This is a genomic window from Roseicyclus marinus (assembly GCF_030163795.1).
GTDB lineage: Bacteria > Pseudomonadota > Alphaproteobacteria > Rhodobacterales > Rhodobacteraceae > Roseicyclus > Roseicyclus marinus.
Genome location: NZ_JASJOF010000003.1, coordinates 215,598 through 432,175 on the forward strand (window position 1 = coordinate 215,598; position 216,578 = coordinate 432,175).

Consider the following 216,578-nt stretch of genomic DNA (forward strand, 5'->3'; position numbering starts at 1 on the left):
CCCTGACGGAAGAGGATTTCATCCGCATCCTCACCGAAACCGACAATGCCCTGACCCGGCAATACACCGCCCTCATGGCGACGGAAGAGGTCACCGTGACCTTCACCGAGGACGGGATCGCGGCGTTGGCCAAGATCGCCGCCGATGTGAACCAGTCGGTCGAAAACATCGGCGCGCGCAGGCTTTACACGGTGATGGAGCGTGTCTTCGAGGAACTCAGCTTTACCGCCCCCGACCGGTCGGGCGAGGCCGTGGTGGTGGATGCTGATTTCGTGGAAACCAATCTCGGCGAATTGACGCGCAGCGCTGACCTGAGCCGTTACGTTCTTTGACGGAAGGCTGTATCAGGCGGGCATGATGTATCGTGCCAGTCGTCCCATTGTCGTTCTTGTCCTTGTCTTGGTTCTGGCCGGATGCGCCGGCCGCGCCATGGTCGCGCTTGTGCCCGGTGCACTGGGCATTGGCCAAAGCGAAACGGTGCTGGTCGCCAGCACCCGCGTCTTCGAAGATGGCGATTGGGGCACCGAGCGGCTCGAAGGGCTGAGTTTCGTCAGCTTCGACGTGAACATCCCGCCCGACCGGGAACCGGGGCAGGTGGAACCGGTGCGCGACCGACGCACGCCTGATCCGGCCACCAATTTCCTTGTCACACGGGCCGAAGCCTTGGACGGCGCTTCGACGTTCCGCGCCGCGCTCCAGCGCGAACTTGCCACCCGCCCGTCGGACCAGCGCGAGGTGATGGTGTTCGTCCACGGCTTCAACAACACCTTTGCCGACGGGCTCTACCGGACCGCGCAAATCCGCCACGATTTCCAGATACCGGGCGTCGCCGTCCACTACGCCTGGCCCAGCGCCGGGAATGCGCTGGGCTATGCCTATGACCGCGACAGCGCGCTCTTCGCCCGCGACGGGCTGGAAACGCTCCTGCGCGAGATCACGGCAAGCGGGTCGAACCGGATCGTGCTGGTCGCGCATTCGCTGGGATCCTCCGTCACGATGGAGGCTTTGCGCCAATTGCGGATCGCCGGGCGCGACGACGTGCTGAACCGGATTTCAGGCGTGATCCTGATGTCGCCCGACCTCGACGTGGACCTGTTCCGCAGTCAAGCGATGCGGATCGACCCCCTGCCGCAGCCCTTCGTGATCTTCACCTCGCAACGCGACCGGGCGCTGCGCATTTCCGCCGCGATCACCGGCCAACGGTCCCGCCTCGGCAATATCGGGACGGTGGATGACGTGGCGGATCTGAACGTCACACTGATCGACATTTCCGAATTCCGGGGTGGCGCGCGCGACGGGCTGAACCATTTCGCCGCCGCGACCTCGCCCGCGATGATCCAGTTGTTGCAGCAGGTCGCCGCCGTTGACATCTCGCTTCAGCGCGACGCGACCCAGAACCTCGGGATCCTGCCCGGAACCGTGTTGACGGTGCGCAACGCGACGCAGATCTTCCTGCAGCCGCTGACGCAGCCTTAACGCGGCTTTTTCAGATAGACGTAATAGGCGCCGCCCCCGCCATGGCGCTGATGCGCCTCGCGGATATCCAGAACCACGGCACCCAATGGCGGCATGTGCAGCCACATCGGCACCTGGTGGCGCAACACCCCCCGCCGGATCGGGATCGGGTCGGGCGTATCGCGGTCCTTGCCCTTGCCGGTGATGACCAGAACCAGACGTTTGCCCGCATCATGGGCATCGAGAATGAAGCGCGTCAGCACCGGATGCGCCTGCGACAAGGTCATGCCGTGCAGGTCGATCCGCCCCTCGGGCTTCAGCTTGCCGCGCGTCATCTTGCGAAAGGCGGCATGATCCATCCGGATGGGCGCATGAGCCAGACGCTGCGACAGGTCGTGATCGGGGCGCGGTGGATGCGGCTTTGGCGCAGCCTTTTCCCCGATGCGGAATGCGGACATGCGTTCGCGTGGCAAGACCGGATCGGGGATACGGGTCTGTGCCGGGCTTTCAGGCTGCACCGGCTGCGACCGGGTCGGGGGGACAAGCGGCGATGCGCTTTGCGCGACCCGGTCCCACAATGCCTTGTCATCGGCGCTCAGGCCGCGTTTGCCGCGCCGCCCCATCGCTCAGGCGTCCGGAACGCGTTGATGCGCCATCTCGATCGGCAAAAGCACGATCATCCGCCCCGGGTCGCGGATCGTCCCCGCGGCCTCGCCCGCCGCGTCGCCGAAGCCGAAAAAGATATCGGCGCGCTGCGCCCCGCGGATCGCCCCGCCGGTATCCTGCGCGATCATCAGGCGGTGCATCGGTTCGGCCCCGGCCTTTTCGATCCAGACCGGGGCGCCCAGCGGCGTATAGGCGGGATCGACGGCGATGGTCCGCAAGGGTGTCACCGACCGGTTCATGGCCCCCAAAGGCCCCAGCGCGGGATCCGCGATATCGACTTCACGAAAGAAGATATAGGACGGGTTGTGGAACAATAACTCGCGCCCGTCCGCCGGATTGCGCCGCACCCAGTTGCGGATCACCTGCGCGGAAACCTGATGCGCATCGTAGATGCCGCGCCGGACCAGTTCCTGCCCAATCGACCGATAGGGATGACCATTGCGCCCACCATAGCCGACCCGGATCACCGACCCGTCGGTCAGGCGGATCCGCCCCGATCCTTGCACCTGTAGAAAAAACAGCTCGACCGGATCATCGACCCAGACGATTTCCAACCCGCGCCCCTCCAGCAACCCGCCTTCCTCGATCTCGCGGCGGCTGAGCCACACACCGTCTCGCGCTTCGGGCGGGGTACGGTAGATGGGATGGCGAAACCGGCTGGACGGGGTCCGCGATCCCTCCAATTCAGGTTCGAAATATCCGGTGAACAGCGCTGGATCCTCACCCCCGATCAGGACGGGGCGAAAGAAAAGCTCGAAAAAGGTGCGGGCCTCGGGCGCGGCCTCGGCAAGGGCGCAGAGCGCCTGCCATTCCTCGCCGTCCATGTCCGCGCAGGTGTTGCGAAAAACGGACAGGGCCGCGGCGTGATCGTCTTCGGCCCAACCGTGCAGGTCGTCAAACGACAACAGCGTGACGCTCTGTTCAGCCATGGCGGCGCAGGTCCATCCCATCAGGGCGAGCCATAGGCCCAATATCGCGCCGCGCCCGGCCATCGCTCATCCGTCGGTGGCCACCAGTTCCCAGTTCGGGTCCTTGGCACCCATGTTGCGGGCAAAGGTCCAGACATCGCGCTGGCGCTTGATCTCGTTCGGATCGCCCTCGATCACCTCACCGGCGGCATTCTTTACCACCGAGGTCAATTCGCCGACGAACCGCACCGTGACCTCGCCAACGCAACTCGACCGGTCGAACCGCGCGCTTTCCAGCGACAATTCCCGCACCCCGACGAAAGCGGCCTGAATTGTCAGCCCCTGTTCCTCGCGCTGGCGGATCACCGCCTCGAAAGTCTCGAGAACATCCGCTGCAAGGAAGGGACGCAATTCGTCCACATCGCCATTTTCGAAGGCCATGAGGATCATCTCGTAGGCGCCGCGCGCGCCTTGCAGGAATTCGGTCACGGTGAAGCCCGGCTCGGCCAGTTTCATGGCGGCCAACGCCTTGGCGCTGTCGCTGCCATCCTCGACGTGATCGGTGATGTCGCGGTCGGGCCCGCCCTCGATCACCTCGAAATCACGGCGCGGGTCGGGACGGCTCGGCGCGCGGGCCGCCGTCGGTTTTTCGAACCCCTCGCGGGTGCCCAGAACGCTGCGCAGACGCAGGATCAGGAAAATCGCGATGCCGGCCAAGACCAGCAGGGACAGAAGGGACGAATTCATCGGAAATCCTCAGGCGGACGCGGACGGGGTTCTAACAAGGTCGCAGGGCACATATGTAAGGCAGGGGTAGGGTCAAGTCCATGACCGAGGGGGCGGCAATCCGCCCGTGCCCGGAAAGGAGCCGATGCGATGTGGTTGTTTCTAGCCTTTCTTATGGTGCCACTGATCGAGATTGCGCTGTTTATTCAGGTCGGGGGTCTGATCGGGCTTTGGCCGACACTGGCGATCGTGGTGCTGACCGCCATCGCGGGCACGATGTTGGTCCGTTCGCAAGGTGCACAGGCCCTGATGCGCCTGCGGAGCAGCCTTGAAACGCTGAACGATCCCACCGAACCTCTGGCGCATGGGGCGATGATCCTGTTTTCGGGCGCGCTCCTTCTGACGCCGGGTTTCTTCACCGATGCTTTGGGCTTTGCGCTTTTGGTACCTGCCGTGCGCGCCCTCGTACTGCGCGAACTGCGCAAGCGTATCCGCGTCCAGAGCGTGGCACCCCGCGCCCCGTTCCGCGACCACGGCCATGCCGAAGACGTGATCGACGGAACCTATACGGTTGAGGAGGATCTCCGCCGCCCGCCCGGTCCGTCCGGATGGACACAGCGCTGAACCCCCCGCACCTCTTGGCATTGAGGCATGTCGCGCGGACTGCTAGACCGCGCGCAACATGACAGGATCAACCCGGAGAGACCGATGACCGATACCCATGGCGGTTCCACCCCCGCGCAGCCCGAAGGACAGGCAACCCAGCCCGTCCTGCCCAAGATGCAAGTTCTCGGGCAATTCGTGCGCGACATGTCCTTCGAGAATATCGCCGCCCAGAAAGCGGTGAATGCCTCGGTGCAGCCCGACATCCAGGTTCAGGTCGCCCTCGACGCCCGCAAGCGCGAGGCCGAGGATCAGTACGACGTCATCATGAAGCTCAAGATCGAAAGCCGCACGCGCGAGGAAACGCCTCAGCCGATCTTCCTGATGGAGATGGAATACGGCGGTATCTTCAAGGTCGAGAATGTGTCGAACGAACAGCTGCATCCCTTCCTGCTGATCGAATGCCCGCGAATGCTGTTCCCCTTCGTGCGTCGCATCGTGTCGGACGTGACGCGCGATGGCGGCTACCCGCCGCTGAACCTCGACTCGATCGATTTCCTTGCGCTCTACCGCCAGCAGCTCGCCCAGCGCGCCGCGACCCGCAAAGCAGACGCCTGAGCGTCCTTCAGTCGAACCGCGACCAGATCGCGCCGTCCCCCAATTCCGCGACGAAAGCGGCATGGGCGGCGCGATCCTCTTCGCTGAAACGGGGTGGCAGGGGTGTGGCGCGCGGACGCGGACGCCAATCGCCAGCTTCCTCCCGCGACTGCGCTGATCCGGCTTTGCCCTGACCCGACAGGGCGAAATCGGGCTGACGACCCCCCGTCAGTTCAAGATACACATCGGCAAGGATCTCGGAATCAAGCAGCGCGCCGTGCAAGGTGCGGTTGGAATTGTCGATCCCGAAGCGCCGGCACAACGCATCAAGCGATGCAGGCGAACCCGGAAACCGCCGCCGTGCGATCATCAGCGTATCGATGGCGCGGTCGCTGGGTATCGGGGAAAACCCGCACCAATCCAGTTCCGCGTTCAGGAACCGCATGTCGAAACTTGCGTTGTGGATGACCAGTTTGGCATCCCCAATGAAATCGACGAAAGCCTGTGCGATTTCGGCAAACCGCGGCTTGTCGGCCAAGAACTCCTCTCCGATCCCATGAACGGCAAAGGCTTCGGCAGGCATGTCGCGGTCGGGGTTGATATATTGATGATAGGTGTTTCCGGTTGGGACCTGGTTCCACAATTCTACCGCCCCGATTTCCACGATCCGGTGCGCGGGCGTGTCGAATGGGTCAAGGCCCGTGGTCTCGGTATCCAATACGATCTCACGCATCGCCATGTCCTCCAGTCGTCAAACTTTGCACCAGACCTGCCACGCTTGCACGCGTCTGCTCCAGCGTCTTCGTCTCGATCACATGATCGCCGCGCGCCCGTTTCTCGCTATCGGGCACCTGCCGGGCGAGGATCTGAGCGAACAGCGCTTCGGTCATGCCGGGCCGCGCCATCACGCGGGCGCGCTGCGTCTCCGGGTCGGTCGTGACGACCAAAACGGCATCTACACCGGCCTCGCCCCCCGTTTCATAGAGCAGGGGGATATCCAGAACCACTAGCGGTGCCGCCGCGTGGTCGCGGCAGAATTGCGCCCGATCCGCCGCCACCAGCGGATGCACCACCGCTTCGAGCCTGCGCAGCAGATCCGGATCGGTTTTCATCGCCGCGCGCAGGGCATCCCTGTCCACGGCACCATCGCGAACGGCTTCGGGCAGGATCGCGGCCACAGGACCCACCGCCGCACCCCCCGGTGCATAGAGCCGATGCACGGTGTCATCGGCATCCCAGACCGGCACGCCCAACTCGCGGAACATCGCGGCAGTCGTCGATTTCCCCATCCCGATCGAGCCTGTCAGACCAAGCCGAAAGCTCATTCCGCCAGAACCGCTTGCCGCAGATCGTCATCCACCAGCGGTGTGTAGCCGAACCAGCGTTCGAACCCCGGCACCGCCTGATGCAGCAACATGCCCAAGCCATCCACCGTTTCGCAGCCCGCCGCCCGCGCCGCTTGCAACAGCCCGGTTTCCAGCGGGGCGTAAACGATATCGGTCACGACGGTCGGCGGGCTCAACCGCGACAGGTCGATGGTCAGCGGCGGCTGCCCAGTCATGCCAAGCGAGGTCGTGTTCACGATCAGGGCCGAGCGTTCGACCAGATCGGGAATTCGTGTCCAATCCTGCGGTTCGACCCGCGCCCCGAATTGTTCCTTCAACCCTTCGGCCCGCGCCCGCGTCCGGTTGGCGACGAAAACCTGAGGCGCACCATCCGAAATCAGCGCCGAAATGATCGCCTTGGCCGCGCCGCCCGACCCCAGAACCAGCGCCGGACCAACTGATGCGCTCCATCCCGGCAGCTTTTGCCGGATGTTCGACAAGAACCCCTGCCCATCCGTGTTGTCCGCCTGGATACGCCCGTCGCCCAGAAAGGTCAGCGTATTCGCCGCCCCGATCAGTGCGGCGCGGTCCGTCACGGTCGATGCGAGATCCAGAACGTATTCCTTGTGCGGAATCGTGATGTTGACGCCCACAAACCCCATCTCGGGCAAAATGCGCAGCGCCTCGGCAAGATTGGCGTGGGTGATGTGCAAGGGAACGTAATGTCCCTTCAACCCGTAACGGCGCAACCAATGCCCATGCAGCCGGGGCGACAGCGAATGCGAGATCGGATCGCCGATAACCCCGGCGAGGGGGATGGCGGGACGGATCATGCAAACCTCCAGCCGCGCAAGCGCAGGTGTGAACATAGTTCCAACAAGGGAAGGCCCAGTACGCTGAACCAATCCCCCTCGATCCGGGCGAACAGGCGCGCACCCGATGCTTCGGCCTGATAGGCGCCGACGCAACCTTCGACCTCAGGCCATGCGCGATCGAGGTAATCGTCGATTTCCGCCGCGGTCACTTTGTGCATCGTCATCCGCGCGACCCCGACATGCCGCCAGACGGGCTGGGTATCTTCATACAGAACCGCTGCCGAATAAAGGTGATGCGTCTGCCCCGACAACCGCGCCAGATGCTCTGCCGCTTCTGCTCGATCCTCCGGTTTTGCGAAAATCTCGGATTTCAGCGACAGGATCTGGTCGCACCCCAGCGTCAGACCCTGTGCCGCAACCTTCCGCGCCTTCGCTTCAGCCAAGGCATCCGCCACATCCCGCGGGGTTGCCCCATCCGCCACAAGCGCCGCACGGATCGCGTCTTCGTCGACGCGGGCGATCTTCACATCATGCCCGATTCCCACGCGCGCCAGCATCTGGGCACGGATCGGCGATCCGGAGGCGAGCAAAAGGCGGTCGATCTGCGGTGAAAAGCTGTCCATGATCCTGTTGATAACGGAGGGGCAGAGGTAGGGACAATCCTGTTGACGGGTCCCCATCCCGCTTTTCTTGCCATGATCTACCGGAAAACACCGCTTTCATGCGGCACCCATGCACGGGGACAGGATATTCACCCTGCGCTGGGCATGGAACTAGCCACTCGCATCTATCCGCTTTTTTCCACAGGTTCGTCCTACCCTCATTATCGTATAAACTACTGATAAATATATATTTTTTTACATATTCGTAAAGTTGTGAGCATGTGCTGAACAGATTGATCCCTGTGCATCCTTTGGGGGAGATATCCGGGACATCGGGTTTTCCCCACTTATCCACGGTCCTAAGCCTACAAACATCCTTTCTTATTTTTTTCTCTTTTTAAGAGAGACCAGGCCCGGCCGGTCCTCGCTTGACAGGCGGGGTCTTGGCGCTTAGCTCTCGGCCAACCCCCGTCCGGGGGCTGTCTTCCTTTCTTGCACAGAAAACGCGACCGCCACTGCGCCGTCCGTTTCCGGGACATTTCCATGACAAAGACGACGCTGACGCTGGCCGAACTGAAAGCCAAGTCGCCCAAAGACCTTCTGGCCATGGCCGAAGAGCTGGAGATCGAAAACGCCTCGACCATGCGCAAGGGCGAGATGATGTACGAAATCCTCCGCGAACGCGCGGATGAGGGCTGGGACATCATCGGCGACGGCGTACTCGAGGTTTTGCAAGACGGCTTTGGCTTCCTCCGCTCGCCCGAGGCAAATTACCTGCCCGGCCCGGATGACATCTACGTGTCGCCCGACATGATCCGCCAATATTCGTTGCGCACCGGCGATACTGTCGACGGCGTCATGGTCGCGCCCAAGGACAACGAACGCTATTTCGCTCTGGTCAAAGTCCAAAGCATCAATTTCGAAGATCCCGAACGCGCCCGTCACAAGGTCGCCTTCGATAACCTCACGCCGCTTTACCCCGATGAACGGCTCAAGATGGAAATCGAGGATCCGACGATCAAGGATCGCTCCGCCCGCATCATCGACCTCGTGTCGCCCATCGGCAAAGGCCAGCGCGCGCTGATCGTCGCGCCGCCGCGCACCGGTAAGACGGTTCTGCTGCAAAACATCGCGCATTCCATCGAAACCAACCACCCGGAATGCTACCTGATCGTTCTTCTGATCGATGAACGCCCAGAAGAAGTCACCGACATGCAGCGCAGCGTGAAGGGGGAGGTGATTTCCTCCACCTTCGACGAACCCGCAACACGCCACGTTGCCGTTGCTGAGATGGTCATCGAAAAGGCCAAGCGGCTTGTCGAACACAAGCGTGACGTGGTGATCTTGCTCGACTCGATCACCCGCCTTGGCCGCGCCTTCAACACGGTCGTTCCGTCCTCGGGCAAGGTTCTGACCGGTGGCGTGGATGCCAACGCGCTCCAGCGCCCCAAGCGCTTTTTCGGTGCCGCCCGGAATATCGAGGAGGGCGGCTCGCTCACCATCATCGCGACTGCCCTGATCGACACCGGCAGCCGTATGGACGAGGTCATCTTCGAAGAATTCAAGGGCACCGGTAACTCGGAAATCGTGCTGGATCGCAAGGTTGCCGACAAACGCGTCTTCCCCGCGATGGACATCCTCAAATCGGGCACAAGGAAAGAGGAACTGTTGGTCGACAAGATCGATCTGCAGAAAACCTATGTCCTGCGCCGTATCCTGAATCCGATGGGGACGACGGATGCCATCGAATTCCTGATTTCCAAGCTCAAGCAGACCAAGACGAACTCGGAATTTTTCGAATCCATGAACTCCTAAGGGGCCACGGCGATGCATACGATTTTCGCCCTGGCGACCGCTCGGGGCAAATCGGGCGTCGCCGTGATCCGTATCTCGGGGCCAGCGGCCCATCAGGTCGGCGCTGCATTGGCACGCGATCTGCCGGCGGCCGGTCGCTTTGCCCTTCGCACGCTGCGTGACGCGGGGGGCGGCATTCTCGACCAGGCGCTGATCTTGCGTTTTGACGCGCCGCGCAGTTTCACCGGCGAAGACAGCGTGGAACTCCAACTTCACGGCAGCATCGCCGTGATCCGCGCCGTCGAACGCGCAATTTCCGATACCGGGCTTGCCCGCATGGCCGAACCCGGCGAATTCACCCGGCGCGCGCTGATGAACGGCAATCTCGACCTCGCGCAGGTCGAAGGCCTGTCAGATCTGATCGCCGCAGAAACCGAGATGCAGCGCCAGCAAGCGCAATCGCTTTTCACAGGCGCGATGCGTGGTTTTGCCGATACCTGCCGCGCCGATCTTCTGCGCGCCGCTGCCTTGATCGAGGCAACCATCGATTTCGCGGATGAAGAGGTTCCGGTCGATGTCTCGCCCGAAGTGGGCCAGTTGATCGCGCGTGTGATCGTCGCCATCGACGCTGAACTTGCAGGGTTTTCCGGCGCGGAACGCCTGCGCGCAGGGTTCGAGGTTGCGATCATCGGCCGCCCGAACGTCGGCAAGTCCACCTTGCTCAACCGCATCGCAGGACGCGATATCGCTATCACTTCCGAGATCGCGGGGACCACGCGTGATGTGCTCGAGGTGCGCGTCGACCTGGACGGCCTGCCCGTCACCTTCCTTGATACGGCAGGCCTGCGCGATAGCACCGATGCCATCGAGCGTATCGGCGTGGCTCGCGCCCGGCAGCGGGCCGAGGCTGCCGATCTACGTATCTTGCTTGATGATGGGCAAGAGGTCGCGCCGGATTTCGGCCTTGCCATCGACCTGCGCTACGCCACGAAATCGGACGTCACCGGCTTCGGCATCTCCGCCCTCACGGGGGAGGGGGTCGATCAACTTCTGGCCGATGTGTCCGCCGCGCTGTCGGACAAGCTTTCGGGGATGGGCGTCGCCTCGCATGAACGCCATCGCCAGGCGCTCATGCGTGCGCGCGACGCGCTGAACCTTGCTCAAACGGCCTTTGCGTCCGGAACGGGCGCCGAGATCCTTGCCCTTCACTTGCGCGATGGGGCTGCGGCGCTTGACTCCCTCATCGGGCGCATGGATGTAGAGAGCGTCCTCGGCGAAATCTTTGCGCAATTCTGCATCGGCAAGTGATGGAGTGTTTCACATGAAACATGCCCCTTTCGACGTTATCGTGATCGGCGGCGGCCATGCCGGGGCCGAGGCGGCGCATTCTGCCGCCCGCGCCGGTGCCCGCACCGCGCTTGTCACCATGCGCCGCGATACGATTGGCGTGATGTCCTGCAACCCGGCCATCGGCGGCTTGGGCAAAGGCCATCTCGTGCGCGAGATCGACGCGATGGGCGGGATCATGGGCCTTGCCGCTGACCGCTCTGGCATCCAGTTCCGCTTGCTGAACCGCCGCAAGGGGCCTGCCGTTCGTGGCCCCCGCACGCAATCCGACCGCGCGCTTTATCGCGCTGCGATCCAATCCCTGTTGGCTGAACAGCCCAACCTGACGATTTTGGAGGGGGAGGTTGCCGACCTCATCCTGACCGATGGCCGCATCGTCGGTGTCGAACTGGCAGATGGCGCCCGGATGGGGGCGGGGGCTGTTGTCCTGACCACCGGCACCTTCTTGCGCGGTGTCATCCACATCGGTGACCGCAAGATGGAAGGCGGGCGTATCGGTGATAAACCCTCCAACCGTCTTGCGCAGCGCCTGCGCGACCTTTCCCTGCCGCTTGGCCGCCTGAAAACCGGTACGCCGCCGCGGCTGCGGTCCTCTTCCATCGATTGGGCGCGGCTGGAAATGCAGCCCGCCGATGATGATCCGATGCTGTTTTCGTTCCTGTCGACGGCTCCGACCGTCCGTCAGATCGCGTGCGGTATCACGCATACGAACGAACGCACACACGATCTGATCACCGCCAACCTTTCGCGGTCCGCGATGTATGGTGGCCATATCGAGGGGGTCGGCCCCCGCTATTGCCCGTCCATCGAGGACAAGGTGGTCCGCTTCGCTGACAAGACCTCGCATCAGATTTTCCTCGAACCCGAGGGGCTGGACAGCGATGTTGTCTATCCCAACGGCATCTCCACCTCGCTGCCGGAGGATGTGCAGCACGATTACGTCCATTCCATCGTCGGTCTGGAGCAGGCAGAGATCCTGCAACCCGGCTACGCCATCGAATACGATTACGTCGATCCGCAAAGCCTGAATGCCGCGCTGGAATTGCCGATGCTGCCGGGCCTGTTCCTCGCCGGTCAGATCAATGGCACAACAGGCTACGAAGAGGCGGCGGCCCAAGGCTTGATGGCCGGCCTCAACGCAGCGCGGCAGGTGGCGGGGCAGGGGCCGGTCATTCTTGGCCGCGACCGCGCCTATATCGGTGTGTTGATCGACGATCTGGTGACGCGTGGGGTTACCGAACCCTATCGCATGTTCACCTCGCGCGCCGAATACCGCCTGTCACTTCGCGCCGACAACGCCGACCAACGCCTGACGCCGCTCGCCGCCGACCTTGGCCTGATCGATCAGACGCGCAGCGCCCTGTTCGAGGGAAAATTGAATGCGCTTGCGCAGGGTCGCGCCCTTTTGGAGGGTGAAACCTTCACCCCGCGCGAAATTGCGGCGCAAGGGATTCCCATCAATCAGGATGGTCAGCGCCGGACAGGGATGGATATCCTCGCGTTCCCCGACATCGCGCCGACTCAGATCGACCCACTCCTTCCGGCTTTTGCCGATTTGCCGGACGAGATTCGCACCCAACTCGCGATCGAGGCGCTCTATCGCACCTATGTCGATCGTCAGCAGCGTGATGCCGACGCCCTGCGCCGGGATGAGGCGCTGACCATCCCCGAAACGCTCGACTATTCCGATATCGGCGGGCTCTCGAACGAATTGCGCGGGAAACTCACCCGCATTCGCCCGCAAACATTGGGGCAGGCGGGCCGGATCGACGGCATGACGCCCGCGGCCCTTGCCCTCATCCTCACCCGCATCCGCCAGGACGAGCGCCTGCGCGCATGACCGAGGATGACGCAAAGGCCCGGATCGCCGCGCGTGTTTCACGTGAAACACTGGAAAGGTTGGAGCTTTTCGTCGCGCTTCTGACCAAGTGGCAGAAAACCATCAACCTGATCTCGCCCGCCACCCTGCCGCAGATCTGGTCGCGCCATATCCTCGATTCGGCGCAAGTGCTGGATCATGCGCCTTTGGATGCCGGTTCTTGGGCTGATCTGGGCAGCGGCGGCGGCTTTCCTGGCCTTGTCTGTGCCGCTATCGCGCATGAGACGCGGCCCGATCTTCGTTTCAACATGGTGGAGGCCGATTTGCGCAAGGCCGCGTTTCTGCGCGAAACCGCGCGCCAAATGGGCCTGACCGTCGGTGTCTTCAGCCGCCGGATCGAGGATATGCCACCCCAATCCGCCGATATCGTGTCGGCCCGCGCGCTTGCCGCGCTCGATACGCTCTGCGGTTACGCCCATCTCCACCTGCGCCCCGGTGGTGTCGCCCTTTTTCAAAAGGGGGCGCGCCATGCCGAGGAACTTGAAACCGCGCGCCAGCGCTGGCAGATGGACGTGACCACGGTTCCCAGCGTCACCGACGCCGACGCCGTCCTGTTCCGTATCGAGAACCTGACCCATGCCTGACGCCAAACGCCCCCGCATCCTTGCCGTGACGAACCAGAAAGGGGGCGTGGGCAAGACCACCACCGCCATCAATCTCGGCGCGGCTTTGGCGGAACTTGGCGAACGGGTGCTGATCGTCGATCTCGACCCGCAGGGCAACGCCTCCACCGGCCTCGGGGTCAGCCCCAAGGATCGCGACAACACCACGTATGAGCTGCTGCTGGAAGACGCGCCTTTGTCCGAGGTGATTCGTCCCACCGGTGTCGAACGCCTCCATATTGCACCCGCCACCACCGATCTCAGCTCCACGGATGTCGAACTTGGCACACAGGAAAACCGCGTCTTCCTGCTCAAGGATGCGCTGTCCTCCGATGCGGCGCTGGCCTTCGACTACGTCTTGATCGATTGCCCGCCGTCGCTCAGCCTTCTGACGGTGAACGCGCTTGTGGCCTGTGATGCCGTCCTCGTGCCGCTTCAGGCCGAGTTTTTCGCCCTCGAAGGTCTGTCACAGCTCATGCTGACCGTCCGCGACGTGCGCGAAACCGCCAATCCCGGCCTCCGCATCGAAGGCGTGGTCCTCACCATGTATGACCAGCGCAACAACCTCAGCCAACAGGTCGAGGCGGATGCCCGCGCCACCTTGGGCGATCTGGTCCTGAACACCCGTATCCCCCGTAATGTCCGGCTGAGCGAAGCGCCGTCTTTCGCCATGCCCGTGTTGGCCTATGATCCCCAGTCCAAGGGCAGCCAGGCCTATGTCGATCTCGCGGCCGAGATCCTGTCCCGCCACGCCAAACGCAAGGAACTCGCCTGATGGTCAAAAGACGCGAACGCAGCGGCCTTGGGCGCGGTCTTTCGGCGCTCATGGCCGATATCGAAACGCCCCAGACCACGGGTACTGATGCAACCCAGCGCGTGCCGCGTGACACGCGCCGCGTTCCCACCGACCGTATCCGCCCCAATCCGGACCAGCCCCGCCGCAGCTTTGCCGAAGGCGCCCTGCAGGAATTGGCGGCGTCGATCCGCGAAAAGGGTGTCATCCAGCCCCTGATCGTGCGTCCGGACCCCGTCGATGCCGACCGTTTCCAGATCGTTGCGGGCGAACGCCGCTGGCGCGCGGCGCAGCTGGCGCAACTTCACGATCTGCCGGTGATCATCCGCGATTTCGACGATACCGAGGTGCTCGAGGTTGCGATCATCGAGAATATCCAGCGCGCCGACCTGAACGCCCTGGAAGAAGCCCAAGGTTATCGCCAACTGATCGACCGCTTCGGCCATACGCAGGATCAACTGGCCCAAGCGATGGGCAAAAGCCGCAGCCACATCGCCAATCTGATGCGGCTTCTGGCCTTGCCAGACCCAATTCAGGATATGCTCCGCAACGGTGATCTGACCGCCGGTCACGCCCGCGCGCTACTGACGGCCGAGGATCCGCTGGCATTGGCGCGCAAGGCCGTGGCCGAGGGGTGGTCTGTACGAGACGTAGAAAAACACGCGAAATCAAAGACTTCGGGGGATACGGCGCGCCCCTCACGCGCGACGACTGGGCGTGGAACGGACAAGGATGCCGATACGCTCGCTCTTGAGGGTGATCTGAGCGCCACATTGGGAATGCCCGTCAGCATCGACCATGACACCACCTCGGGCGAGGGGCGCGTGACGATCCGGTACCGCGATCTGACCGCGCTTGACGATCTCATCGCGCTTTTGTCGCGCGGTTAGGGCGGCTACCGCGCCTCTGCCAGCAGATCGCGCAGGACCGCGTTCAGCACCCGCCGCCCGTCCAGCGTCGTGGTGATCTTTTGCTCTGTGACCTCGATCATCCCCAAGGATTCGAGCCTGTTCAGCACATCAGGGTCGAAATCCGCGCCGTTCATCGCCACGAACCGCGCCCTGTCCATGCCTTCGGACAGGCGCAGCGCCATCATCGCGTATTCTTCCGCCTGTTCGCGCCCGCTTACCGTCTCGCGAAGCGTTTCGCCGCTTCCTTGCGTCTCCACGCGCCGCAACCAACCCAGGGGCGATAAGTCCGTCTCGGTCGCCTGCCGCTGACCGTTCAGCGTGATCCGACCATGCGCACCCGGCCCGATCCCGGCGTAATCGCCACCGCGCCAATAGATCAGGTTATGCCGCGACTGCGCCATGTCCCCCGCGTGGTTCGACACTTCATAGGCCGGCAGACCCGCCGCCTCGCACATCTCTTGGGTCAGATCATACATCGCGGCGGCCGTATCATCCTCGACCAGCCCACCCAGACGCCCGATGGCGTACCGGTCGCCAAAGGCGGTGCCTTCTTCGATCGTCAGCTGGTAAAGCGACAGGTGATCGGCGGCCAGCGTCAGTGCCTCGGCCAGTTCCGCCCGCCAATCTTCCAGATCCTGATATTGCCGGGCATAGATCAGGTCGAAACTGACGCGCGGGAACACATCTCGGGCGATTTCATAGGCATTTCGACCCTCCGCCGCTGAATGGAGCCTGCCAAGACGCTTCAGATCGGTATCGTTCAGCGCCTGCAACCCCATCGAAACGCGGTTCACCCCGGCATCGCGAAAGGCACGAAACCGCTCTGCCTCAACCGATGTGGGGTTGGCCTCCAACGTCACTTCCAGATCATTGGCCAGCGCCCATTTCCCCCGGATCGCGTCCAGCATGGCCGCGACCGTATTGGGCGCCATCAAGGACGGGGTGCCGCCGCCAAAATAGATGCTTGTCAGGCGTCGACCGGGCAACTCGGCCGAAACACGTTCAATTTCCGATAGATAGGCGGCTTTCCACCGCGCCTGGTCGATCTCGGACGCGACGTGGCTGTTGAAATCGCAATAGGGGCATTTGGCTTGGCAAAACGGCCAATGGATATAAAGGCCGAAACCACCGGCCTCCCAGGGCTCAGCCACCGAAGACCTGCTTCAATTTCTCCACCGCCTTGGCGCGATGGCTGATCTTGTTCTTCTCCCAGCGATCCATCTCGCCGAATGTCACGTCATAGCCTGCGGGCTGGAAAATCGGGTCATAGCCATGCCCTTGGTCCCCCCGCATCGGCCAAACGACCTGTCCCTCCATCACGCCGGGAAACACCTCGTCATGCCCATCGGGCCATGCCAGCACCAGCGTGCAACAAAACCGCGCGGTGCGGGGGTGGGCCGCGCCCTTGGCCTCCAGCAGATCATGGGTTTTCCGCATCGCCATGACGAAATCGCGGCCATTGGGGGTTTCCGCCCAATCGGCGGTATAGACACCGGGTGCGCCATCCAGCGCGTCGATCTCGATCCCGCTGTCGTCCGAAAGGGCGGGCAGCCCCGTAGCCTTGGCCGCCGCATGGGCCTTGATCCGGGCGTTCTCCACGAATGTCGTGCCGGTTTCCTCCGGCTCGGGCAGGCCATGATCGGCGGCAGAAGACACGGTGATCCCGTAAGGCGCGAGCAACGCCTCCATCTCCTCCAGCTTGCCGCGATTATGCGTCGCGATCAGCAGACGGTCGCCCGTGAAGTGCCGCATCAGCTGGTCGCCGCCTTCTGCGCCTTGACCAGCGCCGCGATACCGCTTTCGGCCAGCCCGTACATTTCGTCGAACTGCCCGCGCGAAAACGCCGACCCTTCGGCGCTGGCCTGCACTTCGACCAAGGCGCCGCTTCCCGTCATGACGAAATTCGAATCCGTCCCGGCCTCGCTATCCTCAAGATAATCCAGATCCAGCACCGCTTGCCCCGCATAGATCCCGCAAGACACGGCGGCGATGTGATCCGTGATCGGGTCGCTGACGATATCGCCCGCTTTGATCAATTTGTTCACGGCCAGCCGCAACGCGACCCAACCCCCGGTGATCGACGCGCAGCGCGTCCCGCCATCGGCCTGAATGACGTCGCAATCGATGGTGATCTGCCGCTCGCCCAATGCCGACCGGTCCACACCCGCGCGGAGCGCGCGCCCGATCAACCGCTGAATTTCCTGCGTCCGGCCCGATTGCTTGCCCGATGCCGCCTCGCGCCGCATCCGCGTATGGGTCGCGCGCGGCAACATCCCGTATTCCGCCGTGACCCAGCCAAGGCCCGTATTTTTCAGGAACGGAGGCACCCGTTCCTCCAGCGTTGCTGTACACAGGACATGCGTGCCGCCACACCGGATCAGACACGACCCCTCGGCATGGCGCGTGACACCCGTCTCGATGGAAATCTCGCGCATTTCGTCTAGGTTTCGGCCGGAAGGACGCATAAATATCTCCTGATCTACATCACGCGGGATAGTCCGCGCGCCGCCTCGGACGCAAGCCCGAATGGATCGAATGACCATGACGACGACCGACCGCAAGACCAACAGCCAGAATGTGATGGGCGATCTCAACGACCGCTCGCGCGAGGTGTTTCGCCGCGTGGTCGAGGGATATCTTGAAACCGGCGCGCCCGTGGGTTCCCGCACGCTCACGCGCAGCCTGTCGGAACAGGTGTCTGCGGCCACCATCCGCAATGTGATGCAGGATCTCGAATATCTCGGCCTGCTCGACAGCCCCCATATCTCCGCCGGGCGCGTACCCACTCAGCTTGGCCTGCGCATGTTCGTCGATGGCTTCCTCGAGGTGGGCGAGCTTGCTGCCACCGACAAACGCAGCCTCGATGACACGCTCGGCGCCAATGTCGGCGACGTGGCCAGCGCGCTCGATCGCATCGGCGCCGCCCTGTCGCAGGCGACCCATGGCGCCAGCGTGGTTCTGGCCCCGAAACGCGAGGCGCCGATCAAGCACATCGATTTCGTCTCGCTTGCCGCCGACCGCGCCCTTGTCGTGCTGGTGTTTTCCGATGGCCATGTCGAAAACCGCCTGTTCCAACCGCCCCCCGGCCATACACCCAGCGCGATGCGCGAAGCGGCGAATTACCTCAACGCCCATCTGGCCGACCGGACGCTTGGGTCGCTGCGCGCCGAAATGCAGCGCGAGGTGGATCAACGCCGCGCCCAGATCGACGAGATTGCCAACCATCTGATCGAGGCCGGCCTCGCCGTCTGGGACAGCGACGGCAACGATCAGGGCCGCCTGATCGTGCGCGGCCGCGCGAATCTCCTCTCCGATACCGCCGAGGCGGAAGAGCTTGAGCGCATCCGCCATCTCTTCGACGATCTCGAACGCAAACGTGACATCGCCGAATTCCTCGAACTGGCCGAAACCGGCGACGGGGTCCGCATTTTCATCGGTTCCGAGAACAAGCTTTTCTCACTTTCGGGTTCCGCTCTGGTGGTCTCTCCCTATATGAACGCGGATCGGAAGATCGTGGGCGCGGTGGGGGTCATCGGCCCGACCCGTCTGAATTACGGGCGCATCGTCCCGATCGTGGATTACACGGCGCAACTGGTCGGCAAACTGATCGCCGACCGGGGATAATCGCCGCAAGGAAGGGTGAAGAGGCACGTATGTCCGACGCGAAACAAGATCATGTCGCTGAACAGGAACACGCCGAAGAGGCCGCAACCGCCGAGGTCGATCTGACCGACGATGTCCCGGTGGATGAGCAAGACGCGCTGCGCGCGGAAGTCGCCGAACTCAAGGACCGTCTCCTGCGCACGCTGGCCGAATCGGAAAACGTGCGCAAACGCGCCGAACGCGATCGGCGCGAGGCCGAGAAATTCGGCGGCTCCCGCATCGTGCGCGATCTTCTGCCGGTCTATGACAACCTGCGCCGCGCGCTGAACAGCTCCACCGATGCGGTGGGCGAGGCCGACAAGGCCCTGACCGAAGGCGTGGAACTGACGCTGCGTGAATTGCTCAAGGTGATGGACAAGCACGGCGTCACCCTGATCGCGCCCGAGGTCGGTGAAACCTTCGACCCCAACACCCACGAGGCGATGTTCGAAGCCCCCGTTCCCGGCACCAAGGCAGGCGATATCCTCCAAGTCATGACCGAAGGCTTCCTGCTGCACGACCGCCTGATCCGCCCCGCGCAGGTCGGCGTGTCCTCGAACCCCGGCTAGGATTTTTCTGCCAGATCCTTGAGATCATAAAGGATTTGCAGCGCTTCCCGCGCCGTCAATTCGTCGGGGTGTATCTCTTTCAGACGCGCCTCGACGGCCGATCCCTTCACCGCCTTCGGCGCGGGTGCGGGCATGGCGGCAAACAGCGGCAGATCGTCGATCACCGCCTTGCGGTCGCCGCCTTCCCGCTCACCCTTTTCCAGTGCTGTCAGCACCGTTTGCGCCCGCGCAATCACCCGGTCGGGCAGGCCGGCCAGCTTGGCGACTTGCACCCCATAAGACCGGTCGGCGGCACCTTCCCGCACCTCGTGCAGGAAAATCACCTCTCCCTCCCATTCGCGCACCGCAACCGTGGCATTGCGCAACCCCTCCAGCCGCGCGGCAAGATTGGTCATCTCGTGGTAATGCGTGGCGAACAGCGCTCGACAGCGGTTCACCTCGTGCAGATGTTCCAGCGTCGCCCAAGCGATCGACAACCCGTCATAGGTGGCCGTGCCCCGCCCGATCTCGTCCAGGATCACCAGCGCGCGGTCATCCGCCTGGTTCAGGATTGTCGCCGTTTCCACCATCTCGACCATGAAGGTCGACCGCCCCCGCGCCAGATCATCGGCCGCGCCGACCCGGCTGAACACCTGGCTTACCAACCCGATTTCGGCACGCTCTACAGGCACGAAACTGCCCATTTGAGCCAGAATCGCGATCAAGGCGTTCTGCCGTAGATAGGTGGATTTCCCCGCCATATTGGGGCCCGTCAACAGCGTGACCGCAGCACCATCGCCAGCAGGGGACAGGCGGCAATCATTTGCGACAAAGGGCGCGCCGCTTTGCCCCAGCGCCGCCTCCACCACCGGGTGGCGCCCGCCGACGATGTCGAAGGCGCGATCTTCCCGCATCTCGGGGCGGGCCCAGTTCCCCTCGACCGCCCGCCGGGCCAACGCCGCGCTCAGATCCAGCTCCGCCAGCGCGCGCGCCGTAAGCCCGATGGCATCTTGCGCCGCCAAAACGGCCTCGCGCAGCGACTGGAACAGCGCCCGCTCGATCTCCTGCACACGGTTCCCCGCGTTCAGGATCTTGGTCTCCAGCTCCGACAGTTCCAGCGTGGTGAACCGCACCGCATTGGCCGTGGTCTGCCGATGGATGAACCGCTCGGACAAAGGGGGCGACAACATCTTGCCCGCATGGGTCGCCGTCGTCTCGATGAAATAACCCAAGACGTTGTTGTGCTTGATCTTCAGCGACAAAACCCCCGTCGCCTCGATATACTCCGCCTGCATCGGCCCGATCACGCCGCGCCCTTGGTCGCGCAGGTGGCGCACCTCGTCCAGTTCGGCATCGTAGCCGTCGGTGATCGAGCTTCCATCGCGCAATTGCACCGGCGGCTCGGCCACCAGTGCCCGCTCCAGCAGATCGGCCAGCGCGGCATCCCTCGCCAGACCGTCGCGGGCGGTCGCCAAGATATCGGGCAGCTCGGCACCGTCCATCGCCCGATGCAACAGTGCAGCCCCCGCCAACCCGTCCCGGATCGCCGCCAGATCGCGTGGCCCGCCCCGGTCCAGTGCCAACCGCGACAGCGCCCGATCCAGATCGGGGATACGCCGCAAATGCCCCTCGATTTCGTCTCTGATCAGCCTGTCAGACACGAAAAACGCGACCGCCTCATGCCGCGCCCGGATCACGCCCAGATCGGTTGATGGCCCCGATAGCCGCCGCTCCAACAACCGTGCGCCGCCCGCCGTCAGCGTCCGGTCGATGACCGACAGAACCGTATTTGCGCGACCGCCCGACAGCGCATGGGTCAATTCCAGGTTGCGCCGTGTCGCCGCGTCCAGTTGCAGGACCAGCCCCGCATTCTGGCGTCTGGGCGCGTGCAACAGCGGCAGGCTGCCCTTTTGCGTCAGGCTCAGGTAATCGATCAGGGCCGCCATCGCCGCGACCTCGGGCCGGCCAAAGGTTCCGAACCCGTCCAGCGAGGCGACACCGAACACCTCGCCGATCCGCCCTTCGGCCCGGCTGTCAAAACTGGTGGGGGCCAGCAGCGTCACCGCCGCGCCGATCTCCTCCATCGCAGAAACCCGTTCGGGCGGCATCCCGTCCGATACCAGCACCTCGCGCGGCATCAGACGGGCCAATTCCGGGCCCAGCCGCACGGGCGGGCAGGGCATCACCTGAAAATCCCCGGTCGAGATATCGCACCACGCCAGCGCGCCGTCGCCCCGGATCTCGGCATAGGCGGCCAGGTAATTGTGCCGCCGCGCCTCCAGCAGCGTATCCTCGGTCAGCGTGCCCGGCGTGACCAGCCGCACCACCTCGCGCCGCACCACGGCCTTGGACCCGCGCTTCTTGGCCTCGGCAGGGTCCTCCATCTGCTCGCAGATGGCCACCCGGAACCCTTTGCGGATCAGCGTCAGTAGGTAACTCTCGGCGGAATGGGCCGGAACCCCGCACATCGGGATGTCCTCGCCCAGATGCTGGCCGCGCTTGGTCAGCGCGATATCGAGCGCAGCGGCGGCCGCCACCGCATCGTCAAAGAACATCTCGTAGAAATCGCCCATCCGGTAGAACAAAAGCGCATCGGCATGTTGCGCCTTGATCTCCAGATACTGCGCCATCATCGGCGTCACTTGGGCCGTCATCCCGTTCCCCCTCGCAAGCGTGCAAAGCCTACGCAAGCCGCACCGGGGATTGAAGCGCAAACGCATGAAAAAAGGCCCCGAAAGAGCGGGGCCTTTTGCAATTCCTTGGCTGGGTATCTTACCCGGTCATCCCATCCCAAAAGCTCTTCACCTTGTCGAAAAACCCGGTCGCATTGGGATTGTTCGACTTGGCGCTGATCTCTTCGAACTTCTTGAGCAGCTCTTTTTGCTCGGCCGTCAGGCTGACGGGCGTCTCGACAGCCAACTCGATATACATGTCGCCGATGCCCGGGCCACGCAGCTGGGGCATCCCCTTGCCGCGCAACCGCATCTGGCGCCCTGATTGCGAGCCTTCGGGCACTTTCACCCGGCTGCGCCCACCGTCGATCGTGGGCACTTCGATCTCGCCACCCAGCGCCGCGCGCGTCATGGACACCGGCACCCGGCAGAACAGGTCGATCCCATCCCGCTGGAACAGCGCATGTTCAGAAACCTCGATGAAGATATACAGATCGCCCGACGGTCCGCCGCGCATCCCGGCCTCGCCCTCGCCCGACAGGCGGATGCGCGTTCCGGTCTCCACGCCTGCGGGAATGTTCACCGACAGGGCGCGGTCCTTTTGCTGGCGTCCCGCGCCGCCGCAGGTCCGGCAGGGGTTCTTGACGATCTGCCCCATGCCCGAACAGGTGGGGCAGGTCCGTTCCACGGTGAAAAAGCCCTGCTGCGCCCGAACCTTGCCCATGCCCGAACAGGTGGGGCAGGTGGTGGGCTCGGCTCCAGCCTCGGATCCGGTGCCGTTGCACGACCCGCAGGCGACCGAAGAGGGCACCGTGATCTGCTTGGTCAGACCCGCAAACGCCTCTTCCAGGCTGATCCGCAGGTTGTAGCGCAGGTCCGATCCCCGGCTTGCCCGATTGCGCCCGCCACCGCTGCGCTGGCCGCCCATGAAATCGCCAAAGAGATCTTCGAACACATCCGAAAAGGCGCTGGCGAAATCGCCCTGTCCGGGCCGCCCGCCATATCCACCCGACCGGCCGCCGCCCGCCATGCCCCCGTCAAAGGCCGCGTGGCCGAACCGGTCATAGGCGGCCTTCTTGTCGGCATCCTTCAGGACGTCATAGGCCTCGTTCACTTCCTTGAACTGGGCCTCGGCATCGGGTTTGTCGGCGTTGCGGTCGGGGTGAAGCTCTTTCGCCTTGGTGCGATAGGCTTTCTTGATCTCATCGGCGGACGCGCCTTTCGAGACCCCAAGCACCTCGTAGTAATCGCGCTTTGCCATCTTGTCCCTTCCCTGGAACGCGCGTGCCGGCCAAGGTCGCCCCCGGCCGGCCGCGAGAGGGTCACATCACGCGATCACCCGCGCTTGCGGTCGTCGTCGAGGTCTTCGAAATCGGCATCGACGATGTCGTCGTCCACGGGCCGTGCCGCGTCCGGATCATCATCCTCGCCGTCTTCGGCTTGCGCCTTGTAGATCGCCTCGCCCAGACGCATCGCCGCTTCGGTGACGTTCTGGATGCCGCTCTTGATCTTGCCGGCGTCTTCCGTCTCCAGCTGCTCCTTCAGCGCCTTGATGGCCAGTTCGATCGCCTCGATCGTGGACGGATCGACCTTGTCGCCATGCTCTTCCATCGACTTTTCGGTCGAATGGATCAGGCTTTCGGCCTGGTTGCGGGTTTCCACCAATTCGCGGCGCTTCTTGTCGGCGTCGGCGTTTTCCTCCGCCTCCTTGACCATGCGGTCGATATCCTCGTCCGACAAACCGCCCGAGGCCTGGATGGTGATCTTCTGCTCCTTGCCGGTGCCTTTGTCCTTGGCGCCGACCGACACGATGCCATTGGCGTCGATGTCGAAGGTCACTTCGATCTGCGGCACTCCGCGCGGCGCGGGCGGGATGTTTTCCAGATTGAACTGGCCCAGCATCTTGTTATCCGCAGCCATCTCGCGCTCGCCCTGGAACACGCGGATCGTCACCGCGTTCTGGTTGTCCTCGGCGGTCGAGAAGATCTGTGCCTTCTTCGTCGGGATCGTGGTGTTGCGGTCGATCAGGCGGGTGAACACGCCGCCCAGCGTCTCGATGCCCAAGGACAGCGGCGTCACGTCCAGCAGAACCACGTCCTTCACGTCGCCCTGCAACACGCCCGCCTGAATAGCGGCACCCATCGCCACGACCTCGTCGGGGTTCACACCCTTGTGCGGCTCTTTGCCGAAGAACTTGGTCACTTCCTCGATGACCTTCGGCATCCGGGTCATGCCGCCGACCAGAACAACCTCGTCGATGTCGCCCTTGGACAGGCCGGCATCCTTCAACGCGGCCGCGCAAGGCTTCATCGACTTGGTGATCAGATCGCCCACCAGGCTTTCCAGCTTGGCCCGCGTCAGCTTCATCACCAGGTGCAGCGGCTGACCGTTCGACCCCATCGAGATGAAGGGCTGGTTGATCTCGGTCTGGCTCGAGCTCGACAGCTCGATCTTGGCCTTTTCTGCCGCTTCCTTCAGGCGCTGCAGCGCCATCTTGTCCGAGGTCAGATCGACGCCGTTCTCTTTCTTGAACTCGTCGGCCAGATAATTGACGATCCGCATGTCGAAATCTTCACCACCCAGGAACGTGTCCCCGTTGGTCGATTTCACTTCGAACAGGCCGTCGTCGATTTCCAGAATGGTGATGTCGAAGGTACCGCCACCAAGGTCATAGACCGCGATGGTGCGCGTTTCCTTCTTGTCCAGCCCATAGGCCAGCGCCGCCGCCGTCGGTTCGTTGATGATCCGCAGCACCTCGAGGCCCGCAATCTTGCCGGCATCCTTGGTCGCTTGGCGCTGGGCGTCGTTGAAATAGGCGGGAACGGTGATGACGGCCTGCGTCACCTCTTCGCCCAGGTAGCTTTCGGCGGTTTCCTTCATCTTGGTCAGGATCTGCGCGGAAACCTGGCTCGGCGAATATTTCTCGCCGCGCACCTCGACCCAGGCGTCGCCATTGCCGCCATCGACGATCTTGTAGGGAACCAGCTTCTTGTCCTTCTCCACCTCGGCATCGCCAAGGCGGCGGCCGATCAGGCGCTTGACCGCGAAGATGGTGTTTTCGGGGTTGGTCACGGCCTGCCGCTTGGCGGCTTGGCCGACAAGACGCTCGTCTTCGGTATAGCCTACGATCGAGGGCGTGGTGCGCGCCCCTTCGGAGTTCTCGATGACGCGCGGCTGGCTGCCATCCATGATGGCGACGCAGGAGTTGGTGGTGCCGAGGTCGATACCAATCACTTTGGCCATGTCGGTCGGGTCCCTTTGCTTCAAGCGAACAGGCGGTGGCGGGTCCGTTATGGCCCCCGGTGCCGCCTTCGTGATGGTGTTAGATATGGCCGGGATGCACGCCCGACCGGTTCGGAGGGTATATAGGGAGGTGGATTTGCCCCTGCAAGCGTCGGGCGGGGCCGCAAAACAGGGGAAAACCATGGAAACGACGGTGGATCTGAACGGGGTGACAATCTGGCCCGGCTGGCTTTCGCCTGACGATCAGGCCGAAATGGTGCAAGATATACGCGCCGTGGTCGCCGCAGCCCCCTTTTTCACCCCCGAAACGCCGCGCGGGCAAAAGATGTCGGTCCGCATGACGGCGGCTGGCGATTACGGCTGGATTTCGGATCGCCGTGGCTATCGCTATGCGCCAACGCATCCCTCGGGCCCGCCTTGGCCGCCGATCCCGGCCTCGGTCCTGCGGGTGTGGGATGCGCTGTCGGGCAGCGACCGCCAACCCCAATGCTGCCTGGTGAACTGGTATGCCGATACCGCCCGCATGGGCCTGCATCAGGACCGGGACGAGGCCGACCTGACCCAACCCGTCCTCTCCATCTCGCTCGGCGATGACGCGCTCTTCCGCGTTGGCGGCATCGAACGCGGTGGGCCGACGCGGTCGATCTGGCTCCGCTCCGGCGATGTGGCGCTTTTGGCGGGGCCTGCGCGCCTTGCCTATCACGGCATCGACCGGGTGCTCCCCGGCTCCTCCACGCTGTTGCGCAACGGGGGCCGGATCAACCTCACGCTGCGCGTCGTGGATCAACGACCGGCGTTCCAGCTGTCCGAGGCGTGACGGCGGGTAAAGGCTTCGCCCATGAACCCGATCACCATCAGAACCAGCGTCGCGTAGAGCGCATACTGCCAGTTGGAATGATGCGGGAAATAATTCACGAACACGAATCCCCGCGCTTGGTCGATGATGTGGAACAACGGGTTCCAGTCGAAAAAGCCGATGATCGCGGTGGGCATCATGTTCGCGACGAACATCTTGCCCGACGCGATCATGTTCGCCCGCACATAGACCTGTTGCAGGATCCCGGCCAGATCCGGCACCCATGGCTTCAACCCCATGAACAACAGGCCGATCACACAGCCCGATCCCCAGGCCAATATGAACATCCCCAGCGCGCCGGGCCAGTTGTGGATCGTGATCGGCGTGAACAGCGTGTGCAGGATCAGCAAGATCACCAACAGGCTGACCGTCTGCGTGTACAGCACGCTCAACGCCGATGACAGGATCGCCACCATCGTGTTCATCGGCGCATGTTGCATCAGGGCCGAGGTCGAATTCTCCGCCCCCGTGATCGCCTGCACCGCCTTGATGTGCGTGAGATAGGCAAAAATGCCGGTCAGCAGGTAGAGCATGAAATCGCCCCGCACCGCCGCGCCCCGCTGCCCCAAAACCGTGAACATCATGTAGAAGGCCGCGATGAACAGCATGGATTGCAGCACGCTCATCAAGATCGCCATGATCGCGTAGCGATGCGTCTGCCGCACCTTTCGCGCGCCTGCGTGAAAGCTGTTTTCCAGCATTGCCATGGCAAGGCTGAAGGTCGATTGACTGCGGCGGCTCTCGAACATGACGGCCTGTAACCTTGAACTACACCTGCGCCGGGCCGACCGTCGGCGCGGCCTGCTCTTGCCCCGGCGCGTTGGCGGGACGATAACGCGATAACCTTTGCCACATAAAAGAGGCCAAATGGAGGCGAAACTGGATTATGATCGCATGATGCGGGTTTTCCGCAGCGCCGCCATCGAGGCTGGCACGCGGATCTTGCAGATCTACGAAGCCGATGATTTCGCCGTGAAGGCCAAATCCGACGACAGCCCCGTGACCGAGGCGGACGAAGCCGCCGATGCCCTGATCTCGGCCCGACTGCGCGCCGCCTTTCCCGATCTGGCCCTCGTGACCGAGGAACAGGCCGGCAGCCACGCCCAGACCGCTGACAGTTTCCTGATCGTCGACCCGCTCGACGGGACAAAGGAATTCATCCAGCGCCGCGGCGATTTCACGGTGAACATCGCATGGGTCGAAAACGGCGTGCCCCTGCGCGGCGTCGTCTATGCGCCCGCCAAGGGCCGCCTGTTCTACACCGATGCCGATGGCACCAGCGTCGAGGAAACCGGCCCCTTCGATCCCGAAACCTCCGGCCCCGTGACGCCAATCCGTGTCGGGTCGCCCGACAATGCCGCGCTTATGGTCGTCGCCTCCAAATCCCACCGCGATGCCGCGACCGACGCCTATATCGGGCAGTATGACGTGGCGGATCTCAAAAGCGCCGGGTCGTCGCTCAAGTTCTGCCTCGTCGCCACCGGCGAGGCCGACCTTTACCCCCGTCTCGGGCGCACGATGGAATGGGACACGGCGGCCGGCGATGCCGTCTTGCGCGGTGCGGGCGGCCGGATGGTCCGGTTCGAAGATCATCAACCTTTCATTTACGGGAAGCCCGGTTTTGCTAACGGTTTCTTCATCGCTTACGCACCCGGGGTGGAGCTGAAACCGGCATGAGCATCGTCTGCATCATCCCCGCCCGCTACGCCTCCAGCCGCTATCCCGGCAAACCCCTTGCGACCCTGCGCGGCCCAACAGGGTCTGAAAAGACCCTGATCGAACGCAGTTGGCGCGCCGCCTGCGAGGTTGCCGACTTCGACGCGGTTTACGTCGCCACCGACGACACCCGCATCGCCGACCACGCCGAATCCTTTGGCGCAAAGGTGCTGATGACCTCGACTGAAGCCAGAAACGGCACCGAACGCTGCGCCGAGGCGTTGGAGCAATTAGGCGATGACGTTGAAATCATTGTGAATCTTCAGGGCGACGCACCCCTGACCCCACCGTGGTTCCTGTCTGCCCTCGTCGCGGGCCTGCGCGCCGATCCCGACGCCGCGCTCGCCACGCCGATCCTGCGCTGCGATGGCGAAACCCTCGCCGCGCTCAAGGCCGATCGCGCTGCGGGCCGTGTCGGTGGCACCACCGCCGTCGCGGATGCCAGCATGCGCGCGCTTTATTTTTCCAAGGAAGTCATACCCTTCACGGCCCAGACCTATGCCGATGACGCGGACACGCCGGTGTTTCACCATGTCGGCGTCTACGCCTATCGCCCCGACGCGCTGCGCGCCTATCCGACCTGGCCGGTCGGACCGCTTGAAACGCTCGAAGGGCTCGAACAGCTCCGTTTCCTCGAGGCGGGACAGGTCGTGCGCTGTGTCGAAGTGGCCGCGCAGGGTCGAAAATTCTGGGAACTGAACAATCCCGAAGACGTCCCGAGGATCGAGGCGATGCTGGCCGAGATGGGCCTTCCCTGATGCTGCCCTTGCGGCTGAGCGTCGTCATCGTCAGTTGGGCCCGCCCCCGCGCTTTGGCGCGTTGCCTCACCGCGCTCTCGCAGATGCGCTCGACCCGGTTCGAACTGATCGTTGTCGCCGATGACGATGGTTTGAACGTCGCGCGCCGCCTTTCCTTTTCTGACCGGATAACCTTTATCCGGCAGGACTTTGCCAATATTTCCGCCGCCCGAAATCAGGGTATTGTTGCGGCCGCGGGTGATGTTGTCGCCTTCATCGACGACGATGCCGTGCCCGAACCCGATTGGGCCGAGGCGACCCTGACCGCGTTCGAGGATCCGGGACTTTCCGCCGCGACTGGCCCTGTGATCGGGCGCAATGGCCTTTCGCTGCAATGGGGGCTCATGGCGACGGACAGGACGGGCCGAGATCGCTGGCTGGCCAAAGATGACACCCCGGGTGCCGACGAAACCGTCAAATTGCACGGTACCAACATGGCGATCCGGCGTAGCTGTGTGACCCTATTGGGCGGGTTTGACCCTGTTTTTGGCTTTTACCTCGATGAAACAGACCTCGCCCGCCGTCTTGCGTACGCCGGGAAAGTCGCGCGCTACATCCCCGAACTGCGGGTGCACCACGGCTATGCCGAAAGCCCGCGCCGCCGCGCCGACCGTGTGCCCACCGATCTGACCGACATCGGCGCCTCCACCGCAATTTTCCTGCGGAAACACGCGCCGGATCAGATAGATACGGCCCTCACCGCCCTCGTCGAGGATCAGCGCCTGCGCCTGCTGCGGCTTGCGCGCGGTCGAAAGATCGGCGCGGCCGAGATGCGCCGCCTGTCCGACAGCCTCCGATCCGGTATCGAAACGGGTCTCGACCGTGACTTTTCGCCTTTACAGACCCTTCCAGATCCATCGCGTGGCTTTGTCCCCCTCCGCGACACGCTGCCCCCGCCTTTGTCGATCCGGGATGGATGGTGGCACCAGGCCGCACGGCTTCGTGCCGAGGCGCAAAACGCCGTCGCAATGGGTCACCCCGTGGCCCTGATCATGCTGGAACCGACACCCCGCAAGCACAAGATCGCGTTCACGGACGGCGGGTGGTGGGAACAGACGGGGGGATTGTTCGGCCCTGCCGACCGATCCGAACCCCGGTTTCAGATCTGGCGCCGTGCCGGTCGGGCCGCGCGCGAACGCGCCCGTCTCTTTCAGGCATCTCCCTGATATCCTTGGTGCGCAGGTTATCTTTCGCCCAGCTTTGTTCCGAGGTAAGGAATAATGCGATAAGGATAAAACGACCCGACCCATCGCAATGACACGGGTCGATACAAGGAAGCGGAAGTCATGAAGCGGCGCGTCACAAAAGCGATTTTCCCGGTAGCCGGACTGGGGACACGATTCCTGCCCGCCACCAAGTCGATTCCCAAGGAAATCATGACTCTCGTGGATCGGCCCCTGATCCAGTACGCCATCGACGAGGCGCGCGCGGCGGGCATCCGCGAGTTCATCTTCGTCACCAGCCGCGGGAAATCCGCGCTGGAAGATTATTTCGACGCCGCCCCCGAACTGGAAAGCGCGCTGCGCAAGAAGGGCAAGAAGGATCTGCTGGATGCGTTGAAGGCGACCACGATGGAATCGGGCGCCATCGCCTATATCCGTCAGCAAAAGCCCCTTGGCCTCGGCCACGCGGTCTGGTGTGCGCGGCGGCTTTTGGCGAACGAACCCTTTGCCGTCATCCTGCCCGATGACGTGATCGCGGCCGAAACGCCCTGTCTGCAGCAGATGGTCGAAGCCCATGCCGAGCTTGGCGGCAACATGGTCGCCGCAATGGAAGTGCCTGCGGACAAGACCAGTTCCTACGGCATCCTCGACATCAAGGAGGATATGGGCTCGGTTGTTTCGGTGAAGGGGATGGTGGAAAAGCCTGCCAAGGGCACCGCGCCGTCCAACCTTGCCGTGATCGGACGCTACATCCTGACGCCCGAGATCATGAACAATCTCAACCGGATCAAGACCGGCGCGGGCGGCGAGGTGCAACTGACCGACGCGATTGCACAGGAAATCGCGGCCTCCGACAACGTGTACGGATACCGGTTCCGTGGCCAGCGGTTCGATTGCGGGTCCAAATCGGGTTTCCTTCAGGCGACGGTCGCCTTCGGCCTTGCGCGCGAAGACCTGCGTGACGAATTCGGTGCCTATCTGGGCGACCTGATGGCGTCGCGCAGCGCCGCTGAATAACCAAGGGGCGGGTGCCTGTCATGGCAGGCAGGGGCCGGGTTGCGACTTGGCTGGACGTGACGCGGCTGGTCAGCCGGACGGGCCGCCATGTCCTGACGGGTGTCGACAGGGTCGAACTGGCGTGGTTGCGCCATCTTTTGACCGAGGGGCAGCCTGATACCCGGTTCATCCTGCGCTCGACGCGTGGCCACCTTCTGCTCGATCATCGGGGCGCGGAATGCCTGTTGGCCATCCTTGATGGTGCGCCCCTTCCGGCGCGGGCTGATCGGCTATCGCAGCTGGTCGGAAAAGGCTCTGATCCGCGGCATAGGGTCGAATCCGCCTTGCGTCCCCATGCGCTCGACCGTGCCCTTCCCTCGGGTTTGCGCCGCCTGATCGCGCGCGCCGCCCCCGCGCCGCTAACCTATCTCAATGTCGGTCATTCAAACCTGTCGCTCCGGACGCTGGGGGCCTATGCCGCCGCCCCGCAGGCGCGCGTCGCCGTTCTGGTGCATGACCTCATCCCGGTCCTTCATCCGGATCTGGTGGCCGAAGACATGCCGCGCCGGTTCGCTGCCCGACTAGAAACCATCCGCCTCTGTGCCGATCTGGTCCTGTGCAATTCCGAGGCGACGGATGACGACCTAGCCACCTATTGGCGCGATCGGCCCGACCGCCCTGCGTCTGTTGTGGCACCGCTCGGCGTCGATCTGCACCCGCGCGGTACAGGGCCACGGGATCCGCGGCATTTCGTGATGCTGGGCACCATCGAACCACGCAAGAACCACGCGATGATGCTCGACGTGTGGGAACTGCTGGCGCGCGATTTGCCGCCTGAACGGATGCCCCACCTTCATATCATCGGCCCGACTGGTTGGCGGGTGGAGGCCCTGATGCGCAGATTGGCCGATCATCCCTTGCGCGGGCAGTTCATCCACATGCACGGACCGCTGTCTGACGCCGAGGTTGCCGCACATCTGTCGCGCGCCACGGCGCTGCTCTTTCCGTCGTTGGCCGAGGGCTACGGCTACCCCCCGATCGAGGCCGCCGTGTGCGGAGCGTTGCCAATCTGCAGCGATTTGCCCGTGTTCCGTAAAACTTTGGGCGAGAGTGCCGTTTACCGGAGCGTCACAGACGCGTATCCATGGTCCGAAATTATCAAAAGACATTGTCTTGGTATCGAAATATTATCTGTCTTGCCCCCACCAAGGATCACCACATGGGGCGAGCATCATGAAACGGTAGCCCGCGCCTTGTCCGGGGTAGCGTAAAGGGGCGTTGAATGAAGGCGGTCAGACGGTATGCATTGCGCCTTGAGCGCAAGAAATACCTTGTTCGCGCCTGGCGAAAGGGTCGCTCCCTGCGTGCGGTGGCGGACCGTACGGACAATATCGGCCCGCATGACGTGCTGTGTTTCTGCACCTTGCGCAACGAGCGCGTGCGGCTGAAATATTTCCTGACCTATTACCGCGACCGGGGGATCTCGCATTTCCTCTTCGTCGACAACGACAGCAATGACGGCACGCGCGAATTCCTTGCCGAACAACCCGATTGCTCGGTCTGGACCACCCCCGAAAGCTACAAGCGCTCGCGGTTCGGGATGGATTGGATCAACCGTCTCTTGCGGCTGTACGGGCACAAGCGTTGGTGCCTTGTCGTCGATCCGGACGAATTCCTCGTCTATCCGTTCAGCGACACACGCCCCATTCCCGCCCTGACCGACTGGCTCGACGCCTCTTCGATCAAAAGCTTCGGGGCGATGATCCTCGACATGTATCCCAAGGGTCCGATTACGGCGCAGCCCTATACCGACGGGCAAGATCCGTTCGAGATCGCCTGCTGGTTCGACCCCGGCAATTACGTCATCGAACGCAATTGGGATTACGGCAATCTCTGGATTCAGGGTGGCCCGCGCGCGCGCGCGTTTTTCCAGGATCAGCCCGCCAAGGCGCCGGCGCTCAACAAGATACCGCTGGTCAAGTGGCACAAGAGCTATGCTTTCGCCAGTTCCACGCACATGCTTTTGCCGCGCGGCCTGAACCTCGTCTATGACGAATGGGGCGGGGAAAAGACCTCGGGCGTTTTGCTGCACGCGAAATTCCTCGACACCTTCACCACCAAGGCCGCCGAGGAGCTGGAGCGGCGGCAGCATTATGCCGCTTCCGCCGAATACCGGGCCTATCACGCGGGTCTGAACAACAGCCCCGATTTCTGGACCAAATGGTCCGAACGCTACATCAACTGGCGCCAGCTCGAGATCCTGGGCCTCATGTCCAAGGGGAACTGGGCATGAGCACGCTGGGCTTCGTCATGTTGTGCCACACCGCGCTGGACCGTGCGGCACAGGTGGCCAGACATTGGGCCGAACGGGATTGCCCGGTGGTGATCCATGTCGACAAACGTGTCACCCGCGACCGGTTCGACGGGTTCCGCAAGGCTCTAGCCGATCTGCCCAACGTCCGTTTTACCCGCCGGTTGCGGTGCGAATGGGGGACGTGGTCTTTGGTGGCGGCCTCGCAGGGGGCGGCCGAAATCCTGCTCGCCGAATTTCCCTCGGTGCGACACGTCTATCTGGCTTCGGGCTCCTGCCTGCCGCTCAGGCCGGTCGATGAATTGCAGGCCTATCTTGCCGCCCGCCCGATGACCGATTTCATCGAAAGCGTCACCATCCGCGACGTCGACTGGACCGTGGGTGGCCTGAACGACGAACGGTTCAAGCTGCGCTTTCCCTTCTCGTGGAAACGGCAGCGGTTCCTCTTCGACCGCTTCGTCGAGCTTCAGCGGCGTTTCAAGCTGGAACGCAGCATGCCCGAGGGGGTCGTGCCGCATCTGGGCAGCCAATGGTGGTGCCTGACCCGGCAGACCCTGACCGCGATCTTGCAAGATCCCCACCGCCGCAAGATCGAGAATTTCTTCAAACTCGTCTGGATCCCTGACGAAAGCTATTACCAGACCCTCGTGCGGAACTATTCCCGCTCGATCGAAAGTCGCTCCCTGACGCTGTCCAAGTTCGATTTTCAGGGCAAACCGCATGTGTTCTACGACGACCACCTGCATCTTCTACGCCGGTCCGATTGCTTCGTCGCGCGCAAGATCTGGCCAAAGGCGGATCGGCTCTACCGCACCTTCCTGACTGACGACGGGGCCGGCACCCGCATGGCCGAACCCGCCCCCGGCAAGATCGACCGCGTGTTCTCCAAGGCGCTGGAACGTCGGACGCGCGGGCGGCCCGGTCTCTACATGCACAGCCGTTTCCCCAACCCCGATTGGGAAAACGGCAAGACCGCCGCGCCCTATTCGGTGTTTCACGGCTTCAACGACCTGTTCGAGGATTTCGAAGGGTGGCTGACCCGGCGCATCGGCAGCGCGGTCCACGGCAACCTGTTCGATCCGACGCGCGCAAGGTTCGCGGGCGATGTGCCGATCTATGCCGGCTGCCTTTCGGCCTGCGCGGAGCTGCGCGATTACAATCCCGAGGCGTTCCTGACGAACCTGATCTGGAACACCCGTGGCGAACGGCAGGTGTTCATGTTCGGCCCCCGCGACAACCAGCGGCCCGGCGCGTTCATGGCCAAGGACGCCAATGCCCAGATCTCGGTGATTTCCGGGGCTTGGGCGGTGCGCCTGTTCCAGTCCAACCGCAATTTCGCCGACATCCGCGCCGAGGCGGCACAGATGCAGCGCCATGAGATCGATTTCGTCAACACGCTGCGCCATGTCCGCAGCCGGGCCGATATCCGTATCTGGACGCTGGCGGAATTCATCGAGGAACCGATGGAAAACCTGCAGGGCATCCTTGACGCGATGGAGGGCGCAACCGCGCTGCGCCTGACGGCGGCACCCAAGATGGTCAACCTCAACGGGTTTGCGACCTTCCTTCAGGCGCTCAAGAATCAGGGTCTGAACCCCATGACCGTCGGCGATTTCCCGCAGGAAGGTGGCGCATACCGCCCGCCCGCCGACCGCAATCGCCCCTATCTGGTGCGCTGATCCATGGCCGCCCGTCGTTTTGACGCCTTCGTCCTCTTCGCGGAAATGCGGACCGGCTCGAACTACCTCGAAGACAGCCTGAACGCCCTGCCCGACATCACCTGCCATGGGGAGGTCTACAACCCCACCTTCCTCGGGCAGCACAACCGGTTCGACCTGTTCGGCTTCGACATGGCCCGCCGGGAGGCGGATCCCCTGGGCCTTCTGGATGCGATCATCGCCCAGACCCCCGGCCTGCCGGGGTTTAGGCTGTTCCACGACCACGATGACCGCGTGGTCGACCGCATCCTGCCCGACCCCCGCATCGCCAAGGTGATCCTGACGCGCAATCCACTGGACAGCTACGTCAGCCGCAAGATCGCCACCGCGACCGGCCAATGGCGCCTGACCGATGCCAGAAACCGCAAGGAAGCAAAGATCGTCTTCGACGCCGACGAATTCGCCGAATTGATGGATCGGCTCGCACGGTTTCAGGATCGGTTGCGGCGCGGGTTGCAGGTGACGGGACAGACGGCCTTTCACGTTCGCTACGAGGATATCAACGATCCCGAGGTTCTGAACGGCCTTGCCGCCTTCCTTGGTTCCGAAGGACGCGTGGACAGCGCCTCCCGAAAGCTCAAGCGCCAGAATCCCGGCGATCTTGCCGACAAGGTCGAGAATTACGACGAAATGCTTGCCGCGTTGCGCGATGTCGACCGTTTCGGCCTGACAGCCAGCCCCGATGCCGAACCGACGCGGGGCGCCGCGGTGCCGGGCTTTGTCGCGCATCCGACGGCGGGTCTCCTGTTCCTGCCGCTCAAGGGGGCGCCGGAACAGGCGGTGCTGGACTGGATGGGCGAGATCGGGGGTGTCGGGCGCGACGCGCTGCTGCGCCGCATGTCGCAAAAGGAACTGCGCCAGTGGATGAAGGACCATCCCGGCCACCGCAGTTTCAGCGTCCTGCGCCATCCCGTGAAACGGGCCTACAACACGTTTTGCCGGTTCGTCCTGCCCGATGATCGCGCCGCCTACGAGGAGGCGCGCAAGGTCATGCGCCAACGCTATAACCTGCCCATCCCGGGCAAGGCCCCCGGCCCGGATTGGACCGCCGCCGAGCAAAAGGCGGCATTTCACGCCTTTCTAGAATTCCTCAAGCCCAACCTCGACGGCCAAACCAGCGTGCGGATCGATGCGGCTTGGGCGTCGCAGGCTGCGATCCTTCAGGGCATGGCGCAGATTCTCACCCCCCATGCCCTGATCGCCGAGGAGGACATGGCGCAGGCCCTGCCCGATATGGCCCGCGCCGCCGGTGTCACCGAACCGCCCGCGCCCCGCGCCGAGGTGATACCGGGCCAGATCGCGCTGGATGACATTTATGACGGCAAGATCGAAAAGGCCGCGATCGACGCCTACAGGCGGGATTACCTGACGCTGGGCTTTCCGCGCTGGAACCGGCGCTAGACGTCAGGCGGCTTGGGTCGATTCGTGATCGGTCAGCAACGTGTGCAGCGTGCCGGGATCGGCATTGGCCCGAAGCTTGGCACAAAGCGCGGCATCGCGCAGCGTCCGCGACACCAGCGCCAGCGCCTTGAGGTGATCGACGCCGCTGTCGGCCGGTGCGAACAGCGCAAAGACCAGATCGACGGGCTGCCTGTCGGCGGCGTCGAAATCGATCGGCCGCTCCAGCCGCAGAAAGGCGCCGTGAACCTCGGTCAATTCCGACAGCCGGGCATGGGGCAAGGCCACGCCATGGCCCACGCCGGTCGGCCCAAGGCTTTCGCGTTCCTGCAACGCGTCGAAAATCTGGCTGCTGGGCAAACCGATCAGGTCATGCGCCTGATCCGCTATGGCCTGCATCAGGCGCTTCTTGCTGGTCACGTCGCTCAGCACCTTCACGGCGCGCGGCTTCAACAGCGATGACAGGTTCATCCCATCCCTTTCGTGCCGCCCGATCCGGGGGCCGGGTTCCGGCGGCGTGGGCATGTCCGCGCCACGCCGCCGAGGTGGTCATTCCGTACGGGGGTCGACCCAGCCGACGTTTCCGTCCTCGCGCCGGTAGACGACATTCACCCCGCTGTGCTTTTCGTTCCGGAACACCAGCACGGGCGCCCCGGATAATTCCATCTGCATCACCGCTTCACCGACGCTGAGCGAGGGGATCTTGGTCTCCATCTCGGCCACGATGATCGGTTGCAGGTCGGCGGGCTCGTGATCGTCTTCGTCATGGCCCGATGCGGCGAGCACATACATCGGCGCGTCCAGGGTTTCAACGGGCTGCGTCCGGTCGCGGTGGTGATCCTTGAGCCGCCGCTTGTAGCGCCTCAGTTGTTTTTCCATCTTTTCGCTGGTGGCGTCGAAGGCGGCGTAGATCTCGTGCGCATGGCCCTTGGCCGAGGCCGTCAACCCGGTGGACAGGTGAACCGTGGCTTCGCACACGAATTCCGGACCGGATTTGGAGAAGATCACGGTCGCATCGGTCGGACGCTCGGAATATTTGCCGACGGCTGCGCCCAGCGTGTCCTTCACATGGGTTTGCAGCGCCTCGCCGATGTCGATCTGTTTTCCACTGATTTGATAGCGCATGGGTCCTCCGCACCTCGGGCACGCGGGGTGCTGGCCCGGTATGGGCGGCCTGCCCCGCGCGAAAGGATGTCCGGTTCGTTTTGATTATGGGCGATCCACGGGCCGGTTTCGCGGCCCGGCATCCGGGTTCCGGACGCATGGATCAAGGATGAAGCAAACGCGAACATCCCCATCATTAGGCGACGGCGCAGGGCGGGTTGTCAACGCAAAGCGGTGGTTGCCCGTCACGAGATGCGGAAGCTTTGCCCAAGGTAGACGCGCCGCACCGTCTCATCGCGCACAACCTCTTCGGCGGTGCCCGATTTGATGATCGTCCCTTCGTGCAGTATATAGGCGCGATCCACGATCTCCAGCGTTTCGCGGACGTTGTGATCCGTGATCAGAACGCCGATTCCCCGGGTCTTCAGGTCTTGCACGAGGTGGCGGATATCGCCCACGGCTATCGGATCGACCCCCGCGAAGGGTTCGTCGAGCAGCACATACCGCGGATTGGACGCAAGACAGCGCGCGATCTCGGCCCGCCGCCGTTCGCCGCCCGACAAGGACAGGGCCTGTGCGCGCCGCAGATGCCCGATCGAGAACTCCGACAGCAAGTCTTCCAGCCGGTCCTGCCGGGTCTTGCGGTCGGGCTCCACCACCTCGAGGATCGCCATGATGTTGTCTTCGACCGACAGGCCGCGAAAGATCGACATTTCCTGCGGCAAGTAGCCGATCCCGGCCCGTGCCCGACGATACATCGGGAACAGCGTCACGTCCTGCCCGTCGATGGTGACGGTGCCGCCATCGGGTGTGATCAGCCCCGCGATGCAGTAGAACGAGGTTGTCTTGCCCGATCCGTTCGGACCCAGCAGCGCCACGACCTCGCCCCGCGCCAAGCGCAACGACACATCGCGGATCACCGGGCGTTTCCGGTAGCCCTTGCGCAGCTTTTCCACCACGAGGCCCTGACCGCCATCGGTCACCGTAAGGTCCGGGCGCTCCGTCACTGTCCGCCTTCCAGAACGGTGCGCACGCGGCCATCGACCGTGCCGATCCCGGTGGTCATGTCGACCTCCATCCGGTCGCCCGCGACCGTGCTCGGACCCTGCGTCACCAAAACATTGCCTGTCATGGTCAGATAGGCGGCCTGCACCTCGTAGACGGCCTCGTCCCCTTCGGCGGCATCGGTTCCGCGCGTCACCAGAACACCGCCCGTCGCCACCACGTCATCGACCTGCCGGTCGCCATCGGTGACGGTATAGATGACCTCGATCCGGCGGGCGACCATGCGCAGATCACCCTGCACCACGATCACATTGCCCTCGAAAATGGCGTTTCCGGTCGTCTCGTTCACGCGCAGCGTATCCGCCGTCACCTCGACCGGTTGCGAGGAATCATGCGGCACGCCCCCGAACCCCACCGCCACCTGCGCGCTTGCGGGCGCTGCAAGGGCGATGATGGCGGCAAACACGGCCGGTCGTGTGATCAGGCGCAGCAACATGGCGTTTCCTCAATCTCCCGGTTCGTATAACAGCCGAACGCCTCCGGTGAAACTCAGGAAAACCGCGCCCTCCGGGCCGATCATTTCCATCGCTCCCGCCTCGATCAACAGCCCCGGCGCGGTCAGGACCACAGGCCCCGGTGCCGTCAGATGCAGCCTGTCCATCGCAAAGGTCGCCTCTTCGGTCTCCATCCGGTAGCCCTGCGTCGTTTCGGCATGAACCGACCCTTCCAGCGCGACAAGCTGCTGATCCATGAAGAAATCGCCCGTATCCGCCGTCAAAAGCAGTTCGGACTCTTCCGACAAGACGACCCGACTTTCCACCGCTGTCATGGCGATCGTATTGGGATCCTCGACCGCCGAGGCGGCGGTATTGCCCACCAGCGTCACTTCCCGCCCGTCATCCAGTGTGCCGGCAAAGCGCGGGCGCGACAGGCGTTGTTCGCGCAACAATTGTTCCACGTCGAGATCGGTGTAGGGCAGTGCCGCATCGGGGTCGGGCGTGCGCGATAACAAAAAGAGCGTCGACAAAAGCGCAAGTGCCGCAAGCGGCAGGACCACCTTCAACCATGCGACGACCGTCGAATATGTGTTCGAACCTGCCATCAAGACCCTAGTGGGCAAAGATGTCGATCTCGGGCCAGCCTGCAAGGTCCAGCTTGGCGCGGGTCGGCAGGAACTCGAAACAGGCCTGCGCCATCTCGGTGCGGCCTTCGCGTTCCAGCATCGCGTCCAACGCGATCTTGAGCTTGTGCAGATACAGCACATCGGACGCGGCATAGGCCTTTTGCGCCTCTGTCAGGGTGGCGGCACCCCAATCCGATGTCTGTTGCTGCTTGGAAATGTCGACCTCGACCAGTTCCTGCAGCAGGTATTTCAGCCCGTGCCGGTCGGTGAAGGTGCGCACCAGTTTCGACGCGATCTTGGTGCAATAGACGGGGGCGGCCAGCGCGCCGAAGGCGTGGTACATGACCGCGATGTCGAAGCGGCCGAAATGGAACAGCTTCAACACGTCGGGGTCGCGCAGCATCCGCGCAAGGTTCGGTGCCTCGGTCTGGTCCTTGGCGATCTGCACCAGATGCGCATCGCCATCGCCCGAGGACAGCTGCACCACGCACAGCCTATCCCGATGGGGGTTCAGACCCATGGTCTCGCAATCGATCGCCACGATGGGCCCAAGGTGCAACCCATCCGGAAGATCGTTTTGGTAGAGGTGAATTGCCACGATCCTGTCCCTTTCAACCGCCATTCGGGGCCGCCTTTGACCCTTCGGCCCGAAGGCGACAGGGCATCGGAGGGATATGGTGCCCAGGAGAGGACTCGAACCTCCACGGCCGTTAAGCCACTGGTACCTGAAACCAGCGCGTCTACCAATTCCGCCACCTGGGCAGGTGTCGTGAAGCGGGCTGATATAGCCGTGCCGAGGGGCTGTCAACGGCCCAAACGCGGGAAAGATCGACGATCAATAATCCCGTTCGAAAAACACGCCCAGCCGCGAGGTTCCGTCACTTTCAAAGGTGCCGCGCGCGGTAATGTCCGGGGTCAGGTCGATGTTGAGGGACAGGCCCGTGGTGCCGCCCTGCGTCACGGTCACATCGGTATAGATATTCTCCGACAGGTAGCGCCCGGCCCTTAGTCCGGCATTGCCGGTGTCGTCCGTCTGAACGTCCAGATCGTCCAGCCCCAACCCCTCGCGCAGCGAACCCAAAAGGCCCGGGCGGCTCGATCCGCCCGCCAGCGACGCGACCGCGTCGGCCATTTGCAGGGCCTGCACCGGCGACAGGGCCGCGACCGACCGCCCGAACAGCAATTGCGCCAATACCTCGTCCTCGGGCAGGGAGGGGGTCGCGGTGAAACTGATCTCGGGCGCGGTGACCCGGCCGATCACATTCACCCCGATCGTGTAGCCGCCCCGGCGCGAGGTCGCCAGAAGCCGGATGAACGGATCGAAATTCCCCTCCAGGCTGGCCGATCCATCGGTCAGGTCCAGCCGGTTCCCCAGGATCTGAAGCCGCCCGCGCACCAGTTCGAATCGCCCCGAGGGAATGACATTGGCCGTCGTCCCCCCGATCCGGAGCGTGCCGCCCAGTTCCGCATCCAGCCCCCGACCCCGCAGGAAAATGCGACCCGGCGCGGTGATGGTCAGGTCCAGCCCGATCCGCTGCGACCCTTCCGGCCCGCCCTCGACCGGTCCCAGCCCGGCGGCGATCCGCGTGCGCCGTTCCTCGGCGCTTTCGCCGAAATGGGTGATCGGCGGAATAGAGGCCGATCCGCCCAGCCCGCTTTCGGGGATCCGCACCTCGGTTTCGCCCAAGGTGATCGTGCCCCCCACTTGCAGCGCGCCGGTCAGCGCGCCGGCGATGGTGATATCGGCCCGCTCGATCAGGGCGGAATAAAGCGTCGGATCGACCAGCTGCAACGCCTGACCCGTCACGGCGATCTGCACCGGCAGACCGGGCTGCGACAGCCCGAGTGTTCCGGTCGCGCTCAGCGTGCCACCCGTGGCCAGCGTGCCGCCGACCTCCAGCGCCAGTTGCCCCCCGGACAGCCGCCCGGTTGCGGAAACGCTCTCCAGCGCGTTCTGGAATGTCGGCAGCGTGACCCGCGCGCCTTGTGTGGTGATCTGCCCCGACAGGGCGTCAAGGCTCGGCACACCCCGCATGGACAGGTCAAAGCCCAGCGTACCGCTGACGCTGCGCGGGCTCAGCGCGCGATTGGCGAGTGCAAGCGGCAACTGCCCGGTCGCCGTCAGATCGACGGTTCCCGCCTCGGGCATCACGCTGCCGCCAAGCCGCGCGGTGATGCCCGCCCCGCTCTGCACATCCGAGGCGATCTCTAGCGGCGCATTCTCGCCCGGGCCGCGCGTTGCCTCCAGCGTGGCGGTGACCGGCCCGGACAGCGCATCGGTGAACAATCCGATATTGGCCAACCGCGCCTCGGCGTTCAGCGCTGTTCCCGTGCCTGAAACCCGCCCCTCGGCGGCCAGCGACACTTCGGCGTTGCCCAAGGCGAATTCCCGCAAGGTCAGGCCGGTTTCATCCCGCCGCGCCGACAGGGTCAGCACCGTTTCCCCCGCCAACAAGCGCGGCGGCAGGCCCGCGGCCAGCGTCAGATCGCGGCCCGTACCGGTCAGCGACAGGTCAAAACCGCCCGACAACAACTCCGCCTCGGCGTCCAAAGCTGCGCCGAGCGATCCGGCCAGCGGCTGCCCCGTCACCGGTCCGAAACGCCCGATATCCGCCGCCTCGGCCTCCAGTTCCGTGGTCAGGGTCAGCCGGTTTTCGCCCAGCAGCAGGCTCGCCACCCCGCTCAGCCCCAGATCGCCTGCCCGCGCCACAAGATCGTTCAGCGTCAGCGGCCCACCTTCGGTCCATGTCAGGCGCCCGGCGATGTTCGCCTCGGGCCCAAGCGCCGCGGCCAGTGCGGGGTCGTCATGCGCGATCCCCGAAATTCCCAGCGTCAGCGGCGTGTCGACGGCGACACCGTCCGCCGTCTGTGTGATCCGCCCGCTGGCGTCCAGCGCCACACGTGCAATCTGCATCGTGCCAAGGTCCAGATCGGTGACACCGACCTTGGCGGTATAACTGTCACGATCCGCCGCATCATGCGTCAGGTGCAGATCGACCGCCCGCACGGTGATCGGCGCGCCCCCGACCGGCAATAACACCGGGCCGTCGCCCGCCGGGTCAGCGATCCGCCCGCTCAGGTCAAAGTCACGCGGCACCCCGCCCGGGGCCAACGACAGCTGCCCCTCCAGCTGCAGCGCGGCCGCCGACAGCGACAGGCTGTCCAACTCCACCCCGCCATCTGCCAGCAGCCGCAGATCGGCCAGCAGCCCCACATCCGGTCCAAAGAACCCGCGATAATCCGACGCGATCAGGGGCGTGATATCCCCGCCCAGATCGGCGCGTATCCGGCGCTCTCCCGTCACACCATCCAGCAGGGTTTCCACCTGCCCCGACAGCCGCGGCTGCCCGTCGCTGTCCAGCGCGATGGTGGCGGTCACATCGTCGATCGGCCCCGTGCCCTCCACCGCAAGGCGCAGCGCGGGCGCATCGGGCAGGCCCAGAACGGACGCGGCGATGCCGCCCGCCTCTTCCTCGACCAGCAGCGACAGGTCCAGCATGCGGCTTTCGTTGGCATAGGACGCATCCAGATCGAACAGGCCCCGCGGCCCGTCCTGCCGTTCCAGTGACAGGTCGGCGGCCCCCTCCCCCCCGGCCAGCCGCGCGCTGCCCTCGACCGACAGGACAACGGGCAGGCCCAGAATATCCTCGCCCAGCGATACGCGGTCGATCGCGGTGCGCGCGATAGCGATGCTCACCGGCAGATCGGGCAGGGCAAAGGGCGTGGTCTCGGCCGCTGGCAGGTCGATGCCCGTCTCCGGGCTTTCGGGTCGCCGCGCGATATCGAGGCTTTCGGCGGTCAATTCGTCGATCTCCAACGCGCCGCGCAACAAGGCGCTGCGCGACCATGTCAGCCGGGCGTTTTCGAGCGTCAGCCAGACGCCTTGCCCGTCCGCGATGGTCAACAGATCCATTTCGGCGGTCGAACTCAGCGCACCGCGAAACCCCCGAATCGTGACCGTCCGCGCCCCGCCGGACAGCTGGCTTTCGAGAAACCGCACGATCCGCGACCGGTCGTCGTCCTCCGCCTGCGCCACCGCAAGACCGGGCAGCGCGAACATCAGCACCGAGAGGATGAGCAACAGAACCCGCATCAGAACGCCTGCCCTATCCCGATGTAGAGATAGGCCTCGCGTCCGGCGTTATCCCCTGTCGCAGGCGTGGCCAGATCGACCCGGATCGGCCCGAAGGGCGTGGCATAGCGCAGTCCGACGCCCACACCGCCATGCCAATCCGATGCGCCCTCGCCCAGCGAACCCTCGCTGATGTAGCCTGCATCGGCAAAGCCCACGATGCCGAAATTCGTATCCCCGATATCGTGGCGCAGCTCGCCCGACAGGCCAAGAAATCCGCGCCCGCCGCTGGGCCGTCCGCCCTGCAACGCGCCAAGCGACTGGAATTCCTGTCCGCGGACGGTTCCCGATCCACCCGAATAGAACAGATCGTCGGGCGCGATATCGACAAGGTCGCCGCCGAACAACCCGCCGATCTGCACACGCGCGGCCAGCCGCGTCCGTTCCGTCTCGCCAAAGCCGACATAGCCGCGCCCGTCCAGCGTGAACCGCACGCCCCCCGTTCCGCCCAGAACCTGAAACGGCGTCAGGCCCAGATCGGCATAGCCTCCGCCGCGCGGATCCACCGGATCGTCGCGATTCTCGTAGATCGCCCGCAGCGGCAGGGTGAACCGCAACAGGCTGCGGTCGCCCAGCGCATCGTCGATGATCGAATAGGTCAGGCCCACCCCGCCCTCGACGGTCACGGTCCGCGACACCCGGTGGGTCAGGGTCGTTTCAAGGCCCACGCCTTCGATCGTGAACCGTGGCTCCTGCAAATAGATCAGCGCGGCCTCGATCCCCAAGGTGGTATCGGGGGTAAAGGTCGCGGGCCGCTCGAAACGTGCGCGCAGCTCGGCATCGACGCCGTCCCCCTCGAACTCCTGAATCCCCGAGATCTCCAGATCGAATCGCAACCGCTCCCCGCCCCCCAACAGGTTGCGGTGCAGCCAATAGGCGCTCAGTTGCAGCCCCTCGTCGCTGGCGATCTCGGCGCCAAAGCCCAGCCGGCGAAGCGGGGCTTCGGCCACGACCGCGCTGACATCGGCGATGTCGCCCGCACGCGGATCGCGCAATTGCAGCGCCACGGCGGCAAACACCCCGGTGTCGCGCAACCGTTCCTCGGCCCGCTCCAGCGCGGCCGGGGAATATATGTCGCCGGTCGGCAGGCCCGCGATCTCGACGATCCGCTCGACCCGCATCCGCGCCTGCCCCTCGGGGATCAGGGTGCCAAAGGTGATGACGGGCCCCGGCTCCACCGCGATGGCCACATCGAGGATCGCCGCCCGGTTCTGCGCGCTGATCTGCTGGCGGCCCACCTCGGCCGTGGCATGGCCCCGCGCGGCCCATCCGTCCAGCGCGGCGCGCGTCGTCGCCTGCAACAGCGGCGTCGTCGCCGCCTCGCCGGGTGCGAATCCCTCGGGCAACATCGTGCCATCCGCCAGCGGCCCGATGTCCGCCCTGCCCAGCCGGAATGGCGGGCCGGTCTCGATCTCGATCTCCACCCGTCCGACTTGCGACGGGGCGGCAAAGGGCGAAATGCCCGAGGCCTCGCGCCCATCCAGACGAATGGCGATCACCGGCGCAAAAAAACCTTCTTCGTACAAGATGCCGATCAGCCGCCCATAATCGGCGCGGGCGGCAGCGGTGATATCCTCGCCGGTGCGTGCCACACCGTCCTCGGGCTGTCGCAGCAACAGCGCATTGGCCCGCAATCTGTCCACCAGATCGTCATCCGCGCCCGGCGCGCGCAGCGACACCTCCTGCGCCATGACAGGGGCGGCAAGCATAAGGCCGATCGCCGCAACGGCGGCGCGCAACAGGAACAAGGTCGGGCGTGGCAGCACACTACACATGCTCCTGACCTAGCTCCGATGGCCGATGCTGGCCAGTCGCTTTGCCCGGATGCGACGAAACAGGCAAAAGACCGGGACGATTTGCGCCTTGTCGCTGCGCCGCCCCGCTTCTATCACCCGGTGAACGCGACCGAAGGACATCTGACATGTCGAAACTCGTCACAATTTTCGGCGGCTCGGGCTTTGTGGGCCGCTATATCGCTCGCCGGATGGCCAAGGAGGGGTGGCGCGTCCGCGTCGCCGTCCGCCGTCCCAACGAGGCGCTCTTTGTCCGCCCCTATGGCGTCGTCGGCCAGGTCGAGCCTGTTTTGGCCAATATCCGCGACGATGACAGCGTGCGCGCCGCACTGCACGGCGCCGATGCCGTGGTCAACTGCGTCGGCATCCTCGCCGAAAGCGGAAAGAACAAGTTCAACAACGTTCAGCAGCACGGTGCTGCCCGCATCGCCCGCATCGCCGCCGAAGAGGGCGTGGCCCGCATGGTCCAGATCTCGGCCATCGGCGCGGATACGAGCAGCGACAGCGAATACGCCAAGACCAAGGCCAAGGGAGAGGCGGCGGTTCTGACCGCCATGCCGCAGGCGGTCATCCTGCGTCCCTCGATCATCTTCGGGGCCGAAGATCAGTTCTTCAACCGCTTCGCCGGAATGACCCGCCTTGGTCCGGTGCTTCCGGTCGTGGGCGCCAACACCCGCTTCCAGCCGGTCCATGTCGATGATGTGGCCCGCGCCGCCGTGATGGGCGTTCTGGGTCAGGCCAAGCCCGGCATCTACGAATTGGGCGGCCCGGAGGTGGAGACGTTCCGCCAACTGATGGAGCGTATGCTGCGCATCATCCAGCGCCGCCGCCTGATCGTGAACGTGCCCTTTCCCGTCGCCATGTTGATGGGCGGGGCCTTCGACCTGTTGCAGGCCGCGACGCTGGGCCTGGTGCGCAATGGCGTCCTGACCCGTGACCAGGTCCGCAACCTGCGCCGCGACAATGTCGTGACCGAGGGGCGGATGGGCTTTGCCGATCTGGGCATCACGCCCGCCCCCATGGACCCCGTGCTGGAGGATTACCTCTGGCGGTTCCGGCCCGGCGGCCAATACGCCAAGATCAAGGAAACCGCCCGCCACCTGCGCGGTCAGGAATAGGCGATCCAGAGCAGCACCACGCCCAGGATCACGCGATAGATCACATAGGGCGTGAAGCTGACGGATCTGAGCAGCCGCATCATGACCGCCAGCGCCGCCAGCGCTGCGGCAAAGGCGAAAACCGCCGCGATGGCCCCATCGCGCGCGGTCTGCGCGTCTGCTGCCGCGATCACCTCGCCGCCCAAGAGAATGCCCGAGGCCGCGATGGTCGGGATCGACATCAACATGGAAATCCGCGCGGCGCTTTCGCGGTCATAGCCCATGAACCGCGCCCCTGCGATGGTGATGCCCGACCGCGACGTGCCGGGGATCAGCGCCACCGCCTGCCATAGGCCCAAGATCACCGCATCGCGCAGCGACCATCCTTCGGCGCGCTTCATCTGCGGCCCGCGCTGGTCCGCCCAGTAAAGCACGATCCCGAAGACCAACATCGTCCAGCCGATCACCGCGACCGACCGCAGCGCATCGGCCAAACCTGTCACATGCAATATCAATCCCGCGACGATCACCGGTATGGTCGCGATCAGCAGCAGGAACGCCAGCTTCGCACCCGGCGTGTCGATCCGCCCGGTCAGCATCCGGGGAACGCCCGCCAGACCCATCCCGACATCGCGCCAGAAATAGAGGATGACCGCCCCCAGCGTGCCGACATGGACCGCCACGTCAATCACCTGTCCCTGATCCGCCATGCCGGTGAGATTCGGCAAAAGCACGAGATGCCCGGAGGACGAGATCGGCAAAAACTCGGTCACGCCCTGGATCAGCGCCAGAAGCAACAGGTTCCAGAGCGCCATTAACGAAATCTCAACAAAATGGTGAGAAAGTTAATACTTTGACTAGACATGTTAATTTTCTCGATAGGTCCGGTTCAAGACCTTGTTTAGGGCAGGATTTCGGGTCACTCTGCCCCCGCAGCCTGAAGAATCTGCAAATAGGTCAGCATGGTTGTCTTTTTATCCCCGTCCGGTCTTTGTATAGGGGCGCAGCTAGGATGGGAGATGTTTCGTGGCCAAGCAACCCATGTTGAAATTCGTGACCGTCGACAAGCAGATGCCCGAAAAGCGTCCGCCGAACCTGCGTCGCGAGGATTTCGCGGAAATCTACGGCGAATACGCGCGCGACAAGGCCTCCGAACAGGCCGGTCGTTGCAGCCAGTGCGGCGTACCTTATTGCCAGTCGCATTGCCCGTTGCACAACAACATCCCCGATTGGCTGAAGCTGACCGCCGAGGGCCGGTTGCAGGAAGCCTATGAGCTGAGCCAGGCGACCAACACCTTCCCCGAGATCTGTGGCCGGATCTGTCCGCAGGACCGCCTGTGCGAGGGCAATTGCGTCATCGAGCAATCGGGCCACGGCACCGTCACCATCGGGTCGGTCGAGAAATACCTGACCGACACCGCTTGGGACGAAGGTTGGGTGAAACCCATCACGCCTTCTGTGGAGCGCCCCGAATCCGTTGGGATCATCGGCGCGGGCCCCGGTGGTCTGGCCGCCGCCGACATGCTGCGCCGGGCCGGTTTGCAGGTCACCGTCTATGACCGCTATGACCGCGCGGGCGGGCTGATGACCTATGGCATTCCCGGCTTCAAGCTGGAGAAGGACGTTGTCATGCGCCGCATCGCGCAGCTCGAGGCGGCGGGGATCGACTTCGTGCAGAATTGCGATGTCGGCACCTCGATCAGCTTTGACGCCATTCGCGGCAAGCATGATTTCGTCGTTATCGCCACGGGCGTCTACAAATCGCGCGACCTGAACGCGCCGGGCGTGGGCGCTGCGGGCATTGTGCGCGCCATCGATTACCTCACCGCGTCCAACCGCAAGAGTTTCGGCGACGACGTGCCGGAATTCGACAGCGGCGAATTGAACGCCAAGGGCAAGCGCATCGTGGTGATCGGCGGTGGCGACACGGCGATGGATTGCGTGCGCACCGCGATCCGGCAGGATGCGGTCAGCGTCAAATGCCTCTATCGCCGCGACAAGGCGAACATGCCGGGATCGCAGCGCGAAGTCGCTAACGCCGAGGAAGAAGGCGTCGATTTCGTTTGGCTTTCGACGCCCAAGGGCTTTGCCGCCGGCGATGCCGTCGAGGGCGTGATGGTCCAAAAGATGCGTCTGGGCCAGCCCGACGCGACCGGCCGCCAAAGCCCCGAGATCATCGAGGGCGCGGATTACGTCGAAGGCGCCGACATGGTCATCAAGGCGCTGGGCTTCGAGCCCGAGGATCTGCCGACGCTTTGGGGTTGCCCGGAGCTGGAGGTCACGCGCTGGGGCACGATCAAGGCCAACTTCCGCACCCACGAAACCCAGATTCCCAATGTCTATGCGGTGGGCGACATCGTGCGCGGCGCTAGTCTTGTGGTCTGGGCGATCCGGGACGGGCGTGAGGCGGCCGAGGCGATCCTCGAAAAACTGGCGGTCAGCGGCGCGGTCGCGGCGGAATGAGCGTCACGATCACGGCGTGCATCCGTAGGGATGCCGTCGTGATCGCGTAGCGACAGATGCACGACAGGCGCGGGCGACGCGGACTTGAATAGGTCAGGACAGGTGACGGATATGGTGGCAAGAGCACGGCAGATGGGGGCAGTTGCGGTTTCCGCGCTGGTGTCCGGCTGCGCGCTTGCCATCTTTACGCTTTCTTCACCCGTTCCTGCTTTGGCACAGGCCGAACCGGAGCTGTTCCAGGTTCCACCCGGATGCACCGCCTTCCTGACGGTTCAGGCGCGGGGCTGCATGGTCAGCCATCACTGGACCTGCGAGGCCGATCCGCCCGGCACGCATTGGCGCGCCTCGCTGGACGAGGACAGCCCGTTCTACCTGAGCTTTACCGACGCCGAATTCCGCTGGCTGCAAAGCTGGGATCTGCGCGGCGGCGGAACATCGGTTCTGGTCGAGCCCGAGGAAGACCCCGCAAGCTTGACCGAATTGCTGGAAACCGGCAGCGACACCATGGTGTTCAGCACGGTCACCACGTCGAATTTCGGCACGTTTCAGCGCGATTATACCGGCTTTGATCGGCTGACCGGGGGCGAAATCATCGTCGATGGCCGCACGCTCGCCGTGACGGAATTTTCCTATCAATACCCGTCCGATGGCGGCACGCGCCGCGTTCAGGGCAACCAGTTCCTGCACGAAGGTTGGCGGTTGTTCTTCGGCGGTCTGGAAACCGTGACCGACGCCAGCGGCGAAAGCTTCGAATACAACAACAGCCCGATGGAATTCGCCGAACCCGGCGAACCGGGCTTTCTGACGCTGCAACCGATCTACGATTGCGGCGAGATGTTCAGCGGCTTGCCCCGCTCTGACCAATCGATTTCCGACCAGATTTTCCGGGTTCTCGCACCTCAGGCGCTACCCGGCCCGAACGGAGGGACTGACCATGACGACCTATGACGCCACCTGGGTTGCAGCCGAGGAAGCCAAGCGCGAGTGGATGGCCAACAACAGCCTGTACCGCGAGGAGGATGAACATTCCTCCTGCGGCGTGGGCCTCGTGGTTTCCATCGACGGCAAGCCGTCGCGCAAGGTCGTGGAAAACGGGATCAACGCGTTGAAGGCCGTCTGGCACCGCGGCGCGGTCGACGCCGATGGCAAGACGGGCGATGGCGCAGGGATCCATGTGCAGATCCCGGTTCAGTTCTTCTACGATCAGGTCCGCCGCACCGGGCATGAGCCGCGCAAGGACGAGTTGATGGCCGTGGGGCAGGTCTTTCTGCCGCGCACGAATTTCACCGCGCAAGAAACCTGCCGGACCATCGTGGAATCCGAAGTGCTGCGCATGGGCCACTACATCTACGGCTGGCGTCATGTGCCGGTGGATGTGTCGGTTCTGGGCGAAAAGGCCAACGCGACCCGCCCCGAGATCGAGCAGATCATCATCTCCAACGCCAAGGGCGTGGATGTGGAGACCTTCGAGCGCGAGCTTTACGTCATCCGCCGCCGGATCGAGAAAGCCGCGCAGGCCGCAGGCGTGAAAGAATTGTACCTGTGCAGCTTTTCCTGCCGGTCGATCATCTACAAGGGCATGATGCTGGCCCAAGACGTGGCCGAGTTCTATCCCGACCTCAAGGACGAGCGGTTCGAGAGCGCCTTCGCGATCTATCACCAGCGCTATTCGACCAACACCTTCCCCCAGTGGTGGTTGGCGCAGCCCTTCCGGATGCTGGCCCATAACGGCGAGATCAACACGCTCAAGGGCAACGTCAACTGGATGAAAAGCCACGAGATCCGCATGGCCTCCACCTATTTCGGGGAGATGGCCGAGGACATCAAGCCGATCATCCCGCAGGGGTCGAGCGATTCGGGCGCGCTGGATGCCGTGTTCGAGGTGCTGGTGCGCGCGGGCCGGATCGCGCCCATGGCCAAGACGATGCTGGTGCCCGAGGCCTGGTCGAACACCGCGACCGAACTGCCCAAGGCGTGGCAGGACATGTATTCCTACTGCAATTCCGTGATGGAGCCGTGGGACGGCCCCGCCGCGCTGGCCATGACCGATGGTCGCTGGGTCTGCGCGGGTCTGGACCGCAACGGTCTGCGCCCCATGCGCTATGTCGTGACCGGTGAGGGCATGCTGATCGCCGGGTCCGAGGCCGGGATGGTTCCGGTCAACGAGGCGACCGTGGTGGAAAAGGGCGCGCTTGGCCCAGGCCAGATGATCGCGGTCGACATGACCGAGGGCAAGCTGTTCCACGACACCGAGATGAAGGACAAGCTTGCGGCGTCCCGCCCGTTCGGGGATTGGGTCGGCAAGATCGTTGACCTTGCCGCCGAGACCGAAGGCGCGAGCGAAAAGACCCTGTTCGACGGCACCGACCTGCGCCGCCGCCAAGTCGCGGCGGGCTATACGCTCGAAGAGCTGGAACAGATCCTCGCCCCCATGGCCGAGGATGGCAAAGAGGCGCTGGCCTCCATGGGTGACGACACGCCGGCGGCGGTTCTGTCGAGCATCTACCGCCCGCTGTCGCATTATTTCCGCCAGAACTTCAGCCAGGTGACCAACCCGCCCATCGACAGCTTGCGGGAATACCGGGTGATGAGCCTCAAGACCCGGTTCGGCAACCTCAAGAACGTGCTGGACGAAGACAGCAGCCAGACCGAGATCCTCGTTCTGGAAAGCCCCTTCGTCGCCAATGCCCAATTCGAGGCGATGGTGCGCCATTTCAACGCCGAGCATGTCACAATCGACTGCACCTTCCCGGCGGGCGGCAAGCATGACGCGCTGCGCGAAGGGCTGGAGCGGATCCGCCACGAGGCCGAAGATGCCGTGCGGTCTGGCGCGGGCCACATCATCCTGACCGATCAGGGCCAGTCCGAGGATCGCGTGGCGATGCCGATGATCCTTGCGACCAGCGCGGTGCATTCGTGGCTGACGCGGCAGGGCTTGCGCACCTTCTGTTCGCTGAACGTCCGGTCGGCCGAATGCATCGACCCGCATTATTTCGCGGTCCTGGTGGGCTGTGGCGCAACGACGGTCAACGCCTACCTGGCGCAGGATTCGATTGCCGACCGGATCAACCGCGGCCTGATCGAGGGGACGCTGACGGAGGCCATGGCGCGCTATCGCGCCGCGGTCGATGCGGGCCTGCTCAAGATCATGTCGAAGATGGGGATTTCGGTGATTTCGTCCTATCGCGGCGGTCTGAACTTCGAGGCTGTGGGCCTGTCCCGCGCGATGGTCGCGGAATATTTCCCCGGTATGCTTAGCCGGATCTCCGGCATCGGCGTCAGCGGCCTTCAGAAAAAGGCCGAAGAAGTCCATGCCAAGGGTTTCGTGCGCGGCGAAGGCGTCTTGCCCATCGGCGGCTTCTACAAGGCGCGGCGGTCGGGCGAAAAGCACGCCTGGGAAGCGACCTCGATGCATATGCTGCAAGAGGCCTGCAACCGCGCGTCCTATAGCCTGTGGAAGCAGTATTCCGAGAAGATGCGGAGCAATCCGCCGATCCACCTGCGCGATCTCTTGGACATCAAGCCGCTTGGCGCGCCCGTGCCGATCGAGGAGGTGGAAAGCATCACCTCGATCCGCAAGCGGTTCGTGACGCCGGGCATGAGCCTTGGCGCGTTGTCGCCCGAGGCGCACAAGACGCTGAACGTGGCGATGAACCGGATCGGCGCGAAGTCGGACAGCGGCGAGGGCGGCGAAGATCCGGCGCATTTCGTGCCGGAACCCAATGGCGACAACCCCTCCGCCAAGATCAAGCAGGTGGCGTCGGGCCGCTTCGGCGTGACCGCCGAATACCTGAACCATTGCGAAGAGCTGGAGATCAAGGTCGCGCAAGGGGCCAAGCCCGGTGAGGGTGGCCAGCTGCCCGGCATGAAGGTGACGGAGCTGATCGCGCGTCTGCGTCATTCGACCAAGGGCGTGACGCTGATTTCGCCCCCGCCGCATCACGACATCTATTCGATCGAGGATCTGGCGCAGCTGATCTATGACCTCAAGCAGATCAACCCGCGCGCCAAGGTGACGGTGAAGCTGGTGGCATCGAGCGGTGTCGGCACGATCGCCGCCGGTGTCGCCAAGGCCAAGGCGGATATCATCCTGATCTCGGGCCACAACGGCGGCACGGGGGCCAGCCCCGCGACCTCGATCAAATACGCGGGTCTGCCGTGGGAAATGGGCCTGACCGAAGCGCATCAGGTTCTGGCGATGAACAACCTGCGCGACCGGATCACGCTGCGCACCGATGGCGGTCTGCGCACCGGGCGCGACATCGTCATGGCCGCGATGATGGGGGCCGAGGAATACGGGATCGGCACCGCCGCCCTGATCGCCATGGGCTGCATCATGGTGCGCCAGTGCCAGTCCAACACCTGCCCCGTGGGCGTTTGCACGCAAGATGAACGGCTGCGGGCCAAGTTCACCGGCAATGCGGACAAGGTGGTGAACCTGATCACCTTCTACGCGCAGGAGGTGCGAGAAATCCTCGCCTCCATCGGGGCGCGGAGCCTTGATGACGTGATCGGCCGCGCCGACCTGCTGACGCAGGTGTCGCGCGGGGCTGCGCATCTGGATGATCTGGATCTCAACCCGATGCTCATCACCGTCGATGGGGCGCAGAAGATCAAGTACGACCGCAACAAGCCGCGCAATGTCGTGCCCGATACGCTGGACGCACAGATCGTGGCCGATGCGAGCCGCTTCTTGCAGGATGGCGAAAAGATGCAGTTGTCCTATGCGGTGCAGAACACGCTGCGCACCATCGGGACCCGGACATCGAGCCATATCGTGCAGGCCTTCGGGATGCGCAACGCGCTGCAACCCGACCATCTGACGGTCAAGCTGCAGGGGTCGGCGGGGCAATCGCTGGGGGCCTTTGCCGCGCCGGGTCTGAAGCTGGAAGTGACGGGAGACAGCAACGACTATGTCGGCAAGGGTCTGTCGGGCGGCACCATCGTGGTGAAACCCGTGCAGGACAGCCCGCTGGTCGCGCATGAGAACGTCATCATCGGCAACACGGTCCTGTACGGGGCGACCGATGGCTACCTGTTCGCGGCGGGCCGCGCGGGCGAGCGTTTCGCCGTGCGCAATTCGGGCGCCAAGGTCGTGGTCGAGGGCTGCGGCTCCAACGGCTGCGAATACATGACTGGTGGGGTCGCGGTGATCCTCGGCCGCATCGGGGCCAATTTCGGCGCCGGAATGACCGGGGGCATGGCCTATCTGTACGATCCCGAAGGGATTGCGCGGGTGAACATGAACCTCGAGACGCTGGTGACCTGCCCGGTCACGGTGGCGCATTGGGAAAACCAGCTGAAGGGTCTGATCGAGGCGCATCTGCGCGAGACCGGATCGCGTCGTGCGGCAGACATCCTCCAGCATTGGGAGGTGGAGCGCGGCAACTTCATCCAGGTCTGCCCGAAAGAGATGCTGGACAAGCTGTCCCATCCCATCGCCCACGAGGCCGCTGCCGTTCCGGCGGAGTAACGGGGGCACTTTATCGGCCTTGCGGCCTTTTCGGCGGGGTCATCGCAGGGATGCGATGGCCCCGTCGCCGTTTCGGGGGATCAAGTTTCCAGCAATAACGCCCTGTGCAGGCAGATCTGCCTGCAAAAAGGCCTGTTGCAGGCCCGCTGACCAATTCACGCCGTGACGAAATCGGCCTTTGCGTAGCCCTGCACATACAACAGCGCGGTCAGGTCGCCGTGGTTGATCGCATGGGCGGCCTGCGCCTGCACCACGGGTTTGGCATGGACCGCCACCCCCAGGCCCGCGCGCGTCAACATGCCCAGATCATTCGCCCCGTCCCCGATGGCCAGAACATCGGCCTCGGTGATGCCGAGTTTCGCTGTCAGATCCTCCAGCGCCGCGACCTTGGCCTCGCGGCCAAGGATCGGTTCTGCCACCGTGCCGGTCAGTTTGCCCTGATCGACATGAAGCGTGTTGGCGCGGTGTTCCTGAAAGCCAAGCTTGTCCGCCACAGCGGCGGTGAAGGCCGTGAAACCACCCGAGACAAGCGCGGCATAGGCCCCGTTCGCGCGCATCGTGGCCACCAGCGTGGCGCCGCCCGGCATCATGGTGATGCGGCTGGCCAGAACCTCCGCGATCACGCCTTCCGGCAAACCCCTGAGCAGCGCGACGCGTTCCTTCAACGCCGCCTCGAAATCCAGTTCACCGTTCATCGCGCGCGCGGTGATGGCGGCGACCTTTTCCCCGATGCCCGCGGCGGCCGCCAGCTCGTCGATGCATTCCTGCTGGATCATGGTCGAATCCATGTCGGCCAGAAGCAGTTTCTTGCGGCGGCCCGCGCTGGGCTGGCAGACCAGATCGACCCCTTCGGCGGTCAGGCTGGCACGCATATCCTCAAGATTGCGCGGCGGCTTGAGCAGGGTGAACTCGGCAGCGCAATTGGGGTCGAGCCAGACCGCCGTTCCGCCGCCCAGCGCATCGCGCAGCGCGCGGACCAGCGCCGGTTCAAGGATCATCGCCGGGTTGGTGACAAGCGTCAGGGTGAACATCGCAGCCTCGGGGTCGGTTTTCGCGGCATAGACCATGAAGCGCCGTCGCTGGCCAGTGGCTTTGGCGGTTGGCAGGGCAGGGCGTGCTGCTATGTGTCGGGGCAGGTGGCGTGACGGGTGTCGGCATGAAACAGGCGATTTTGGCGGCGATCGCGGTGCTGTGCATCGCGCTGGGTCTTTGGGGGCTCGAGGCGCCGCGCGCAGGCCTCGAGATTTCGCATGACCGCGTGGGCGAGACGCCTGTCACCGTGATGCGACTGCCCGAAACGCAAGGCCCGGTCGTGGTGATCGCCCATGGCTTTGCCGGATCGCGGCAGTTGATGGCCGCATGGCAACTGAGTCTCGCACAGGCGGGGTTCATCACCGTCAGTTTCGATTTCGAGGGGCATGGCCGCAACCCGGTGCCGATGTCCGGCGATGTCAGCAGCATCGACGGAACAACCCGCCTGTTGATGGAAGAAACCGCGCGCGTCACCGATTACGCGGTCGGTCTGCCCGGTGCAGTGCCGCGCGTCGCGCTGGTGGGGCATTCCATGGCCTCCGACATCGTGGTGCGGCAGGGGCTGGCCGACCCACGGGTCGAGGCGATCGTGGGCATCTCGATCTTCAGCCAGGCGGTGACGGCGGAGGAACCGGCCAACCTGTTGATGCTGAACGGTCAATGGGAAGGCGCGTTGCGCGGCGAGGCGCAGCGCGTGATGGCCGATCTGGGCGCGGTCGAGGGGGAGACGGTCGGCACGCCGGGAGAGGGTTTCGCCCGCCGGGCCGAGGCTGTGCCCTTCGTCGAACATGTGGGGGTGCTTTATGCGCCCGCAGGCATTGCCGCGGGCATCGATTGGATCGGGGCGAGTTTCGGCATGGTGCCGCAGGCCGGGCCGGTCGCGCTTGGCCCCTGGATCGGGCTTGCCCTGTTCGGTGTGGTTCTTCTGGTCCTGCCTGCCGCGCTGCTCTTGCCCGAGGGGCCAGCGCCCTGGCATCCGGGGCGGCGGCTGTTCTGGGCGCTGGCGGTTCTGCCCGCGCTGGTCACGCCGGCCCTGCTCAGCCTGATCGAGACGCGGTTCCTGCCGGTTCTGGTCGCCGATTACCTTGCGTTGCATCTGGCGCTTTATGGCGCGTTGGTGCTGGCAGGCGCGGCATGGGCGGGTGGGCTGCCCGCGCGGCGGGGGCTCTGGCTGGGTCTGGGGCTGGCGCTTTACGGGATCGCCGTCTTCGGCGGGATCATGGACCGCTACGTGGGCAGTTTCGTGCCGCATCCGGGCAGGGTGGCGGTGATCGCCGCGATCCTGCCGGGGGCGGTTCTGGCGATGCTGGCCGATGCCGTGCTGTCGGAGGCCACGCGCGCCGCGCTGTGGCGGCGGGTGGTGGCGCGGGGGATGTTCCTGATATCGCTCGGCGTTGCGGTGGCGCTGGATTTCGAGCGGCTCTTTTTCCTCATCATCATCCTGCCGGTGATCGGGCTGTTCTATCTCAGCTACGGGATGATGGGTCGGTTCGTCGGCAAGCGCACCGGGTCGGTCGTGGCCATGGGCCTGGGGCTTGGCGTGATCCTGGGTTGGGCGCTGGGGGTCACCTTTCCGATGTTCGATCCCGGTCTGTGAGCGCGCGGGGGGCGCTGCCCCCGCCACGGCCGTTCCGGCCGCGTCTCCCCCGGAGTATTTCGGAAACGAAGACGCGATCAGGCGGCAAGCGCCGGGGCGCGATCCTTGAGGGGCGTTTCCCGGATCGGCAGGTGGACGATGGCCGAAAGCGCGCCGACCGCGACGCCGATCCACCAGACCGCCGTGTAATCGCCGTAGACATCGTAGAGCGCGCCGCCCAGCCAGACGCCAAGGAAACTGCCCAACTGGTGTGAAAAGAAGACCAGCCCGTAAAGCGTGCCCATGTAGCGCAGCCCGTAGATGTAGCCGACCAGCCCTGAGGTCAGCGGCACGGTCGCCAGCCACAGCGCGCCCATGACGAGCGAAAAGGCGATGACGGTTTCGGGCGTGATCGGGAAGAGGATGAACAGGCCCGCCGCCAGCGTCCGCCCCACGTAGATCCAGGCGAGAAGGTAGCGCTTGGGGAACCGGTTGCCGAGCCACCCGGCCGTGATCGTGCCCGCGATATTGGCCAGCCCGATCAGCGCGATGGCAAAGGCCCCCAGCGCCGAAGTGGTGGTGATCCCGATCCCCGCCAGCATCGAGCCGGGGTCGATGGGGCCGCACAACTCGGTCACGAAGGCCGGGAAATGCGCGGTGATGAAACCCAGTTGATAGCCGCAGGAGAAAAAGCCGATGAAGATGAGGGCAAAGGACGGATCGCGCACGGCCTTGCCCACGATCTGGCCCATCGTCTCCTCGATCTCGGCCTTGGTGGCGCGGGCGGGCGCGCGCAGGAGCGGCAGGGCGAAGAGCGCACACAGGATCATGCCCGCGAAGATCAGGAAGACCGTTTGCCACGGAAAGAGGCTCAACAACCCCTCGGCCAAGGGCGCACCGATGACCTGTCCCGCCGATCCGGCGGCAGTCGCGATGCCCAGCGTGACCGAACGGTGCCTGTCCGAAGCCGCGCGCCCGACGATGGCAAGGATCACGCCGAACCCCGTGCCCGCGATCCCGAAACCGACAAGAATCTCCAGCAACTGATGCTGGCCCGGCGTGATCGCATAGGCCGAGAACACCAGCCCCGCCGCATACAGCAACACGCCCAAAACGATGGCGCGCCGGTCGCCAAAGCGTTCCGCGATGGCGCCGAAGATCGGCTGCCCGATGCCCCAGGCCAGGTTCTGGATCGCGATGGCAAGGCTGAATTCCGCGCGCAGCCATCCGAATTCCTCGGCGATGGGGATCTGGAAGACGCCGAAACTGGCGCGGATGGCAAAGCCGATCATGATGATCAGGCATCCGCCGATCAGCACGGGTGTGAAAAGGCTGTCCTGTCGGGTCATCTGGCACGCATCCCCTGTCGCTGCGGGCAAGATGCACGGGGTGCGCGCAGCGTCAATTCAGGATGGGTGATGATCCTGACAACAGGTGCTTAACCCCGCGCGCGAATGGCTGTAGTCAGCCGCCCATGGGACAGCATCTGCAAGCGATCTACGACACCCGCGTGGCCGAGGGCCTGTTGCGCCCCGATCCCGCGCAGCGCGCGGCCTTGTTGCGGCTGGAGGATCTGCGCGCCCGGCTGGAAACTCTACCCAAGCCGAAAACGGGCCTTTTCGCGCGGTTCCGCAAAGCCGAACTGCCCGAGGGCAAGCAGGGTCTTTACCTTTGGGGCGGGGTCGGGCGCGGCAAATCCATGCTGATGGACCTGTTCTTTCAACACGCACCCACCGTGGAAAAGCGCCGCGTCCATTTCCACGCCTTCATGCAGGAGGTGCAGGCGGCGCTGCACGAGGCGCGCAAGACGGGCGTGGATGACGCGATCAAACCCGTGGCCGAGGGGATCGCCAAGAACCTCAAGCTCCTTTGTTTCGACGAGATGCAGATCACCGATATCGCCGATGCGATGATCGTGGGCCGCTTGTTCGAGAAACTGTTCGCCGCCGGTGTCGTGATCGTCACCACCTCCAACAGGCACCCGAAAGACCTCTACAAGGACGGCTTGAACCGGCAGCTGTTCCTGCCCTTCATCGCGCTTCTGGAGGATCGGCTGGAGGTTGATCAGCTCGAGGCGATGACCGATTACAGGCAGGATCGGCTGTCCGGCGCGCCGGTCTATTTCTCGCCGTTGGGGTCCGCCGCCACCGAGCGGATCAACGAGATCTGGCGCGATCTGACCGGCGGCCGGGAGGAGGAGCTGTGCCTCGAGGTCAAGGGCCGCGAGGTGCATCTGCCGCGCTACTGGGCGGGGATGGCGCGGGCATCGTTCTGGGATTTGTGCGGGCGGCCGCTTGGCCCGGCCGATTACCTTGCGCTTGTCGGCGCGGTGAAGCTGCTGGTGCTGGAAGGCATCCCGCGCCTCGACGTGACCAAGTTCAACGAGGCCAAACGCTTCGTCACGCTGATCGACGCGCTGTACGAGGGGCAAGTGCGCCTGATCTGCACCGCCGAGGATGTGCCGGAACGGCTCTATCTCGAAGGGGCGGGCAGTTTCGAGTTCGAACGCACCGCCAGCCGCTTGCGCGAGATGCAGGGCGCCGATTGGGGTGCCGGGCGCGACGCGCTGGGTGAATAGGCCGGCCCCCGATGGGGACCGGCCATATGGTCGTGATTACATCGACGACATCGAGACGGCGAAGCCGGTGATGCCGCCCATGCCCAGATCGGCCAGCATGGTGGCCGTGCCGGTGGCCAGATCGATGGCGTAAAGGCCGGCGCTGGCGCTGCCTTCCATCTGCAGAACGGCATAGGCCATGTCGGTGCCTTCCTCGGGCGACACGATGTCGAACCCGCCCATGCCGGACAGATCGGCGGCCATGCCATCGACGGTGACGGAAGCGATGGTCGCCAGCGTGCCGTCATTGTTGGCCAGCGTCACCAGCGCATCGGTTTCGGCATCCAGCGCATATTGCAGCGTGCCCGAAGCCTTCATGCCCGCGATGGCATTGGTATAGGCATTGGCGAAGATCATGGGCGTCGCGCCGACGTTGGCGTCGCCTTCTGCATAGGCCAGATCGGTGAAGCGGCGCAGCGAACCCGCGCGCTCGTCATTGTCGCCGAAACCTTCGGGGAAATAGACGAGGTTGTCACCGGCCGAGGACACGACGCGCACCGCGTCGATGGCGTTGTTGAAGTCGAAGCCGACCATCGCGCCTTCGGCGACCATCGCGCCTTCCATGATGGTTGCGCCCAGATCGGTCATCGCGCCGGACATCGGGTCGATCGTGTAGACCGCGCCGTTGGTGAAGCCCAGCAGGTCGCCGGTCACGGGGCGGTAGGCGATGGCATCGACCGGCATCGCGAGGTCATAGGCCATCACTTCGCCCGGCATCGACAGGTCGGCCATCACAAGCAGCGTGGATCCGTCATTGGCCAGCGCGTGGCCCATCAGGTTCATGTGGCTGTCGGCATGGGCGGGAAGCGCCAGCGCGGTCAGAAGTCCGGCGGTGGTGAGTGTGCGTCGGGTCATCACGTCATCCTTTCATGTCATCTCGTTCGGAACGGGCCGGTCTGCGACCCGTCATGCCCTGAGCCACGAAGGTGGAAGGCCCGAGGTTTCACCCCGGTCGAAAGAAAATTGTTTTCGACATGCGGAAAAATTCGGCGGCGCGATGAATTTCCATGCGTGTGGCGCGCAGGGTCCGGGCCGGGCCGCCGGGCCTGTCTTGACCGGATCGGGGCCGGGCGTAGCCTCGGCTGACCTCAAGCGTGGAGATCCCGATGCCGCACCGCCTTTCGCTCAAGCCTGCCCTGATCCTCGCCCTTCCCCTTGCCGGTTTCGCCGGACAGGCGATGGCGCATACCGGCCCGGGCAGCCATGCCGGTTTCGTCGGCGGCCTGATGCACCCGATGCTGGGATGGGATCACCTCGTTGCCATGCTGGCCGTCGGCCTTTGGGCCGCGACGCTGGGCGGGCGTGCGCTTTATGCGCTGCCGCTCGTCTTTCCCGTGGTGATGGCGCTGGGCGCGGCCATGGGGATCGCGGGCCTTGCCCTGCCGGGGGTCGAGGCCGGGATCGCCGCCTCGGGCGTGGTTCTGGGTCTCCTTGTCGCCTTCGGCCTGCGCGCGCCTCTGGCGGTCTCGGGTACGCTGGTCGGCGCCTTCGCCCTGTTCCACGGCCATGCCCACGGGACCGAGATGCCGGGGGGCTACGGCCCGCTGGCCTATGGCGCGGGCTTCGTCCTCGGGACGATGCTTCTGCACCTCGCGGGCCTCGGTCTTGGCCTTGCCGCGCGGTCGGGCGCGGGGCGTGTGGCCTTGCGCGGCACGGGTGGGCTCATTGCGCTTACCGGGGCCGGTTTCCTGCTCGGCGCGGTCTGAGGCGCGCCGCCCTCAACTGATCGGGATGGACGGGTCGCAATTCAGGCGCACGTCCATCCCATAGGCTTGCAGGGGCGTGAACGGATCGATGGAGCTTGCCTCGATCCAGGTGTTGTCGATGCAGACATCCTGCGCCCAGTTCCCGCCGTTGAAGCCAAAGCCCCCCTCGGCCCCGCAATCGTTGACCTCGCCATTGGCGTTCCATTCCTGGTAGGTCTGCTGGCTGCGGCTGCCCCCGGTCGGAAACATCAGGCTGCGGGTGTCGAAATGCAGTTCCCACGAGGTCTCGGGCGTCAGCATGTCCAGCGACCAGAAACCGATGGGCACGCCATCGCGGAACCCCTGGATGCGAAAGCCCGTCACCTGCGTCTCGTTGATGATGCCGGTATTCAGCAGCGCCTCGGGAAATTCGATCTGCCCTTCCATCGTATAGCCATTGGCCCCGATCCAGCAGAACTGGAACCGGGCGGTGGCCGCGGCGGGCTGCGCCGTCAGAAGGGCGATGGCGGCAAGGGCGAGAGCGGGTTTGGACATGGGGCAGAGGATGGCCGCGCCGCGCCGCGCGTCAAGGCCCCAAAGCGTGTTGCGCAAAAGTGGGAACCGGTTTTGCGCCCTCCGACCATGCGAAATCAAAGGGTGAGGCCGGGCGCGTGAATGCGGCTGAACGGGATACGGCCTAACCGTTTTGCTTCAGGATCTCACCGGCCAGATACAGCGATCCGCAGATCAGCACGCGCGCCTGCGGATCTTCGGCGGTGATGGCGGCAAGGGCTGCGCCGACGCTGTCGGCCTCCTCTGCCACCAACCCGGCGCGGCGCGCGGCGGCGGCGGTCTCCGCGGCGGGCAGGGTCGCGGCCTGACCGGGGATCGACACGGCCCGCAGGCTTTGCGCTACCCGGGCCAAGGGCCTCATGTAACCCGTCACATCCTTGGTGTTCAGCATCCCGCAGATCAGATGGGTGGGCCGCTTGGACAATCCTGCAAGCAGCGCTGCGATGGCATGGGCGGCATGCGGGTTGTGCCCGCCATCCAGCCACAGCTCCACCCCCGGCGCGGCCTCGACCAGCGGGCCATGGCGCAACCGCTGCATCCGCGCGGGCCAGGACACATCGGTCATCGCCGCCTCGCAGGCGGCCTCCCCCATGCCAAGCGCGCGCAGCGCGGCCAGCGCCATCCCCGCATTCTCGACCTGATGCGCGCCCAGAAGTGCGGGCATCGGCAGGTCCAAAAGCCCGGTTTCATCCTCGAAGACCAGCCGCCCGGCCTCGGTCCGGACATGCCAATGCTGGCCATAGGCGATGACAGGCGCGCCCAGACGCGCGGCCTGCGCCTCGATCACCTCGAGCGCGGCATCCTGCTGCCGCCCGACGATCACGGGCACGCCGCGCTTGATGATCCCGGCCTTTTCACCCGCGATCGCGGCCAAGGTGTCGCCAAGGTATTGCTGGTGGTCCATGTCCACGGGTGTGATCACGCACAGCGCGGGCCGCTCGACCACGTTGGTTGCATCCAGCCGCCCGCCAAGGCCCACCTCGAGCAGCGTGTAATCGGCGGGCGTTTCGGCAAAAGCGGCAAATCCCGCCGCTGTCGTGATCTCGAAAAAGGTGATGGGATCCGGCCCGTTGGCCGCAAGACAGCGGTTCAGGATATCGACCAGCCGCGCCTCGTCGATCAGATCGCCCGCGACCCGGATGCGTTCATTGAACCGCGCCAGATGCGGCGAAGTATAGGCGTGACAGCTCAGCCCAGCCCCCTCCAACCCGGCACGGATCATGGCCTGCGTCGATCCCTTGCCGTTGGTTCCCGCGACATGGATCACGGGCGGCAGGTGCCGCTCAGGGTGGTCCAGCGCTGCAAGGATGCGGTGCATCCGGTCCAGCGTCAGGTCGATGACCTTGGGATGCAGCGACATCATCCGGTCAAGGAGGATGCCCGAAGTGATCGCGCTCACGGCTGGACCGCGGCCTTTTCGGCAGGGGCCTTTTCGGGGCTGTCGGGCGCTGGCAGATCGCCGGCCACGGCGGGCGGCAGGCCCATCAGCATCCGGGTGATGGCGATCAGCTCGTCGCGCAATTGCGCGCGCGGCGTCACCCGGTCCAGCATCCCGTGATCCAGCAGGTATTCCGCGCGCTGGAACCCTTCGGGCAGCTTTTCCCGGATCGTCTGTTCGATCACGCGCGGCCCCGCGAAACAGATCAGGGCGTTGGGTTCGGCGATCTGGATATCGCCCAGCATCGCGTAGGAGGCCGTAACACCGCCCGTCGTCGGATGCGTCAGCACCACGATATAGGGCAGCCCCGCCTCCTTGAGCATTTGCACAGCCACGGTCGAGCGCGGCATCTGCATCAGCGACAGGATGCCCTCCTGCATCCGCGCGCCGCCAGCGGCCGAAAACAGGATCAGCGGTCGTTTCAGCGCCACGGCCCGTTCGCAGGCCGCGACGATCGCATTGCCGACATACATGCCCATGGATCCGCCCATGAAGCTGAAATCCTGCGCCGCCGCCACGATGGGGGTGCGCCCGATCTCGCCCTCGGCGACCAGCATCGCCTCGGTCTCCCCGGTCGATTTCTGCGCCGCGCGCAGGCGTTCGGGGTATTTCTTCTGGTCGCGGAATTTCAGCGGATCGTCGATGGGTTTGGGTACCGAAACCTCGGCAAAGACGCCGCCGTCGAACAGCGCCTCGAACCGCGCGCGGGGCGTGATCCCCATGTGATGACCGCAGCCGGTGCAGACGTTCAGCGCATCGGACAATTCGCGGTGGAACAGCATGGTTCCGCATTCGTCGCATTTGGTCCACAGATTCTCGGGCATCTCGCGACGCGAGAAGATCGAGTTGATCCGGGGCCGGACGTAATTGGTAATCCAGTTCATGCGGGGCTCCGCGCCATTCCGTGACAAAGGCTGAGATAAGCGAGCCGGGCGCAGGTTGCAATCGGATCGGGGGTTTTGCCGCTGATGCCTGCAAAGGGGGCTCTGCCCCCGCCACCCGTTCCGGGTGCCTCCCCCGGGATATTTACGAAACGGAGAAACGGGGCCGGGTCGCAAAGCGGATGACAAGCCAGATCGCCAGCGTTACGCCCATGCCCGTCACCAGCATCGGGCGCAGGTCGGCGGCGGGCACGCTGTCCATCGGCAGCGTATAGAGCGCAAGGCCCGACAGCGGGCCGTCGAGCGCGAGGAACAAGATCGCCACCGCGTTGTTGGCGAAATGAAACCCCCATGCCGCGCCGATCGTGCCCGTCCGCGCCGTCAGATCGGCGGCACACAGCGCAAAGAGGAACACCGCGCCCACCACGATCCAGGCGTTGTCCCCCATGACCCCCGGCTGGAAATGCAAGATCGCGAACAGCGCCGACGGCAGCACCATCCACACAAGCGGCGAGGCGAAACGTGCGGCCAGCTGCGTCTGGATGTAGCCCCGGAACAGGATTTCCTCGGCCCCGGTCTGCACAAGGATGCTGACCAGCGCGAGGGGCAGGAAGGCGGCCCAAAGCCCCGGCTGGAGGTTCGCCACCGGCACCAGCCCCGAGGGGATCAGCGCGGTCAACCCGTTCAACAGCGCGCAGACCAGCGCGGCGATGACGAAATGGCGCAGCAGCCGTGCCCAAGGCCCGAACAGCGTCGCCAGCTTGCGCCGGTGCAAAAGCCGCGCGGCGAGGATCGGGCCAAGGCCCATGCCTACAAAGGTGGACAGCACCAGAAGCGTCGCGGTCGGCGTCTCCGCGGTGGCCATGCGGGCCATCCATGTCGTCGCGCCATCGAACCCCGCGACGGCGACCAGCAGGCCGAAAATCACGCCGATTCCCAGCACATAGACAGCCGTGACCAGCACGAGCCCCGTGGCCAGTCGCCAAAGCGCGGCCTGTTGGCGTGCGGGGGCCACGAATTCCGCATGGGCGGCGTACTGCATCGATCCTGCCTTGATCCTGCCGTGTGCGGCTTTTGGTTGGGCACACTTTAGATGGGCAAAGCGGCGGCGGCAATCGCGCTTGTCTGGCCCGTCCCCCGCGTCTATTCCGGGGGGCAACGTGCCAGCCTTCACGCAGATACCAAAGGGAGAGCCCAAGCCATGTCGTCGGGCAAGCTAGACAAATCCAAACTTCCCAGCCGCCATGTGACCGAGGGGCCCGCACGCGCGCCGCACCGGTCCTATTTCTATGCGATGGGGCTGAATGACGAGGAAATCCACCAGCCCTTCGTCGGCGTCGCCACCTGCTGGAACGAGGCTGCGCCCTGCAACATCGCGCTCAGCCGTCAGGCGCAATCGGTCAAGGTCGGCGTGAAAAAGGCCGGCGGGACGCCGCGCGAATTCACCACCATCACCGTGACCGACGGCATCGCCATGGGTCACGAGGGGATGCGCTCCAGCCTCGCCTCTCGCGATGCGATCACCGACACCGTGGAACTGACGATGCGCGGCCATTGCTACGACGCGCTGGTGGGTCTGGCGGGCTGCGACAAGTCGCTGCCGGGCATGATGATGGCCATGGTGCGGCTCAACGTGCCCTCCGTCTTCATCTACGGCGGCTCGATCCTGCCGGGTCGGCTCGACGGCCGCGACATCACCGTGCAGGACGTGTTCGAGGCCGTGGGCCAGCATCAGGCCGGCAATCTCTCGGACGAGGCGCTGGCGATCATCGAACGCGTCGCCTGCCCCAGCGCAGGCGCCTGCGGCGGTCAGTTCACCGCCAACACCATGGCCTGCGTCTCCGAGGCGATTGGCCTTGCGCTGCCCAATTCCTCGGGCGCGCCCGCGCCCTATGAATCCCGCGACCAATACGGCATCGCCTCGGGCGAGGCGGTGATGAAGCTGCTCGCAACCGGCCTGCGCCCGCGCGATATCGTCACCCGCAAATCGCTGGAAAACGCGGCCCGCGTCGTGGCCTGCACCGGCGGTTCGACCAATGCGGGCCTGCACCTGCCTGCCATTGCGCACGAGGCCGGGATCGATTTCGACCTCTTCGATGTCTGCGAAATCTTCAAGGACACGCCCTATTTCGTCGACATGAAGCCCGGCGGCCAATACGTCGCCAAGGACCTCTACGAGGTGGGCGGCGTGCCCGTCGTGATGAAGGAATTGCGCAAGATCGGCCTGATCCACGAGGATTGCATGACCGTCACTGGCCGCACCATGGGTGAGGAACTCGACCTGATCGAGCACGAGGCCGACGGCAAGGTCATCCACCCCGCCGCAACCCCCATCACCCCCACGGGCGGCGTCGTGGGCCTCAAAGGCAATCTCGCCCCCGAAGGTGCCATCGTGAAGGTCGCGGGCATGGCCCCCGAGCAGCAGGTCTTCACCGGCCCCGCCCGCGTCTTCGAATGCGAGGAAGACGCTTTTGAGGCGGTCAAGACCCGCGCCTACAAGGAAGGTGAGGTCATCGTGATCCGCAACGAGGGTCCGCGCGGCGGCCCCGGTATGCGCGAAATGCTGGCCACCACCAGCGCGCTCTCGGGTCAGGGCATGGGCAAGAAGGTTGCGCTGATCACCGATGGCCGGTTCTCGGGCGCGACCCGCGGCTTCTGCGTCGGCCATGTCGGTCCCGAGGCGGCGGTTGGCGGCCCCATCGGCCTGCTGAAAGACGGCGACATGATCACCATCAACGCGATCACCGGCGAATTGTCCGTGGCGCTCTCCGAGGATGAGCTCGAGACCCGCCGCAAGGCATGGGCAGGCCCGCGCGAAACGATCTACGCCACCGGCGCGCTGTGGAAATACGCCCAGCTCGTCGGCCCCGCGGTCAAGGGCGCTGTCACCCATCCGGGGGGCACCCACGAGAAACATGTCTACGCCGACCTGTAATCCTCCAAGGCCTTGGCAGGCCGCCCGCGTGGCGGCCTGTCTTGCCGCCGTGGCGCTTCTGGCAGGTTGCGGCGGCGGCTTTCTCTGGGGCGGTGCCGAAGACGCCCCGACCGAGGTCGCGGTCACGCAGGATCTGATCGTCATCACCGGCCCCGAGGGCTATTGCGTCGATCCCACCGCCACCCGCAGCAGCGAGGATACGGGCTTTGTCCTGATGGGTAATTGCGCCGCCATCGCCAATTCCCGCCGCGTGGTGCAACCCGCCACCCCGGCCGTGCTGACCGCCGCCGTCGCCGCCCCCTCCGCAGGGGGGCGTCTCGCCGACAGCATGGGCGGCCTCGACGCGTTCTTCCGCTCCGAGGATGGTCTGCGTCTGGTCAGCCGCGCAGGCGATCCTTCCACTGTCACGATCCTCGAAACCCTGATCGATGGTGATGTCTTCCTCCTCAATGCCAGCGACAGCAGCGAAGGCGCGATCGAGGGCGTGCAGCCCGACTACTGGCGCGCCTATCTCGACATCGGCGACCGCCTTGCCACGCTGTCGGTCATCGCGCTCGAAGATCGCGCCCTGAGCCGGGAGGAAAGTCTCGAAACCCTGCGCGGCTTCGTCGCCGCGGTCCGGCAGGCCAATCTCGCTCCTGTCCCGCCCGGGGCCGTTCTGCCTCAGGGCGTGCCGATCGCGCCACTGGGCGAACCCGCCGCACCGGCGGCCGTGCCGCTCGACCCGCCGCCGCGCGCGATCCCGCCCGATGGCCGTCGCCTCTTTAACATCGGTATTTTTCGGCGCATCTTCGGGTAACGCGCCGACGGTCACGAGTAAGGTTTGTAATGGGAAATCAACGTCTCGGATTTCTGGATCGCTTCGGATTGTCCCGAACGCTTGGCCGGTGGACCCGCGCCATGCAGGCACCCGCCGTTTTGCCGGCGCGGGATCTTGCCAGTTTGCATAGCCAGATGCGCATGACGCGCGACCGCATCGACGGCCTTGCCGCGCAGGCGCAGCTTGCGTTGCTGCAACGCGCCGTGGCCGATGACGGCATCGACCGGCCCGATCAATGCGATTGGGCCGAACGTTCCGCACCGTGGCGCCACCGGGTTACACCGCGCGGGCAGGTCCGCCCCGGCTCGCCGCATCAGGTCGGCGGCGGCATGACCCTGTTCCACGACGCCGCCGAGGCGGACCTCGTGTTGCGGCAAGATCCCGCGCCGCCGGGTCTGCACGGCCCTCTGTTCGCCCTCGTCTTCGAGGTCTACCGCTTCGACGGATCCTTCCTCTCGCTGGTGCAGGACCTGCCCGAAACCGCCTTGCAGGGTCTGACGCGCAACCATTTCGTCTCCGTCCACCTGCGCATGACCCGCGAGCACCCGATCGAGGTCTATGCCCGCCTCAACGTGCAGCACGGCCCCAATCAGGAACAACTGGTCCGCCAGATCGCGTTCCGGGACGATATCGGGCGGGCCGAATTCGACCTCGCCTACACCAAGATCAACGAGAAACGCATCGAAAAGGCTTGGCTCGACCTGATCCTCGAAGGCCCCGAGATGAACCGTCTGGCGATCCTCGACATGGTCGTCCTGCGCGCCCCTCGGGCGGATATCTGAGAAAGGATGCCGATGACCGATCTGTCGCTCACCCGTGTCCGGTTGCAGGGCGGCCGCTACGAGGCGCTGCTCGATGCCGCCGCGCCGACCGCGATCGAAGCGGTCCATGACGGCAAGGTCATCGCGGTCGCGCGGCTCTCTCCCGAAGACAGCGCGCCGGGCCGGTTCCGCGTCGCCCTCGACCTGCCCGCCATCGTGATCGGCGAGGGCGTTCAGATCGTCACCATCCGCGCCGCGCAATCGGGCCACGTCCTCGACCGTGTCACCCTGATGTCTGGCGATCCGCTGGACGAGGATATCAGGGCCGAGCTGGCCCTGCTCCGCGACGAGCTGGAATTGCTCAAGCATGCGTTCCGCCGCCATTGTGCCGACACCACCGGCCGCTGACCGGATGCACCGATGACGCCGCGTTGCGCGTGACACAGGCGGTGTCTCCCGGTTAGCTGCCCGTCAACCGGTCACGCAGGGAGGGCAGCATGACCCACGCCACCTATCCGCATCTTCTGGCGCCGCTGGATCTGGGCTTCACCACGCTGAAAAACCGCGTGCTCATGGGCTCCATGCACACCGGGCTGGAGGAAAGCGGCGATTGGTCCCGCGTCGCGGCCTTCTACGCCGAACGTGCGCGTGGGCAGGTCGGGTTGATCGTGACGGGCGGCATGGCCCCCAACAGGGAGGGCGGCGTTTTCCCCGGTGCGGCGGGCCTCTTCACGCCGCAAGACATCGCCAATCACCGTATCGTCACCGATGCCGTCCATGCCGAGGGCGGCAAGATCGCGATGCAGATCCTCCATGCCGGGCGCTACGCCTATTCCCCTGATTGCGTCGGCCCCTCCCCGATCAAATCGCCCATCTCCCCCTTCCCGCCGCGCGAACTGGACGAGGCGGGGATCGAAAAACAGATCGCCGATATCGTCACTGCCGCCGCCCGCGCGCGCGAGGCCGGGTATGACGGGGTCGAGATCATGGGGTCCGAGGGGTATTTCCTCAACCAGTTCCTCGTGACCCACACGAACAAGCGCACCGACCGCTGGGGCGGCGCGTTCGAGAACCGGATGCGCCTGCCGGTCGAGGTGGTGCGCCGCGCCCGCGCCGCCGTCGGTCCCGATTTCATCATCATCTACCGCCTTTCGATGATCGACCTCGTGCCCGAGGGCTCGACCCATGACGAGGTGGTCCAACTGGCCCAGGCGATCGAGGCCGCGGGCGCCACGATCCTCAACACCGGCATCGGCTGGCACGAGGCACGCATCCCGACCATCGCCACCTCCGTCCCGCGCAAGGCCTTCGCCTGGGTCACGCAGAAACTGATGGGCAAGGTGGGCATCCCTGTCATCACCTCGAACCGCATCAACACGCCCGAGGTCGCCGAAGAGGTGCTGGCCACCGGCTGCGCCGACATGGTGTCGATGGCCCGCCCCTTCCTCGCCGATCCCGATTTCGTCGCCAAGGCGATGGCGGGGCAGGCAGACCGGATCGCGCCCTGCATCGCCTGCAATCAGGCTTGCCTCGATCATACCTTCTCGGGGCGTCTCACCTCCTGCCTCGTGAACCCCCGCGCCTGCCACGAGACCGAATTGCGCTACGATCCCGCGCCTGCGCCCAAACGCATCGCCGTGGTGGGGGCAGGCGCGGCAGGCATGGCCACCGCGATCACCGCCGCCGAACGCGGACATTCCGTGACGCTCTGGGACAAGGCGGCGCAGGTGGGCGGACAGCTCAACATGGCCAAGACCATTCCCGGCAAGGAAGAATTCGTGGGCCTCGTCGATTGGTTCGCCACGATGCTCCACCGCCACGGCATCGACCTGCGACTGGGAACTACGCCCTCCGTCGCGGACCTGTGCGGTTTCGACGAGGTGGTGATCGCCACGGGCGTCACCCCCCGCGACCCCGGCATTCCCGGTCAGGACGGCCCCAACGTGCTCTCCTATGTCGATGTGCTGGCGGGCAAGGCCACGGTCGGCTCCCGCGTCGCCGTGGTGGGCGCGGGCGGCATCGGTTTCGACATGGCCGAATTCCTCGTCCATGACGGCGACAGCCCCACCGAGGTACCCGAGCTTTGGCGCCGCGAATGGGGCGTCGCCGACCCCGCCCTCCATCGCGGCGGCCTCGCCCCCGAAGGCCCCCGGCCCGACGCCCCCGCCCGGCAGGTCGTTCTCTTGCAGCGCAAGGCCGAAAAGCCCGGCAAACGGCTGGGCAAGACCACCGGCTGGATCCACCGCGCCAGTCTCAAGATGAAAGGGGTCAAGATGGTCACGGGCGTCAATTACGAAAGGATCGACGCGCACGGCCTTCATGTCACCTTCGGCGCGGCGCGCGAAAACCCGACCTTGATCGAGGTCGACACCGTCATCCTCTGCGCGGGGCAAGAGGTGAACCGCAGCCTCGCCGATGCGCTCATGGACGAAGGCATCGCCTGCCATGTCATCGGCGGCGCGGATGTGGCCGCCGAGCTTGACGCCAAACGCGCCATCGATCAGGGCGCACGGCTGGCGGCGCGGTTCTAGGGGGCGCTGCCCCCGTCGCCTTTGGCGACTCCCCCGGAGTTTTTTGGCCAAGATGAAGGGGCAGATTGCCTCAAGGCGCACCCCGCGCCCGGCCTTGGCGGATTGGCTACCGCTGTGTCCGGGTCACGGGGCTTCTTCACCTTGGACGCCGAATCGCTCTCCAGCTATCGGCGCAGGCCCAATCTCGCCCGTTAACCTTAACGCGCGGTGAACAGGGGCAAGCGCGCGCCGCTCCCCTTCATCTTGGTGAAAAAACTCCCGCCGGAGGCTCCCGCAGACAGCCACGGGCGGTGGCCTCAGGGGATCAGCCCTTCAGCCGCCGATTGCGTGCCGCGATCAGCTTCAGCCGCAGCGCGTTGAGCTGGATGAAGCCCTGCGCGTCCTTCTGATCGTAGGCGCCTGCATCCTCCTCGAAGGTCACATGCGCCTCGGAATAAAGCGACCGATCCGACCAGCGCGCCACCGTCCGCGCCGACCCCTTGTAGAGCTTCACCCGCACAATGCCCGCCACATGCTCCTGGCTCTTGTCGATCAGCGCCTGCAGCATCTCCCGCTCGGGCGAGAACCAGAAGCCGTTGTAGATCAGCTCCGCGTAGCGCGGCATGATCGAATCCTTCAGGTGGCCGGCACCCGAATCCAGCGTGATCTGCTCGATCCCGCGATGCGCCTCCAAAAGGATCGTGCCGCCGGGCGTCTCGTAGATGCCGCGCGACTTCATCCCGACAAAGCGGTTTTCCACCAGATCGAGCCGGCCCACCCCATGCTTGCCGCCAAGCTCGTTGAGCTTGGTCAGGATCGTGGCGGGCGACATGGCCACGCCGTCGATCGCCACTGCATCGCCACGCTCGAAGGTGATTTCCACCATCTCGGGCTGATCGGGCGCATCCTCGGGATGGACGGTGCGCTGGTAGACGTAATCGGGCGCTTCCTCGCCGGGGTTTTCCAGAACCTTCCCCTCGGAGGAGGTGTGCAACAGGTTCGCATCGACGCTGAAGGGCGCTTCGCCGCGCTTGTCCTTGGCGATGGGGATCTGGTTGGCCTCGGCGAATTCCAGAAGCTTGGTGCGCGAGGTCAGGTCCCACAACCGCCACGGCGCGATCACCTTGATCTCGGGGTTCAGCGCATAGGCGGACAGCTCGAACCGTACCTGGTCGTTGCCCTTGCCCGTCGCGCCATGGCTGACCGCATCAGCGCCCGTCATCGCCGCGATCTCGACCAGCCGCTTGGAAATCAGCGGCCGCGCGATCGACGTGCCGAGCAGGTACAATCCTTCATAGAGCGCATTGGCCCGGAACATCGGGAAGACGAAATCGCGTACGAATTCCTCGCGCAGATCCTCGATGAAGATATTTTCGGGCGCGATCCCCAGCATCTCGGCCTTCTTGCGCGCCGGCTCCAGCTCTTCGCCCTGGCCCAAATCGGCGGTGAAGGTCACGACCTCGCAGCCATATTCCGTCTGCAGCCATTTCAGGATGATCGAGGTGTCGAGACCGCCGGAATAGGCAAGGACGACCTTCTTCGGTGCAGACATGGCGCGGGCTCCATCGGCTTTCGGATTGACCGCGCGGGCGATACCGGGTTTTCACTCGATGGGCAAGGTGACCGGAGGGTGTGATGGATTACGGGTATCAATTGCTGCGCCATGTCGTGCAGCAGGTCTTCGGCAACCTGCGGCAGGCGGCGCAGCTGACGCTGGCGCTGTTCGTCCTGCCGCTGGCCGGTTTCGTCCTGCTCACCGGCGGCACGGCGGCGGGCGTGGCCGAGGGGTTCGGCGGCGGCACCCTTCTTGGCATGCTCCTGCTGATCGTCGTGGCCGTCACCGCCTATGGCTGGGCGGCGGTCGGCTGGCACCGCTATGTCCTGCTCGAAGAGACGGGCAACGGCCTGATCCCGCCATGGCGGGGCGACCGGATCCTGTCCTACCTCGGACGCGCCATCGCCGTGGGCCTCGTCGTGATCCTTGCCGTGATGGGCGGGTCGCTCGTGGTTGGCCTGATCGCGGCTGTCACGCAATCCTTCGCCGTGGCGCTGGTCCTCGGCATCGGCCTCGTTTTCCTTGCCTCTTGGGTCGCCACGCGGATCGGCCTTGTTCTCCCCGCCGCGGCGCTGGGCGAGAGTATGAGCTTGCGCGAAAGCTGGACGATCACGCGCCCCGTCGCCAGCCAGATCCTCCTGCCCCTGATCGTCATCGCGCTGGTCGCGGGGCTTGCGCAGCAGCTTGTCCTGCTGATCTTCGGGCAAAGCGTCACGGTCGAGATGTTCGGCGTGGCGCAGGACCAGATCGTGCTTTCGGTCCCGGGGCAGGTCATCAACGGGCTCCTGTCCTGGCTGCAGATCCTCGTGAACCTCGCCCTGATGACCACGCTCTACGGCAATCTTGTCGAGGGGCGGCAACTCAACTGACACTGGACAGGACCGGGGCTTTCCGGCAGGCCGGGGATCATGATGGATTTCGCCGATCACGCCCGCGCTGCGACCCTTGCCCTGCGGGATCTGTTCCCGCCCACGCCGCTCCAGCGCAACCTGCACCTGTCCGAACGCTTCGGCGCCGATATCTGGCTGAAACGGGAGGATCTGTCGCCGGTCCGCTCCTACAAGCTGCGCGGCGCGTTCAACGCCATGCGCAAGGTGCTGGCGGCTGATCCTTCGGCCTCGCGCTTCGTCTGCGCCAGCGCGGGCAACCATGCCCAGGGCGTGGCCTTCGTCTGCGCCCATTTCGGCGTGACCGGGCGCATCTTCATGCCCGTCACCACCCCGGAACAGAAGATCATGAAAACCCGGACCTTCGGCGCCGGCCGGGTCGAGATCGTGCTGACAGGTGATTTCTTCGATGAAACGCTGGCCGCGGCCAAGGCCGAATGCGCCGCCACCGGCGCGCATTTCCTGTCGCCCTTCGACGATCCGGACGTGATCGAGGGGCAATCTTCCGTCGCGGTCGAAATGCTCGATGAAATGGGGCAGGCCCCCGACCGGTTGATCCTGCCTGTGGGCGGCGGCGGCCTGTCGGCGGGCATGATCTCGTATCTCGATGCCGTGGGGGCGGCGACGCGGGTGACATTGGTGGAACCGGCGGGGGGCGCCAGCCTGTCGGCCGCGCTGAAAACCGGTGCGCCCCAGACTATCCCGATCACCGACACTTTCGTCGACGGGGCCGCCGTCGCCCGCATCGGCGACCGCACCTTCGACGTGTTGCGCAAGCTGTCGCCCGCCGATGTTCTGATCGCGCCGGAAAACCGGATCTGCGTCACCATTCAGGAAATGCTCAACATCGAGGGTATCGTTCTGGAACCCGCCGGCGCGCTGTCCGTCGATGTCCTCGCCGAGATGCGCGAACAGATCGCGGGCCAGACGGTCGTTTGCGTCACCTCGGGCGGCAATTTCGATTTCGAACGCCTGCCCGAGGTCAAGGAACGCGCCCAGAACTGGCAGGGCCTCAAGAAATACTTCATCCTCCGCCTGCCGCAGCGCCCCGGTGCGCTCCGCGATTTCCTCGACCTGCTGGGGCCGGACGACAATATCGCCCGCTTCGAATACCTGAAAAAGAACAGCCGCAATTTCGGCTCGGTCCTGATCGGGATCGAAACCAACGATGCTGCGAATTTCGAGTCGATGATCGCCCGCGTCACCTCGCGCGGGTTTGGCTTCCGCGACATCACCGCAGACGAGGTTCTGGCCGATTTCCTGATCTGATCTCCCGGCTCAGGCCGCGCTGGCCAGACCGGGGATATCGGGCGCGATGGCCGCTAGCGACAGGGCGAAAATCTCTGCGATGGCGGCAATGTCGGGGGACGCGCCGATACGACAGGCGGCTTCGGCCCGGCCGCAGGCCTCGGCCATGGCGGACAGTCCCAGATTGGCGGCGCTGCCGCGCAGGAAATGGAAATCGGCCGCCGTGGCGCGGGCCGGATCGCCTGTCAGCCGGTCCAGATGTTCGGTCATCTCGGCCACGAAGACACAAGCCAGATCGGCGAAATCCTCCGCCCCGATATCCTCTCGCAATCCGTCCAGACGAGTCCTGTCGATCATCAGCGCGCTCCCTGCCGATGGACGCAGAATGCGGCCCTTGCCTTAACGCATTCTTACCAACCGCGTCAGGCTTGTATCGGATTGTCCGCTTCATCCCCCGTTAATCCCTCTGCCTGCATGGAGCGCCGTCTCACGCGCGCAGGTTTCCATGTTGCACCACGGCCCCTCTCGAACCTGGCCCGCCGCCACGCCGGCGCTCGGCCCCATCTTGCCCGACCCCATCCTGCCCGGCCGCGTTCTGGTGATCGAAGATAGCCGCGCCCAGCGGATGATGCTCTGCACACTCCTGCGCCGCTGGGGGCATCAGGTGGTGGATTGCGACAATGCCCTCGCCGCACTCGATGTGGCGATGGACCCGACCATCACGCTCATCCTCAGCGACTGGATGATGCCCGGCCTGACGGGGCCCGAGTTCTGCCGCCGCCTGCGCGCCTTGCGCCGCGAAGCCTATGCCTATGTCATCCTTCTCACTTCCCGGTCCGAGGACGGGGATTTGACCGAAGGTCTGGCCGCAGGGGCCGACGATTTCCTGACCAAGCCGGTCCGCGCCCCGGAACTCCGCGCGCGGATGAACGCGGGCGCGCGCATCGTCGCCATGCAGCGCGAGATGGTCGACAAGAACCGCCGCCTCTCCGATGCGCTGGACCAGATCCGCGCGCTCTACACCACCCTCGACCGCGATCTGGACGAGGCGCGCAGGCTGCAACAGGCCCAGCTTCAGGACCGGTTCCGCCGCTTTCCCGGGGCCGATGTGTCGCTCTGGCTCAAACCCTCTGGGCCCATCGGCGGTGACATGGTGGGCTGGTTTCCCGTTCATGATCGCATGATCGGGGTTTTCGGCCTCGACGTGGCGGGCCATGGCGTCGCCTCCGCCATGATCGCCGCCCGCGTCGCGGGAATGCTCAGCGCCGCCACACCGGATCAGAACATCGCCCTGACACGCGGCCCTGATGGCAGCTTTCTGCCCCTGTCCCCCGATCTCGCCGCCGCGCGGCTCAACCGCATGATCTTGCGGGAAATGGGCGGGGAGCGGTATTTCACGCTCTGCCTCGGCTTTCTCGATCTTGCCACGGGCCAGATGCGGATGGTGCAGGCGGGTCATCCCCACCCGATGCTCCTGCGCAAGGGTGGCGATATCGATCTCTTGGGCACGGGCGGCCTGCCCATCGGGTTGGTGGAGGATGCCAGCTATACGACGCTGAACCTGCAGCTCGCCCCCGGCGACCGCCTCGTGATCCATTCCGACGGTCTGACCGAATGCCCCGGTGCTGATGGCACGACCCTCGATGAACCGGGCCTTGCCGCGCTTCTTGCGCGTTATGCCGACCTCACCGGCCCCGATCTCCTCGCCGCGCTTGACCGCGACCTGTCGGATTTCGCCGGAACCCCGGCCTTGCCCGATGACGCCTCCGCCGTGGTGATCGACTACCGCGGCTGAAGCAATCCGCGCGCCACCCTCAGGAAATGCCGGTCGCCCGACACCGCCAGCCGCTCCGCCGCCACCTCCCACGGCAGGAACACCGCCGTATGGCCCGGTTCCGTCGGCGGCCCCCGGCGCGGCCCCAACCGCGCAAGGTAGACATGGCACAGCTTCAGCGCGAAGAGATCGTATTCCGGCATGTAGGTGTAGCGGTGAAACATGCCCAGCTTGCGCGGCGCATGGATCGCGTAGCCGGTTTCCTCCATCACCTCGCGGTAGAGCGCGCTCAACGGCTGCTCGCCCGGATCGATCCCGCCACCCGGCAATTGCAGCTCGGGCCGGGGTTCTTCCTGAAACGTCGCCAGGATCCCGTCGCCCGACGCGATCACCGCATAGACACCCGGCCGCGGCACATAGGGGCGGCCCGGCTCGGGCCAGTCTCCGAAACGTCGGTTCATCGCGCTCTCCGTTCTCTCGCCCCCTTCTGCCAGACCCCGCGCCCCCCGCCTATCCCCCTCTCGCCAAGCCTTGCGCCTTGGGCTAAGGGACCGCCATGACCGAGGATCAGATCGCCGCCATCCGCGCCACCGCCGCCCGCGTCCTGAGGACCGAGGGCGAAGCCGTCACCGCCATGGCCGACGCGCTCCCCGATGATTTCGCCCCGGCGGTCGAAGCGATCCTCGCCACAAAGGGCCGCGTGATCCTGTCGGGCATCGGCAAATCCGGCCATATCGCCCGCAAGATCAGCTCCACCTTCGCCTCCACCGGCACGCCGTCGGCCTTCGTCCACCCGGCCGAGGCCAGCCATGGCGATCTGGGCATGGTCACGCCGGGCGATCTGACGATCCTCATCTCCAATTCCGGCGAAACCGCCGAATTGCGGGACATGGTCGCCCATGTCGCCCGCTTCGCCATTCCCATGATCGCCATTTCGGGCCGCGCCGACAGCACGCTCATGCGCGCCGCCGATTACCGCCTTGTCCTGCCGCAAGCGCCCGAGGCTTGCGTGATCGGCATGGCGCCGACCACCTCCACTACGCTCACGCTGGCCTTGGGCGATGCGCTGGCCGTGGCCACGATGGAACGGCGCGGTTTCCTGCCTGAGAATTTTCGCACCTTCCACCCGGGCGGCAAGCTGGGCGCGCAACTCTCCAAGGTGGCGCAGCTGATGCATACGGGCGACGCCCTGCCGCTCGTGCCCGCCGATCTGCCCATGGCCGACACGCTCATCGTGATGAGCGAGAAAAGCTTCGGCATCGCCGGCGTGACCGAAGGGGACAGGCTTGTCGGCGTCATCTCCGACGGCGACTTGCGCCGCAACATCGCTCATCTGATGGACCGCACAGCCGGTCAGGTCGCCACCCGCAAACCCCGCGTCATCGCCCCCGACGATCTCGCGGCCGAGGCGATGGCGGTCATGTCCGGCAACCGTATCACCGCGCTGTTCGTGGTGGACCCAGATGGCCAGCCCATCGGCCTGTTGCACCTGCACGATTGCCTGCGCGCAGGGCTCGCCTAGAGCATGTCGCGCAAAAGTGGGAACCGGTTTTGCGCTCCTCGGACATGCGACATCAAAAGGTCAGAGGGCGGCGCGTGAATGCGAATGAACGCGGGCGGGCTCTAATCACACCCCGAAATACTCCCGATACCAGTCCACAAACCGCGCCACGCCGTCTTGGACGGTGGTTTGGGGGCGATACCCCGTCAGGCTCTGCAACAGGCTCGCATCGGCCCAGGTCGCGGGCACATCGCCCGGCTGCATGTCCATGTAATTGCGGTCCGCCCGTCGCCCCGTCGCGGTCTCGATCGCCTCGATGAACTCGGTCAGGCGCACGGAATCGGAATTGCCGATATTCACCACACGGAAGGGCGCGACCGGGCTCAGGCTGTCGCCCTCGGGCACGGCATCGGGCGTGGCGGGCCGTACCGGCACCGCGTCGATCAACCCCACGATCCCGCTCACCAGATCGGCGACATAGGTGAAATCCCGGCTCATATCGCCGTGGTTATACACGTCGATGGGCCGATCTTCCAAAATCGCCTTGGTGAACTTGAACAGCGCCATGTCGGGCCGCCCCCATGGCCCGTAGACGGTGAAAAACCGGAACATCGTCACCGGCAGCCCGTAAAGATGCGCATAGGAATGCGCCATCGCCTCGTTCGCCTTCTTGGTCGCGGCATAGAACGACATCGGCGTATCCGCCTTCTGCGTCTCGGCAAACGGCATGTCCGTATTCGCCCCATAGACGGAGGAGGTGGAGGCCATCAGGCTATGTTCAGGCGGAAAGGCCCTGATCGCCTCGAGCAGGCGAAAGGTGCCGATCAAATTCGCTTCGACATAGCTTTCGGGATTGTCGATCGAATAGCGCACGCCCGCCTGCGCGGCCAGATGGACCACCGCATCGGGGCGAACCTCCTCCATCAGCCCATTGAGCAGGCCCGGCGCTTCGATCCTGTCGTTGACGACACGGAACCTTGCGTTCTGCATCAGCATCGCCTGCCGCCGTTCCTTGATCCGGACATCGTAGTAATCGGTCATCGCATCGACGCCGACCACCTCCCAGCCCTCGGCCAACAGCCTTGTGCAGAGGTGGAAACCGATAAACCCAGAAGATCCGGTTACAAGTGCCTTGCGCGTCATTCCCGCATCCCGTCGTTGCAAACCCATTTCCACGAACTCGCGCACATCTCGTCCAATGTCTTCTCGGTGCGAAAGCCCAAAACCTCGGCCGCCTTGTCGGCGCGCGCCACGTAGACGGGCACGTCGCCGGGGCGGCGCGCGACGATCTCGTAGGGCAGGGCGCGATTGCTGGCCCGCTGATAGGCCGCGATCACCTCCAGCACGGAATAACCCCGCCCGGTGCCAAGGTTCACACAATGCCCCCGCCCGGTCTCGAACAGTTTTTCGAGCGACAGCACATGCCCCCGCGCCAGATCCTCGACATGGATGTAATCGCGCACCCCCGTGCCGTCGGGCGTGTCGTAATCATCTCCGAACACCGCGATCTTGGGCAATTCCCCCGTCGCCACCTTGGCCACGAAAGGCATCAGGTTGTTGGGGATGTCATTGGGGTCTTCCCCGATCAGCCCCGATGCATGTGCGCCCGCCGGGTTGAAATACCGCAACACGCCGAATGCCCACTCGGGGTTCGACCGCGTCAACCAATCCAGCATCTGTTCGCCAAGGATCTTGGTCTGACCATAGGGGTTCATCGCCCGGAACTCCGCCGTTTCCGGCGTCGGCGTCTCGTCGGGGATGCCATAGACCGTGGCGGATGACGAAAACACCAACTTCCGGCACCCGGCCTTGTCCATCGCCTGCAACAACGTGGTCAGCCCGCCGATGTTGCAATCGAAGTACTCCAGCGGCCGCGCCACGCTGTCGCCCACTGCCTTCAGCGCCGCGAAATGCACCACTGCGTCGAAAGGCTCCGCGCCGAAAACCTGCGCCAGCTTGCCCGCGTCGCGCGTATCGCCCTCGATCAGGCGCACGGGACGGCCCGTGATCCGTTCCAGCCTGTCGGCGATGCCGCGCCGCGCGTTGCAGAAATTGTCGAGGATCACGACATCATGGCCCGCCTCGACCAGCGCCACATAGGTGTGGGAGCCGATATACCCGGCCCCCCCGGTCAGCAGGATGCGTTTCGTCATGGCCCGTCTTGTCACCGTCAAATCGCGGTGACGCAATCACGCTTTTTCGCCCGAACACAACCCCCGGCGGTCTTCCGCGCCCGCGTGGCCGGTCCCATGGGCAGGGCAGAATTGCATCGCAGCGCGGGATTGTGTCGCCCGCGATTGACCCTGCGGACAAGTTGCGTAGGGTGTGCGCGCGTATGTGAACGGTTCCCGAAAGTGTGGGGTTTTAATGATTTTCTGTGATGCGCGGCGTCTGGGTCTTGCCCTCCTGTCCATTGCCGCGCTTGCGGGCTGCGAAATCCTGCCCCGGGGTGCCGCCGTCGAACGCGAAATCGTCTCCGTCGCGCAGGGCGAAACCGCCGATTTCCGCGTCTATCCCGTGGATCGCGCCTTTTTGGCACAGGTCGAGGGCTGGCCTCGCACCGGCGAGGCGTCGCATCCATGGCTACCCACCAGCGGCGGGGCCCGGACGCAGGTCATAGCCCCCGGCGACACGCTCGAAATCACCATCTGGGACAGCAACGAAAACTCGCTCCTATCCTCTCCCGGTCAGCGGCAGGTCGAGATCCAGTCCCTCTCCGTCGCGCCCGATGGCACCGTTTTCGTGCCCTATGTGGGCGACACGCGGGTGTCGGGCCTGACGCTGCAACTCGCCCGCCAACACCTGCAAGAGGCGATCGATGCCGTCGTGCCCTCCGCGCAGGTGCAGGTCACGCTGGCCGAAGGGCGCACCAATTCCGTCGATCTGGTCGGCGGCGTCGCCAATCCGGGCGCCTATCCGCTGCCCGACCGCAACTATACCGTGCTGAACCTCTTGGCGGCGGGCGGCGGCGTGCAACCCGCCCTCGTCAATCCCCAGATCCGCCTGCGCCGCGGCGGCAGGGTCTACGGCACCTCCGTCTCCCGGCTCTATGCAGATCCCGGTCTCGATACGCTCCTGCATGGCGGGGATCAGGTGATCGTCGAACAAGATGGCCGCCAGTTCCTGTCGCTTGGCGCGGCGGGCCAGCAAAGCCACCACCGCTTCCCGCAGGACCGCGTGACCGCACTCGATGCCATGGCGATCATCGGCGGCGTCGACAGCCGCCGCGGCGATCCCGGCGGCATCTTGATCCTGCGCGAATATCCCGACAGCGCCCTGCGTCTCGACGGCACCGGCCCCGAACAGCCGCGCGTCGTGTTCACGCTCGACCTGACCTCGGCCGATGGCCTGTTCAGCGCCCGCAATTTCGACATCCATGCGGGCGATCTCGTCCTCGTCACCGAAAGCCCGATCACCTCCGCCCAGACCATCTTCGGCCTGATCGGCTCGGTCTTCGGCCTCGCCAACCAGACCTCGAACCTCGGGGATTGACGCCTACCGCGGCAGGGCGATCGCCTTGCCGCGCGGCACCAGGCTGTTGATCTTCTCCAGATGCACCGGCAGGCAGCGCGTGGTGAAGTCGTAGCGCTCCACCATCTGCGCCCGCGCGTTCCGCCCCAGATGCGCAAAATCGCCGGGGGCCTCCAGCACCTCGATCACCTGCCGCGCCAGCGCCTCGTGATCGTGGAAATCCACCAGCATCGCGGTCTCGCCATGGGTCATCACCTCGCGCACCGGCGCGGTGTCCGAGGCCACGATTGTCGCCCCCATCGACATCGCCTCCATACTCGACCACGACAGCACGAAAGGCACCGTCAGATAGACGTGGCAGCGCGACACCCGGATGATCTCCTGGTAGGCCGCATAGGGCACCCGCCCCAGGAAATGCACCCGGCTCCAATCCAGGCTGTCGCCCACCTCCCGCTCCATATCGGCCCGGTAACCGCCCTGCGCATCGCTTGCCTTGCCATAGGACACGTCGTTGCCGCCGATGATCAGCGCCCGCGCCTTGGGCCGCGCCTCGAGGATCTTGGGCAGCGCCCGCATGAACTTGTGGAACCCCCGCGTCGGTTCCATGTTCCGCGCCATGTAGGTGAACACCTCGTCCTCGCGCGTCACCGCCCGGCCCAGCCGCCCCAGCGGCACCGCCGCCTCCGCCTTGGGCAGCAACCTGTCGGTCCGGATCCCGTCATGTTCGACATAGATCTTGGACCGGAACGCCTCCGGGTAGGTGTCACGCTGGAACAACGTGGGCGATTGCCCAAGATCGACAGTGTGGAAATTCGCGAAATTCACCGCGTTGCGCGCATGCATCAGGAACCGCGCATGATCCGACGCCGGGAATTCCGGGTCGAACCCCACCGAGCCGCCCTGCGCAAGGAAATAGTACTCGTAAAATCCGATGATCGGCACATCCGCCCAGACCTGCTTGAGAAAGGTCAGCTCGCCCCATCCCACATGCCCGAGGATCACATCGGGCCGGAACCCCTCCGCCGCCAGCCGTTCGGCGGCAAAGGCCGCGCCCAGACCGTTGCCGACACATTCCTCCCAGTATTTCGTGGGCGCATAGGCATCCTCGGCGGGCTTGTGATGGCTCGCGTAGACCACCACCTTCGCCCCCGGGATCTCGGCCACCCCCTTGCGCTGGGTCAGGAACACGATCCGATGCCCGCCCTGCGCCACCAGCCATTGAAACAGCTCGCGGTACTGGCCCGGAAAATTCTGATGGACGAAAAGGATGTTCATCTGCCGCGCCTGCACGTTGGTGGTGGATCGCACTTTCGACCATGCCATCCCCGGCGGCAAGACTGCCCGCGCCCCGCGCCCCTGATTTGGTCCGGATTTGGGCCTGCACCTGCGCCACAATTCGGGCCATGATTTGGGATTGCAGGACCGGCTCCTATATGAAAGCCAAATTCCGCAATTGCAGGAAGCCAATCACATGACCCTGACCACCAGGATTGCATGGGACGACACGGTGTTGCCGTTCCAGCTCGACCGTTCCGACATCCGCGGCCGCGTGGCCCGGCTCGACCAGACGCTCGATCAGGTCCTGTCGCAACACGACTACCCGACCGAGGTCGAGGCCATGGTGGCCGAGGCGGCGCTCCTGACCGCGCTCATCGGCCAGACGATGAAACTGCGCTGGAAACTCTCGCTTCAGGTCCGCGGCAGCGGGGCGATCCGCCTGATCGCCACCGATTTCTTCGCGCCGGGCGATGATGACACGCCCGCGCGCATCCGCGCCTATGCCAGCTACGACGCCGAAAAACTGGTGAAAGGCGCCGATCCCTTCAGCCAGATCGGCAAGGGCTATTTCGCCATCCTGATCGATCAGGGCAGCGGCACCACCCCCTACCAGGGCATCACGCCGCTTGCGGGCGGCTCGCTCGCCTCCTGCGCCGAGGCGTATTTCGCCCAATCCGAACAGCTCCCCACGCGGTTCGAACTCAGCTACGGCCTCAGCCGCGAACCGGGGCAGCCCGCCCATTGGCGCGCGGGCGGCGTCATGCTGCAACACATGCCCAAGGCCTCGCCGCTCATGGCCAATGACGGCGCCTCTGGCGAAGACGGGCTTCTCGCCGCCACCGATCTTCTGGACGAGGAAGAGGGTGAAAACTGGTCCCGCGCCAATATCCTGCTCGACACCGCCGAGGCGCTGGAACTCATCGGCCCCAGCGTCGGGCCGACCGACCTTCTCCTGCGTCTCTTCCACGAGGAAGGGCCGCGCGTCTACGATGCCCTGCCCGTGCAATTCGGCTGCACCTGTTCCGCCGACCGCGTGCGCACCAGCCTGTCGATCTATTCCGCCCGCGACATCGGCCACATGACGACCGAGGATGGTCGCGTGACCGCCGATTGCCAGTTCTGCGGCGCGCATTACGAATTCGACCCCCGCACATTGGGTTTCGAGGCCGAATTGCCGCCGGAGGCGGAGGGGGGCGATGACAGCGCCCGTTGATCTCGACCGGCTTCTGACGGCGCTTGACCGCGCGCCCCAGCGCCCCTCGTCGGATTACGACCTGAACGCCGCCGCAGCCCCGCCCGAGGGGCGCGTGCTGCGCCCGGCCGCCGTGCTGATCGGCATCCTGGGGCACGAGGTCATCCTGACCAAGCGCGCCTCCCATCTGAAACATCACCCGGGCCAGATCGCCTTTCCCGGCGGCAAGGTCGATCCGACCGATGCCAACACCACCGCCACCGCGCTGCGCGAAGCGCAGGAGGAAATCGGCCTCGACCCCGCCAGCGTCACCGTGCTGGCCGATCTGCCCAGTCACGAGGCTGTAACCGGTTATCTCATTAATCCGGTTTTGGCCCGGATTGAGCGCGATTTCACCGCCACCCCCGACCCCGCCGAGGTGGCCGAGGTGTTTCGCGTGCCCCTTGCCCATGTGCTCGACCCGGCCCGCTACCGCGTCGAACGCCGGCGCTGGCGCGGCGTCTGGCGGCGCTATTACGTCGTGCCCTTCGGCCCCTATTACATCTGGGGCGCCACCGCGCGGATGCTCAAGGCGCTGGCCGACCGGGTGACGCCATGAGGCTCACCGCCGACTGGCTCACCGCGCCCGGCACCATCGCCGTGATGCAGGCCCTCTCGGGTGGGGGCCATGGCGCGTGGTTCGTCGGCGGCTGCGTCCGCAACGCCCTGATTGGCGCGCCGGTCGACGATATCGACATCACCACAGATGCCCGCCCCGAACGGGTCATGGACCTTGCCGCCGCCAAGGGCATCAAGGCGGTTCCGACCGGCATCGACCACGGCACCGTCACCCTCGTCGCGGAACATCGCCCGCACGAGGTCACGACGCTGCGCCGTGACGTGGAAAGCCATGGCCGCCACGCCACCATCGCCTTCACCGACAGGCTGGAGGAGGATGCCGCCCGTCGCGACTTCACCATGAATGCGCTCTACGCACTGGCCGATGGCACGGTTCTCGACCCCAACGGCTCGGGCCTCGCCGATCTGACTGCGCGCCGCCTGCGCTTCATCGGCGACCCTTCCGAACGGATCGCCGAGGATTATCTCCGCATCCTGCGCTTCTTCCGTTTCCATGCGTGGTACGCCGACCCTGCCGGCGGTCTCGATGCCGAGGGCCTCGCCGCCTGCGCCGCTTTGGCCGATGGCATCGCGCGCCTGTCCCGCGAACGCGTGGGTGCCGAGATGCGCAAACTTCTCGCCGCCCCCGATCCCGCCCCCGCCGTCGCAGCCATGGCACAATCTGGCATCCTCACCCGCGTGCTTCCCGGGGCGGAGGCGCGATTGCTGCCGATCCTCGTCGCCTTCGAACAGGACATCACGCCCGACCCGATTCGTCGCCTCGCCGCGCTGGGCGGTGCCGATGTGGCTGAGGCGCTCCGCCTGTCCCGCGCCGACCGCGACGGTCTTGCCACGCTCCGCGCCGGAATGGCTTCCGCCGAGACGCCCGGTGCGCTCGGCTATGCCCATGGTGCCACCACCGCCCGTGACATCCTCCTGCTCCGCGCCGCGCAATTCGAAACCCCACCCGATCCCGCCGCGCTGGTCGAGGTCGAGGTCGGCGCGGCGGCCGTTTTCCCGATCCGACCCGCCGACCTGATGCCGGGGCTTCAGGGGCCCGACCTCGGCGCCGCGCTCAAGGCGCTCGAAGCACGCTGGATCGCCTCGGGCTTCACCCTCACCCGCGCCGAACTCCTTTCGGACGGCAGGTAACCTTTCCTTCAGGATTGGCCCGCGATCTTAACCTTTCGGCAGGGTTCGCGCGGTTTCGTTAAGCCTTTTTCAATCGCGATGACGCGTCACGGCGCGACCCATTCCCCCGCCCAATCCGCATCCGCCCGGTAGATCGCCCGCCGATGCGGGTCGCTCAGGTCCAGCGCGTCGATGGTCTTCAGGCGGCACAAGATGCGCAAAAACCGCGCCGCATCGCCGGTATCGCGCGAAAACAGACCCAAAACAGGCGTTCCGGGGACCGCGCCACCATAATTCGCCTGCGCCTCGGGCGGCAGATTGGCAAAGGCCGCAGGGTCCCCGGCAGCCAAGATGGCCTGCCCCCGCATACGGATCTGAAGCCGTGCCTTGGGCACCCAGACATGCAGAGCCACGCGCGGATCGTCCTTTATCTGCAAGGCCTTGGGGCTCTCGGCATCGGTGTGCAGCTCCAACTCCCCCGCTGCCCGATCGACACGCCGCAACACCAGCGTCCGCAATTCCGGCCCCTCCGGCCCGATGGTCGCAAGGGTCGGGTGCCGCGCAGGGTGATGCCGGTCGGCCGTCCCGCGCCCCAGATGCTGCCAAACACTGTCCAACAGGCCAATCAGGGTCTCATCACTCATATCCCGTCATCTCCAGATATCCCCGCCCCGCATGTGTCCCGGTCATCCGGATCGGCCCCTCCCAATAAGAAACCGACACATCCATCCACGACTGCTCATTCAGCGGTGTTGTCGTGATATCAAGACCCTGATCCGCCAGTTCGACCCTCCATTCCGTCGGAACCATCCGCCCCGCAACCTCGCTCCGCGCCAAGGGCGTCATCACCAACGCGCCATCCGGATAGCTCTCGGTTACGCCATCTGCCCCGATCCACGTCGCGGCCGTATAAGCGGTGCCGTCGGTCTGTCGCAGCGAAAATCCCATCATCCGCGCCCCATCGTCGAACTGGAGCGAGACCCAATCCCACCCTTCCTGCTGTTCGGACAAGGGTTGCGATGACCATTCCCGATCAAGCCACGCATTCCCCGTGACGGGAATATCCCCTTCAGGCAGGCTGATCGTGCCGGTCACGGTATAAAAAGGCTGGGAATAATAATAGCTTGCCTGCCCTTCGCCCGACTTCACCGAATAGCCGCCGTCACCGTGAAAAACCAACGGACCCGTCGCCGCAAGGTCGAGCGCATAGGCGAAATCCGCCCCCCGCGCGGTGACCTGCAAGGCATCGAGCGCATCCGCCGCCCCCGCATCCGTCGCCACCATCTGCCAGTCATCGACCCAAGCCACAAAGGGATCGGCGGTCGCACCAGCCTGCCCGATCCCGCCGCGCGCAAGCCGCTCGGCACTGAAGTGCGCTTCGGGTGTTGTCAGCCCCGCATGGCCCATCCAGAGCTGCGGCGCCTCCCATCCCACCGCCTCGCGCGGGGCAAGGGCAGAGCGGAACAGCGTCCATTGCGCCCCGAATTCCGTCCCATCCGGTCCGGTAAGGGTTGCCGTCAGATACCACCACTCGATGCGATAGGCAGGATGTGCCCCATGATCTTGAGGAAAGGAAAAGGTCGCGGGCCGTTCCGGCATGGCAAACCCGTCAGCCGCCGTGCCAAGCCCGGCAAAGCCCTGCGCCCAGATCGGGCCAGCCCATCCAACAAGACAGATCGCCAATACTCTAACGTTCATGGGCAAAAACCTTGAGCAGCGTCGTGGGCGGCATGCGCGCCAATCGCCAGGCCGGCAGCGCGGCAGCAAGGGCGGCAGCGCCCAGCGCAAGCAGGAAAAGCCGTAGCCAATCGGCAGGAAAAATAGACATCGGCAACCGCCAGCCAAAGGCCTCGACATTGACGACGGCCAGCAACACCCAAGCGAGGCAAAGACCCACCGGCAGCGCCAAGACAAAGGTCAGCGCGGCAAGGATTAGGCTCCGCGCCAGTTCGAACCGCGCCAATTGCGCGCGCGTCAGGCCAAGCGCCCAAACCGGCGCCAATTGCGGCAGGCGCATCCCTGCCAAGGTCAAAAGGCTGGTCAGAAGCGCGAAAGCGGCCACGCCCAAGGTCAAAACATTCAACGCACCGGTGATGCGGAAGGTCTGTTCGAACACTTGAAGCGAAAACCGCTTGATCTGAGTTTGGTTCACCACCGCTTCGGTCGGCAGGCCGAAGTCCTCGCGTAGCGCTGTCGCCAACCCGGCAACATCAGCCGGGGGCAGCCGCAACGCAAACCGGGTCTGCGGCGCGTCCGGAAACATGTCTGTAAAGCGGTTCAGACCCAAAATCGCCTGCGCCGCCGGATTGCCGTAATCCGAATAGACCCCAACGATGGGCAGGGTCAGCGCGGGCGCAAGCGTCAGGGCGTCACCCAAATCAAGATCGGCGAACCGTGCCAGTTGCTCGTTGATCAGCACCCCCTCGCCCGCGGCCAGATCATCCCAGGCGTTGGGCTGGGCCTGCAAGAGCGGCCAATTCTCTCGAAAAGTCGGGTGATCGGCCTGGCCAAAGACCTCGCCCGGACGACCTGCCAAGGGCCGCTCGACACTGGCGATCGGCAGGATCGCATCGACACGATCCCCAAGAAAGGCGCGCAGGCGCAAGGCTTCGTCACTGTCGGCGACGGTCACGTAAAGTTCGGCCGCAAGCCGTTGATCGAGCCAGCCGACGAAGGTGCCACGGAACGACCCAACCATGGTCGAGACGCCGATATTGGCCGCTAACGCGAGCAAAAGCGCCATCAGCGCCAGCGAAAGGCCGGGCAATTGCTGGCGCGTGTCGGCAAAGAGCCATTGGCCCAAGGCGCCAGCCACGCTCTTGCTGGCCAGCCGCAGGATCAGGCCAAGGGTGGCTGGCAAGATCAACGCCGCGCCGACAAGCAGCGCGGCCAAGGTCGCAAAGCCGCTCAGGAGCGAGCCGCCCCAAAGGGCAAGGCCGATCGCTGCTCCAAACAGCAAAAGTGCCACCAGCGCCTGCCGGCGCATGGCCCGGCCGGACGCGGTTGCCCAAGCGCGCGGGTTGGCGGGCGCGAGAAGCGGCAGGGCGGCGGTGCGCCGCAACGCCTGCGCCCCGGCCAGCGCCGCCCCGGCCAGCGTCATTCCCAGCGCAGACAGCGCCCAAATTGGGTCGAAACCGAGCGTTCCGGGGATCTGCGCGCCGTAAAGCCCGCGCAGAGTGCCCGCCACACCGGGCATGAGAGCGGCCGCGATAGCATAGCCGAGGATCAGACCGATCAGCCCGGAAAACAGGGCCAAACCAGCCAGTTCGACACCAAAAGAGATCAATATCGTCCGCAGCGGCAAGCCAAGCGCGCGCAGTGTCCGAACCGTCGCCCGACGTTGTTCGAAGGCAAGGCCGATGGCGGCATGGACAATGAACAGGCCCACGGCAAAGGACAGGAGACCGAAGGCGGTCAGGTTCAGGTGGAAACTGTCGGTCAGCCGCCCGATATCGGCGGCACTGTCCGGTGGCTGAAGATGCAGATCGGTGGCCAGTGCCAGCGGCGGCAGGCCAACCGGTTGCGAAGGCGCGATCAGAAGGTAGCTGGGATCGGTTTGGCCAAGCAGGCGAGAGGCGGTTCCGATATCCGTGATTGCCGCACTAGGCGGGATCGTATCGCTGATCACGATCTCAGGCAGGCCGGGCGGAAGCGGCCCGCCAGCCGTTTCCTCCGTCATCAGGATCAGGCCGGGGTTCGTGAAAAATGCCGCGAGATCGAGTGTTTCATCCTGCAGCGCGGGGGGATCGGCCTCGGGCGGGGCTGTCAGCGGGTCGATCCCGAGCAGGCGCAGCCGCGCCTCGCCCAGGCGCAATTCGCCCGAGATAACGGGTGAGACCAGGTAGCCGGAACGGCGCAACGCGATGTAATCGGCAAGGGGCACGTCCCCGCCGTTCGGCCCCGTCAGGCGCGACAGCCGATCCTGCCCAAGGGTCGCCGCGGCCTCGGCATAGCTGTCCCGGGCTTCGGCGTTGATGGCCTGCACCCCGGACCAGAGCGCCGTGGCAAGCGCCAGCCCCATGACCAGCGCGGCCAACTGTCCGGTATGGTGGCGCCAATGGGAAAACAGGGTCGAAAGCGCCGTATAGAGCATATCAAGCACCCTGCGCTGCCGCGGTCAGACTGCCGCGTGACAGATGCAGGCGACGGTCCAGCCTTGCGGCAAGCCGGGTGGAATGGGTGACCATCATCAGCGCCGCGCCCGTTTCCCGTACAAGGTCGAGCAACAGGTCGAGAACGGCATCCCCCGTCGCCTCGTCAAGATTGCCGGTGGGTTCATCGGCTAGGATCAGTGCAGGGCGATTGGCCAGCGCCCGCGCGATGGCCACGCGCTGTTGTTGTCCGCCCGAAAGCTCCTCGGGGTAGCGGGTGACGAGGGCGTCGATGCCGAGGCGGCGGGCCAGCATGGCGCAATGTTCCGGGTCGTGGCGACCCGACAGGCGCGCCTGAAAGGCGATATTGCTCGAAACGGTCAGGGACGGGATCAGGTTGAATTGCTGGAACACCAGCCCGATCCTGTCCCGGCGGATCCGGGCGCGGCCGGTATCGTCGAGACCTGCCAGATCGACCCCATCCAGCATGACAGAGCCGCCATCGGGTTGATCCAGCGCACCAATCAGGTGCAACAGAGTGCTTTTGCCCGAGCCGCTTTCACCAGTCAGGGCCAACGTTTGTCCAGCGTCGAGTGTCAGGGACACGCCCTTCAGCACGTCGATGGGCCCATAGGCCTTGGTCAGGTTCTCGATGACGAGCAAGCTATCCATGTTCTGTTACCTAGCGGATGGGTGGCGCAGAAAAAGGGGCGCCGTGGCCGGTGGGCTGCGGCAAAGCGGCGGTCTGGATGGTTGCATCCGACCGTCGCTTGCGCCTTGGTGGCGGAGAGGATGAGGGAGAGCGCCATGCCGATCACGGATTGGGACGATGCCTATGCCAATGCCGCCCATATTCCGGGGGCGGAGCGGTTCCTGACCGAATGGCCGGTGCGTACGGAAACCTTGCGCGATGCCCGGCGCCCCGTGACCCTGCGCTACGGAACCGGCGCGCGGCAGGTGATCGATCTGTATAGACCCGAAAGTGCTGTGCAGGGTCTTACCATCATCGTGCATGGCGGTTACTGGATGCGCTTTTCACCCGATGAATTCGGGTTTCTTGCCGCCGGGCCACTGGCGCATGGGCAGGCGGTCGCCATGGTGCGCTACACATTGGCACCCGAGGCGCGGATCGCTGACATCACGGCCGAGGTGGCCGCCGCCATCGCGATTGCAGCGCGTGAGGTGGCGGGCCCGATCCGGCTGGCGGGGCATTCCGCGGGCGGGCATCTGGTGACGCGCATGGTCTGCGCCGGGATGTTGCCCGAGGATTTGGCCGCGCGCATCGTGCATGTCCTGTCGGTGTCCGGAGTGCATGATCTGCGCCCGCTTCTGCGGACCCAGATGAACGCGACCCTGCGCCTCGATCCGGACGAGGCGTTGAGCGAAAGCCCCGCGTTGTTGCAGCCGCGCGAGGGGGTCCGCGTCACCTGTGCCGTCGGTGAGAACGAGCGCCCCGAATTCGTGCGGCAGACCGATCTATTGGCGAATATCTGGCATGGACTGGGGGCTGATATGGCGGCCCTGCATGTGCCGGGGCTGCATCATTTCGACGTGATCGACCCCTTGGCCGATCCTGACGGGGTGCTGACGCGGTGCTTGCTGGATCAGAGTCTGCTGTAAAGATCGCCGATGGCGGTCTTGAGGCAGGCGCGATCCTCGGGGCCGAGATCGTCCAGAAGGGCCGATTCGACATCGCGGGCGGCCATGCGCAGGCGCGCGACCTCCTCGGTGCCCTTGTCGCTGAGTTGCACCACGAGCCGCCGCCGGTCGGCGCTGTCCCGGACAACGTGGATCATGTCGAGATCTTCGAGCCGGCGCTGGGCGCGGCTGACGCGGGCGGCATCCATCGCGGTGAGCGCGCAAAGCTGGTGACTGGAGCAGGGTTGATGCGACGGCAGCGCCATCATGATTCGCCATTCCGGAACCTGAAGCCCTGTGGCCCCCATGATCCGCTGAAAGGCGCGCGCCGCGATGACCGACATCTGGAACGGCAAGAAATCGGTCAGGTCGAAGGATAGGGTTTGGGCCTGGTCTTTCACGCGCCTACCGATTGTGCCGAGGTTTCATCATTCATCCCTGAGTTTAGCGCGCTCAATCGCGGATCGGCAAGCATTATGTAAGGCAAGATAGACAGATTGCGTGTTCGCCCCGAAGGACAGATCGCACCACCTTAGATTGCAGCGCGCCCAAATGCCCCACGATGTGCCGATGGACGGGACGCCGCAGCCTGACCGCCGGTCGGCGATTTGCGCAAAGTTTCCGATGATGAACAATGTTCTCGCCAAGGCGTCGAAATGCGACGCTTCGAACCCACTTTCCGTCTTGCCCAGACACAGCAAGCCCCGTATGTGCGGCGGTGGGACACCCCTCCCCAACGAGGGGCGTATATCTGTGAGGATATCAGATCATGGCACTTGAACACTCGGCGTCGCACGGCGTCGTGCGCAAACCTGAAACCCGGCCGGTCAATCCGCGGTTTTCTTCCGGCCCCTGCGCCAAACCCCCCGTTTACTCGCTGGACCTGCTTGCCGATGCGCCGCTCGGGCGCTCGCATCGCGCCGGTGTCGGCAAGGCCAAGCTGAAGGCCGCGATCGAGTTGACGCGCGAGATCCTCGGCGTTCCGGCCGATTACCGCATCGGGATCGTTCCGGCCTCGGACACGGGCGCGGTAGAGATGGCGATGTGGTCGCTGTTGGGCGCGCGGCCCTGCACCATGATCGCCTGGGAAAGCTTCGGCGAGGGTTGGGTGACCGATGCGGTCAAGCAGCTGAAGCTGGATGCCAAGGTTCTGAAGGCCGATTACGGGCATATCGTCGATTTCGCGCAAGTCGATTTCGACACGGATGTGGTTTTCACCTGGAACGGCACGACATCGGGTGTGCGGCTGCCCAATGGCGATGCGATCCCGGCGGATCGCGCGGGCCTGACCATCTGCGACGCGACAAGCGCGGCCTTTGCGCAGGACCTGCCGTGGCACAAGCTCGATGTCACCACCTTCTCCTGGCAGAAGGTGATGGGCGGCGAGGCGGCGCACGGGATGCTGATCCTGAGCCCCCGCGCGGTCGAGCGGCTGGAAAGCTACACGCCCGCATGGCCGATGCCCAAGATTTTCCGCATGACCAAGGGCGGCAAGCTGATCGAAGGGATTTTCGTCGGGGAGACGATCAACACGCCTTCGATGCTGGCAGTCGAGGATTACCTGGTCGCGTTGAACTGGGGCAAATCCATCGGCGGGCTGCCGGCGCTGATGGCGCGGGCCGATGCCAATGCGAAAGCGATCTTCGACTTTTGCGCGGCGCGCGATTGGATCGACAATCTGGCTGTTGACCCTGCGACGCGGTCAAACACCAGCGTTTGCCTGAAATTCACCGATCCCCGGATCACGGACGGCGCGGCATTCGCCAAGGCCATCGCCAAGCGGCTGGAGGCCGAGGGCGTCGCGCTGGACGTGGGTTCCTATCGTGATGCGCCTGCGGGCCTGCGGATCTGGTGTGGGGCGACGGTCGAAACCTCGGATATCGAGGCGATGTTGCCCTGGCTCGACTGGGCGTTCCAGACCGAGATCGAGGCACTGGCCAAGGCGGCGTGAGCATCGGTGCGCCGTGACGGGCGCATTGTCTCCCTTTTTCCGAAATCGCGGGTGCGCCTGAAGGCGCACCCAGCCCGACATCCCCAATCCGTAGGGTGCGCCTTCAGGCGCACCGCGACCCCATCATAAAGGACCACACCCATGGCCCCCAAGGTTCTCATTTCCGACAGCCTGTCGGATGCCGCCGTCCAGATCTTCAAGGATCGCGGGATCGACGTGACCTTCGATCCGTCGATCGGCAAGGACAAGGACAAGCTCCTGTCGGTCATTCATGAATACGACGGTCTTGCCATCCGGTCGGCCAGCAAGGTCACCGAAAAGATCATCGCGGCGGCCACCAACCTCAAGGTGATCGGCCGTGCGGGCATCGGGGTCGACAATGTCGACATTCCCGAGGCGTCGAAGAAGGGCATCATCGTGATGAACACGCCCTTTGGCAATTCGATCACGACCGCCGAACATGCCATCGCGATGATGTTCGCCGTCGCCCGCCAGATCCCCGAGGCCAATGCCTCGACCCATGCCGGGAAGTGGGAAAAGTCGCGCTTCATGGGCGTGGAATTGACCGGCAAGGTGCTGGCCGTGATCGGCGCGGGCAATATCGGGTCCATCGTTTGCGACCGGGCGCGCGGGCTGAAGATGAAAGTCGTGGCCTACGATCCCTTCCTGTCCGAGGATCGCGCCAAGCAGATGGGCGTGACCAAGCTGGAACTGGAGGATCTGCTCGCGCAGGCGGATTTCATCACGCTCCACGTCCCATATACGGAAAAGACCGCCAACATCCTGTCGGCCGAGAACCTGAAGAAGACGAAAAAGGGTGTGCGGATCATCAACTGCGCGCGCGGCGGTCTGGTCGACGAGGCGGCGCTGGCAGAGCTGATCAAATCCGGCCATGTCGCCGGCGCGGCTTTCGACGTGTTCAAGGAAGAACCGGCGACGGAAAACCCGCTGTTCAACCTGCCCAATGTCGTCGTCACCCCGCATCTGGGCGCAGCCACGACCGAGGCGCAGGAAAACGTCGCGCTGCAGGTGGCCGAACAGATGGCCGATTACCTGCTGACGGGGGCGGTGTCGAACGCGCTCAACATGCCCTCGGTCACGGCGCAGGAGGCCGCGATCATGGGCCCGTGGCTGAAGCTCGCGGAACATCTGGGCGCATTCGTCGGCCAGCTGACCGATGAGCCGATCCAGTCCATCGAGGTGGTCTATAACGGCATCGCCAAGGACATGAACCTCAAGGCGCTGAATTGTGCCGCCATCGCGGGCGTGATGAAGGCCGCGAACCCGGACGTGAACATGGTTTCGGCCCCGATCATGGCCAAGGAGCGGGGCGTCGAGCTATCGACCACCACGCAGGACAAGACCGGCGTTTTCGACGGCTATATTCGTCTGGTCGTCACCACGCCCACGCGGATGCGGTCCATCGCGGGCACGGTGTTCAGCGATGGCAAGCCGCGGTTCATCCAGATCAAGGGCATCAACATCGATGCCGAGATCGGGCAGCACATGCTTTACACCACCAACAAGGACGTGCCGGGCATCATCGGGACGCTGGGCCAGACCTTGGGCGAGAATGGCGTGAACATCGCCAATTTCACCCTTGGCCGGTCGGTGCGCGAGGGCGAGGCCATCGCGCTTTTGTATCTCGACGAACAGCCGCCCGTCGCGGTTCTGGACAAGCTCAAGGCCACGGGCCTGTTCCAGCAGGTTCGCCCGCTGCAGTTCGACGCGGCCTGATCCGCTGCGACCCCTTGGGCCTGCCGCATGCTTGCGGCGGGCCCTTCTTTTGCGCATGGTTTGGTGCATGTGCAACGATCTGGCGGGGTGAAGATGCCCGATCCCTTCGTTCTGGACGGCTTTTTGCCCTATCGCGTGACCGTCACTGCCGGGCGGCTCAGCCGCGAGTTTTCCCGTGTCTACCAGGAACGCTTTGGCCTGAGCCGGGCGGAATGGCGCGTCATGGCGCATCTGAGCCAGGAGGCCGAGGTGTCGGTGCGCGAGATCCATGCCCGCGTCGACATGGACAAGTCCAAGGTCAGCCGCGCCGCCACCCGTCTGGAAGAGGCGGGGATCGTCACCAAACGCATCAGCGATCATGACCGGCGGCTGGTCGTTCTGGCCCTGACCGAAAAAGGTGCCGCGATGATGGCCGAATTGGCCGAGGCGGCGCAGTCCTATCACGCCGAGCTGATCAAGCGGTTGGGGGCGGGCGCGCAGGATTTTCTTGCCGGGCTCGACGATCTGGGACGGGACAGGGAAACGCAGCGTCACGCTGGCCAAAGGCCGCCAAAGGATGGCCAATAGGCCAAGCAAGGGAGGGAGAAGACCATGGACGAGATCGTCATCCTGTCGGGCGCGCGCACCGCCATCGGCACCTTCGGCGGGTCGCTTGCGGCGGTTCCGCCGACAAAGCTGGGGGCCATCGTGGCCAAGGCTGCGCTGGACCGCGCCGGCGTCGAGGGCGGGCAGATCGGCCATGTCGTTTATGGCCATGTGATCAACACCGCGCCCAAGGACATGTACCTCAGCCGCGTGGCCGCGATGGAGGCAGGCATCCCCGACACGGTTCCGGCGATGAACGTGAACCGGCTGTGCGGTTCCGGCGCGCAGGCCATCGTGTCGATCATCCAGTCTCTGGCCATGGGCGACGCGCAATTCGGCCTGGCGGGCGGTGCGGAAAGCATGTCGAACGGCCCGCATATCCTGCCCGCTGCCCGGTTCGGGCAGAAGATGGGCGATGTGCGCGCGCTCGACATGATGATCGGCGCGCTGCATTGCCCCTTCGGCACCGGGCATATGGGCGTGACGGCGGAGAATGTCGCCGCCGAACACGGCATCAGCCGCGCGGATCAGGATGCCTTTGCCTTTGAAAGCCAGACCCGCGCTGCCCGCGCCATCGCCGAAGGGCGCTTTGCCGAGCAGATCGTGCCCGTGGAGGTGCAGGTCAAGCGCGAGATGGTCGCCTTTGCCACCGACGAACATCCCAAGGCGACGAGTGCCGAGGCACTGGCTGGTCTGCGCCCTGCCTTTCAAAAGGATGGCAGCGTCACGGCGGGCAATGCCAGCGGCATCAACGATGGCGCGGCGGCGCTGGTTTTGGCGCGGGCCGAGGCTGCGGAGGCTGCGGGCCTGACGCCGCGCGCGCGCATCATCGGCTATGCCCATGCCGGGGTGCGGCCCGAGGTGATGGGGATCGGTCCGGTGCCGGCCGTCGAGAATCTGCTGGCGCGCACGGGTCTCAAAATCAGCGATTTCGACGTGATCGAATCGAACGAGGCCTTTGCCGCGCAGGCGTTGGCGGTGAACAAGCGCCTTGGCCTCGACGCCGCCAAGGTGAACCCCAACGGCGGGGCCATCGCGCTGGGCCATCCGGTTGGTGCGACGGGCGCGATCATCACGGTCAAGGCGCTCTATGAACTGGAGCGGATCCAGGGCCGTCGCGCGCTGATCACCATGTGCATCGGCGGCGGGCAGGGAATCGCGCTGGCCATCGAACGGGTCTGAGGCCGGATTAACCGACTGTTCAGCAGTTTCGCCCACCCTGCCCGCGGCAGGCAGGGCACGGCGGGAGCGTGATGAGCATTCAGGGGTTCGATGACCGGCTGGCGCGGGAACGGCGGGGGCGGCTTCAGGCCGAACGCCTGCTCGCGCAACGGTCGGAGGAATTGTATTCCGCCCATCGCAAGCTGGCCGAACATGCCCATGCGCTGTCGCATACTGTGATCGAACAGCGTGCGGTCAATGCCGACCTGATCGGCCGGTCGACGCAGGCACAGGCGGCGCTGGCCGTTGCGACCGAAAAGGCGGTGGTGGCGGAACGCAGGCTTTGGGATGCGCTCAGCGCGGTCGAGGGCGGGTTTGCCATGTTCGACCGCGATTGGCGGCTGGTCATCGCCAACCCGGCCTGGATGCGCGCCTTTGAGGGGGTCGCCGATGTGGCGCCCGGTGCCAGCTACGAGGCAATCTTGCGCGTGGCGGTGGAAGAGGGGCTGGTCGATCTGCAAGGCGCCACGCCCGAAGCATGGGTTACCCGCATGATCGCCCGCTGGCGGCTGCCCAACATCCCCCCTGTCGATATCCGGCTGTTCAACGGCATCCATATCCGCGTGATCGACAAGCGCACCCCCGAGGGCGATCTGGTCAGCCTTGCGGTCGACATCACCGACACGATCCGGCGCGAACGCGATCTGGAACGCGCCCGCGATGCCGCCGAAGCCGCCGCGCGGGCGAAATCCGCCTTTTTGGCGAATATGAGCCACGAGATCCGCACGCCGATGAACGGCGTCGTGTCGATGGCGGAATTGCTGCGCGAAACCGCCCTGACGGAAGAACAGGCGCTCTATGCCGATACGATCCGCAATTCGGGTGAGGCGCTGCTCGTGATCATCAACGACATCCTCGATTATTCCAAGATCGACGCCCGCAAGCTGGTGCTGCATCCCGAGCGTTTCGATCTGCGGCAGACGATCCTCGAGATTTTCCAGCTCATGCGTCCGGGGCTGGAGGGAAAGGCGCTGGACCTGCGCCTGAAGGATGATCCGCGGGTGCCCGACAGCCTGATCGGGGATCGCGGGCGCATCCGGCAGATCCTGACGAACCTGATCGGCAACGCGGTGAAATTCACGCAAGCGGGGCATGTGACGGTGCGGGTGCGGGCCGCGCCACCGCCGCACCCCCCGGATCGGATGCCGATCCGCGTCACGGTCGAAGACACCGGGATCGGCATCGCGCCAGACATGCAGCGGCATGTGTTCGGCGAATTCAACCAGATCGAGTCGGAGGCGACGCGACGGTTCGACGGCACGGGCCTTGGTCTTGCCATCACGCAAAAGCTGGTCTCGCTGATGGAGGGGGAAATCTGGCTCGAGTCTGAGCTGGGGAAGGGATCTTTGTTCGGGTTCGCGATCACGCTGGGCATCGATCCGCAGGCGGTGACGGAGCCCGTGCCCCCTGCGCCGCGGCCTGCGCGGCTGCGGGTTCTGGCGGCCGAGGACAACAAGACCAACCAATTGGTCTTTCGCAGCATGTTGAAAGGGGTCGATCTGGACCTGGACCTGGTCGAGAACGGGGCGCTTTGCGTCGCGGCCTATCGGCGCGGAGTGCCCGACATGATCTTTACCGACATATCCATGCCCGAGATGGACGGGACCGAAGCGGCACAGGCGATTCGCGCGATGGAGGCGGAACTTGGCCGTCCGCCTGTGCCGATCATCGCCATGACGGCCCATGCTATGGACGGGGACCGCGGCCGCATCCTTGCCGCCGGGATCGACGCCTACATGACCAAGCCTCTCAAGAAGGCGGATCTGCATGGCATGATTCGCGCCCATGCGCCCGCCGCGCTTGGGGAAATTGGCGGGCTTACGGCCGCCAGCTCGCCAGCGCCGGAGTGAGGCGGTAGCGGCCCGTTTCGACGCCGCGCCAGTTGCGCAAGGGCCCCTGCGTATAGGTGAGCGCCACCGGGTCTGACGGGTCGAGTACGCCAAGCGCGCACAGGATGCTTGTGATCGTTGCCTCGGATGCACGGGTGGCCCCGTCGCTGATCTTGAGCGCGACGCCAATCCGCCGCTCGGGAATGATAGCTGCGAAAACCGCCTCGGCCCCGGTCTTGATCGCGGCGCGGTTGCCCATAACCCGCATCAGCTTGGTGCAGGCGCGGCCTTCGCCGGCGACCAGCTCGGGATGGGCCATCATCGCCTCGCGCAGGCGGACCATCGCGGTTTGCCGGGCATTCGCCCCGTCCTGCGCTGCTGAAAACATCGCAAGCGCGCGAGCGAACCCTTTGAGAGAGCTTGCGAAATTCGGGGCGGAACAGCCGTCAATGCCGTAGCCGGGCGTGGTTTCGTCGGTCACATCCTCCCACGCGGCACGCACCGCGCGCTGTACCGGGTGGTCAAGATCGATGTATTCCGGCCCGGCCTTGAGATGTTTTGTCAGGGTCAGGAACCCTGAATGCTTGCCCGAACAATTGTTGTGATGCTGGCCGGGGCCGCATTTCGTGCAGATCAGGTCGTCGCGGGCCGGTTCGTCGCTCGGCCATTGCACGCCGCAACGCAGATCGGCCTCGGACAGGCCGAGATCGGACAGCCAGCGCGTCACCCGGTCGGTGTGGATCGCAGCGCCCTGATGCGAGGCGCAGGCCAGCGCCAGATGTTCCTGCGTCAGGCCATGGGCATCGGCCGCGCCGCTTTCGATCAGGGGAAGGGCCTGCACCATCTTGGAGGAGGACCGGGGCAGGATCGTGCCGTCGACATCGCCCAGACCCCAGATCAGGCCGCTATCGGCATGCCAGACCGCGACATGCCCGTGATGCACGCTTTCGCAGAAATCCCCGCGCCACAGTTCCACCAGTCTTTCCGGTGTTACGGCCATCATCCCACCCCTTTCACATCCCGGCGATTTTCCGCCACCGGGGCTTTTGCTGAACGGCGGTTTCCTTTAGTCTGTACTAGGATACGGTGTGCCGCCCACATTACTTGAAGCAAAAACCGGGCGCAGACCAGAGGCAGACGAGAGCGGAGGCTCTGAACACATGAGACATGGGCTGGTCGGTGTGCTGGCGGGACTGGCGTTGAGCGTCGCGGCAAGCGGTGCCTTGGCACAGGAAGAATCCACCAACCGCGTGAACGCGGCGACGGATTGGTCGGTGTTCGTCGAGGACGATCCGACGCAATGCTGGGTCGTTTCGACCCCGCGCGAAACGGTGAATACCCGCGACGGTCGCGTGGTGTCGGTGAACCGGGGCGAGATCCTGATGTTCGTCAGTTTCTGGCCCGGTCAGGACCGGCTTGGCGAAGTGTCCTTCACCGGTGGTTATCCTTTTGCGGATGGATCGACTGTGTCGGTCCAGATCGGCGATGCGAGCTTCGAATTGTTCACCGAGGGCGAGATGGCTTGGGCCGCTTCGCCGCAGGACGACCAGCGCATCATCACCGCGATGAAGCGTGGGGCCGATGCGGTGTTGACCGCCCGGTCGTCGCGCGGAACCCAGACGCAGGACACGTTCTCGCTGATCGGGTTCACGGCCGCCGTCGAAGACGCCGAGACGCGCTGCGCGAACTGAGCCTTTCGGGCCATCGCGGGCAAAACGCTTTGCCTCTGGCGGGGGATGCCTATATGTGCCCCCAGTTCACGAAGGATTGCCCGATGACCGCGGATACTGCCGCCTCTGCGCCCGTCACGCAGGATGTGCTGACCATCCCCCGCAAATTGCCCGATGGGCCGGTCAACCTGATCGGTCTGACCCGCGACGGTATGCGCGCAGCCCTGATCGCGGCAGGTACACCGGAAAAGCAGGCCAAGATGCGGGTCGGCCAGATCTGGCAATGGCTGTATCATTGGGGCGCCCGCGATTTCGACGCGATGACGAACCTGTCCAAGGCCTATCGCGCCGAGCTGGCCGAACGATTCGTGATCGAGATACCCGAGGTGGTGCGGCGCGACATCTCGGCGGACGGGACGCGCAAATACCTTGTCCGCATCGCGGGCGGTCACGAGGTCGAGGTCGTCTATATCCCCGAAGAGGATCGCGGCACGCTGTGCATCTCGAGCCAGGTGGGATGCACGCTGACCTGTTCCTTTTGCCACACTGGCACCCAGAAACTCGTGCGGAACCTGACCGCGGGCGAGATCGTGGGCCAAGTGATGATGGCGCGCGACGACATGGGCGAATGGCCCGAACCGGGCGAAGGTATGGGCCTGCGGCCACGGCTGATTTCCAACATCGTCCTGATGGGCATGGGCGAGCCGCTGTATAATTTCGAGAATGTGCGCGACGCGATGAAGATCGCCATGGATGGTGAGGGCATCGCGCTCAGCCGTCGCCGCATCACGCTGTCGACGTCGGGCGTGGTGCCCGAGATCGCGCGCACCGCCGAGGAAATCGGCTGCATGTTGGCGGTCAGTTTCCACGCCACCACGGACGAGGTGCGCGACCGTCTTGTGCCGATCAACAAGCGCTGGAACATCGCCACGCTTCTCGATGCGCTGCGGGCCTATCCCAAGGCCAGCAATTCGGAACGGATCACCTTTGAATACGTGATGCTCAAGGGTGTGAACGATACGGACGAGGATGCGCGACGGCTGGTGCGGCTGATCGCGGGGATCCCGGCCAAGATCAACCTGATCCCGTTCAACGAATGGCCGGGCGCCCCGTATGAGCGGTCTGATTGGGAGCGGATCGAGCGCTTTGCCGATATCGTCTACAAGGCCGGTTATGCCAGCCCGATCCGCACCCCGCGGGGCGAGGATATCATGGCGGCCTGCGGGCAGCTGAAATCCGCGACCGAACGCGAACGCAAGTCCCGGGCGCAGATCGCGGCGGAAACTGGCACAGCAGGCTGACCTGTCGTCACCTGAAGTCCTTCGCCGTTTCGCGACGGAAGAAATGAAAAAGACGGCCCCGAGGGACCGTCTTTTCCGAAACCAATCGACTTGCGTCGTATCAGTTGTTGGCTGCGACCGCGGCTGCGATCAGGATCAGCGCCAGCACGGGGACCAGGATGCCGCCAGCCGAGGAAGAGGTATCTTCCACGATGACAACGGGTTCCACGACGGGCTGAACAACGCCACCTGCGATCGCGCCAGTGGCAACGAGCGACAGAGCAGCAGCGAGAGCGAGTTTCTTCATTGTATCCTCCAAGATACGCCCATTTCACGCACTATGCGTAAGGTAAGGGCACCCAAGACTGTACCTCGTACGATTTCTTTAAGCAGCAATACCATATGATTGCAATCCGTCTGAAATCGGCCTGACAGCAGGATTGCCATCATGTCGTCAAATAAGCAACACCTGAGTGCCCAGCTGCGCATGGCCGAAAAGTTCAGCAATGTGTTCGTTGTAGAGACCGACGCACCCATTGGATGACCGGCGCCCGATCTTGCGCGTGTCGTGGGTGCCGTGGATGCGGTAAAACTCCCAGCTCAGGTAAAGTGCGTGGGTTCCCAAGGGGTTGTCAGGCCCCGGCGGAACATAGTCGGGCCATTCGGGATTGCGCGCGCGCATCGCCGGGGTCGGACGCCAGGACGGACCCTCGACCTTGCGCACGACTTCGGTGCGGCCGCGCCGGGTCAGATCCTCGGACATCGGCACGGAGGTGGGGTAAAGCCTGTAGACGCTTCGATCCTCGCTCCAGAAATGCAGGGCCCGCGAGGTCAGATCGACCAAGATCGCGCCGTTGCGCGTGTCGCTGAAATAGGGTCGCCAATCCAGCGTCCGGAAGCTGGAGATGTTGCGTCGGACGCCTTGGCCGGCGCTGCCTTCGAATTCGGTGCTGTCGGGGGTGTTTTGCGCCAGCGCAGGCGCCGCTATGCCGCTGGCGACGCCACCGAGAACGGCGCGGCGGCTGATGCCGCCACGGTCTGAACTGCTCATGATGCCTGCCTCCTTGTTTTCGGGGGCTGTGTGGTCTGCCTCTGCACGAAAGATACCACGAAAGTGCGACATGTGATCAGGGCGTTGCGTCGATTTGGCAACGGCTGTGGTGGATCGGTCTCAGCGCGCACAGCATGGAGTTGTAAACGGAATGGCAAAAGTTTTCCGTCACACTATGGAAACCATGATGTCTCGAAGGTCTATTCTCCTGTCCTGCGCTGGATTTCTGGCGCTTTCCGGCTGTGCCGATCCGCTTGCCTCGGTCGCGCTTGGGCCGGACGGGCGGCCCTTGCCGGTGCTGTACCGGATCGATCCGGCCGACACGGCGCGAATCCAGTTCCGCGTGCTGGACAGCGTGAATTCGCTGCGGGCGGCCTCTGGGGCAACTCCGTTGCAGTTGAATGCCGAACTCACCGCAGCTGCGGCCACCCATGCCCGCGACATGGCGCTGCAGAATCGCCCGTGGCATTTCGGATCGGATGGGTCGTCGCCCATCGATCGGGCGCGGACGGCGGGTTACCGCGGCACGGTTCTGGGCGAGAATATTTCCGAAACCTACGAATCGGAGCTTGAGACCATCGCCGCCTGGATGACTCAGCCCGATACGCGCGATGTCATCACCGATGCGCGCGGCCGCGACCTCGGCGTCGCCTATCACCAGGAAGAAACCGGAAAGATCTGGTGGGTCATGGTCGTGGGGGATGGCGGGGTTTCCGGCCCTGCCAATGCCCCCACGGGTTGATCCGTCTCAGGCGTAGAGGTCGATCACCGTGCCATCGCGCACCATGGCGTAGATGTCGCGCATTTCGCGGTTCGTGACGCTGATGCAGCCGGCTGTCCAATCCTGCGCGCGGCGGAATTCACGCGGTGTGCCGTGGATGAAGATGTCACCACCGGGGCTGACGCCGCGCTCGCGGGCCTGCGCGCGGTCTTCCGCGTTGGGATAGCTGATGCCGATCGACAGATAATAGGCGCTGTTGGGGTTGCGCCGGTCGATGATGTAGCGCCCTTCCGGGGTGCGCCCGTCGCCTTCGGTCGTCTTGTGGCCGACCGGGGCAAAGCCCAAACCGATCGAGTAATCTGCCAATATGCTGCCGTGATGCATCAGGTACATCTGGCGCGCGGCCTTGTGCACCTCGATCCGCGTGACCTCGGGGCCGTCATAGCTGATGAACCGGGACGGCTCGCAGGCCGCAACGGTGGCCGAGGCCATCATCAGGGAAAGCGTGGAACGCCGGGTGAGGAAAGTTGCCATGGAACTGCTCGAACAGTGGTTTTGTCCGGGCGCATACACCAGAAAATAGCCCCTGCGTAGTCACGATTTCGCGGGATCGTCCGCCAGCATCGCGGCCAGTCCCGCGCGGTAATCGGGATAGCGGAGGCGCACCCCCAGATCCTCCTTGATGCGGCGGTTATCGACCCGTTTCGATTCGGCGTAAAAGCTCGCGGCCATCGGCGACATCTCGGCCTCGTCGAAGGGCACGGCGGGCGGCAGCGGCAGCCCCAGAAGTTCGGCCGCATGGCCGATCACATCTTGCGGTGGGGCCGGGTCATCGTCGCAGACGTTGTAGACCGCGCCGGGATCGGGCCGCTCCATCGAGGCGGCCAGAACCTGCGCGATATCCTCCACATGGATGCGTGAAAAAACCTGACCCTCCTTGATGATCCGCCGCGCGCTGCCGTCGCGCACCTTTTCGAAAGGGCCGCGACCGGGGCCGTAGATGCCCGCCAGCCGGAAGATGTGCAGCGGCAGGCCATGGTCGCGGTGCAGGTCCTGCCATTCTGCTTCGGCGGCGATGCGTGCCTTGCCCCGTTCGGTCGACGCCTCCAGCGGCGTCGTCTCGTCCACCCATCCGCCCGCATGGTCGCCGTAGACGCCCGTGGTCGACAGGTAGCCGACCCAGGTCAGCCGCCCGGCCGCGGCGATGAAGGTGTCGCGGGTTTCGGCCAGAACCGGATCACCTGCATCCTCCGGTCCGGCCGTGATCAGCACATGGGTCGCCCAATCCAGATCCTCGGCCATGTCGGTGCCCGGAAAGATGCGCACCGTCAGACCCTGTGCGCCCAGTTTGGCCGCTTTTTCGGCGCCGCGCGTCGTCACGCGCAGATCATCGGGCGCAAGGTTCAGATGCGCCACAAGGTGCCGGGCGCTATAGCCATGGCCAAAGATCAAAAGCCTCATCGCACTCTCTCCACCGCCCAACGCGCGGCATCCGCAACAGTCGCGTCGGGATCATCAATCAGGCTCTGCGCCGCAGGTTCGAGCCGCTTTTCCCCCGAATTCCCGATGGCATAAAGCACGTTGCGCACGAACCGGTCGCGCCCGATCCGCTTGATCGGGCTGCCGCTGAACATGGCGCGAAACCCGGTATCGTCGAGCTGGGCCAGATCTGCCAGCGGGGGCGAAATAAGCTCGGGCCGCGCGGCATAACGTGTTTCCTGCGCGGCTTGGGCGAACTTGTTCCATGGGCAGATCGCAAGGCAATCGTCGCAACCATAGATCCGGTTGCCCATCAGGGGCCGCAAGTCGGGATCGACCGGCCCTTTGTGTTCGATGGTCAGGTAAGAGATGCACCGCCGTGCGTCGAGCTGGAAGGGCGCGGGAAAGGCCCGGGTCGGGCAGATGTCGAGACACGCCGAGCAGCTGCCACAATGCTCCACCTCCGCCGTGTCGGGCGGCAGGTCTATCGTGGTGAAGATCGCACCCAGAAAGAACCAGTTTCCCAGATCGCGCGCCAAAAGGTTGGTGTGCTTGCCCTGCCAGCCCAGCCCCGCCGCCTGCGCCAGCGGCTTTTCCATCACGGGGGCCGTATCGACGAAGACCTTGATCTGGTGGTCGCGTTCCTGGTCCAGCAGCCAGCGAGCTACCCGTTTCAACCGCTTCTTGACCAGGTCGTGATAGTCCTTGTTCTGTGCATAGACGCTGATGGTTGCACGGTCGCGCCGATCCAGCGCCTGCAAGGGGTCGGTTTCGGGCGTGTAGAGATCGGCCAGCATGATGACCGACCGCGCCTCCGGCCAAAGTGCTGCGGGATTGCCGCGCCACTCCATCCGATCCGCCATCCAGCCCATCTGACCATGCCGCTCCTTGGCGACGAAGGCGGCGAGCCGTTCCGCGGCTTCGGGGATGGCGTTTGGTCGGCAAACGCCCATCTTGGCGAAACCCGCCGCCCGGGCCTCTGCCAGAAGGGCCTGTTTGAGCGCGCTCAAAAGTCCAGGTTCGCGTAATGCGGCGGCTGGATGAAGCCGGGGATCTGGTCGGCAAGGATCGACCGGAAGGCCGGGCGCGATTTCACCTTCGCATACCAATCCTTGACGATCTCCGAGCGGTTCCAATCCACGTCCGAGATATAGTCGAGGCACGACAGATGTGCGGCGGCCGTGAAATCGGCCAACGTCATCTTGTCCCCCGCCAGCCAGCGCCGGTGATCCAAGAGCCAGGCCATGTAGTCGAGATGATACTTGATCTGCTGCGCGCCGGTCTTGACCGCTTTGCCGTCCGGATAGCCGCCGCGCATGATTTTCTTGTTCACACGTTCATAAACGAGGTTCGCGGTCACCTCGTGATGGAACTTGTCGTCGAACCAATGCACCAGCCGCCGCACTTCGGCCCGGCCCTTGGGGTCGGACGGCATCAGGGGCGGTTCGGGCCGCGTTTCCTCGAGATATTCGCAGATCGCGGTCGATTCGGTCAGGTGCATCCCGTCGATCTTCAGGACCGGCACCTTGCCTGCCGGGTTGCGGCGCAGGAACTCGACCGAGGGTTCCCAATATTTCTCGTCGACCAGTTCGACCTCGATCCGCTTCTCGGCCAGCACAAGGCGGACCTTTCGGCAGAACGGAGAGAGGGCAAAATGATAGAGACGCGCCATGATCCGCTCGATTGTGTTGGGCTGCCTCTCTATGGCGCAAAATATGGACCAGTTTCAATTCGCAAAGCAATTATCGCGCCCATCCGCGGCGATCGTGGCCGCGCCATCGGCGATGGATGCCGCGCGCCGGTCGACAAAGGGGGAGGGTCGGCCCGCATCGCGGCCCTGCGGGTCGGGCAGCACCGCAGCCAGCAGCGCGGCCTGCCGGGGTGTGAGATCGGCTGCGGCGACGCCGAAATGGTGCCGCGCCGCGGCCTCGGCCCCAAAGACGCCTTCGTCGAATTCCGCCACGTTCAGATAGACTTCGAGAACACGGGATTTGGACCAGAACAATTCCATGACCGGTGTAATCGTGGCCTCCAGCGCCTTTCGCAGCCAACTGCGCCCATGCCAGAGAAAGGCATTCTTGACCGTCTGCTGGCTGATCGTCGATGCACCACGCTGCCCGCCCTCTGCGATGGCATCGCGAATCGCATCCATGTCAAAGCCCCAGTGACGGCAGAAATTGGCGTCTTCCGCCGCGACGGCCGCGCGTTGCAGATGGACCGAGATCCGCTCCAGCGGCACCCAATCGCGCTCGATCCCGCCAAGCCGGCGGCTTTCGCCGATCATGTAGAACGTCGTGGGTACGGGCACGACCGCGTAAAGCGCCGTCCAGCCAAGGATCAGGGCGATGCTTCCGATGGCCGCGCGCAAAAGCCAGCGCCGCAGACCCTGCGCCGCCCGCCGCAGCCGTGACGGCCTTGTGCCGCCCGCGCGCGATCTCCGCCCACGGGGTTTTGCTGCGCTGTCGCTGTTGGTCCTGCGCGCCAAGCCTTGCCTCTTGTTCTGCCCTGTTTTCGCACAGCGTAAAGCCATCGCCCCACAAAGGCCAAGGCCCCGTGCCCGCCCGGCGCGATTATCCGGTCTGCCTCAACGATCCACCGAAATACCCGTCTTTGGCCTGCCCACTTCCCCAATCGCGCCGCATTTCGGCGTCACAACCACGGGAACTCAAGGATGGAACGGGTATCACCGATGGACAGACTGACCGAAATGGAAGCCTTTGCCATGGTCGTGGACCAGGGCGGCTTCACGGATGCCGCAAAGAAGATGGGGATTTCCAAATCGGCCGTGTCCAAACATGTCTCGAGCCTCGAGGCGCGTCTGGGCGCGCGTCTCTTGAACCGCACAACCCGCCGCGTCAGCCCGACAGAAATCGGACTGGCCTATTACGACCGCGCCCGGCGCGTCCTGAACGATGCGGGCGAGGCCGATGCGCTGGTCACCGCGATGCAATCCGCACCTTCGGGAACGTTGCGCGTGTCGGTCGCCACCGATTTCGGGGTCAACCATGTCTCGCCGATCCTGGGCAAGTTCCTGCACCAGTTCCCCGATGTCACGGTCAACATGGTTCTGAACAACCGTTATGTCGAACTGATCTCGGAAGGGTTCGACATGGCGATCCGGGTGGGCGAACTGGAGGATTCGAGCCTGCGCGCCCGCAAGATCTGCGAGACGCAGCGCCGCATGATCGCCGCGCCCTCCTATTTCGCGCGCTATGGCCGCCCGGAAAAGATCGACGATCTGAACGAACACAAGCTTTTGCACTACACCAACAGCGCCAATGGCAACGTCTGGAAGATCACCGCGCCCTCGGGGGAACAGCGGCAGGTGCGCACAGGGGGCTGGCTGACTGTGAATGACGGCCAATCCTTGCTGAACGCCGCCATCGGCGGCCTCGGCATCGCCTACCTGCCCAGCTTTCTCTACGCCGATCCCATGCGCGAAGGGCTGGTCGAAGACGTGATCCCCGACCTGCCGGTCGATATTCAGGGCGTCTACGCGATCTATCCTCCGGGTCGCTACACCCAGCCCAAGGTCAGGTCCTTCATCGATTTCCTTGTCGATGCCTTCAAGGATCGCGGCCCACTCGATTGGTAGAACCTGAGCTGCCGCTTCTTTTGCCGTGCCGGACCCTGTCGTTTGCTCCGGGGTGCCGTGCCTCACTGTGCCCGGGTCGGTTCCGCCGATCCGGGCCTTTTTCATCCGGCGATCAGCACGGCCTCGACCCTGCGATTGGCTTCGCGGCCTGTCGTGGTGGCATTGCTTGCGCGCGGTGCGAGGTAGCCGATGCCCTGCGCCTCGACCTGTGCGGGGTTCACGCCCAGCCTGTCGATCAGATAGGTCCGAACCGCACCCGCACGGTCACGCGACAGGGCGATGTTGCCCTCCAGCGATCCATCCGTGTCGGTGTGACCCACCAGAACGATCCGCCGCGCGGCATCTTCGCCAAGAAACCCGGCAAGGGCTGCAAGGCTTTCGAACCCGCTGTCGGACAAGGCCGAGGCGCCGGTGGGAAAGCTGACATCGTCCAGCGTCACGGCGCCCTGATCCAGCAGCGTGGCGATCACGCCGCTGTCGCCAGCGGCCGGGCGCGGCGTCGACGGGGCGGGGACGACCTCCGTGGCGATCGGCGTCACCCCGTCCAGCACCCGCGCGAGATGCGCGTAACCCAACTGCCCCCCTTGTGACAGGGTGAAGGCCAGATGTTCCTCCCTGCCTTCGGCGTCCTGTCGCACGGCGGCAAGATACTGGAACCGGCCAAGGTCGACATGCATGTCCGGGCCTTGAGCAATCGGCAGGGCGAAGCGGAAATCAAAGCCGCCGCAGCGCGTATCGGCGCAGGCGTAAAGGATCTCGTATCCTTGCGCGGTCAAATCGGCGCTCAATTGCTCGGCCAGTCGCGCCGGATCCGCCGCCGTATCGGGAAGGGTCCAGATCTCGTCCAGCAGGCTGCCCGAAACATTGGTGACAGGCACGCTTTGTCCGTCATGGGGCCCTGTGGCGATGGCATAGCCCGATACGGTCGATTGCGCCTGCGCGACCCGTTCCGCACCGACAGGCCAAGCCAGATCTTGTGCCAGCGCGACGGCAGGCAGGCCCGCACACAGCAGGCCAAGCGGCAGGATCAGATGGGGCAGGGGGCGCGGCGCGCGGCCGGAATGGGTCATGGGCCGGTCAGGATCGCTGGGATCGATAGTGGTACTGTCCCACAGCTTGGAACCCCAAGGAAGCGTAAAGCCCTTGCGCCGGCCGGTTTTCGCCGGTGACCAGTACCGCCATCGTATCGGCACCCTCTCCTTTCGCCCAATCTGCGGCAGCGCGCATCATCTTGGCCGCCAGCCCCTTGCGGCGATGTGCGGGCGCGATTTCCAGCGCATGCAGCATGGCGATGCCATGATGGATGGCCACGAAGGCGGTTCCGGCGGGTTTGTCATTGGCCCGCCCGAAAAAGGACATGCGCGGCCCGGTGACACGCTCCATCACCGCCAACCGCGCGGGCCCGATCCCGCCCGCGGCCCAGATCTCGGTCTGGATGGCAAGTGGCGGCCATGTGGCGAAACAGGTGACGGGCGGCGGCGGCGCTGCCAGATCGGCGCAGGGCATGACCATCGCATGGGTCGTATCGCGCGGGGTCAGGCCGCGCGCCGCCAATCGCGCATCCAACCCGGTCTGGTGGCCGGGAACCTGGAACAGCGGCGGTTGCCCGAACCCCTCCAGCGCCGCGATGGCGGCATCGATCTCGGCCTCGGTGGTGTCTGTCGTGGCAGGATCAGCCAGTCGCGCCGCGCTGACGCGCTGTCCACCACCGCCGCCCGCTTGTACCATAAAGGGTCCGACCTGCCGCGCCTCGGCCGCGGGCCATGTGGCCGTGATGACGGGCATGAGGTCGGCGATCCCCGCCATGGCCTAGTCCGCCGCCGGAAAGAGCCGGTTCAGTTCGGCCATCACAAGGTCAACCGCCGCGCCATCCTGACTGCGGACGACGATATTGGACCCATGCACACCGTCGCGATGGAACGGGTAGGATCCGATCGAAACCTCGGGGTGTTCGGCAGCCAGCCGCCCCAGCGGTTCGGCGATATCCCCCTCGCCTCGGACCACGCGCAGCGATTGCGACAGCATCGGCGGGCCACCCGTCAGCGTCGGCATGACGCTTGCCACCATCGCCTCGAAGATCGTGGGGACGCCCGCCATGACATGCACATTGCCGATGGTGAACCCGGGCGCGGCCGAAATCGGGTTGTCGATGAGCGTGGCGCCCTCCGGTATACGGGCCATGCGCAGTCGCGCGGCGTTCAACTCCTGCCCTTGCCGGTCGTAATGCGCCTGAAGGATCGCGCGCGCATCGTCGCGGATGTCGATGGCGGCCCCCATGGCATCGGCTACGGCATCGGCGGTGATATCATCATGCGTCGGCCCGATCCCGCCCGAGGTAAAGACATGGTCATGTGCTGCCGACAGGCTCTGCACCGCCTGTTTGATCCTGTCATGGTCATCCGCGACCACCCGCGCCTCGGCCAGTTTTATGCCGTGATCGGTCAACGCACGGGCAAGAAAATACATGTTGCTGTCGCGGGTGCGCCCGGACAGGATCTCGTCTCCGATGACCAGCATCGCGGCGGTAGGGGTCTGCATTGTCTGGCCTTTGCTTGTCTCTTGCTGCCGGATCGGTATAGGCCCCCACCCAAGCGCTTTCAAACCCCTCGCAAGCGGTGGGGTGCGGGCGATGGTCGGCACGGCCTGCAAGGGTCTCGCGTCGGGCATGTGCCCAGAGCGGTGTCAGCTCGGCCTGACTGGAAATTGTCACTTAAAGCGCCTAATTTAGCGGGTGATAAAGGTTCGGAGGTCCAAGGTTTGGACGATTTCAAAGGCCGTCTGACGAAAGACGGCATTCGCATACACGGGGCGGATGATTTCGCCGGGATGCACCGCGCGGGCGCATTGGCCGCGCGCATCCTCGACGATGTCGCGCCCATGGTCGTTCCCGGCCAGACCACCGAGGCGCTGGATGCCGCCATCGAGGCCATGGTGACCGCCGCTGGCGCGACCTCGGCCACCATCGGCTATCGCGGCTACAAGCATGCGTCCTGCATTAGCGTGAACCACGTCGTTTGCCACGGCATCCCAGGCCCCAAGGTTCTGAAAGAGGGCGATATCCTCAACATCGACGTGACCGTGATCGTTGATGGTTGGTTCGGGGATACCAGCCGGATGTATGTCGCGGGCAAGATGGGCCGCAAGGCAGAGCGTTTGGTACAGGTCACCCATGACGCGCTGATGAAAGGGATCGAGGCCGTGCGCCCCGGCAACACCTTTGGCGATATCGGCCATGCGATCCAAAGCTTCGTCGAGGCGCAGCGCATGTCGGTTGTGCGCGATTTCTGTGGCCATGGCCTTGGGCAGGTGTTCCACGCGCCCCCGAACGTGCTGCACTACGGTCGCCCCGGCACCGGCCCGCGTCTGGAGGAAGGGATGTTCTTCACCATCGAACCGATGGTGAACCTCGGCCGTCCCGAAACCAAGGTTCTGGCCGATGACTGGACAGCCGTAACCCGCGACAAGAGCCTGTCGGCGCAGTTCGAACATTCCATCGGTGTCACCGCGACCGGGGCCGAGATCTTTACCCTCTCGCCCGGTGGCCGGTTCCATCCGACGTGGATCGCCTGACCGATCGCATAACCGATCGTTAACCTTTGTTGGCGAAGCTCGGGCGCATGTCCGATCAGCCCTCTTTTTCCTTCGGCGAGGTGTCGCCGCAATTTCTGCCCGGTGTCCCGGCAGCCGCGCCCCCGGTGGGGCGCAAGGCCGCCGGCCCGTCCAAGGGGGCGGAACTGCATCGCCATGCCCACCGCGACAGGCTGCGCGCGCGGTTTTCGCAGGGCGGGGCGGAGGCCGTGCCCGATTACGAACTGCTGGAAATGATTCTCTACCGCGCCCTTCCGCGCGGTGACACCAAACCGCTGGCCAAAGCACTGCTGAAACGCTTTGGCGATATCAACCATGTCCTCGCCGCGCCGCCCGCCCGCTTGAAGGAGGTGGAGGGGGTGGGGGATCGTGTTGTCTTCGAGCTGAAACTGATCGAGGCGGTCGGCCACCGCATGGCGCGCGCCCGCGTGCTCAAACGGCCGATCCTGTCGTCCTGGGACGCGCTGCTCGACTATTGCCAGACCGCGATGGCGCATCGCGATCTGGAACAATTTCGCGTCCTCTACCTTGACCGCAAGAACGTGCTGATCGCGGACGAGGCGCAGGCCGACGGCACCGTCGATCACGTGCCGGTCTACCCGCGCGAGGTGGTGAAACGCGCGCTGGAGCTGAACGCTTCGGCCCTGATCCTCGTGCACAACCACCCCTCGGGCGATCCGTCGCCCAGCCGGGCCGACATCGATATGACTTACGCGATCCGCGATGCCGCGCAGGTTCTGGGCCTTGTGGTGCATGACCACCTGATCATCGGCAAGGCGCGGGAATTGAGTTTCCGGAGCGAGGGGTATCTCTAGCCCCGTCGCGCGGCCTTGCGGCTCACGGCCTCAGGGCGTGCCCTGATCCAGCCAGACCTCGACGCGGCGATTGACGGCGCGGCCCCAATCGCTGTCGTCGCAGGCCATCGGCATCGCCTCGCCAAAGGCATCGATGGCCAGTGTCACCCGGCCCGGATCCGCCGCCTCTGCCGCCGCGCGCACCGCCTCTCGTACGGTTTCCGCCCGTCGCAGCGACAGGCGCTGGTTCACGGCGGCGGGGCCTTCGGCGTCGGAAAACCCCACGAAGGTCAGACGCCGGCCGTCGAACAGACCCTGTTCGATGGCCGCGGCCAGCCGCGCGACAGCGGCCCGTGACTGTGCATCCAGATCGACAGACCCATCCGCGAACCGAAAGGTGGTAGACAACCGTTCCGATCCGTCCAGCCGTGCGACCAGCCGCTGAAGATCGGGCAATGTCACCTCGTCCCCCGCGGCTGCGACCGCGTTGGCCAGCCGCCGACCCTGCATCGCCACCGGGGTCCGGGTCAGGGTCTGGTTGACGTATCCCGCCCGCGCCACGATCCGTTCGGCGGTCCCGGTTTCGGTCCAGTTGAGGAAATCGCGCACCAGCTGCGGCAGGCGGCGCGGCGCAAGGTAGATCAGGACCGGCGCGGTCAGCGGATAATCCTCAGCGCGGACGGCATTGGCATCGGCCGTTTGCGAGAACCCGCAGGCCCCCGCAAGCGGCAGGCTGCGCGCCGGGCCATGCGCCGATTGCGCGGTGATCCCGATCGCATAGGCGTCCCGCGCCACCGCTTCTGCAAGATCTACGGAACTGTCGTGGCGCGTGATGTCGGGGCTGGGAACGGGATGCCCCTGCGCCGACAGGATGCGATCGTCGAAGAATTGCGCCAGCCCCAGATCGGCCTGCAACAGGTGCAGCGCGATCGGCGCATCGGGGCCGCCCAGATCCTGCCAATTGGTGATCGCCCCGGAAAAGACCTGCGCCAGTTGTGACAGCGACAGGGCCGCAACGGGGTTTTGCGGCGCGACCACCGGCACCAGCGCGTCCAGCCCGATCACCCGCACCCGCCGGATCAGCGCCGGATCATCGGGAAAGGCCGCCAGATCGGCGCGGCGTTCTGCCTCCGAGGCTTCGCGCAGGCTGATCGCCATGTCGGTTTCGCCGTTCAAAAGCGCCAACATGCCCGTGTCGCTGGTGCCGGGCAACACATGGAACACCGCCGCGACGCTGCCATCGGCGCGGCTCAGCGCATAGCGCAGCCCGCCCCCCACGACAGGTTCCGGTGTGGCAAGCGTCATGCCACGGCTTTGCGCAAAACCCTCGATCAAGGGCGGCAACAGGCCCTCGGCCACCGTCGCTTCGCCCGCGATGCGCGCCTCGGCCACGAAGCCGCCCAGATCGGGACAACCCGGCCCGGCACAGCGCACACCCTCGGAGGCGATGGTCAGGGGGCCATAGATGGTTTCAAGGCGGTAATAGGCCCCATCATAGGCGACCAGATTCCCTTCCAGCGTCACGCTGCCGTCAAGCGAGCGCAGTTCCACATCCTGCGCCCAGAGCGCAGGGGGCGACACGAGAAACATGCAGGTGAAGGCGGTCCGCAGGACCGTCGCCGGTGAAAAGGGCATGTTGGCTGCGCGACTGGGCCTCAATTACCGACGAGTCTCGGCCCCGCGAACAGATTTTGCAACATCAGAAACTCGCCTACCGCGTCACAGCCGGGCAGGGTCAGCGTAACGGGGTTCACGGCCACGGGCCCACCGGCCACGCTCTGCAGGCTACGGGCATCGACCCACCGTCCACAGGTCGCATCCTCGATCGCGATTTCCGCGACGACGGACAGCGTGTCGCGCAGGGCGGCGGGGATGGTGATGACCTGTGCAAGGCGCGGTGCGTCCAGCGTCGGATCGCCCAGAACGGTCAGGAAGCCGCCTGTGCCGATCGTCGCCTGCGCAACCGTGCCCGGATTGTCCCGCCACAGGTGTCCGGGCTCGCCAAAACCCGCGTCGCCGGTGTAGCCGTGCAGTTGAAAGGCCGCGCTACCGGTCCAGACGATGGCGGCGCGGTCATGATCGATAAGGTCCGGCAGGCCTGCCAGCGTCGTCGCCTCGGCCCCGGTCTCGATCTGCACGGTAAAGAAGGCGGGGGTTTCCATCGCCGGGATATCCAGCGTCAACAGCCCGAGCGCATCGGTGCGCGCGCTGAAGGCCAGCGCGCCATGCGTGATCTCGACCCTCGCGTTGGGCGCGCAGGGCTCCATCACGTCCAGCGCAACCATAGCGCCCGGCGTCGCCTCGGCGGTGATTGTCAGCCCGCAGGGCAGGCCCAGCGCGCTACGCGCGACATCGGGCGGGTATTGGGGCGATGGGCTGGTGGCCTCTGGGGTATCGGGCGGGGGACGAGTGCCCGATACGGCGGTCACGGTGGTCGGGGCCACCGTATCCCCGGTCAAGACCACGCTTGCCACATCGGCCTGCACAGGTGCGGCCGTGCCATCGAGATATTGCACCACGGCCAGACCCGCGCCGCCGAGCGCAGCGATGGCGGAGGATCTGAGCAGCAGCTTGCGTCTGGACATCTGGACACCCCGATCTGGCGATGGGGGCAGATTGTCTCAAGAATGCGGCGAAACCGCGGTGGAAATCGCGATTGTTCAAGGAATTCCGGTCAAATCGGACGCGTGGCCTGCCTCAGGCCAGGCGTCCGTGACAATGCTTGAACTTCTTGCCCGATCCGCAGGGGCAGACGTCGTTTCGGCCGGGGTTGCCCCATGTCTCGGGGTTGGTTTCGTCGAACCCTTCGCGCGCAGCCTCGGGCGCTTCGGCCGCGGCCGGTTCCAAGGCGCGTTGTGCCGCCTGTTGCTGGGCCTGAAGCTGGCGGATCAGCTGTTCCTGCTGTTCCGGGCTCAACGGTTGGATCCGCGCCAGTTTCGTGGTCACGTCGTTTCGCAGCCCGTCCAGCATGGATTCGAACAGCTGGAAGCCTTCGGTCTTGTATTCGTTCAGCGGGTCGCGCTGGGCATAGCCGCGGAAGCCCACGACCGAGCGCAGATGTTCCAGTGTCAGCAGGTGATCGCGCCATTTCTGGTCGATGGTCTGCAACAAGACCTGCTTTTCGATGGACCGCATCTGTTCGGGTCCGAATTGCGCCGCCTTCGACGCCATGTAGGCATCTGCCGCCTCGCGCAGCCGCTCCTCGACAACCTCCTGATCGACGCCATCCTCGGCGGCCCAATCGGCCAGCGGCACGTCGATGCCCAGCGTCTCGCGGACGGCGCCGGTCATCTCCTCGACCTCCCATTGGTCCGCGTAGGATTTGGGCGGCATGTAGGTTGCGACCATGTCCTCGATCACCTGATGGCGCATGTCGCGCGCGACCTCGGCGATATCTTCGGCGGCCATGACCTCGCGACGCTGGCCAAAGATGACCTTGCGCTGGTCGTTCATCACGTCGTCGAATTTCAGCAATTGCTTGCGGATGTCGAAATTGCGCCCCTCGACCTTGGCCTGCGCGCGCTCCAACGATTTGTTCACCCACGGGTGAACGATCGCCTCGCCCTCTTTCATGCCCAGCGTCGACAGCATCTTGTCCAGCTTGTCCGAGCCGAAGATCCGCATCAGGTCGTCTTCGAGCGACAGGAAGAAGGACGACCGCCCCGGATCGCCCTGACGGCCCGAACGGCCGCGCAGCTGGTTGTCGATGCGGCGGCTTTCATGCCGTTCGGTGGCCAGAACGTACAGGCCGCCCGCATCCTTCACCTTTTGTTCATCGTCGCGGTGCTCACCCTCGATCCGGGCGCGGATCGAGGCGTGATCGCCGGTCGGATCGGCGGCGATGGCCTGCATGATCTTGAATTCGACATTGCCGCCCAGCTTGATGTCGGTGCCGCGGCCCGCCATGTTCGTGGCGATGGTGATCGCGCCCAGCTTGCCCGCATCGGCGACGATCTGTGCCTCCTGCTCATGCTGGCGCGCGTTCAGGATGTTGTGGGGCAGACCTGCCTTTTCCAGCATCTTGCCCAGCATCTCGGATTTCTCGATCGAGGTCGTGCCGACAAGAACCGGCTGGCCCTTTTTGTGCGCCTCGCGGATGGTTTCCACGATGGCCTCGTATTTCTCGCGGGCGGTGCGATAGACCGCGTCATCGTCGTCGATCCGCGCGACGGGCAGGTTGGTCGGGATCTCGACCACACCCAGCCCGTAGATCGCCATGAATTCCTCGGCCTCGGTGGCGGCGGTGCCGGTCATCCCCGCCAGCTTGCCGTAGAGGCGGAAGTAATTCTGGAAGGTGACGCTGGCGAGCGTCACATTCTCGGGTTGGATCTGGCAGCCTTCCTTGGCCTCGATAGCCTGATGCAGACCCTCGGACAGGCGGCGGCCCGGCATCATCCGGCCGGTGAATTCGTCGACCAGAACCACCTCGTTCGACCGGACGATGTATTGCTGATCCTTGTGGAACATCTTGTGAGCGCGCAGCGCGTTCGTCAGGTGGTGCACGATGGTCGTGGACTCGGGGTCGTAAAGGCTCTGGCCCTCGGGCAAGAGACCGACCTCGTGCAGCTTGTCCTCGAGGAAATCGTTGCCCTCGTCGGTAAAGCTCGCGTTCCGCGCCTTTTCGTCGAGCGTGTAGTGATCTTCGGCGATCTCGGGGATGATCTTGTCGATGGCAAGGTACAGGTCCGACCGGTCCTGCGTCGGGCCGGAAATGATCAGCGGCGTCCGCGCCTCGTCGATCAGGATGCTGTCCACCTCGTCGACGATGGCGAACTTGTGATCGCGCTGCGCCATGTCCGACAGGCTGGCGCGCATGTTGTCGCGCAGGTAGTCAAAGCCGAGCTCGTTGTTGGTGGCATAGGTGATGTCGGCGGCATAGGCCGCGCGCTTTTCCTCGTCGGGCTGGCGCGGATAGACGACGCCGGTGGTCAGACCCAGCGCGGCATAGACTTTGCCCATCCATTCGGCGTCACGCTTTGCAAGGTAGTCGTTGACCGTGACGATATGCACGCCCTTGCCGGTCAACGCATTGAGATAGGCGGGGAAGGTCGCGACCAGCGTCTTGCCCTCGCCGGTCTTCATCTCGGCAATGTTGCCCTGATGCAGGAAGATGCCGCCGATCAGCTGCACATCATGCGCGCGCAGGCCAAGCGCACGCCGCGCGGCCTCGCGGCAATTGGCAAAGGCCTCCGGCAACAGATCGTCCAGGCTTTCGCCGTTGGCGACGCGGCTGCGCAGCTCTTCGGTCTTGGCGATGATCTCGGCATCGGTCCGGGCCTGGCTTTCGGCCTCCAGCGCGTTGATCTGCGCGACCAGCGGTCGGACGGACTTGACCTTGCGGTCGTTCGTGCTGCCGAAAACCTTTTTCGCCAGCGAACCCAATCCAAGCATATGACGCGCCTTCTACCGGGGCCCATGGCGCGAAAAGCCGCGCAGGCCGGAATATCTCAAACGATCGTGTGGGGCATCCGGGTTGTTCGGCCCATCGCGGCGGTCTATCAACGGCGGCAACAGGTCAGGGCCCCGATGCGATCCGTCAAGCGACATAAGGGCCCGCCACAAGGGTGTCAACGCGGGCTGGCCTGCCCACGACCAAGCAAAAGGACGCGTTCCATGAAGAAGTTTCTCGCCACCGCCGCCCTGTCGGCCTTCATCGCGCTGCCCGCTGCGGCGCAGGATGCGCCGACAGCCGACACGGTGCTTGCGACCGTGAACGGAACCGAAATCAAGCTGGGCCACCTGATTGCGATGCAGCAGATGCTGCCGCCGCAATATCAGGAACTGCCCGACAATGTGCTGTTCGACGGCTTGCTGGAACAGTTGGTGCAGCAGCAGATCCTTGCCGATGTCGCCGATGACGAGATGACCGCGCGGATGGAACTCGGTCTTGCCAACGAACGCCGCGCTTTCCTTGCGGCGATGCTCCTCGACCAGATCGGCATGGCCGACCTGCCCGAGGAGGAGGTTCAGGCCGAATATGATGCGCAATACGGCAGCACAGGCGCGGTCACCGAATACAACGCAAGCCATATCCTCGTAGAAACCGAAGAGGCCGCTCAGGCCCTGATCGCCGAACTGGGCGAGGGGGCGGATTTCGCCGAACTGGCGCAGGAACGCTCCATTGGCCCCTCCGGTCCCAACGGGGGACAGCTTGGCTGGTTCACCGCCGGAATGATGGTCCCGAGCTTCGAAGAGGCGGTCTTCGCCCTCGAGGTCGGAGAGGTATCGGCCCCCGTCGAAACGCAGTTCGGCTGGCATGTGATCGTTCTCAACGACACGCGCGACCAGGAGCCTCCCGCGCTCGAAGAGGTGCGCGCCGAGCTTGAGGACGGCCTGCGCCGCGCCCGCGTCGACGCCGCCATCACCGAGCTTTCGGAGGCCGCCGAGGTGGTCCGCCCCGAACTCGAGATCGACCCGTCCGTGATCCGCAATCTGGATCTTCTGGCGGACTGACCGCAGCCTTTTCGGGGAAAAACGCCATGGCGAAGGCAAAGGACGACAAGAAGAAAAAGGCCAAGTCCAAGGACAAGGCTGAAAAAGGGGCCGGTAAGAAGATCAAGGTAGCCAAATCCGCGGGCAAGGCCCCGCTGAAGGTTTCGCCGCTGGCGCCCGCGTCCTTTCCCGACCTGCCCGTCATCGACGGTGTCCGCTTTGCCGCGGGCGAGGCGGGTGTGCGCTACCTCAACCGCACCGATGTGATGCTGGCCGAAATCGCGGCCGGATCGACCGTCGCGGGCGTCTTCACCCGGTCGGCGACGCGGTCGGCCGCCGTGCTCGACGGTCAGGCGAAACTGGCCGCCCTGCCCGGTCGGTCCAAGAAAGGCTTCGCCATCGTCGTGAATTCGGGCAATGCCAACACCTTCACCGGCGCGCGCGGGGCCAGCGACGTCGCCGTGATCTGCGAGGCGGCCGCAACGGCGCTCAAGATCCCGGCGGGCCATGTCTTCACCTCCTCCACCGGCGTGATCGGCGAGCCGCTGCCCGCTGAAAAGATCACAGCCATCTTGCCGGTGCTGGCCGATGGGCTGGATGCGGGCAAGGCCGCCGTCGCCGCCCGCGCCATCATGACCACCGACACTTTCCCCAAGGGTGCCGTTGCCGAACTCGACATCGCCGGCAAGCCGGTGAAGATCGCAGGTTTCGCCAAGGGTTCCGGCATGATCGCGCCCGATATGGCGACCATGCTGGGCTATATCTTTACCGATGCCGCCATCACGCAGGATGCGCTTCAGGCGATGCTGTCGGCCACCACCAAGACCAGCTTCAATGCCGTGACGGTCGACAGCGACACCTCCACCTCCGATACGGTGCTGATGGCCGCAACGGGCCGCGCCAACCACGCGCCCATCACCTCGGCCAAGTCGAGGGAGGGGCGCGCCTTTGCCGCCGCGCTGGGCGCGGTGATGCGGGATCTGGCGCTTCAGATCGTGCGCGACGGCGAGGGCGCAACCAAGCTGGTCGAGGTTCGGGTGACGGGCGCGAAATCCGCCCGCGACGCCGACCGTGTTGCCCGCTCCATCGCCAATTCGCCGCTGGTCAAGACCGCCATCGCGGGCGAGGATCCGAATTGGGGCCGCATCGTCATGGCGGTGGGCAAATCCGGAGCCGTGGCCGACCGTGACCTGTTGACCATTCGCTTCGGCGATCTGGTCGTGGCCGAAAAAGGCTGGCGGTCCGAGACCTATTCCGAGGCCGATTGTGCCGCCTACATGAAAGGTCAGGAACTGGTGATCGGTGTCGACATGGGGCTGGGCAAAGGCGCGGCCACGATCTGGACCTGCGACCTGACCCACGCCTACATCGACATCAACGCCGATTACCGGTCGTGACGGTCGGAACGGGGCGCAGCCGATGAAGATCATCCTCGTCTCGGCCGTCGCCCTGATCGACCGCGAGGGCAGGGTGCTTCTGGCGCAGCGCCCGCCGGGCAAATCCATGGCGGGTCTGTGGGAATTTCCCGGCGGCAAGGTCGAGCCGGGCGAAACGCCCGAACAGGCCCTGATTCGCGAATTGCACGAGGAACTGGGCATCGACACATGGGCGTCCTGCCTTGCGCCGCTGACTTTCGCCAGCCACGCCTATCCGGATTTCCACCTGCTCATGCCGCTGTTCGCCTGCCGCAAATGGGAGGGGATCCCGCAGGCGCGCGAGGGCCAAACGCTGGCTTGGGCGCATAAATCCGAACTGCGGGATTACCCGATGCCGCCAGCCGACATTCCCCTGATCCCGATCCTGCGCGACTGGCTCTGATCGACGGGGCCGCCGCCCCGTCCGGTCGACTGCCCGTCAGCCCAGCCAGCCCTTCAGGTTGTCGTCAACGACGGCGGCTAGCGCGTCGATATGGGCCGCATCATCGTTGAGGCAGGGGATATACGTGAATTCCTCCCCGCCCGCGTGCTCGAAGCTTTCCTTGATCTCTTCGTTGATCTCTTCCAGCGTTTCGATGCAATCGGCGGAAAAGGCGGGCGCCACGACCGCGATCCGCTTCTTGCCCGCTTCGGCCAGCCGCGCCACTTCCTCGACGGTATAGGGCTTCAGCCATTCCTCGGGCCCGAACCGGCTCTGGAAGGTCGTCACCACTTCCGTCTTGTCCCAGCCCAGCCGCTCGCGCAGCAGGCGAGAGGTTTTCTGACACTGGCAATGGTAGGGGTCGCCTTCCATCAGGTAGCGCTTGGGCACGCCGTGATAGCTTGCCACCAGCACATCGGGCCGGTTTTCCAGACCCGCATAGGCGCGTTCGACCGATTGGGCCAATGCTTCGATGTAAAGCGGGTTCTCGTAATAGGGTTCGACCGTGCGCACGATCGGCTGCCACTTGATGTTCTCGAGGCTGCGGAAAAACTCGTCGCAGGCCGTGGCCGATGTCGCTCCCGCGTATTGCGGATAAAGCGGGAAGAACAAGATCTTGGTGCAGCCCTGCGCCACCAGCGCGTCGACCTTGGATTTCGTCGACGGGTTGCCATAACGCATGCAGTAATCGACGACCACGTTATCGCCGTACTTGGCCTTGATCTTTTCGGCCATCAGGCGCGTCTGCGCCTTGGTGATGGTCATCAAGGGGCTTTCGTTCAGCTCCTCGTTCCAGATCGACTTGTAATTGGCGCCCGAGGAAAACGGACGCTTGGTCAGGATCACCAGCTGCAACAGCGGCTGCCAGATCCATGGGCTGTAATCGATGACGCGCCGGTCCGACAGGAATTCGTTCAGATATCGCCGCATCGGCCAATAGCTGTAGTGATCCGGCGTCCCGAGATTGGCCAGCAGTACGCCGATCTTGCCGAATTTCACCTTTGGGTGATCGGCGGGGGCATGCGGCAGGTCGGTCGCGGGCTGTTGGGCTTGCGTCTCGGACATCATGTTCATCTGTGGCGGCCTCAATCGTCGGACGGGTGTAGGACCGGTTGCGCGGTCTCGTCAAACTCCGATGTCCCCAATGCGGCGGCAAGGCGCGCCTTGGCCGTGCCGGGGCGGAGCGGTTTTTGCTGGCTGTCGTGCGGGGCCCACCCCGAGAGAAAGATCAACTCGTACGTAGCGCGGATGCGCGCCGGGTCATCCTTGGCCGGAAACCGCGCGGCATAAATCTCGGCCATCCGGCCAAACAGCGCCCGCTGCACGGGCGCGCGGTGGCGGTCGACCAGCGCGTTGGTCTCGCCCATGGCGCGCAGATCGGCCATCAGGGCAAAGGCATCGGGATAGGTCACGGTCTTGGGCAGGCGGTCTGCCACCGGGAGGGCCAGCCCCCCCCGCTGCAACAGCGCGCCCATGTCGCGGATTTCCGCCATGGGTGCCACGCGCGGGCTCAGGCCGCCCATCACCTCTGTTTCCGCCATGGCCAACGCCTGCCGCAGTTCCACCAGCGTTTCGCCGCCAAAAGCCACCGACAGGAACAATCCATCCGGCATGAGGGCGCGGCGGCATTGCACGATCTGGCCCACCGGGTCATCGGCCCAATGCAGCGCCATGGCATGGATCACAAGGTCATGCGCGCCCGGCTCGAGGTCCAGCACCTCGTTGGGCGCCACCATGCGCGCTCCCGGCAGAAAATCCTGCCAGACCGACGGAAAGGCCGTCACCAGCGCGGGCGACGTAAACCCTCTGTTAACGTCCTGCAGTCTTTCCTGAAGCTCGATCATGGCTTCGTCATGCAGGAATCCTGCCATGTCCAGACGCGCACGCGCCCGGGCCCGCTCAAGGCGGGGCCGGTCCACAAGGCGGGCTCGTGTGGGCAAGTCTGGCACGGTGTCGCGCGTCCTGTCTGTCGGTCCAGCGCTACTTAGGGGGGTGGGATGAGATTGCAAACCGTGTTGCATGCGATCTTTCCGCCCGCCTGCCTGTGCTGTGAGGCGCGGGTGGACACCGATTTCGCGCTTTGTGCCGCGTGTTGGGCGCAAACGCCCTTCGTGCTGGGAACGGCCTGCGACCTCTGCGGGGTCGGTCTTCCGGGTCAAAGCGCCAGCGGCGGGCCCCTCGTTTGCGAGGAATGCCACACCATTGCCCGGCCTTGGTCGCATGGCCGGGCCGTGCTGCACTACGCGGGTAACGGGCGCAAACTGGTGCTCGGTCTCAAACATGGCGACCGGGCAGAGGTGGCGCGCGCCGCAGGGCCGTGGATGGCGCGGGCGGCGGCCGATCTCTTGGCCCGCGATCCCCTGATCCTGCCCATTCCGTTGCACCGCTGGCGTCTGGCGCAACGCAGGTTCAACCAATCGGCCCTTCTGGCGTCTGCTCTCGCCCGGGTCAGCGGCCGCGACTGGCTGCCCGATGCGCTGGTTCGCGCGCGTCACACGCCGACGCAGGACGGGCGTGACCGGACTGCCCGCTTCGCCAATCTCGATGCCGCGATCCGCGCGGCCCCGCGCCATGCTGCGACGCTTGCCGGCCGCAACATCTTGCTGGTCGATGATGTGATGACCTCGGGCGCGACCTTTTCGGCGGCGGCGCAAGCCTGCCATGCCGCAGGCGCCGAACAGGTTTGCGTCTTGGCACTGGCGCGGGTCGCACGGGATACCTAGATCAGGGCGACTGCGACGACTTGAGAGGAACGCGCGCGATGCCCCGGATCGAAATCTACACCTCGCCGCTTTGCGGTTATTGCCACGCGGCCAAGCGGCTTTTGGCCGACAAAGGCGTCTCCTATACCGAGATCGACGTCGCCCGCGACCCCGCCAAGCGGCAGGAGATGATGGGCCGCGCGAACGGGCGGCACACCGTTCCCCAGATTTTCATCGGGGATACCCATGTCGGCGGCTATGACGACATGGCCGCGCTTGATCGCAACGGCAAGCTCGATCCGCTTTTGGCCGCATCCTGAACCACTTGCGACCCTTCGTCCCTTGCCACGGGGACGAAGGCAATGGCCTACTCCCGCCATGGCATCCCCCGACGATCCCCTGTCCGTCGCGTTGTTCAGCGAAATGTTCATGGCCGACCAGCTCGCCCGGAACAGGCTCAGCCGTGCCTTGCCCAAGGGAATGGAACTCAGCCATTTCTCGGTGCTGAACCATCTTGTCGCCTCGAGTGTTGAAAAATCACCCGCGCAATTGGCGCGGGTGTTTCACGTCACGCGCGGGGCGATGACGAACACGCTCAACCGGCTGGAATGGGCGGGTTATATCCACATCCGTCCCGATTGGGACGATGCGCGCCGCAAGATGGTGTCGATCAGCCCCGCAGGCCGCCGCGCCCGCGAGGCGGCCCTGTCAGCCATCGCCCCGATCCTGTCCGAAACCGTGCGCGAGATCGGGGCCGACCGTGTGCGGCAGGCGATCCCGGTCATCCGCGAGATGCGCCTGCGGCTGGAAAATGACATCTAGCCCCGCTTCACCGACGCGGTGACATAGTTCACGCTCAGGTCCCAGTCCGAAATCGACCAGCGCCACAACAGCTTGTTGAAGACGAAGCCCTTCCTGTCGACCGGATCCAGACCGGCCTGCCGGATCAGCTCGTACAATTCGTCGGGCGTGATGAACTTTTGCCATTCATGGGTGCCCTTGGGCAGCCAACGCATGACATATTCCGCCCCGATGATCGCCATCAGAAAGCTTTTCGGGTTCCTGTTGATCGTGGAACAGATCATCAGCCCGCCCGGCTTCAACAGTTGCTGGCAGGCGGTCAGATAGGCGAGTGGGTCGGCCACATGCTCGACCACCTCCATGTTCAGCACCACGTCGAATTGCTCGCCCGCCGCGGCGAGCGCCTCGGCCGTCGTATGGCGGTAATCGATGGTCAGCCCCGATTGCTCGGCATGGATCTGCGCCACCGGGATGTTGCGCGGCGCGGCATCCGCGCCCACGACAGTCGCACCCAGACGCGCCATCGGTTCCGACAACAACCCCCCGCCGCAGCCGATATCGAGGATGCGCAGCCCCTCGAACGGCTTTTGCGCCTTCAGGTCGCGCCCGAACTCCGCCGCGATCTGGCGGGTGATGTAATCCAGCCGCGTGGGATTGAGCATATGGAGCGGCTTGAACTTGCCGTTCGGATCCCACCATTCGGCCGCCATCGCCTCGAACTTGGCGATTTCGCCGCTGTCGACGGTTTGATTGACCTCTGCCATGGCAAATCCTTTCAGATTCTGTCATTTTGATCCGTGCGGACCGTTCCTCGCGGTCTATATAGGAGCGGCATGGACAAGTTCTCCGGCCAAAAGCGCGCAGCCGCGCATCTCTTCCCGCCGATCGACCCTTTCGATCAGCGCATGATGGATGTGGGTGACGGGCATCACATCTACGTCGAACAATGCGGCAATCCCGATGGTGCGCCTGTTGTCGTCCTGCACGGCGGCCCCGGCGGCGGGTGCAGCCCGGCGATGCGGCGCTATTTCGATCCCGCGCTTTGGCGGATCGTCCTCTTTGATCAGCGCGGTTGCGGCCGGTCCCGGCCCCATGCCAGCGTGCGGGCGAACACGACATGGCACCTTGTGGCCGATATCGAACGCATCCGCAGCGCGCTGGGCATCGACAGGTGGGCGGTTTTCGGCGGCAGCTGGGGCGCGACCTTGGGTCTGGTCTATGCCGAAACCCATCCCGACCGCGTCGCCTATCTCGCGCTGCGCGGTGTCTTCTTGTCGATGCAGCGTGAGCTGGATTGGTTCTACGGCGGTGGCGCGGGGCAATTCTGGCCCGATCAATGGGCGCGGTTCTGTGCCCTCATCCCCGAGGAAGAACGCGGCGATCTGATCGCCGCCTATAACCGCCGCCTGTTTTCAGGCGACCTGATGGTCGAAACCCGCCATGCCCGCGCTTGGGCGTCGTGGGAAAACGCTCTCGCTTCGATGGAGAGTGATGGCGGCGGCGGCGAAAGCCCGGCGGAATACGCCCGCGCCTTTGCCCGTCTGGAAAACCATTACTTCGTGAACAAGGGTTTTCTCGAAGAAGACGGCCAGATCCTGCGCGACCTGTACCGTATCGCGCAGGTGCCCGGCACGGTGGTGCAGGGCCGCTATGACATGATCTGCCCGCCACTTTCGGCCCACAAGCTTGTCTCGGGTTGGCCCGCCGGCCGCCTGCACATGGTCAAGGCCGCCGGCCACGCCCTCTCCGAACCTGGCATCAGCCAGGAACTGGTGCGCCTGATGAGCCAGGTGGGGGAAAAGCGGGACCGCTACGGGATGTGAGCAACCGCCGGTCGATCCCCGGGCTCAACCGGTCGCGGATCAGCGCCACCGGATGTGACCGGAGCGTCAGGCGCATCGCGACATAATCCTCCACCACCTCTTCGCCCTCGGTCATCCTGGGCAGGTGAACGGCGGGTTCCACGATCCCCTCGCCGTCCAGATCCCCGGAAAACAGCGGCAATTCCCGTTTCGGCACCAGCGCGCGGGCCGCCCACAGCGCGTCGCGCCGCGAAATCCCCAAGGCGGCAAAGGCATCGGCCTCCGCCAATATCGTCAGCGTCTTGGCGGCCAGCCCCGCGCGCCGCCACACATCCTCGACCGCCGTGTAGCCATTGCCGCGCGCCGCCGTCAGCCAATCGGCCTCGTCCTCGCGCATCGCCTTGATCTGCCGAAACCCCAGCCTCAGCGCCAGCGCGCCGGTTTCCGTCCGTTCCATCACGTTGTCCCACCGGGACCGGTTGATGCAGACGGGCCGCACCTCCACCCCGTGGGCGCGGGCGTCGCGCACGATCTGGGCCGGGGCGTAGAACCCCATCGGCTGGGAATTCAGCAGCGCGCAGGCGAAGATCCCCGGATGATGCCGTTTGAGCCAGCTCGAGGCATAGACCAAAAGCGCGAAACTCGCCGCATGGCTTTCGGGGAACCCGTAACTGCCAAAGCCTTCGATCTGCGAAAAACAGCGTTCCGCGAAATCCTCGTCATAGCCATTGGCGCGCATTCCCCGCAGGAACCTTGTCCGGAACTCCGACACGCTCCCATGCTTCTTGAAGGTGGCAAGCGACCGGCGCAGCCTGTCCGCCTCGTCGGGGGTAAAGCCCGCGCCGGTGATGGCGATCTGCATCGCTTGTTCCTGGAACAAGGGCACACCCAAGGTCTTGCCCAAGACGCGGCCCAATTCGTCCGAGGGGAAACTGACCTCCTCCTCCCCGTTCCGGCGTCTTATGAAGGGGTGCACCATGTCGCCCTGGATCGGGCCGGGGCGGATGATCGCCACCTGGATCACCAGGTCATAGAAACAGCGCGGGCGCATCCGGGGCAGGAAATTCATCTGCGCCCGGCTTTCCACCTGGAACACGCCCAGCGTATCGGCCCGGCACAGCATGTCGTAGACGGCGGGGTCCTCGGGCGGCAGGGTGGCCAGCGTGTAATCCGTCTGATGGTGCTGTTTGAGCAGGCCGAATGCCTTGCGGATGCACGACAGCATCCCCAAGGCCAGGATATCGACCTTCAGGATCCCCAGCGCATCGATGTCATCCTTGTCCCAGCAGATGACGGTTCGATCCTCCATCGTGGCATTCTCGATCGGCACCAACTCGTCCAGCCTGCCTTCCGTGATGACAAAGCCACCCACATGCTGGCTCAGATGCCTTGGAAAGCCGATGATCTCCTCGATCAACTGGATCGTTTGCTTCAGGCGCGGGCTGTCGGGGTCCAACCCGATCTCGCGCATCCGGGCGATCTCGGGCCCGTGTTTCGACCATGATCCCCAGATCTGCGAGGACAGCGCCGACAGCACATCCTCCGACAGGCCCATGGCGCGGCCCACCTCGCGCACCGCGCGCTTGCCGCGATAATGGATCACCGTGGCGCACAGCCCCGCGCGATGCCGGCCATAGCGGGCGTAGATGTGCTGGATCACTTCCTCGCGGCGCTCATGCTCGAAATCCACGTCGATATCGGGCGGCTCGTTGCGCGCCTCGGACACGAACCGCTCGAACACCATCGTGCCGATCTCGGGGCTGACCGACGTGACCCCCAGCGCATAGCAGGTGATCGAATTGGCCGCCGATCCGCGCCCCTGGCACAGGATGCCGCGCGACCGGGCAAAGGCGACGATATCATGGACGGTAAGGAAATAGGGCTCGTAGCCCAGTTTCCCGATCAGACGCAGCTCATGCTCCAGCTGCTTTTGCGCCCGCTCGGGGATGCCCTGCGGATAGCGCCAGTTCAGCCCCGCCTGCGCCAGCCGCTGCAACCGTTCGGCGGCGGTTTCCCCGTCCGTGATTTCCGACGGGTATTCGTAGCGCAGGCTGGCGATGTCGAACTCCAGCCTTTCGGCCAGTGCCGCGGCGTGGTCCACCGCCCCCTCATGTCCCTTGAAGATGCGCCGCATCTCCACCTCCGACCGCAGGCGCTGTTCGGCATTGGCCTGCGCGGCGGTGCCCAGATCTTCGATCCGCAATCCCTCGCGGATGCAGGTCAGGATATCGGTCAACCGCCGCCGCGCCCCGTGGTGCATGATCGGCCGGGCCGAGGCGAGCATGGGCAGGCCCAGATCCGCCGCCAGCCGCGCGCCGCGATCCAGTCTTGCCGCATCCTGCCCGTCATAGGCGGGCGCGATCAGCAGGTGCAGCCGCCCCTCCAGCCCCTCGATCAACCGCGCCGCCGCCTGCCGCCAATCGGTCCCGGGCCGGTCGGGCGCATGAAGCAGCAATTCCAGCCCCTCGGGAAACCTCAGGATATCGTCCAGATCCAGCAGGCAATCGCCCTTCTCCGCCCTCAACCGTCCCGCCGACAGGATGCGGCACAGGCTCGCCCAACCCGTCCGGTTGCGCGGCAGCGCGGTCAGCATCATCCCGTCTTGCAGCACCAGACAGGCGGCGGGCAACAAGCGCGGCACATGGTCGATGGGCGCGCGCGGGGCTGGGGGCAGATGCGCGGGCTTGGGCGGGCCTATGGGATCGGCGCGCGCGGCCACGGCTTCCGCGATTTCTTCGCGGATCTTCTTCAGCTCCGACCAGGCCCGCACCACGCCCGCCACCGAATTCACATCGGCGATGGCAATCGCCTCCAACCCCAGAAGTGCTGCCCGACGCGCATATTCCTCGGGATGTGACCCCCCGGTCAGGAAGGTGAAGTTCGAGGTGATGGACAGTTCCGCGAATCCCATGACCCGCAGTATATTCACGTTTTGTTCCCATAGCGAGATGCTCCAACAAAGCTCACGGGTCCGACCGCATCACGACCGTGCCACAGCCCACCCGGTTCGGCGGATATCGCTCGGCCTGTCTATCTTTAGGCATTACTTTCCAAACTTAAGTGGGTAGAACCATCTCGGTGATGTTGGGAGTTACGAGTGCTGAAACTGCTGCGAAATCGGATACCCGGCGCATGGCATAGCGGAATGGCCCCGGGCGCAGCATGATACCGCAGAGATCGAAGCAGAATTCTTCTTCATCCACTTTGGATACGCAGTTGGGGATTTCAGCGAACCAGATCTTTTTGTCCGAATTGAGCAAGAAAATTTGGAATATCGCACCTGCGCTCATCTTGATGCAGGAAGTCTTAGTAAAGAGCGTCGTGGGTTTGAAAACAGTGAAGCAAAGCACATGAGCGGGCAGACAGAATTGAAAATGGCACACTGAGTACTGTCTGGAAAGGCTTGCAAGGAATGATGGATCACGAAAGAAAGATGGAAGATTCAAGTCTGGTCGAGAATAGCAAGACCAGGATCTTTCTTCACCTTACGAAAACGGCTGGTGGAACTCTGAAATCTGTACTGAGCGATACACCCAATCTGTCCACCTATTTTGTATATGGACAGCAGGATGTTCTGCGCTTGAAGGAGGAGTCGCCGAATGAGTATGATTTTGTCTATGGCCATTCAGTTTACGGACTTCACGCCACGCTCGGTCTGCCTGAATCTACACGCTACATGTGTTTCATGCGGCATCCCGTGACCCGTACCATTTCGCATTACTATCATTTACGGAATGTTGAAAAGGGACCGATCGGAGATCGAATTCGGGCGTCGAAGGATATAAATGATTTTTTTGCGAACAACTCGCATTGGGAATTTTCGAATTTCATGGTGAAGGTGATTTCAGGTGTTGGCAACGCGCGCCCATCACCCGGAGTCAATGCGTTTCGAATGGCCGTTGACAATCTCGAAAATCTGTTCGATTTCGTGGGATTTCAGGAATATTTTCCCATATCAGTCCGTAGCCTGTCGAAATTGATCGGACATGAGCTTGTCGTGAAGAAAGATATAAACATCGGGCGCTATTCTCTGGGAGATATAAGCAGCACGACCCTGAGCCGTATCGAAGAGCTCAACATCCAAGATATCAAGCTTTACAAGTTTGCCATTCGAAAGTTTCTCTAGGACCGCCCCAGATGAGAGCTTTTTTTCACCCGGCGAATCCGGGATATACCACAAGTCTCGCAAAGATTTCGGGGAAGGCTGGATTGCCTCTGCAATCCGTGCAGACGATCAGGCAGTTGCGATCTCAGATATCCGCAAGCTCGGCTAATGTCGGAAACGTCGTTCATAACGAGGCGATAGCAAAGACGTTCGGTTTTGATACCGCCTTCAGTGCAATGGGGGGGATCGAGGGATTTTTCAAGGCTGAATGCAATTCAAGACCCAAGGAATTTCAACAGAAGTTATCCCAGAACTTCGACGCTGTATTTTTTTCCTTCGCAAATCTTGTCGCCCCTCCTCTGAAGAATGGTAAGGAGGAAATGCAAAGGAGGCAGTTCAGCAGGCTGTGTGAGATTGTAAACAGTATAAACATTCCATTGATTGTTTTGGGGGTTGGCCTGCAGCAGCGCCTGGAGTCGACGGAAGAGATCCTTCCCGAGCTTGCGGAATTCATGCGAGAGATCAATAGGAAAGCTGTAATATTCGGATGCCGTGGTGCCGAAACCGAAGCATATCTCCAATCCATAGGCTGTGATAACGTCAGAGCCCTTGGTTGCCCAAGCCTCTACGTCTACCCCTCACGAATTCTGGCTATAGAGCCGCTTGGAAGCCTCACCGGTAAGTCGGGGATAACAGCAGGTTATCTCGATCGTAAGCACTTTCTTGGCCACCAGCCCCACCGCTTGGAAGCCTTGTCCAAGATCGCATCGACCCTTGATTTGAGCTATGTCTTCCAGAATGACTTGCTCACCCTTTCCGAGCTTGATGATACACTTGGCCTTTACATTGACGCGGACAATCGGTGTGATCCGGAAATAATTAATGCCTATATTGAGAGTTTTGGATATAAAATTCCGATATCGGATTATCGGTTCTTCCGTGATCCCCGATCATGGCGTCAATATGCAGGGTCGCGGGATTATTTCTTTGGTGACCGGTTTCACGGCGGGGTTGTTAGCCTTCAAACAGGTCGTCCTGCCCTCTTCATTTACGACGATGTTCGTGTCATGGAGCTTACCGAGCATTTCGCGCTCCCGAGTGTGTCGTTGGAGGATGTCATTTCTGGCGATGTGCATGAGATCCTTGAAAATGGGTTCTCAAAGGAATCGATTGATAGGATGCATGATACCTACAGCGGAAGGCTCAATGAGTATTTTGGTTTAACCAAGGGTGCTGGACTGACACCGCTGCGCGGTATCTACCCAGTGCAGAAGAAAAACCTCGACGCGACAGAGGATGATCTGACGGTTCTGAAAACGCGCCTTGGGGAGGTTCTTGAGAGCGAAAGAATGGACGCCGCTATTCAGCTGGCTGCCATGAATTCGTGGACCCTTGCGGGTGTTGAAAGGCTGCTGAATATTCTGGCCGAGTTGAAGGATGACCCTACCGCACAGGACGTTCTGAACCTCGCCATTGTCCGCCAAGATACCGCTCCGGATGAGGCCATGATCTTCAGAACGGCCCGCGTTCTTTTCAAAGCAAGGCTCGATCAGAGTTGTGAATTCTTGTTGAGGTATTTCTTCAGCAGGAATGACGTGGTCTGGACAGAACGCGTGGCAAGGATCCTGATCGAGTCGCTCATCCGGCAAGAGAATTTTTCGGATGCCAAGGCATATCTATCTTCAGCGATGGATAGAGGGTGCTTGAATGCCAACGTCGCGCGATTGCTGTTGAAGCGCACGGAGCAATGAGTTGACCGCTTGGGGCAGTCATTCGACCTACCCCGTCACGCCAGCCCGAATTCCCTCAAAACGGCCGCGTAGATCTCTCGCTTGAACGGCACGATTTCCGCCAGCAGGTCCGCGCCGCGCATCCAGCGCCAGTCGGAAAATTCCACATCCTCGTGGCTCAGGTCGATCAAGTCATCGGGCGCGTCCAGCCGCATAAGGACCCATTTTTGCGTCTGCCCCCGGTATTTCCCGCGATAGGGCAGAACTTCCTTAGGCAAGTCATAGGGCAGCCATTCCGCCGTCTCGCGCAGAACGGTGACATGCTCGGCGCCCACCCCCGTCTCCTCGCGCAATTCGCGCAGGGCGGCCTCGACGGGTGTTTCGCCTTTGTCGATCCCGCCTTGCGGCATCTGCCACGCGGGCTCCGCCATGTCCGCCCGCTGCCCGGCGAAGACCCGCCCATCTGCATGGGTCAGCACCACCCCCACGCAGGGGCGATAGGGCAGGCGGGCGATCTCCTCGGGCGTCACGGGCTCAGTTGCCGCGCGGACCCAGCGCGTTCAGCCCGGTCAGGATGTCGATGGCATAGGCCAGCTGGTAATCCTCGTTGCGCAACGTGGCCGTGGCCTCCGCGATGGCCTGCTCCTCTTCCAGCTGGCGGCGCTCGTCCTCCGTCAGGGTGGAATTCTGGATCGCCCCGCGCAGGCTGGCCTCGTTGCGGCGGGTCTGCCCTTCCTCGGCCTCCTCGTCCACCTCCACCGGGTCACGCTGTTCGACCAGGATGTCCGGCGCGATGCCCAAAGCCTGGATCGAGCGACCCGACGGCGTGTAATAAAGCGAGGTGGTCAGCCGCATCGCCCCGTCGCCCGCCAGCGGCATGATCGATTGCACCGACCCCTTGCCGAAGGTGTTGGTGCCCACGACCACCGCGCGGCGATGATCCTGCAAGGCGCCCGCCACGATCTCCGACGCCGAGGCCGAGCCGCCATTCACCAGCACGACCAGCGGCAGTCCCTCGATCAGGTCGCCGGGCGTGGCGTTGTAGCGTTCGCCATCGGCCGGATCGCGGCCGCGGGTCGACACGATCTCGCCTTGGTCGAGGAAGGCATCCGACACCCGGATCGCCTGGTTCAGCAAGCCGCCGGGATTGTTGCGCAGGTCCAAAACCACACCATTCAGATTGCCGAGCCCACCGACCTCTTCGATCATTTCGGCCAGCCCGTCCTGAAGATTGGGAAAGGTCTGGTCGTTGAAGGTGGAAATCCGCAGCACCGCGGTATTGCCTTCCAGACGGTAGCGCACAGCGGTCAGGCGGATCCGGTCGCGCACGATGGTGATGTCGAAGGGTTGGTCGACCCCTTCGCGGACGACGGTGATGACAATCTCCGACCCCACCGGACCGCGCATCATGTCGACCGCCTGTTCCAGCGTCAGACCCAACAGCGCCTCGCCATCGACATGGGTGATGAAATCGCCCGCCTCGACGCCTGCCGCCATGGCCGGCGTATCGTCCATCGGCGTGATGACGCGCACAAAGCCGTCTTCTTGCGTCACCTCGATGCCCAGACCGCCGAATTCGCCGCGCGTCTGCACCTGCATGTCGTCGAAATCGCTGGGCGGCAGATAGCTCGAATGCGGGTCGAGCGAGGTCAGCATCCCGTTGATCGCCGCCTCGATCAGTGCCGCCTCGTCGACTTCTTCGACGTAATTGGCCCGGATACGTTCGAAGATGTCGCCAAACAGGTCCAACTGCTCATAGACCGAGGAATTGGCCCGATCTTCCTGCGCGATCAGCGGCCCGGCCACCTGCGTGCTCAACAGCACGCCGCCCACGATCCCCCCAACGGCCGCGATCATCAGCTTGTTCATTCTCGTCATCCTTCGTTTCAGTCGCGCCCGGTGGCGGCGAACCACGGCGCCGGATCGACCGGAACACCGCTTTCCCGCAGTTCGATATAAAGCGTTTCCGTCAGCTCCGCGCCACCACCTTGCACGGATGGCAGGATCAATTCTTCGCTCTCCGGCCCCGGGTCGCCGGGCATCAGGCCCAGCGCCGCCCCCAAGGCTACGATTTCGCCGGGGACAACGTAAAGGGTCCCGACCCCGGCCAAGATAATCAGATAGTCGGCCTGCGGTTCCAGGATAATGACATTTCCGTAATCCAAGAGCGGCCCTGCATAGCGCACTGATGCCGCCCAAGGTGCCGTGACCAGCGCACGGGGCCGCGTGGCCTGCACCAGACCGGGCCGGGTAACGCCCGCCCCATCGGCTTCGCCGAACCGGCGCAGCACGCGCCCCAGAACCGGCATCGACAGGGTTCCGCGCGCCGCCGCGAAATCGGGCAGTTCACCCGATGCCCCCGTCCCGTCGCGCGTCAGCACGGTCGCCAGCGCATCCAGCGATTCGACGCTGTCGAGCAATTCGGTCATCGCAGCTTCGTCACGGATGATGTTTTCCGGCAGCATCCGGCGATCCGCGATGGCTTGGCTCAACTGCGTGCGCGCCGCCTGTATCCGGTCGAGCGCCAGCGACAGCTGGTCCACCGCGCCGTCCTGCAAGCGCCGCAGCGTCGCCAGATCCTCCAGCTGTCCCCGCAGCGCGCGGGCCTCCTCCGCGACGGCGGGCGTAACCTCCGACAAGATCATGCCCGATCGTGCCGTGCCCAAGGCTCCGGCCGGATGCATCAAGAGCAGGGGCGCAGGCGCCCCCTCGATGCTTTGCAACACCCCCAAAAGCCGCGACAGCCGGTCCCGTTCCGCCTCGAACACCGACAGGATGGTCTGCTCGCGCAAGGCTGCCTGTCGCATCCCCTCGCGCAGCGCCAAAAGTCCTTCCTCGTAGGCGCGCACCGTCTGGGTCAGCGCCTCGACCCGGTCGCGCGCCCCCTCGGCCTCCAGCAGCGCAAAGGCCGCCTGTTCCAGCATCTCGGCGGCGCGCTGGGTCGTGGCCACGGCATCGGGTTCGGCGCGCAGGGGGGCGGCCAACACCATCAGCGCCATACAAAAGGCGGGCGCCACACGTGCGGCCCAAAAACGCCCATGCCTCATGCGATCAATGTCCGGCCGGTCATGTCCTCCGGTTGCGGCAGCCCCATCAGCTGCAACACGGTCGGCGCCAGATCGGCAAGGATCCCGTCACGCAGCCGCGCGCCCTCCGGTCCGCCGACAAGGATCACCGGAACCGGGTTCAGCGTATGCGCCGTATGCGGCCCGCCGGTTTCGGGGTCGATCATCGTTTCGCAATTGCCATGGTCTGCGGTCACGATCATCGCACCGCCCGCCGCCGCCAGCGCCTCCAGCGCGCGCCCCAGCCCCGTATCCACCGCCTCGCAGGCGCGCATGGCGGCTTCCAGATCGCCGGTATGGCCCACCATGTCGGGGTTCGCATAATTCACGACGATCAGATCGTAGTCCCCGCCGATCGCCTCGACCAGATGATCGGTGACTTCGCCCGCCGACATCTCGGGTTGCAGGTCATAGGTCGCCACCTTGGGCGAGGCCGCCATATAGCGGTCTTCACCCGGCACAGGGGGTTCCTTTCCCCCGTTCAGGAAAAAAGTGACATGGGGATATTTCTCGGTCTCGGCGATGTGGAACTGCCGCAATCCCTTCTGACCGACCCATTCCGCCAGCGTGTTCACGATCTCCTGCTTGGGAAACACCGTGGTCATGTAGGCGTCATGCGCTTTGGAATAATCCACCATCCCCAGCCGCGCGGCCAGGTCAGGGCGCGGTCCCCGGTTGAACCCGTCGAAATCCGGGTCCCCGATGGCGGCAAGGATCTCGCGCGCCCGGTCGGCCCGGAAATTGACGAAAAACAGCCCGTCGCCCTCGGCCATGCCCGCATAATCGCCGATCACGGCGGGTTCGATGAATTCATCGGTCTTGCCCGCCTTGTGGGCGGCGGCGATGGCCTCCCCGGCCGCTGCGGCCGCAACGCCCTTGCCCTCGGCCATGGCGCGATAGGCCCGTTCCACCCGGTCCCAGCGATTGTCGCGGTCCATCGCGAAATAACGGCCCGTCACGGTCACGATCCCTGCGCCCTTGGGCAGGTCCGCCTCCAATGCCGCGATCTGTCCGGGGGCCGAGGACGGGGCCACGTCCCGCCCATCGGTGATGGCATGGACCAGCACCTCCAGCCCCGCATCGGTCAGCGCGCGCGCGGCCGCCACGATATGCGCCTGATGGGAATGCACCCCCCCCGGCGAGGCCAGCCCCGCCAGATGCGCCCGCCCGCCGCTTGCCTTCAGCGTTGCGATGAAATCGGCCAGCGCGGGCCGGGTGAAAAACCCGCCATCCTCGATCGCTAGGTCGATCATGCCCAAATCCATCGCCACAACCCGGCCTGCGCCGATATTCGTATGCCCGACCTCCGAATTGCCCATCTGCCCCTCGGGCAGGCCCGCCGCGCGGCCATGGGTGATCAACGTGGCATGGGGGCAGGTCGCCATCAGCCGGTCGAATGTCGGTGTGCTGGCGAGCAGGGGGGCGTTTCCGGCCTCAATCGGGCCGATACCCCACCCGTCGAGAATGCACAGGACAACGGGTTTCGGCACGGTTTGCTCGGGCATGGCGGGCTCCTTCGCTTGGGGGTTGTAGGCACCCGGCCCCCCGCATGCAAGGCGGCAGGGGCGGGGTGCCGCTCCGCGCATCATCCCCTCCCGTGCTAGACCCTGTCTTGCGCCTCAGAAAACGAAGTCGCTGTCGTCCAGATCTGCCAGCTGCACCCCCAAGAGCAGGATGGAATTCCCTCCGCCAGTAGCGATCAACACCCCGTCGGCCACCGACCTGATCGCACCCGTGGCCGCAAAGGACGAATAGTCGGAAAATCCCGTTGCCGCTGTGATTTCCGACAGGTCGATCCGCTCGAATGGGTCCGTTGCGTCGAAATCCTCGATCCTGTCTTTCCCGTGCCCCGGAGCGAAGACGAATACATCGTGATCCGCCCCGCCAATCAGCGCATCAGTGCCCCTGCCGCCCACGAGTGTGTCGTTTCCACCCCCCCCCTCGAGGCGGTCGTGACGATCACCGCCGTCAAGGTAGTCATCGCCGGTTCCGCCGAAAAGCTGGTCGTTTCCCGCGCTCCCCTCCAGCCTGTCATTTCCGGCACCACCATCAAGCATGTCGAAGCCCGCGCGTCCCCTTAGCAAATCCGCGCCATCGCCCCCGAACAGTCTGTCGTTCTGAGTGCCCCCATCCAGCGCATCATCCCCGACACCGCCATAAAGCACATCCCGGTCCGCCCCACCAAAGAGCCGATCATCCCCCTCATCGCCATGCAGCGTGTCGTGGCCGTTGCTCCCCCAGAAACGGTCGTTGCCCAACCCACCGAGCAGGCTGTCATTGCCCGACTGCCCCTCCAGAATGTCGCCGCCCGCACCACCCACAAGCGTGTCATTGCCGCTGCCCCCGACAAGGCGGTCATTGCGATCACCGCCATCCAGGTGGTCATTTCCCGATCCGCCGAACATCTGGTCATTGCCGGGGCCCCCTTCCAGCGTATCATTGCCGGTACCGCCGTCGAGCCTGTCAAAGCCCGCGTCGCCCCTCAGCAGATCCGCGCCATCGCCCCCGAACAGGCTGTCGTTCTGGGCGCCCCCATCCAGCGTATCGTCGCCGACCCCACCGTGGAGCGCATCCTCACCCGCCCCTCCCAACAGCACATCCTCTCCCCCCTCGCCAAACAGCGTGTCGCGTCCACCCATGCCCTCCAGCACATCCGGCCCTGCCGTGCCGACGAGGTACAGGTCGCTATCCGGATCGGCTTCAGCCAGCATCGGGCGACGCTGCGGCCCGGTCAGGACCGCCGCCCGCACATCCTGTTCCGACAGCGTGCGCCGGTTCATCGTCTCGATCACCAGCGTTTCGTTGCGCCATGTCACCAAGGCCCCCACCGCCGTCGACTGGATGCTCAACCCCGCCGGATCGTAAAAGAATGGCCAATCCGACAGGTCCAGCCGGTCATTTCCCCGCTCGAAGCTCACGATCGTATCGACCTGCCCATCGGCGCGCAGCACGTAGATGTCGCGTCCGCCCCCGCCCGACAGCGTGTCGCGGCCCGCCCCGTCTTCCAGGATGTCGGCCCCGTTGGCCCCGGCAAGGCTGTCATCCCCCGCCCCGCCGATCAGGATGTCGTCCAGCGCGCCACCGGTCAGCGTCGCGCCGCCCGCCGCGGCGCTGGCCACGATCCCGTTGTCCTGCGTCGCGACCGATAATTCGGTCACGCCCGCCCGCACCTCCGAGGCGACGAACACCCGCAACCCCGCCGCATCCGCCATCGCCGTCAGGGCCGAGACCGCCTCCAGCCCCGCAGCGGAACCTGCCGTCATCTGGTCCAGCAGCACCAACCGCCCCGTCGGCAGCAGCACGAACAGCGACAGCCCGTCATCGCCACCCGCCGCCACCACATAGGTCACCCCGTTGGACGTCACGACATCGAGGCTCTGGATCATGCCGAACCGCGTCTCCTGCGTGTCCAGAACGTGATCCACCGGCACAAGGCTCCCGTTCGTGCGCAATTCCATCACCGTGATCGCGCCCGATTGCCCGATCCCGTCCGGCGGCGCCGATCCCAGAAGCACGAAATGCCGCCCGCCGATGTCGGCCGTGGCCAGCGTGGTGGGCGTCATGATCCCGATGCCTTCCTCCACGCCCAGATTGCCGGTGGTCACCAACCCCTCCGCCCCGATCCGGTAGGCGCTGACGCCGCGCCCGGTCAGGCTGGCCCCGAGCAGGAAATCCGCGCTCCCCGTCGTCACCGTCTCCAACGCGAAAACCGAACTGGCATAGGCCGCCTGCGTCGCGCCGAACGCGAATTGCGCGCTCAATTGCAGGCCAGTCGCCACGCTGTAGCCCCGGATCGATGCTTGCCCCTCGTTGCCCAGGAACAACATAGACCCCCCCGATTGGTCCAGGCTCAGGACCGCGCCGTTCGACGCGCTGATCCCGCCGATGGTCACCTGCGCCTCGATCGTCCCACTGGAGGCCAGGGCATAGGCCGCAAGGCTGCGGTCTTGCGGGTCTTCGGCCACCACAACATGGGGGCCGCCCGGCAGGTCCAGGATCGCCATGCCGCCCAGAACGCCGCTGGCCAGATCGGCGGGAAAATAGGTGAAATCCAGCAGGCTCAGGCCGCCGCCCGGCCCCAAACCATAGGCCGCCAGCCCCCCTGTCGGCCCCGACATCGCATAAAGCACCGGCCCCCCGGCGGTCTCGCGCACCATCAGGTCGCGTATCCCGTGGTCCAGCCTGTTCAGGGTCGAAAGACTGCTGCCTTCCAGCACCAGATTGGGCATTCGCGGCTCCGTCGCGGCTCTGTCCGCCGGACGTTCGCCCGCCCCTGCGCAGGGGGCTTGGTCGGATTGTGGCCCTGTCGGGGAAATTCCCTCGGATTGCAGGGAATGCGTTTACCCTGTTGCCCGCCGGATCGACCCGGCGCTCACATCATGTTGCGCTTGTGCGTTGCAATCGCCTCGTCGAGATCGTCGAAAACCTGCAATTTCCCGTGTTCCAGCACGATGGCCGCGTTGCAGAATTCCTTCAGCTCGCCGAGGTTGTGGTTCACCATGATCGCGTCCGAGCTCTGCATCCTGTCCTGAAACAGCGCCACGCTGCGCGACCGGAACGCGGCATCGCCTGCGCCGGTCACTTCGTCGATCAGGTAGGTGTCGAACTTGATTCCCATCGACAGCCCGAAATTCAGCCGTGATCGCATCCCCGCCGAATAGGTCCGCACCTCCATGTGGAAATGCGGGCCCAACTGGGCGAAATCCTGCACGAAATCGACCAGCTCCCCCGTGTCCACGCCATAGACCCGCGCGATGAACCGCACGTTCTGCGCCCCCGTAAGGTTCGGATGGACCGCCCCGGCCAGCCCCACGGGCCACGATATCGTGCCATCGGTCACGACACGGCCGCTGTCGGGCCGCATGTTGCCCGCGATGATCTGCATCAGCGTCGACTTGCCCGCCCCGTTGCGCCCCAAAAGCGCCAGCGACCGCCCCCGCTCCAGCGTCAGGGTCAGGTTGTCGATCACCAGCTTGCGCTGGCCGTTCACGTCGAATCCCTTGGTCAGGTTCTCGAAGCGGATCATCGCCGCAATCCCTATTGGCGGTCGCGAATGCTGTAATAGACCAGCGCCATGATCGCCCATCCCAAGACAAGGAACATCAGCGACAGGCCGAGGATCGCGCCGCGCCTCGGGAATTCCGGGCTCTGGGGCAGGCTGGGGCGGATGTAGACCGCCAGATACCGGCTCTGCCGCGCGCTGTTGGTGCGCGCCACGTCCAGCGCGGTCAGCGCGGCGCGATAGGCCTGTTCGGCGAATTCGCGGTCCACCGTCAGCCCCTCGAATTGCGCCATCAGCGTCGGGTAATCCTCGCCGTCGATGCCCACCTCGTCGGTGACGAAATTGGCGCGTTCCTGCCTGATGCGCGCGTCGATCACCTCGATCCGGCGCATCGCCTGCACCAGACGCGGATCGCCGGGGTTGGTGGTGTTCTCCGACAGAAGGTCGAAATCGATCAGCGCCTCGGCCAATTGCTGCTGAAGGTTGTTCAACACGCCGCTTCGGCCCTGGATGTCGCTTTGCGGATCGACGATCTGGGTGCGGGTACGAAACACCGTCAACGCCTCGCGCGCATCGCGCAACCGTGCGATCGCGGCCTCAAGGTCCGCTTCGGCGAACCGCATGGCGTCGGCGCGCGCCTGATTGTTCAACTCGTTGATCAGGCGCTGGCTTTCCTCGACGATGGCCTGCGCGATCGTGTGCGCCGTCACCGGATCGAAGGCCAGCACCTCGACATCGATCAACCCGCTGGTGCGGGTATAGGACACGCGCACCACCCGCTGCCAGTGGTCCACCAGATCCTCGATCGCGGCACCGGGCGACAGGGCAAAGACCGGATCGCGGCGATGCGGGGCGGCGTAATGGCCCACGAGGTCCATCCGCTCGTTCAACCGTTCCACCAGTTCCCGGCTGGTGATGAATTCATACAGGATATCGGCATCCGACGTGGCACTTGCGCCCGCGAAACTGGCCAGCCCGCCCAGTATGTCCGTGGCGGCCCCGGTTTCCTCGGCCCTCACCGTGAACCCGGCGGTCGAGGCATATTGGTCCTGTGCGAACGTATAAAGATAGACCGCGATCACGAAGAGCGGCACGCTGACCACCAGCAGAAAGGACAGCATCAGCCCGTAATGCCGCCGCCGCATCCGCGCCGGTCCGGCATTGGGTCGAAACCGTATCCCCTGCGGAACGGCGCGCGGCTTGCCGGCACCCGGCCGGTCCTTGCCGCCCTCGCCGCGGCGGCCCTGCGGGCCGGTCGGCTGCGCCTGTGGCGGCGGTCCTGCTGTCTCGGCCAAAACTCCGGCCCCACTGATCCTGTTTGAACTTAAGTGTCAGCTCATACATATTCCGTTGCGTTCTGACCAGAAGATTGGAGCCCGCGCTGTCCTCCTTCGACCCCTATTCCGCGCGTCCCCCCGTGGGTCTCGCCGCGCCGGTCGGCCGGTCCTTTGCCAGCGGGCGCGCCGTGCTGGCCCTGATGCTGCGCGAGATGTCGACGCGCTACGGGCGCACGCCGGGCGGCTATATCTGGGCCGTGGCCGAACCCGTGGGCGCGTTGATCGTGCTGTCGGTGGTTTTCGCGCTCATGCTGCGCGCCCCGCCCTTGGGCAATTCCTTCCTCCTGTTCTACGCCTCGGGCTACCTGCCCTTCACCGTCTATGCGACCATCGCGATGAGCGTTCAGGGCTCCATCACCTTTTCCCGCCCGCTCCTGATGTATCCCGCCGTGTCGTGGATCGACGCGATCTTTGCCCGGTTCGCGCTGAACCTGCTCACCAGCGTCACCATCATGGCCATCGTCTTGTTCGGGGTGCTGGAATTCACCGAAGCATCAACCAACCTCGTCTTCGGGCCGATGATCCTCGCCACCCTCCTTGCGGCGCTGCTCGGCCTCGGCATCGGGGTGCTGAATTGCCTTCTGGCGGGGCTCTTCCCGGCCTGGGGCAATGTCTGGGCCATCATCACGCGCCCGCTGTTCCTGATCGGGGGCGTGATCTTCATCTATGAAAACATGCCCGAGACGGTGCAATCGGTGCTGTGGTACCTGCCCTGGATCCATCTCACCGGGATGTTCCGCACCGGGGTCTATCCGACCTATGCGCCCGATTATATCTCGATCCCGCTCGTGATGACCTGGATCATGATCCCGCTGGCGCTGGGCCTTTTGCTCCTGCGCCGCCATTATCAGGACATCCTGAACCGATAGGCCGTTTCGCTAGGCCCGGTGATACGGCCCGCCCGACAGGATCGAGGCTGCGCGGTACATCTGTTCGGCCAGCATCACCCGCACCAGCATATGCGGCCAGACCATCCGCCCCAGCGAAATCGCCAGCCCCGCCTCGGCCACCAGATCGCGCGCCAATCCGTCCGCGCCGCCGATGCAGATCGCCAGATCGCCCTGCCCGCCATCGCGCAGGCCCGCCATCCGCTCCGCGAACCCGGGCGAGGTCAACAGCTCCCCCCGCTCGTCCATCACCCACAGCACTGCGCCTTTGGGCAGCGCCCGGCGCAGCAGTTCGGCCTCCGCCGCCATGCCGCCGCCCTTGCGGTCCTCAACCTCGATCACACCCCCGAGGCTCAGGCCAAGCGCCCGGCCCGTGCGGTCGAACCGTGTCAGGTAATCGTCGATCAACGCGCGTTCGGGCCCGCCGCGCAGGCGTCCGACGGCGCAAAGATGCACGCGCAAAGCGACCGCGCGCCGTTATTGGGCGGCGCCGGTCGGCATCCACATCTTCTCGAGCTGGTAGAACTCGCGCACCTCGGGGCGGAAGACATGGACGATCACGTCGCCCGCATCGATCAGCACCCAATCGCCGATTTCCTTGCCCTCGATCTTGCAATGCAGGCCGAACTCTTCCTTCAGTCGCTCGACCAGCTTGTCGGAAATGGCCGCCACCTGTCGCGACGACCGACCCGACGCGATCACCATGAAATCGGCGATCGAGGATTTGCCGCGCAGGCTGATCTGCACGACTTCTTCGGCCTTGTCGTCATCGAGAGAGGCAAGGATTCGCGCCAGCAGCGCTTCGCTGGTGGGCGCATCGGTGTGGGCCTCAGGTGCGGGCCCTCGGGGCGCGGTCTGTGCAACCGCATGGGTTTGTCCGGTCAGGACGGTATCCTCCATCTGGATGCGCCTGTGCGATCCCGGCGCCGGATGGGACAAAAATAGCATCGCCCGCATGAATTCTCAACGCCGCCGCATCGCAAGACGGGCGGGCGTGGCATCCGCGCTGCCTTGCACCCATCCCGTTGCCGCGTCCAGACACGAGATATGCGTGGGTCCGCCCAAATCCCGCTCAATACTGGGCATAACGCATATATCTTGGGGATAATCCGCTCATTTCATCCACATCCTGTGTTGTTTCGTTGACTCAAGGCCCGGACCGCAGGCTAGGATGCGGGTCCAAGCGATGCCCGACGGCAAGGATTCTGCCCATGCGCTTCACCCGGCTACGGCTCAACGGCTTCAAAAGCTTCGTGGATCCCACCGATCTGGTGATCCGGGACGGTCTGACCGGCGTGGTCGGCCCCAACGGCTGCGGCAAATCCAACCTGCTCGAGGCGTTGCGCTGGGTCATGGGCGAAAACCGCCCCTCCGCCATGCGCGGCGACGGGATGGAGGATGTGATCTTCAACGGTGCCGCCACCCGTGGCGCCCGCAATTTCGCCGAAGTCGTCCTGCAGATCGACAATACCGAACGCCTCGCGCCTGCGGGCTTCAACGACAGCGACACGCTCGACATCACCCGCCGCATCACCCGCGATGCAGGCTCGGCCTACAAACTGAACGGCAAGGATGTGCGCGCCCGCGACGTGCAGATGCTCTTTGCCGATGCCTCGACCGGCGCGCATTCGCCCGCACTCGTCCGGCAGGGTCAGATCTCCGAACTCATCAACGCCCGCCCCAAGGCCCGCCGCCGCATCCTCGAAGAGGCCGCCGGCATTTCCGGCCTCTACCAGCGGCGGCACGAGGCCGAGCTGAAACTCAAGGGCGCGGAAACCAACCTCGCCCGCGTCGATGACGTGCTCGAACAGCTCGCGGGCCAACTCGCCACGCTCGCCCGTCAGGCGAAACAGGCGCAGCGCTACCGCGAAATCGGCGCAGACCTGCGTCAGGCCGAGGGGCTGCTCCTTTGGCTGCGCTGGCGCGATGCGCAAGATGGCGTCGAACGCGCCGAATCCGTCCTGCGTGAGGCGCTCGGCAATGCCGCAAGGACCGAGGCCGCCGCCCTGCAAGCCGCCGCCGCCCGCGAAAAAGCCGAGGCAAAGCTGCCTCCCCTCCGCGAGGAAGAGGCGATCGCGGGCGCGATCTTGCAACGCCTGCTTCTTGAACGCGACAGTCTCGATGGCGAAATCGCAAGGGCCGAGGAAACGATCCGCACGCTCGACGCCCGCCTCGACCAGATCACCCGCGACATCGACCGCGAAAATGCGCTCAATGCCGATGCGGGCGACAGCATCGCCCGGCTGGAGGAGGAACGCCAAACCCTTCTCGCCGAACAAGATGGCCATGACGACCGTCTTGCCACAGCCCTTGCCGCCGCTGACGAGGGCGCGACCGTGCTCCGCGCCCGCGAACAGGACCTTGCCGACGCGACCGAGGAAGCGGCCCGCCTGTCCGCCCGCCACCAATCCGCCGAACGCCGCGTGACCGAGGCCGAGAAAGCCCGCGCGCGCCACGCGGCAGAGGCTGAAACCGCCACGAAAAACGCGGCCGAGGCCGAAATCCGCCTTTCCGCCATCACCCGCGACGTGACCGCCGCACAAGATGCGCTTGCCGCCGCCCGTGACCTCGCCGCCCGCGCCGAAGAAACCCTGACCGAGACCGAAACCGCCCGCAGCGACGCCCAAACCGCCGAGGCCGAAGCCCGCGCCGCCCGCGCCGAGGCCGAGGGGCGCGCCGGAACGCTCGACAGCGAGGTCACGGCACTCACCCGCCTGCTCGACCGCGAACGCGGGCAGGGCGACCAGATCCTCGACAAGATCACCGTCGCCAAAGGGTTCGAGGCGGCGCTGGGTGCCGCCCTCTCCGACGATCTGAAGGCGGGCGAGGCGACGGCCCCCGGCGCGACCGGCTGGACCGGGCTTTCCGCCTATGATGCGCCCGCCGCCCTCCCGTCCGGCGCGCGGCCCATAACCGACGTGGCCCAAGGCCCCGCCGTTCTGTCCCGCCGCCTGTCCCAGATCGGCCTTGTCGACCGGGCCGACGGCGCGCGCCTGCAACCGCTCCTGCAACCCGGCCAACGCCTCGTCAGCCGCGAGGGCGATCTGTGGCGCTGGGATGGCTATGCCGTCGCCGCCGCCGATGCGGTGTCCACCGCCGCGCGGCGTCTGGAACAGGTCAACCGCCTGACCGAACTTCGCGCCGAAGCGGTGGAGGCTGCGAATATCGCCGCGGGCACCCGTGCCGCGCACGAGACCTTGGCCCGCCGCCTCGCCGATCTGACCGAGGCTGATCGCGCCGCCCGCGCCGCTCGGCGCGATGCCGATACGCGGCTCGCCGATGCCTCCCGCGCGCTCAGCCGCGCCGAGGCGGATCGCAGCGTCCTTCAGGGCAAGCTCGAAACCCTGCAAGCTGCCGCCGCCCGCCACGCCGACGAGGCCCGCGCCGCCGAAACCGAACTCTCCCGTGCCGAAGGGGCCCGCGCCGAGCTGGAGGATCTGGGCGCCGCCCGCGCCCGGCTCGAGGATATCCGCACCACCGTCGAAGCCGCGCGGATGACCATGCTTGCCCGCCGCACCGCCCATGACGAGCTCAAGCGCGACGGCGAACGCCGCAAGACGCGCATCGTCCGCATCATCGAGGATGTCGCCAGCTGGCAAAAGCGTCTGGACAGCGCCACGGGCCGTCTGGCCGATCTCAACCGCCGCCGCTCGGAAACCGAGGCCGCGCTGGTCGAGGCGCGCGGCAAACCCGGCCAGCTCGCCGCCACCCGTGGTGCGCTGGCTGAAAAGATCGCGCAGGCCGAGGCGCGCAAGGCTGCGTCCGCCGATGCGCTGTCCGTCGCCGAGGGGGTGGTGCGCCAAGCCATCGCCGCCGAACGCGACGCCGAGCGCATGGCGTCCGAGGCCCGCGAAAGCCGCGCCGCCGCTGAGGCCCGCCGCGATGCCGCGCGGGAAGCCGCCGAGGCCGCCGCCCACCGCATCGCCGAGGAACTGGAAACCACGCCTGCGGGCTTGCGCGAAAGCCTGGGTGATCTGCCCGAACCCATGCCACCCTCCGACCAGATCGAGGCCGAGGTGCAGCGCCTCCGCCGGGGCCGCGATGCGCTGGGGGCCGTCAACCTCCGCGCCGAGGAAGACGCCGCCGAGGTTCAGACCGAACACGACACGCTCGCCACCGAAAAGACCGATCTGGAACAGGCCATCGCCAAGCTGCGCACCGGCATCGCCAGCCTCAACAAGGAAGGCCGCGAGCGCCTTCTGAAAGCCTTTGACGAGGTGAACACCAGCTTCGCCCGCCTCTTCACCCATCTGTTCGGCGGCGGCGAGGCGCGTTTGGTTCTGGTCGAAAGCGACGATCCGCTCGAGGCCGGTCTCGAAATCCTCTGCCAGCCGCCGGGCAAGAAGCTCTCGACCCTCTCGCTTCTCTCCGGCGGCGAACAGACCCTGACGGCGCTTGCGCTCATCTTCGCCGTCTTCCTCGCCAATCCCGCCCCCATCTGCGTGCTGGACGAGGTCGACGCGCCGCTCGACGACGCCAACGTCACCCGTTTCTGCGACCTGCTCGACGAAATGACCCGCCAGACCGCCACCCGCTTCCTCGTCATCACCCACCACGCGGTGACGATGGCCCGGATGGATCGTCTCTTTGGCGTCACCATGGGCGAACAGGGCGTGTCGCAACTGGTCTCCGTGGACCTCAAAAAGGCCGAACAGCTGGTCGCCTGACGGGTTTTCCCCGGTGGACACCGCGCGCAGAGACGCTAGAACGCGCTCGACCCTGCTGCGGAGCCCAAGCCGATGAAATTCACCCTCTCCTGGCTCAAGGACCACCTCGAGACGGATGCGACCGTCGACCAGATCGCCGAGGCCCTGACCGATCTCGGCCTCGAAGTCGAAGGCATCGAAGATCGCGCAGCCCGGCTTTCCCCCTTCACCATCGCCAAGGTGGTCAGTGCCGAACAGCATCCCGACGCCGACCGCCTGCGCGTCTGCATGGTCGAAACCGACGAGGGCGTGAAGCAGATCGTCTGCGGCGCACCCAATGCGCGGGCGGGCATCACGGTCGTTCTGGCCAAGCCCGGCGATTACGTCCCCGGCATCGACACCACGCTGGGCGTGGGCAAGATCCGCGGCGTCGAAAGCCATGGCATGATGGCCTCCGAACGCGAACTGGAACTGTCCGACGAACATTCCGGCATCATCGAATTGCCGAGCGGTGAAATCGGCCAGAAATTCACCGATTGGCTGGCCGCAAACGACCCGGCCAAGGTCGATCCGGTGATCGAGATCGCGATCACCCCCAACCGTCAGGATGCGCTGGGCATCCACGGCATCGCCCGCGACCTCGCCGCGCGGGGCCTTGGCCGGCTCAAATCCCACGATCCCCAAACAATCCCCGGCAGCTTTCCCTGCCCGGTGCCCGTCACCATCGACGCCGACACGCTCGATGTCGCGCCCCATTTCGCGGGCCGCGTGATCCGGGGCGTGAAAAATGGCCCCAGCCCGAAATGGCTGCAGGATCGGCTCCGCGCCATCGGCCTGCGCCCCATTTCTGCACTGGTCGATGTGACCAACTTCTTCACCTATGACATGAACCGCCCGCTGCACGTGTTCGACGTGGACAAGATGCAGGGCGGTCTGCGCGTCCACCGCGCCACGGGTGGCGAAACGCTCCTCGCGCTCGACGGCAAGACCTACACGATGCGCGCGGGCCATACCCTCATCTCCGACGATCGCGGCCCCGAAAGCCTTGCGGGCATCATGGGCGGTGAGGAGACCGGCTGCACCGAGGAGACCGTGACCGTCTTCCTCGAAAGCGCCTACTGGGACCCGATCCATGTCGCCCTGACTGGCCGCGACCTGAAAATCCATTCCGACGCCCGCTACCGTTTCGAACGCGGCGTCGATCCCGATTACACCCTGCCGGGGCTCGAGGCCGCGACGCGGATGATCCTCGACATTTGCGGCGGCGAGGCGTCCGAGGTGGTCGAAGCCGGCGCGCCCGTGAAAACCGCGCGCAGCTATCCGCTCGACACCGCCCGCGTCATCTCGCTCGTCGGCATGGACATCCCCAAATCCGAACAGGTCCGGATCCTGACCGCGCTCGGTTTCTCCGCCACCGGCGCGGGCGATGTGCTCGAAGTCTGGGTGCCGTCCTGGCGCCGCGACGTGCAGGGCGAGGCCGATCTTGTCGAAGAGGTCGCGCGTGTCGCCTCCCTGACCAAGCTTGAACCCAAACCGATGGCGCGTGCGCGCGCGGGCGTGCCGAAACCCGTGCTGACGCCTGCCCAGCTGCGCGAACGCGCCGCCCGCCGCACGGCGGCCGCGCTCGGCTACAACGAATGCGTCACCTATTCCTTCATCGATCAGGCCTCTGCCGCGCTTTTCGGCGGCGGCACCGATGACGTGATGCTGGAAAACCCTATCTCCGCCGATCTCAGCCACATGCGCCCGCAGCTTTTGCCGGGTCTCTTGCAAGCCGCCGCCCGCAACCAGGCGCGCGGCATGATGGATCTGGCGCTGTTCGAGGTCGGCCATGCCTTCCACGGCGGCGAACCGGGCGAACAGCATCTTCAGGTCGCGGGCCTTCTGGTCGGTCAGACCGGCCCGCGCGACCCGCACGGCACCCGGCGCGGCGTCGATGTCTTCGACGTGAAGGCCGATGCCGAGGCCGTGCTGGCCGCCATCGGCGCCCCCGCCAAGGCCCAGATCCTGCGCGGTGGGCCGGATTGGTGGCACCCCGGCCGCCACGGCGTCATCTGCCTCGGCCCGAAAAAGGTGCTGGGCGTCTTCGGTGAAGTGCACCCGCGCATCCTCAAGGCGATGGATGTGAAAGGCCCTGCCATGGCCTTCACCCTCTTCCCCGCCGAAGTGCCCTTGCCCAAGACCACCAGCGCCAGCCGTGGCGCGGTCGAGATGTCGGGCTTCCAGGCCGTGGAACGCGATTTCGCCTTCGTCGTCGATGGGGCGGTCGAGGCCTCGGTTCTCGTCAATGCCGCAGCCGGGGCCGACAAGGCCCTGATCGAGGATGTGCGCGTTTTCGACGAATTCATCGGCGGCAGCTTGGGCGAGGGGCGGAAATCCATCGCCCTGACCGTGCGCCTGCAACCGCGCGACAAGACCCTGACAGAAGACGAGATCGAAGCGGTCGCCGCCAAGATCGTTGACAAGGTCACCAAGGCCTCGGGCGGCACGCTCCGCGGCTGATCCGAACCGCGCGTATCTGGCTGGCCGAGGACGCCTCCGGCGGGAGTATTTGCAAAGCAAAGATGGCGGGGTTGCGCCCGCGTTTCGTGGAAGGACATGACATGCTGACCGTTTATCTCTCGGGAGAGATCCACACCGACTGGCGCGACGAGATCGCGGAGGCCGCCCATGGGCTCGATGTCACCTTCACCGCCCCCGTGACCGATCACGAGGCCAGCGATGATTGCGGGGTGGCGATCCTCGGCGCGGAACCGGACAAGTTCTGGCATGATCACAAGGGTGCGAAACTCAACGCGATCCGCACCCGCCACGGGATCGAAACCGCCGATGTCGTCGTCGTCCGCTTCGGCGAGAAATACCGCCAGTGGAACGCCGCCTTCGACGCAGGCTATGCTGCGGCGCTGGGCAAGCCCCTGATCGTGGTCAGCTTGCCCGACCAGCAGCACGCCCTCAAAGAGGTTCATGCCGCGGCGCTGGCCGTCTGTGACCAGCCCGTGCAGGTCGCCCAGATCCTGCGCTATGTCATGACGGGCAAACTGCCCGGCTGACCGAGTGTTGCCGGCGCGACTCGCCTGCACATTCTCCTTCGGGCCGCCTTCTATCGTTTCTTGCGGTTGAAAGGGCTTTGGTTTTCCCTGTCACTGGGCGCGGGCGGCATCACGATCAGGGCAGCGTCCGTGTGAACGCAACAGGTGGGACGACCAAATGATCAACGAGTTCAAGGATTTCATCGCGCGTGGCAATGTCGTCGACATGGCCGTGGGCATCATCATCGGCGCGGCCTTCACCGCCATCGTGTCCTCGCTGGTGGGCGATCTGATCAACCCGATCATCGCCATTCTGACCGGCGGTATCGACTTTTCCGGCTGGTTCTATGCGCTCAACGGCGAAAGCTACCCCTCGCTGGTCGCGGCGACCGAGGCAGGGGCCCCCGTTTTTGCCATCGGCAAATTCGTGATGGCCGTGATCAATTTCCTGATCATCGCCTTCGTCGTCTTCATGCTGGTCAAGATGGTCAACCGCATCAAGGAGGCCGCGATCAAGAAGGAAGAGGCCAAGGCCGAGGCTGCCCCCGCAGGCCCGACCGAGCTTGAGGTCCTTCTCGAAATCCGCGACGCGCTCAAGAAATCCTGAGCCACCGCTGAACCGGGAACAGGGACAGGGCCTGCCGCCACGGCAGGCCCTTTTTTCGTGCCGTTCAGCCCTTCACGACCAGCGCGGGCGAGATCACGTCGATCTCCAGCGCGCGGCCCACGGCGGCATTGGTCAGCTGCCCCTCATGGGTGTTGAGCCCCGCCAGCAGCCCCGCATCCGCGCGGCAGGCTTCTTGCCAGCCCTTGTCGGCCAGCGCGATCATGTAGGGCATGGTCGCATTCCCCAGCGCGATGGTCGAACTGCGCGCCACGGCCCCCGGCATGTTGGCCACGCAATAATGCACGATCCCATCCACCTCGTAGATCGGATCCTGATGGGTCGTTGCGCGCGAGGTTTCGAAACACCCGCCTTGGTCGATGGCCACATCGACGATCACCGCGCCCGGTTTCATCGTCGCAAGCTGTGCGCGCGTCACCAATTTGGGCGCTGCCGCACCGGGGATCAGCACAGCGCCGATCACCATATCGGCCCGCGTGATCAGGTCGGCGGTCGCCTCCGCGCTGGCATAACGCGTCTTGAAATCGCCGCGGTATACGTCGTCAAGGTAGCGCATCCGGGGCAGCGATCGGTCCAGAACGGTCACATCCGCGCCCATCCCTGCCGCAACCCGCGCGGCCTGCGTGCCGACCACGCCGCCGCCAATCACCACGACCTCGGCCGGGCCGACACCGGGCACGCCACCCATCAGCACGCCGCGCCCGCCATTGGCTTTTTGCAGCGCCCATGCGCCCACCTGCGGCGCCAGCCGGCCCGCGACCTCCGACATCGGCGCCAGCAGCGGCAAGGTGCCCGCGGCATCCGTCACCGTTTCATAGGCGATGGCCGTGACGCCCGAGGCCAGCAGGTCGCGCGTCTGGTCCGGGTCGGGCGCAAGGTGCAGGTAGGTGAACAGGATCTGGCCGCGCCGCAGCTGCGCGCGTTCCACCGCTTGCGGTTCCTTGACCTTCACCACCATCTCGGCCCGGGCAAAGACCTCGGCAGCGCTTGCCACGATCTCCGCGCCTGCCGCGCGATAGGCGTCGTCGTCGAATCCCGCGCCGATGCCCGCGCCGGTTTCCACGATCACCGCATGACCATGACCTGTCGCCTCGCGCGCGGCGGCGGGCGTCAGGCCGACGCGAAATTCCTGCGGTTTGATTTCCTTGGGGCAGCCGATCAGCATGGGATTTCCTCCGGTATCCTGTGACGCCATGATGCGCCTTTGCCGGTGAAATTGCTTTGAGCTTTTGCCCGGTTTCTTTAACCTTCTCGCAAGAATTTCCGTCGGATATTAAGAATGACGCAAGACTTTCGCGCCAGTATTGAGCTTGACGACATGGACCGCGCCATCCTCCGGGTGCTGCAACGGCACGGCCGGATGACCCACGCCGAACTGTCCGAACGCGTCCATCTTTCGCCCTCGGCCTGCCACCGCCGGGTGCAGCGATTGGAACAGGCGGGCGTGATCGCGGATTACGTGGCGCTCCTGAACCCGCGCGCCGTGGCGCGGGTCACCACCGTTTTCGTCGAGATAAAGCTGCAGGGACAATCCGACGAGATCCTCGACGCCTTCGAAAAGGCCGTCGCGCGGGTGCCCGATGTGCTGGAATGTCACCTGATGGCGGGATCTGCCGATTACCTGCTCAAGGTCGCGGCAAGAGACAGCGAGGATTTCGCCCGCATCCACCGCCAGCACCTCGCCCGCCTGCCCGGTGTCGCGCAGATGCAATCAAGCTTCGCGCTGAAAACCGTGTTCAAAACCACGGCCCTGCCTGTGTAGGGCGGGCGATCCTGCCCAGCATGCGCGGTTTTTGCAGGGAGGATGGTGGGCAGGATTGCCCACCCTACCTCAGACGCAAACCACTGTCCGCGTTGAAGAAAAATGCCTTGTCCGGCTCAAATTTCAGGCCTGTACGGCTGCCCGGCCTCGGCGCGGATTGGTCATGCGCCTCCACGATCAGTTTGGTGCCGTCGGGCGCCTTCAGGTAGTGATAACTCACCCCGCCCAGCTGTTCGCTCAATTCCACGACATGGCTGTCGCCCTCGGTCAATGCGATGTGGTTGGGCCTTAACCCGACCGTCACCTGCCTCGAGGCATTGCGCGGCGCGGCCAGCGTGACATCGCCAAGACCGGGTACACGCAATCCACCCTCATGCAACGCGCCGTCGAAGAAATTCATCGCCGGACTGCCGATGAAGCCCGCGACAAAGCGGTTGTCGGGGTCGTTGTAGAGATCGAGCGGCGCGCCCACCTGTTCCACCCGGCCCGCGCGCAACACCACGATCTTGTCGGCCAAGGTCATGGCCTCCACCTGATCATGTGTGACGTAGATCATCGTCGCGCCGATTTCCTGATGGAGGCGGGCGATTTCCACCCGCATCTCCACCCGCAATTCGGCGTCGAGATTGGATAGCGGTTCGTCGAACAAGAACACCTCGGGACCGCGCACGATGGCCCGGCCGATGGCGACGCGCTGGCGCTGGCCGCCCGACAGCGCCTTTGGCTTGCGGTCGAGATAATCGCCCAGCTTCAGAACACGGGCAGCTTCATCCACTTTGGCCTTGATCTCGGCCTTGGGATGGCCGGTCATCTTGAGGCCGAAGCCCATGTTTTCGGCCACGCTCATGTGGGGGTAGAGCGCGTAGGTCTGGAACACCATGGCCACGCCCCGTTCGGCAGGGTCCAGCCGCGTGACATCGCGCCCGCCGATGGAGATGGTTCCGTCGCTTGTCTCCTCCAATCCTGCAACCATGCGCAACAGCGTGGATTTTCCGCAGCCCGAGGGGCCGACGAAGACGCAGAATTCGCCATCCTCGATGGTCAGGTCGACGCCGTGGATCACCTGCGTCGCGCCGTAGCGTTTCACCACCTGTTGCAGTTTCAGCCCCGACATGGCCCCGTTCCCCCCTTATTCCGCCGCGTCCGGAAAGCGCCAATCCTGCGCTTCGGACGCGATTGCCTCGGCCGCGGTGCGGATGCGCGGCAGATGTGTGTCCAAGGCGTCCAGCGTCGTGCGCGCCGTGGAGGACGTAACCGACATCGCCCCCAGAACCCGCCCGCCCCGTGTCAGGATCGGATAGGCGATGCAGATGATCCCCGGTTCATGTTCCTCCCGGTCATAGGCGTAGCCCCGGGCGCGGATCGCGGCCAATTCGGCACGCAACGCCGCTTCGGTCGTGTAGGTGTGTTCGGTGAAGCGGTGAAAGCTTTGCTGGGCGATCACCTGTTTCAATTGATCCTCGGGCAAGAAGGCGATCATCGCCTTGCCCACACCTGTGCAATAGGCGGGCCCGACCTTGCCGGCGGCGGAATACATCTCGATCGGTTGGCGGGCATTGCGCTTGTCCACGTACAGCACCTGTGCCCCGTCAAGCTGCGCCAGATGGACGGTTTCGCCCACCGCGTCGGACAGCGCATCGACATGGACCCGCGCGATGGGGGCAAGCGAAAAGGTCTGCCAGGCCGCGTGGGCGAGCCGCACCAATCGCAGGCCCGGCGCATAGGTTTGCCGGTCGGGATCGAAATGCAGCATGCCCTGCTTGGTCAGAACCTGCACGAAGCGATACAGCGTCGCCTTGGGGTAGGGGGAGCGGTCAAGCAGTTCGGCAAAGCGCACGGGGCGGCCAAAGGCAGCGATTTCATCCATGACGGCCAATGCCTTGGCGACGGTGCCATCCCCTTGGCCGCGTTCCGACATGCCCTGATCCCTTCCGTGGTCCGCGCATCTTTTGGCGGGTTTGTTGTTGACAAGCCTAGGCTGACTCGGCGTAGGATTTCAACATAAGAAACTTAGTTTCAAATAATGAAACAAAACAGAACGGTCAAGGATCACCAGGGAGGACACCATGCGATCCATCTTCAAGACCGGCGCCTCGGCGCTTGCGGTCACCACCATGCTTGCGGGCACGGCTTTCGCACAGGAGCTTTCGGGCGTCCTGCGCATTTCGTCGGACATGTCGAACCCCGGCCCGCGCGCCGTGATGGAGCAGTTGGCCGCCGAATTCGACGAACTGCATCCGAACCTGACCGTCGATCTGACCATCGTCGACCGCGAGGCGTGGAAGACGCAGATCCGAAACGCCCTGTCTGCCGATCCGCCGGATGTTGTGAACTGGTATGCCGCGAACCGGATGGCTCCGTTCGTCAATGCGGGCCTTTTCATGGACATCACCGAGTGGTGGGACGCGGGCGATTTCGCGGGTCTGGAATCGGTGCGGGGCGCGCTGACGCAGGATGATCGCGTCTGGGGCATTCCCTACACCTACTACCAGTGGGGCGTTTACTATCGTGAAGATATCTTCAATGAACTGGGCCTGTCCGAGCCTGCGACCTGGGAAGAAGAACTGGCCAATTGCCAGGTAATCGTCGACAGCGGGCGCGCCTGCTACACGATCGGCACGCGGTTCCTTTGGACGGCGGGCGGCTGGTTCGATTACCTGAACATGCGCACCAACGGGTTCGATTTCCACATGGCGCTGGCGCGCGGCGAGGTGCCGTGGACCGATGACCGTGTGCGGGCGACATTCGCCAACTGGCGGCAGCTGATCGACATGGGCGGCTTCATCGCCGACCACCAGAACTACAGCTGGCAAGAGGCGCTGCCCTTCATGATCAACGGCGAGGCCACGGCCTATCTGATGGGCAATTTCGCGGTCGACCAGCTGCGCAATGGCGGGCTGACCGATGAGCAGCTTGATTTCTACCAATTCCCGATCATCACCGAGGGCCTGCCGCAGGGCGAGGATGCACCGACCGATACGTTCCACGTCGCCGCCGGCGCGCAGAACGTGGAGGCCGCCCGCGCCTTCCTGCAATATGTCGCCTCGGCCGAAGTGCAGACGCGGATCAACGGGCCAGAGGGCTTAGGGCAATTGCCGGTCAACGCCAACGCCAGCGTCGCGGATGATGAATTCATCCAGCAAGGCTTTGCGATGCTGAGCCAGAACGCCCAAGGCGGGATCGCGCAGTTCTTCGACCGTGACTGGCCGGCGGAAATGGCGTCTATCGGGATGGAAGGCTTGCAGGAATTCATGGTCTTCCCCGACAACCTCGACGACATCCTCGACCGGCTCGAGGCGGCGCGCCAGCGCGTGTATTGATCCCAAGGACGGTGGGGTTCACCCACCTGACGCGTTGCACCCGCCCTTCGTGGGGTGGGTGCAACCCCCGACACCAGACCCGACCGGAGCGCCGGACATGACCGATACCAGCCGCGACACGGCGACATGGATGCAGCGCAACCGCATGACGGTGACGCCGATCCTGTTCCTGTTGCCGGGGCTGCTGTTCTTTACGGTCTACGTCATCATCCCGATCTTCCAGAGCTTCCAGATCTCGCTTTACGATTGGGACGGGCTGGGCGCGGCCACCTATGTGGGGCTCGAGAATTATCGCGAGCTCGGCACCGACCGGAATTTCGAGATCTCGCTCTGGAACAACGTCAGGTGGCTGGCGCTGTATCTGCTGGCCATCCCGATGGGCCTGTTCATCGCGCTGTTCCTGAACCAGACGGTTGTGGGTATAAGGCTCTATAAATCCTTGTTCTTTTTCCCTTTCGTGCTGTCGCAGGTGGTGGTCGGGCTGGTGTTCAGCTGGTTCTACCTGCCGCGCGAGGGGCTGTTGAACGCGGTGCTGCAATTCTTCGGGCTTGGCACAGTCAACATTCTGGGCGACCCGGATCTTGCCACCTATGGCATCATCGCCGCCGGTCTCTGGCCGCAGACGGCCTATTGCATGATCCTGTATCTGACGGGCCTGAACGCCGTGGACCCCGAACAGGTCGAAGCCGGGCGGCTTGACGGCGCCAAGGGGTGGAAGATGCTGTGGTATGTCATCCTGCCCCAACTCAAGCCCGCGACCTTCATCGCCTTCGTCGTGACGATCATCGGGGCGCTGCGCAGTTTCGACCTGATCTCGGTCATGACGAATGGCGGGCCGTTCGGATCGACACGCGTCCTGTCGTTTTACATGTTCGAACAGGCGCTGGGCGAATACGGGTTCCGCATGGGCTATGGATCGGCCATCGCAGTGGTGCTGTTCCTGATCATGCTGGTCTTCATCGGCTATTTCCTGTGGCAGATGTGGCGTGACGAACGCGCCGCGCGGCACGGCTGAGGGGGCGGGGCGATGTTTCCCACACCGATCGAGAAACGGTCGCGCGCGGCGCAGATCACCTACCAGTCGCTGTTGCCGCTGGCGCTGATCCTGTGGCTCTTGCCGTTGATCGCCGTCATGCTGTTCTCGATCCGCCCCTTCTCGGATTTCGGCGCGGGCAACTACTGGGGCATGCCGTCGAGCTTTGAGTTCTTCACGAATTACGGGCGGGTGTTTTTCGAGTCCGACATGCCGCGCTACCTGATGAATTCGGTGCTGATCACGGTGCCGACGGTGGTGGGGGCCGTGGCGCTGTCCTGCATGACGGGCTTTGCGCTGGGCATCTACCGGTTCCGGGGCAACCTTTTGATCTTCTTCATGTTCATTGCGGGCAATTTCGTGCCCTTCCAAATCCTGATGGTGCCGGTGCGCGACCTGACGGTGAACATGGGGCTTTATGACACCAAGCTGGGGCTGGTGCTGTTCCACATCGCGTTCCAGACGGGGTTCTGCACGCTCTTCATGCGCAATTTCATCCGCGCGCTGCCCTACGAGCTGATCGAGGCGGCGCGGGTGGAGGGCGTGGCGGAATGGCGGATCTTCTGGTTCGTGGTGCTGCCGCTGATGCGGCCCGCCATCGCGGCGCTGGCGGTTCTGGTCTTCACCTTCATTTGGAACGATTATTTCTGGGCGCTGGTGCTGACGCAGGGGCCGGGGGCGCAGCCGGTGACGGCGGGCATCACATCCTTCAATTCGCAATACGTGGCCCAATACCACCTGATGAGCGCGGGCAGCATCGTGGCAGCGATACCCCCCGTGGCGATCTTTTTCCTGATGCAGAAACATTTCATCGCGGGCCTGACACTCGGAGCGGTCAAATGACGAAACTCGCCTTCATCGGCGCGGGTTCCACGATCTTCATGAAGAATATCGTGGGGGACATGCTGCACTTTCCGGCCCTCAGGGATGCGCGGATCGCCTTGATGGATATCGATCCGCAGCGGCTCGATGACTCCCGGATGGTGGCGGAAAAGATGATCGCGACCATGGGAACGGGGGCCGTGGTCGAGGCGACGACGGATCGCACCCGTGCGCTGGATGGTGCGGATTTCGTGGTCACGGCGTTTCAGATCGGGGGCTATCGCCCCTCCACCGTGATCGATTTCGACATCCCCAAGGCCTATGGGTTGCGACAGACCATTGCCGACACGCTGGGTGTGGGCGGCATCATGCGGGGCCTTCGGACCGTGCCGCATCTTTGGGCCATGGCCGAGGATATGGCGCGGCTTTGCCCCGATGCGACGCTTCTCCAATACGTCAATCCGATGGCGATCAACACCATGGCCCTGGCCGAGCGGTTTCCGCGCCTGAAACAGGCGGGGCTGTGCCATTCGGTGCAGAACACGGTCGAGGAGATCGCTTACGATCTCGACCTGCCCAAGGACGACATTCGCTACCGCGTGGCGGGCGTGAACCATGTGGCGTTTTTCCTGCGGCTGGAACATCAGGGCCGCGATCTGTACCCCTCGCTTCGGGACGGATATCGCACCGGTCGCCTGCCCAAGACACCGATCCAGCGACCACATTGCACCAACAAGGTGCGCTACGAGGTGATGGAGCATCTGGGCTATTTCTGCACCGAAAGCTCGGAACATCTGGCCGAATACGTCCCTTGGTTCATCAAGGAGGGGCGCGAGGATATCATCGCCGACATGGGCATCCCGCTGGATGAATACCCGGCGCGCTGCGAAATCCAGATGGCGGAATGGGCCGCACAGGCCAAGGCGCTCAAGGCCGCGGCGGGGATCGAGGTGAAGAAGTCCCACGAATTCGCCGCCGAGATGATGAACGCCATCGTGACCGATACGCCCTATGTCGCCTACGCGAACCTGCCCAACCGGGGCCAGATCCCGCAATTGCCGATGGGGGCGGCGGTGGAAACGCCCGCGCTGGTTGATGGCAACGGGGTCCAGCCTTCGGTCGTCACCGATATTCCGCCGCAACTGGTCGCGCTGATGCGCAGCCAGATCAACGTGCAGGAACTGGTGGTGCGCGCACTGGTCGAGGAAAACCTCGATCACGTCTATCACGCCGCTTACATGGACCCGCATACAGCGGCCGAACTGGACCTGCGCCAGATCCGCAGTCTGGTGACGGATCTTTTGGCAGCGCATGGCGACATGCTGCCGGCCTTCGCCCGGACGCGGAGGGCGGCATGAGCGCGGTTTATCCCGATCTCGACGGACAATCCGTCTTCATCACCGGCGGTGGTTCGGGCATCGGCGCCGCGCTGACCGAAGGTTTCCTTCGGCAGGGGTGTCGGGTCGCCTTTGTCCAACGCTCGGATGCGACGCCGTTTTGCGATGCGATGGAGGCGGCAACCGGTCGCCGCCCGCACGCGATGCGCTGCGACATAACCGATATTTCCGCGCTTCAGGCTGCCATCGCCGAGGCCGGTGCGATCCACGGGCCGGTCACGGTTTTGGTGAACAATGCCGCTAATGACCAGCGCCACACGACAGCCGAAGTGACCGAAGATTTCTGGGACTGGTCGCAGGCGATCAACCTCAAATGCTATTTCTTCGCGGCCCAAGCCGTCATCGACGGGATGCGCGCAGCAGGCGGCGGATCGATCATCAATGTCTCGTCGATCTCCTACATGATGGGGAATGCGGGCTATCCGGCCTATACGACGGCGAATGGGGGCATCACCGCGATGACCCGCAGCCTAGCGCGCGAATTCGGGCAGGACCGCATCCGGGTGAATGCGCTGATGCCGGGTTGGGTGCTGACGCAAAAGCAGCTCGACAAATGGGCCAAGCCCGAGGATCTGGCCGCGCATATGGAACGCATGTGCCTCAAGGAGCATCTGGTCCCCGAGGATATCGTGGGGGGCATGTTGTTCCTTGCATCGAATGCCTCGCGCGCCATGACGGGGCAGGCGTTGGTGATCGATGGCGGCGTGGTGACGACAGGATGAGCGGCAGCAGCACATACGCCGATTGGATCGCGGTCGATTGGGGCACAACCCACCTGCGCGTCTGGGCCATCGGGGCGGATGGCAGCATCCGGGCTGAGGCGTCCTCGGCCAAGGGCATGGGCGGGCTGACGCGCGACGGGTTCGAGCCAGCGCTTCTTGATCTTGTAGAAGATTGGCTTGGGGGTGGGAAAACGCCTGTTCTGGCTTGCGGCATGGTCGGTGCGAAACAGGGCTGGGACGAGGCACCCTATATCCCGATCCCGGCAAAGCCTGCCGAACTTGTGCCGATGCGTGCCACGGCCCCCCGCGATCCAAGGCTGTCGTTTTCCATCGTGCCGGGTTTGAAACAGGCAAACCCGACTGACGTCATGCGCGGCGAGGAAACGCAGATCGCGGGCTTTCTCGCGCTTGAACCGGGGTTCGACGGCATCCTCTGCCTACCCGGTACCCATACCAAATGGGTGCACCTGAGCGCGGGCGAGGTTGTCAGTTTCCAGACCTGCATGACGGGTGAAATGTTCGATCTGCTCTCGCACCAAAGCGTCCTGCGCCATTCCGTTGCGGGTGAAGTGCTGGATGGTGAAACTTTTTCCGAGGCTGTCTCCGACACGCTGTCGCGGCCCGAACGTCTGGCGCAGCGCCTATTCGCCATCCGGGCTGATGCCACGCTGAACGGCACCGGTTCCGCGGTCGCGCGTGCGCGCCTGTCCGGGGCGCTGATCGGGGCCGAGCTTGCGTCGACGCGGCCCTACTGGCTGGGCCAGCAGGTCGTCGTGGCAGGCGCACCCGCATTGGCCGATCTCTATGCCCGCGCGCTGGCGGGGCAGGGTGTCGCGGTTCGTGTGCTGGACGCGGCACCGCTGACGTTGGCAGGGTTGGCGCGCATCCGCGCCGCCCAAAAGGAGCCGACCCACACATGACGGACCGCAACCTGATCGCCATCCTGCGCGGGCTGACCCCGGACGAGGCGCTGCCCGTCGGCGAGGCGTTGCTTGATGCCGGGATCACCCGGATCGAGGTTCCGCTGAATTCGCCGCGCCCTCTCGAAAGCATCCGCATCTTGGTCGATCATCTGGGCCGTCACGCGCTGATCGGGGCGGGGACCGTTCTGGCCCCCGACGAGGTGCGCGAGGTTGCGGATGCAGGAGGGCGCCTGATCGTCTCGCCGAATTTCGATGCCGATGTCGTGGCAGAAACCAAGCGGCTTGGGCTTTTGAGCTTTCCGGGCGTTCTGACCCCGTCGGAGTGTTTCTCGGCCCTGAAAGCACGGGCTGATGGGCTCAAGATCTTTCCCGCCTTCCAGATGGGGATCGACGGGCTGATCGCGGTCCGGGCGGTCCTGCCCAAGGGCGCGCAGCTTTACATGGTGGGCGGTGTCGGACCCGAGGCTTTCGCAGATTGGCTGGCGGCGGGGGCGAATGGCTTTGGTCTAGGGTCGTCGCTCTACAAACCGGGGCTTTCGGCGGCAGAGGTGGGCGTACGCGCCCGCCGCATGGTCGCGGCTTGGGATGAGGCGACCAAAGGGATCGCCGTATGAGCGTTGCGGTGCATGACGACCGTCCCTGCATCTTGGGCGAGGGGCCGCTGTGGCATCCGGGGCGGGGGCAATTGTTCTGGTTCGATATCATGGGCAAACGATTGATGACCCGTGATACCGATGGGCCGCGCGATTGGCTGTTTGACCGCCATGTTTCAGCTGCCGGGTGGGTCGATGACGATACGCTTCTGATAGCGACCGAAACCGACCTGTGCCGGTTTTCCCTGTTGACCGGTCAGGCTGCGCCTTTTGCGGCGCTGGAGGCCGACAATTCCGTCACCCGGTCGAATGACGGACGCGCCGACCCGATGGGCGGCTTCTGGATCGGGACGATGGGCAAGCGGGCCGAAGCGCGCGCAGGCTCCCTTTACCGGTATTGGAGGGGTGAATTGCGCTGCCTGCGCGATGGCATCACCATCCCGAATGCCACCTGTTTCGCCCCTGACGGGCGCACCGCTTATTTCGCCGATACGGCGGCCCATGTCGTCTGGCGCATCGCGCTGGATGCCGATGGCTGGCCTGCCGGGGACTGGCAGGTATTCCTCGATCACCGGGACAGCGGCCTGAACCCCGATGGGGCGGTCGTGGATGCCGATGGCCATCTGATCGTTGCGGAATGGGGCGCATCGCGCGTCGCGCGCTACGCGCCGAATGGAAATCTCGTAGAAGAAATATCGCTTCCCGTTCCGCAGCCGTCCTGCCCGGCCATGGGCGGGCAGAACTTGTCGACGCTCTACGTCACAACCGCCCGTCAGGGCCTGTCCGATGCGGCAATGGCGGCCGCGCCGCTGTCGGGGCAAACCTTTGCCATTGCCACCGGCTGGCGCGGACAGGCGGAACACCGGGTGATCCTGTGAGCCTGAAACGCACCCTTGGCACCTGCTACTACCCCGAACACTGGCCCGAGGATATCTGGGCCGAGGATGCCGCGCGCATGGCCGATCTGGGCCTGACATGGGTCAGAATCGGGGAATTCGCCTGGTCGCGGCTGGAACCCGCCCCCGGCGATCTGCGGCTCGACTGGCTCGAGCGGGCCATCGACACGCTGCATGGCGCGGGGTTGAAGGTGGTCTTGGGCACGCCCACCGCCACGCCACCGCGCTGGATGCTGGACCGCCACCCCGACATTCTGGCCGTCGATGGGAATGGCCGCCCGCGCGGCTTCGGCTCTCGGCGGCATTACTGCTTTTCCCACGACGGCTACCGGGCCGAGGCGGTGCGGATCACCGTGATCCTTGCCAGACGCTTCGGGCGCAAGGTCGAAGCCTGGCAGACCGACAACGAATACGGCTGCCATGATACGATCCTGAGCTATTCGGATGCCGCGCGTCGCGCGTTCCGCGACTGGCTGGCGCAGAAATACCAATCGCCCGAGGCGCTGAACCGGGCTTGGGGCAATGTGTTTTGGTCGATGGACTATGACAGCTTCGACCAGATCGACCTGCCCAACCTCACCGTGACCGAACCCAACCCGGCGCATGCGCTCGATTTCCGGCGTTTTTCCTCGGACCAGGTGGCACGGTTCAATGCAGCCCAAGTGGCGGCGATCCGCGCCCATTCCGACGCGCCGATCAGCCACAATTACATGGGCCGCATCGTCGAATTCGACCATTTCGCGCTGGGCCGCCAGATGGAAATCGCAACGTGGGACAGTTATCCCTTGGGCTTTCTAGAGGATCGGCTGGAGGAGCCGCCCGAGGTCAAGCGCCATTACGCCCGTCAGGGCGATCCGGATTTCCAAGCCTTTCACCACGACCTATACCGGGCTGTCGCCGCGCAATTCCCGACGGGCGATACGCCGCGCTGGTGGGTGATGGAACAGCAGCCCGGCCCGGTGAACTGGGCCCCGCACAACCCCGCGCCAGCACCCGGCATGGTGCGGCTCTGGACATGGGAGGCCTTTGCCCATGGCGCGGAATGCGTCAGCTATTTCCGCTGGCGGCAGGCCCCTTTCGCGCAGGAACAATATCACGCGGGCCTTCTGCGCCCCGACAGCGCCCCAGCTCCCGGCTACCACGAAGCGGCAGAGGTCGCGCGCGAGTTGTCCGCAGCCCCGCTGGTCGATGTGGCGCAGGCCCCTGTCGCGCTCGTCTTCGACTACGCCTCTGCCTGGGCTTGGGCGGTGCAGCCGCAGGGGCAGGGTTGCGATTATTTCCGGCTGGTGTTCGAGGTCTATCGGGGCCTGCGCAAGCTGGGCCTTTCCATCGACATCCTGCCGCCCGATACCGCCACGCTCGACGGCTACAGGCTCGTGCTCGTGCCGGGTGTCGTGACCCTGTCCGATCCGCTGAAGCGGGCGTTGGCCATGACGACTGCGCAGGTCCTGATCGGCCCGCGCAGCAACGCCAAGACCGCCGCGCTGTCCATTCCCGTGCCCCTGCCCCCGGCCATCCACGGTCTCGATGTCACGGTTTCCCGGGTCGAGACGTTGCGCCCCGACATGCCTGTTCCAATGGCGGGCGCGGGGCATATCACTCTCTGGCGCGAGGAACTGGAGGGCGGAGCCGAGGTGCTTGACCGTGATGCCGAGGGGCGGCCGGTGACGATGCGGGCGGGCCATGTGACGTATCTGGGCGGCTGGCCGGACCCGGCGCTCCTGCGTCACCTCCTGATCCGGGCTTGTGACGCCGCAGGTGTGGCAACGCTCGACCTTCCGCCGGATATGAGGGTTCGTCAGGCGGGGCCTGTGCGGTTTGTCTTCAACCATGGGCCTGCGCCGGTGGTGTTCGACGGGATCACCTTGCCGCCCGCTGGCCTTGTGCGACAGGATGCTGTCTAGCCGCCCACCTTTTCCCGGTAGGTCGCGTCCAGCCGCGATTGCAGGTAATCGGCCGCCCGGATCGGGGCGTATTTCGGCGCACCCGTGCCGGGAAGGGCCGCGACGATCACATCCGGGTTCGCCTCGACGAACATGGCGACGGACCGACGCCGCCGTTTGGGCCGCAGCACGCGATGCGGGGTCGAGACGTAGATGTCGTTGGTCCAGCGCATCAGGCAATCGCCGATATTGACCACATAGGCCCCGGGCAGATGCGGAACGTCGATCCAGTCTCCCCCGCGCGGGTGCACCTGAAGCCCGGGTTCGCCATCGGTCAGCAACAGGGTCACCACACCGTAATCCGAATGCGCGCCCGCCCCGATTTCGCCCGTAGCCCCGGTCGAGGGCGGATAATGCAGCACCCGAAGCGCGGCCAGCGGTTCGTGGAACATCCCGTTGAAATGATCCTCGGGCAGCGACAGGTCCAGCGCGATGGCCCGGCACAGCCGCACACCAAGACCGAGGGCCGCATCGTAATAGGCAAGCATCGTGTCGCGGAACCCCGGCAGGTCGGGCCATTGGTTCACGCCACGAAACGGCTCGCCCGCCGCGACACGCGGATCGGCGGGATCCATATCGTAGCCGATGTTGAAGCTTTCCTTGCGATCCGCTTGACCGCTCGCCTCGTCAAGGCTTTCCAGCCCGTCATGGGCCCAACCGCGGTAATGCGGCGTCTTGAGGATCGACACCTTCTCCTTTTCCGCGGGCGGCAAGCCGAAAAACGTATCGGCCTGCGCCAGAACGGCGGCTTGCAGGACAGGGTCTATCCCGTGCCCCGTCAACAAAAAGAATCCCGGCCCGCGCGCCGCCGCCCCAAGGTCGGCGACAAACCCGTCGCGATCGGTACCGCCTGAAAATCTCGTGAAATCCAGAACCGGGATCATGCCGGCGCCTCCTTCATCTTGGACGTTCCACCCAGAAACCGGTCCAGTTTCGCGGCGACCCGCTGCAGGTGCCGTGCCCGGCTTTCAGGCGAAGAGCTGTCCATCAGGTAATGCGCGGCAAAAGCGGTCTTGCAGCCTTTCGCACACAATAGCCGCACACCGCGCATCAGGGTCCGCCGTCCGGGCGCGCCGATGATCCGCGTCAGCCACCAGCTGGCGCCGCAGGTTGTGAAAACCGCCAGCCGGGTCACATGGGTCAGGCCGGGCCGAATGTTCGCATGGGCCGCATCAGGCATCAGAAAGGCGACGCCGGGCAGCATGACACGGTCCAGCCAACCCTTGATCATCGCGGGCAGGCCATACCACCACGTCGGATAGACGAAGATCAGGGTATCGCACCATTGCAGGTCCGCGACATGGCTTTCCACGGGCACCCGGTTCCCCGGCTCGGCCTCGTACCCCTCGTGTTCGGCCGCCGACAGCACAGGGTCGAACCCCTCGGCGTAAAGGTCGCGCAACCGGATCTCCGCACCTGCCACGGCCAGCCGCTCCAGAACGACATCGCGCACGGCCTCGGTAAAGCTGCCGCGGCGCGGGTGGCAATAGATCACTAGCGCGCGCATCAAAAAACCTCCATCTCGCGGCCGACCCGGTCGAGGAAGGCGCCGCGCGCGGCGTCACTTGCCCGGTTCATGTCATACAGCGCGAGATAGCGCAGCTTGTCCGGGCGGCAGACATGCCAGACGGCCCGCGTCACGGATTTGCGGGGCGGATCGCCGACCAGCATCGCCCGCATCCGTGTTCCGCCATAGGTCGTCACGGCGGCAAGCTTGCGGATATGCGTCAGGTTTGGCTTCACGCTGCCATCCTCGAGACGAAAGGAAACTCCGGGCAGGAAAACACGGTCAAGAAATCCCTTGAGGATTGCGGGATAGCCGAAATTCCAGACCGGAAAGACCATGACCATCGCATCGGCGGCGCGCAACCGCTCGACGTATTCGGCAACGGGCGCGGTATTTGGTCCGACCTCATGATAACCGCGCCGTTCTTCTTGCGTCAGCACTGGGGAAAACCCCTCGGCGTTCAGGTCGCAATCATCCACGTCCCAGCCCGCGCGGGTCAGGCGGTCTACCACGCAGCCATGGAGCGCCGCCGAAAAACTCTCGGGGCAGGGATGGGCGAACAACACCAATGCACGGGCCACGGGTCGCCCCTTTTCATCTTGGCAGGAAAACTCTGGGGGGTCCGGGGGGTAAAACCCCCCGGCGGGTTGTCTCGCGCAGCGAGGCGAAGCCCTTGGCCTCCGCCCGTTCCGGGCGCGAAAGGTCCACGGGACCATCCGTCGGATGCGCCAAACTGCTTCTCACTCCGCGGCCTCGGGCTTGGGCGTCATCGCGGGATAGCGATACATCTGCCCGTAGTCGAAATCGGGCGTGTCCCACGTCACCATCTTGCCGGGGTTCAACAGGCCCTTGGGATCCGCCTCGCGCTTGAAATCGAGCTGCCGCTGATCGGCCGATTGCCGCCCTCCCTCCTCCAGCGTGTAGCGATGGGGATTGAAGATCAGCGCGCCGGCCTCCTCGTGCATCCGCACGATCTCGTCCAGCCGCTCCTTCGTGGTGAATTTCACAAGGCTTAGCCCGGCGAATGCGATCTTGCCGTCCATCCGGATCGCCTCCAGATGTTGCAACACCTCGGGGCTGAGCGCATCGCGCATCTTCTCGATCAGGCCCAGATGCTCGGGAAATCCGTAGCGCACCTGCAGATAGGTGATGGATGGGTCGACCCTCAACGCCCTTAGCGTCGTGTGGTTCCAGCCGTATTCGAAAACCGGGCCGGGCGTCTTGGGCCAATCCATCTCGTCCGAGCGATAGATCATCCGGGCCTCAGGGTGCCGTCCCAGAAACGTGAGAAAGCCGTCCATCGAATGCGGCGCGATCATCAGCCCGATCAGCGTATCATCGGCCTCGATATGCGGCTTGACGCGGGAAAAGTAATCGAAGGGCGCGGGCGCCTCGTAAACGCTGGCCAGCTTCAGCAAGATGCCATCCTGATTGGCCAGCTTGTCGGTAAACCGCGCCGCATCCATGAAATCCTTGGTCGCGACGAAAACGTCGATCCAGTCATAGGCAGGTGCCAGCGGCAGCTCCAACTCGGTGATGATCCCGTTCGTGCCATAGGCATGGCTGACGCGGGCCAGTTCCTCGCCGCGGAATTCGAGGATGCGGGGCTCTTCCTCCATCGTCACGACGCGCAGGCGGATGATGTTGCCCAGATCGCGCAAGGACCCCCAATGGACCGAGCCCACGCCGCCGGACCCGCCGGCGATGAACCCGCCGATCGTCGCCGTCGCCCATGTGCTCGAGAACATCCGGATTTCCTGCCCCGAATGCGCCTTGCAATGGGCATCCAGATCTTTCAGCAAGATGCCCGGCTCGCAGATCACGCGCCCCGGATGAACCTCCTTCACCTTGTCCATGTAGCGTAGATGCATGACGCAGCCGCCGCGCATCGGCATGGCCTGCCCGTAATTGCCCGTGCCCGCGCCCCGTGTCGTGACCGGCACGTCATGGGCATAACAGACGCGCAAAACCTCGATCACCTCGGCCTCGGATTTCGGGTTCACCACGAAATCCGCCTCGAGGTGATCCATCGCCTCTTTCAGGACCGGCGAGTACCAAAAGAAATCGCGGCTCTTGGCACGGATAGTGGCCGGGTTCTCGTCTTGCTCGATATGGGCGAGGGCGGCCTTGGCGGCGGCGACATTGGCTTGCATTCAGGTCCTCATCAGGTCGTCGAGTTCGGAATAATCAGGCAGGGTCCGGTCGATCTGGCGCCCGGCGCGCAGCACGATCCGGTCTGATTGGGGACGGGCGAACAACTCGGTCCAGTTGCGGGCCCGGACGATCACCAGATCAGCGGGCGCCCCGATCTCGAGCGAGGGCGCGTCGAACCCGCAGGTCGCAGCCGGGTCGGTCAGGAAACTGGTGGTCCAATCGTCGCGCGAATGGTCCAGATGGCCGATCCGCGTCGCCTCGCGCATCACCTCCAGCATGTCCATGTCGCCATAGGCGTAGAACGGATCGCGCGTATTGTCCGAGGCAAAGCTGACCCTGATGCCTCGTTCCCGCATCTCGTGAACCAGCGTGATCCCCCGCCGCCGGGGTGTGCGGATCGTGCCCTGCGGTGTGCGGTCCTGGAGGTAGAGGTTGCACATCGGCAGGCTGACAACGTCGATCCCGGCCTTGGCCACCAGGTCGAGCGTGTCCATCGCGCGGTCCTCGTCCTGCACGGACAGCGAACAGCAATGCCCCACGACGACCCGACCGGAAAATCCGGTCTCTATCTTCAGTTCCGCAATGTCGCGCAGGGTTTCGACGCTGGCGTCCATCGTTTCGTCGACATGGAAATCCGCGTTCAGACCACGCGCCTCGGCCTGCGCGAAAAAGCCCCGGATGCGGTCGCGCAGATCGGGCATCGGATAGGTGACCATGCCCAGCACGCCGCCCTGTGTCGCTGCCACCAGATCGGCGGTGTGGCCAAAGGGGCCGCTGTCATCCGTCCACTTGTCGCATCCGATCAGGCAGGCGGCCTGCAACGTGATCCTGCCGGCCCATTCGGCCTTCATCTCGCGAAAGACGGGCCAGCTGATGTCGTCTTGGGGCGTGATGCTGTCCAGATGCGTCCGGATCGCCCGCGTGCCATGGGCATAGGCCGCGCGCAGCGAAAAACCCATCCGCGCGCGTAGGTCTGCGGCGTTCCAGCGCGCGGAACTGTCGGCGCGCACGGTGGTCAGCGCGCCCATGAAACTGCCATCTGGGTTGGGGCTGCGGGGCCAGATATGGCCCTTGTCCAGATGCGTGTGCATGTCGACGAAAGCGGGAAAGACCATCGCGCCCTGCATGTCGACCGCGATCGCCTGGGGCGGACCGATCCGCCCTCCGGTGATCGAGATGTCGGTGCGCACCAGATCGCCCGTCTGTCCGATCAGACAGGCCGGGACCGTCACATTGGCCAAGGTCACGTCACCATGCGGCAGATGCGTGAAATCCATCATCCCTCCTTGCGCAAGGCACTTTCGTGCCATTTGCGCAGCAAGAGGTGGGACAGGACGCTCAGCGCCGCAAAGATGAACACGCCCATCGCCGCAACCAAGGCCAGCGCCGCGAACATGCGCGCGATGTTCAGGCGGTAGCCCGCCTCCTGGATGCGAAAGGCAAGACCCGATCCGATGCCACCCGTGCCCGCCACCAGTTCGGCCACCACCGCCCCGATCAGCGACAGACCGCCTGCGATCTTCAGACCGCCAAGGAAATAGGGCAGTGCCGAGGGCAGTTGCAGGTAGCGCAGCCTTTGCCAGCGGGTCGCACCGTAGATTCGGAACAGGTCGCGCAGGTTGTGATCCACGCTGTTCAGACCAAGCGTCGTCGAGCTCAGCACCGGAAAGAACGCCACCAGCCATGCACAGAGCAGCATCCCCGCGATCTTGCTGTCGACATAGATGAAGATGAGCGGTGCAATCGATACCACGGGCGTGACCTGCAAGATCACCGCATAGGGGTAGAACGACAATTCCAGCATCTTGGACTGGTTGAACAGAATGGCGAGGCCCGCGCCCCCCACAACGGCCATCACAAGTGCCGCCAGCGTGATCCATCCGGTCAGATAGGCCGCCTCGATCAGCATGCCCCAATCATTGACAAGGCTGTCCCAGACCCGGTCCGGCCCCGGCAGGATGTAATGCGGGATCTCGTTCGCGGTCACGATCCAGGCCCAGCCAAGGATCGCCAGACCCATGATCACCACGGGCAGCGCCCATTTCGCCAGCCGTTCGATCCGGGCGGCGCGGGCGCGGCGGATTTCATCCTCATCCCGCGTTCCGGCAAGGGCAAGGCTGCGGTCATCGGCAAGGCTCATGCGTGTTCCCCCATGGCTTCTCGCAGGGCTTCCGAGGCGCGGCGGGCATGGCCCGCATATTCGGCCGAGGTGCGGAACGCCTCGTCGCGCGGGTAGGGCGCGTCGACCGTCACCTCGCTCAGCACACGGCCGGGCCGTGCCGCCATCACCACGATCCTGTCCGAAAGAAACACCGATTCAAAGACGGAATGGGTCACGAAGATCACCGTGCAGCCGATTTTCGACCGCAGGGTCAGAAGATCGTTGTTCAGCTTGTGGCGCGTGATCTCGTCCAGCGCGGCAAAGGGTTCATCCATCAAGATCAGCCGCGGGTTCGTGACGATGGCCCGCGCGATGGACACGCGCATCTTCATGCCGCCGGACAATTCGCGCGGATAGGCGTTCAGGAATTTCTCCAGCCCGACAAGGCGCAGCACTTCCAGGACGTCATCCTTGACCTCGCCGTAGGATTTGCCCTGCAGACGGAACGGCAGCCAGACATTCTGCGCCACCGTGGCCCAAGGCATCAGGGTCGGTTCCTGGAACACGACGCCCAGATCGCCCTGACCCTGTCCGCCTTCCCATTCCACTTTGCCCCGCGTGGGGTGCATCAGGTCGGAAATGATCCTGAGCGCGGTGGATTTGCCGCAACCCGAGGGCCCGAGCAGCGAAATGAAATCGCCTTGGTTCACCTGCAGGTTCATGTCGCGCAGCGCGATCACGTCACCATTGAACACCTTGTCCACATGGTTGAGGCGCAACAGTGGCGGGCGCTGCCCAAGCGGCAGGATGTCGTGATGGCGAACGGCCATGATGCCTCGGCTGGATTCTCGTGAAAACAGGGCGGCCCGATGACCGGGCCGCCCGCTGCCGTGTCAGGTCACTGCGGGCGCAGTTCCAGCCCCAGACCCTGGTTCACGAATTGCGTGGTGTAGGCGGACTGCCAATCGAGACCCGCCTCGACCACGCCCGCCTCGACCATCGCTTCGTAGAAGCCGCCGATCGTCTCGTCGGTCATGGCGCCGATGCCCAGCGTCAGGGCGTCGCCCGAATCCACGATCCCGTATTCGATCATCTTGCCGATCGCGTAATTGATCTTGTCCTGCGTCATGTCGGGATTGGCGGCGAGGATCATCTCGTTGGCCGCGGCATTGTCGCCGTAAAGGTAGTTGTACCAGCCGAGGATCGAGCCTTCGACGAAGCATTCAACCACTTCGGGGCTGTTCTCGATCGTGCTCGCCATGGTCTCGATCGTCGTCGCGTAGGTGGCATAGCCCGCGTCTGCGATCAGGAACACGTTGGGGGTGAAACCACCCTCGCGCTCGACAAGGTAGGGCTCAGACGACAAGAAACCCTGCATCCCCAGCTGCGTATCGGCAAGGAAAGGGGCGGGATTGAACGTGTAGGGCTGGCGCTGTTCCACGGTGAACCCATGGGCCGCGATCATCCACTGGTAATACGACGTGAACCCGTTATCCCCGATCAGCAGCGTCAGGTCGCGCAGCTCTTCCCAGGTGTCCGCGACACCGGGATGGGCCAGGATCACCTGCGGGTGTTTCTGGAACGTGGCGGCGACGGCCACGACCGGAACGCCCTCGGCTACGGCGTTGAACGCTTGAAGCAGGTCGCCGCCCATGTGGAACTGGATCCGGTCGGCCATCAAGAGCGCGCGGTTGTTCACCTGCGGGCCGCCCGACACGATCGTCACATCCAGACCGCATTCGGCATAGGTGCCATCCGCGACCGATTGGTAGAACCCGCCATGCTCGGCCTGCGCCAGCCAGTTGGTCCCGAAGGTGACCGGCGTAAGGTCTTGCGCGCTGGCCGTCCCTGCGGCCGCAAGGCCCGCGATCAGCGCAAATGTCGAAGTGCGAAGCATCCCTGTAGTCTCCCCGGTATGTTGGCCATGAACTGTCGTCACCCTAGAAGCGGCCATCGCCCGGTGAAGCGGCAAGGCGGGGCGCTCCGCGGCCATCCCGCGGATGCGCCTGTTTTTACGGCACCTCGCCCGAACCTGCCCAAGTCTTGCGCATCTGACGGACCGATCCTCTCCTTGGGCTCTGGACAGGCGGCGTCGCGGCGCGTTGGGTGACTCGCGCCTACCAATCCTGAACCGGATGCCGTGATGACAGACAGCCCGCGCCTTTCCGCCCTTTTGCCCGCCGCCATCCGGCCACCATTTGCCGCCTATTCCCATGGCACCCATGTGCCTGCCGGGGCCGAATGGGTCCTGACGTCGGGCCAGCTGGGCATCACCGCCGACGACCGCATTCCGCCCGATGTGCGCGCGCAGGCCGATCTTTGCTTTGCCGCCTGCGAGGCGATCCTCGCCGAAGCGGGGTTCACCCGTGCCGATACCGTGCGGATCAACGCCTTTGTCACCGACCGGGCTCATATGGCGGGCTACATGGCGGCCCGCGATGCGTGGTGCGCGGGCCTGTCGCGCCTGCCCGCCTCCACGCTGGTCATCGTGTCGGGTTTCACGCGGCCCGAATTCCTTGTCGAAGTCGAGGTGACGGCGGCACGCCTGCCACCCGCATGACCCCTGCTTTTTGAGGTTGACGGAGACTGGCTCCTGTCATACCTCCCGCCACGGTTTGGCGGAGTAGCTCAGTTGGTTAGAGCAGCGGAATCATAATCCGCGTGTCGGGGGTTCGAGTCCCTCCTCCGCTACCACCGATGCCCCCGATATAGGCGGCCCGGCCAGCGGGCCGATCTGACCGAACACCGTGACCTTGATGGCGTCACCGTTGTTCGTGTCCTCGACGACGAGCCGGTCGATCAGCGTCGAACAATCTCGGCGGCTTCCGCGTCGATGATGTCGCCAGCCAGCCGGTCGCCTGGCGTCGCTAGCGTGGCCGCGTGGGCGGCCACGGCGGCCGGATGTAGGGATATCCGCGTGCCCAAGCCGATCACATCGAACATGGGCGCAAAGTCCGTCTCAAGCGTTTCGGCCGCGCCGATGAAGTCAAAGCAATTAAGAACGTGGCGCGCGCGATCGAACAGGCCTCCGGTGGGATCGCCACAAGACAGGTATCGTCATCGCCGATCTGGCGGACAGGGGTTTCATCGACCCCGCGGCCCTTTATGACAAGGAACTTTTTCCGCTCGTCGTGATCCAGCCCTTCCGATTGCGGAAGCTGTGCGAGAAACCGGCGGTGCCTGCTGTGGGGGCCGAGGATGAGACTTTGTCATCCTTCCAACAGGATCTGAAATGATACAACAGCGATGTGCCGCCCGTTTTCGGGATATGGGGAAAAACGATACTCATCGAGGTTCCGAAGCCCATCGTAGCAGCGTCAGCCCATCCAGATCTTTCACCCGTTTCTCCCCGCTGCCCCAATCGATCGTCTTTTGCTTCACAACCTGAAGCCCTTCCTTCTGCGCATAATGCGAGAACAGCTGAACCAACATGAAAATCCATGCATGGGCATTGCGCTGGAAATCGCCGCCCGGAATTCCCGTGAGGTTGGAATAGTGAAGAAAGGCAAAGGCGCCGGGCTTCATCACCCGGTGGAACTCGGCGAGGTAGGATCGCACCACGTCGCTGTCGAAATGGATCATGGGGTCGAAGCAAAAGACGAAGCTGACATTGCCGTCCTGCACATTGCCCAAGCTCACCCCGTCGTTCCGGATCAGGGACAGGTTCGGCCCTCCGGAAAACTGGGCAGCGCAGAAATCGATGTTTTCCTAACGGATATCGGCTCCGGTCACGCGCTAAGCCTGTGTCAGCAGGATCTCGGTCATCCGCCCATGCCCCACAGCCAATTCCAGGACATGGTTCACGTCGATATGAACCCCGTCGAGAAACGGCAGAATGATCCCGTCGCATTGCACCCGCGCCCGCGTCTCGACCGAATCTTATAGGGGCGTCTGCGCCCATCGCCGCGCGACATGCTGCGTTTCCGTGGATCGTTCGGCCAGCCGCCTTTGCCGCTGGATGTCCGCGTCGGTCATGCTTTGATCTCCTGTGCTTTGCCTGCCACCCGGCCCCGCGCCTCATCCAGCCCCGCCTTCAGGCCACGGTGTTTCGCCTCAACGATGGCCAGCCGTTTCGCCATTTCTGCCGGGTTGGCCTGCGTGCGATATGCCCAGGCGCGCAGGTCGGCCTGTTCCCGCGCGATTCGGCTGGCGATCTCTTCCTCGCTGCCGTCGCCCAGCGTGTAGCCGAAATGAACGTGGAAAAATCGTGCCTCGACCCGGGCCCTCGCGAAGGTCTCGGCCGGGTCGTAGTCATGCGAGTGATAGACACAGGCCGTCGGCGCATAGAGCTTGGTGTAACCCGCTTCGATGATGTCGCGCGCCCAGACCTGATCCTCTCCGTAATCCACTTCCGGATAGGGGATCTCGGTCCAGACACTTCGGCGCATCGCCGAATTGTTGTCGGAATAGAAATGCAGCAATTGCCGCCAACCCATGTCGCCTGAGCCCCATCTGGCGGGGTCCGTGTCGCGCGACAGGACCAGCGGATGGGCCAGCATGTTGTCGAAATGCCCTTCAATCTCGCGGCGCACCCATTCAGGATGATGCGGATAGGGCAGGTGGCGGCCGAACAGGCCCGCAGCCTCGGGCACATGGTCGAACATGGCGCAGATGTCATGCGCCCATGTCGTGCTGGCGGGAATGGCGTCTTGTGTCAGAAAACCGATGATCGGGGCGCGTCCCGCCGCCGCCGCCGCGTTCCTTGTGCGCCCATGCTGGAAATCGGCCTGATCGATCTCGATCAGCGCGACATCCTTTTGCGCGCGCAGCCATTCGGCTGTGCCATCCGTCGACCTCGAATCGATGCAATGGATCTGGATCGCCTCGGCCATGTTTTGCCGCCGCAAGGCCGCGATCACCTGTGCCACCTCGTCCCGCCCGTTCCATGTCGGGATGACCACATCAAGCAAGATGTCCTTGCGCCGCGTCCGCGCAGGGGCCGCGATCCGCCGCGGCGCGATCTCGGTCAGCCGTTCGCGCAAGGATCGCTCGACGATGCGCGCACTGTCCTCCCACGAGAATGCGGCCGCCCATGCGCGCCCTGCCTCGGCTTGTCGCGCGCGCAGCGCCCGATCTTCCAAAAGCCCCGCGATCTTGCCCGCGATATCGACCGGGTCCGGCCCGGCCAGCGTCACTACCCCCTCGGGAAAGATCGCCCGCGTGCTGTCGCCGTCCAGTTCCACCACCGGCAGGCCGCAGGCCATCATTTCCTGCGGGACCAGCGAATAATTGGTCCCCGAAAAACAGATCCCGATATCGCAGGACCGGTAGAGATCGGCCAGCTTCGCCGCGGACAGAACCCCATGGTTCACCGCCGGAAAACTGACCATCCCAAAGGGCAAATCTGTCTGGCCGAAAAAATGCACCTCGAAATCATCACGCAGGGCGGCGAGGTGTTCCAACGCCATCAGGGACAGCGTGACACAACGCCGGGCGGTGTGGTCGCGCGCATAGACCGCGATGCGCAGCGGCGTGGCCGCTTCTGCCGCCACCGTTTCGGCGGGATTGTAGATTTCGAGGTCGTAGGCCAGGTGAAAATGGCAGGCCCATGCCCCGTATTTTTCCCGCATGATCCGTTCCAGCCATGGGCTGGCGCAGATGCAGGGCAGGCCGAACCGGTAGGTCTGTTCGGCCAGCAGCCGCTCGGACCCGGTGGGGTGGAATTCCACCTCGTAATCCTGCACGAAATAGAATCTCTCGTGAAAACCCGTCACGGCACGGGCAAGATAGGCGGTCGTCCAGCCCGTCGCGACCACCGCGTCGCCCGTCGCCTCGAACAGGCCGTTCTCCGCGAAATCCACGGGCGCCGCGATGCATTGGAAATGCTTCACGATCGTGTCCCATGCCGCCTCGCCGCTTTTGTGGAACACGGGCGCTTCGATCCAGACCTTGCAGCGATGGCCGAACATCTCGAGGAACCGGATCATCCGGAAAATCGTCATGTGCCCGCCGGACCCCGGCTGGAAATCCGGGATGATCCAATGGATCGTCAGACATTCGGGCGTGATCTTCGCCGGGGGGCGGGTTCCCCGGCCCGCCTTCGCCACGGGCAGCATGACCGACTGCAGATGCGGGGGGATGACGCTCGCGCCCTTGGCCGTGATCAGGCGCACCGGTTCGTCGCCACGCGCCCTGCGCCCCTCGGCCTTCCCGAACAGGATGAAATGCAGGAAGGGATTGATATCGCCGCGGGCGATGTCGGGATAGCTCTCGATATAATGGCGCGTCGAGAAATCGGGTCTCGGGTCGCGCCGCTCGCGCCAGCCCACCGCCATGTAGTGAACCAGCAGCGCCTCGTCATCTTCCGCCGCAAGGTCAGGGTTCATCATCCGGTAAAAGGCCGGATCGAACGCCTCCCGCACGGTGTCCAGATCGGCGGCCTTCACCAGATGGGCAAGGGTGCGGCTCCCCAGCTTGCGCCCCTCGAATTGCCCGTGCGTCACGAAATGCAGAAAAGGGTTTAGCCCCGCCTCACCGACATCGGGATGCGCGCCCAGGTAATCTTGCGCCGAAAACGTCGGGTTGGGCGTCAACCCGGCCGCCGAGCCGATCATCAGGCAATGCGACAGCAGGGTGTCCACCGGCAGGTCGGACAGCTGGGGCACCTGCGTTCTGTAATGCCCGGCGTCGAAATGGGGCCGCGCCAGCATCAGCGCCTCATCCCCGATATCGGGGCCCTGCGATCTGCCCCAAAGGCTCAGGCTGGCCGCGCGCCCCTCGGCGCGGCCGCGCTGGATGTAATGCGCAAAAGGGTTCAGGCCCGCCGCCGCCACATCGGGGTTGCGCGACAGGTAGCGGCGCACCGAAAAGAACGGCGTCGGGTCAAGCCCGGCCTTCCAGCCCGTCTTCATGAAATGCCGGAACAGGTCACGGTCCGACAACCGCGCGGGCGATGGATGGATCGCGCGGTAAAAGGCGGGGTCGAACTCCGCCATGACCTTCGCCTCGGTGCGCGCCCGGACAAGGGGACGCATTCCGCCAAAGACACGCTGTACAAGCACACCAGCCAAAACACACAAACCCGAACACTGGCAACGAACCTCTCCCGCTTAGCGCAGTTGCGGGCCTCGTGGTAGATCCTACCGAAGCCGCCCCGCATCGGGGCAGGGCGACCGGACCAAGCTTGACACTCCCCCTGTCTTCGTCCTGAACATCCGCCCCGAACGATCCGGACAGATCCACCGCCTTCCAAGGATACAGACGAATATGACCGATCTCTTCCCGCCCGCCGCCGTCACTCGCTTTCCGGTCGACGGCTCCGACGTGACCCTGCCGATCCGGCGGGTCTATTGTATCGGGCGCAACTACGCCGCCCACGCGGTCGAGATGGGTCACGACCCGGACAAGGAGCCGCCGTTCTTCTTCCAGAAGAACCCCGACAACGTGACGTTCGGCGATTTTCCCTATCCCGTCGAAACCAGCGACGTGCATCACGAGGTCGAACTGGTCGTCGCCCTGTCGAAGGGGGGCACGAACATTCCCGTCGAAACCGCGCTCGACCATGTCTTCGGCTATGCCGTGGGTCTCGACATGACGCGCCGCGACCTTCAGGGCGAGGCCAAGAAACTGGGCCGCCCGTGGGAAATCGGCAAGGCGGTCGAGAAATCCGCCCCCTGTTCGCCGCTCGTCCCCGCCGACCGTATCGGTCACCCGGCATCCGGCGCCATCTGGCTCAAGGTCAACGGCGAGATGCGGCAAGAGGGAGATCTGAACCAGATGCTCTGGAAAGTGCCCGAGATGATCTCGATCCTGTCGCGCTACTTCACGCTCCAGCCGGGCGACGTGATCATGACCGGAACGCCCGCAGGCGTCGGTCCCGTGGTCAAGGGCGACGTGATGCAGGCCCATGTCGAGGGCGTGGGCGATCTGGTCGTCACCGTTGTATGACTAAAGGGCAGGGGGCGGGCGCCTGCGCCCGGCCCGGCCTCAGGCGCGGCGCAGGCCGGAATCGCGATAGCTCGCCATCAGGTCGTTGAACCGCTCGCCCTGCACGGCGACATGCCCGCGCAGCGCCTCGCCTGCGCCTTGGCTGTCTCCGCTCCGCAGCGCCTCAAGAATGCGGCGGTGTTCGTCCAGCGATTGCCGCAACCGCCCGCGCGAATGAAGCTGCATCCGCCGGAACGGTTGCAGCCGCCGATGCAGCCGCGTGGCCTCGGTGGCAAGGAATCCGTTGCCGCTGGCCTCGTAGATCAGGTGATGGAACCGCTCGTTCTCGCGGTAATAGGCGTCCGCATCGCCCGCAGTGACCGAAGCTTCGCAGGCGGTCACCGTTTCCTCGATCCGCGCCAGCATCGTGTCGCTCATCCGCCGCGCGGCCAGCCGCCCGCAAAATGCTTCCAGCTCGGCCATCACCTCGAACATCTCGACCATCTCGTCAAAGGCCGGATGCCGCACGAAGGCGCCGCGATGCGGGATCAACTCCACCAGCCCCGAACCTGCGAGACGCTGGAACGCTTCCCGGATCGGCGTGCGCGAAACCGCGAACCTGTCCGAAAGACGCGCCTCGTCCAGCCGCTCTCCATCGCGAAATTCCCCGGTGAGAATCGCCTGTTCCAGCTGCTCGCGAAGCGTATCTGCGATGCGTTCCGACATGCTCCGACACCTATCCCATAGGTTGAATGCAGGCAATGGGGATATTGTATACGAAAGCTTTGACATTGCACACGGACATGCTACGACTTGAGCAAGCCGCGGTGATTGGAGGTTGCCGGGGCGCTATCCAAAGGGGGGTATCACCATGGAATTCAAGGTCAGCGCCGCGCTTGCGGCTGGCATCCTTTTCGTTGCGGGCAGCGCCGCCGCCCAAACCGAACTGCGCCTGTCGCATCAATGGTCGACCGGCGATGTGCGCCATCAGGTTGCCGAGATGATCGCCAACGAGGTCGCCGCCGCCGATGTCGGCCTCGAGATCACAATCTACCCGTCGGAATCGCTGTTCCGCGCCCGCGAGCAATATAATCCGCTGTCGCGCGGTCAGGTCGACATGATCGTCTATCCGCTGTCTTATTCCGGCGGCCAGCGTCCCGAATACAACCTGACCCTGATGCCCGGTCTCGTGCGCAACCACGACCATGCCGCGCGCCTCAACGAAAGCCCCTTCATGGAGCGGATCGAGGCGCTGATGGCCGAGGATGACGTGATGGTCCTCGTCCATGGCTACCTTGCGGGCGGCTTCGCCTCGACCGGCGACTGCATCACCCGGCCCGAGCATGTCAGCGGCCTGACCACCCGCGCCGCTGGCCGCGCCTTCGAGGAAATGCTGGCCGCCGCCGGCGCCTCGATCAGTTCAATGGCCTCGTCCGAAGTCTACAACGCGATGCAGACCGGCGTTCTTCAGGCGGTCAACACCTCGTCCTCGTCCTTCGCGTCCTTCCGTCTTCAGGAACAGGTCGCCTGCTACACGCCCGCGGGCGATTACGCGCTGTGGTTCATGTATCAGCCCGTGCTGATGAACCTCTCGACCTTCGAGGGCCTGACCGAGGAACAGCAGGCCGCGCTCACCGCCGCCGCCGCCAATGCCGAGGCCTGGTATCTCGAGCAGGCCAAAGCCGAAGATGCGGCTTCGGTCGAGGTCTTCCGCGAGGCCGGCGTCCAGATCGCCGAGATGACCGAAGATGATTTCAACGCCTGGCTCGCCCTGGCACAGGAAAGCTCCTACCCGTCCTTCATCGCCGAAGTGCCGAACGGTCAGGAACTGCTCGACCTCGCCCTGTCGGTCGAGTGATCGCTTCGGGGCGGCGCCCGTGCGCCGCCCCATGACCCTGCGCGCGGGCCCGCGCTCTCGCCGCCCGCCTTCCACACCCAGCACGCGCCGGAGGTTCTCGATGGCGACCCTTCCCTCAGCCGGAGCCGCGCGCACCGGAAACAACCTGTTCCTGCGCGCCGTGGCCGCCCTGTCCACGCTCTGCGGCTGGACCGCCGCGGCGATGATCCTCAGTGCGGTCCTCATCACCTGCCAGATGATCTTCATCCGCTTCGTGCTGGGCCAGTCCACGATCTGGCAGACCGAGGCGGTGATCTACCTCGTGCTCGCCTCGACGCTTCTGGGTCTGCCCTATGTGCAGCTGATGCGCGGCCATGTGAACGTCGACCTGATGCCGATCTGGACCAAGGGTCCGCTGCGCAAGGCGCTGGCCTTTCTCGTGCTTGGCGCGTCTATCGTGATCATCGGCACCATGGCCTTCTACGCCTACGAGATGTGGCATTTCGCTTGGGCGCGCGGCTGGCGGTCCGACACCGTCTGGGGTGTCAGGCTCTGGATTCCCTATCTCGCCATGCCTGTCGGCTTCGGCCTCTACCTTCTGCAACTGGGGGCCGACATGTACGCGCTCGCCTTCGGGATCGAGAAACCCTTCGGGCTGGAGGACAACTGATGGATCCGCTCACGCTTGGCCTGCTGGTCGCGGCCGTCACCATCCTCGTGCTCTTCTCGGGCGTGTCCGTCGCCGCCGGTCTCCTGATCGTGGCGGGTGGATTCCTGCTCGTCTTCGACGGGATGCGCTCGCTCGAACTCATGCCCGAGATCTTCTTCGGCAAGCTCAATTCCTTTGCCCTGCTCGCCATCCCGATGTTCATCATCATGGGGGCGGCCATCGCCTCGACGCGGGCGGGGGCGGATCTCTACGAGGCGCTCGAACGCTGGCTCACCCGCGTTCCGGGCGGGCTCGTCATGTCGAACCTCGGGGCCTGCGCGCTCTTTTCGGCCATGTCGGGTTCCAGCCCCGCAACCTGCGCCGCCATCGGCAAGATGGGCATCCCCGAGATGCGCAAGCGCGGCTATGCCGACGAGGTGGCGGCAGGCTCCATCGCGGCGGGCGGAACGCTCGGCATCCTGATCCCGCCCTCCGTCACGATGATCGTCTACGGCATTGCCACCGAAACCTCTATCGGGCGGCTGTTCCTTGCGGGCGTCATGCCGGGGCTTCTGCTGGTCGGTCTGTTCATGGCCTGGTCGGTCTTCCACACTTGGCGCTACGGCAATGCCTCGGTTCTGGCGACGCGCAGCTACAGCATGCGGGAACGCCTCGAGATCCTGCCGCGCGTCATTCCCTTCATCATCATCATCGTCGGCGTGCTCTATGCCATGTATGGCGGCATCGCCACGCCGTCCGAGACGGCGGCGGTCGGCGCGCTTTTGTGTCTCCTGATCGCGATGATCATCTACCGGCTTTGGTCCCCCATGAAACTCTGGGGCATCTTGCGCGACAGCACGCGGGAATCGGTGATGATCCTCTTCATCATCGGGGCGGCGGGTGTGTTCAGCTACATGCTCTCCTCGCTCTACATCACCCAATCCATCGCGGAATGGATCTCGGCGCTCGACGTGAACCGCTGGGTGCTTCTGGGCGTGGTCAACGTCTTCCTCCTGATCGCGGGCTTCTTTCTGCCGCCGGTCGCCGTGATCTTGATGGCGGCCCCGATCCTGATGCCGATCATCCTTGCCGCCGATTTCGATCCCTACTGGTTCGCGGTGATCCTGACGATCAACATGGAAATCGGCCTGATCTCGCCACCTGTCGGCCTCAACCTCTATGTCATCAACTCCATCGCGCCCGACATTCCGCTGAAAAAGATCCTCGTGGGCTCGCTGCCCTATGTCGGCTGCATGGTGCTGGCGATCATCATCCTGTGCATCTTCCCGGGCATCGCGACATGGCTGCCCGATCTGGTGATGGGACCGGTCTGATGGGACGCAGCTGGGCGCTTGGTGATCTGCTCTCGACGTTGTTCGAGCGTCGGGCGCCCACGGGGGCCGTCACTGGCAATGCCCCCCTGCCGGACCTGTGTCGCGCCCTGATGTCGGGGCGGGGCGAGGTTTCGGGGATGAAGCTCGCTTCGGAAGCGCTCGCACGCTGGCGCGCGGCGGATGAGGCGGAGCGGCTGGCCTTCTTCCGCTTCCTCGCCGACGACATGGACCTCGACCCCCGCGCACTCGGCGATGCGGCCCGCGCCTATGCCGACAGCCGCGACACCGCGCATCTCACGACGCTTCTCGCGGCCGCAGAACCTCCGCGACAGGAATTGCTCCGCCGCCTCAACCAGGCGCCGGGCGGCACGGCCGATCTGGTCGCCATGCGTGTCGCCCTGATGCAGGCCGCGCAGGACGATCCCGGCCTTGGCCGCGTCGACCTCGATTTCCGTCATCTCTTCGCCAGCTGGTTCAACCGTGGCTTTCTGGTCCTGCGCCGGATCGACTGGGACAGCCCCGCCGCCCTTCTGGAACGGCTCATCGCCTACGAGGCCGTCCACGAAATCCAAAGCTGGGATGACCTGCGCCGCCGCGTCGCGCCGCGCGACCGGCGCTGTTTCGCCTTCTTCCATCCCGCGCTTCCCGACGATCCCCTGATCTTCGTTCAGGTCGCGTTGACCCGTGGCATCCCCGGCGCCATCGGCCCGATCCTGTCCAAGGACCGCCAGCCCCTGCCGCCCGCCGAGGCCGATACGGCGATCTTCTATTCCATCTCCAATTGTCAGGCGGGCCTGCGCGGCATTTCCTTCGGCAATTCCCTGATCAAGCAGGTGGTCGAAGTTCTGGGTGCCGAACTGCCCCAGCTGAAAACCTTCGCCACGCTCTCGCCCATTCCAGGCCTCGTGCGCTGGCTCGATGATACCGGCATCGCCCATCCCGACGATCCCGCACAGGTCCGCGCCCTGGCCGCCCGCTACCTGCTGGAGGCCAAGGCCCGCGACGACCAACCGCGCGATCCCGTCGCGCGCTTCCACCTCGACAACGGGGCCGAGGTTCACGCGATCCATGCCGAGGCCGATCTGTCGCCCCGCGGCCAGTCGCAAAGCCTCGGGGCCATGGTCAATTACCGCTATGACCCCGCGCGGGTCGAAGACAATCACGAAACCTATGCCACCGCCTATCACGTTGTCGCCACGCGCGATGTGAAGGCGCTGGTCACGCCCGGTGCGGACCGCGCCCGCGGCGCTCGCGACTGAAACGGAGGCGCTGGGCCACCCATGACAAACCCGCTGTTCGACACGCTTTTCGCACCGCTCGCCGCGCGCGAGGGCGCATTCCTGCATACCGCTGACGGCAGCCAGATCACCGGCCCCGATTTCCTCGCCACCATCGCGCGCCTCGCGCATGTCCTGCGCGACATCGGCGTCGCCCCCGGCGACCGCGTCGCGGTACAGGTGCCCAAGACGCCCGAGGCGCTGGCGCTCTACGGGGCCTCGGTCGCTGTGGGCGCGGTCTTCCTGCCGCTCAACACCTCCTATACCGAGGCCGAGATCGACTATTTCATCTCCGATGCCCGGCCCGCGCTTTTCGTCTGCGATCCGAAATCCGAAGCCTCGCTTGCCCCCGTCACCGCCCGCCATGGCGCGGCCCTCCTGACGCTCGGGGCCGATGGCCGGGGCAGCCTGACCGACCGCGCCACCGCAGCCGCCGCCGAATTCACCCCCACCGATCGCGCGTCCGACGATCTGGCCGCGATCCTCTACACCTCCGGCACCACGGGCCGGTCCAAGGGTGCGATGCTGACGCAGGACAATCTCCTGTCCAACGCCAGCGCGCTGGCCGCCGAATGGCGGTTCACGGGTGGCGACGTGCTGCTCCATGCGCTGCCGATCTTCCACACCCACGGGCTCTTCGTGGCCACCCATGTCTGCCTTGCCAGCGGGGCCTCGATGATCTTCCTGCCCGGCTTCGACGCGGACGAGGTGTTCCGCCTCCTGCCGCAGGCGACGACGCTGATGGGGGTGCCGACCTTCTACACCCGCCTCCTCGACGATCCCCGCCTCACCCGCGAGGCAACGGCGCATATGCGCCTCTTCGTGTCGGGCTCCGCGCCGCTTCTGGCCGAAACCCACGCGGGCTTTGCCGCGCGCACGGGTCACGCGATCCTCGAACGCTACGGCATGACCGAAACCAACATGAACACCTCAAACCCCTACGACGGCGCGCGCCGCCCCGGCACCGTGGGCCGTCCGCTTCCGGGGGTCGAGGTCATCGTGACCGACCCCACCACCGGCGCGGCCCTGCCGCAGGGCGAGATCGGCATGATCGAGGTGCGCGGCCCCAATGTCTTCAAGGGCTATTGGCAGATGCCCGAAAAAACCCGCGAGGAATTGCGCGAGACCGGCTTCTTCATCACCGGCGATCTCGGCCGCTTCGACGATGACGGTTATCTCTCCATCGTGGGCCGCCAGAAAGATCTCATCATCACCGGCGGCTACAACGTCTATCCCAAGGAGGTGGAGTTGATCCTCGACGATCAACCCGGCGTGTTGGAAAGCGCCGTGATCGGCGTGCCCCATCCCGATTTCGGGGAGGCGGTCCTCGCCGTCCTCGTCCCCACCAAGGATGCGACCCCCGATCTGGCCGCCATCGACACCGCGCTCCGCGCTACCCTTGCCCGGTTCAAACAGCCCAAGGCGCTGGAGCTTGTCGACAGCCTGCCGCGCAACAAGATGGGCAAGGTGCAAAAGGCCGAATTGCGCGCCCGCTTCGCGGATCGTTTCGCCCCGCCCGGCAAACGCGCGGCCGAGGGCTGACGCAGCCCGCTCAGGTTGCATGTTCGGGCAAGACCCGGCACTGTCCCGGCCCAACCTCCCCGATCAGGCAGCGGAATGGACAAGCCAGCGCCACGCACACCCGCCCCGCGCGACCGCCGGTCCCGGCCGACCCGCGTGGCCGACGCGATCAAGGATTGGCTCGTCGAACGCAACATGGCCCCGGGCGACCGCCTGCCCGGCGAGACCGAATTGATGGCCCGCTTCGGCATGGCCAAGGGCACGATCCGCGAGGCGATGCGCATCCTGCAGGCACAGGGCCTGATCGAAACCCGCACCGGCCCCGGCGGCGGCAGTTTTGTGGGGGAGGTGACCGCCGACCGCGCCAAGGCGCTTCTGGCCAATTACTTCTACTTCCAGCACCTGTCGGTCGCCGACATCTACCAATTGCGCCGCGTGCTCGAACCCGAACTTGCCGCCTCGCTCGCAGGGCGGCTCACCGACGACCAACTCCACGATCTTGAAAGCGTGGTGGCCCGCTATCCCGAACCCGCCAAAAGCGCCGAGGAAGAACGCGACCAGCATGTCGCCTCGCTCGACTTTCACCGCAAGCTGGCGAATTTCTCGGGCAATCCTCTGCTGGCCTTCGTGGTCAGCTTCATGGGTCGTATCCTGACCGATCTGACCGTCTATCGCCGCCTCTACGACCCGCCGAACCGCGAGCTCTATGAAAAGGGCCGCGCCTATCAGATCGACCTGATCGCCGCCCTGCGCGAGGGCCGCGGCGACGATGCCCGCGCGATCATGCAGGCCCACATGCAAACCGCCGAGGCGCTGATGCAGGCGCAAGAGGCGCAGGTGCTGCGCCGCTTCATTGCCGAATAGGGTCGGTCGGCCTCACCGCCGGATCGCGGGCTCCTGCTCGACGATGGGCTCCGGCACCTCCGGCACCTCCTCAGGGGCGGGCGCACGATGCGGATCGTCCAGAACCGGCACCACCTTCGTCCAGCCGTGATAGGGGTCCGATTGCGACACCAGATACAGATCGGCCAGCGCCGCCAACGGGTTGACCGAATGATCGATCCGGAGCGTCAAGGGCGCCATGTCATGGCCCACGACCAGCAGGGCCGCCGACAACAGGCCCCGCGCATCGCCGCCCGCCGCCGCCGCCGCCGCCAATGCCCCCATCAGCCGTTCCGGGAAAGGCATGGCCGCCGCCGCCCGGTATCCGTCGAGCGCCGCATCGATCACCTCACGCCCCGCCAGCATGTTGCCCGCGATCACCACGCCGTCTTGTTCCAGCGCGCCTGCATGGGGAATGCTCTGCCCACCGGTAAAGGCCCCCGTGCCACCGCGCGGGTCCAGCGCGGCCAACTGCCGATGCGCCCGCCCCGCATCTGCACCCGTCACCGCCGCCACCGCAGCGCCCGCCGCCAGACCGGCGGCCATGCGCGTCAACACATCCTCGCCCCACAGCGTCGAGGGCGCAGTGCCCTGGCTGGCCGACATCCCCGATTCGGGATGCCCGCGCAGCACCCAACCGCCCACGCACAGGCTGCCCGTGGCCGCCGCACCGCCGATCCGGCCTGTTTTTTCATCGATCGCGAGGATGGAAATGGTCACCCCGGGCCCTCCGCTGCATCCTGCTTGCATTTATCATGATAATTTGCCCTCATCGAATTGATAGTGAAAAATTACCGGCACCCTCGATGCCGCCCGACAGGAGAGGACAAGACAGCATGAGACTTCTCGACATGACCCGCCGCGCGGTGCTCGCCTCGGGCGCAGCCCTTGCGCTGACGCTTGCGGCCCCGCTTGCCGCCACGGCCCAGACGCCCCCCGGCGTCCTCGTGGTGGGGCAGGTGGCCGAACCACAGGCGCTCGACCCCCATGCCGTCACCGCGGTCAACGATTTCCGCATCCTGATGAATGTCTATGACGGCCTCGTCCGCTACGCCTCCGGCACGCTCGAGGTGGAACCGGCGCTCGCCACCGATTGGACGATCTCAGAGGATGGCACCGTCTACACCTTCATGCTGCGCGATGGCGTCACCTTCCACGACGGCACCCCCTTCAACGCCGAGGCCGTGGTGTTCAACTTCGAACGGATGCTGAACGAGGATCACCCGTACCACGACACCGGCCCCTTCCCGCTGTCCTTCTTCTTCTCGGCGGTCCAAAGCGTCGAGGCCGTGGATGACCTGACTGTCCGCTTCACGCTCGATGCGCCCTATGCGCCCTTCCTGTCGAACCTCGCCTATCCCACCGGCCTCATCGTCTCGCCCGCTGCCGTGATGGAGCATGGGCAAGATTTCGGCCGTAACCCGTCCGGCACCGGGGCCTTCACCTTCACCGAATGGCGCTCGAACGAGGCCGTGGTGATCGAGGCCAACCCCGATTACTGGGATGGCGCGCCCGCGCTTCAGGCCGTGGTCTTCCGGCCCATCACCGATGCCAACACCCGCGTCGCCGAAATGCTCTCGGGCGGCATCGACCTGATGGTCGAGGTTCCGCCCGTCGCCCTCTCCGAATTCCAGGGTGACGGTTTCCAGATCGTCGAACAGGCCGGACCCCATGTCTGGTTCCTGATCCTCAACCTGCGCGAAGGGCCCTTCACCGACCAGCGTGTGCGGCAGGCCGCCAATTACGCGATCAACAAGACCGCTCTTGTAGAAGATGTTCTCGAAGGCACCGCCGAGGTTGCCGCCGGCCCCACGCCGCCCGCCTTCGCCTGGGCCTATAACGAAGAGCTTCAGCCCTACCCCTACGATCCCGACCGCGCCCGCGAACTGCTGGCCGAGGCGGGCGTCGAGAACCCGGAAATCACCTTCTACGTGACCGAGGGTGGATCGGGCATGCTCGATCCCGTTGCCATGGGCACCGCCATCCAGGCCGATCTCGAGGCCGTGGGCTTCGACGTCACCATCGAAACCTACGAATGGAACACCTTCCTCGGCCGCGTGAACCCCGGTCTGGAGGGCGAGGCCGACGCCGCCCAAATGGCTTGGATGACGAATGACCCCGACACGCTGCCCTATCTTGCGCTGCGCACCGATGCCTTCCCGGAAAACGGCGGCTTCAACTCGGGCTATTATTCCAACCCGCAGGTCGACGCCCTGCTCGAAGAGGCCCGCACCTCGACCGATCAAAACCGCCGCGCCGAGCTTTACCGCGAGATGCAGGCCATCGTGCAGGAAGACGCGCCTTGGGTCTTCGTGGCGAATTGGGTGCAGAACGCCGTGACCTCGGATGCGGTCGAGAATTTCGCGCTCGAACCCTCGTTCTTCCTGCTTCTCGATGACGTGGTGAAGAACTGATACCCTCGCGCCGGGGCGGATCCTTCGCCCCGGTCCGCCCCGGAATATCCGGACATTCCGGCCAGAAATTCCCGGGAATTTGCTCCCCGCACGAGGCCAGATGACCCGTTACATCCTCCGCCGCCTGATCTCGGCCATCCCGGTGCTGTTCGGCATTTCGGTCATCGTCTTCGCGATCATGGCGCTGATCCCGGGCGACCCGGCCACCGCCATCCTCGGCAGCTTCGCCACCCCCGAGAACGTGGCCCGCCTCAACGAGGATCTGGGCCTCGATAAACCTCTGGTCCAGCAGTACGTCATCTGGCTCGGCAACCTGCTTCAGGGCGATCTGGGCCGCAGTTTCAACCTCAACCGCCCCGTGCTGGACGAGGTTCTGGAACGCTTCAACGCCACGCTCGTCCTTGCCGGGACCAGCTTCGTTCTCTGTTCCATCCTCGGCATCGTCGCGGGCGTCGTCTCCGCCGCCAACCAGTATGGCACGGCCGACCGCGCGATCACCTTCGTCGTGCTTCTGGGGATTTCCATTCCCTCCTTCTTCCTCGGGATGATGATGATCCTCACCTTCGCGGTGAACCTGCGGATGTTCCCGGCCTCTGGCATGTGGCCGATCTTCGGCGACCGCGATCTCTGGGCGCTCCTGCGCCATCTCACCCTTCCCGCGCTGGCGCTGTCGGTGGTGGCCACGGGCGTCATCGCGCGCCTGTCGCGTTCCGCCATGCTCGAGGTGCTGCGGCAGGATTTCATCCGCACCGCGCGGGCCAAGGGTGTCCCCGAACGCGGCGTGATCTGGCGCCATGCGCTCCGCGCCGCCATGGTCTCGATCATCCCCGTCCTCGGCATTCAGGCGGGCTTCGTCCTGTCGGGCGCGGTCTATATCGAGGTGGTGTTCCAATGGCCGGGCATCGGCCGGATGCTGGTCGACGCGATCTTGCGCCGCGACATCTTGCTGGTGCAGGGCGGCGTCATCTTCGTCGCGGCCTGCTACGTCCTGTTCAACATCGTCGTCGATGTCGCCCAAAGCCTGCTCGACCCAAGGATCAAGACATGAGCGCGCTGGCGCTTCTGGCGCGCAACCGGCTGGCGCTTGGCGGGCTGATCGTGATGGCCCTCGTCGTGCTTCTGGCGATCCTCACGCCGCTTCTGCCGCTCGCCCCGCCCAATGTCACCGATACCGGCAACCGCTTCCTGCCGCCCTTTTCCCCGGGCGCGCCGCTCGGCACCGACCACCTCGGCCGTGATCTCCTCTCGCGCCTGATGTGGGGCACCCGCCTGTCGCTCGCCGTGGGCATTGCCGCGGCTTTCGTCGCCGCCACCATCGGGGCCGCCATAGGCATCGTCGCGGGCTACTACGGCGGGCGCACCGACAACGTCATCATGCGCGGCGTCGACATGCTGATGGCCTTTCCCTACATCCTCCTGGCGCTCGCCATCGTCGCCGCCCTCGGCCCCGGCCTGATGAACGCGCTGATCGCGGTCGCGGCCGTCAACATCCCCTTTTTCGCCCGCAACATCCGCGGCATCACCGTGGGCATCGCGCACAAGGAATTCGTCGACGCTGCCCGCCTGTCCGGCATGTCGGATGCCCGCATCATCCTGACCGAGATCTTGCCCAACGTCGTGCCGGTGATCGTCATCGCCATGTCCACGACCGTCGGCTGGATGATCCTCGAAACCGCCGGTCTCAGCTTCCTCGGTCTCGGCTCCCAGCCCCCCGTCGCTGATCTCGGCTCCATGCTGGGCGAGGCGCGGGCGGCCCTGATCACCAATCCCCACACCTCCATCGTGCCGGGCCTCATGATCCTCGTCATCGTCATGGCCATCAACCTACTGGGCGACGGTATCCGCGACGCGCTCGACCCGCGCTTGAAATCGGGCGCGCTGAACCGGCCCTTGCCCGCCACGCTGGTCGCCCCCGACCGCCAGCCCGAGAGCCAGCAGAACGACGGCATCCTGACGCTTGACAACCTCCAGACCCAGTTCCGGGTCAAGCACCGCACCTACCGCGCCGTGGGCGGCGTGACGCTCTCCGTCAAACCGGGTGAATGCCTCGGCATCATCGGCGAAAGCGGTTCCGGCAAATCCGTCACCGCGCTTTCGGTCATGGGCCTCGTCGCCTCGCCCCCCGGCCTCGTCACCGGCGGCTCGGTCCATTACCGGGGCGATGACCTGATCGGCGCGCCGTACCGGCAGTTGCGCAGCCTCAGGGGCAGCCAGATCGCCTATATCTTTCAGGATCCGCTCGCCACGCTTCACCCGCTCTACCGCATCGGCGACCAATTGATCGAGGCGATCGCGGTGCACCACAGCATTTCCCGCGCCGAAGGCCGGAAACGGGCCATCGACCTGCTCAACGCCGTGCGTATCCCCAACGCCGCCTCCCGCATCGACGATTACCCGCACGAAATGTCGGGCGGAATGCGCCAGCGCGTCGGCATCGCCATGGCGCTCGCCAATGACCCCGAGGTCATCATCGCCGATGAGCCCACCACCGCGCTCGACGTGACCGTGCAGGCGCAGATCCTCTCGCTCCTCGACGATCTGCGCCGCGACCGGGGACTGGCGATCATCTTCATCACCCATGATTTCGGCGTGGTCGGCCAACTCTGCGACCGCGTGGCGGTCATGTACGCCGGCCGTATCGTCGAACAGGGGCCCACCCGCGCCATTCTCGACGCGCCGCGCCACCCCTATACCGCGCGGCTCATGGCCTGCGTGCCGGAACTGGGCGCGGGCAAGCGCCGGCTCGAGGCGATCCCCGGCCTGCCGCCGCCCGTCGACGACCTGCCCCCCGGCTGCGCCTTCGCCCCGCGCTGCGACCGCGCGACCGACACCTGCCGCCGGGGCGACATCGCGCTCGAGTCCGCGGGCGACCGCGCGCTGCGCTGCCTCCAGCCCGTCCAGCCGCAGGAGGCAATGCCATGACCACCCCCGCCCTGCGCCTCGAAAACCTGTCCAAGACCTTCCCGCTCGGCCGCCGCCTCTTCGGCCCCGAACGCCCCGGCGTCCGCGCGGTCCATCCTGTCACGCTCGAAGTGATGCCCGGCGAAACCCTCGGCATCGTCGGCGAAAGCGGCTGCGGCAAGTCCACGCTGGCCCGAATGCTCGTGGGTCTCCTTCCGCCCACCACCGGCACGATCCAGATCGAGGGCAGGGCGCTCGACAATGCCGATCCTGCGGTCTTCGGCAAACGCATCCAGTATGTCTTTCAGGACCCGATCAGCAGCCTCAACCCCCGCAAGACGATCCGCCAGATCATGGAGGCGCCGCTGAAACTCCTCCACGGCATGGACCGCGCCGCGCGGGCAAAACGCATCGCTGAGATTTTCGCCACCGTCTCCCTGCGGGAGGAGTTTCTAGACCGCTACCCGCATGAATTCTCCGGCGGGCAGGCGCAGCGCATCGGCATCGCCCGCGCGCTGGCGGCCGAGGCGCGCATCCTCATCCTCGATGAACCCGTCTCCGCCCTCGATGTCTCGGTGCAGGCGCAGGTGCTGAACCTGCTCGCCGATCTCAAGGCCCGCCTCGGCCTGACCTATCTCTTCATCTCCCACGATCTCGCGGTGGTGGAGGCCGTGTCGGATCGCGTTGCCGTCCTCTATTTCGGCTCGGTTGTCGAACTGGGCCGGGCCGAGGATATCTTCCGCGCGCCCCGCCATCCCTATACGAAACTTCTGGCCGACAGCGCGCCGGTCGTGGGCCGCCCCCTGACCGCGCCCGAGGCGCGCGAAACCGAATTACCCGATCCGCTGAACCCGCCCGGGGGCTGCGCCTTCCGCGCGCGCTGCCCCCGGGCCAGCGACCTCTGCGCGGCCAAGGTGCCGGTGCTCGATGGGGCAGGGGGGCGTCACGCCGTCGCCTGCCACCACCCGCTTCAGGACTGATCCACCACCTCCAGCGCGCGGATTGCGAACCGCTCGGCCAGCGGGGCCAGCGCCGCCGCATCCTTCCCCGCCGCCGATCCCGCCCGCGCCCTGTCGGCGATGCCCACGAAAATCACCGCAAAGCGGAACAGCGCAAAGGCGACGTGGAACGGCAAAAGCGGCCCGGTCGGGCGCGCATGGGCCTGGTATTCCGCCACGAACGCATCGCGCTCGGGGATACCGCCCGCCCGCCAATCGGTGCCCAGAAGCCCCCGGTATTCCTCGGGTCCGCTGTGCCACGGGATCACGCAAAACCCCAGATCGGCGAGCGGATGGCCCAGCGTCGACAATTCCCAATCCAGAACCGCGATCACGCGCGGCTCGGTCGGATGCCACATCAGGTTGCCGACCCGGAAATCCCCATGCGCGATAGACACCGCCCCATCATCCTCGGGCATGTTGGCGGGCAACCAGTCCACAAGCCGATCCAGCGCCGCGATCCGCGGCCCGGTCGAGGCCGCGTATTGCCCGCTCCACCGCGCGATCTGCCGCGCGAAATAATTCCCCGGCTTGCCGAAATCGCCCAAGCCCACCGCCTCGGGCCGGACCGCATGCAACCGCGCCAGCGTCCGCGCCATGTCCAGATACATCGCCCGCCGATCCTGCGGCGCGACACCGGGCAGGGTCGTGTCGTCGAACACCCGCCCCTTCAGCCGTTCCATCACGTAGAATGGCGTGCCAAGGATGCCCGCATCCTCCTCCAGCCACAGGGCGCGGGGCACTGGCACCTCCGTCCCCTCCAAAGCGCGCAGCACGCGGAATTCCCGCTCGATGGCATGGGCACCGGGCAGGATCGGCCCCTCGGGCTTCTTGCGCAGCACGAACCGCGCCCCGCCCCAATCGACGAAGAATGTCGGGTTCGACTGCCCGCCGCCGATCCGCGCCACGCGCGGTAGCCCCTCACATGGCAGCCGCGCGCCCAGCCAATCGGCCAGTGCGCCCGCGTCGATGCCCGTGGACCCGCTCACGACCCGGTCACATCCCATGACCAGAACCCGCGCCCCTCATCGGCCAGATGCCGGTTCAGCACCATCTGGTGCACCTCGTCCGCGCCATCGACCAGCCGCGCCTGCCGCGCATAGCGATAGATCCACTCCAGCACGGTGTCCTGCGAATACCCCCGCGCCCCGTTGATCTGGATCGCCACATCCGCCGCCTTGTGCAGCAGGTTCGCGACATGGATCTTGGCCATCGAAACCTCTTTCTTGGCGAACCCGCCCCGGTCCAGCTCCCAGGCCGCCTTCATCACCAAAAGCCGCCCCACCTCGATCCCCATCGCCAGATCGCCCAGCTTGATCTGGATGCTCTCCCGATCCGCCAGCCTGATCCCGAACCCCTCCCGCGTCTCGGCATAAACGCGCGCGATCTCGACGCAGCGTTTCGCCAGCCCCAGCCAGCGCATGCAATGCGTCAACCGCGCAGGCCCCAGCCGCATTTGCGTCAGCTTCAGCCCCAGACCCTCGCCCAGCAGCACCCGGTCCTCGGGCAGCACCATGTCCTCATAGACCAGCTCGCAATGCCCGCCATGTTCCTCGGGTCCCATGATCGGAATGCGCCGTTCTATCCGCCAACCCGGATCGTCCCGGTGATGCAGAAACGCCGTCAGCCCCCGCCGCGGATCATCCGATGTGCGCGCCATCAAGATGAAATGCTCCGCCTCCGCCGCGCCGGTGATGAACCACTTGTGCCCCCGGATGACGTAATCCCCACCCCGCTTTTCCGCCCGCGTCAGCATCATGCCGGGGTCCGACCCGCCCCCCGGATGCGGCTCGGTCATGGCGAATGCCGACCGCACCTGCCCCTCCACGATCGGGGCAAGCCACCGCGCCTTCTGCGCCTCGGTCGCGGCCTGTTCCAGCACCATCATGTTGCCATCGTCGGGTGCGGCCGAATTGAACACCACCGGCCCGAAGATCGAGCGGTTCATCTCCTCGTAACAAACCGCCATCCCCATCCGGCCCAGCCCTTGCCCGCCGCTCTCGGGGCGAAGTTGCAGGCACCACAACCCCTCGGCCTTCGCCTTGGCGCGCAGCGGCTCCAGCCAGTCATGGGCGATGTTGCCATGCGCGTCCCACGCCTCCCGCCGCGCCTCGACGGGCAGGATCTCCTCCTCCACGAACCGGGCGATCCGCGCGCGGAACCCCTCGACCTTGGGCGAAATCGTGAAATCCATGGCGTGTCCCTCCCCGACCCGTCAGCCCTCAACCGCTACCACCGCCCCCGCGCGCTGGACAAGCCCCGCCCCCCTTGCTCTAACCTGCCCCGACCAAGCGACCGGAGGCCGACATGGTGGACATCGCCACCCGCGTCTACAACCACAAGTGGAAGATCGACCCGATCGTCCGCTCCCTCATCGACACCGATTTCTACAAGCTCCTGATGTGCCAGTCGGTGTTCCGCAACAAACCCGACACGATCGTCACCTTCTCCCTCATCAACCGCACCACGCGCATCCCGCTCGCCAACCTGATCGACGAAGGCGAACTGCGCGAACAGCTCGACCATATCCGCACCCTCCGCCTCACCCGGGGCGAAAGCACATGGCTCCGCGGCAACACCTTCTACGGCCAGCGTCAGATGTTCCGCCCCGATTTCATGGAATGGTTCGAGGCGCTCCAACTCCCCCCCTACCACCTCGAACGCATCGGCGATCAATACGAGCTCACCTTCGAAGGCAAATGGCCCGAGGTCATGCTGTGGGAAATCCCCGCCCTCGCCGTCCTGATGGAGCTTCGCTCCCGCGCCGTGCTGCGCCACATGGGCCGGTTCGAGCTGCAGGTGCTCTATGCCCGCGCCATGACCAAGCTCTGGGAAAAGGTCGAGCGCCTGCAAAGGATCGACGGCCTGCGCATCGCCGATTTCGGCACCCGCCGCCGCCATTCCTTCCTTTGGCAGGATTGGTGCGTCCAAGCGATGAACGAGGGTCTGGGCAACGCCTTCGCCGGCACCTCCAACTGCCTCATCGCGAAAAACCGCGACCTCGAGGCGATCGGCACCAACGCCCATGAACTCCCCATGGTCTACGCGGCGCTGGCCGACACCGACCCCGCGCTCGCCCGCGCCCCCTATGACGTGCTGTCCGATTGGCACGAGGAGCATTCCGGCAACCTCCGCATCATCCTGCCCGACACCTACGGGACCGAGGGTTTCCTGTCCCGCGCCCCCGATTGGCTGACCCAATGGACGGGCATCCGCATCGACAGCGGCGACCCCGCCAAAGGGGCAGAGGTCGCCATCCGCTGGTGGCAATCCCGCGGCGAGGATCCGCGCGAGAAACTGGTGATCTTCTCCGACGGCCTCGACGTCGACAAGATCGCGGCGCTCCACGCCCAATTCTCCGGCCGCGTCCGGGTGAGTTTCGGCTGGGGCACGCTCCTGACCAACGACTTCCGCGGGCTGGTCGCCGATGACGCGCTTGCGCCGTTTTCGCTCGTCTGCAAGGCTGTCGCGGCAAACGGTCGGCCCACGGTCAAGCTCTCCGACAACCCCGAAAAGGCGATGGGGCCGGAGGCGGAGATCGCTCGGTACAAGCGGGTGTTTGGGGTGGGCGAGCAGGAGCGGGTTGAGGTGGTGGTTTAGGGTTTGTTCTGTTGCGTTTGTCGTGTGTGCGTGGTGATGGTGCGCTTGTTGAATTTTCTGAAAAAGCACTCGGAAGAGATTTCCGCTGCAGCGGCACTTCTTGGAGTCGTTATTGCTAGTCTTGGCTTCGCAATAACCATCCATCAGTTAAGCCTCACTGAACGAGCACTCAGAGCTTCAAACGCTTATCAGATCCAAAGCGACGCTAGAGATTTAGCCCAAGAGATGCTCCTGTTTACAGAATTGAGGGCCGCCATCAGAGGTGAAGGTGCAGAGCGCGAACTCTTACCAAGAATGCGGGAAGCCTTGTGGAGGCAGCACAACTTCTTTCTTTCAGTATTCAGACAAAGTGAAGCTCGTGGGCTAACCACGACAGTTTCCGATGCATTCCAGAGAGACTTTTGTGGTTTCGTGGCTCGTGAGTTTGTCGCGCTGCAGTGGGAGGTCATGGTGCGTCAAGAAATGCTTACGGAAGACCATATGGAAATGAGGAGAGAGTGGTGTGACAGCTAAATGGGCTTATGCGATGGTTTTGTCCGCATTATGCTCTTTTGGGGCAGTGTATGCGGGTGAGTTGGGGAATGTCTATGGAAGCCCCGAAATAGAGCAGGCATCAAGGGAAAGCAGTGCTGCCGCTTTGGCCGCGTTGCGCGATCTGTTTGAGGCTGCACGACTCCGCGAAATTGGTGAAGGAAGCGGTTCAGAGCTGTTCCTCGCTGCTGCTGAAAATCTAAGAGTTGCGTCTAATGGTTTTTCAGCTCTCGTGGAAGCCGAGGTGGGTTTCGAACTTACAGAGGATGAACGATCCTATGTAATTGCTCGGATTGGTGATAATTTTTTTGGTGATATTGGGATGGCTAATGTCTCCCATTTGTCCGTCTTGTTATCTATGATGGGCGAAGCAACTTTTGAGCTTTCCAATCTATTGCTTGAAATCAGTGGTGATTTTGAGGGTTTGATATTGCCCAATCTATCTCCAAGAGTTGAGAGAATTCTTGCATTGGGTGAAGTTATCTCGACGATTGGCGAGGGCAGGCTCGATTGATTTATTCGGCAAGCATGCATAACGTGTGGTTATACCCTACCATGCCGCACAAAATGCCCACCCTAAACCACACCCCGTAGGCCGGGCTTCAGCCCGGCACCGTAGGGTGGGCAATCCTGCCCACCAAACCGCCGCCCACCATCCCCACCAACCACCCGCGCTGCGTGGTGGGTTTCACCCACCCCACACCACCCGCGCGCCTGGTGGGCAAATTGCCCACCCTACACCGCCACATCCATGCTCTGGTGCAACACCCGCACCACCGTAACCGCCGCCGCATCCTCGCGAAAAAACACCACGTGGCTCCCCACCAACGCCCGCCGCAGCCCCGGCCCGACCTCCTCCGCGCGGCGGGATGCGGTCGCGCCGGTCGCAAGGCCGATCATCCGCGTATCCAGATCGTCCAGATACTTGTCAGCCTGCGCCTCGCCCCATGTCTGGAACGTGTAGATCCAGATGCCGCGCAAATCCGCTTCGGCCTCCGGCGAGACATCGAGCCGTTTCACGACGCCTCGCGCTTGCGGGCCTCGGCCATCCACTCCGCACGGCGCGCGGGCCAATCCCATTCACGGGCAATCCCGCTCGCCTCGCCCTCCGCGATCAATTCCTTGAGCCGCGCCAGCTTGGCCTCTTCCTCCTCCAGCAGGCGCAGCCCCGCCCGCACCACCTCGCTGGCCGAGCCATAGCGCCCCTCCTTCACCTTCTCCTCGATGAAGCCCGCGAAATGATCCCCAAGGGAAACGGATGTGTTCTTGCCCATGGCCTGCCCTCCGATACTGTTACCAATATTTGGTATCGAGGCATCACCTGTCAATCGGGGTCGACCGGACCCCGCCCCGCCTTCACCTCGCCGCGCACCTTCTTCGCCTTGATCCGGCGTTCCACCGACCCCTTGGTCGGCCGCGTCGGGCGGCGCACCTTGGGCGCGACCAGCGCCGCGCGCACCAGCTCCGCCAACCGCTCCCGCGCGATCTCCCTGTTGCGGGCCTGGCTCCGGGTCTCCTCCACCTGGATCACCACCGCGCCTTCCTTGGTCCAGCGCCGCCCGGCCAGCCGCCGCAGCCGCCGTTTGACCGGATCGGGCAGATGCGGGGACCGTTCCGCCTCGAACCGCAATTCGACCGCCGTCGACACCTTGTTCACGTTCTGCCCACCGGGCCCGGAGGAGCGGGTAAAGCTCTCCGTCATCTCCCAATCGGCAAGCGTGATCTGGTCTGTGATGGTCAGGGGCATGGCGGGCATCTGTAACTACGGATGTCCTACACAATCACTACGGCATCACGACGGAAACCCTACGCAAGGGTCCGGCCAACGAAAAAGGGCCACCCCATGGGGCGGCCCTTTCGAAAGATCAGGAGGCGGTCCGGTTAGGACTTAACCAACCTTGCAAGGGCGAAATCACCCGAGGATTGCCTCAGGCGCGCACCTCCCAAGCTGTCCCGACACCGTTCTCCAATACCCTTCTAGACACTGGATCACCTCCTTCCTGCTTGGTTGCTGTTAGGTCCAGCCTGCCACAGATTTTGCGGTTGTCAAAACATTTCACGCAACCTGTGCCACGAATTTCCGCGTCAGCAACCGGAACGGGATCAGCGCGACCATGGCGATGGCCAGCTTGACGCCCCAATCCGCCACCGCCAGCGACACCCACAAGGGCGCGACAGGACCCCAGCCCAACAGCGGCACCATCTCCCCCGCCCAGGACACATCGTTACCGGGCTCGAGCCACGTTAACGTTCCCGAAAAGGCGATGGAGAAAAACAGCGCCGTATCGACCGACGATCCGATAACGCTCGAAAAAACAGGCGCTTGCCACCAAGCCCCGTTCCGCAGCCGGTCGAACACAGCTACGTCCAAAAGCTGCGCCGTCAAAAACGCGATCCCCGATCCGACCGCGATGCGCAGCGTGACCAGCGGCCCGAACTCGCCCATGATCTGCGTGCCGATCAGCGAGCATCCGACGCCGACCAAAAACCCAACGAAAACAACGCGTCGCGCCGCCGTCACGCCGTAAACCCGGTTCATCACATCGGTGACGAGAAAGGCCAAAGGATAGGTGAACGCGCCCCATGTCAGCCAATTCCCGAACAGGAATTGCACGAGGATATTCGAGGCCACGACAACGGCAGCCATCGCCAGGATGCCCGGCAAGTACTTGGTATTCATGATGTATTTCCGTTTTTACAAGGTGGTCGGAGACTTGGCCCCAAAAGGGCAGAGCCGCCCCCTACACTCCAAACCGGATTTACGCAAGCACCTCGGCCAGTGCCGCCGCGACCTGCGGGATCGCCGCCGCCGTCAGGCCCGCGACATTCATCCGCCCGTCGCCGACCAGGTAAATGCCATGCTTTTCCCTCAGGATATCAACCTGTTCCGGGCTCGCCCCGATCAGCGAAAACATCCCCCGATGCGCCGCCAAAAACCCGAACTGGTCCGACCCGGTCGCCTCGCGCAGCGCCACAGCCAAAGCCGCCCGATTGCTTGCCATGACCGCGCGCATCCCGTCCAGCTCTGCCCGCCACGCATCGCCAAGCGCCGGATCCGACAAGATATCTTGCACCACCCGCGCGCCATGGTCGGGCGGAAACGCGAAATTCTGCCGGTTCATCCCCGCCAGAACCCCCTCCGCCGCCGCCTTGGCCCCGGTCACGATCAGCACCACGCCGACCCGTTCCCGGTACAGCCCGAAATTCTTGGAACAACTCGCCGCGACAAAGACCTCCGGCAGCGCCCCGGCCAGCAGCCGAACGCCCGCCGCATCCGCCTCCAACCCCTCGCCGAACCCCTGATAGGCCATGTCGACAAAGGGGATGGCCCCGCTCCGCGCGCAGAGATCCGCAATCGCCCGCCAATCCGCCAGCGTCGGATCAACCCCGGTCGGATTGTGGCAACACCCATGCAGCAAGATCAGATCGCCCGCGCGTACCCCCGCCAGATCGGCCAACATGCCGTAGCGGTCCAGCCCCCCGGTCGCGCCGTCGTAATAGCGATAGGTCCGCCGCTTCTGCCCAAGGTGGTCGATGATGGCCGGGTGGTTGGGCCAGGTAGGATCACTGATCCAGACCGTCGCCCCGGGCTGCAAACGGTGCACGCTCTCCAACACTTGCCGCACCGCCGCCGTGCCGCCCGGCGTGCCTGCGCCCGCGACCCGCGCCTCGGGCACGGCATCGCCAAGGATCAACCGCCGCATCGCGTCGATGAAGCCCGGATCGCCGCGCAGGCCGACATAGCCCTTGGTCTCCTGCCGCTCCCAGATCGCGCGCTCGGCCGCCTTGACCGCCGTCATCACCGGCGTCGTCCCCTCGGGTGAGCGATAGACGCCCACACCCAGATCCACCTTGTCCATCCTCGGATCGGCCGCGAACATCCCCATCAGCCGGATGATCTTGTCTGGCTCGGGCGGCGTCACACTCTCGAACATGGCCAATCTCTTTCAGGAAAACAGCGATGGATCGCGGTCATGGACCAGTACGCGCCGCCGCTCTTCGCGTCCCACGGGCCGAAAGCCCAGCTTCTGATACAACGTCAGCGCGCGGGGATGGTCCAAGGTGCAGGTGTTGACCGTCATCCGCGCGACGCCGTCCCGCGCCCAACCGGTCGCGATCGCCGTCTGCAACAAGGTCTTTCCCCAACCCTGTCCCACCGCCTGCGGCACGAGCCCGAAATAGGCGAGGTCGCAGACGCCCGCTTGCCGCCAATCCAGCATGAAAAACCCCTGCGGCCAGCCATTTCCCATCGCGGTCCAGATCACCACATCCGGATCGCGGACAAAGGCCTGCAGGGCCGCGGGGTCCGTCTCGGCCTGGTCGAAGCGATCCTGCCACTCGTAATCGCGGCCCACCGCGTCATAGAGCGTCAGGAAATACCAGACCGGCGGGTCGATGGCGCGCTCCAGCCGGATATGCTCAGGCAGACGCTGCGCGCTCCAGTCGGGCCGCGCGTCCATCTGCAGATAGGTGATCGTATAGGAAACCTCGGTTCCCGCCGGGATCAGGCTCATCCGGTCTCGACCTGAAGCTGCTCGAACTGGCCCCATTCCGACCATGACCCGTCATAGAGCGAGACATCGGCATTCCCCAGCCGATGCAGCGCCAGCATCACGATGGCCGCCGTCACGCCCGACCCGCAGGTGGTGATGGTGCGCTTGCCCACATCGACACCCGCCGCCTCGAAGATCGCGCGCAGCGCCTCATTGTCTTTCATCGTGCCATCGGCATTGAGCAGGCTCGCGTAATGCACGTTCTTCGACCGCGGGATATGGCCTGACCGCATCCCCGGACGCGGCTCGGGCTCCTCGCCGCGGAACCGCCCGGGGGACCGCGCATCGACGATCTGCCAATCGCCCAGCTTCGAGGCCGCGGCCACCTGCGTCACATCCTTCACCAGATGCGCCTGCCGTTGCACCGTGATGTGCCGGTCGCGCAGGATCGGGGGCATGTCCTCCAGCGGGCGGCCCTCGGCCTTCCACTTCGGCAAGCCGCCATCCAGAACCGCTACATCGTTCTTGCCCATCAGGCGGAAATTCCACCACACGCGCGCCGCCGAAAACAGGCCCATCGCGTCATAGACCACCACCTGGTGCCCGTCGCCCACGCCCATGGCGCGCATCCGGCTCACGAATTTCTCGACCGGGGCCGCCATATGGGGCAGGGCGCTTCGCGCATCCGCGATCTCGTTGATGTCGAAATACCGCGCGCCCGGAATATGGCTTGTCGCGTACTCGGCCTTGGCGTCGCGGTCCACACCCGGAAGGAAGTAGGTGGCATCGAGAATCCGAAGATCCGGGTCCTCCAGATGCGCCTCCAGCCACTCGGTCGAGACAAGCGTTTTCGGGTCGTCAGCGGCCATGGCAAGGCCCTCCGCACAAAAGGCATCGTTCCAAGGCCTAGCCCTACTTGCCCCGCGCCCGCCGCGCAAGCGCCGGGGCATCGCGGAACCCCTCCTTCATCTTGGAAAACAAACTCCCGCCGGAGGCTCCCGTAGCCGCCACCAGCACGCCGCCCGAGGCGTCAGTTCTGCTTGAGCAGACGCGCCTTCTGCCGCTGCCAGTCGCGCTTGGCGCTGGTCTCGCGCTTGTCGGCCAGCTTCTTGCCCTTGGCGATGCCAAGCTTCAGCTTCACCAACCCCTTGTGGTTGAAATACATGACGATGGGCACCAGCGTCATGCCCTCGCGCTGGGTCGCGCTCCACATTCGGGACAATTCGCGCTTGCTCGCCAACAGCTTGCGCCGCCGCCGTTCCTCGTGGCCCCAGGTCTTGGCCTGCGCATAGGGCGCGATATAGCCGTTCACCAGCCACAACTCGCTGCCCTCCACCGCCGCATAGCTTTCGGCGATATTGGCGCTGTTCACGCGCAGGCTCTTCACCTCCGACCCGGTCAGCACGATCCCGACCTCGAGATCCTCCTCGATCGCGTAATCGAAACGCGCCCGCCGGTTCTCGGCGATCACCTTGTAATTCTTGTTGTCGCTGTCCTTGGCCATTGCGCCGATATAGGCGATCAGGCGTCCGGGTGCCAGCCCGGCGGCACGTCCACCGTGCCGATCCACGGCTTGATGTCCAGAACCGGTGTCCCGTCCCAGGCGTCGGTCGCGTCGATCCCGATCACGCCCGTTTCCGGGTCGAGCGACGTGATCATCACGGTCCCCAGCGCGATGGGATTGGGCCGCACCGGCGAGCGCAGCGCGAAGGTTCCGCGCGGCCCGTTGCCATGGCCGGGGGTCTGGATCAGCAGGTCCCGCTCACCCCGGTCCACCCAGTAGAGCAGTTGGATCGCCTGTCCCACCTCCAGCCCCGTCAGCGCGGGGCCATAGGCCGGGTCCAGCTCCACCCGCGCCCCTTGCCCGGTCTCGCGCGCAACGCGCAGGTTCTTGGGCGCGGTGCCCTTGCCCCAGGGCGACCGGATCCGCCCGATGAAGGTGATCCCCGCCTCGATCCGCGTCGCCGGGTCGAAGGGCAGGGCGATCTCGCCCTCCCGCTTCACAGGATGCCCGCGTGCCGCATCGCCGCCGCGATCTGCGCCTTTGTCGCCTCCGACAAGCCGGTCAGCGGCAGCCGCACCTCTTCCGAACACCGCCCCAAAAGCGACAGGCCGTATTTCGCCCCGCAAACGCCCGGTTCGGCGAAAATCGCCTCATGCAGCGGCATCAGCTTGTCCTGGTAGTCCAGAGCCGCGCGGTAATCGCCGGCCAGCGTCGCCGCCTGCATCTCGGCGCAAAGCTTGGGCGCCACATTCGCCGTCACGCTGATGCAGCCCACGCCGCCCTGTGCGTTGAACCCCACGGCCGTCGCATCCTCGCCCGACAACTGCACGAAATCCGCACCGCAGGTCATGCGCTGCTTCGGCACCCGGCTCAGGTCGCCGGTCGCATCCTTCACGCCGACGATATTGGGCAGTTTCGCCAATTCGCCCATCGTCGCGGGCAGCATGTCCACGACCGACCGGGGCGGGATGTTGTAGATGATGATCGGCATCCCGATCTCGTTCAGCGCCGAGAAATGCGCGATCAGGCCCTTTTGCGTGGGCTTGTTGTAATAGGGCGTCACGACCAGAACGGCATCCGCGCCCACCGCCTTGGCATGTTCGACGAACCGGATCGCCTCGACCGTGTTGTTGCTGCCCGCCCCCGCGATCACCGGCACGCGGCCCGCTGCGGTCTGCACAACCGCCTCGATCACCTGCTCATGCTCGGCATGGGTCAGCGTCGGGCTTTCCCCGGTCGTGCCCACCGGCACCAACCCGGTCGACCCCTCGCCGATCTGCCACTCCACCAGCCGTTTCAGCGCGTCGAAATCCACCGCGCCGTCCGTGAACGGCGTGACCAGCGCAGGCATCGAGCCCTGGAACATGACACGCATCCTTTCGTCGAGAGAGACCGCCGGCATCCCCGGTCGGCAAATTCGCGCGGACACTAGCGAGGGCGCGCGGGAATGCCAAGTTCGTGTGTTGCACGCCCGACAGGTGGCCCTATCCTCGGCCCCGACATGCGATGGGATAACGATTGATGCGATACCTCCTGCTTTGCCTCGCCATGGCCTGCGCGCCGCTGACCGCCCGTGCAGATCAACAGGCAGAGGCGCTTGGCCTTGCCCTCGCCGCCCTCGGGCGCGGCGATCTCGACCTTGCCGCGCAGGCCGCCGCCCCGCTGACCGATCCGGTGGCCCGCGATATCGTCGAATGGACGCGCCTGCGCCGCGGCGGGGCCGATTGGGCCGATCACATCGCCTTTCTCGACCGCAACCCCGATTGGCCGGGCCTCGATTACCTCCGCTCGCAGGGCGAGGCATCGATCCCCGATAATGCCGATCCGGCCCGCGTCAGCGCCTATTTCGCCACCACGCCCCCCGCCACGGGCGCTGGCGCGCTGGCGCTGGCCCGCGCCCATCTGGCCAGCGGCGACCAAGCCGCAGCCGAGGCCGAGGCGATCCGCGCCTGGACCGGCATCACCATGACGGGGGACGAGGCCGCAGCATTCCGGGCCGCCTTCGGCACAATCCTGAACGAAGGCACCCACCACATCGACCGGCTCGACCATCTGCTGTGGGAAGGTGCCGCGGAGCGCGCCCGCGCCATGTTCCCCCTCGTCCCCGAAGGCTGGCAGCGGCTGGCCGAGGCGCGCCTTGCGCTTCGTGCGCGCCAAACCGGCGTGGACACGCTCATCGCCGCCGTTCCCGCCGATCTCGCGGATCATCCGGGCCTTGCCTATGAGCGCTTCCTCTGGCGCATCGGCGCGGGCTTCTGGGATACGGCGGGCGATCTGATGGCCGAACGCTCCGGTTCGGCTGCCGCATTGGGCCGCCCGCTCGCATGGGCCGACCGCCGCGCCGACCTTGCCCGCGACGTGATGCGCGAGGGTGAATTCGACACCTGCTACGCCTATGCCGCGAACCATCATCTGGACCGGACGCAAGCCGCCTCCGATTTCGCGGAACTCGAATGGCTCGCGGGCTATTGCGCCTACAGGCTCGGGCGGCACGACACCGCCATCACCCATTTCACCGCCTTCCGCGACGCCGTCTTTTCCCCGATCTCGATGGGCCGCGCGGGCTATTGGCTGGGCCGCGCCCACGAGGGCGCGGGCAATGCCGCGCAAGCCACCGAAGCCTATGCACTCGGCGCGCGCTACCAATCCAGCTTCTACGGCCAACTCGCGCAGGATCGCGGCGACCTGCCGGTCGATCCCGCCTTCCTCGGCACCGAAAGCTATGGCGACTGGCGGCAGGCCCCGTTCACCTCCAACCCGGTGTTTCACGCGGGTCTCCTGCTCTACGAGGCGGGCGACCGCCCGCTCGCCGCGCGCTTTCTCACCCATCTGACCGAAAGCCTGCCGCGCGATCAGGCGGGCATGCTGGGCGATTTCGCGCTTGATCTGGGCGATGCCTATCTTGCCGTCCTCATCGGCAAACGCGCCGCGCAGGCCGGCGATGAAATCATGCGCCCCTATTACCCGGTCGTGCCCGAACTGGCCCTGGCCGACCTGCCCGCGCCCGCCGCCTTCGTGCTGGCCATCGCGCGCCGCGAATCGGAATTCAACCCGGCGGTGGTCAGCCCGGCGGGGGCGCTCGGCCTGATGCAGGTCATGCCCGGCACTGCGCGCGACACCGCCCGCGATCTTGGGCTGTCCTATTCGCAAAACCGCCTGCTCGACGATCCGGCCCATAACGCGCTGATCGGCGCGACCTTTCTGGCCGGTCTCATCGAACGCTACGACGGCAATCCGGTGCTGGTCTCCGCCGCCTACAACGCCGGGCCCGCGCGGGCAGCGGAATGGATCGAACGCTTCGGCGATCCGCGCCGCGCCGAAGACGTGGTGTTCTGGATCGAGGCGATCCCCTTCACCGAGACGCGCAACTACATCATGCGCGTGACCGAAAGCCTTGCGATCTACGAGGCGCAATTGACCGGGCGATTGCCCGAACTCGGTCTGGCCGAACGGCTGGCGCGCTAGGGCGTCAGGACGCCGGGCCGAAGGTCTCGCAGGGAATGCCGCGCGCCGACAGCCGTGCGCAGGCGCGCGCGGCCTGATCCTCGGTCATGCCTTGGAACCGGGGCTCGTAGCCGCCGTTGCGCTGCACCACGCGGCGCAGCGATTGCTCGAAACTGGTGACCTCGCTCAAGGCGGTGCGCAGCAACAGCCGCTCGGCGGCGTGATGCGACGGCTGCGGTCCCAGTGTGACACCGTACAACCGCTCGCCCGAGGACGAGGCCCGCGTCACGATCTCGGGCCCGGTCGGCTGCGCGGGGGCGGCTGGCGCATCGGCCGGGCGCGGCGGCACGGCCAGAACAGCAACCTGTTCCACCGCCTGCGGATCAGCTGCGGCTGTCGGGGCCGGGATGACCGCAGGGGCCGCGCTTGCGACCTCCACCACAGCTGCGCTGTCCTCGGGTCGCGGCTCCGGAACGACCTCGAGGATCGTCTCCGCAACCTCGGTCGCCTCCAGCACTTCGGCCACGGCCTCTGCCTCCGCCACCTCCAGCACCGCTTCGGCCTCCACGACGGGCGGCGCAGTCTCTTCGGTTGCGGCCTCGGCCTGCGGCTCCGCGTCGGGAACGGCGGCCACGATCGTTTCGGGGCGCGGGGCCGGGGCCACGGCGCTCAGGGTTCCGGTCCCGTCCGCCGCAACGCTCGGCGCGGTGGACAGCGCTTCGCCGACGGCCTGTTCGATCGCTTGCAACAACTCCGGTGTCGGGGGCGCGCTCGCCACCAGCGCGGGGGACGCGCCGGGCCTTTGCACGGGCCGGATCGACCGCGACACCAGCCCGCTGGGCCGCGTGATCTGTCCCACAGGCCCATCGGGGTCGCCGTCATTGTCATAAACCGGCAGCGACGGGCGGCGCTCGGTCGCCCGCGATGGGGCTTGCGCGAACCCAAGGTCCAGCAATTCCATGATCCGCTGGTTGCGCCATGCCGCCGATTGCCCGCCAAAGACCGTGGCGATGATCCGCACGTTGCCCCGCTCCGCCGAGGCGACAAGGTTGAACCCCGCCGCGCGGGTGTAGCCCGTCTTGATCCCGTCCGCGCCGCGATAGGCGTCCAGAACCGCGCGGTTCGTGTTGCGGATGCGCGCGATCCCGGCATCCTCCTCCCGGCGGGAGAAGATGTTGTAATATTCCGGGTAATCGTAGAACAGCCGCCGCCCCATGATCGTCATGTCATGCGCCGTCGACAGATGGCCCTCCTCGGTCAGGCCATGCGCGTTGCGAAAGGTCGTCCGCGCCATCCCCAGCGCGCGGGCGGTGCGGTTCATCCGCCGCGCAAAGGCCGCTTCCGATCCCGATACCGCCTCCGCGATCGCCGTCGCCGCGTCATTGCCCGACCGGATCGCGGCCGCGCGGATCAGGTAGCGGAACCGGATCGTCGATCCCGCCCGCAAGCCCAGCCGCGAGGGCGGCTCCGACGCCGCATGCTGCGAGATGCGCACCTGCGTATCCAGCGTGATCTCGCCCAAACGGATCGCCTCGAAGGCGACGTAAAGCGTCATCATCTTGGTCAGGGAGGCCGGATGCAGCCGCGTATCGGCATTGCGCGCATGCAGCACCTCGCCGGTGCGCGCATCCATCACCATCGCGGCATAAGGCGCCGCGCGCAGCGGCACCGCCGCCAGCGTCACGACGCACAGCGCGATAAGCCCCAAAAGGGCCGCGAAGGTCGGTCTTTGTCGCACGGAGCCTGCTCGCTCTGCCTCGGGGTGCCGTCTAGTGCGGCGTTTGGACGATGCTATGCGATTTTTGTCCTGAAATCCATCGGATACACTTAAAAAACATGATCCTATCGAAAGATGTGATCGCCCCTCGATATAGGGTCTTTGCCGCGGCCCGGCCACATCATCTATGCGCCCCTGCGGCAATACACGCAAAAGGCGAAACGGCGCGTGGCGTCGGCGCGCAGCCTCTGGTAGAAAACCACCCAAGACGAGAGAGGACCGCCCCGTGAAGGACAATTACGACGACCGCAAAACCCGCGCCTCCGCGTGGTTCCGCACCCTCCGCGACGACATCGTCGCCGCCTTCGAGGCGATCGAGGACAGCCACGGTGGCGACCAGCCCGCGGGCCGGTTCGAGGTGACCGAAACCAAACGCCATTCCGACGACGGCTCCGATGCCGGCGGCGGCTTGATGAGCGTGATGCGCGGCGGCCGCGTCTTCGAAAAGGTCGGCGTCAACGTCTCGACCGTCTATGGGCAACTGGGCGACCGCGCCGTCGCCGCCATGTCCGCCCGCAAGAACATGGACGGGCTGCGCGCCGATCCGACCTTCTGGGCCTCGGGCATCAGCCTCGTCGCCCACATGCAGAACCCCCACGCGCCCGCCGTCCACATGAACACCCGCATGTTCTGGACGCCCGTGGCACATTGGTTCGGCGGCGGCTCCGACCTGAACCCCGCCATCGAATACGCCGAGGATACCGCCCATTTCCACGGCGTGCTCAAGGATCATTGCGACCGGCACAGCGCCGATGCCTATGACCGCTACAAGGCCTGGGCCGACGAATATTTCTACGTCCCGCACCGCCACCGGGCGCGCGGCGTGGGCGGCATCTTCTACGACGATCTCAACACCGGCGATTGGGAGGCCGATTTCGCCTTCACCCAGGATGTGGGCCGCGCCTTCCTTCCGGCTTTCCTGCCCTGCGTCGAACGCCGCCGCCACACGGCTTGGTCCGATGCCGACCGCGAGGCGCAGCTGATCCACCGCGGGCTCTATGCCGAATACAATCTCGTCTATGACCGCGGCACCAAGTTCGGTCTGGAAACCGGCCACGACGCCAATGCCGTTCTGATGAGCCTCCCGCCCATCGCGAAATGGACCTGACCGGGCTGATCTAGAGCATGTCGCGCAAAAGTGGGAACCGGTTTTGCGCTCCCCGGACATGCGACATCACAGAGCATGTCGCGCAAAAGTGGGAACCGGTTTTGCGCTCCCCGGACATGCAAAATAAAAAGGTTTGAGAGCGGCGCGTGAATGCGAATGAACGCGACGCGCTCTAGCCTGCCAACAGCTCGCGGTAGATCGCGGTGATCGCCGCGGCCTCGCCCGCGATGTCGAACTGCGCGACCGCATGGTCCCGCGCGGCCTCGCCCTGCAACAGGGTCTCGGCGGGGTTGTCCAGATAACCGCCCACGGCCTCCGCCATCGCGCCCACATCCTCGGGCGGGATCAGCGCGCCGGTGCGCCCCGGCACCACCAGTTCCTCGAACGCGCCCACCCGTGTCGCAATCACCGGCACGCCGCAGGCCATCGCCTCCAGCGGCGTCAGGCCGAACCCTTCCCAACGTTGCGGCGCCACGAACAGGTCCAACGCCCGGTACCAATCCGCGATCTCGTGAACCGGCACCTCGGGCTTGAACAAGATGCGATCCTCCAGCCCTGCGGCCAGCACCCGTTCCCTGAGCGCCCGGTCATAGGCGCGGTGCTTTTCGGTGGCGCGGCCCATCACGATGGCACAAGCGCCCGGAAACTCCGGCAGCACCTCGATCATCGCCGAGACGAAATCGCCCGTGCCCTTCTGTGCCCGGATACGGCCGAAACAGCCGATCAGCGGACCGGCGGGCAGGCCCATCCGCGCGCGCAGCGCCCCGCGATCCTCTGCCGGGGCAAATCCCGCAAGGTCGATCCCGTGCAAGATCACCGTGGAGGGACGTTCCAGATATCCCGCCGTCCGCTGCGAGGTGGAAATGACATGATCCATCTGCCCGATCAGCCATTTGCTGTAGCGCGTGTGATGCCGCTGCGACGCCGAGGTGAACAACAGCTTCAGCCGCTTTCCCAGAACCCGCTTCAGCAAGATACCCGCCAGCATCTCGGAATTGCGCCGCGCATGCCAGACCCGCGCCCCCGACGGCCCCTCCCGCGACATGGTCAGGAGCGCCGGGATCGGCACGTGCGGCACATGCGCGGGCAGGGCCGTGGCCACGGCGGCAATGGCGATCTCGCGCGCCTGCAACGGCACCAGCCGCACGACCGTTGCCGTCACGCCCGACAGGCGCGTCTTGAAATTGGGGGCCAGCACGTCAATCGTGGACAGGTCGGGATGATCCATGGCCGCTAGGCCTAGCCCGCGCCGATCCCCGGAACAAGCGGGGACCTGCCGACATCCCCCTCGGCCGATAGGCGGAATGCAGCCCCTCACGCCCCGCTCCCGGTTTCGTGTGCCCCGGCCCGGTTGAATGGTGGCAGCGGCCTGCGCACCTCATGCACAACCGCCCGCATGACGGGTGGTCGCAAGACAATATGAAACAGTAAGGAGTTCATACAGCATGTCCCGTTCAACTCTTCTCGCCGCCGGCCTCTCGACCTTCGTCGCCCTGCCGGCCCTCGCAGGTGGCGTGGCCGAACCCGCGCCTGCGCCCGTCACCGTCGCGCCTGTGCCCGTGATGTCGACCATGGACTGGACCGGCCCCTCGGTCGGTGCGCAGCTGGGCTATGGCGATGTCTCCACCTCGGGGGCGGCGACCCTCGATGGCGATGACCTTCTTTTCGGTCTGCGCGCCTATTATGACTTCGACTTCGGCGACTACATCGTCGGCGGTGGCCTGCAATATGACACCACCGACATTGCGCTCGGCAATGTGACCACCGTTGATTCGATCACGCGTATCGGCGGCCGGGCTGGTGTGGATCTCGGCCAGAACTGGCTTTATGGCACCGCCGGCTGGGCGCGCGCCGAAACCTCCAGCGCAGCCGTGGGCGACAGCGACGGCTGGTTTGCCGGCGTCGGTTACGAGGTCTTCGTCGCTGACAATGTGACGCTGGGCGCAGAACTGCTCTACCACGACTTCAACGACTTCAACCTCGCGGGTCTCGAAGCGGATGCGACGACGGCCGCCGTCTCGGTCAACTTCCGCTTCTGATCCTCAGTCGAAAACCGGCGCGAAATCCGTGCCCAAGCCTTCGGCGGCCACGCTGCCGCCGAGGGCCGCCACCGCTCCCAGCCGCCCCAGTTCGTCGGCGCATTTCGCCGCCGCGCCATTGCCCCCGGTCAACAGCGTCGCCTGCGCGTCGACCCGCGCGATATAGGGGTATCCCGTCTTGGTGAAGGTGACGGCACAGGGCGCGGTCAAAACCCGTTCGATCCGCATGTCGGGCATGACCTTGACCAGATCGGCCAACAGCGACCGCCCCGCCTCGTCTCCACCCGCCGTTCGGAACCACGCGTTCAGCGCCTCGCCGTCCCGCGCCTCGGGGCTCAAGTCCTCGCCTCCGATCTTCACATAGATTCGCCCGTCCGGATAGCGGATCGGCGGCAGCAGGTAGCGATCCGTCGGGTCGTTTTCCGGCACCCAGATCAGGCTGGGCGTATCCCCCAGCCGTGCCGCCTCGGTTTCCGATATCTCGGCCAACACCACGGTCCGCTGGAACACCCGCATCGCGGGCCGCGCCATGCCCAACGGCGCGGCCGAGGCCCAGCCGCCCGTCGCCACCACGACATGTTCCGCGCTCAGGCTCCGGCCATCGGCCAAGATGACCGTTCCACCCTCGCGCCCCACGGCGGCCTCTGCGACCACCTCCGCCCCGGCGGCCAGCGCCAGCGCCTCGTGCGCGCGCCGCATCGCGCGCGGGTCTATATGGCCGCCCGCCGGGTCGAACACGCCCTTGCTGCCCTCCGGCAGGTCGAACATCGCAAAGCGCTCGGACAGGCGCGCGCCCTCCAACCGCTCATGGACCAGCCCCAGCGCGCGGGGCGTCTCGTGGAACCCGGCGGTAAAGCCCGCCATCGCGCCATGATCGAGACCCGCCATCAGCCCACCGCATGGGGTGTAGAACCAGATTCCCGTCCGCGCCTCGATCTCGCGGTAGCGCGCCAGCGACCGCGTCGACAGCCGCGCCCAGACCGGATCATGGGCGATGTTGCGCGTGATCCTTCCCGCGTCGTGGAAACTGCCGAAGGGTCCGTTGTGCCGCGCCGGGTCGCTCGGCTCGTCCGGTCCGACCAGAACCACCCGGCACCCCGCCTCCGCCAGATGCCGGGCACAGGCCGTGCCCATCAGGCCCCGACCGATCACCACGAATTCCGCGCCCATCACATGCCTCCGTCCCGGCCCGACGACTGCGCCGGAGCCTGACGTGAAAAAATCGTGAAAGGCGAGGGGGGTCGTTCACCATTCGGCAGGAAAGACGCCGCGATCTCAACCTTTCGGTAGGGATTGCGCGGCGATCTTTACCGCCTGTTCACCCTGCCACGGCACCGATCAACCCCGGATCGTCTCCAGCAGCAGGTGCACATTGTCCGGATCGGCGTCCGGCGTGATGCCATGCCCGAGGTTGAAGATATGCGGCCCGCCCTTCAGCGCGTCCACGATCCGCCGCGTTTCCGTGACCAGCGCCTCGCCGCCCGTGACCATGTGCTTGGGGTCAAGATTGCCCTGAACGCAGCCGTCGGGTTGCAGGTTCTCGGCCGCCCAGACCGGATCGACCTTGGTGTCGATGGCCAGCCCGTCCGCGCCTACAGCCTTGGCAAAGCCCACATATTTCTCGCCCGCCTCGCGCGGGAAAGCGATGACCGGCAGCCCCTTGTGCCGCCGCTTCAGCTCCGCCGTGATCCGTTTGGCGGGCTCCAGCGCAAAACGGTCAAAGGCCTCGCCCTTCAGCGATCCGGCCCAGCTGTCGAAGATCTTGACCACCTCCGCCCCGGCCTGCACCTGCATGTCGAGGTATTCGATCGTCGCTTCCGTCAGCAGGTCGATCAGCGCCTCGAAGGTCGCCGGATCCCCCTCGCGCAGCGCATGTGCCGGCGCCTGATCGGGCGTTCCCTTGCCCGCGATCATGTAGGTCGCCACCGTCCAAGGCGCTCCGGCGAACCCGATCAGCGTCGTTTCCTGCGGCAATTCGCGCGACAGGATGCGCACCGTTTCATAGACCGGCGCGAGATGGTCGTGGATATCGTCCTTGCCTTTGAGCGCCTTCATCCCCTCGGCTCCGGTGATCGTGGACAGCCGGGGGCCTTCACCCGTCTCGAACCACAGATCTGCACCAAGCGCTTGGGGAATAAGCAAAATATCCGCGAACAGGATCGACGCGTCAAAGCCGTAGCGCCGGATCGGTTGCAGCGTCACCTCGGCGGCCAGTTCCGAATTGTAACACAGCGAAAGGAAATCGCCCGCTTGCGCGCGGGTCGCGCGATACTCGGGCAGGTAGCGCCCGGCTTGCCGCATCAGCCAGACGGGCGGCACATCCATCGCCTCGCCCGCCAGCGAACGCAGGAGTTTCTTCTGGGCCGTCTGGGGCGCGTCAAACATGGGTATTGTCCTTCGGTCGGTCTTTGGACAGGAATTGTCCGCGCCCGTCAGTCTGTCAACCCGAGGGTGATTGTCAAGCAAAGTTGACAGGTGTAGAAGGAGCGACATGACGACCAACCCGCCGACCCCCGCCCAACCCTTGCGCATCGGAACCCGTGGCTCGCCCCTCGCTTTGGCGCAGGCGCATGAAACACGGTCGCGCCTCATGGCCGCCTTCGACCTTCCCGAGGCCGCATTCGAGATCGTGGTGATCAAGACGACCGGTGACGATCGGAGCCTGATCGACGCCGATATCGCTCTCAAGACATTGGGTGGAAAGGGACTTTTCACAAAGGAAATCGAAGAGGCGATGCTCGATGGTTCCATCGATATCGCCGTTCATTCGATGAAAGACATGCCGGTTCTACAGCCGCCCGGCCTGCTTCTGGATTGCTACCTCCCGCGCGAAGATGTGCGTGACGCCTTCGTGTCACTTTCCCATGACAGTCTTGCCGGATTGCCGCAGGGCGCCCGCGTCGGATCGTCCTCCCTGCGGCGACGTGCGCAGCTTGGCGCGCGGCGGCCTGACCTTCAGGTTGTGGAGTTCCGCGGCAACGTCCAGACGCGGATGAAGAAACTGGGCGATGGCGTCGCCGATGCGACCTTCCTCGCCATGGCGGGCCTGCGCCGTCTGGGCATGACCGATGTGGTGAAATCCGCGATCGCCGTCGAAGACATGCTGCCCGCCGTGGCCCAAGGCGCCATCGGCATCGAACGCCGGGCCAGCGACCTGCGCGCTGCCGCCATGCTGGAAGCCATCCACCACGGCCCGACCGGTCAAAGGCTCGCGGCCGAACGTGCCTTTCTTGCCGGTCTGGACGGGTCTTGTGAAACGCCGATCGCAGGTCTTGCCGAGCTTGATGGCGGCACGCTGCGCCTGCGCGGCGAGATCCTGCGCCCCGACGGGTCCGAGGTTCTGACCGATGATCGCAGCGCGCCCATCGAGGATGGCGCGGCGCTGGGCGCGGCCATGGCCCGCGATTTGCGCGCCCGCGCGGGCGAAGGGTTCTTCGACTGGATCGCCGCCTGACCAAGGGGGTGGTCAGAGCCGCGACAAGCTCGTAAACGGTTGATGATACGGACCTTCCGTGGTTTCGTTTTGACGAGTGTTTGCTGGAGTTTGTGCCGTCATGTTCGCTTTTCCGGATGCCGGTTCCGATGCAGGTTGAGCAGACGCCGATCCCCGGCCTTTTTCTCATCACGCCCAAGCGGTTCGGCGACCATCGCGGCTTTTTCGCGGAGACCTGGAGCCGGGAAAAACTTGGCGCCCAAGGCGTGACCACAGATTTCGTTCAGGACAACCATTCCCTTTCCGCGCAGGTCGGAACCTTGCGCGGGCTGCATTTTCAGTGTCCGCCCCGCGCACAGGCCAAGCTGGTCCGCTGCGGGCGGGGGGTGCTTTTCGACGTGGCGGTCGACATCCGCCGCGGCTCGCCCACCTATGGTCAGTGGTTCGGGGTCGAGTTGAGCTTTGAGAACGGGAAGCAATTGTTGATCCCCGCGGGCTTTGCCCATGGCTTCGTCACCCGCGCGCCCGAGACCGAGATCATCTACAAGTGTTCCGACAGCTACGCGCCCGAAACCGAGGGCGCGTTGATCTGGAACGACCCGGACATCGGCATCGATTGGGGCCTTGGCGACGCCGCGCCCATCCTGTCGGCCAAGGATGCGGTGGCGGGTGCCTTTGCATCCTTCGACAGCCCCTTTGCCTATGAAGGGGCGGCATCGTGAAACTGATGGTGACGGGCGGCGCGGGCTTCATCGGATCAGCCGTGGTTCGGCTGGCGGTGGCGCGCGGCCACGAGGTGGTGAATGTCGACAAGCTGACCTATGCGGCCTGTCTCGAAAACGTGGCCCCCGTGGCGGGTTCGAACCTCTACAGTTTCGAACAGGCCGATATCTGCGACCGTGCAGCGATGGACCGGATCCTGGCCGATCATCGCCCCGATGCCATCATGCATCTGGCTGCCGAAAGCCATGTGGACCGGTCCATCGACGGGCCGGGCACGTTCATCGACACGAATGTCACCGGCACCTACACCCTGCTCGAGGCCGCGCGCAGTCATTGGACCGGGCTGGGCAAGCCAGAGAGCTTCCGCTTCCATCATATTTCAACCGACGAGGTCTACGGCACCTTGGCCGAAACCGGCCTCTTCACCGAAGAGACCGCTTATGCCCCGAACAGCCCCTATTCGGCGTCAAAGGCAGCCTCCGATCATCTGGTCCGCGCTTGGCACGAGACCTACGGGCTACCGGTCGTGATGACGAATTGCTCCAACAATTACGGGCCCTACCACTTCCCCGAGAAACTGATTCCCGTCGTGATCCTGAACGCGCTGGCGGGCAAACCCATCCCGGTCTACGGGCAGGGCCTGAATGTCCGCGACTGGCTTTATGTAGAAGATCACGCCGATGCGCTGCTTCTGGTCTGCGAGAAAGGCACCGTGGGGCGCAGCTACAACATCGGCGGCAACAACGAGCGGCGCAATATCGATCTGGTCCGCACGATCTGCGCGCTGCTCGATGACCGCCGCCCGGCCCATGCGCCGCATGATCGGCTGATCACCTTCGTCGAAGATCGGCCCGGCCATGATCTGCGCTATGCCATCGATGCCTCCCGCATCCGCGACGAATTGGGCTGGCAGCCCTCGGTCACGGTGGAAGAGGGGCTGGCACGGACCGTCGACTGGTATCTGGCCAACGAAGACTGGTGGCGCGCACTTCAAGCGCGCGACGGCGTCGGACAAAGATTGGGGAAGGCGGGATAGGTCATGGGGCGCCTGATCGACTGCACGCTCTTCTTCAACGAATTCCGGCTGCTCTCCCTGCGCCTCGGAATCTTGCGCGATGCCGTGGATCGTTTCGTGATCGTCGAGGGGGATCGGACCTTTTCCGGACAGCCCAAGCCGCTGCGCCTGCGCCGGTGGATCATGGAAAACGAGCCCGATCTTGCCGACCGGATCGTCGTGATCGAAGTCACGGATTTTCCGGCAAACCCGAACCCCTGGATCGCCGAGGCACACCAACGAAATGCCGCAATGCGCGGCTTGTCCGATCTGTGTGGCGATGACGTGCTGATGTTCTTCGACGTCGATGAAATCCCTTCTGTCGAGGCTGTTCTTGCGGGGCTGCCCAAGGATGATCTCGCGGCGGTCGAGCAGGATTTCTATTATTACTTCCTGAATCTGCACCGTGGAAAATGGGCCCGGGGGACTGCCACCTACGCCCGCAACCTGACGGTTTCGCCGCAGGAGGCCCGAACGCTGTTTCACCGCCCCATCATCGCGGGCGGCGGTTGGCATTTCAGCTACCTCATGTCCGCCGAGGACATGGTCGCCAAGATCCGCGCGTTTTCGCATCAGGAATTCAACACGCCCCGGTTCACTGATCTTGAAACCCTTCGTTCCCGGATCGCAGCGCGCGAGGATCTTTTCGGGCGTCGCAATCAGCCCGAATTGGTGGTGCGGCCGATCGACGACAGTTTTCCGGCCTACCTGCTGCGCAACAGGGCCGCTTATGGTGACCTGATCTTGGATCCGGCGGAGGTTTCGCCATGACCCTCCTTGTCTTCGGCGCCACGGGCCAAGTCGCCACCGAACTGCGCGCGCTGGCCCCCGTGGCCGCGCTTGGCCGCGATGCCGCCGACCTGACCGACCCGACTGCCTGCGCCGCCGCGATCGAGGCACACCGCCCCCGCGCCGTGATCAACGCGGCGGCCTATACCGCCGTCGACCGGGCCGAGAGCGAGGAGGATCTTGCCACCACGATCAACGGCCATGCCCCCGGTGCCATGGCGCGGGCCTGCGCGGATCTGGGCATTC

The 216,578-nt window shown here is 64.9% G+C and carries 200 protein-coding genes and 2 tRNA genes (1 of these 202 only partly in view); 101 read left to right on the forward strand and 101 right to left on the reverse strand.

Features of this window, described 5'->3' with window-relative positions:
- A protein-coding gene (gene hslU, locus QQK63_RS06110; RefSeq protein ID WP_277825497.1) for an ATP-dependent protease ATPase subunit HslU crosses the window boundary here: on the forward strand, positions 1-332 show its end. Its footprint begins 976 nt before the window's first position; only the last 332 of its 1,308 coding nucleotides appear in the window; its start codon lies off the left edge, out of view; it ends in the stop codon at positions 330-332.
- Positions 333-354: 22 nt separating this feature from the next.
- Positions 355-1,476 (forward strand): alpha/beta hydrolase, encoded by a 1,122-nt coding sequence (locus QQK63_RS06115; protein ID WP_284283183.1) that lies wholly within the window; start codon positions 355-357, stop codon positions 1,474-1,476.
- Here QQK63_RS06115 and QQK63_RS06120 read toward each other — a convergent pair.
- From QQK63_RS06120 to QQK63_RS06130, 3 genes are all read right to left on the reverse strand, one after another.
- Entirely contained in the window at positions 1,473-1,913 is a 441-nt protein-coding gene (locus QQK63_RS06120; RefSeq protein ID WP_348540427.1) for a Smr/MutS family protein, read from the reverse strand. The two genes, QQK63_RS06115 and QQK63_RS06120, sit on opposite strands and share 4 nt — an antisense overlap.
- Before the next feature lie 168 nt (positions 1,914-2,081).
- Complete coding sequence (gene mltA / locus QQK63_RS06125; protein WP_377133960.1) at positions 2,082-3,113, reverse strand: murein transglycosylase A; 1,032 nt, start codon at positions 3,111-3,113, stop codon at positions 2,082-2,084.
- 3 nt (positions 3,114-3,116) lie between these two features.
- On the reverse strand, positions 3,117-3,776 hold the full coding sequence (locus QQK63_RS06130; protein ID WP_277825503.1) for a Tim44/TimA family putative adaptor protein: 660 nt from the start codon (positions 3,774-3,776) through the stop codon (positions 3,117-3,119).
- 129 nt (positions 3,777-3,905) lie between these two features.
- Between QQK63_RS06130 and QQK63_RS06135 the strand changes: the two genes are divergently transcribed.
- Both QQK63_RS06135 and secB read left to right on the forward strand, forming a co-directional pair.
- Positions 3,906-4,379: an FxsA family protein gene (locus tag QQK63_RS06135; RefSeq protein WP_277825505.1), complete on the forward strand. Its 474-nt coding sequence runs from the start codon at positions 3,906-3,908 to the stop codon at positions 4,377-4,379.
- 84 nt (positions 4,380-4,463) lie between these two features.
- Positions 4,464-4,976, forward strand: coding sequence for a protein-export chaperone SecB (secB, locus tag QQK63_RS06140; protein WP_277825507.1), 513 nt, complete (start codon positions 4,464-4,466; stop codon positions 4,974-4,976).
- A gap of 7 nt (positions 4,977-4,983) precedes the next feature.
- Here the strand turns inward: secB and dnaQ are convergent, their stop codons facing one another.
- The 4 genes from dnaQ to QQK63_RS06160 are packed head-to-tail and all read right to left on the reverse strand — an operon-like array spanning position 4,984 to position 7,718.
- Positions 4,984-5,688, reverse strand: a complete 705-nt coding sequence (gene dnaQ, locus QQK63_RS06145; protein WP_277825509.1) for a DNA polymerase III subunit epsilon — start codon at positions 5,686-5,688, stop codon at positions 4,984-4,986.
- The gene (gene coaE / locus QQK63_RS06150; RefSeq protein WP_277825511.1) at positions 5,681-6,280 is read right to left on the reverse strand and encodes a dephospho-CoA kinase; all 600 of its coding nucleotides are present in this window, start codon (positions 6,278-6,280) and stop codon (positions 5,681-5,683) included. The genes dnaQ and coaE overlap by 8 nt, the downstream gene beginning before the upstream one ends.
- The gene (locus QQK63_RS06155) at positions 6,277-7,113 is read right to left on the reverse strand and encodes a shikimate dehydrogenase (RefSeq protein WP_277825513.1); all 837 of its coding nucleotides are present in this window, start codon (positions 7,111-7,113) and stop codon (positions 6,277-6,279) included. Before QQK63_RS06155 ends, coaE begins: the two co-directional genes overlap by 4 nt.
- Entirely contained in the window at positions 7,110-7,718 is a 609-nt protein-coding gene (locus tag QQK63_RS06160) for a Maf family protein (RefSeq protein WP_277825515.1), read from the reverse strand. Before QQK63_RS06160 ends, QQK63_RS06155 begins: the two co-directional genes overlap by 4 nt.
- A 522-nt stretch (positions 7,719-8,240) precedes the next feature.
- Here QQK63_RS06160 and rho point away from each other — a divergent pair.
- The 6 genes from rho to QQK63_RS06190 are packed head-to-tail and all read left to right on the forward strand — an operon-like array spanning position 8,241 to position 15,002.
- Positions 8,241-9,512: a transcription termination factor Rho gene (rho, locus tag QQK63_RS06165; protein ID WP_277825517.1), complete on the forward strand. Its 1,272-nt coding sequence runs from the start codon at positions 8,241-8,243 to the stop codon at positions 9,510-9,512.
- Between the two features lie 12 nt (positions 9,513-9,524).
- On the forward strand, positions 9,525-10,799 hold the full coding sequence (mnmE, locus tag QQK63_RS06170; RefSeq protein WP_277825519.1) for a tRNA uridine-5-carboxymethylaminomethyl(34) synthesis GTPase MnmE: 1,275 nt from the start codon (positions 9,525-9,527) through the stop codon (positions 10,797-10,799).
- A 13-nt stretch (positions 10,800-10,812) separates the two neighbouring features.
- Positions 10,813-12,678 (forward strand): tRNA uridine-5-carboxymethylaminomethyl(34) synthesis enzyme MnmG, encoded by a 1,866-nt coding sequence (gene mnmG / locus QQK63_RS06175; RefSeq protein ID WP_277825521.1) that lies wholly within the window; start codon positions 10,813-10,815, stop codon positions 12,676-12,678.
- Positions 12,675-13,301, forward strand: coding sequence for a 16S rRNA (guanine(527)-N(7))-methyltransferase RsmG (rsmG, locus tag QQK63_RS06180; RefSeq protein ID WP_277825523.1), 627 nt, complete (start codon positions 12,675-12,677; stop codon positions 13,299-13,301). The genes mnmG and rsmG overlap by 4 nt, the downstream gene beginning before the upstream one ends.
- Entirely contained in the window at positions 13,294-14,094 is an 801-nt protein-coding gene (locus QQK63_RS06185) for a ParA family protein (RefSeq protein WP_277825525.1), read from the forward strand. The genes rsmG and QQK63_RS06185 overlap by 8 nt, the downstream gene beginning before the upstream one ends.
- Positions 14,094-15,002, forward strand: a complete 909-nt coding sequence (locus tag QQK63_RS06190; RefSeq protein ID WP_277825527.1) for a ParB/RepB/Spo0J family partition protein — start codon at positions 14,094-14,096, stop codon at positions 15,000-15,002. Before QQK63_RS06185 ends, QQK63_RS06190 begins: the two co-directional genes overlap by 1 nt.
- A gap of 5 nt (positions 15,003-15,007) precedes the next feature.
- Here QQK63_RS06190 and hemW read toward each other — a convergent pair whose 3' ends face one another.
- From hemW to rph, 3 genes are read right to left on the reverse strand one after another with little or no spacing between them, the layout of a single operon-like run.
- On the reverse strand, positions 15,008-16,174 hold the full coding sequence (gene hemW, locus QQK63_RS06195) for a radical SAM family heme chaperone HemW (RefSeq protein ID WP_277825529.1): 1,167 nt from the start codon (positions 16,172-16,174) through the stop codon (positions 15,008-15,010).
- A complete protein-coding gene (gene rdgB / locus QQK63_RS06200) occupies positions 16,167-16,775 on the reverse strand; it encodes an RdgB/HAM1 family non-canonical purine NTP pyrophosphatase (RefSeq protein ID WP_277825531.1) in 609 nt (202 codons plus the stop codon). Before rdgB ends, hemW begins: the two co-directional genes overlap by 8 nt.
- Complete coding sequence (gene rph, locus QQK63_RS06205; RefSeq protein WP_277825533.1) at positions 16,775-17,488, reverse strand: ribonuclease PH; 714 nt, start codon at positions 17,486-17,488, stop codon at positions 16,775-16,777. The genes rdgB and rph overlap by 1 nt, the downstream gene beginning before the upstream one ends.
- A gap of 70 nt (positions 17,489-17,558) precedes the next feature.
- Here rph and hrcA point away from each other — a divergent pair, with 70 nt between their 5' ends.
- Both hrcA and QQK63_RS06215 read left to right on the forward strand, forming a co-directional pair.
- Positions 17,559-18,647, forward strand: a complete 1,089-nt coding sequence (gene hrcA, locus QQK63_RS06210; RefSeq protein WP_284283184.1) for a heat-inducible transcriptional repressor HrcA — start codon at positions 17,559-17,561, stop codon at positions 18,645-18,647.
- A gap of 29 nt (positions 18,648-18,676) precedes the next feature.
- Complete coding sequence (locus tag QQK63_RS06215) at positions 18,677-19,234, forward strand: nucleotide exchange factor GrpE (protein ID WP_277825537.1); 558 nt, start codon at positions 18,677-18,679, stop codon at positions 19,232-19,234.
- Here the strand turns inward: QQK63_RS06215 and mutS are convergent.
- From mutS to dnaK, 3 genes are all read right to left on the reverse strand, one after another.
- Positions 19,231-21,867, reverse strand: coding sequence for a DNA mismatch repair protein MutS (mutS, locus tag QQK63_RS06220; RefSeq protein ID WP_277825539.1), 2,637 nt, complete (start codon positions 21,865-21,867; stop codon positions 19,231-19,233). The two genes, QQK63_RS06215 and mutS, sit on opposite strands and share 4 nt — an antisense overlap.
- Positions 21,868-21,985: 118 nt before the next feature.
- Positions 21,986-23,146: a molecular chaperone DnaJ gene (gene dnaJ / locus QQK63_RS06225; RefSeq protein WP_277825541.1), complete on the reverse strand. Its 1,161-nt coding sequence runs from the start codon at positions 23,144-23,146 to the stop codon at positions 21,986-21,988.
- Between the two features lie 74 nt (positions 23,147-23,220).
- A complete protein-coding gene (dnaK, locus tag QQK63_RS06230; protein ID WP_277825542.1) occupies positions 23,221-25,128 on the reverse strand; it encodes a molecular chaperone DnaK in 1,908 nt (635 codons plus the stop codon).
- A gap of 181 nt (positions 25,129-25,309) precedes the next feature.
- Between dnaK and QQK63_RS06235 the strand changes: the two genes are divergently transcribed.
- Positions 25,310-25,945: an alpha-ketoglutarate-dependent dioxygenase AlkB family protein gene (locus tag QQK63_RS06235; RefSeq protein ID WP_277825543.1), complete on the forward strand. Its 636-nt coding sequence runs from the start codon at positions 25,310-25,312 to the stop codon at positions 25,943-25,945.
- On the opposite strand, the gene QQK63_RS06240 is transcribed toward QQK63_RS06235, so the two are convergent.
- The gene (locus QQK63_RS06240) at positions 25,912-26,733 is read right to left on the reverse strand and encodes an ABC transporter permease (protein ID WP_277825545.1); all 822 of its coding nucleotides are present in this window, start codon (positions 26,731-26,733) and stop codon (positions 25,912-25,914) included. The two genes, QQK63_RS06235 and QQK63_RS06240, sit on opposite strands and share 34 nt — an antisense overlap.
- 118 nt (positions 26,734-26,851) lie before the next feature.
- On the opposite strand from QQK63_RS06240, the gene cysQ reads away from it, so the two are divergent.
- The 8 genes from cysQ (at position 26,852) to QQK63_RS06280 (ending at position 36,086) form a co-directional block, all read left to right on the forward strand.
- Complete coding sequence (cysQ, locus tag QQK63_RS06245) at positions 26,852-27,661, forward strand: 3'(2'),5'-bisphosphate nucleotidase CysQ (protein WP_377133978.1); 810 nt, start codon at positions 26,852-26,854, stop codon at positions 27,659-27,661.
- The gene (locus QQK63_RS06250; protein WP_277825548.1) at positions 27,658-28,458 is read left to right on the forward strand and encodes a 3-deoxy-manno-octulosonate cytidylyltransferase; all 801 of its coding nucleotides are present in this window, start codon (positions 27,658-27,660) and stop codon (positions 28,456-28,458) included. The genes cysQ and QQK63_RS06250 overlap by 4 nt, the downstream gene beginning before the upstream one ends.
- Entirely contained in the window at positions 28,458-29,663 is a 1,206-nt protein-coding gene (locus tag QQK63_RS06255) for a glycosyltransferase family 2 protein (RefSeq protein ID WP_277825550.1), read from the forward strand. The genes QQK63_RS06250 and QQK63_RS06255 overlap by 1 nt, the downstream gene beginning before the upstream one ends.
- Positions 29,664-29,783: 120 nt before the next feature.
- Positions 29,784-30,677: a UTP--glucose-1-phosphate uridylyltransferase GalU gene (galU, locus tag QQK63_RS06260; RefSeq protein ID WP_277825552.1), complete on the forward strand. Its 894-nt coding sequence runs from the start codon at positions 29,784-29,786 to the stop codon at positions 30,675-30,677.
- Between the two features lie 20 nt (positions 30,678-30,697).
- Positions 30,698-31,927 carry a glycosyltransferase family 4 protein gene (locus QQK63_RS06265; protein WP_277825553.1) on the forward strand — a complete coding sequence of 410 codons (1,230 nt, stop codon included), beginning with the start codon at positions 30,698-30,700 and terminating at the stop codon, positions 31,925-31,927.
- A gap of 11 nt (positions 31,928-31,938) precedes the next feature.
- On the forward strand, positions 31,939-32,949 hold the full coding sequence (locus tag QQK63_RS06270) for a glycosyltransferase family 2 protein (protein WP_277825555.1): 1,011 nt from the start codon (positions 31,939-31,941) through the stop codon (positions 32,947-32,949).
- Positions 32,946-34,646 (forward strand): DUF5927 domain-containing protein, encoded by a 1,701-nt coding sequence (locus QQK63_RS06275; protein ID WP_277825557.1) that lies wholly within the window; start codon positions 32,946-32,948, stop codon positions 34,644-34,646. The genes QQK63_RS06270 and QQK63_RS06275 overlap by 4 nt, the downstream gene beginning before the upstream one ends.
- 3 nt (positions 34,647-34,649) lie before the next feature.
- Complete coding sequence (locus QQK63_RS06280) at positions 34,650-36,086, forward strand: nodulation protein NodH (RefSeq protein WP_277825559.1); 1,437 nt, start codon at positions 34,650-34,652, stop codon at positions 36,084-36,086.
- A 3-nt stretch (positions 36,087-36,089) separates the two neighbouring features.
- Here QQK63_RS06280 and QQK63_RS06285 read toward each other — a convergent pair whose 3' ends face one another.
- The 9 genes from QQK63_RS06285 to QQK63_RS06325 form a co-directional block, all read right to left on the reverse strand.
- Positions 36,090-36,554, reverse strand: a complete 465-nt coding sequence (locus QQK63_RS06285; protein ID WP_277825957.1) for a PTS sugar transporter subunit IIA — start codon at positions 36,552-36,554, stop codon at positions 36,090-36,092.
- 78 nt (positions 36,555-36,632) lie between these two features.
- On the reverse strand, positions 36,633-37,208 hold the full coding sequence (hpf, locus tag QQK63_RS06290) for a ribosome hibernation-promoting factor, HPF/YfiA family (RefSeq protein WP_277825561.1): 576 nt from the start codon (positions 37,206-37,208) through the stop codon (positions 36,633-36,635).
- A 224-nt stretch (positions 37,209-37,432) separates the two neighbouring features.
- Positions 37,433-38,194, reverse strand: coding sequence for an LPS export ABC transporter ATP-binding protein (gene lptB, locus QQK63_RS06295; protein WP_277825564.1), 762 nt, complete (start codon positions 38,192-38,194; stop codon positions 37,433-37,435).
- Complete coding sequence (locus tag QQK63_RS06300) at positions 38,191-38,688, reverse strand: LptA/OstA family protein (protein ID WP_277825566.1); 498 nt, start codon at positions 38,686-38,688, stop codon at positions 38,191-38,193. Before QQK63_RS06300 ends, lptB begins: the two co-directional genes overlap by 4 nt.
- A gap of 9 nt (positions 38,689-38,697) precedes the next feature.
- Complete coding sequence (gene lptC / locus QQK63_RS06305; RefSeq protein ID WP_277825568.1) at positions 38,698-39,294, reverse strand: LPS export ABC transporter periplasmic protein LptC; 597 nt, start codon at positions 39,292-39,294, stop codon at positions 38,698-38,700.
- Between the two features lie 7 nt (positions 39,295-39,301).
- Positions 39,302-39,913 carry a ribonuclease D gene (locus QQK63_RS06310; RefSeq protein WP_277825959.1) on the reverse strand — a complete coding sequence of 204 codons (612 nt, stop codon included), beginning with the start codon at positions 39,911-39,913 and terminating at the stop codon, positions 39,302-39,304.
- A 77-nt stretch (positions 39,914-39,990) separates the two neighbouring features.
- Positions 39,991-40,077 (reverse strand) — tRNA-Leu (locus QQK63_RS06315).
- A gap of 73 nt (positions 40,078-40,150) precedes the next feature.
- Positions 40,151-43,408 carry a translocation/assembly module TamB domain-containing protein gene (locus QQK63_RS06320; protein ID WP_277825570.1) on the reverse strand — a complete coding sequence of 1,086 codons (3,258 nt, stop codon included), beginning with the start codon at positions 43,406-43,408 and terminating at the stop codon, positions 40,151-40,153.
- A complete protein-coding gene (locus QQK63_RS06325) occupies positions 43,408-45,222 on the reverse strand; it encodes an autotransporter assembly complex protein TamA (protein WP_284283185.1) in 1,815 nt (604 codons plus the stop codon). Before QQK63_RS06325 ends, QQK63_RS06320 begins: the two co-directional genes overlap by 1 nt.
- Before the next feature lie 146 nt (positions 45,223-45,368).
- On the opposite strand from QQK63_RS06325, the gene QQK63_RS06330 reads away from it, so the two are divergent.
- The gene (locus QQK63_RS06330) at positions 45,369-46,358 is read left to right on the forward strand and encodes a complex I NDUFA9 subunit family protein (RefSeq protein ID WP_277825574.1); all 990 of its coding nucleotides are present in this window, start codon (positions 45,369-45,371) and stop codon (positions 46,356-46,358) included.
- On the opposite strand, the gene QQK63_RS06335 is transcribed toward QQK63_RS06330, so the two are convergent.
- Positions 46,349-47,152, reverse strand: a complete 804-nt coding sequence (locus QQK63_RS06335) for an undecaprenyl-diphosphate phosphatase (RefSeq protein WP_277825576.1) — start codon at positions 47,150-47,152, stop codon at positions 46,349-46,351. The genes QQK63_RS06330 and QQK63_RS06335 overlap by 10 nt on opposite strands.
- Before the next feature lie 211 nt (positions 47,153-47,363).
- Between QQK63_RS06335 and QQK63_RS06340 the strand changes: the two genes are divergently transcribed.
- From QQK63_RS06340 to gltB, 3 genes are all read left to right on the forward strand, one after another.
- On the forward strand, positions 47,364-48,800 hold the full coding sequence (locus QQK63_RS06340) for an NAD(P)-dependent oxidoreductase (protein ID WP_277825578.1): 1,437 nt from the start codon (positions 47,364-47,366) through the stop codon (positions 48,798-48,800).
- A gap of 132 nt (positions 48,801-48,932) precedes the next feature.
- Entirely contained in the window at positions 48,933-49,748 is an 816-nt protein-coding gene (locus QQK63_RS06345) for a hypothetical protein (RefSeq protein WP_277825580.1), read from the forward strand.
- A complete protein-coding gene (gltB, locus tag QQK63_RS06350; protein WP_277825582.1) occupies positions 49,735-54,273 on the forward strand; it encodes a glutamate synthase large subunit in 4,539 nt (1,512 codons plus the stop codon). The genes QQK63_RS06345 and gltB overlap by 14 nt, the downstream gene beginning before the upstream one ends.
- 155 nt (positions 54,274-54,428) lie before the next feature.
- On the opposite strand, the gene serB is transcribed toward gltB, so the two are convergent.
- Positions 54,429-55,304, reverse strand: a complete 876-nt coding sequence (gene serB / locus QQK63_RS06355; protein ID WP_277825961.1) for a phosphoserine phosphatase SerB — start codon at positions 55,302-55,304, stop codon at positions 54,429-54,431.
- A gap of 125 nt (positions 55,305-55,429) precedes the next feature.
- Between serB and QQK63_RS06360 the strand changes: the two genes are divergently transcribed.
- Positions 55,430-56,902, forward strand: coding sequence for an alpha/beta hydrolase (locus QQK63_RS06360; protein ID WP_277825584.1), 1,473 nt, complete (start codon positions 55,430-55,432; stop codon positions 56,900-56,902).
- Positions 56,903-56,979: 77 nt separating this feature from the next.
- On the opposite strand, the gene QQK63_RS06365 is transcribed toward QQK63_RS06360, so the two are convergent.
- Positions 56,980-58,230, reverse strand: coding sequence for an MFS transporter (locus tag QQK63_RS06365; RefSeq protein WP_277825586.1), 1,251 nt, complete (start codon positions 58,228-58,230; stop codon positions 56,980-56,982).
- Positions 58,231-58,355: 125 nt separating this feature from the next.
- Here QQK63_RS06365 and zapE point away from each other — a divergent pair, with 125 nt between their 5' ends.
- Positions 58,356-59,459 carry a cell division protein ZapE gene (gene zapE / locus QQK63_RS06370; protein WP_277825588.1) on the forward strand — a complete coding sequence of 368 codons (1,104 nt, stop codon included), beginning with the start codon at positions 58,356-58,358 and terminating at the stop codon, positions 59,457-59,459.
- A 36-nt stretch (positions 59,460-59,495) separates the two neighbouring features.
- Here the strand turns inward: zapE and QQK63_RS06375 are convergent, their stop codons facing one another.
- Entirely contained in the window at positions 59,496-60,353 is an 858-nt protein-coding gene (locus QQK63_RS06375) for a DUF4394 domain-containing protein (protein ID WP_277825590.1), read from the reverse strand.
- 251 nt (positions 60,354-60,604) lie between these two features.
- Here QQK63_RS06375 and QQK63_RS06380 point away from each other — a divergent pair, with 251 nt between their 5' ends.
- Positions 60,605-61,204, forward strand: coding sequence for a HupE/UreJ family protein (locus QQK63_RS06380; protein WP_277825592.1), 600 nt, complete (start codon positions 60,605-60,607; stop codon positions 61,202-61,204).
- 12 nt (positions 61,205-61,216) lie between these two features.
- On the opposite strand, the gene QQK63_RS06385 is transcribed toward QQK63_RS06380, so the two are convergent.
- From QQK63_RS06385 to QQK63_RS06400, 4 genes are all read right to left on the reverse strand, one after another.
- Positions 61,217-61,795, reverse strand: a complete 579-nt coding sequence (locus QQK63_RS06385) for a hypothetical protein (RefSeq protein ID WP_277825594.1) — start codon at positions 61,793-61,795, stop codon at positions 61,217-61,219.
- A gap of 85 nt (positions 61,796-61,880) precedes the next feature.
- Entirely contained in the window at positions 61,881-63,155 is a 1,275-nt protein-coding gene (locus QQK63_RS06390) for a bifunctional folylpolyglutamate synthase/dihydrofolate synthase (RefSeq protein ID WP_377133998.1), read from the reverse strand.
- On the reverse strand, positions 63,152-64,078 hold the full coding sequence (accD, locus tag QQK63_RS06395; protein ID WP_277825596.1) for an acetyl-CoA carboxylase, carboxyltransferase subunit beta: 927 nt from the start codon (positions 64,076-64,078) through the stop codon (positions 63,152-63,154). Before accD ends, QQK63_RS06390 begins: the two co-directional genes overlap by 4 nt.
- 142 nt (positions 64,079-64,220) lie before the next feature.
- Complete coding sequence (locus tag QQK63_RS06400) at positions 64,221-65,117, reverse strand: CPBP family intramembrane glutamic endopeptidase (RefSeq protein WP_277825598.1); 897 nt, start codon at positions 65,115-65,117, stop codon at positions 64,221-64,223.
- 159 nt (positions 65,118-65,276) lie between these two features.
- On the opposite strand from QQK63_RS06400, the gene ilvD reads away from it, so the two are divergent.
- The 5 genes from ilvD to QQK63_RS06425 all read left to right on the forward strand — a co-directional run bounded on the left by ilvD (position 65,277) and on the right by QQK63_RS06425 (position 71,122).
- Positions 65,277-67,010: a dihydroxy-acid dehydratase gene (gene ilvD / locus QQK63_RS06405; RefSeq protein WP_277825600.1), complete on the forward strand. Its 1,734-nt coding sequence runs from the start codon at positions 65,277-65,279 to the stop codon at positions 67,008-67,010.
- The gene (locus tag QQK63_RS06410) at positions 66,991-67,809 is read left to right on the forward strand and encodes a hypothetical protein (RefSeq protein WP_277825602.1); all 819 of its coding nucleotides are present in this window, start codon (positions 66,991-66,993) and stop codon (positions 67,807-67,809) included. Before ilvD ends, QQK63_RS06410 begins: the two co-directional genes overlap by 20 nt.
- Before the next feature lie 29 nt (positions 67,810-67,838).
- Positions 67,839-68,612 (forward strand): DUF6478 family protein, encoded by a 774-nt coding sequence (locus tag QQK63_RS06415; protein ID WP_277825604.1) that lies wholly within the window; start codon positions 67,839-67,841, stop codon positions 68,610-68,612.
- A 12-nt stretch (positions 68,613-68,624) separates the two neighbouring features.
- Positions 68,625-68,999 (forward strand): hypothetical protein, encoded by a 375-nt coding sequence (locus tag QQK63_RS06420; protein ID WP_277825606.1) that lies wholly within the window; start codon positions 68,625-68,627, stop codon positions 68,997-68,999.
- Between the two features lie 89 nt (positions 69,000-69,088).
- Positions 69,089-71,122, forward strand: coding sequence for an NADPH-dependent 2,4-dienoyl-CoA reductase (locus tag QQK63_RS06425; protein ID WP_277825608.1), 2,034 nt, complete (start codon positions 69,089-69,091; stop codon positions 71,120-71,122).
- A gap of 304 nt (positions 71,123-71,426) precedes the next feature.
- On the opposite strand, the gene QQK63_RS06430 is transcribed toward QQK63_RS06425, so the two are convergent.
- Positions 71,427-72,653, reverse strand: coding sequence for an argininosuccinate synthase (locus QQK63_RS06430; RefSeq protein ID WP_277825610.1), 1,227 nt, complete (start codon positions 72,651-72,653; stop codon positions 71,427-71,429).
- 83 nt (positions 72,654-72,736) lie between these two features.
- Here QQK63_RS06430 and QQK63_RS06435 point away from each other — a divergent pair, with 83 nt between their 5' ends.
- Positions 72,737-73,525, forward strand: coding sequence for a hypothetical protein (locus tag QQK63_RS06435; RefSeq protein ID WP_277825612.1), 789 nt, complete (start codon positions 72,737-72,739; stop codon positions 73,523-73,525).
- A 39-nt stretch (positions 73,526-73,564) separates the two neighbouring features.
- Positions 73,565-74,812, forward strand: coding sequence for a threonine ammonia-lyase IlvA (gene ilvA, locus QQK63_RS06440; protein WP_277825614.1), 1,248 nt, complete (start codon positions 73,565-73,567; stop codon positions 74,810-74,812).
- A gap of 9 nt (positions 74,813-74,821) precedes the next feature.
- Here the strand turns inward: ilvA and QQK63_RS06445 are convergent, their stop codons facing one another.
- Positions 74,822-75,148 (reverse strand): Hpt domain-containing protein, encoded by a 327-nt coding sequence (locus QQK63_RS06445; protein WP_277825616.1) that lies wholly within the window; start codon positions 75,146-75,148, stop codon positions 74,822-74,824.
- 148 nt (positions 75,149-75,296) lie between these two features.
- Between QQK63_RS06445 and QQK63_RS06450 the strand changes: the two genes are divergently transcribed.
- Positions 75,297-76,586 carry a PP2C family protein-serine/threonine phosphatase gene (locus QQK63_RS06450; protein WP_277825618.1) on the forward strand — a complete coding sequence of 430 codons (1,290 nt, stop codon included), beginning with the start codon at positions 75,297-75,299 and terminating at the stop codon, positions 76,584-76,586.
- Here the strand turns inward: QQK63_RS06450 and QQK63_RS06455 are convergent.
- Positions 76,574-77,026 carry an NUDIX hydrolase gene (locus QQK63_RS06455; protein WP_277825620.1) on the reverse strand — a complete coding sequence of 151 codons (453 nt, stop codon included), beginning with the start codon at positions 77,024-77,026 and terminating at the stop codon, positions 76,574-76,576. The genes QQK63_RS06450 and QQK63_RS06455 overlap by 13 nt on opposite strands.
- A gap of 95 nt (positions 77,027-77,121) precedes the next feature.
- Here QQK63_RS06455 and QQK63_RS06460 point away from each other — a divergent pair, with 95 nt between their 5' ends.
- Positions 77,122-78,087: a KpsF/GutQ family sugar-phosphate isomerase gene (locus QQK63_RS06460; RefSeq protein ID WP_277825622.1), complete on the forward strand. Its 966-nt coding sequence runs from the start codon at positions 77,122-77,124 to the stop codon at positions 78,085-78,087.
- A 105-nt stretch (positions 78,088-78,192) separates the two neighbouring features.
- Here QQK63_RS06460 and QQK63_RS06465 read toward each other — a convergent pair whose 3' ends face one another.
- Together QQK63_RS06465 and galE are read right to left on the reverse strand one after the other, a co-directional pair.
- The gene (locus QQK63_RS06465; RefSeq protein WP_277825624.1) at positions 78,193-79,209 is read right to left on the reverse strand and encodes a GDP-mannose 4,6-dehydratase; all 1,017 of its coding nucleotides are present in this window, start codon (positions 79,207-79,209) and stop codon (positions 78,193-78,195) included.
- A complete protein-coding gene (gene galE / locus QQK63_RS06470; protein ID WP_277825626.1) occupies positions 79,206-80,219 on the reverse strand; it encodes a UDP-glucose 4-epimerase GalE in 1,014 nt (337 codons plus the stop codon). The genes QQK63_RS06465 and galE overlap by 4 nt, the downstream gene beginning before the upstream one ends.
- A gap of 214 nt (positions 80,220-80,433) precedes the next feature.
- Between galE and QQK63_RS06475 the strand changes: the two genes are divergently transcribed.
- Positions 80,434-81,558 carry a polysaccharide biosynthesis/export family protein gene (locus tag QQK63_RS06475; RefSeq protein WP_277825628.1) on the forward strand — a complete coding sequence of 375 codons (1,125 nt, stop codon included), beginning with the start codon at positions 80,434-80,436 and terminating at the stop codon, positions 81,556-81,558.
- 3 nt (positions 81,559-81,561) lie between these two features.
- Here QQK63_RS06475 and QQK63_RS06480 read toward each other — a convergent pair whose 3' ends face one another.
- Positions 81,562-82,812, reverse strand: a complete 1,251-nt coding sequence (locus QQK63_RS06480; protein ID WP_277825630.1) for a glycosyltransferase — start codon at positions 82,810-82,812, stop codon at positions 81,562-81,564.
- Positions 82,813-83,008: 196 nt separating this feature from the next.
- On the opposite strand from QQK63_RS06480, the gene hslO reads away from it, so the two are divergent.
- The 3 genes from hslO to QQK63_RS06495 are packed head-to-tail and all read left to right on the forward strand — an operon-like array spanning position 83,009 to position 85,756.
- The gene (hslO, locus tag QQK63_RS06485; RefSeq protein WP_277825632.1) at positions 83,009-84,028 is read left to right on the forward strand and encodes an Hsp33 family molecular chaperone HslO; all 1,020 of its coding nucleotides are present in this window, start codon (positions 83,009-83,011) and stop codon (positions 84,026-84,028) included.
- A complete protein-coding gene (locus tag QQK63_RS06490) occupies positions 84,012-84,605 on the forward strand; it encodes a CoA pyrophosphatase (protein WP_277825634.1) in 594 nt (197 codons plus the stop codon). Before hslO ends, QQK63_RS06490 begins: the two co-directional genes overlap by 17 nt.
- A complete protein-coding gene (locus QQK63_RS06495) occupies positions 84,602-85,756 on the forward strand; it encodes a CCA tRNA nucleotidyltransferase (RefSeq protein WP_277825636.1) in 1,155 nt (384 codons plus the stop codon). Before QQK63_RS06490 ends, QQK63_RS06495 begins: the two co-directional genes overlap by 4 nt.
- An 86-nt stretch (positions 85,757-85,842) precedes the next feature.
- Here QQK63_RS06495 and QQK63_RS06500 read toward each other — a convergent pair whose 3' ends face one another.
- Genes QQK63_RS06500 through QQK63_RS06515 form a run of 4 tightly spaced genes read right to left on the reverse strand, consistent with a single transcriptional unit; the run spans position 85,843 to position 90,498 of the window.
- Positions 85,843-86,379: a PNPOx family protein gene (locus QQK63_RS06500; RefSeq protein WP_277825638.1), complete on the reverse strand. Its 537-nt coding sequence runs from the start codon at positions 86,377-86,379 to the stop codon at positions 85,843-85,845.
- Entirely contained in the window at positions 86,372-87,433 is a 1,062-nt protein-coding gene (locus QQK63_RS06505) for a lipocalin-like domain-containing protein (RefSeq protein ID WP_277825640.1), read from the reverse strand. The genes QQK63_RS06500 and QQK63_RS06505 overlap by 8 nt, the downstream gene beginning before the upstream one ends.
- Positions 87,423-89,828 carry an FtsX-like permease family protein gene (locus QQK63_RS06510; RefSeq protein ID WP_277825642.1) on the reverse strand — a complete coding sequence of 802 codons (2,406 nt, stop codon included), beginning with the start codon at positions 89,826-89,828 and terminating at the stop codon, positions 87,423-87,425. Before QQK63_RS06510 ends, QQK63_RS06505 begins: the two co-directional genes overlap by 11 nt.
- A gap of 1 nt (position 89,829) precedes the next feature.
- Positions 89,830-90,498 carry an ABC transporter ATP-binding protein gene (locus tag QQK63_RS06515; protein ID WP_277825644.1) on the reverse strand — a complete coding sequence of 223 codons (669 nt, stop codon included), beginning with the start codon at positions 90,496-90,498 and terminating at the stop codon, positions 89,830-89,832.
- A 135-nt stretch (positions 90,499-90,633) separates the two neighbouring features.
- Between QQK63_RS06515 and QQK63_RS06520 the strand changes: the two genes are divergently transcribed.
- Positions 90,634-91,446: an alpha/beta hydrolase gene (locus QQK63_RS06520; protein ID WP_277825646.1), complete on the forward strand. Its 813-nt coding sequence runs from the start codon at positions 90,634-90,636 to the stop codon at positions 91,444-91,446.
- Here QQK63_RS06520 and QQK63_RS06525 read toward each other — a convergent pair.
- Positions 91,431-91,865: a MarR family winged helix-turn-helix transcriptional regulator gene (locus QQK63_RS06525; protein WP_277825649.1), complete on the reverse strand. Its 435-nt coding sequence runs from the start codon at positions 91,863-91,865 to the stop codon at positions 91,431-91,433. The two genes, QQK63_RS06520 and QQK63_RS06525, sit on opposite strands and share 16 nt — an antisense overlap.
- Before the next feature lie 368 nt (positions 91,866-92,233).
- Between QQK63_RS06525 and QQK63_RS06530 the strand changes: the two genes are divergently transcribed.
- The 5 genes from QQK63_RS06530 to QQK63_RS06550 all read left to right on the forward strand — a co-directional run bounded on the left by QQK63_RS06530 (position 92,234) and on the right by QQK63_RS06550 (position 98,808).
- Positions 92,234-93,415 (forward strand): phosphoserine transaminase, encoded by a 1,182-nt coding sequence (locus QQK63_RS06530; protein WP_277825651.1) that lies wholly within the window; start codon positions 92,234-92,236, stop codon positions 93,413-93,415.
- 141 nt (positions 93,416-93,556) lie between these two features.
- Positions 93,557-95,152 carry a phosphoglycerate dehydrogenase gene (serA, locus tag QQK63_RS06535; protein ID WP_277825653.1) on the forward strand — a complete coding sequence of 532 codons (1,596 nt, stop codon included), beginning with the start codon at positions 93,557-93,559 and terminating at the stop codon, positions 95,150-95,152.
- Positions 95,153-95,245: 93 nt separating this feature from the next.
- Complete coding sequence (locus QQK63_RS06540) at positions 95,246-95,719, forward strand: MarR family winged helix-turn-helix transcriptional regulator (protein WP_277825655.1); 474 nt, start codon at positions 95,246-95,248, stop codon at positions 95,717-95,719.
- A gap of 24 nt (positions 95,720-95,743) precedes the next feature.
- A complete protein-coding gene (locus tag QQK63_RS06545) occupies positions 95,744-96,919 on the forward strand; it encodes an acetyl-CoA C-acyltransferase family protein (RefSeq protein WP_277825657.1) in 1,176 nt (391 codons plus the stop codon).
- Between the two features lie 71 nt (positions 96,920-96,990).
- Entirely contained in the window at positions 96,991-98,808 is a 1,818-nt protein-coding gene (locus QQK63_RS06550) for an ATP-binding protein (RefSeq protein ID WP_277825659.1), read from the forward strand.
- Here the strand turns inward: QQK63_RS06550 and QQK63_RS06555 are convergent.
- A complete protein-coding gene (locus QQK63_RS06555) occupies positions 98,777-99,787 on the reverse strand; it encodes an asparaginase (protein ID WP_277825661.1) in 1,011 nt (336 codons plus the stop codon). The two genes, QQK63_RS06550 and QQK63_RS06555, sit on opposite strands and share 32 nt — an antisense overlap.
- A gap of 160 nt (positions 99,788-99,947) precedes the next feature.
- Between QQK63_RS06555 and QQK63_RS06560 the strand changes: the two genes are divergently transcribed.
- On the forward strand, positions 99,948-100,478 hold the full coding sequence (locus QQK63_RS06560; protein WP_277825663.1) for an invasion associated locus B family protein: 531 nt from the start codon (positions 99,948-99,950) through the stop codon (positions 100,476-100,478).
- A gap of 83 nt (positions 100,479-100,561) precedes the next feature.
- Entirely contained in the window at positions 100,562-101,758 is a 1,197-nt protein-coding gene (gene rlmN / locus QQK63_RS06565; RefSeq protein WP_277825665.1) for a dual-specificity RNA methyltransferase RlmN, read from the forward strand.
- Between the two features lie 100 nt (positions 101,759-101,858).
- On the opposite strand, the gene QQK63_RS06570 is transcribed toward rlmN, so the two are convergent.
- Together QQK63_RS06570 and QQK63_RS06575 are read right to left on the reverse strand one after the other, a co-directional pair.
- On the reverse strand, positions 101,859-102,044 hold the full coding sequence (locus tag QQK63_RS06570; protein ID WP_277825667.1) for a hypothetical protein: 186 nt from the start codon (positions 102,042-102,044) through the stop codon (positions 101,859-101,861).
- A gap of 147 nt (positions 102,045-102,191) precedes the next feature.
- Positions 102,192-102,788, reverse strand: coding sequence for a L,D-transpeptidase (locus tag QQK63_RS06575; RefSeq protein WP_277825669.1), 597 nt, complete (start codon positions 102,786-102,788; stop codon positions 102,192-102,194).
- 187 nt (positions 102,789-102,975) lie between these two features.
- On the opposite strand from QQK63_RS06575, the gene dalA reads away from it, so the two are divergent.
- A complete protein-coding gene (dalA, locus tag QQK63_RS06580; RefSeq protein ID WP_277825671.1) occupies positions 102,976-103,530 on the forward strand; it encodes a divisome-associated lipoprotein DalA in 555 nt (184 codons plus the stop codon).
- Between the two features lie 6 nt (positions 103,531-103,536).
- Here dalA and QQK63_RS06585 read toward each other — a convergent pair whose 3' ends face one another.
- From QQK63_RS06585 to mtgA, 5 genes are read right to left on the reverse strand one after another with little or no spacing between them, the layout of a single operon-like run.
- Positions 103,537-104,043 (reverse strand): L,D-transpeptidase family protein, encoded by a 507-nt coding sequence (locus QQK63_RS06585; RefSeq protein WP_377134026.1) that lies wholly within the window; start codon positions 104,041-104,043, stop codon positions 103,537-103,539.
- 60 nt (positions 104,044-104,103) lie between these two features.
- Positions 104,104-104,970 carry an SDR family oxidoreductase gene (locus QQK63_RS06590; RefSeq protein ID WP_277825673.1) on the reverse strand — a complete coding sequence of 289 codons (867 nt, stop codon included), beginning with the start codon at positions 104,968-104,970 and terminating at the stop codon, positions 104,104-104,106.
- A complete protein-coding gene (gene queG / locus QQK63_RS06595) occupies positions 104,967-105,941 on the reverse strand; it encodes a tRNA epoxyqueuosine(34) reductase QueG (RefSeq protein ID WP_377134136.1) in 975 nt (324 codons plus the stop codon). The genes QQK63_RS06590 and queG overlap by 4 nt, the downstream gene beginning before the upstream one ends.
- A 53-nt stretch (positions 105,942-105,994) precedes the next feature.
- Positions 105,995-106,660, reverse strand: a complete 666-nt coding sequence (gene fzlA / locus QQK63_RS06600) for an FtsZ-binding protein FzlA (RefSeq protein WP_277825676.1) — start codon at positions 106,658-106,660, stop codon at positions 105,995-105,997.
- 54 nt (positions 106,661-106,714) lie between these two features.
- On the reverse strand, positions 106,715-107,473 hold the full coding sequence (mtgA, locus tag QQK63_RS06605) for a monofunctional biosynthetic peptidoglycan transglycosylase (protein ID WP_377134030.1): 759 nt from the start codon (positions 107,471-107,473) through the stop codon (positions 106,715-106,717).
- 204 nt (positions 107,474-107,677) lie between these two features.
- Between mtgA and QQK63_RS06610 the strand changes: the two genes are divergently transcribed.
- Positions 107,678-108,583, forward strand: a complete 906-nt coding sequence (locus tag QQK63_RS06610) for a LysR family transcriptional regulator (protein ID WP_277825679.1) — start codon at positions 107,678-107,680, stop codon at positions 108,581-108,583.
- A 101-nt stretch (positions 108,584-108,684) separates the two neighbouring features.
- On the opposite strand, the gene QQK63_RS06615 is transcribed toward QQK63_RS06610, so the two are convergent.
- The 3 genes from QQK63_RS06615 to QQK63_RS06625 are packed head-to-tail and all read right to left on the reverse strand — an operon-like array spanning position 108,685 to position 111,121.
- On the reverse strand, positions 108,685-109,653 hold the full coding sequence (locus QQK63_RS06615) for an OmpA family protein (protein ID WP_277825682.1): 969 nt from the start codon (positions 109,651-109,653) through the stop codon (positions 108,685-108,687).
- Between the two features lie 7 nt (positions 109,654-109,660).
- Positions 109,661-110,389 (reverse strand): GNAT family N-acetyltransferase, encoded by a 729-nt coding sequence (locus tag QQK63_RS06620; protein ID WP_277825684.1) that lies wholly within the window; start codon positions 110,387-110,389, stop codon positions 109,661-109,663.
- A 3-nt stretch (positions 110,390-110,392) separates the two neighbouring features.
- A complete protein-coding gene (locus QQK63_RS06625; RefSeq protein ID WP_277825686.1) occupies positions 110,393-111,121 on the reverse strand; it encodes a competence/damage-inducible protein A in 729 nt (242 codons plus the stop codon).
- 219 nt (positions 111,122-111,340) lie between these two features.
- Here QQK63_RS06625 and map point away from each other — a divergent pair, with 219 nt between their 5' ends.
- Positions 111,341-112,153, forward strand: a complete 813-nt coding sequence (map, locus tag QQK63_RS06630; protein ID WP_277825688.1) for a type I methionyl aminopeptidase — start codon at positions 111,341-111,343, stop codon at positions 112,151-112,153.
- A 47-nt stretch (positions 112,154-112,200) separates the two neighbouring features.
- Positions 112,201-112,986, forward strand: a complete 786-nt coding sequence (gene radC, locus QQK63_RS06635; RefSeq protein WP_277825690.1) for a RadC family protein — start codon at positions 112,201-112,203, stop codon at positions 112,984-112,986.
- Positions 112,987-113,016: 30 nt separating this feature from the next.
- Here the strand turns inward: radC and QQK63_RS06640 are convergent, their stop codons facing one another.
- The 3 genes from QQK63_RS06640 to secA all read right to left on the reverse strand — a co-directional run bounded on the left by QQK63_RS06640 (position 113,017) and on the right by secA (position 118,356).
- Positions 113,017-114,600: a substrate-binding domain-containing protein gene (locus tag QQK63_RS06640; protein ID WP_277825692.1), complete on the reverse strand. Its 1,584-nt coding sequence runs from the start codon at positions 114,598-114,600 to the stop codon at positions 113,017-113,019.
- A gap of 20 nt (positions 114,601-114,620) precedes the next feature.
- Positions 114,621-115,550 carry a hypothetical protein gene (locus QQK63_RS06645; RefSeq protein ID WP_277825694.1) on the reverse strand — a complete coding sequence of 310 codons (930 nt, stop codon included), beginning with the start codon at positions 115,548-115,550 and terminating at the stop codon, positions 114,621-114,623.
- Positions 115,551-115,662: 112 nt separating this feature from the next.
- Complete coding sequence (secA, locus tag QQK63_RS06650) at positions 115,663-118,356, reverse strand: preprotein translocase subunit SecA (RefSeq protein WP_277825696.1); 2,694 nt, start codon at positions 118,354-118,356, stop codon at positions 115,663-115,665.
- Between the two features lie 222 nt (positions 118,357-118,578).
- Between secA and QQK63_RS06655 the strand changes: the two genes are divergently transcribed.
- The 3 genes from QQK63_RS06655 to mutT are packed head-to-tail and all read left to right on the forward strand — an operon-like array spanning position 118,579 to position 121,215.
- Positions 118,579-119,418 (forward strand): peptidylprolyl isomerase, encoded by an 840-nt coding sequence (locus QQK63_RS06655; RefSeq protein WP_277825698.1) that lies wholly within the window; start codon positions 118,579-118,581, stop codon positions 119,416-119,418.
- A 26-nt stretch (positions 119,419-119,444) separates the two neighbouring features.
- Positions 119,445-120,794, forward strand: a complete 1,350-nt coding sequence (gene argJ / locus QQK63_RS06660; RefSeq protein WP_277825700.1) for a bifunctional glutamate N-acetyltransferase/amino-acid acetyltransferase ArgJ — start codon at positions 119,445-119,447, stop codon at positions 120,792-120,794.
- A 22-nt stretch (positions 120,795-120,816) separates the two neighbouring features.
- A complete protein-coding gene (gene mutT, locus QQK63_RS06665; protein ID WP_277825702.1) occupies positions 120,817-121,215 on the forward strand; it encodes an 8-oxo-dGTP diphosphatase MutT in 399 nt (132 codons plus the stop codon).
- Positions 121,216-121,251: 36 nt separating this feature from the next.
- Here the strand turns inward: mutT and hemH are convergent, their stop codons facing one another.
- Both hemH and QQK63_RS06675 read right to left on the reverse strand, forming a co-directional pair.
- Positions 121,252-122,328, reverse strand: a complete 1,077-nt coding sequence (gene hemH / locus QQK63_RS06670) for a ferrochelatase (protein ID WP_377134042.1) — start codon at positions 122,326-122,328, stop codon at positions 121,252-121,254.
- Positions 122,329-122,339: 11 nt separating this feature from the next.
- Positions 122,340-123,125, reverse strand: coding sequence for a methyltransferase domain-containing protein (locus QQK63_RS06675; RefSeq protein WP_277825704.1), 786 nt, complete (start codon positions 123,123-123,125; stop codon positions 122,340-122,342).
- 126 nt (positions 123,126-123,251) lie between these two features.
- On the opposite strand from QQK63_RS06675, the gene QQK63_RS06680 reads away from it, so the two are divergent.
- Genes QQK63_RS06680 through QQK63_RS06690 form a run of 3 tightly spaced genes read left to right on the forward strand, consistent with a single transcriptional unit; the run spans position 123,252 to position 124,778 of the window.
- Positions 123,252-123,977 carry a double zinc ribbon domain-containing protein gene (locus tag QQK63_RS06680; RefSeq protein WP_277825706.1) on the forward strand — a complete coding sequence of 242 codons (726 nt, stop codon included), beginning with the start codon at positions 123,252-123,254 and terminating at the stop codon, positions 123,975-123,977.
- Between the two features lie 38 nt (positions 123,978-124,015).
- The gene (grxC, locus tag QQK63_RS06685; protein WP_277825708.1) at positions 124,016-124,276 is read left to right on the forward strand and encodes a glutaredoxin 3; all 261 of its coding nucleotides are present in this window, start codon (positions 124,016-124,018) and stop codon (positions 124,274-124,276) included.
- A 58-nt stretch (positions 124,277-124,334) separates the two neighbouring features.
- Positions 124,335-124,778 carry a MarR family winged helix-turn-helix transcriptional regulator gene (locus QQK63_RS06690; protein ID WP_277825710.1) on the forward strand — a complete coding sequence of 148 codons (444 nt, stop codon included), beginning with the start codon at positions 124,335-124,337 and terminating at the stop codon, positions 124,776-124,778.
- On the opposite strand, the gene ubiG is transcribed toward QQK63_RS06690, so the two are convergent.
- The gene (gene ubiG / locus QQK63_RS06695) at positions 124,775-125,521 is read right to left on the reverse strand and encodes a bifunctional 2-polyprenyl-6-hydroxyphenol methylase/3-demethylubiquinol 3-O-methyltransferase UbiG (protein WP_277825712.1); all 747 of its coding nucleotides are present in this window, start codon (positions 125,519-125,521) and stop codon (positions 124,775-124,777) included. The genes QQK63_RS06690 and ubiG overlap by 4 nt on opposite strands.
- 69 nt (positions 125,522-125,590) lie before the next feature.
- Here ubiG and pip point away from each other — a divergent pair, with 69 nt between their 5' ends.
- Positions 125,591-126,580 (forward strand): prolyl aminopeptidase, encoded by a 990-nt coding sequence (pip, locus tag QQK63_RS06700; protein WP_277825714.1) that lies wholly within the window; start codon positions 125,591-125,593, stop codon positions 126,578-126,580.
- On the opposite strand, the gene QQK63_RS06705 is transcribed toward pip, so the two are convergent.
- On the reverse strand, positions 126,516-129,470 hold the full coding sequence (locus tag QQK63_RS06705; RefSeq protein ID WP_277825716.1) for an error-prone DNA polymerase: 2,955 nt from the start codon (positions 129,468-129,470) through the stop codon (positions 126,516-126,518). The two genes, pip and QQK63_RS06705, sit on opposite strands and share 65 nt — an antisense overlap.
- A gap of 501 nt (positions 129,471-129,971) precedes the next feature.
- On the opposite strand from QQK63_RS06705, the gene QQK63_RS06710 reads away from it, so the two are divergent.
- The gene (locus QQK63_RS06710) at positions 129,972-130,685 is read left to right on the forward strand and encodes a sulfotransferase family 2 domain-containing protein (RefSeq protein WP_277825718.1); all 714 of its coding nucleotides are present in this window, start codon (positions 129,972-129,974) and stop codon (positions 130,683-130,685) included.
- Positions 130,686-130,696: 11 nt separating this feature from the next.
- Positions 130,697-132,415 (forward strand): polysaccharide pyruvyl transferase family protein, encoded by a 1,719-nt coding sequence (locus tag QQK63_RS06715; RefSeq protein WP_277825720.1) that lies wholly within the window; start codon positions 130,697-130,699, stop codon positions 132,413-132,415.
- Between the two features lie 35 nt (positions 132,416-132,450).
- Here QQK63_RS06715 and QQK63_RS06720 read toward each other — a convergent pair whose 3' ends face one another.
- From QQK63_RS06720 to QQK63_RS06750, 7 genes are all read right to left on the reverse strand, one after another.
- Positions 132,451-132,924: an RNA pyrophosphohydrolase gene (locus QQK63_RS06720; protein ID WP_277825722.1), complete on the reverse strand. Its 474-nt coding sequence runs from the start codon at positions 132,922-132,924 to the stop codon at positions 132,451-132,453.
- A gap of 4 nt (positions 132,925-132,928) precedes the next feature.
- On the reverse strand, positions 132,929-134,263 hold the full coding sequence (locus tag QQK63_RS06725) for a S41 family peptidase (protein WP_277825724.1): 1,335 nt from the start codon (positions 134,261-134,263) through the stop codon (positions 132,929-132,931).
- Between the two features lie 17 nt (positions 134,264-134,280).
- On the reverse strand, positions 134,281-135,441 hold the full coding sequence (locus tag QQK63_RS06730) for a murein hydrolase activator EnvC family protein (RefSeq protein ID WP_277825726.1): 1,161 nt from the start codon (positions 135,439-135,441) through the stop codon (positions 134,281-134,283).
- The gene (gene gpmI / locus QQK63_RS06735) at positions 135,438-136,964 is read right to left on the reverse strand and encodes a 2,3-bisphosphoglycerate-independent phosphoglycerate mutase (RefSeq protein ID WP_277825728.1); all 1,527 of its coding nucleotides are present in this window, start codon (positions 136,962-136,964) and stop codon (positions 135,438-135,440) included. Before gpmI ends, QQK63_RS06730 begins: the two co-directional genes overlap by 4 nt.
- 114 nt (positions 136,965-137,078) lie before the next feature.
- The gene (locus QQK63_RS06740) at positions 137,079-139,688 is read right to left on the reverse strand and encodes a calcium-binding protein (protein ID WP_277825730.1); all 2,610 of its coding nucleotides are present in this window, start codon (positions 139,686-139,688) and stop codon (positions 137,079-137,081) included.
- A 143-nt stretch (positions 139,689-139,831) separates the two neighbouring features.
- Complete coding sequence (locus tag QQK63_RS06745; RefSeq protein WP_277825732.1) at positions 139,832-140,485, reverse strand: ABC transporter ATP-binding protein; 654 nt, start codon at positions 140,483-140,485, stop codon at positions 139,832-139,834.
- Positions 140,486-140,496: 11 nt separating this feature from the next.
- Positions 140,497-141,756, reverse strand: a complete 1,260-nt coding sequence (locus tag QQK63_RS06750) for a KpsE/RkpR family capsule polysaccharide export protein (protein ID WP_277825734.1) — start codon at positions 141,754-141,756, stop codon at positions 140,497-140,499.
- A gap of 74 nt (positions 141,757-141,830) precedes the next feature.
- On the opposite strand from QQK63_RS06750, the gene QQK63_RS06755 reads away from it, so the two are divergent.
- Positions 141,831-142,667 carry an ABC transporter permease gene (locus QQK63_RS06755; protein WP_277825736.1) on the forward strand — a complete coding sequence of 279 codons (837 nt, stop codon included), beginning with the start codon at positions 141,831-141,833 and terminating at the stop codon, positions 142,665-142,667.
- A 9-nt stretch (positions 142,668-142,676) separates the two neighbouring features.
- On the opposite strand, the gene rlmH is transcribed toward QQK63_RS06755, so the two are convergent.
- Both rlmH and rsfS read right to left on the reverse strand, forming a co-directional pair.
- Positions 142,677-143,147 (reverse strand): 23S rRNA (pseudouridine(1915)-N(3))-methyltransferase RlmH, encoded by a 471-nt coding sequence (gene rlmH / locus QQK63_RS06760; protein WP_277825738.1) that lies wholly within the window; start codon positions 143,145-143,147, stop codon positions 142,677-142,679.
- A gap of 15 nt (positions 143,148-143,162) precedes the next feature.
- The gene (rsfS, locus tag QQK63_RS06765) at positions 143,163-143,585 is read right to left on the reverse strand and encodes a ribosome silencing factor (RefSeq protein ID WP_277825740.1); all 423 of its coding nucleotides are present in this window, start codon (positions 143,583-143,585) and stop codon (positions 143,163-143,165) included.
- Positions 143,586-143,896: 311 nt separating this feature from the next.
- Between rsfS and QQK63_RS06770 the strand changes: the two genes are divergently transcribed.
- From QQK63_RS06770 to mscL, 4 genes are all read left to right on the forward strand, one after another.
- A complete protein-coding gene (locus tag QQK63_RS06770) occupies positions 143,897-147,352 on the forward strand; it encodes a chromosome segregation SMC family protein (RefSeq protein WP_277825742.1) in 3,456 nt (1,151 codons plus the stop codon).
- A 72-nt stretch (positions 147,353-147,424) separates the two neighbouring features.
- A complete protein-coding gene (pheT, locus tag QQK63_RS06775; RefSeq protein ID WP_277825744.1) occupies positions 147,425-149,833 on the forward strand; it encodes a phenylalanine--tRNA ligase subunit beta in 2,409 nt (802 codons plus the stop codon).
- 101 nt (positions 149,834-149,934) lie between these two features.
- Positions 149,935-150,381, forward strand: a complete 447-nt coding sequence (locus QQK63_RS06780) for a YtoQ family protein (protein WP_277825746.1) — start codon at positions 149,935-149,937, stop codon at positions 150,379-150,381.
- A 157-nt stretch (positions 150,382-150,538) separates the two neighbouring features.
- Complete coding sequence (mscL, locus tag QQK63_RS06785) at positions 150,539-150,967, forward strand: large conductance mechanosensitive channel protein MscL (RefSeq protein WP_277825748.1); 429 nt, start codon at positions 150,539-150,541, stop codon at positions 150,965-150,967.
- Positions 150,968-151,031: 64 nt separating this feature from the next.
- Here mscL and ald read toward each other — a convergent pair whose 3' ends face one another.
- Positions 151,032-152,150, reverse strand: a complete 1,119-nt coding sequence (ald, locus tag QQK63_RS06790; protein ID WP_277825750.1) for an alanine dehydrogenase — start codon at positions 152,148-152,150, stop codon at positions 151,032-151,034.
- Between the two features lie 138 nt (positions 152,151-152,288).
- Here ald and QQK63_RS06795 point away from each other — a divergent pair, with 138 nt between their 5' ends.
- Positions 152,289-152,747: an Lrp/AsnC family transcriptional regulator gene (locus tag QQK63_RS06795; RefSeq protein WP_277825971.1), complete on the forward strand. Its 459-nt coding sequence runs from the start codon at positions 152,289-152,291 to the stop codon at positions 152,745-152,747.
- Positions 152,748-152,811: 64 nt separating this feature from the next.
- Here QQK63_RS06795 and QQK63_RS06800 read toward each other — a convergent pair whose 3' ends face one another.
- Positions 152,812-153,861: an ABC transporter ATP-binding protein gene (locus QQK63_RS06800; RefSeq protein WP_277825752.1), complete on the reverse strand. Its 1,050-nt coding sequence runs from the start codon at positions 153,859-153,861 to the stop codon at positions 152,812-152,814.
- A gap of 15 nt (positions 153,862-153,876) precedes the next feature.
- Entirely contained in the window at positions 153,877-154,665 is a 789-nt protein-coding gene (locus QQK63_RS06805; protein ID WP_277825754.1) for an IclR family transcriptional regulator, read from the reverse strand.
- A gap of 148 nt (positions 154,666-154,813) precedes the next feature.
- On the opposite strand from QQK63_RS06805, the gene QQK63_RS06810 reads away from it, so the two are divergent.
- The 9 genes from QQK63_RS06810 to QQK63_RS06850 all read left to right on the forward strand — a co-directional run bounded on the left by QQK63_RS06810 (position 154,814) and on the right by QQK63_RS06850 (position 164,357).
- Positions 154,814-156,067 (forward strand): ABC transporter substrate-binding protein, encoded by a 1,254-nt coding sequence (locus tag QQK63_RS06810; protein ID WP_277825756.1) that lies wholly within the window; start codon positions 154,814-154,816, stop codon positions 156,065-156,067.
- A 97-nt stretch (positions 156,068-156,164) separates the two neighbouring features.
- Positions 156,165-157,082: a carbohydrate ABC transporter permease gene (locus QQK63_RS06815; protein ID WP_277825758.1), complete on the forward strand. Its 918-nt coding sequence runs from the start codon at positions 156,165-156,167 to the stop codon at positions 157,080-157,082.
- Between the two features lie 12 nt (positions 157,083-157,094).
- On the forward strand, positions 157,095-157,943 hold the full coding sequence (locus QQK63_RS06820) for a carbohydrate ABC transporter permease (RefSeq protein WP_277825760.1): 849 nt from the start codon (positions 157,095-157,097) through the stop codon (positions 157,941-157,943).
- On the forward strand, positions 157,940-159,280 hold the full coding sequence (locus QQK63_RS06825; protein ID WP_277825762.1) for an alpha-glucosidase/alpha-galactosidase: 1,341 nt from the start codon (positions 157,940-157,942) through the stop codon (positions 159,278-159,280). The genes QQK63_RS06820 and QQK63_RS06825 overlap by 4 nt, the downstream gene beginning before the upstream one ends.
- Positions 159,277-160,041, forward strand: a complete 765-nt coding sequence (locus QQK63_RS06830) for an SDR family NAD(P)-dependent oxidoreductase (RefSeq protein ID WP_277825764.1) — start codon at positions 159,277-159,279, stop codon at positions 160,039-160,041. Before QQK63_RS06825 ends, QQK63_RS06830 begins: the two co-directional genes overlap by 4 nt.
- Complete coding sequence (locus QQK63_RS06835; RefSeq protein WP_277825766.1) at positions 160,038-160,961, forward strand: 2-dehydro-3-deoxygalactonokinase; 924 nt, start codon at positions 160,038-160,040, stop codon at positions 160,959-160,961. Before QQK63_RS06830 ends, QQK63_RS06835 begins: the two co-directional genes overlap by 4 nt.
- Positions 160,958-161,578 carry a 2-dehydro-3-deoxy-6-phosphogalactonate aldolase gene (locus QQK63_RS06840; RefSeq protein ID WP_277825768.1) on the forward strand — a complete coding sequence of 207 codons (621 nt, stop codon included), beginning with the start codon at positions 160,958-160,960 and terminating at the stop codon, positions 161,576-161,578. The genes QQK63_RS06835 and QQK63_RS06840 overlap by 4 nt, the downstream gene beginning before the upstream one ends.
- Positions 161,575-162,435: an SMP-30/gluconolactonase/LRE family protein gene (locus tag QQK63_RS06845; protein WP_277825772.1), complete on the forward strand. Its 861-nt coding sequence runs from the start codon at positions 161,575-161,577 to the stop codon at positions 162,433-162,435. Before QQK63_RS06840 ends, QQK63_RS06845 begins: the two co-directional genes overlap by 4 nt.
- Positions 162,436-162,437: 2 nt before the next feature.
- Entirely contained in the window at positions 162,438-164,357 is a 1,920-nt protein-coding gene (locus QQK63_RS06850) for a beta-galactosidase (protein ID WP_277825973.1), read from the forward strand.
- Here the strand turns inward: QQK63_RS06850 and QQK63_RS06855 are convergent.
- The 8 genes from QQK63_RS06855 to QQK63_RS06890 form a co-directional block, all read right to left on the reverse strand.
- On the reverse strand, positions 164,354-165,280 hold the full coding sequence (locus QQK63_RS06855) for an isopenicillin N synthase family dioxygenase (protein WP_277825775.1): 927 nt from the start codon (positions 165,278-165,280) through the stop codon (positions 164,354-164,356). The two genes, QQK63_RS06850 and QQK63_RS06855, sit on opposite strands and share 4 nt — an antisense overlap.
- Positions 165,277-165,903, reverse strand: a complete 627-nt coding sequence (locus QQK63_RS06860; protein ID WP_277825780.1) for an NAD(P)H-dependent oxidoreductase — start codon at positions 165,901-165,903, stop codon at positions 165,277-165,279. Before QQK63_RS06860 ends, QQK63_RS06855 begins: the two co-directional genes overlap by 4 nt.
- Positions 165,903-166,484 (reverse strand): NAD(P)H-dependent oxidoreductase, encoded by a 582-nt coding sequence (locus tag QQK63_RS06865; RefSeq protein WP_277825782.1) that lies wholly within the window; start codon positions 166,482-166,484, stop codon positions 165,903-165,905. The genes QQK63_RS06860 and QQK63_RS06865 overlap by 1 nt, the downstream gene beginning before the upstream one ends.
- Before the next feature lie 159 nt (positions 166,485-166,643).
- Positions 166,644-168,056 carry an FAD-binding oxidoreductase gene (locus QQK63_RS06870; RefSeq protein WP_277825786.1) on the reverse strand — a complete coding sequence of 471 codons (1,413 nt, stop codon included), beginning with the start codon at positions 168,054-168,056 and terminating at the stop codon, positions 166,644-166,646.
- Positions 168,057-169,334, reverse strand: coding sequence for a cytosine deaminase (locus QQK63_RS06875; protein WP_277825788.1), 1,278 nt, complete (start codon positions 169,332-169,334; stop codon positions 168,057-168,059).
- Positions 169,334-170,197 (reverse strand): ABC transporter permease, encoded by an 864-nt coding sequence (locus QQK63_RS06880; RefSeq protein ID WP_277825791.1) that lies wholly within the window; start codon positions 170,195-170,197, stop codon positions 169,334-169,336. The genes QQK63_RS06875 and QQK63_RS06880 overlap by 1 nt, the downstream gene beginning before the upstream one ends.
- A complete protein-coding gene (locus QQK63_RS06885) occupies positions 170,194-170,988 on the reverse strand; it encodes an ABC transporter ATP-binding protein (protein ID WP_277825792.1) in 795 nt (264 codons plus the stop codon). The genes QQK63_RS06880 and QQK63_RS06885 overlap by 4 nt, the downstream gene beginning before the upstream one ends.
- Positions 170,989-171,056: 68 nt before the next feature.
- Positions 171,057-172,055 carry an ABC transporter substrate-binding protein gene (locus QQK63_RS06890; protein ID WP_277825793.1) on the reverse strand — a complete coding sequence of 333 codons (999 nt, stop codon included), beginning with the start codon at positions 172,053-172,055 and terminating at the stop codon, positions 171,057-171,059.
- A 246-nt stretch (positions 172,056-172,301) separates the two neighbouring features.
- Between QQK63_RS06890 and QQK63_RS06895 the strand changes: the two genes are divergently transcribed.
- Both QQK63_RS06895 and QQK63_RS06900 read left to right on the forward strand, forming a co-directional pair.
- Complete coding sequence (locus QQK63_RS06895; RefSeq protein ID WP_277825794.1) at positions 172,302-172,718, forward strand: RidA family protein; 417 nt, start codon at positions 172,302-172,304, stop codon at positions 172,716-172,718.
- A gap of 57 nt (positions 172,719-172,775) precedes the next feature.
- Positions 172,776-172,852: transfer RNA gene (locus QQK63_RS06900), tRNA-Met, on the forward strand.
- A 105-nt stretch (positions 172,853-172,957) separates the two neighbouring features.
- On the opposite strand, the gene QQK63_RS06905 is transcribed toward QQK63_RS06900, so the two are convergent.
- The 3 genes from QQK63_RS06905 to QQK63_RS06915 all read right to left on the reverse strand — a co-directional run bounded on the left by QQK63_RS06905 (position 172,958) and on the right by QQK63_RS06915 (position 177,093).
- On the reverse strand, positions 172,958-173,101 hold the full coding sequence (locus QQK63_RS06905; RefSeq protein WP_277825795.1) for a hypothetical protein: 144 nt from the start codon (positions 173,099-173,101) through the stop codon (positions 172,958-172,960).
- Positions 173,102-173,443: 342 nt separating this feature from the next.
- Positions 173,444-173,797, reverse strand: a complete 354-nt coding sequence (locus QQK63_RS06910) for a class I SAM-dependent methyltransferase (protein ID WP_277825796.1) — start codon at positions 173,795-173,797, stop codon at positions 173,444-173,446.
- 332 nt (positions 173,798-174,129) lie between these two features.
- Complete coding sequence (locus QQK63_RS06915) at positions 174,130-177,093, reverse strand: rhamnosyltransferase WsaF family glycosyltransferase (protein WP_277825797.1); 2,964 nt, start codon at positions 177,091-177,093, stop codon at positions 174,130-174,132.
- Between the two features lie 271 nt (positions 177,094-177,364).
- Here QQK63_RS06915 and QQK63_RS06920 point away from each other — a divergent pair, with 271 nt between their 5' ends.
- Positions 177,365-178,045 carry a fumarylacetoacetate hydrolase family protein gene (locus tag QQK63_RS06920; RefSeq protein WP_277825800.1) on the forward strand — a complete coding sequence of 227 codons (681 nt, stop codon included), beginning with the start codon at positions 177,365-177,367 and terminating at the stop codon, positions 178,043-178,045.
- Positions 178,046-178,084: 39 nt separating this feature from the next.
- Here the strand turns inward: QQK63_RS06920 and QQK63_RS06925 are convergent, their stop codons facing one another.
- Complete coding sequence (locus QQK63_RS06925; RefSeq protein WP_277825802.1) at positions 178,085-178,750, reverse strand: GntR family transcriptional regulator; 666 nt, start codon at positions 178,748-178,750, stop codon at positions 178,085-178,087.
- A 145-nt stretch (positions 178,751-178,895) separates the two neighbouring features.
- Between QQK63_RS06925 and dctP the strand changes: the two genes are divergently transcribed.
- The 6 genes from dctP (at position 178,896) to QQK63_RS06955 (ending at position 185,506) form a co-directional block, all read left to right on the forward strand.
- A complete protein-coding gene (gene dctP / locus QQK63_RS06930) occupies positions 178,896-179,882 on the forward strand; it encodes a TRAP transporter substrate-binding protein DctP (protein ID WP_277825804.1) in 987 nt (328 codons plus the stop codon).
- A gap of 100 nt (positions 179,883-179,982) precedes the next feature.
- Positions 179,983-180,531, forward strand: a complete 549-nt coding sequence (locus tag QQK63_RS06935; RefSeq protein ID WP_277825805.1) for a TRAP transporter small permease — start codon at positions 179,983-179,985, stop codon at positions 180,529-180,531.
- Positions 180,531-181,844 carry a TRAP transporter large permease gene (locus tag QQK63_RS06940; protein ID WP_277825807.1) on the forward strand — a complete coding sequence of 438 codons (1,314 nt, stop codon included), beginning with the start codon at positions 180,531-180,533 and terminating at the stop codon, positions 181,842-181,844. Before QQK63_RS06935 ends, QQK63_RS06940 begins: the two co-directional genes overlap by 1 nt.
- Positions 181,844-183,103: a malonyl-CoA decarboxylase domain-containing protein gene (locus QQK63_RS06945; protein WP_277825809.1), complete on the forward strand. Its 1,260-nt coding sequence runs from the start codon at positions 181,844-181,846 to the stop codon at positions 183,101-183,103. The genes QQK63_RS06940 and QQK63_RS06945 overlap by 1 nt, the downstream gene beginning before the upstream one ends.
- A gap of 21 nt (positions 183,104-183,124) precedes the next feature.
- Positions 183,125-184,663 (forward strand): malonate--CoA ligase, encoded by a 1,539-nt coding sequence (locus QQK63_RS06950; RefSeq protein ID WP_277825811.1) that lies wholly within the window; start codon positions 183,125-183,127, stop codon positions 184,661-184,663.
- Between the two features lie 75 nt (positions 184,664-184,738).
- On the forward strand, positions 184,739-185,506 hold the full coding sequence (locus QQK63_RS06955; protein ID WP_277825813.1) for a FadR/GntR family transcriptional regulator: 768 nt from the start codon (positions 184,739-184,741) through the stop codon (positions 185,504-185,506).
- Positions 185,507-185,518: 12 nt separating this feature from the next.
- Here the strand turns inward: QQK63_RS06955 and QQK63_RS06960 are convergent, their stop codons facing one another.
- Positions 185,519-186,244: a DUF1028 domain-containing protein gene (locus tag QQK63_RS06960; protein ID WP_277825815.1), complete on the reverse strand. Its 726-nt coding sequence runs from the start codon at positions 186,242-186,244 to the stop codon at positions 185,519-185,521.
- A 116-nt stretch (positions 186,245-186,360) separates the two neighbouring features.
- On the opposite strand from QQK63_RS06960, the gene QQK63_RS06965 reads away from it, so the two are divergent.
- The 4 genes from QQK63_RS06965 (at position 186,361) to QQK63_RS06980 (ending at position 191,819) form a co-directional block, all read left to right on the forward strand.
- On the forward strand, positions 186,361-187,938 hold the full coding sequence (locus QQK63_RS06965) for an ABC transporter substrate-binding protein (RefSeq protein WP_277825818.1): 1,578 nt from the start codon (positions 186,361-186,363) through the stop codon (positions 187,936-187,938).
- A gap of 100 nt (positions 187,939-188,038) precedes the next feature.
- Entirely contained in the window at positions 188,039-188,986 is a 948-nt protein-coding gene (locus QQK63_RS06970) for an ABC transporter permease (RefSeq protein WP_277825820.1), read from the forward strand.
- Positions 188,983-190,860, forward strand: a complete 1,878-nt coding sequence (locus tag QQK63_RS06975) for a dipeptide/oligopeptide/nickel ABC transporter permease/ATP-binding protein (RefSeq protein WP_277825822.1) — start codon at positions 188,983-188,985, stop codon at positions 190,858-190,860. Before QQK63_RS06970 ends, QQK63_RS06975 begins: the two co-directional genes overlap by 4 nt.
- The gene (locus tag QQK63_RS06980; RefSeq protein ID WP_277825824.1) at positions 190,857-191,819 is read left to right on the forward strand and encodes an ABC transporter ATP-binding protein; all 963 of its coding nucleotides are present in this window, start codon (positions 190,857-190,859) and stop codon (positions 191,817-191,819) included. Before QQK63_RS06975 ends, QQK63_RS06980 begins: the two co-directional genes overlap by 4 nt.
- On the opposite strand, the gene QQK63_RS06985 is transcribed toward QQK63_RS06980, so the two are convergent.
- On the reverse strand, positions 191,810-192,826 hold the full coding sequence (locus QQK63_RS06985) for a phosphotransferase family protein (protein ID WP_277825826.1): 1,017 nt from the start codon (positions 192,824-192,826) through the stop codon (positions 191,810-191,812). The genes QQK63_RS06980 and QQK63_RS06985 overlap by 10 nt on opposite strands.
- Positions 192,823-194,031, reverse strand: coding sequence for an acyl-CoA dehydrogenase family protein (locus tag QQK63_RS06990; RefSeq protein WP_277825828.1), 1,209 nt, complete (start codon positions 194,029-194,031; stop codon positions 192,823-192,825). Before QQK63_RS06990 ends, QQK63_RS06985 begins: the two co-directional genes overlap by 4 nt.
- 113 nt (positions 194,032-194,144) lie before the next feature.
- Here QQK63_RS06990 and pncB point away from each other — a divergent pair, with 113 nt between their 5' ends.
- The 3 genes from pncB to QQK63_RS07005 are packed head-to-tail and all read left to right on the forward strand — an operon-like array spanning position 194,145 to position 196,482.
- Positions 194,145-195,437, forward strand: a complete 1,293-nt coding sequence (gene pncB, locus QQK63_RS06995; protein WP_277825830.1) for a nicotinate phosphoribosyltransferase — start codon at positions 194,145-194,147, stop codon at positions 195,435-195,437.
- A 45-nt stretch (positions 195,438-195,482) separates the two neighbouring features.
- Entirely contained in the window at positions 195,483-195,950 is a 468-nt protein-coding gene (locus QQK63_RS07000; protein WP_277825832.1) for a hypothetical protein, read from the forward strand.
- A complete protein-coding gene (locus QQK63_RS07005; protein WP_277825834.1) occupies positions 195,940-196,482 on the forward strand; it encodes a hypothetical protein in 543 nt (180 codons plus the stop codon). Before QQK63_RS07000 ends, QQK63_RS07005 begins: the two co-directional genes overlap by 11 nt.
- 221 nt (positions 196,483-196,703) lie before the next feature.
- On the opposite strand, the gene QQK63_RS07010 is transcribed toward QQK63_RS07005, so the two are convergent.
- The 10 genes from QQK63_RS07010 to dapA all read right to left on the reverse strand — a co-directional run bounded on the left by QQK63_RS07010 (position 196,704) and on the right by dapA (position 203,331).
- Positions 196,704-196,988: a type II toxin-antitoxin system RelE/ParE family toxin gene (locus QQK63_RS07010; protein ID WP_277825835.1), complete on the reverse strand. Its 285-nt coding sequence runs from the start codon at positions 196,986-196,988 to the stop codon at positions 196,704-196,706.
- Complete coding sequence (locus QQK63_RS07015) at positions 196,985-197,242, reverse strand: type II toxin-antitoxin system ParD family antitoxin (protein ID WP_277825836.1); 258 nt, start codon at positions 197,240-197,242, stop codon at positions 196,985-196,987. Before QQK63_RS07015 ends, QQK63_RS07010 begins: the two co-directional genes overlap by 4 nt.
- Before the next feature lie 50 nt (positions 197,243-197,292).
- The gene (arfB, locus tag QQK63_RS07020) at positions 197,293-197,715 is read right to left on the reverse strand and encodes an alternative ribosome rescue aminoacyl-tRNA hydrolase ArfB (RefSeq protein WP_277825838.1); all 423 of its coding nucleotides are present in this window, start codon (positions 197,713-197,715) and stop codon (positions 197,293-197,295) included.
- 309 nt (positions 197,716-198,024) lie between these two features.
- The gene (locus tag QQK63_RS07025; protein WP_277825840.1) at positions 198,025-198,648 is read right to left on the reverse strand and encodes a queuosine precursor transporter; all 624 of its coding nucleotides are present in this window, start codon (positions 198,646-198,648) and stop codon (positions 198,025-198,027) included.
- A gap of 79 nt (positions 198,649-198,727) precedes the next feature.
- Positions 198,728-199,903, reverse strand: a complete 1,176-nt coding sequence (locus tag QQK63_RS07030) for an amino acid aminotransferase (RefSeq protein ID WP_277825842.1) — start codon at positions 199,901-199,903, stop codon at positions 198,728-198,730.
- Positions 199,904-199,915: 12 nt separating this feature from the next.
- Positions 199,916-200,482: a GNAT family N-acetyltransferase gene (locus QQK63_RS07035; RefSeq protein WP_277825844.1), complete on the reverse strand. Its 567-nt coding sequence runs from the start codon at positions 200,480-200,482 to the stop codon at positions 199,916-199,918.
- Positions 200,479-201,330 (reverse strand): 3-mercaptopyruvate sulfurtransferase, encoded by an 852-nt coding sequence (gene sseA, locus QQK63_RS07040; protein WP_277825846.1) that lies wholly within the window; start codon positions 201,328-201,330, stop codon positions 200,479-200,481. The genes QQK63_RS07035 and sseA overlap by 4 nt, the downstream gene beginning before the upstream one ends.
- Before the next feature lie 161 nt (positions 201,331-201,491).
- Positions 201,492-201,965, reverse strand: coding sequence for an SsrA-binding protein SmpB (gene smpB / locus QQK63_RS07045; RefSeq protein WP_277825975.1), 474 nt, complete (start codon positions 201,963-201,965; stop codon positions 201,492-201,494).
- Positions 201,966-201,982: 17 nt separating this feature from the next.
- A complete protein-coding gene (locus QQK63_RS07050; protein WP_277825848.1) occupies positions 201,983-202,465 on the reverse strand; it encodes a TrmO family methyltransferase domain-containing protein in 483 nt (160 codons plus the stop codon).
- Positions 202,462-203,331: a 4-hydroxy-tetrahydrodipicolinate synthase gene (dapA, locus tag QQK63_RS07055; RefSeq protein ID WP_277825850.1), complete on the reverse strand. Its 870-nt coding sequence runs from the start codon at positions 203,329-203,331 to the stop codon at positions 202,462-202,464. The genes QQK63_RS07050 and dapA overlap by 4 nt, the downstream gene beginning before the upstream one ends.
- A gap of 155 nt (positions 203,332-203,486) precedes the next feature.
- Here dapA and QQK63_RS07060 point away from each other — a divergent pair, with 155 nt between their 5' ends.
- The gene (locus QQK63_RS07060; protein WP_277825851.1) at positions 203,487-205,430 is read left to right on the forward strand and encodes a lytic transglycosylase domain-containing protein; all 1,944 of its coding nucleotides are present in this window, start codon (positions 203,487-203,489) and stop codon (positions 205,428-205,430) included.
- Between the two features lie 4 nt (positions 205,431-205,434).
- Here the strand turns inward: QQK63_RS07060 and QQK63_RS07065 are convergent, their stop codons facing one another.
- Positions 205,435-207,147 (reverse strand): D-alanyl-D-alanine carboxypeptidase family protein, encoded by a 1,713-nt coding sequence (locus QQK63_RS07065; RefSeq protein ID WP_377134095.1) that lies wholly within the window; start codon positions 207,145-207,147, stop codon positions 205,435-205,437.
- A 265-nt stretch (positions 207,148-207,412) separates the two neighbouring features.
- Between QQK63_RS07065 and hemF the strand changes: the two genes are divergently transcribed.
- Positions 207,413-208,294: an oxygen-dependent coproporphyrinogen oxidase gene (gene hemF / locus QQK63_RS07070; RefSeq protein WP_277825853.1), complete on the forward strand. Its 882-nt coding sequence runs from the start codon at positions 207,413-207,415 to the stop codon at positions 208,292-208,294.
- Between the two features lie 172 nt (positions 208,295-208,466).
- Here the strand turns inward: hemF and QQK63_RS07075 are convergent, their stop codons facing one another.
- Complete coding sequence (locus QQK63_RS07075) at positions 208,467-209,522, reverse strand: glycosyltransferase family 4 protein (RefSeq protein WP_277825855.1); 1,056 nt, start codon at positions 209,520-209,522, stop codon at positions 208,467-208,469.
- A gap of 217 nt (positions 209,523-209,739) precedes the next feature.
- Here QQK63_RS07075 and QQK63_RS07080 point away from each other — a divergent pair, with 217 nt between their 5' ends.
- Complete coding sequence (locus tag QQK63_RS07080; RefSeq protein WP_277825857.1) at positions 209,740-210,333, forward strand: outer membrane protein; 594 nt, start codon at positions 209,740-209,742, stop codon at positions 210,331-210,333.
- Between the two features lie 3 nt (positions 210,334-210,336).
- Here QQK63_RS07080 and QQK63_RS07085 read toward each other — a convergent pair whose 3' ends face one another.
- On the reverse strand, positions 210,337-211,503 hold the full coding sequence (locus QQK63_RS07085) for an NAD(P)/FAD-dependent oxidoreductase (RefSeq protein WP_277825859.1): 1,167 nt from the start codon (positions 211,501-211,503) through the stop codon (positions 210,337-210,339).
- Positions 211,504-211,671: 168 nt separating this feature from the next.
- A complete protein-coding gene (gene hemE / locus QQK63_RS07090) occupies positions 211,672-212,718 on the reverse strand; it encodes a uroporphyrinogen decarboxylase (RefSeq protein WP_277825861.1) in 1,047 nt (348 codons plus the stop codon).
- Between the two features lie 106 nt (positions 212,719-212,824).
- Between hemE and hemC the strand changes: the two genes are divergently transcribed.
- The 5 genes from hemC to QQK63_RS07115 all read left to right on the forward strand — a co-directional run.
- Complete coding sequence (gene hemC / locus QQK63_RS07095; protein WP_277825863.1) at positions 212,825-213,787, forward strand: hydroxymethylbilane synthase; 963 nt, start codon at positions 212,825-212,827, stop codon at positions 213,785-213,787.
- Between the two features lie 128 nt (positions 213,788-213,915).
- A complete protein-coding gene (gene rfbC / locus QQK63_RS07100) occupies positions 213,916-214,488 on the forward strand; it encodes a dTDP-4-dehydrorhamnose 3,5-epimerase (RefSeq protein ID WP_277825865.1) in 573 nt (190 codons plus the stop codon).
- Positions 214,485-215,525: a dTDP-glucose 4,6-dehydratase gene (rfbB, locus tag QQK63_RS07105; RefSeq protein ID WP_277825867.1), complete on the forward strand. Its 1,041-nt coding sequence runs from the start codon at positions 214,485-214,487 to the stop codon at positions 215,523-215,525. Before rfbC ends, rfbB begins: the two co-directional genes overlap by 4 nt.
- Before the next feature lie 3 nt (positions 215,526-215,528).
- On the forward strand, positions 215,529-216,314 hold the full coding sequence (locus tag QQK63_RS07110; protein ID WP_277825869.1) for a glycosyltransferase family 17 protein: 786 nt from the start codon (positions 215,529-215,531) through the stop codon (positions 216,312-216,314).
- On the forward strand, positions 216,311-216,578 hold a 268-nt coding region (locus QQK63_RS07115), incomplete at its 3' end, for a sugar nucleotide-binding protein (RefSeq protein ID WP_284283188.1). The genes QQK63_RS07110 and QQK63_RS07115, both read left to right, overlap by 4 nt.

What these genes read in the sequence shown, in the direction of transcription:
- QQK63_RS06335 (WP_277825576.1), bottom strand. Translation starts at nt 47,152, where the DNA reads ATGGCGCTCTGGAACCTGTTGCTTCTGGCGCTGATCCAGGGCGTGACC.
- QQK63_RS06400 (WP_277825598.1), bottom strand. Translation starts at nt 65,117, where the DNA reads ATGCAGTACGCCGCCCATGCGGAATTCGTGGCCCCCGCACGCCAACAG.
- QQK63_RS06950 (WP_277825811.1), top strand. Translation starts at nt 183,125, where the DNA reads ATGACAAACCCGCTGTTCGACACGCTTTTCGCACCGCTCGCCGCGCGC.
- mnmG (WP_277825521.1), top strand. Translation starts at nt 10,813, where the DNA reads ATGAAACATGCCCCTTTCGACGTTATCGTGATCGGCGGCGGCCATGCC.
- QQK63_RS06215 (WP_277825537.1), top strand. Translation starts at nt 18,677, where the DNA reads ATGTCCGACGCGAAACAAGATCATGTCGCTGAACAGGAACACGCCGAA.
- ilvD (WP_277825600.1), top strand. Translation starts at nt 65,277, where the DNA reads ATGTCGTCGGGCAAGCTAGACAAATCCAAACTTCCCAGCCGCCATGTG.
- QQK63_RS06855 (WP_277825775.1), bottom strand. Translation starts at nt 165,280, where the DNA reads ATGATCCCGGTTCTGGATTTCACGAGATTTTCAGGCGGTACCGATCGC.
- QQK63_RS06975 (WP_277825822.1), top strand. Translation starts at nt 188,983, where the DNA reads ATGAGCGCGCTGGCGCTTCTGGCGCGCAACCGGCTGGCGCTTGGCGGG.
- QQK63_RS06115 (WP_284283183.1), top strand. Translation starts at nt 355, where the DNA reads ATGATGTATCGTGCCAGTCGTCCCATTGTCGTTCTTGTCCTTGTCTTG.
- QQK63_RS06885 (WP_277825792.1), bottom strand. Translation starts at nt 170,988, where the DNA reads ATGGCCGTTCGCCATCACGACATCCTGCCGCTTGGGCAGCGCCCGCCA.
- sseA (WP_277825846.1), bottom strand. Translation starts at nt 201,330, where the DNA reads ATGGCCGCTGACGACCCGAAAACGCTTGTCTCGACCGAGTGGCTGGAG.
- hemH (WP_377134042.1), bottom strand. Translation starts at nt 122,328, where the DNA reads ATGAACATGATGTCCGAGACGCAAGCCCAACAGCCCGCGACCGACCTG.
- coaE (WP_277825511.1), bottom strand. Translation starts at nt 6,280, where the DNA reads ATGAGCTTTCGGCTTGGTCTGACAGGCTCGATCGGGATGGGGAAATCG.
- QQK63_RS06825 (WP_277825762.1), top strand. Translation starts at nt 157,940, where the DNA reads ATGACGAAACTCGCCTTCATCGGCGCGGGTTCCACGATCTTCATGAAG.
- QQK63_RS06540 (WP_277825655.1), top strand. Translation starts at nt 95,246, where the DNA reads ATGCCCGATCCCTTCGTTCTGGACGGCTTTTTGCCCTATCGCGTGACC.
- QQK63_RS06830 (WP_277825764.1), top strand. Translation starts at nt 159,277, where the DNA reads ATGAGCGCGGTTTATCCCGATCTCGACGGACAATCCGTCTTCATCACC.
- mutT (WP_277825702.1), top strand. Translation starts at nt 120,817, where the DNA reads ATGAAGATCATCCTCGTCTCGGCCGTCGCCCTGATCGACCGCGAGGGC.
- QQK63_RS06610 (WP_277825679.1), top strand. Translation starts at nt 107,678, where the DNA reads ATGGACAGACTGACCGAAATGGAAGCCTTTGCCATGGTCGTGGACCAG.
- hpf (WP_277825561.1), bottom strand. Translation starts at nt 37,208, where the DNA reads ATGCGCTATCAAATCAGTGGAAAACAGATCGACATCGGCGAGGCGCTG.
- QQK63_RS07060 (WP_277825851.1), top strand. Translation starts at nt 203,487, where the DNA reads ATGCGATACCTCCTGCTTTGCCTCGCCATGGCCTGCGCGCCGCTGACC.
- QQK63_RS06475 (WP_277825628.1), top strand. Translation starts at nt 80,434, where the DNA reads ATGATTTTCTGTGATGCGCGGCGTCTGGGTCTTGCCCTCCTGTCCATT.
- QQK63_RS06520 (WP_277825646.1), top strand. Translation starts at nt 90,634, where the DNA reads ATGCCGATCACGGATTGGGACGATGCCTATGCCAATGCCGCCCATATT.
- QQK63_RS06530 (WP_277825651.1), top strand. Translation starts at nt 92,234, where the DNA reads ATGGCACTTGAACACTCGGCGTCGCACGGCGTCGTGCGCAAACCTGAA.
- rsfS (WP_277825740.1), bottom strand. Translation starts at nt 143,585, where the DNA reads ATGGAGGATACCGTCCTGACCGGACAAACCCATGCGGTTGCACAGACC.
- rfbC (WP_277825865.1), top strand. Translation starts at nt 213,916, where the DNA reads ATGCAGGTTGAGCAGACGCCGATCCCCGGCCTTTTTCTCATCACGCCC.
- serA (WP_277825653.1), top strand. Translation starts at nt 93,557, where the DNA reads ATGGCCCCCAAGGTTCTCATTTCCGACAGCCTGTCGGATGCCGCCGTC.
- QQK63_RS06705 (WP_277825716.1), bottom strand. Translation starts at nt 129,470, where the DNA reads ATGGGATTCGCGGAACTGTCCATCACCTCGAACTTCACCTTCCTGACC.
- zapE (WP_277825588.1), top strand. Translation starts at nt 58,356, where the DNA reads ATGGGACAGCATCTGCAAGCGATCTACGACACCCGCGTGGCCGAGGGC.
- QQK63_RS06480 (WP_277825630.1), bottom strand. Translation starts at nt 82,812, where the DNA reads ATGAACATCCTTTTCGTCCATCAGAATTTTCCGGGCCAGTACCGCGAG.
- QQK63_RS06285 (WP_277825957.1), bottom strand. Translation starts at nt 36,554, where the DNA reads ATGAACCTGTCATCGCTGTTGAAGCCGCGCGCCGTGAAGGTGCTGAGC.
- QQK63_RS06800 (WP_277825752.1), bottom strand. Translation starts at nt 153,861, where the DNA reads ATGTCGGGGCTGAAACTGCAACAGGTGGTGAAACGCTACGGCGCGACG.
- arfB (WP_277825838.1), bottom strand. Translation starts at nt 197,715, where the DNA reads ATGCCCCTGACCATCACAGACCAGATCACGCTTGCCGATTGGGAGATG.
- QQK63_RS06500 (WP_277825638.1), bottom strand. Translation starts at nt 86,379, where the DNA reads ATGAGTGATGAGACCCTGATTGGCCTGTTGGACAGTGTTTGGCAGCAT.
- pncB (WP_277825830.1), top strand. Translation starts at nt 194,145, where the DNA reads ATGGTGGACATCGCCACCCGCGTCTACAACCACAAGTGGAAGATCGAC.
- QQK63_RS06510 (WP_277825642.1), bottom strand. Translation starts at nt 89,828, where the DNA reads ATGCTCTATACGGCGCTTTCGACCCTGTTTTCCCATTGGCGCCACCAT.
- pip (WP_277825714.1), top strand. Translation starts at nt 125,591, where the DNA reads ATGGACAAGTTCTCCGGCCAAAAGCGCGCAGCCGCGCATCTCTTCCCG.
- QQK63_RS06410 (WP_277825602.1), top strand. Translation starts at nt 66,991, where the DNA reads ATGTCTACGCCGACCTGTAATCCTCCAAGGCCTTGGCAGGCCGCCCGC.
- argJ (WP_277825700.1), top strand. Translation starts at nt 119,445, where the DNA reads ATGGCGAAGGCAAAGGACGACAAGAAGAAAAAGGCCAAGTCCAAGGAC.
- QQK63_RS06555 (WP_277825661.1), bottom strand. Translation starts at nt 99,787, where the DNA reads ATGGCCGTAACACCGGAAAGACTGGTGGAACTGTGGCGCGGGGATTTC.
- mutS (WP_277825539.1), bottom strand. Translation starts at nt 21,867, where the DNA reads ATGACGGCCCAAGTGACGCCGATGATGGCGCAGTATCTGGAGATCAAG.
- secA (WP_277825696.1), bottom strand. Translation starts at nt 118,356, where the DNA reads ATGCTTGGATTGGGTTCGCTGGCGAAAAAGGTTTTCGGCAGCACGAAC.
- QQK63_RS06190 (WP_277825527.1), top strand. Translation starts at nt 14,094, where the DNA reads ATGGTCAAAAGACGCGAACGCAGCGGCCTTGGGCGCGGTCTTTCGGCG.
- mnmE (WP_277825519.1), top strand. Translation starts at nt 9,525, where the DNA reads ATGCATACGATTTTCGCCCTGGCGACCGCTCGGGGCAAATCGGGCGTC.
- QQK63_RS07015 (WP_277825836.1), bottom strand. Translation starts at nt 197,242, where the DNA reads ATGGGCAAGAACACATCCGTTTCCCTTGGGGATCATTTCGCGGGCTTC.
- fzlA (WP_277825676.1), bottom strand. Translation starts at nt 106,660, where the DNA reads ATGGCGCGTCTCTATCATTTTGCCCTCTCTCCGTTCTGCCGAAAGGTC.
- QQK63_RS07075 (WP_277825855.1), bottom strand. Translation starts at nt 209,522, where the DNA reads ATGGATCATCCCGACCTGTCCACGATTGACGTGCTGGCCCCCAATTTC.
- smpB (WP_277825975.1), bottom strand. Translation starts at nt 201,965, where the DNA reads ATGGCCAAGGACAGCGACAACAAGAATTACAAGGTGATCGCCGAGAAC.
- QQK63_RS06925 (WP_277825802.1), bottom strand. Translation starts at nt 178,750, where the DNA reads ATGTCGGAACGCATCGCAGATACGCTTCGCGAGCAGCTGGAACAGGCG.
- QQK63_RS06740 (WP_277825730.1), bottom strand. Translation starts at nt 139,688, where the DNA reads ATGCCCAATCTGGTGCTGGAAGGCAGCAGTCTTTCGACCCTGAACAGG.
- gpmI (WP_277825728.1), bottom strand. Translation starts at nt 136,964, where the DNA reads ATGCCCGAGCAAACCGTGCCGAAACCCGTTGTCCTGTGCATTCTCGAC.
- QQK63_RS06430 (WP_277825610.1), bottom strand. Translation starts at nt 72,653, where the DNA reads ATGTCTGCACCGAAGAAGGTCGTCCTTGCCTATTCCGGCGGTCTCGAC.
- QQK63_RS06840 (WP_277825768.1), top strand. Translation starts at nt 160,958, where the DNA reads ATGACGGACCGCAACCTGATCGCCATCCTGCGCGGGCTGACCCCGGAC.
- QQK63_RS06625 (WP_277825686.1), bottom strand. Translation starts at nt 111,121, where the DNA reads ATGCAGACCCCTACCGCCGCGATGCTGGTCATCGGAGACGAGATCCTG.
- QQK63_RS06980 (WP_277825824.1), top strand. Translation starts at nt 190,857, where the DNA reads ATGACCACCCCCGCCCTGCGCCTCGAAAACCTGTCCAAGACCTTCCCG.
- QQK63_RS06915 (WP_277825797.1), bottom strand. Translation starts at nt 177,093, where the DNA reads ATGGCGGAGTTCGACCCCGCCTTTTACCGCGCGATCCATCCATCGCCC.
- QQK63_RS06945 (WP_277825809.1), top strand. Translation starts at nt 181,844, where the DNA reads ATGGGACGCAGCTGGGCGCTTGGTGATCTGCTCTCGACGTTGTTCGAG.
- galE (WP_277825626.1), bottom strand. Translation starts at nt 80,219, where the DNA reads ATGACGAAACGCATCCTGCTGACCGGGGGGGCCGGGTATATCGGCTCC.
- QQK63_RS07030 (WP_277825842.1), bottom strand. Translation starts at nt 199,903, where the DNA reads ATGTTCGAGAGTGTGACGCCGCCCGAGCCAGACAAGATCATCCGGCTG.
- QQK63_RS06835 (WP_277825766.1), top strand. Translation starts at nt 160,038, where the DNA reads ATGAGCGGCAGCAGCACATACGCCGATTGGATCGCGGTCGATTGGGGC.
- hemC (WP_277825863.1), top strand. Translation starts at nt 212,825, where the DNA reads ATGACGACCAACCCGCCGACCCCCGCCCAACCCTTGCGCATCGGAACC.
- QQK63_RS06365 (WP_277825586.1), bottom strand. Translation starts at nt 58,230, where the DNA reads ATGACCCGACAGGACAGCCTTTTCACACCCGTGCTGATCGGCGGATGC.
- dctP (WP_277825804.1), top strand. Translation starts at nt 178,896, where the DNA reads ATGGAATTCAAGGTCAGCGCCGCGCTTGCGGCTGGCATCCTTTTCGTT.
- serB (WP_277825961.1), bottom strand. Translation starts at nt 55,304, where the DNA reads ATGTTCACCCTGACGCTTGTCACCAACCCGGCGATGATCCTTGAACCG.
- QQK63_RS06935 (WP_277825805.1), top strand. Translation starts at nt 179,983, where the DNA reads ATGGCGACCCTTCCCTCAGCCGGAGCCGCGCGCACCGGAAACAACCTG.
- mscL (WP_277825748.1), top strand. Translation starts at nt 150,539, where the DNA reads ATGATCAACGAGTTCAAGGATTTCATCGCGCGTGGCAATGTCGTCGAC.
- QQK63_RS06360 (WP_277825584.1), top strand. Translation starts at nt 55,430, where the DNA reads ATGAAACAGGCGATTTTGGCGGCGATCGCGGTGCTGTGCATCGCGCTG.
- QQK63_RS06585 (WP_377134026.1), bottom strand. Translation starts at nt 104,043, where the DNA reads ATGGCAACTTTCCTCACCCGGCGTTCCACGCTTTCCCTGATGATGGCC.
- QQK63_RS06875 (WP_277825788.1), bottom strand. Translation starts at nt 169,334, where the DNA reads ATGGATTTCACGCATCTGCCGCATGGTGACGTGACCTTGGCCAATGTG.
- QQK63_RS06330 (WP_277825574.1), top strand. Translation starts at nt 45,369, where the DNA reads ATGTCGAAACTCGTCACAATTTTCGGCGGCTCGGGCTTTGTGGGCCGC.
- QQK63_RS06810 (WP_277825756.1), top strand. Translation starts at nt 154,814, where the DNA reads ATGCGATCCATCTTCAAGACCGGCGCCTCGGCGCTTGCGGTCACCACC.
- QQK63_RS06575 (WP_277825669.1), bottom strand. Translation starts at nt 102,788, where the DNA reads ATGAGCAGTTCAGACCGTGGCGGCATCAGCCGCCGCGCCGTTCTCGGT.
- QQK63_RS06615 (WP_277825682.1), bottom strand. Translation starts at nt 109,653, where the DNA reads ATGACCCATTCCGGCCGCGCGCCGCGCCCCCTGCCCCATCTGATCCTG.
- QQK63_RS06420 (WP_277825606.1), top strand. Translation starts at nt 68,625, where the DNA reads ATGACCGATCTGTCGCTCACCCGTGTCCGGTTGCAGGGCGGCCGCTAC.
- QQK63_RS06655 (WP_277825698.1), top strand. Translation starts at nt 118,579, where the DNA reads ATGAAGAAGTTTCTCGCCACCGCCGCCCTGTCGGCCTTCATCGCGCTG.
- dapA (WP_277825850.1), bottom strand. Translation starts at nt 203,331, where the DNA reads ATGTTCCAGGGCTCGATGCCTGCGCTGGTCACGCCGTTCACGGACGGC.
- QQK63_RS06965 (WP_277825818.1), top strand. Translation starts at nt 186,361, where the DNA reads ATGAGACTTCTCGACATGACCCGCCGCGCGGTGCTCGCCTCGGGCGCA.
- QQK63_RS06375 (WP_277825590.1), bottom strand. Translation starts at nt 60,353, where the DNA reads ATGACCCGACGCACACTCACCACCGCCGGACTTCTGACCGCGCTGGCG.
- QQK63_RS06445 (WP_277825616.1), bottom strand. Translation starts at nt 75,148, where the DNA reads ATGATCGACAGGACTCGTCTGGACGGATTGCGAGAGGATATCGGGGCG.
- cysQ (WP_377133978.1), top strand. Translation starts at nt 26,852, where the DNA reads ATGGAGGCGAAACTGGATTATGATCGCATGATGCGGGTTTTCCGCAGC.
- QQK63_RS06620 (WP_277825684.1), bottom strand. Translation starts at nt 110,389, where the DNA reads ATGGCGGGGATCGCCGACCTCATGCCCGTCATCACGGCCACATGGCCC.
- QQK63_RS06380 (WP_277825592.1), top strand. Translation starts at nt 60,605, where the DNA reads ATGCCGCACCGCCTTTCGCTCAAGCCTGCCCTGATCCTCGCCCTTCCC.
- QQK63_RS06870 (WP_277825786.1), bottom strand. Translation starts at nt 168,056, where the DNA reads ATGCAAGCCAATGTCGCCGCCGCCAAGGCCGCCCTCGCCCATATCGAG.
- QQK63_RS06905 (WP_277825795.1), bottom strand. Translation starts at nt 173,101, where the DNA reads ATGTTCGATGTGATCGGCTTGGGCACGCGGATATCCCTACATCCGGCC.
- QQK63_RS06325 (WP_284283185.1), bottom strand. Translation starts at nt 45,222, where the DNA reads ATGTGTAGTGTGCTGCCACGCCCGACCTTGTTCCTGTTGCGCGCCGCC.
- QQK63_RS06450 (WP_277825618.1), top strand. Translation starts at nt 75,297, where the DNA reads ATGTTGCACCACGGCCCCTCTCGAACCTGGCCCGCCGCCACGCCGGCG.
- QQK63_RS06860 (WP_277825780.1), bottom strand. Translation starts at nt 165,903, where the DNA reads ATGCGCGCGCTAGTGATCTATTGCCACCCGCGCCGCGGCAGCTTTACC.
- QQK63_RS06270 (WP_277825555.1), top strand. Translation starts at nt 31,939, where the DNA reads ATGAAGGCGGTCAGACGGTATGCATTGCGCCTTGAGCGCAAGAAATAC.
- hslO (WP_277825632.1), top strand. Translation starts at nt 83,009, where the DNA reads ATGACCCTGACCACCAGGATTGCATGGGACGACACGGTGTTGCCGTTC.
- QQK63_RS07035 (WP_277825844.1), bottom strand. Translation starts at nt 200,482, where the DNA reads ATGAGCCTGATCCCGGCGGGAACCGAGGTTTCCTATACGATCACCTAT.
- QQK63_RS06690 (WP_277825710.1), top strand. Translation starts at nt 124,335, where the DNA reads ATGGCATCCCCCGACGATCCCCTGTCCGTCGCGTTGTTCAGCGAAATG.
- QQK63_RS06770 (WP_277825742.1), top strand. Translation starts at nt 143,897, where the DNA reads ATGCGCTTCACCCGGCTACGGCTCAACGGCTTCAAAAGCTTCGTGGAT.
- QQK63_RS06505 (WP_277825640.1), bottom strand. Translation starts at nt 87,433, where the DNA reads ATGAACGTTAGAGTATTGGCGATCTGTCTTGTTGGATGGGCTGGCCCG.
- QQK63_RS06160 (WP_277825515.1), bottom strand. Translation starts at nt 7,718, where the DNA reads ATGGACAGCTTTTCACCGCAGATCGACCGCCTTTTGCTCGCCTCCGGA.
- rlmN (WP_277825665.1), top strand. Translation starts at nt 100,562, where the DNA reads ATGACCGCGGATACTGCCGCCTCTGCGCCCGTCACGCAGGATGTGCTG.
- dnaJ (WP_277825541.1), bottom strand. Translation starts at nt 23,146, where the DNA reads ATGGCAAAGCGCGATTACTACGAGGTGCTTGGGGTCTCGAAAGGCGCG.
- mltA (WP_377133960.1), bottom strand. Translation starts at nt 3,113, where the DNA reads ATGGCCGGGCGCGGCGCGATATTGGGCCTATGGCTCGCCCTGATGGGA.
- QQK63_RS06425 (WP_277825608.1), top strand. Translation starts at nt 69,089, where the DNA reads ATGACCCACGCCACCTATCCGCATCTTCTGGCGCCGCTGGATCTGGGC.
- dalA (WP_277825671.1), top strand. Translation starts at nt 102,976, where the DNA reads ATGTCTCGAAGGTCTATTCTCCTGTCCTGCGCTGGATTTCTGGCGCTT.
- QQK63_RS06990 (WP_277825828.1), bottom strand. Translation starts at nt 194,031, where the DNA reads ATGGATTTCACGATTTCGCCCAAGGTCGAGGGGTTCCGCGCGCGGATC.
- ilvA (WP_277825614.1), top strand. Translation starts at nt 73,565, where the DNA reads ATGATGGATTTCGCCGATCACGCCCGCGCTGCGACCCTTGCCCTGCGG.
- gltB (WP_277825582.1), top strand. Translation starts at nt 49,735, where the DNA reads ATGACGACCTATGACGCCACCTGGGTTGCAGCCGAGGAAGCCAAGCGC.
- QQK63_RS06435 (WP_277825612.1), top strand. Translation starts at nt 72,737, where the DNA reads ATGGATTACGGGTATCAATTGCTGCGCCATGTCGTGCAGCAGGTCTTC.
- QQK63_RS06490 (WP_277825634.1), top strand. Translation starts at nt 84,012, where the DNA reads ATGACAGCGCCCGTTGATCTCGACCGGCTTCTGACGGCGCTTGACCGC.
- QQK63_RS06675 (WP_277825704.1), bottom strand. Translation starts at nt 123,125, where the DNA reads ATGGCAGGATTCCTGCATGACGAAGCCATGATCGAGCTTCAGGAAAGA.
- QQK63_RS06640 (WP_277825692.1), bottom strand. Translation starts at nt 114,600, where the DNA reads ATGCCCTTTTCACCGGCGACGGTCCTGCGGACCGCCTTCACCTGCATG.
- secB (WP_277825507.1), top strand. Translation starts at nt 4,464, where the DNA reads ATGACCGATACCCATGGCGGTTCCACCCCCGCGCAGCCCGAAGGACAG.
- QQK63_RS06135 (WP_277825505.1), top strand. Translation starts at nt 3,906, where the DNA reads ATGTGGTTGTTTCTAGCCTTTCTTATGGTGCCACTGATCGAGATTGCG.
- QQK63_RS06780 (WP_277825746.1), top strand. Translation starts at nt 149,935, where the DNA reads ATGCTGACCGTTTATCTCTCGGGAGAGATCCACACCGACTGGCGCGAC.
- QQK63_RS06710 (WP_277825718.1), top strand. Translation starts at nt 129,972, where the DNA reads ATGATGGATCACGAAAGAAAGATGGAAGATTCAAGTCTGGTCGAGAAT.
- QQK63_RS06460 (WP_277825622.1), top strand. Translation starts at nt 77,122, where the DNA reads ATGACCGAGGATCAGATCGCCGCCATCCGCGCCACCGCCGCCCGCGTC.
- radC (WP_277825690.1), top strand. Translation starts at nt 112,201, where the DNA reads ATGTCCGATCAGCCCTCTTTTTCCTTCGGCGAGGTGTCGCCGCAATTT.
- QQK63_RS06560 (WP_277825663.1), top strand. Translation starts at nt 99,948, where the DNA reads ATGAGACATGGGCTGGTCGGTGTGCTGGCGGGACTGGCGTTGAGCGTC.
- QQK63_RS06265 (WP_277825553.1), top strand. Translation starts at nt 30,698, where the DNA reads ATGGCAGGCAGGGGCCGGGTTGCGACTTGGCTGGACGTGACGCGGCTG.
- QQK63_RS06805 (WP_277825754.1), bottom strand. Translation starts at nt 154,665, where the DNA reads ATGTCGGAACGCGGCCAAGGGGATGGCACCGTCGCCAAGGCATTGGCC.
- QQK63_RS06320 (WP_277825570.1), bottom strand. Translation starts at nt 43,408, where the DNA reads ATGCGGGTTCTGTTGCTCATCCTCTCGGTGCTGATGTTCGCGCTGCCC.
- QQK63_RS06895 (WP_277825794.1), top strand. Translation starts at nt 172,302, where the DNA reads ATGACAGACAGCCCGCGCCTTTCCGCCCTTTTGCCCGCCGCCATCCGG.
- pheT (WP_277825744.1), top strand. Translation starts at nt 147,425, where the DNA reads ATGAAATTCACCCTCTCCTGGCTCAAGGACCACCTCGAGACGGATGCG.
- QQK63_RS06745 (WP_277825732.1), bottom strand. Translation starts at nt 140,485, where the DNA reads ATGATCCGCTTCGAGAACCTGACCAAGGGATTCGACGTGAACGGCCAG.
- QQK63_RS07085 (WP_277825859.1), bottom strand. Translation starts at nt 211,503, where the DNA reads ATGGGCGCGGAATTCGTGGTGATCGGTCGGGGCCTGATGGGCACGGCC.
- rsmG (WP_277825523.1), top strand. Translation starts at nt 12,675, where the DNA reads ATGACCGAGGATGACGCAAAGGCCCGGATCGCCGCGCGTGTTTCACGT.
- hemE (WP_277825861.1), bottom strand. Translation starts at nt 212,718, where the DNA reads ATGTTTGACGCGCCCCAGACGGCCCAGAAGAAACTCCTGCGTTCGCTG.
- QQK63_RS06590 (WP_277825673.1), bottom strand. Translation starts at nt 104,970, where the DNA reads ATGAGGCTTTTGATCTTTGGCCATGGCTATAGCGCCCGGCACCTTGTG.
- ubiG (WP_277825712.1), bottom strand. Translation starts at nt 125,521, where the DNA reads ATGGCAGAGGTCAATCAAACCGTCGACAGCGGCGAAATCGCCAAGTTC.
- QQK63_RS06120 (WP_348540427.1), bottom strand. Translation starts at nt 1,913, where the DNA reads ATGTCCGCATTCCGCATCGGGGAAAAGGCTGCGCCAAAGCCGCATCCA.
- QQK63_RS07080 (WP_277825857.1), top strand. Translation starts at nt 209,740, where the DNA reads ATGTCCCGTTCAACTCTTCTCGCCGCCGGCCTCTCGACCTTCGTCGCC.
- dnaQ (WP_277825509.1), bottom strand. Translation starts at nt 5,688, where the DNA reads ATGCGTGAGATCGTATTGGATACCGAGACCACGGGCCTTGACCCATTC.
- QQK63_RS06345 (WP_277825580.1), top strand. Translation starts at nt 48,933, where the DNA reads ATGGGGGCAGTTGCGGTTTCCGCGCTGGTGTCCGGCTGCGCGCTTGCC.
- QQK63_RS06465 (WP_277825624.1), bottom strand. Translation starts at nt 79,209, where the DNA reads ATGACGCGCAAGGCACTTGTAACCGGATCTTCTGGGTTTATCGGTTTC.
- QQK63_RS07025 (WP_277825840.1), bottom strand. Translation starts at nt 198,648, where the DNA reads ATGAATACCAAGTACTTGCCGGGCATCCTGGCGATGGCTGCCGTTGTC.
- QQK63_RS06845 (WP_277825772.1), top strand. Translation starts at nt 161,575, where the DNA reads ATGAGCGTTGCGGTGCATGACGACCGTCCCTGCATCTTGGGCGAGGGG.
- QQK63_RS06255 (WP_277825550.1), top strand. Translation starts at nt 28,458, where the DNA reads ATGCTGCCCTTGCGGCTGAGCGTCGTCATCGTCAGTTGGGCCCGCCCC.
- QQK63_RS06890 (WP_277825793.1), bottom strand. Translation starts at nt 172,055, where the DNA reads ATGCTTCGCACTTCGACATTTGCGCTGATCGCGGGCCTTGCGGCCGCA.
- hrcA (WP_284283184.1), top strand. Translation starts at nt 17,559, where the DNA reads ATGACCATGACGACGACCGACCGCAAGACCAACAGCCAGAATGTGATG.
- QQK63_RS06920 (WP_277825800.1), top strand. Translation starts at nt 177,365, where the DNA reads ATGACCGATCTCTTCCCGCCCGCCGCCGTCACTCGCTTTCCGGTCGAC.
- QQK63_RS06645 (WP_277825694.1), bottom strand. Translation starts at nt 115,550, where the DNA reads ATGTCCAGACGCAAGCTGCTGCTCAGATCCTCCGCCATCGCTGCGCTC.
- queG (WP_377134136.1), bottom strand. Translation starts at nt 105,941, where the DNA reads ATGGGCGTTTGCCGACCAAACGCCATCCCCGAAGCCGCGGAACGGCTC.
- QQK63_RS06235 (WP_277825543.1), top strand. Translation starts at nt 25,310, where the DNA reads ATGGAAACGACGGTGGATCTGAACGGGGTGACAATCTGGCCCGGCTGG.
- QQK63_RS06455 (WP_277825620.1), bottom strand. Translation starts at nt 77,026, where the DNA reads ATGAACCGACGTTTCGGAGACTGGCCCGAGCCGGGCCGCCCCTATGTG.
- QQK63_RS06185 (WP_277825525.1), top strand. Translation starts at nt 13,294, where the DNA reads ATGCCTGACGCCAAACGCCCCCGCATCCTTGCCGTGACGAACCAGAAA.
- grxC (WP_277825708.1), top strand. Translation starts at nt 124,016, where the DNA reads ATGCCCCGGATCGAAATCTACACCTCGCCGCTTTGCGGTTATTGCCAC.
- QQK63_RS06300 (WP_277825566.1), bottom strand. Translation starts at nt 38,688, where the DNA reads ATGTTGCTGCGCCTGATCACACGACCGGCCGTGTTTGCCGCCATCATC.
- rph (WP_277825533.1), bottom strand. Translation starts at nt 17,488, where the DNA reads ATGCGTCCTTCCGGCCGAAACCTAGACGAAATGCGCGAGATTTCCATC.
- QQK63_RS06570 (WP_277825667.1), bottom strand. Translation starts at nt 102,044, where the DNA reads ATGAAGAAACTCGCTCTCGCTGCTGCTCTGTCGCTCGTTGCCACTGGC.
- QQK63_RS06970 (WP_277825820.1), top strand. Translation starts at nt 188,039, where the DNA reads ATGACCCGTTACATCCTCCGCCGCCTGATCTCGGCCATCCCGGTGCTG.
- QQK63_RS07110 (WP_277825869.1), top strand. Translation starts at nt 215,529, where the DNA reads ATGGGGCGCCTGATCGACTGCACGCTCTTCTTCAACGAATTCCGGCTG.
- QQK63_RS06815 (WP_277825758.1), top strand. Translation starts at nt 156,165, where the DNA reads ATGACCGATACCAGCCGCGACACGGCGACATGGATGCAGCGCAACCGC.
- QQK63_RS06715 (WP_277825720.1), top strand. Translation starts at nt 130,697, where the DNA reads ATGAGAGCTTTTTTTCACCCGGCGAATCCGGGATATACCACAAGTCTC.
- QQK63_RS06730 (WP_277825726.1), bottom strand. Translation starts at nt 135,441, where the DNA reads ATGAGGCATGGGCGTTTTTGGGCCGCACGTGTGGCGCCCGCCTTTTGT.
- rdgB (WP_277825531.1), bottom strand. Translation starts at nt 16,775, where the DNA reads ATGCGGCACTTCACGGGCGACCGTCTGCTGATCGCGACGCATAATCGC.
- QQK63_RS06155 (WP_277825513.1), bottom strand. Translation starts at nt 7,113, where the DNA reads ATGATCCGTCCCGCCATCCCCCTCGCCGGGGTTATCGGCGATCCGATC.
- QQK63_RS06550 (WP_277825659.1), top strand. Translation starts at nt 96,991, where the DNA reads ATGAGCATTCAGGGGTTCGATGACCGGCTGGCGCGGGAACGGCGGGGG.
- QQK63_RS06725 (WP_277825724.1), bottom strand. Translation starts at nt 134,263, where the DNA reads ATGAACAAGCTGATGATCGCGGCCGTTGGGGGGATCGTGGGCGGCGTG.
- ald (WP_277825750.1), bottom strand. Translation starts at nt 152,150, where the DNA reads ATGCTGATCGGCTGCCCCAAGGAAATCAAACCGCAGGAATTTCGCGTC.
- galU (WP_277825552.1), top strand. Translation starts at nt 29,784, where the DNA reads ATGAAGCGGCGCGTCACAAAAGCGATTTTCCCGGTAGCCGGACTGGGG.
- QQK63_RS06880 (WP_277825791.1), bottom strand. Translation starts at nt 170,197, where the DNA reads ATGAGCCTTGCCGATGACCGCAGCCTTGCCCTTGCCGGAACGCGGGAT.
- QQK63_RS06495 (WP_277825636.1), top strand. Translation starts at nt 84,602, where the DNA reads ATGAGGCTCACCGCCGACTGGCTCACCGCGCCCGGCACCATCGCCGTG.
- dnaK (WP_277825542.1), bottom strand. Translation starts at nt 25,128, where the DNA reads ATGGCCAAAGTGATTGGTATCGACCTCGGCACCACCAACTCCTGCGTC.
- QQK63_RS06280 (WP_277825559.1), top strand. Translation starts at nt 34,650, where the DNA reads ATGGCCGCCCGTCGTTTTGACGCCTTCGTCCTCTTCGCGGAAATGCGG.
- QQK63_RS06240 (WP_277825545.1), bottom strand. Translation starts at nt 26,733, where the DNA reads ATGTTCGAGAGCCGCCGCAGTCAATCGACCTTCAGCCTTGCCATGGCA.
- QQK63_RS06545 (WP_277825657.1), top strand. Translation starts at nt 95,744, where the DNA reads ATGGACGAGATCGTCATCCTGTCGGGCGCGCGCACCGCCATCGGCACC.
- QQK63_RS06250 (WP_277825548.1), top strand. Translation starts at nt 27,658, where the DNA reads ATGAGCATCGTCTGCATCATCCCCGCCCGCTACGCCTCCAGCCGCTAT.
- QQK63_RS06940 (WP_277825807.1), top strand. Translation starts at nt 180,531, where the DNA reads ATGGATCCGCTCACGCTTGGCCTGCTGGTCGCGGCCGTCACCATCCTC.
- lptC (WP_277825568.1), bottom strand. Translation starts at nt 39,294, where the DNA reads ATGGCAGGTTCGAACACATATTCGACGGTCGTCGCATGGTTGAAGGTG.
- QQK63_RS06275 (WP_277825557.1), top strand. Translation starts at nt 32,946, where the DNA reads ATGAGCACGCTGGGCTTCGTCATGTTGTGCCACACCGCGCTGGACCGT.
- QQK63_RS06680 (WP_277825706.1), top strand. Translation starts at nt 123,252, where the DNA reads ATGAGATTGCAAACCGTGTTGCATGCGATCTTTCCGCCCGCCTGCCTG.
- QQK63_RS06820 (WP_277825760.1), top strand. Translation starts at nt 157,095, where the DNA reads ATGTTTCCCACACCGATCGAGAAACGGTCGCGCGCGGCGCAGATCACC.
- QQK63_RS06415 (WP_277825604.1), top strand. Translation starts at nt 67,839, where the DNA reads ATGGGAAATCAACGTCTCGGATTTCTGGATCGCTTCGGATTGTCCCGA.
- QQK63_RS06130 (WP_277825503.1), bottom strand. Translation starts at nt 3,776, where the DNA reads ATGAATTCGTCCCTTCTGTCCCTGCTGGTCTTGGCCGGCATCGCGATT.
- QQK63_RS06955 (WP_277825813.1), top strand. Translation starts at nt 184,739, where the DNA reads ATGGACAAGCCAGCGCCACGCACACCCGCCCCGCGCGACCGCCGGTCC.
- accD (WP_277825596.1), bottom strand. Translation starts at nt 64,078, where the DNA reads ATGAACTGGATTACCAATTACGTCCGGCCCCGGATCAACTCGATCTTC.
- rho (WP_277825517.1), top strand. Translation starts at nt 8,241, where the DNA reads ATGACAAAGACGACGCTGACGCTGGCCGAACTGAAAGCCAAGTCGCCC.
- QQK63_RS06515 (WP_277825644.1), bottom strand. Translation starts at nt 90,498, where the DNA reads ATGGATAGCTTGCTCGTCATCGAGAACCTGACCAAGGCCTATGGGCCC.